Source organism: Curtobacterium sp. ABR8 (genome assembly GCF_057812125.1).
Genome location: NZ_CM173818.1, coordinates 617,623 through 841,413 on the forward strand (window position 1 = coordinate 617,623; position 223,791 = coordinate 841,413).

General features: G+C 70.8%; 222 protein-coding genes, 1 tRNA gene and 1 pseudogene (2 of these 224 cut by a window edge). 124 read left to right on the forward strand and 100 right to left on the reverse strand.

Translation table 11 applies throughout. The features are described 5' to 3' along the window. A protein-coding gene (locus tag ACXKZB_RS03010; protein WP_488824656.1) for a DedA family protein crosses the window boundary here: on the forward strand, positions 1-708 show its 3' portion. It extends 45 nt beyond the left edge of the window; 708 of the gene's 753 nt are visible here — the last part of the coding sequence; its start codon lies off the left edge, out of view; it ends in the stop codon at positions 706-708. A gap of 13 nt (positions 709-721) precedes the next feature. On the opposite strand, the gene ACXKZB_RS03015 is transcribed toward ACXKZB_RS03010, so the two are convergent. Further along, on the reverse strand, positions 722-925 hold the full coding sequence (locus ACXKZB_RS03015; protein WP_222659410.1) for a hypervirulence associated TUDOR domain-containing protein: 204 nt from the start codon (positions 923-925) through the stop codon (positions 722-724). Between the two features lie 201 nt (positions 926-1,126). On the opposite strand from ACXKZB_RS03015, the gene ACXKZB_RS03020 reads away from it, so the two are divergent. Both ACXKZB_RS03020 and ACXKZB_RS03025 read left to right on the forward strand, forming a co-directional pair. Next, positions 1,127-2,179 carry a serine/threonine-protein kinase gene (locus ACXKZB_RS03020; protein WP_488824657.1) on the forward strand — a complete coding sequence of 351 codons (1,053 nt, stop codon included), beginning with the start codon at positions 1,127-1,129 and terminating at the stop codon, positions 2,177-2,179. 49 nt (positions 2,180-2,228) lie between these two features. Continuing rightward, the gene (locus ACXKZB_RS03025; RefSeq protein ID WP_340195722.1) at positions 2,229-2,852 is read left to right on the forward strand and encodes a phosphoribosylanthranilate isomerase; all 624 of its coding nucleotides are present in this window, start codon (positions 2,229-2,231) and stop codon (positions 2,850-2,852) included. 12 nt (positions 2,853-2,864) lie between these two features. On the opposite strand, the gene ACXKZB_RS03030 is transcribed toward ACXKZB_RS03025, so the two are convergent. The 3 genes from ACXKZB_RS03030 to ACXKZB_RS03040 all read right to left on the reverse strand — a co-directional run bounded on the left by ACXKZB_RS03030 (position 2,865) and on the right by ACXKZB_RS03040 (position 4,791). Then, the gene (locus ACXKZB_RS03030; RefSeq protein ID WP_340195723.1) at positions 2,865-3,623 is read right to left on the reverse strand and encodes an HAD-IIB family hydrolase; all 759 of its coding nucleotides are present in this window, start codon (positions 3,621-3,623) and stop codon (positions 2,865-2,867) included. Between the two features lie 91 nt (positions 3,624-3,714). Next, on the reverse strand, positions 3,715-4,128 hold the full coding sequence (locus ACXKZB_RS03035) for an acyl-CoA thioesterase (protein ID WP_111086180.1): 414 nt from the start codon (positions 4,126-4,128) through the stop codon (positions 3,715-3,717). 66 nt (positions 4,129-4,194) lie between these two features. Continuing rightward, positions 4,195-4,791, reverse strand: a complete 597-nt coding sequence (locus ACXKZB_RS03040; protein WP_111086179.1) for a nitroreductase family protein — start codon at positions 4,789-4,791, stop codon at positions 4,195-4,197. A 73-nt stretch (positions 4,792-4,864) separates the two neighbouring features. On the opposite strand from ACXKZB_RS03040, the gene ACXKZB_RS03045 reads away from it, so the two are divergent. Then, positions 4,865-5,788, forward strand: a complete 924-nt coding sequence (locus ACXKZB_RS03045) for an AEC family transporter (protein WP_488824658.1) — start codon at positions 4,865-4,867, stop codon at positions 5,786-5,788. A 137-nt stretch (positions 5,789-5,925) separates the two neighbouring features. Further along, on the forward strand, positions 5,926-6,333 hold the full coding sequence (locus tag ACXKZB_RS03050) for an aldehyde dehydrogenase (protein ID WP_488824659.1): 408 nt from the start codon (positions 5,926-5,928) through the stop codon (positions 6,331-6,333). A 13-nt stretch (positions 6,334-6,346) separates the two neighbouring features. On the opposite strand, the gene ACXKZB_RS03055 is transcribed toward ACXKZB_RS03050, so the two are convergent. Together ACXKZB_RS03055 and ACXKZB_RS03060 are read right to left on the reverse strand one after the other, a co-directional pair. Continuing rightward, entirely contained in the window at positions 6,347-6,595 is a 249-nt protein-coding gene (locus tag ACXKZB_RS03055) for a nuclease (RefSeq protein ID WP_488824660.1), read from the reverse strand. 113 nt (positions 6,596-6,708) lie between these two features. Further along, entirely contained in the window at positions 6,709-7,545 is an 837-nt protein-coding gene (locus ACXKZB_RS03060) for an exodeoxyribonuclease III (RefSeq protein ID WP_488824661.1), read from the reverse strand. Between the two features lie 93 nt (positions 7,546-7,638). On the opposite strand from ACXKZB_RS03060, the gene ACXKZB_RS03065 reads away from it, so the two are divergent. From ACXKZB_RS03065 to ACXKZB_RS03090, 6 genes are read left to right on the forward strand one after another with little or no spacing between them, the layout of a single operon-like run. After that, the gene (locus tag ACXKZB_RS03065; protein WP_123310432.1) at positions 7,639-8,115 is read left to right on the forward strand and encodes an Asp23/Gls24 family envelope stress response protein; all 477 of its coding nucleotides are present in this window, start codon (positions 7,639-7,641) and stop codon (positions 8,113-8,115) included. After that, positions 8,112-8,303, forward strand: a complete 192-nt coding sequence (locus tag ACXKZB_RS03070) for a DUF2273 domain-containing protein (protein ID WP_488824662.1) — start codon at positions 8,112-8,114, stop codon at positions 8,301-8,303. The genes ACXKZB_RS03065 and ACXKZB_RS03070 overlap by 4 nt, the downstream gene beginning before the upstream one ends. Further along, positions 8,300-8,671: a hypothetical protein gene (locus ACXKZB_RS03075; RefSeq protein ID WP_488824663.1), complete on the forward strand. Its 372-nt coding sequence runs from the start codon at positions 8,300-8,302 to the stop codon at positions 8,669-8,671. The genes ACXKZB_RS03070 and ACXKZB_RS03075 overlap by 4 nt, the downstream gene beginning before the upstream one ends. Beyond that, positions 8,668-9,306 (forward strand): hypothetical protein, encoded by a 639-nt coding sequence (locus ACXKZB_RS03080; RefSeq protein WP_488824664.1) that lies wholly within the window; start codon positions 8,668-8,670, stop codon positions 9,304-9,306. Before ACXKZB_RS03075 ends, ACXKZB_RS03080 begins: the two co-directional genes overlap by 4 nt. Beyond that, positions 9,303-9,905, forward strand: coding sequence for a hypothetical protein (locus tag ACXKZB_RS03085; RefSeq protein ID WP_488824665.1), 603 nt, complete (start codon positions 9,303-9,305; stop codon positions 9,903-9,905). The genes ACXKZB_RS03080 and ACXKZB_RS03085 overlap by 4 nt, the downstream gene beginning before the upstream one ends. Positions 9,906-9,912: 7 nt before the next feature. Then, on the forward strand, positions 9,913-10,680 hold the full coding sequence (locus tag ACXKZB_RS03090) for a phosphotransferase (protein ID WP_488824666.1): 768 nt from the start codon (positions 9,913-9,915) through the stop codon (positions 10,678-10,680). Positions 10,681-10,709: 29 nt separating this feature from the next. On the opposite strand, the gene ACXKZB_RS03095 is transcribed toward ACXKZB_RS03090, so the two are convergent. The 4 genes from ACXKZB_RS03095 to ACXKZB_RS03110 all read right to left on the reverse strand — a co-directional run bounded on the left by ACXKZB_RS03095 (position 10,710) and on the right by ACXKZB_RS03110 (position 16,424). Then, positions 10,710-11,369, reverse strand: a complete 660-nt coding sequence (locus ACXKZB_RS03095) for a hypothetical protein (protein WP_488824667.1) — start codon at positions 11,367-11,369, stop codon at positions 10,710-10,712. Positions 11,370-11,386: 17 nt separating this feature from the next. Beyond that, positions 11,387-13,204 (reverse strand): alpha/beta hydrolase, encoded by a 1,818-nt coding sequence (locus tag ACXKZB_RS03100; RefSeq protein WP_488824668.1) that lies wholly within the window; start codon positions 13,202-13,204, stop codon positions 11,387-11,389. A gap of 141 nt (positions 13,205-13,345) precedes the next feature. Then, on the reverse strand, positions 13,346-14,692 hold the full coding sequence (locus tag ACXKZB_RS03105) for a peptidoglycan DD-metalloendopeptidase family protein (RefSeq protein WP_488824669.1): 1,347 nt from the start codon (positions 14,690-14,692) through the stop codon (positions 13,346-13,348). A gap of 64 nt (positions 14,693-14,756) precedes the next feature. Then, a complete protein-coding gene (locus tag ACXKZB_RS03110) occupies positions 14,757-16,424 on the reverse strand; it encodes a hypothetical protein (RefSeq protein WP_488824670.1) in 1,668 nt (555 codons plus the stop codon). Between the two features lie 85 nt (positions 16,425-16,509). On the opposite strand from ACXKZB_RS03110, the gene pyrE reads away from it, so the two are divergent. Both pyrE and ACXKZB_RS03120 read left to right on the forward strand, forming a co-directional pair. Continuing rightward, entirely contained in the window at positions 16,510-17,061 is a 552-nt protein-coding gene (gene pyrE / locus ACXKZB_RS03115; protein WP_071404348.1) for an orotate phosphoribosyltransferase, read from the forward strand. After that, complete coding sequence (locus tag ACXKZB_RS03120) at positions 17,058-19,319, forward strand: septum formation family protein (protein ID WP_488824671.1); 2,262 nt, start codon at positions 17,058-17,060, stop codon at positions 19,317-19,319. The genes pyrE and ACXKZB_RS03120 overlap by 4 nt, the downstream gene beginning before the upstream one ends. Positions 19,320-19,494: 175 nt before the next feature. On the opposite strand, the gene ACXKZB_RS03125 is transcribed toward ACXKZB_RS03120, so the two are convergent. Next, positions 19,495-20,448, reverse strand: coding sequence for an aldo/keto reductase (locus ACXKZB_RS03125; protein ID WP_488824672.1), 954 nt, complete (start codon positions 20,446-20,448; stop codon positions 19,495-19,497). A 110-nt stretch (positions 20,449-20,558) separates the two neighbouring features. Between ACXKZB_RS03125 and ACXKZB_RS03130 the strand changes: the two genes are divergently transcribed. After that, a complete protein-coding gene (locus ACXKZB_RS03130) occupies positions 20,559-21,203 on the forward strand; it encodes a HEAT repeat domain-containing protein (RefSeq protein ID WP_488824673.1) in 645 nt (214 codons plus the stop codon). Between the two features lie 270 nt (positions 21,204-21,473). On the opposite strand, the gene ACXKZB_RS03135 is transcribed toward ACXKZB_RS03130, so the two are convergent. After that, on the reverse strand, positions 21,474-22,163 hold the full coding sequence (locus ACXKZB_RS03135) for a metal-dependent transcriptional regulator (RefSeq protein ID WP_488824674.1): 690 nt from the start codon (positions 22,161-22,163) through the stop codon (positions 21,474-21,476). Positions 22,164-22,200: 37 nt separating this feature from the next. Between ACXKZB_RS03135 and ACXKZB_RS03140 the strand changes: the two genes are divergently transcribed. After that, the gene (locus ACXKZB_RS03140) at positions 22,201-23,079 is read left to right on the forward strand and encodes a CPBP family intramembrane glutamic endopeptidase (protein WP_488824675.1); all 879 of its coding nucleotides are present in this window, start codon (positions 22,201-22,203) and stop codon (positions 23,077-23,079) included. Positions 23,080-23,087: 8 nt separating this feature from the next. Here the strand turns inward: ACXKZB_RS03140 and ACXKZB_RS03145 are convergent, their stop codons facing one another. Further along, complete coding sequence (locus ACXKZB_RS03145) at positions 23,088-23,885, reverse strand: HAD-IIA family hydrolase (RefSeq protein ID WP_123310397.1); 798 nt, start codon at positions 23,883-23,885, stop codon at positions 23,088-23,090. A gap of 177 nt (positions 23,886-24,062) precedes the next feature. Between ACXKZB_RS03145 and ACXKZB_RS03150 the strand changes: the two genes are divergently transcribed. Next, a complete protein-coding gene (locus tag ACXKZB_RS03150) occupies positions 24,063-24,749 on the forward strand; it encodes a TetR/AcrR family transcriptional regulator (RefSeq protein WP_488824676.1) in 687 nt (228 codons plus the stop codon). Between the two features lie 49 nt (positions 24,750-24,798). Further along, complete coding sequence (locus tag ACXKZB_RS03155; RefSeq protein ID WP_488824677.1) at positions 24,799-25,443, forward strand: TrmH family RNA methyltransferase; 645 nt, start codon at positions 24,799-24,801, stop codon at positions 25,441-25,443. 109 nt (positions 25,444-25,552) lie between these two features. Here the strand turns inward: ACXKZB_RS03155 and ACXKZB_RS03160 are convergent, their stop codons facing one another. After that, positions 25,553-26,560, reverse strand: coding sequence for a LacI family DNA-binding transcriptional regulator (locus ACXKZB_RS03160; RefSeq protein WP_488824678.1), 1,008 nt, complete (start codon positions 26,558-26,560; stop codon positions 25,553-25,555). 238 nt (positions 26,561-26,798) lie between these two features. On the opposite strand from ACXKZB_RS03160, the gene ACXKZB_RS03165 reads away from it, so the two are divergent. Both ACXKZB_RS03165 and ACXKZB_RS03170 read left to right on the forward strand, forming a co-directional pair. Next, entirely contained in the window at positions 26,799-27,707 is a 909-nt protein-coding gene (locus tag ACXKZB_RS03165; RefSeq protein WP_488824679.1) for an endonuclease domain-containing protein, read from the forward strand. A gap of 10 nt (positions 27,708-27,717) precedes the next feature. After that, a complete protein-coding gene (locus ACXKZB_RS03170; protein WP_488824680.1) occupies positions 27,718-28,521 on the forward strand; it encodes an NAD-dependent epimerase/dehydratase family protein in 804 nt (267 codons plus the stop codon). Positions 28,522-28,604: 83 nt separating this feature from the next. Here the strand turns inward: ACXKZB_RS03170 and ACXKZB_RS03175 are convergent, their stop codons facing one another. Genes ACXKZB_RS03175 through ACXKZB_RS03185 form a run of 3 tightly spaced genes read right to left on the reverse strand, consistent with a single transcriptional unit; the run spans position 28,605 to position 32,211 of the window. Then, positions 28,605-30,839 (reverse strand): YhgE/Pip family protein, encoded by a 2,235-nt coding sequence (locus ACXKZB_RS03175; RefSeq protein WP_488824681.1) that lies wholly within the window; start codon positions 30,837-30,839, stop codon positions 28,605-28,607. Further along, entirely contained in the window at positions 30,836-31,570 is a 735-nt protein-coding gene (locus ACXKZB_RS03180; RefSeq protein ID WP_488824682.1) for a P-loop NTPase family protein, read from the reverse strand. The genes ACXKZB_RS03175 and ACXKZB_RS03180 overlap by 4 nt, the downstream gene beginning before the upstream one ends. After that, complete coding sequence (locus ACXKZB_RS03185; protein ID WP_488824683.1) at positions 31,567-32,211, reverse strand: TetR/AcrR family transcriptional regulator; 645 nt, start codon at positions 32,209-32,211, stop codon at positions 31,567-31,569. The genes ACXKZB_RS03180 and ACXKZB_RS03185 overlap by 4 nt, the downstream gene beginning before the upstream one ends. Positions 32,212-32,372: 161 nt before the next feature. Here ACXKZB_RS03185 and ACXKZB_RS03190 point away from each other — a divergent pair, with 161 nt between their 5' ends. The 8 genes from ACXKZB_RS03190 (at position 32,373) to ACXKZB_RS03225 (ending at position 42,171) form a co-directional block, all read left to right on the forward strand. Beyond that, complete coding sequence (locus ACXKZB_RS03190; RefSeq protein ID WP_488824684.1) at positions 32,373-36,047, forward strand: S8 family peptidase; 3,675 nt, start codon at positions 32,373-32,375, stop codon at positions 36,045-36,047. 143 nt (positions 36,048-36,190) lie between these two features. Then, positions 36,191-36,355 (forward strand): hypothetical protein, encoded by a 165-nt coding sequence (locus ACXKZB_RS03195; RefSeq protein WP_159573348.1) that lies wholly within the window; start codon positions 36,191-36,193, stop codon positions 36,353-36,355. Between the two features lie 243 nt (positions 36,356-36,598). Continuing rightward, positions 36,599-37,897, forward strand: a complete 1,299-nt coding sequence (locus ACXKZB_RS03200; RefSeq protein WP_123312146.1) for an adenylosuccinate synthase — start codon at positions 36,599-36,601, stop codon at positions 37,895-37,897. A 2-nt stretch (positions 37,898-37,899) separates the two neighbouring features. Further along, positions 37,900-38,460 (forward strand): arsenate reductase/protein-tyrosine-phosphatase family protein, encoded by a 561-nt coding sequence (locus ACXKZB_RS03205; protein WP_488824685.1) that lies wholly within the window; start codon positions 37,900-37,902, stop codon positions 38,458-38,460. Positions 38,461-38,632: 172 nt separating this feature from the next. Continuing rightward, positions 38,633-39,124, forward strand: a complete 492-nt coding sequence (locus ACXKZB_RS03210; protein WP_222659442.1) for an SRPBCC family protein — start codon at positions 38,633-38,635, stop codon at positions 39,122-39,124. A gap of 95 nt (positions 39,125-39,219) precedes the next feature. Further along, complete coding sequence (locus tag ACXKZB_RS03215; RefSeq protein WP_488824686.1) at positions 39,220-40,194, forward strand: CPBP family glutamic-type intramembrane protease; 975 nt, start codon at positions 39,220-39,222, stop codon at positions 40,192-40,194. Further along, positions 40,181-41,506, forward strand: coding sequence for a sensor histidine kinase (locus ACXKZB_RS03220; protein ID WP_488824687.1), 1,326 nt, complete (start codon positions 40,181-40,183; stop codon positions 41,504-41,506). The genes ACXKZB_RS03215 and ACXKZB_RS03220 overlap by 14 nt, the downstream gene beginning before the upstream one ends. Beyond that, complete coding sequence (locus tag ACXKZB_RS03225) at positions 41,503-42,171, forward strand: response regulator (protein ID WP_123937474.1); 669 nt, start codon at positions 41,503-41,505, stop codon at positions 42,169-42,171. The genes ACXKZB_RS03220 and ACXKZB_RS03225 overlap by 4 nt, the downstream gene beginning before the upstream one ends. A gap of 24 nt (positions 42,172-42,195) precedes the next feature. Here ACXKZB_RS03225 and ACXKZB_RS03230 read toward each other — a convergent pair whose 3' ends face one another. After that, positions 42,196-42,669: a hypothetical protein gene (locus ACXKZB_RS03230; RefSeq protein WP_488824688.1), complete on the reverse strand. Its 474-nt coding sequence runs from the start codon at positions 42,667-42,669 to the stop codon at positions 42,196-42,198. Positions 42,670-42,793: 124 nt separating this feature from the next. On the opposite strand from ACXKZB_RS03230, the gene ACXKZB_RS03235 reads away from it, so the two are divergent. Together ACXKZB_RS03235 and ACXKZB_RS03240 are read left to right on the forward strand one after the other, a co-directional pair. Continuing rightward, complete coding sequence (locus ACXKZB_RS03235; RefSeq protein ID WP_123310369.1) at positions 42,794-43,429, forward strand: TetR/AcrR family transcriptional regulator; 636 nt, start codon at positions 42,794-42,796, stop codon at positions 43,427-43,429. Between the two features lie 207 nt (positions 43,430-43,636). Further along, positions 43,637-44,098: a GNAT family N-acetyltransferase gene (locus ACXKZB_RS03240; protein WP_488824689.1), complete on the forward strand. Its 462-nt coding sequence runs from the start codon at positions 43,637-43,639 to the stop codon at positions 44,096-44,098. Here ACXKZB_RS03240 and ACXKZB_RS03245 read toward each other — a convergent pair. From ACXKZB_RS03245 to ACXKZB_RS03255, 3 genes are all read right to left on the reverse strand, one after another. Then, on the reverse strand, positions 44,053-45,150 hold the full coding sequence (locus ACXKZB_RS03245) for a BLUF domain-containing protein (protein ID WP_488824690.1): 1,098 nt from the start codon (positions 45,148-45,150) through the stop codon (positions 44,053-44,055). The two genes, ACXKZB_RS03240 and ACXKZB_RS03245, sit on opposite strands and share 46 nt — an antisense overlap. Before the next feature lie 367 nt (positions 45,151-45,517). Beyond that, the gene (locus ACXKZB_RS03250) at positions 45,518-47,230 is read right to left on the reverse strand and encodes a glycosyltransferase (RefSeq protein ID WP_488824691.1); all 1,713 of its coding nucleotides are present in this window, start codon (positions 47,228-47,230) and stop codon (positions 45,518-45,520) included. Beyond that, positions 47,227-48,396, reverse strand: a complete 1,170-nt coding sequence (locus tag ACXKZB_RS03255; RefSeq protein ID WP_488824692.1) for a hypothetical protein — start codon at positions 48,394-48,396, stop codon at positions 47,227-47,229. The genes ACXKZB_RS03250 and ACXKZB_RS03255 overlap by 4 nt, the downstream gene beginning before the upstream one ends. A gap of 650 nt (positions 48,397-49,046) precedes the next feature. Between ACXKZB_RS03255 and glgX the strand changes: the two genes are divergently transcribed. Both glgX and ACXKZB_RS03265 read left to right on the forward strand, forming a co-directional pair. Beyond that, positions 49,047-51,065, forward strand: coding sequence for a glycogen debranching protein GlgX (gene glgX / locus ACXKZB_RS03260; protein ID WP_488824693.1), 2,019 nt, complete (start codon positions 49,047-49,049; stop codon positions 51,063-51,065). 72 nt (positions 51,066-51,137) lie between these two features. Further along, on the forward strand, positions 51,138-51,581 hold the full coding sequence (locus ACXKZB_RS03265; protein WP_488824694.1) for a hypothetical protein: 444 nt from the start codon (positions 51,138-51,140) through the stop codon (positions 51,579-51,581). A 5-nt stretch (positions 51,582-51,586) separates the two neighbouring features. On the opposite strand, the gene ACXKZB_RS03270 is transcribed toward ACXKZB_RS03265, so the two are convergent. Then, positions 51,587-52,885 carry a PP2C family protein-serine/threonine phosphatase gene (locus tag ACXKZB_RS03270; RefSeq protein WP_488824695.1) on the reverse strand — a complete coding sequence of 433 codons (1,299 nt, stop codon included), beginning with the start codon at positions 52,883-52,885 and terminating at the stop codon, positions 51,587-51,589. A 46-nt stretch (positions 52,886-52,931) separates the two neighbouring features. Beyond that, a complete protein-coding gene (locus ACXKZB_RS03275; RefSeq protein ID WP_488824696.1) occupies positions 52,932-53,654 on the reverse strand; it encodes a CPBP family intramembrane glutamic endopeptidase in 723 nt (240 codons plus the stop codon). Between the two features lie 108 nt (positions 53,655-53,762). Here ACXKZB_RS03275 and ACXKZB_RS03280 point away from each other — a divergent pair, with 108 nt between their 5' ends. From ACXKZB_RS03280 to ACXKZB_RS03305, 6 genes are all read left to right on the forward strand, one after another. Continuing rightward, the gene (locus tag ACXKZB_RS03280; protein ID WP_488824697.1) at positions 53,763-54,293 is read left to right on the forward strand and encodes a serine acetyltransferase; all 531 of its coding nucleotides are present in this window, start codon (positions 53,763-53,765) and stop codon (positions 54,291-54,293) included. A gap of 223 nt (positions 54,294-54,516) precedes the next feature. After that, the gene (locus ACXKZB_RS03285) at positions 54,517-55,926 is read left to right on the forward strand and encodes a tyrosine-protein kinase domain-containing protein (protein ID WP_488824698.1); all 1,410 of its coding nucleotides are present in this window, start codon (positions 54,517-54,519) and stop codon (positions 55,924-55,926) included. A 13-nt stretch (positions 55,927-55,939) separates the two neighbouring features. Further along, positions 55,940-56,893, forward strand: a complete 954-nt coding sequence (locus ACXKZB_RS03290; RefSeq protein ID WP_488824699.1) for a beta propeller repeat protein — start codon at positions 55,940-55,942, stop codon at positions 56,891-56,893. 62 nt (positions 56,894-56,955) lie between these two features. After that, the gene (locus ACXKZB_RS03295) at positions 56,956-58,350 is read left to right on the forward strand and encodes a sugar transferase (protein ID WP_488824700.1); all 1,395 of its coding nucleotides are present in this window, start codon (positions 56,956-56,958) and stop codon (positions 58,348-58,350) included. Further along, complete coding sequence (locus ACXKZB_RS03300) at positions 58,347-59,669, forward strand: hypothetical protein (RefSeq protein WP_488824701.1); 1,323 nt, start codon at positions 58,347-58,349, stop codon at positions 59,667-59,669. The genes ACXKZB_RS03295 and ACXKZB_RS03300 overlap by 4 nt, the downstream gene beginning before the upstream one ends. Beyond that, positions 59,666-60,814 (forward strand): glycosyltransferase, encoded by a 1,149-nt coding sequence (locus tag ACXKZB_RS03305; protein WP_488824702.1) that lies wholly within the window; start codon positions 59,666-59,668, stop codon positions 60,812-60,814. The genes ACXKZB_RS03300 and ACXKZB_RS03305 overlap by 4 nt, the downstream gene beginning before the upstream one ends. Here the strand turns inward: ACXKZB_RS03305 and ACXKZB_RS03310 are convergent. The 3 genes from ACXKZB_RS03310 to ACXKZB_RS03320 all read right to left on the reverse strand — a co-directional run bounded on the left by ACXKZB_RS03310 (position 60,811) and on the right by ACXKZB_RS03320 (position 63,599). Next, entirely contained in the window at positions 60,811-61,353 is a 543-nt protein-coding gene (locus ACXKZB_RS03310) for an acyltransferase (protein WP_488825948.1), read from the reverse strand. The genes ACXKZB_RS03305 and ACXKZB_RS03310 overlap by 4 nt on opposite strands. 139 nt (positions 61,354-61,492) lie before the next feature. Continuing rightward, positions 61,493-62,698 (reverse strand): MATE family efflux transporter, encoded by a 1,206-nt coding sequence (locus ACXKZB_RS03315; RefSeq protein ID WP_488824703.1) that lies wholly within the window; start codon positions 62,696-62,698, stop codon positions 61,493-61,495. After that, positions 62,691-63,599 carry a glycosyltransferase gene (locus ACXKZB_RS03320; protein ID WP_488824704.1) on the reverse strand — a complete coding sequence of 303 codons (909 nt, stop codon included), beginning with the start codon at positions 63,597-63,599 and terminating at the stop codon, positions 62,691-62,693. The genes ACXKZB_RS03315 and ACXKZB_RS03320 overlap by 8 nt, the downstream gene beginning before the upstream one ends. 91 nt (positions 63,600-63,690) lie before the next feature. On the opposite strand from ACXKZB_RS03320, the gene ACXKZB_RS03325 reads away from it, so the two are divergent. Then, a complete protein-coding gene (locus ACXKZB_RS03325; protein WP_488824705.1) occupies positions 63,691-65,505 on the forward strand; it encodes a DUF4012 domain-containing protein in 1,815 nt (604 codons plus the stop codon). 107 nt (positions 65,506-65,612) lie between these two features. Then, the gene (locus ACXKZB_RS03330; RefSeq protein WP_488824706.1) at positions 65,613-66,173 is read left to right on the forward strand and encodes a sortase; all 561 of its coding nucleotides are present in this window, start codon (positions 65,613-65,615) and stop codon (positions 66,171-66,173) included. A gap of 64 nt (positions 66,174-66,237) precedes the next feature. Here ACXKZB_RS03330 and ACXKZB_RS03335 read toward each other — a convergent pair whose 3' ends face one another. Then, positions 66,238-66,708 (reverse strand): VanZ family protein, encoded by a 471-nt coding sequence (locus tag ACXKZB_RS03335; RefSeq protein ID WP_488824707.1) that lies wholly within the window; start codon positions 66,706-66,708, stop codon positions 66,238-66,240. A 260-nt stretch (positions 66,709-66,968) separates the two neighbouring features. Here ACXKZB_RS03335 and ACXKZB_RS03340 point away from each other — a divergent pair, with 260 nt between their 5' ends. From ACXKZB_RS03340 to ACXKZB_RS03350, 3 genes are all read left to right on the forward strand, one after another. Then, on the forward strand, positions 66,969-67,298 hold the full coding sequence (locus ACXKZB_RS03340; protein ID WP_123310335.1) for a hypothetical protein: 330 nt from the start codon (positions 66,969-66,971) through the stop codon (positions 67,296-67,298). 105 nt (positions 67,299-67,403) lie between these two features. Continuing rightward, complete coding sequence (locus ACXKZB_RS03345; protein WP_123310333.1) at positions 67,404-67,733, forward strand: hypothetical protein; 330 nt, start codon at positions 67,404-67,406, stop codon at positions 67,731-67,733. A 243-nt stretch (positions 67,734-67,976) separates the two neighbouring features. Further along, on the forward strand, positions 67,977-73,556 hold the full coding sequence (locus ACXKZB_RS03350; RefSeq protein WP_488824708.1) for an Ig-like domain-containing protein: 5,580 nt from the start codon (positions 67,977-67,979) through the stop codon (positions 73,554-73,556). A 114-nt stretch (positions 73,557-73,670) separates the two neighbouring features. Here ACXKZB_RS03350 and ACXKZB_RS03355 read toward each other — a convergent pair whose 3' ends face one another. Next, complete coding sequence (locus ACXKZB_RS03355) at positions 73,671-74,411, reverse strand: SOS response-associated peptidase (RefSeq protein WP_488824709.1); 741 nt, start codon at positions 74,409-74,411, stop codon at positions 73,671-73,673. Positions 74,412-74,453: 42 nt separating this feature from the next. Continuing rightward, positions 74,454-75,146, reverse strand: coding sequence for a hypothetical protein (locus ACXKZB_RS03360; RefSeq protein WP_488824710.1), 693 nt, complete (start codon positions 75,144-75,146; stop codon positions 74,454-74,456). 220 nt (positions 75,147-75,366) lie between these two features. Here ACXKZB_RS03360 and ACXKZB_RS03365 point away from each other — a divergent pair, with 220 nt between their 5' ends. Both ACXKZB_RS03365 and ACXKZB_RS03370 read left to right on the forward strand, forming a co-directional pair. Further along, a complete protein-coding gene (locus ACXKZB_RS03365; RefSeq protein WP_123310325.1) occupies positions 75,367-75,792 on the forward strand; it encodes an organic hydroperoxide resistance protein in 426 nt (141 codons plus the stop codon). Positions 75,793-75,801: 9 nt separating this feature from the next. Beyond that, entirely contained in the window at positions 75,802-76,188 is a 387-nt protein-coding gene (locus tag ACXKZB_RS03370; RefSeq protein WP_488824711.1) for a YchJ family protein, read from the forward strand. A gap of 9 nt (positions 76,189-76,197) precedes the next feature. Here the strand turns inward: ACXKZB_RS03370 and ACXKZB_RS03375 are convergent, their stop codons facing one another. Further along, on the reverse strand, positions 76,198-77,028 hold the full coding sequence (locus ACXKZB_RS03375; protein ID WP_488824712.1) for a shikimate dehydrogenase family protein: 831 nt from the start codon (positions 77,026-77,028) through the stop codon (positions 76,198-76,200). A 94-nt stretch (positions 77,029-77,122) separates the two neighbouring features. On the opposite strand from ACXKZB_RS03375, the gene ACXKZB_RS03380 reads away from it, so the two are divergent. After that, entirely contained in the window at positions 77,123-78,127 is a 1,005-nt protein-coding gene (locus tag ACXKZB_RS03380) for an iron-siderophore ABC transporter substrate-binding protein (RefSeq protein WP_123310319.1), read from the forward strand. A 106-nt stretch (positions 78,128-78,233) separates the two neighbouring features. On the opposite strand, the gene ACXKZB_RS03385 is transcribed toward ACXKZB_RS03380, so the two are convergent. Then, positions 78,234-78,638, reverse strand: coding sequence for a DUF1304 domain-containing protein (locus ACXKZB_RS03385; protein WP_123310317.1), 405 nt, complete (start codon positions 78,636-78,638; stop codon positions 78,234-78,236). Positions 78,639-78,698: 60 nt separating this feature from the next. Here ACXKZB_RS03385 and ACXKZB_RS03390 point away from each other — a divergent pair, with 60 nt between their 5' ends. From ACXKZB_RS03390 to ACXKZB_RS03400, 3 genes are read left to right on the forward strand one after another with little or no spacing between them, the layout of a single operon-like run. Next, positions 78,699-79,022 (forward strand): chorismate mutase, encoded by a 324-nt coding sequence (locus ACXKZB_RS03390; protein WP_488824713.1) that lies wholly within the window; start codon positions 78,699-78,701, stop codon positions 79,020-79,022. Further along, positions 79,019-80,116 (forward strand): lactonase family protein, encoded by a 1,098-nt coding sequence (locus ACXKZB_RS03395; RefSeq protein WP_488824714.1) that lies wholly within the window; start codon positions 79,019-79,021, stop codon positions 80,114-80,116. The genes ACXKZB_RS03390 and ACXKZB_RS03395 overlap by 4 nt, the downstream gene beginning before the upstream one ends. Before the next feature lie 2 nt (positions 80,117-80,118). After that, positions 80,119-80,538 (forward strand): GNAT family N-acetyltransferase, encoded by a 420-nt coding sequence (locus tag ACXKZB_RS03400; RefSeq protein WP_488824715.1) that lies wholly within the window; start codon positions 80,119-80,121, stop codon positions 80,536-80,538. 13 nt (positions 80,539-80,551) lie between these two features. Here ACXKZB_RS03400 and ACXKZB_RS03405 read toward each other — a convergent pair whose 3' ends face one another. The 4 genes from ACXKZB_RS03405 to purS are packed head-to-tail and all read right to left on the reverse strand — an operon-like array spanning position 80,552 to position 84,858. Then, positions 80,552-81,472 (reverse strand): 2-hydroxyacid dehydrogenase, encoded by a 921-nt coding sequence (locus ACXKZB_RS03405; protein WP_185021223.1) that lies wholly within the window; start codon positions 81,470-81,472, stop codon positions 80,552-80,554. A 16-nt stretch (positions 81,473-81,488) separates the two neighbouring features. Then, positions 81,489-83,870 (reverse strand): phosphoribosylformylglycinamidine synthase subunit PurL, encoded by a 2,382-nt coding sequence (purL, locus tag ACXKZB_RS03410; RefSeq protein ID WP_258373281.1) that lies wholly within the window; start codon positions 83,868-83,870, stop codon positions 81,489-81,491. A gap of 35 nt (positions 83,871-83,905) precedes the next feature. Continuing rightward, positions 83,906-84,601 carry a phosphoribosylformylglycinamidine synthase subunit PurQ gene (gene purQ / locus ACXKZB_RS03415; protein ID WP_111085606.1) on the reverse strand — a complete coding sequence of 232 codons (696 nt, stop codon included), beginning with the start codon at positions 84,599-84,601 and terminating at the stop codon, positions 83,906-83,908. A gap of 5 nt (positions 84,602-84,606) precedes the next feature. Continuing rightward, a complete protein-coding gene (gene purS / locus ACXKZB_RS03420) occupies positions 84,607-84,858 on the reverse strand; it encodes a phosphoribosylformylglycinamidine synthase subunit PurS (RefSeq protein WP_017886272.1) in 252 nt (83 codons plus the stop codon). A gap of 189 nt (positions 84,859-85,047) precedes the next feature. Between purS and ACXKZB_RS03425 the strand changes: the two genes are divergently transcribed. Together ACXKZB_RS03425 and ACXKZB_RS03430 are read left to right on the forward strand one after the other, a co-directional pair. After that, entirely contained in the window at positions 85,048-85,662 is a 615-nt protein-coding gene (locus ACXKZB_RS03425; RefSeq protein ID WP_488824716.1) for a PadR family transcriptional regulator, read from the forward strand. After that, entirely contained in the window at positions 85,659-87,308 is a 1,650-nt protein-coding gene (locus tag ACXKZB_RS03430) for a DHA2 family efflux MFS transporter permease subunit (protein WP_488824717.1), read from the forward strand. Before ACXKZB_RS03425 ends, ACXKZB_RS03430 begins: the two co-directional genes overlap by 4 nt. Positions 87,309-87,559: 251 nt before the next feature. Here ACXKZB_RS03430 and ACXKZB_RS03435 read toward each other — a convergent pair whose 3' ends face one another. Next, positions 87,560-88,378, reverse strand: coding sequence for a cytochrome c oxidase assembly protein (locus ACXKZB_RS03435; RefSeq protein ID WP_488824718.1), 819 nt, complete (start codon positions 88,376-88,378; stop codon positions 87,560-87,562). A gap of 148 nt (positions 88,379-88,526) precedes the next feature. Continuing rightward, positions 88,527-89,840, reverse strand: a complete 1,314-nt coding sequence (locus tag ACXKZB_RS03440; RefSeq protein ID WP_488824719.1) for an acyltransferase family protein — start codon at positions 89,838-89,840, stop codon at positions 88,527-88,529. 169 nt (positions 89,841-90,009) lie between these two features. Here ACXKZB_RS03440 and ACXKZB_RS03445 point away from each other — a divergent pair, with 169 nt between their 5' ends. Together ACXKZB_RS03445 and ACXKZB_RS03450 are read left to right on the forward strand one after the other, a co-directional pair. Continuing rightward, positions 90,010-90,534, forward strand: coding sequence for a Fur family transcriptional regulator (locus ACXKZB_RS03445; RefSeq protein WP_488824720.1), 525 nt, complete (start codon positions 90,010-90,012; stop codon positions 90,532-90,534). Between the two features lie 50 nt (positions 90,535-90,584). Continuing rightward, the gene (locus ACXKZB_RS03450) at positions 90,585-92,111 is read left to right on the forward strand and encodes a catalase (protein ID WP_123310303.1); all 1,527 of its coding nucleotides are present in this window, start codon (positions 90,585-90,587) and stop codon (positions 92,109-92,111) included. A 79-nt stretch (positions 92,112-92,190) separates the two neighbouring features. Here ACXKZB_RS03450 and ACXKZB_RS03455 read toward each other — a convergent pair whose 3' ends face one another. Continuing rightward, complete coding sequence (locus tag ACXKZB_RS03455; protein WP_488824721.1) at positions 92,191-92,757, reverse strand: GNAT family N-acetyltransferase; 567 nt, start codon at positions 92,755-92,757, stop codon at positions 92,191-92,193. A 197-nt stretch (positions 92,758-92,954) separates the two neighbouring features. Between ACXKZB_RS03455 and ACXKZB_RS03460 the strand changes: the two genes are divergently transcribed. After that, positions 92,955-93,839, forward strand: coding sequence for a VOC family protein (locus ACXKZB_RS03460; RefSeq protein ID WP_488824722.1), 885 nt, complete (start codon positions 92,955-92,957; stop codon positions 93,837-93,839). Positions 93,840-93,882: 43 nt separating this feature from the next. Here the strand turns inward: ACXKZB_RS03460 and ACXKZB_RS03465 are convergent, their stop codons facing one another. Next, the gene (locus tag ACXKZB_RS03465) at positions 93,883-94,668 is read right to left on the reverse strand and encodes an SDR family oxidoreductase (protein WP_488824723.1); all 786 of its coding nucleotides are present in this window, start codon (positions 94,666-94,668) and stop codon (positions 93,883-93,885) included. 127 nt (positions 94,669-94,795) lie between these two features. Here ACXKZB_RS03465 and ACXKZB_RS03470 point away from each other — a divergent pair, with 127 nt between their 5' ends. The 4 genes from ACXKZB_RS03470 (at position 94,796) to ACXKZB_RS03485 (ending at position 97,914) form a co-directional block, all read left to right on the forward strand. After that, positions 94,796-95,356 carry a hypothetical protein gene (locus tag ACXKZB_RS03470; RefSeq protein WP_488824724.1) on the forward strand — a complete coding sequence of 187 codons (561 nt, stop codon included), beginning with the start codon at positions 94,796-94,798 and terminating at the stop codon, positions 95,354-95,356. Continuing rightward, complete coding sequence (gene lepB, locus ACXKZB_RS03475) at positions 95,353-95,973, forward strand: signal peptidase I (RefSeq protein ID WP_488824725.1); 621 nt, start codon at positions 95,353-95,355, stop codon at positions 95,971-95,973. Before ACXKZB_RS03470 ends, lepB begins: the two co-directional genes overlap by 4 nt. Positions 95,974-96,145: 172 nt before the next feature. Then, positions 96,146-96,967, forward strand: coding sequence for a helix-turn-helix transcriptional regulator (locus tag ACXKZB_RS03480; RefSeq protein ID WP_488824726.1), 822 nt, complete (start codon positions 96,146-96,148; stop codon positions 96,965-96,967). A 47-nt stretch (positions 96,968-97,014) separates the two neighbouring features. After that, entirely contained in the window at positions 97,015-97,914 is a 900-nt protein-coding gene (locus ACXKZB_RS03485) for a helix-turn-helix domain-containing protein (protein WP_488824727.1), read from the forward strand. Here the strand turns inward: ACXKZB_RS03485 and ACXKZB_RS03490 are convergent. Further along, positions 97,904-98,428 (reverse strand): MmyB family transcriptional regulator, encoded by a 525-nt coding sequence (locus ACXKZB_RS03490; protein WP_488824728.1) that lies wholly within the window; start codon positions 98,426-98,428, stop codon positions 97,904-97,906. The genes ACXKZB_RS03485 and ACXKZB_RS03490 overlap by 11 nt on opposite strands. A 249-nt stretch (positions 98,429-98,677) precedes the next feature. On the opposite strand from ACXKZB_RS03490, the gene ACXKZB_RS03495 reads away from it, so the two are divergent. After that, positions 98,678-99,397 (forward strand): alpha/beta fold hydrolase, encoded by a 720-nt coding sequence (locus ACXKZB_RS03495; RefSeq protein ID WP_340197917.1) that lies wholly within the window; start codon positions 98,678-98,680, stop codon positions 99,395-99,397. Positions 99,398-99,518: 121 nt separating this feature from the next. Further along, positions 99,519-101,138 (forward strand): MFS transporter, encoded by a 1,620-nt coding sequence (locus tag ACXKZB_RS03500; protein ID WP_488824729.1) that lies wholly within the window; start codon positions 99,519-99,521, stop codon positions 101,136-101,138. Here the strand turns inward: ACXKZB_RS03500 and ACXKZB_RS03505 are convergent. Next, positions 101,113-101,433, reverse strand: a complete 321-nt coding sequence (locus ACXKZB_RS03505; protein WP_488824730.1) for a hypothetical protein — start codon at positions 101,431-101,433, stop codon at positions 101,113-101,115. The two genes, ACXKZB_RS03500 and ACXKZB_RS03505, sit on opposite strands and share 26 nt — an antisense overlap. Before the next feature lie 143 nt (positions 101,434-101,576). On the opposite strand from ACXKZB_RS03505, the gene ACXKZB_RS03510 reads away from it, so the two are divergent. Further along, positions 101,577-102,782: a PP2C family protein-serine/threonine phosphatase gene (locus ACXKZB_RS03510; RefSeq protein WP_488824731.1), complete on the forward strand. Its 1,206-nt coding sequence runs from the start codon at positions 101,577-101,579 to the stop codon at positions 102,780-102,782. A gap of 91 nt (positions 102,783-102,873) precedes the next feature. Here ACXKZB_RS03510 and ACXKZB_RS03515 read toward each other — a convergent pair whose 3' ends face one another. After that, positions 102,874-103,743 (reverse strand): phosphoribosylaminoimidazolesuccinocarboxamide synthase, encoded by an 870-nt coding sequence (locus ACXKZB_RS03515; protein WP_488824732.1) that lies wholly within the window; start codon positions 103,741-103,743, stop codon positions 102,874-102,876. After that, the gene (purD, locus tag ACXKZB_RS03520) at positions 103,740-105,008 is read right to left on the reverse strand and encodes a phosphoribosylamine--glycine ligase (protein WP_488824733.1); all 1,269 of its coding nucleotides are present in this window, start codon (positions 105,006-105,008) and stop codon (positions 103,740-103,742) included. The genes ACXKZB_RS03515 and purD overlap by 4 nt, the downstream gene beginning before the upstream one ends. 57 nt (positions 105,009-105,065) lie before the next feature. On the opposite strand from purD, the gene ACXKZB_RS03525 reads away from it, so the two are divergent. Further along, entirely contained in the window at positions 105,066-105,428 is a 363-nt protein-coding gene (locus ACXKZB_RS03525) for a sterol carrier family protein (protein WP_488824734.1), read from the forward strand. A 249-nt stretch (positions 105,429-105,677) separates the two neighbouring features. Here the strand turns inward: ACXKZB_RS03525 and ACXKZB_RS03530 are convergent, their stop codons facing one another. After that, on the reverse strand, positions 105,678-108,209 hold the full coding sequence (locus ACXKZB_RS03530) for a helix-turn-helix transcriptional regulator (protein ID WP_488824735.1): 2,532 nt from the start codon (positions 108,207-108,209) through the stop codon (positions 105,678-105,680). Between the two features lie 162 nt (positions 108,210-108,371). Between ACXKZB_RS03530 and ACXKZB_RS03535 the strand changes: the two genes are divergently transcribed. Continuing rightward, a complete protein-coding gene (locus tag ACXKZB_RS03535) occupies positions 108,372-108,767 on the forward strand; it encodes a hypothetical protein (RefSeq protein ID WP_111085569.1) in 396 nt (131 codons plus the stop codon). Positions 108,768-108,850: 83 nt separating this feature from the next. Here ACXKZB_RS03535 and purF read toward each other — a convergent pair whose 3' ends face one another. After that, positions 108,851-110,308 carry an amidophosphoribosyltransferase gene (gene purF, locus ACXKZB_RS03540; RefSeq protein WP_123310271.1) on the reverse strand — a complete coding sequence of 486 codons (1,458 nt, stop codon included), beginning with the start codon at positions 110,306-110,308 and terminating at the stop codon, positions 108,851-108,853. A gap of 73 nt (positions 110,309-110,381) precedes the next feature. Here purF and purM point away from each other — a divergent pair, with 73 nt between their 5' ends. Next, positions 110,382-111,479, forward strand: coding sequence for a phosphoribosylformylglycinamidine cyclo-ligase (gene purM / locus ACXKZB_RS03545; protein WP_488824736.1), 1,098 nt, complete (start codon positions 110,382-110,384; stop codon positions 111,477-111,479). A 169-nt stretch (positions 111,480-111,648) separates the two neighbouring features. Here the strand turns inward: purM and ACXKZB_RS03550 are convergent, their stop codons facing one another. Further along, the gene (locus tag ACXKZB_RS03550; RefSeq protein ID WP_123310266.1) at positions 111,649-111,867 is read right to left on the reverse strand and encodes a DUF3073 domain-containing protein; all 219 of its coding nucleotides are present in this window, start codon (positions 111,865-111,867) and stop codon (positions 111,649-111,651) included. 158 nt (positions 111,868-112,025) lie between these two features. Here ACXKZB_RS03550 and ACXKZB_RS03555 point away from each other — a divergent pair, with 158 nt between their 5' ends. After that, complete coding sequence (locus tag ACXKZB_RS03555) at positions 112,026-113,153, forward strand: NAD(P)-binding domain-containing protein (RefSeq protein ID WP_488824737.1); 1,128 nt, start codon at positions 112,026-112,028, stop codon at positions 113,151-113,153. A gap of 266 nt (positions 113,154-113,419) precedes the next feature. On the opposite strand, the gene ACXKZB_RS03560 is transcribed toward ACXKZB_RS03555, so the two are convergent. The 4 genes from ACXKZB_RS03560 to ACXKZB_RS03575 all read right to left on the reverse strand — a co-directional run bounded on the left by ACXKZB_RS03560 (position 113,420) and on the right by ACXKZB_RS03575 (position 117,273). Then, positions 113,420-113,860: a DoxX family protein gene (locus tag ACXKZB_RS03560; RefSeq protein WP_488824738.1), complete on the reverse strand. Its 441-nt coding sequence runs from the start codon at positions 113,858-113,860 to the stop codon at positions 113,420-113,422. A 109-nt stretch (positions 113,861-113,969) separates the two neighbouring features. Continuing rightward, positions 113,970-114,215 (reverse strand): DUF3072 domain-containing protein, encoded by a 246-nt coding sequence (locus ACXKZB_RS03565; protein WP_123310260.1) that lies wholly within the window; start codon positions 114,213-114,215, stop codon positions 113,970-113,972. Positions 114,216-114,268: 53 nt separating this feature from the next. Then, complete coding sequence (locus ACXKZB_RS03570; RefSeq protein ID WP_488824739.1) at positions 114,269-115,024, reverse strand: hypothetical protein; 756 nt, start codon at positions 115,022-115,024, stop codon at positions 114,269-114,271. 11 nt (positions 115,025-115,035) lie between these two features. Beyond that, positions 115,036-117,273 carry an APC family permease gene (locus ACXKZB_RS03575; protein WP_488824740.1) on the reverse strand — a complete coding sequence of 746 codons (2,238 nt, stop codon included), beginning with the start codon at positions 117,271-117,273 and terminating at the stop codon, positions 115,036-115,038. A 130-nt stretch (positions 117,274-117,403) separates the two neighbouring features. Here ACXKZB_RS03575 and ACXKZB_RS03580 point away from each other — a divergent pair, with 130 nt between their 5' ends. Beyond that, positions 117,404-117,823, forward strand: a complete 420-nt coding sequence (locus tag ACXKZB_RS03580; RefSeq protein ID WP_488824741.1) for a MerR family transcriptional regulator — start codon at positions 117,404-117,406, stop codon at positions 117,821-117,823. A gap of 128 nt (positions 117,824-117,951) precedes the next feature. On the opposite strand, the gene ACXKZB_RS03585 is transcribed toward ACXKZB_RS03580, so the two are convergent. Genes ACXKZB_RS03585 through yczE form a run of 3 tightly spaced genes read right to left on the reverse strand, consistent with a single transcriptional unit; the run spans position 117,952 to position 120,128 of the window. Continuing rightward, the gene (locus ACXKZB_RS03585) at positions 117,952-118,533 is read right to left on the reverse strand and encodes a PadR family transcriptional regulator (protein ID WP_111085559.1); all 582 of its coding nucleotides are present in this window, start codon (positions 118,531-118,533) and stop codon (positions 117,952-117,954) included. Further along, positions 118,530-119,432 (reverse strand): DUF4097 family beta strand repeat-containing protein, encoded by a 903-nt coding sequence (locus ACXKZB_RS03590; protein WP_488824742.1) that lies wholly within the window; start codon positions 119,430-119,432, stop codon positions 118,530-118,532. Before ACXKZB_RS03590 ends, ACXKZB_RS03585 begins: the two co-directional genes overlap by 4 nt. A gap of 45 nt (positions 119,433-119,477) precedes the next feature. Next, complete coding sequence (yczE, locus tag ACXKZB_RS03595; protein ID WP_488824743.1) at positions 119,478-120,128, reverse strand: membrane protein YczE; 651 nt, start codon at positions 120,126-120,128, stop codon at positions 119,478-119,480. A 61-nt stretch (positions 120,129-120,189) separates the two neighbouring features. On the opposite strand from yczE, the gene yczR reads away from it, so the two are divergent. The 3 genes from yczR to ACXKZB_RS03610 all read left to right on the forward strand — a co-directional run bounded on the left by yczR (position 120,190) and on the right by ACXKZB_RS03610 (position 125,802). Continuing rightward, entirely contained in the window at positions 120,190-121,641 is a 1,452-nt protein-coding gene (gene yczR / locus ACXKZB_RS03600; protein WP_488824744.1) for a MocR-like transcription factor YczR, read from the forward strand. Positions 121,642-121,733: 92 nt separating this feature from the next. Further along, on the forward strand, positions 121,734-122,417 hold the full coding sequence (locus ACXKZB_RS03605) for a DUF6518 family protein (protein ID WP_488824745.1): 684 nt from the start codon (positions 121,734-121,736) through the stop codon (positions 122,415-122,417). A 52-nt stretch (positions 122,418-122,469) separates the two neighbouring features. After that, on the forward strand, positions 122,470-125,802 hold the full coding sequence (locus ACXKZB_RS03610) for an efflux RND transporter permease subunit (protein ID WP_488824746.1): 3,333 nt from the start codon (positions 122,470-122,472) through the stop codon (positions 125,800-125,802). A 12-nt stretch (positions 125,803-125,814) separates the two neighbouring features. On the opposite strand, the gene ACXKZB_RS03615 is transcribed toward ACXKZB_RS03610, so the two are convergent. Both ACXKZB_RS03615 and ACXKZB_RS03620 read right to left on the reverse strand, forming a co-directional pair. Next, the gene (locus ACXKZB_RS03615; protein WP_222659524.1) at positions 125,815-126,153 is read right to left on the reverse strand and encodes a hypothetical protein; all 339 of its coding nucleotides are present in this window, start codon (positions 126,151-126,153) and stop codon (positions 125,815-125,817) included. A gap of 248 nt (positions 126,154-126,401) precedes the next feature. Next, entirely contained in the window at positions 126,402-127,412 is a 1,011-nt protein-coding gene (locus ACXKZB_RS03620; RefSeq protein WP_488824747.1) for an alpha/beta hydrolase, read from the reverse strand. A gap of 125 nt (positions 127,413-127,537) precedes the next feature. Between ACXKZB_RS03620 and ACXKZB_RS03625 the strand changes: the two genes are divergently transcribed. Next, on the forward strand, positions 127,538-128,392 hold the full coding sequence (locus ACXKZB_RS03625) for a polyphosphate kinase 2 family protein (protein WP_488824748.1): 855 nt from the start codon (positions 127,538-127,540) through the stop codon (positions 128,390-128,392). A gap of 32 nt (positions 128,393-128,424) precedes the next feature. On the opposite strand, the gene ACXKZB_RS03630 is transcribed toward ACXKZB_RS03625, so the two are convergent. Then, positions 128,425-129,579 (reverse strand): hypothetical protein, encoded by a 1,155-nt coding sequence (locus ACXKZB_RS03630; protein WP_488824749.1) that lies wholly within the window; start codon positions 129,577-129,579, stop codon positions 128,425-128,427. A 75-nt stretch (positions 129,580-129,654) separates the two neighbouring features. Between ACXKZB_RS03630 and ACXKZB_RS03635 the strand changes: the two genes are divergently transcribed. Then, complete coding sequence (locus tag ACXKZB_RS03635) at positions 129,655-130,398, forward strand: polyprenol monophosphomannose synthase (RefSeq protein ID WP_488824750.1); 744 nt, start codon at positions 129,655-129,657, stop codon at positions 130,396-130,398. A 294-nt stretch (positions 130,399-130,692) separates the two neighbouring features. After that, positions 130,693-132,705, forward strand: a complete 2,013-nt coding sequence (locus ACXKZB_RS03640) for a DEAD/DEAH box helicase (RefSeq protein ID WP_488824751.1) — start codon at positions 130,693-130,695, stop codon at positions 132,703-132,705. Positions 132,706-132,850: 145 nt separating this feature from the next. Here ACXKZB_RS03640 and ACXKZB_RS03645 read toward each other — a convergent pair whose 3' ends face one another. Beyond that, the gene (locus ACXKZB_RS03645; RefSeq protein WP_222659529.1) at positions 132,851-133,360 is read right to left on the reverse strand and encodes a mycothiol transferase; all 510 of its coding nucleotides are present in this window, start codon (positions 133,358-133,360) and stop codon (positions 132,851-132,853) included. A gap of 48 nt (positions 133,361-133,408) precedes the next feature. Beyond that, on the reverse strand, positions 133,409-133,951 hold the full coding sequence (locus ACXKZB_RS03650) for a MarR family winged helix-turn-helix transcriptional regulator (RefSeq protein ID WP_488824752.1): 543 nt from the start codon (positions 133,949-133,951) through the stop codon (positions 133,409-133,411). Between the two features lie 202 nt (positions 133,952-134,153). Here ACXKZB_RS03650 and ACXKZB_RS03655 point away from each other — a divergent pair, with 202 nt between their 5' ends. The 4 genes from ACXKZB_RS03655 to ACXKZB_RS03670 all read left to right on the forward strand — a co-directional run bounded on the left by ACXKZB_RS03655 (position 134,154) and on the right by ACXKZB_RS03670 (position 140,265). Further along, complete coding sequence (locus ACXKZB_RS03655; RefSeq protein ID WP_488824753.1) at positions 134,154-134,759, forward strand: hypothetical protein; 606 nt, start codon at positions 134,154-134,156, stop codon at positions 134,757-134,759. 92 nt (positions 134,760-134,851) lie between these two features. Beyond that, on the forward strand, positions 134,852-136,048 hold the full coding sequence (locus ACXKZB_RS03660) for a signal peptidase I (RefSeq protein WP_488824754.1): 1,197 nt from the start codon (positions 134,852-134,854) through the stop codon (positions 136,046-136,048). Between the two features lie 78 nt (positions 136,049-136,126). Beyond that, positions 136,127-137,290 (forward strand): metallophosphoesterase family protein, encoded by a 1,164-nt coding sequence (locus ACXKZB_RS03665; RefSeq protein WP_488824755.1) that lies wholly within the window; start codon positions 136,127-136,129, stop codon positions 137,288-137,290. After that, a complete protein-coding gene (locus ACXKZB_RS03670) occupies positions 137,290-140,265 on the forward strand; it encodes an AAA family ATPase (RefSeq protein ID WP_488824756.1) in 2,976 nt (991 codons plus the stop codon). Before ACXKZB_RS03665 ends, ACXKZB_RS03670 begins: the two co-directional genes overlap by 1 nt. A gap of 31 nt (positions 140,266-140,296) precedes the next feature. On the opposite strand, the gene ACXKZB_RS03675 is transcribed toward ACXKZB_RS03670, so the two are convergent. After that, complete coding sequence (locus ACXKZB_RS03675; protein WP_185021323.1) at positions 140,297-140,473, reverse strand: hypothetical protein; 177 nt, start codon at positions 140,471-140,473, stop codon at positions 140,297-140,299. Further along, a complete protein-coding gene (locus tag ACXKZB_RS03680; RefSeq protein WP_488824757.1) occupies positions 140,470-141,282 on the reverse strand; it encodes a class E sortase in 813 nt (270 codons plus the stop codon). Before ACXKZB_RS03680 ends, ACXKZB_RS03675 begins: the two co-directional genes overlap by 4 nt. A gap of 92 nt (positions 141,283-141,374) precedes the next feature. Between ACXKZB_RS03680 and ACXKZB_RS03685 the strand changes: the two genes are divergently transcribed. Next, positions 141,375-141,803, forward strand: coding sequence for a GNAT family acetyltransferase (locus ACXKZB_RS03685; protein WP_488824758.1), 429 nt, complete (start codon positions 141,375-141,377; stop codon positions 141,801-141,803). A gap of 9 nt (positions 141,804-141,812) precedes the next feature. Here the strand turns inward: ACXKZB_RS03685 and ACXKZB_RS03690 are convergent, their stop codons facing one another. Beyond that, a complete protein-coding gene (locus ACXKZB_RS03690; protein WP_488824759.1) occupies positions 141,813-142,742 on the reverse strand; it encodes an EamA family transporter in 930 nt (309 codons plus the stop codon). 36 nt (positions 142,743-142,778) lie between these two features. Between ACXKZB_RS03690 and ACXKZB_RS03695 the strand changes: the two genes are divergently transcribed. The 6 genes from ACXKZB_RS03695 (at position 142,779) to ACXKZB_RS03720 (ending at position 148,852) form a co-directional block, all read left to right on the forward strand. Beyond that, positions 142,779-143,897 carry a CPBP family intramembrane glutamic endopeptidase gene (locus ACXKZB_RS03695; protein ID WP_488824760.1) on the forward strand — a complete coding sequence of 373 codons (1,119 nt, stop codon included), beginning with the start codon at positions 142,779-142,781 and terminating at the stop codon, positions 143,895-143,897. Between the two features lie 9 nt (positions 143,898-143,906). Then, complete coding sequence (gene recQ / locus ACXKZB_RS03700; RefSeq protein WP_488824761.1) at positions 143,907-145,760, forward strand: DNA helicase RecQ; 1,854 nt, start codon at positions 143,907-143,909, stop codon at positions 145,758-145,760. 91 nt (positions 145,761-145,851) lie between these two features. Beyond that, complete coding sequence (locus ACXKZB_RS03705; RefSeq protein ID WP_123310215.1) at positions 145,852-146,598, forward strand: lysophospholipid acyltransferase family protein; 747 nt, start codon at positions 145,852-145,854, stop codon at positions 146,596-146,598. Between the two features lie 132 nt (positions 146,599-146,730). Further along, positions 146,731-147,087: a hypothetical protein gene (locus ACXKZB_RS03710; protein ID WP_488824762.1), complete on the forward strand. Its 357-nt coding sequence runs from the start codon at positions 146,731-146,733 to the stop codon at positions 147,085-147,087. A 19-nt stretch (positions 147,088-147,106) separates the two neighbouring features. Then, complete coding sequence (locus tag ACXKZB_RS03715) at positions 147,107-147,943, forward strand: M23 family metallopeptidase (protein WP_488824763.1); 837 nt, start codon at positions 147,107-147,109, stop codon at positions 147,941-147,943. A gap of 60 nt (positions 147,944-148,003) precedes the next feature. Continuing rightward, complete coding sequence (locus ACXKZB_RS03720) at positions 148,004-148,852, forward strand: NAD(P)-dependent oxidoreductase (protein WP_488824764.1); 849 nt, start codon at positions 148,004-148,006, stop codon at positions 148,850-148,852. Positions 148,853-148,859: 7 nt separating this feature from the next. On the opposite strand, the gene ACXKZB_RS03725 is transcribed toward ACXKZB_RS03720, so the two are convergent. Together ACXKZB_RS03725 and ACXKZB_RS03730 are read right to left on the reverse strand one after the other, a co-directional pair. After that, complete coding sequence (locus ACXKZB_RS03725; protein WP_123310207.1) at positions 148,860-149,063, reverse strand: hypothetical protein; 204 nt, start codon at positions 149,061-149,063, stop codon at positions 148,860-148,862. Between the two features lie 10 nt (positions 149,064-149,073). Beyond that, positions 149,074-149,598, reverse strand: coding sequence for a MarR family winged helix-turn-helix transcriptional regulator (locus ACXKZB_RS03730; protein ID WP_488824765.1), 525 nt, complete (start codon positions 149,596-149,598; stop codon positions 149,074-149,076). 163 nt (positions 149,599-149,761) lie between these two features. On the opposite strand from ACXKZB_RS03730, the gene ACXKZB_RS03735 reads away from it, so the two are divergent. Continuing rightward, positions 149,762-150,655: an alpha-E domain-containing protein gene (locus ACXKZB_RS03735; RefSeq protein ID WP_488824766.1), complete on the forward strand. Its 894-nt coding sequence runs from the start codon at positions 149,762-149,764 to the stop codon at positions 150,653-150,655. 177 nt (positions 150,656-150,832) lie between these two features. On the opposite strand, the gene ACXKZB_RS03740 is transcribed toward ACXKZB_RS03735, so the two are convergent. Beyond that, a complete protein-coding gene (locus ACXKZB_RS03740) occupies positions 150,833-152,179 on the reverse strand; it encodes an MFS transporter (RefSeq protein WP_488824767.1) in 1,347 nt (448 codons plus the stop codon). After that, a complete protein-coding gene (locus ACXKZB_RS03745) occupies positions 152,176-152,586 on the reverse strand; it encodes a MarR family winged helix-turn-helix transcriptional regulator (protein ID WP_222659556.1) in 411 nt (136 codons plus the stop codon). Before ACXKZB_RS03745 ends, ACXKZB_RS03740 begins: the two co-directional genes overlap by 4 nt. A 94-nt stretch (positions 152,587-152,680) precedes the next feature. On the opposite strand from ACXKZB_RS03745, the gene ACXKZB_RS03750 reads away from it, so the two are divergent. After that, positions 152,681-153,433 carry an SDR family NAD(P)-dependent oxidoreductase gene (locus ACXKZB_RS03750; RefSeq protein WP_488824768.1) on the forward strand — a complete coding sequence of 251 codons (753 nt, stop codon included), beginning with the start codon at positions 152,681-152,683 and terminating at the stop codon, positions 153,431-153,433. A 127-nt stretch (positions 153,434-153,560) separates the two neighbouring features. Here ACXKZB_RS03750 and ACXKZB_RS03755 read toward each other — a convergent pair whose 3' ends face one another. The 3 genes from ACXKZB_RS03755 to ACXKZB_RS03765 are packed head-to-tail and all read right to left on the reverse strand — an operon-like array spanning position 153,561 to position 156,002. After that, positions 153,561-154,505, reverse strand: coding sequence for an acetamidase/formamidase family protein (locus ACXKZB_RS03755; protein ID WP_488824769.1), 945 nt, complete (start codon positions 154,503-154,505; stop codon positions 153,561-153,563). A gap of 55 nt (positions 154,506-154,560) precedes the next feature. Next, positions 154,561-154,830, reverse strand: coding sequence for a hypothetical protein (locus ACXKZB_RS03760; RefSeq protein WP_488824770.1), 270 nt, complete (start codon positions 154,828-154,830; stop codon positions 154,561-154,563). 11 nt (positions 154,831-154,841) lie between these two features. Beyond that, positions 154,842-156,002, reverse strand: a complete 1,161-nt coding sequence (locus ACXKZB_RS03765) for an inorganic phosphate transporter (RefSeq protein ID WP_488824771.1) — start codon at positions 156,000-156,002, stop codon at positions 154,842-154,844. Between the two features lie 87 nt (positions 156,003-156,089). Here ACXKZB_RS03765 and ACXKZB_RS03770 point away from each other — a divergent pair, with 87 nt between their 5' ends. From ACXKZB_RS03770 to ACXKZB_RS03785, 4 genes are all read left to right on the forward strand, one after another. After that, positions 156,090-156,962, forward strand: coding sequence for an alpha/beta hydrolase (locus tag ACXKZB_RS03770; RefSeq protein WP_263091625.1), 873 nt, complete (start codon positions 156,090-156,092; stop codon positions 156,960-156,962). A 123-nt stretch (positions 156,963-157,085) separates the two neighbouring features. Continuing rightward, positions 157,086-157,553 carry a GNAT family N-acetyltransferase gene (locus tag ACXKZB_RS03775; RefSeq protein WP_396290187.1) on the forward strand — a complete coding sequence of 156 codons (468 nt, stop codon included), beginning with the start codon at positions 157,086-157,088 and terminating at the stop codon, positions 157,551-157,553. Positions 157,554-157,562: 9 nt separating this feature from the next. Further along, positions 157,563-158,612: a lipoate-protein ligase LplAB gene (lplAB, locus tag ACXKZB_RS03780; protein ID WP_488824772.1), complete on the forward strand. Its 1,050-nt coding sequence runs from the start codon at positions 157,563-157,565 to the stop codon at positions 158,610-158,612. Positions 158,613-158,777: 165 nt separating this feature from the next. Next, positions 158,778-159,107: a hypothetical protein gene (locus tag ACXKZB_RS03785; protein ID WP_123937560.1), complete on the forward strand. Its 330-nt coding sequence runs from the start codon at positions 158,778-158,780 to the stop codon at positions 159,105-159,107. A gap of 27 nt (positions 159,108-159,134) precedes the next feature. On the opposite strand, the gene ACXKZB_RS03790 is transcribed toward ACXKZB_RS03785, so the two are convergent. Continuing rightward, positions 159,135-159,422: a GNAT family N-acetyltransferase gene (locus ACXKZB_RS03790; protein ID WP_488824773.1), complete on the reverse strand. Its 288-nt coding sequence runs from the start codon at positions 159,420-159,422 to the stop codon at positions 159,135-159,137. 90 nt (positions 159,423-159,512) lie between these two features. Between ACXKZB_RS03790 and ACXKZB_RS03795 the strand changes: the two genes are divergently transcribed. The 3 genes from ACXKZB_RS03795 to ACXKZB_RS03805 all read left to right on the forward strand — a co-directional run bounded on the left by ACXKZB_RS03795 (position 159,513) and on the right by ACXKZB_RS03805 (position 161,444). Then, entirely contained in the window at positions 159,513-160,367 is an 855-nt protein-coding gene (locus ACXKZB_RS03795; protein ID WP_488824774.1) for a DNA-methyltransferase, read from the forward strand. A gap of 269 nt (positions 160,368-160,636) precedes the next feature. After that, the gene (locus ACXKZB_RS03800; protein WP_488824775.1) at positions 160,637-160,897 is read left to right on the forward strand and encodes a hypothetical protein; all 261 of its coding nucleotides are present in this window, start codon (positions 160,637-160,639) and stop codon (positions 160,895-160,897) included. Positions 160,898-160,937: 40 nt separating this feature from the next. Then, positions 160,938-161,444 carry a hypothetical protein gene (locus ACXKZB_RS03805; RefSeq protein ID WP_132099460.1) on the forward strand — a complete coding sequence of 169 codons (507 nt, stop codon included), beginning with the start codon at positions 160,938-160,940 and terminating at the stop codon, positions 161,442-161,444. 105 nt (positions 161,445-161,549) lie between these two features. On the opposite strand, the gene ACXKZB_RS03810 is transcribed toward ACXKZB_RS03805, so the two are convergent. The 3 genes from ACXKZB_RS03810 to ACXKZB_RS03820 all read right to left on the reverse strand — a co-directional run bounded on the left by ACXKZB_RS03810 (position 161,550) and on the right by ACXKZB_RS03820 (position 166,465). Beyond that, entirely contained in the window at positions 161,550-163,973 is a 2,424-nt protein-coding gene (locus ACXKZB_RS03810) for an MDR family MFS transporter (RefSeq protein WP_488824776.1), read from the reverse strand. Between the two features lie 184 nt (positions 163,974-164,157). After that, positions 164,158-165,402, reverse strand: a complete 1,245-nt coding sequence (locus ACXKZB_RS03815) for a glycoside hydrolase 5 family protein (RefSeq protein WP_396290193.1) — start codon at positions 165,400-165,402, stop codon at positions 164,158-164,160. Between the two features lie 13 nt (positions 165,403-165,415). Further along, the gene (locus ACXKZB_RS03820) at positions 165,416-166,465 is read right to left on the reverse strand and encodes a LacI family DNA-binding transcriptional regulator (RefSeq protein WP_488824777.1); all 1,050 of its coding nucleotides are present in this window, start codon (positions 166,463-166,465) and stop codon (positions 165,416-165,418) included. 122 nt (positions 166,466-166,587) lie between these two features. Between ACXKZB_RS03820 and ACXKZB_RS03825 the strand changes: the two genes are divergently transcribed. The 5 genes from ACXKZB_RS03825 to ACXKZB_RS03845 are packed head-to-tail and all read left to right on the forward strand — an operon-like array spanning position 166,588 to position 173,319. Further along, positions 166,588-167,877 (forward strand): ABC transporter substrate-binding protein, encoded by a 1,290-nt coding sequence (locus ACXKZB_RS03825; RefSeq protein WP_488824778.1) that lies wholly within the window; start codon positions 166,588-166,590, stop codon positions 167,875-167,877. Between the two features lie 30 nt (positions 167,878-167,907). Next, the gene (locus ACXKZB_RS03830) at positions 167,908-168,846 is read left to right on the forward strand and encodes a carbohydrate ABC transporter permease (protein ID WP_340197877.1); all 939 of its coding nucleotides are present in this window, start codon (positions 167,908-167,910) and stop codon (positions 168,844-168,846) included. Positions 168,847-168,884: 38 nt separating this feature from the next. After that, a complete protein-coding gene (locus ACXKZB_RS03835; protein WP_123293697.1) occupies positions 168,885-169,739 on the forward strand; it encodes a carbohydrate ABC transporter permease in 855 nt (284 codons plus the stop codon). Next, positions 169,736-172,048 carry a glycoside hydrolase family 3 protein gene (locus ACXKZB_RS03840; protein ID WP_488824779.1) on the forward strand — a complete coding sequence of 771 codons (2,313 nt, stop codon included), beginning with the start codon at positions 169,736-169,738 and terminating at the stop codon, positions 172,046-172,048. The genes ACXKZB_RS03835 and ACXKZB_RS03840 overlap by 4 nt, the downstream gene beginning before the upstream one ends. Continuing rightward, positions 172,036-173,319, forward strand: coding sequence for a glycoside hydrolase family 125 protein (locus ACXKZB_RS03845; RefSeq protein WP_488824780.1), 1,284 nt, complete (start codon positions 172,036-172,038; stop codon positions 173,317-173,319). The genes ACXKZB_RS03840 and ACXKZB_RS03845 overlap by 13 nt, the downstream gene beginning before the upstream one ends. 39 nt (positions 173,320-173,358) lie before the next feature. Here ACXKZB_RS03845 and pgm read toward each other — a convergent pair whose 3' ends face one another. The 7 genes from pgm to ACXKZB_RS03880 all read right to left on the reverse strand — a co-directional run bounded on the left by pgm (position 173,359) and on the right by ACXKZB_RS03880 (position 179,737). Beyond that, positions 173,359-174,978, reverse strand: coding sequence for a phosphoglucomutase (alpha-D-glucose-1,6-bisphosphate-dependent) (gene pgm / locus ACXKZB_RS03850; RefSeq protein ID WP_222659588.1), 1,620 nt, complete (start codon positions 174,976-174,978; stop codon positions 173,359-173,361). Between the two features lie 92 nt (positions 174,979-175,070). Continuing rightward, positions 175,071-175,316 (reverse strand): hypothetical protein, encoded by a 246-nt coding sequence (locus tag ACXKZB_RS03855; protein ID WP_222659590.1) that lies wholly within the window; start codon positions 175,314-175,316, stop codon positions 175,071-175,073. Between the two features lie 127 nt (positions 175,317-175,443). Next, on the reverse strand, positions 175,444-176,106 hold the full coding sequence (locus tag ACXKZB_RS03860; RefSeq protein WP_488824781.1) for a class I SAM-dependent methyltransferase: 663 nt from the start codon (positions 176,104-176,106) through the stop codon (positions 175,444-175,446). Beyond that, positions 176,107-176,736 (reverse strand): TIGR04282 family arsenosugar biosynthesis glycosyltransferase, encoded by a 630-nt coding sequence (locus ACXKZB_RS03865; protein WP_488824782.1) that lies wholly within the window; start codon positions 176,734-176,736, stop codon positions 176,107-176,109. It lies immediately after the preceding gene. Then, positions 176,733-177,518 (reverse strand): glycosyltransferase family 2 protein, encoded by a 786-nt coding sequence (locus ACXKZB_RS03870; protein ID WP_488824783.1) that lies wholly within the window; start codon positions 177,516-177,518, stop codon positions 176,733-176,735. The genes ACXKZB_RS03865 and ACXKZB_RS03870 overlap by 4 nt, the downstream gene beginning before the upstream one ends. Positions 177,519-177,737: 219 nt before the next feature. Beyond that, positions 177,738-178,808, reverse strand: coding sequence for an NAD-dependent epimerase/dehydratase family protein (locus ACXKZB_RS03875; protein ID WP_488824784.1), 1,071 nt, complete (start codon positions 178,806-178,808; stop codon positions 177,738-177,740). Further along, positions 178,805-179,737 (reverse strand): MTAP family purine nucleoside phosphorylase, encoded by a 933-nt coding sequence (locus ACXKZB_RS03880; protein WP_488824785.1) that lies wholly within the window; start codon positions 179,735-179,737, stop codon positions 178,805-178,807. Before ACXKZB_RS03880 ends, ACXKZB_RS03875 begins: the two co-directional genes overlap by 4 nt. A gap of 105 nt (positions 179,738-179,842) precedes the next feature. Between ACXKZB_RS03880 and ACXKZB_RS03885 the strand changes: the two genes are divergently transcribed. The 8 genes and pseudogenes from ACXKZB_RS03885 to ACXKZB_RS03920 all read left to right on the forward strand — a co-directional run bounded on the left by ACXKZB_RS03885 (position 179,843) and on the right by ACXKZB_RS03920 (position 185,841). After that, positions 179,843-181,069: a molybdopterin molybdotransferase MoeA gene (locus tag ACXKZB_RS03885; RefSeq protein WP_488824786.1), complete on the forward strand. Its 1,227-nt coding sequence runs from the start codon at positions 179,843-179,845 to the stop codon at positions 181,067-181,069. Between the two features lie 23 nt (positions 181,070-181,092). Then, the gene (gene moaC / locus ACXKZB_RS03890) at positions 181,093-181,608 is read left to right on the forward strand and encodes a cyclic pyranopterin monophosphate synthase MoaC (protein ID WP_488824787.1); all 516 of its coding nucleotides are present in this window, start codon (positions 181,093-181,095) and stop codon (positions 181,606-181,608) included. Continuing rightward, positions 181,605-182,117 (forward strand): MogA/MoaB family molybdenum cofactor biosynthesis protein, encoded by a 513-nt coding sequence (locus ACXKZB_RS03895; RefSeq protein ID WP_488824788.1) that lies wholly within the window; start codon positions 181,605-181,607, stop codon positions 182,115-182,117. The genes moaC and ACXKZB_RS03895 overlap by 4 nt, the downstream gene beginning before the upstream one ends. Continuing rightward, positions 182,114-182,569, forward strand: a complete 456-nt coding sequence (locus tag ACXKZB_RS03900; RefSeq protein WP_488824789.1) for a molybdenum cofactor biosynthesis protein MoaE — start codon at positions 182,114-182,116, stop codon at positions 182,567-182,569. Before ACXKZB_RS03895 ends, ACXKZB_RS03900 begins: the two co-directional genes overlap by 4 nt. A 34-nt stretch (positions 182,570-182,603) precedes the next feature. After that, positions 182,604-183,200 (forward strand): hypothetical protein, encoded by a 597-nt coding sequence (locus tag ACXKZB_RS03905; RefSeq protein ID WP_488824790.1) that lies wholly within the window; start codon positions 182,604-182,606, stop codon positions 183,198-183,200. Between the two features lie 97 nt (positions 183,201-183,297). After that, positions 183,298-183,696 (forward strand): PLDc N-terminal domain-containing protein, encoded by a 399-nt coding sequence (locus ACXKZB_RS03910; RefSeq protein ID WP_488824791.1) that lies wholly within the window; start codon positions 183,298-183,300, stop codon positions 183,694-183,696. Between the two features lie 375 nt (positions 183,697-184,071). Next, positions 184,072-184,438, forward strand: a pseudogene (locus ACXKZB_RS03915) (ATP-binding cassette domain-containing protein); the annotation flags it as partial. A gap of 56 nt (positions 184,439-184,494) precedes the next feature. Further along, positions 184,495-185,841 carry an ABC-F family ATP-binding cassette domain-containing protein gene (locus ACXKZB_RS03920; protein WP_488825949.1) on the forward strand — a complete coding sequence of 449 codons (1,347 nt, stop codon included), beginning with the start codon at positions 184,495-184,497 and terminating at the stop codon, positions 185,839-185,841. A gap of 6 nt (positions 185,842-185,847) precedes the next feature. Here ACXKZB_RS03920 and ACXKZB_RS03925 read toward each other — a convergent pair whose 3' ends face one another. Beyond that, positions 185,848-186,288, reverse strand: a complete 441-nt coding sequence (locus tag ACXKZB_RS03925; protein WP_488824792.1) for a VOC family protein — start codon at positions 186,286-186,288, stop codon at positions 185,848-185,850. 46 nt (positions 186,289-186,334) lie between these two features. Continuing rightward, a complete protein-coding gene (locus ACXKZB_RS03930; protein WP_488824793.1) occupies positions 186,335-186,829 on the reverse strand; it encodes a MarR family winged helix-turn-helix transcriptional regulator in 495 nt (164 codons plus the stop codon). A gap of 79 nt (positions 186,830-186,908) precedes the next feature. Here ACXKZB_RS03930 and ACXKZB_RS03935 point away from each other — a divergent pair. Continuing rightward, a tRNA-Gln gene (locus ACXKZB_RS03935) sits at positions 186,909-186,980 on the forward strand. A 240-nt stretch (positions 186,981-187,220) separates the two neighbouring features. Here ACXKZB_RS03935 and ACXKZB_RS03940 read toward each other — a convergent pair. Both ACXKZB_RS03940 and ACXKZB_RS03945 read right to left on the reverse strand, forming a co-directional pair. Next, positions 187,221-189,044, reverse strand: coding sequence for a hypothetical protein (locus ACXKZB_RS03940; RefSeq protein ID WP_096897530.1), 1,824 nt, complete (start codon positions 189,042-189,044; stop codon positions 187,221-187,223). Beyond that, a complete protein-coding gene (locus tag ACXKZB_RS03945) occupies positions 189,041-189,976 on the reverse strand; it encodes a hypothetical protein (RefSeq protein WP_488824794.1) in 936 nt (311 codons plus the stop codon). Before ACXKZB_RS03945 ends, ACXKZB_RS03940 begins: the two co-directional genes overlap by 4 nt. Positions 189,977-190,394: 418 nt before the next feature. On the opposite strand from ACXKZB_RS03945, the gene ACXKZB_RS03950 reads away from it, so the two are divergent. Continuing rightward, on the forward strand, positions 190,395-190,964 hold the full coding sequence (locus ACXKZB_RS03950) for a helicase associated domain-containing protein (protein WP_096897528.1): 570 nt from the start codon (positions 190,395-190,397) through the stop codon (positions 190,962-190,964). A gap of 5 nt (positions 190,965-190,969) precedes the next feature. Here ACXKZB_RS03950 and ACXKZB_RS03955 read toward each other — a convergent pair whose 3' ends face one another. Then, positions 190,970-191,872, reverse strand: coding sequence for a hypothetical protein (locus tag ACXKZB_RS03955; RefSeq protein ID WP_141399078.1), 903 nt, complete (start codon positions 191,870-191,872; stop codon positions 190,970-190,972). Between the two features lie 439 nt (positions 191,873-192,311). Here ACXKZB_RS03955 and ACXKZB_RS03960 point away from each other — a divergent pair, with 439 nt between their 5' ends. Both ACXKZB_RS03960 and ACXKZB_RS03965 read left to right on the forward strand, forming a co-directional pair. Beyond that, on the forward strand, positions 192,312-192,878 hold the full coding sequence (locus ACXKZB_RS03960; RefSeq protein WP_488824795.1) for a DUF723 domain-containing protein: 567 nt from the start codon (positions 192,312-192,314) through the stop codon (positions 192,876-192,878). A 544-nt stretch (positions 192,879-193,422) separates the two neighbouring features. Continuing rightward, positions 193,423-194,604: an IS30 family transposase gene (locus tag ACXKZB_RS03965; RefSeq protein ID WP_217508332.1), complete on the forward strand. Its 1,182-nt coding sequence runs from the start codon at positions 193,423-193,425 to the stop codon at positions 194,602-194,604. 129 nt (positions 194,605-194,733) lie between these two features. Here ACXKZB_RS03965 and ACXKZB_RS03970 read toward each other — a convergent pair whose 3' ends face one another. From ACXKZB_RS03970 to ACXKZB_RS03990, 5 genes are read right to left on the reverse strand one after another with little or no spacing between them, the layout of a single operon-like run. Then, positions 194,734-195,129, reverse strand: coding sequence for an arsenate-mycothiol transferase ArsC (locus ACXKZB_RS03970; protein WP_096897525.1), 396 nt, complete (start codon positions 195,127-195,129; stop codon positions 194,734-194,736). A gap of 14 nt (positions 195,130-195,143) precedes the next feature. Further along, positions 195,144-196,541, reverse strand: coding sequence for an FAD-dependent oxidoreductase (locus ACXKZB_RS03975; RefSeq protein ID WP_488824796.1), 1,398 nt, complete (start codon positions 196,539-196,541; stop codon positions 195,144-195,146). 20 nt (positions 196,542-196,561) lie between these two features. Then, a complete protein-coding gene (locus ACXKZB_RS03980) occupies positions 196,562-196,978 on the reverse strand; it encodes an arsenate reductase ArsC (protein WP_488824797.1) in 417 nt (138 codons plus the stop codon). A 20-nt stretch (positions 196,979-196,998) separates the two neighbouring features. Then, complete coding sequence (locus ACXKZB_RS03985) at positions 196,999-198,396, reverse strand: arsenic transporter (protein ID WP_488824798.1); 1,398 nt, start codon at positions 198,394-198,396, stop codon at positions 196,999-197,001. A 5-nt stretch (positions 198,397-198,401) separates the two neighbouring features. Next, positions 198,402-199,796 (reverse strand): FAD-dependent oxidoreductase, encoded by a 1,395-nt coding sequence (locus tag ACXKZB_RS03990; protein WP_488824799.1) that lies wholly within the window; start codon positions 199,794-199,796, stop codon positions 198,402-198,404. A 116-nt stretch (positions 199,797-199,912) separates the two neighbouring features. On the opposite strand from ACXKZB_RS03990, the gene ACXKZB_RS03995 reads away from it, so the two are divergent. Further along, positions 199,913-200,266, forward strand: coding sequence for an ArsR/SmtB family transcription factor (locus ACXKZB_RS03995; protein WP_111057091.1), 354 nt, complete (start codon positions 199,913-199,915; stop codon positions 200,264-200,266). Between the two features lie 192 nt (positions 200,267-200,458). On the opposite strand, the gene ACXKZB_RS04000 is transcribed toward ACXKZB_RS03995, so the two are convergent. From ACXKZB_RS04000 to ACXKZB_RS04050, 11 genes are all read right to left on the reverse strand, one after another. Further along, positions 200,459-200,863, reverse strand: coding sequence for a four-helix bundle copper-binding protein (locus tag ACXKZB_RS04000; protein WP_111058337.1), 405 nt, complete (start codon positions 200,861-200,863; stop codon positions 200,459-200,461). A gap of 83 nt (positions 200,864-200,946) precedes the next feature. Then, positions 200,947-202,299: a peptidoglycan DD-metalloendopeptidase family protein gene (locus ACXKZB_RS04005; RefSeq protein WP_175350994.1), complete on the reverse strand. Its 1,353-nt coding sequence runs from the start codon at positions 202,297-202,299 to the stop codon at positions 200,947-200,949. A gap of 2 nt (positions 202,300-202,301) precedes the next feature. Next, positions 202,302-203,297, reverse strand: coding sequence for a c-type cytochrome biogenesis protein CcsB (gene ccsB, locus ACXKZB_RS04010; protein WP_375537599.1), 996 nt, complete (start codon positions 203,295-203,297; stop codon positions 202,302-202,304). Positions 203,298-203,299: 2 nt separating this feature from the next. Beyond that, entirely contained in the window at positions 203,300-204,961 is a 1,662-nt protein-coding gene (gene resB / locus ACXKZB_RS04015; protein ID WP_375537600.1) for a cytochrome c biogenesis protein ResB, read from the reverse strand. Between the two features lie 43 nt (positions 204,962-205,004). After that, positions 205,005-205,745 carry a cytochrome c biogenesis CcdA family protein gene (locus ACXKZB_RS04020; protein ID WP_111058311.1) on the reverse strand — a complete coding sequence of 247 codons (741 nt, stop codon included), beginning with the start codon at positions 205,743-205,745 and terminating at the stop codon, positions 205,005-205,007. Between the two features lie 4 nt (positions 205,746-205,749). After that, entirely contained in the window at positions 205,750-206,346 is a 597-nt protein-coding gene (locus tag ACXKZB_RS04025) for a TlpA family protein disulfide reductase (protein WP_111058309.1), read from the reverse strand. 109 nt (positions 206,347-206,455) lie between these two features. Then, complete coding sequence (locus ACXKZB_RS04030; protein ID WP_175350995.1) at positions 206,456-207,031, reverse strand: peptidoglycan DD-metalloendopeptidase family protein; 576 nt, start codon at positions 207,029-207,031, stop codon at positions 206,456-206,458. Positions 207,032-207,505: 474 nt separating this feature from the next. Further along, a complete protein-coding gene (locus tag ACXKZB_RS04035) occupies positions 207,506-208,108 on the reverse strand; it encodes a DUF305 domain-containing protein (protein WP_111058305.1) in 603 nt (200 codons plus the stop codon). A 104-nt stretch (positions 208,109-208,212) separates the two neighbouring features. Further along, positions 208,213-208,674, reverse strand: coding sequence for a hypothetical protein (locus ACXKZB_RS04040; protein ID WP_111058304.1), 462 nt, complete (start codon positions 208,672-208,674; stop codon positions 208,213-208,215). Positions 208,675-208,768: 94 nt separating this feature from the next. Further along, positions 208,769-209,083, reverse strand: a complete 315-nt coding sequence (locus tag ACXKZB_RS04045; protein ID WP_056120637.1) for a metal-sensitive transcriptional regulator — start codon at positions 209,081-209,083, stop codon at positions 208,769-208,771. A 38-nt stretch (positions 209,084-209,121) separates the two neighbouring features. Continuing rightward, positions 209,122-209,799 carry a hypothetical protein gene (locus ACXKZB_RS04050; RefSeq protein WP_146248015.1) on the reverse strand — a complete coding sequence of 226 codons (678 nt, stop codon included), beginning with the start codon at positions 209,797-209,799 and terminating at the stop codon, positions 209,122-209,124. Positions 209,800-209,921: 122 nt separating this feature from the next. On the opposite strand from ACXKZB_RS04050, the gene ACXKZB_RS04055 reads away from it, so the two are divergent. The 15 genes from ACXKZB_RS04055 to ACXKZB_RS04125 form a co-directional block, all read left to right on the forward strand. Next, positions 209,922-210,149 (forward strand): heavy-metal-associated domain-containing protein, encoded by a 228-nt coding sequence (locus ACXKZB_RS04055; RefSeq protein ID WP_111058318.1) that lies wholly within the window; start codon positions 209,922-209,924, stop codon positions 210,147-210,149. Further along, a complete protein-coding gene (locus ACXKZB_RS04060; RefSeq protein ID WP_175350997.1) occupies positions 210,146-212,347 on the forward strand; it encodes a heavy metal translocating P-type ATPase in 2,202 nt (733 codons plus the stop codon). The genes ACXKZB_RS04055 and ACXKZB_RS04060 overlap by 4 nt, the downstream gene beginning before the upstream one ends. Before the next feature lie 81 nt (positions 212,348-212,428). Next, on the forward strand, positions 212,429-212,779 hold the full coding sequence (locus tag ACXKZB_RS04065) for an NADH-quinone oxidoreductase subunit A (protein WP_096897501.1): 351 nt from the start codon (positions 212,429-212,431) through the stop codon (positions 212,777-212,779). After that, the gene (locus ACXKZB_RS04070) at positions 212,770-213,888 is read left to right on the forward strand and encodes a hypothetical protein (RefSeq protein ID WP_146248019.1); all 1,119 of its coding nucleotides are present in this window, start codon (positions 212,770-212,772) and stop codon (positions 213,886-213,888) included. Before ACXKZB_RS04065 ends, ACXKZB_RS04070 begins: the two co-directional genes overlap by 10 nt. Beyond that, positions 213,881-214,813, forward strand: coding sequence for an NADH-quinone oxidoreductase subunit H (locus ACXKZB_RS04075; RefSeq protein WP_096897499.1), 933 nt, complete (start codon positions 213,881-213,883; stop codon positions 214,811-214,813). The genes ACXKZB_RS04070 and ACXKZB_RS04075 overlap by 8 nt, the downstream gene beginning before the upstream one ends. A 5-nt stretch (positions 214,814-214,818) precedes the next feature. Further along, positions 214,819-215,376 (forward strand): NADH-quinone oxidoreductase subunit J, encoded by a 558-nt coding sequence (locus ACXKZB_RS04080; RefSeq protein ID WP_255252558.1) that lies wholly within the window; start codon positions 214,819-214,821, stop codon positions 215,374-215,376. Continuing rightward, complete coding sequence (nuoK, locus tag ACXKZB_RS04085; RefSeq protein WP_092091742.1) at positions 215,373-215,675, forward strand: NADH-quinone oxidoreductase subunit NuoK; 303 nt, start codon at positions 215,373-215,375, stop codon at positions 215,673-215,675. The genes ACXKZB_RS04080 and nuoK overlap by 4 nt, the downstream gene beginning before the upstream one ends. Further along, positions 215,672-217,501: a proton-conducting transporter transmembrane domain-containing protein gene (locus tag ACXKZB_RS04090; RefSeq protein WP_175350999.1), complete on the forward strand. Its 1,830-nt coding sequence runs from the start codon at positions 215,672-215,674 to the stop codon at positions 217,499-217,501. The genes nuoK and ACXKZB_RS04090 overlap by 4 nt, the downstream gene beginning before the upstream one ends. Positions 217,502-217,518: 17 nt before the next feature. After that, positions 217,519-218,991: a complex I subunit 4 family protein gene (locus tag ACXKZB_RS04095; protein ID WP_338085233.1), complete on the forward strand. Its 1,473-nt coding sequence runs from the start codon at positions 217,519-217,521 to the stop codon at positions 218,989-218,991. A 2-nt stretch (positions 218,992-218,993) separates the two neighbouring features. Further along, the gene (locus tag ACXKZB_RS04100; RefSeq protein WP_175351006.1) at positions 218,994-220,367 is read left to right on the forward strand and encodes an NADH-quinone oxidoreductase subunit N; all 1,374 of its coding nucleotides are present in this window, start codon (positions 218,994-218,996) and stop codon (positions 220,365-220,367) included. Between the two features lie 381 nt (positions 220,368-220,748). Further along, the gene (locus ACXKZB_RS04105; protein WP_071403812.1) at positions 220,749-221,210 is read left to right on the forward strand and encodes a DUF4383 domain-containing protein; all 462 of its coding nucleotides are present in this window, start codon (positions 220,749-220,751) and stop codon (positions 221,208-221,210) included. A 167-nt stretch (positions 221,211-221,377) separates the two neighbouring features. After that, the gene (locus ACXKZB_RS04110; RefSeq protein WP_271207321.1) at positions 221,378-221,740 is read left to right on the forward strand and encodes an ArsR/SmtB family transcription factor; all 363 of its coding nucleotides are present in this window, start codon (positions 221,378-221,380) and stop codon (positions 221,738-221,740) included. A gap of 218 nt (positions 221,741-221,958) precedes the next feature. Then, on the forward strand, positions 221,959-222,819 hold the full coding sequence (locus tag ACXKZB_RS04115) for a cation diffusion facilitator family transporter (RefSeq protein ID WP_217508548.1): 861 nt from the start codon (positions 221,959-221,961) through the stop codon (positions 222,817-222,819). A 20-nt stretch (positions 222,820-222,839) separates the two neighbouring features. Then, on the forward strand, positions 222,840-223,127 hold the full coding sequence (locus ACXKZB_RS04120) for an antibiotic biosynthesis monooxygenase family protein (RefSeq protein WP_111057361.1): 288 nt from the start codon (positions 222,840-222,842) through the stop codon (positions 223,125-223,127). Between the two features lie 498 nt (positions 223,128-223,625). Continuing rightward, positions 223,626-223,791: the 5' portion of a hypothetical protein gene (locus tag ACXKZB_RS04125; protein WP_175351002.1), read on the forward strand. It continues 161 nt past the right edge of the window; the window shows 166 of its 327 coding nt (coding positions 1-166); the start codon lies at positions 223,626-223,628; its stop codon lies off the right edge, out of view.

The window sequence follows — 223,791 nt, forward strand, 5'->3', positions numbered from 1 at the left end:
GACTCCACCGCGCCCTCGGACCTGGGCGGGCTGTCCGGCCTCGTGCTCCAGGTCATCGACGCACTGGGGGAGTGGGGCGTCGCGCTCATGCTCTTCGTCGAGACGGTGTTCCCGCCGATCCCGTCCGAGGTCATCCTGCCGCTGGCCGGGTTCCTCGGCGGCGCCGGCCAGATGAACCTCGTGCTGGTCCTCGTGCTGGCGACGCTCGGTTCCTACCTCGGCGCACTGGTGCTCTACTGGCTCGGCGCCAAGATCGGGTTCGAGCGCACCACGCGATGGTTCGGCAAGCTCCCCCTGGTCGACGAGGACGACTTCCGCAAGGCCGCCGGGTGGTTCCACCGGCACGGCAAGAGCGCGGTGTTCTTCGGCCGCTTCGTCCCCATCGTGCGCAGCCTCATCTCGCTGCCCGCGGGCGCGGACCGCATGCACCTCGGCACGTTCTCGGTGTTCACGATCATCGCGAGTGGCATCTGGAACAGCGCACTCGTCCTGCTCGGGGCCGCGTTCGGCTCGCAGTACGACCGCGTCGAGCAGTACACGGAGTGGATCGACCGGGTGCTCTACGTCGCGATCGCGGTCGTCGTGGTGACCTTCGTGGTCCGCCGACTCCGACGGTGGCGGGCGGACCGCCGTGCGGACGGCGACGGCGACGGTGCCGCGAGCGGGGGCGCACGAGGTCGTCGTCGCGCCGAGCCCGCTCGCGACTGAGCCGCTGGCGTCGTCAGGCCTTGGTCAGCGCCGACTCCTTGTGCGCGGCCTGCTTGCCGCTCTTCTCCGACTCGACGATCCAGTACGGATCGTCGTCGGTCGGCTTGAACGTCTGACCGTCGAACTCGAAGTCGCTGGTGCGCTTCCGCACGAGTCTTCCGGTCGTCTGTCCCTGCGAGGTGTTCCAGTGCACCTCGTCACCCTTCGTCAGTGCCATCGCTGTCCTCCTTGCGTGATCGCTCACCCTGGTCGGAGGTCGAACGGTACCCTGATGCATCCGCATGAACACAGGGAAGTACGCCGATCACGATGTCATAACACCCGCCCGAAAGCGGGGTCGGACGCGTACCGTTTCTCGTGAGCCAACACGCCGGCAGCTGCCGCGGAACCTGCGGCTCCCGACGGAACGACGGACACCATGACCCTGCTCGACGGCTTGCGGACGGAGACGGTCCTGTCGGGCCGGTACCGCCTGGTGAAGCTCATCGGCACGGGTGGCATGGGGGCCGTCTACGAAGCCCGCGACGAGCACACCTACCGCGCGGTCGCCGTGAAGCTCTTCGCGACGCCGGACAAGATGACCACGGCCGACCGTGTCCGCCAGGAGCGCGAGATCCGGCTGCTCAGCATGCTGTCGCACCCCGGGCTCATCCCGCTCTACGACGCCGGCACGCACGACTTCCCGGACGGGCCGCACCGGTTCATCGTGATGGAGCTCATCGCCGACACGACGCTGCTGCGCCGACTGTCCGAGGGTGCCCTGCACAACTACGAGGTGGCCGACCTCGGCGCCCAGCTGGCCGACGCCCTGGCCTACGTGCACTCGCGCGGCATCGTGCACCGCGACGTCAAGCCCGCCAACATCCTGATCAGCGACGAGGGGTCCTCCGGGTTCGCGCGGACCGTGAAGCTCACCGACTTCGGTGTCGCGCACTTCGTCGACGGTTCACGCCTGACGAACGACGGCACGGTCATCGGCACGGCGGCGTACCTCAGCCCCGAGCAGGTCGCTGGTGAGCCGATCAGCTTCGCCACCGACGTCTACTCCCTCGGGCTGGTGCTGCTCGAGTCCCTCACCGGCAAGCAGGAGTACTCCGGCACCCTGATCGAGGCGGCACTCGCCCGCCTGCGGCACGACCCCGAGATCCCCGACGACATCGCCTCGGAGTGGCGGGACCTGCTCAGCCGGATGACCGCCCGTGACCCGGAGCGCCGTCCGACCGCGGTCGCGATCGCGAGCGCCCTGCGTGGGGGCTCCACCCAGATCACCGGGCCGGTGCCGCTCGGACCGGAGCGGGTCAAGCACCAGCGCGACCACCGCATGCACCGTGCGGCCCACCGGCACGCGAAGCGCGGCACCTTCTCGGCCGTCCGTCGCTGGCGTCGGCGGAACGTCCTCGTCGGCACGTTCGCGGCGTTCGGCGTGTTGGTCGCGTGCGGCTCCGCCTACGTCGCGGGCATGCTGCACTGAGGTCGCCCGCGCGTCCCGTTCGTCCGAGGTCCCTGGCAGGATGGACAGCATGACCGACCAGCGCTGGATCAAGATCTGCGGCCTGTCGACGCCCGACACCGTGGACGCCGCCGTCGACGCGGGCGCCGACGCGGTCGGGTTCGTCTTCGCCGCGAACAGCCCCCGCACCGTGACGGCCGACCTGGCGAAGGAACTCGTCGAGCGGCTGCCGGACGGCATCGACGCCGTCGGGGTGTTCCGCGACCAGAAGATCGACGAGGTCGTCGGCATCGCGTCCGAGGTCGGGCTCACCACCCTGCAGCTGCACGGCGGCGAGGCGGCGAGCGACTTCGCCCGTGCCCGCGACGCCGGCTTCTTCACCATCCGGGCCATCGCGGCCGAGGACTACCTGCGGGAGACCCCGGAGCAGCGCGCCGCGTACGACCACGACCTGCTGCTGCTCGACGCCACCGTTCCGGGGAGCGGTCGGCTGATCGACCCGGCGTCGATCGAGGGCGCGATCGACGAAGCCTGGATCCTGGCGGGCGGCCTGACCCCGGCCAACGTCGTCGCCGCGGTCGAAGCGCTCGACCCCGACGGCGTCGACGTGTCCAGCGGCGTCGAGTCCGAGCGCGGCGTGAAGGACCCGGCGAAGATCCGTGCGTTCATCGAGGCCGTCCGCAGCCTCGGCTGACGCGCCGCAGGATCAGCGCAGGGTCGGGATGAGCTCGGTCAGGAACGCGTCGGTGTCCTCCCAGCCCTCGACCGCGTGGCACGGCACACCGAGGGCCTTCACCGGGTAGTCGTTGCCCTCGGGGTCGAGCCGGTCGCCGACGAAGAGCATGTCGTCGAGCGCGACGCCGGTGATCTCGGCGAGACGCTGCATGCCGTACGCCTTGTCGATGCCCTTGCGGGTGATGTCGACGCTGGTCGAGCCGCCGGACCGGACCTCGAGGTCGGGGAGCTCCGCCTGGACGCGGCGACGCAGGTCGTCCTTCTTCGCGCCGGTCGGGTCCCACTGCTTCTTGACGTCCACCGGCGCGGCCTGGCCGAGCGCGGAGAACGTGATCTGCGACCCGCGGTCCTCGAGGATGTCGCCCCAGGTCTCGGACTCCCAGTAGCCGGCGTCCTTCGCCACGGACTCGACGGCGGCCAGGGCACGTGCCTTCTGCTCGTCGGTGAGGTCCTCGGCGTACTGCAGGGCCCAGTCGTCGTCGGACCAGCGGTAGTACCGCGTGCCGCACGTCGGCAGCAGGTGCAGGTCGTCGAGGGTCAGGCCGTCCCGGTGGCGCAGCGGGGTGACGAGCTGCTGCTCGAACTGCGTGAAGTTGCCGCCGGAGATGACCGCGACCGGCACGACCTCGAGCAGGGACGCGAAGGTCTCGAGCATGCGGGGGTCGAGGGCGGACTTCGACGGGGCGAGGGTGTCGTCCAGGTCGAAGGCGACGAGGCGGGGCGTGGTCATGCCCCGATCCTGCCAGAGGCCACCGATCACATGCCGCATGCTGGGCCCACCGCACGCGAGGGCTGCGTGATGTCTGCGGGGTCGCGCGCGGTCAGGCCCGGTGCGTCGCGGGGACCCGGTCGCGGTCGTACGTGATGTCGGTGTAGCCGTGCGGCGCCGGGTTGCCGTCGTCGTCGAGGTTCACGAACACGACCTCGTCGATGGTCAGGATGCTGCGGTGCGTGAAGAGGTTGCGCGCCTCGGCCCGCATCGTGAGCGAGCTGCGGCCGAAGCGGGTGGCGACGAGGCCGATCTCGACGATGTCGCCCTCCTTCGCGGAGGACACGAACTCGATCTCCGACATGTACTTCGTGACGACCTTGCCGTTGCCGAGCTGGATGATCGCGTAGACCGCGGCCTCTTCGTCGATCCAGCGGAGCAGGCTGCCGCCGAACAGGGTGCCGTTGGCGTTCAGGTCCTCGGGGCGGACCCACTTGCGGGTGTAGAAGTTCATCTCGGGCTGCATGTCACGACATTCTACGCGGCAGCGGCCGCGTCCCGGCGGGGACGCGGCCGCTGTTCGTACCCAGGGCTACTCCTTGACGAGGACGACCTCGTCGAGCGGCAGGCGGGTGCGCGGGGCGACCTCGCGCTCGGCCGCCTTCTCGTCGAGCTGCGACGGGTGCGCGACGGTGCCGATGGCCGTCACGGTGAAGGGCAGGAAGCGCTCCGGCAGGTCGAACGCGGCGCGGAGCCCGGCGGCGTCGATGCCCGCCATCTGGTGCACGTGCAGGCCCTCGGCGTGCGCCTGGACGGTGAGCGCGGCGAGCGACTGGCCGAGGTCGTACTGCGCGAAGGGACGCTCGTCGCCGTCCTCGGTCACGGTCTCGAGCACGCCGACGACCAGGGCGCTGGCACGGAAGGCCCAGGCGGCGTTGAAGCCGAGCAGGTTCTCGTTGATCTTGCGGAACGTCTCGGTGCCACGACGACCGGCGATGAACCGGCGCGGCTGGAAGTTCATGGCCGACGCGGCCCAGCGGGCGGCCTCGAGGACGGCGTCGAACTGCTCGTCCGAGATCGTCGCGGTCTCGTCGTAGGAACGGGGGCTCCAACGCTCTTCCAGCAGGGGCACGAGGGGCTGGCTGGAGTCGGTGGACCGGGTGAGGGTGTCGGCGTTCGTCGAGGTCATGGTGCCTGCAACGGTATTCGATGCGAACGCATTTCCGACCTGAGCGACGTCACATGGTGCAAGGATGGACGCGATGGGTGGCGTGTTGACCGGCTTCGCGATCATCGGCGCGATCATCGCCGGTGGGTACGTCGTCGGGCGTATCGGACTGCTCGGTCCGCACGCGCAGTTCGTGATGAGCCGCCTCGCGTTCTTCGTGCTCATGCCCTGCCTGCTGTTCCACACGATCGCATCCGCCGACATCGAGTCACTGCTGTCCCCGATGCTCTGGGTCTCGCTGCTGAGCGCCGCCGTCGTCGCGCTCGGCGCAGCAGCCGTCTTCCGCTTCGTGCTGCGGCGTCCGGTCACCACCACGACGGTCGGCGCGCTGGCCGCGAGCTACGTGAACGCCAACAACATCGGCCTGCCGGTCGCCGTGTACGTGCTCGGGCAGGCCACCGCGGTCGTGCCCGTGATCCTGTTGCAGCTCATCGTCATCGCGCCGGTCGCGCTGACGATCCTCGACGCCGCGACCTCGGGTGCGGGTGGCTGGGGACGCCGGATCTCCGGGCCGTTCCGGAACCCGATCATCATCGCTTCGCTGGTCGGCGTGGTGTTCTCGGCGACCGGCATCACGCTGCCCGATCCGGTGCTCGAACCGTTCTCGCTGGTGGGGGCCGCCGCCGTGCCCGTCGTGCTGCTGTCGTTCGGGATGAGCCTGCACGGTGCTGCGCCCTTGCGGGACCCCGCGATCCGCACCGACGTCATCGTGGCGTCGTCGATCAAGCTCGTGGTGATGCCGGCGGTCGCGTACGTGTTCGCGCGGTTCGCGTTCGGGCTCGGCGACCAGGACGTCTTCGTGCTCACGACCCTGGCGGCGTTGCCGGCGGCGCAGAACGTGTTCAACTACGCGCAGCGCTACGGTGCGGCGGTCCCCGTGGCCCGCGACGTGGTGCTCATCTCGACGATCGGCTCGGTCCCCGTCCTGGTGGCGATCGCCGCGCTGCTGCACCCGTAGCGCGCCCTGGTCGCACCGCGGGCGGACGGGAGGCCCGTGGCGGGCCCGCCACGGGCCTCCCGTCCGAGCGGGGGCGCGCGTACCCTGGCCGACACGGGGCGGACCCGCCTCGGCACCACGACGGACGGAGACCTCCGATGGACACGATGGCGATGATGAAGAACATGTCGATGACGGACATGCCCGTGGAGATGGACACGGACCTGATGCAGGACACGATGATGGCGATGAACGCCGCGTCGATGGCCGCGACGATGTGCTCCGCGAGCGACATGCGAATGGGCGGCGAGATGGCGACCTGCGCCGCGATGTGCTCCAACACGGCGATGATGGCCGACACCGGCATGCGGATGATGATGCGTCCGGCGGGCATGGACCTGCCGAGCATGCAGTCGATGCTCATGACCGTGATGACGATGGGCACGATGTGCGCCGCCGAGTGCCGGAAGCACATGGACATGGACGAGTCGTGCCGCTACTGCGCCATGGCCTGCGACGAGATGGTCGCCAAGTGCGAGGCGATGCTCGCCTCGATGTCGGCCTGAACCAGGCCGTCCGCTACGCGCTGCGTGCCGTGGTCTGACGACCGCCGGCACTGAGGATCTCCGCCACCGGGTGGTGGGCGACCGGATCGCCGACCGACAGGAAGGCGTCGGCGCTCGCCACCCGGAGCTGGGTCACGCCGCCGTCCAGGAACGCCACGACGGCGTCGGCGGTGCGGGTCTCGACGACGATGCCGTCGCGCCATGCGCCGGGCGCCGCGTTCGCCATGACGCGCTGGATGGGAAGGATCGTCGTGCGGGACATGGCTTCACCTGCTCTCGAAGGGGTTCGGTGCAGGCAACCTACGTCTATGCCGCCACGTGCTCAACGAGGGCGGACGCCGGGCGTAACAGAACGCGTCACGACCGCGTGACCGCTCAGAAGATCATCGGACGGTCGTCGTCGAGCGACGTGTCCAGGTCGAGGTCGACCACCACGGGGACGTGGTCGCTCGGGGCGTCGCCCTTGCGTTCGTTGCGGTGGATCGAGGCATCGGTGACGACGTCGGCGAAGGCCTGCGAGCCCATCACGAAGTCGATGCGCATGCCCTCGTTGCGCGGGAAGCGCAGCTGCTTGTAGTCCCAGTACGTGTAGCCGTCGGGGACGATCGGGCGGACGACGTCCTGCAGCCCCGCCGTCTCGAACGCCCGGAAGGCGGCGCGCTCCGGCTCGCTGACGTGGGTGTGCCCCTCGAAGACCCGCACGTCCCACACGTCGGTGTCGAGCGGCGCGACGTTCCAGTCGCCCATCAGTGCGAGCGGGGTCTCCGGCGACGCCGCGATCCACGCGGCGGTGCGGTCGGCCAGCTGCGCGAGCCAGTCGAGCTTGTACGTGTAGTGCGGGTCGCCGACCTCGCGCCCGTTCGGCACGTACAGGCTCCACAGCCGCACGCCGTCGACGGTGACGCCGATGGCCCGGGCCTCGACCGGCAGGTCCGGACCCTCGTGTCCCTTGAGGAACCCGGGCTGGCCGGGGAAGTCGCGTGTGACGTCCTCCATCGGCAGCCGGCTGGCGAACGCGACACCGTTCCACTGGTTCAGGCCGTGCGCCTCGACGTGGTAGCCGGCGTCCTCGAACGCCTGCACCGGGAACTGCTCCGGCTTGCACTTGATCTCCTGCATGCCGAGGACGTCGACGTCCTCGCGCACCAGCCAGTCGACGATCCGCCCCACTCGGGTGCGGACGGAGTTCACGTTCCAGGTCGCCACGCGCATGGGATCGAACCTACCGGCACGCCCATCCTCGGCCGGGGTACGGCACGATGGTGTTCGCTGGAGCACCAGGAATCGATCGCATCGGAGGCAGCAATGGCATCGACGACGAACCGCGTCGACGGGACCGTGACGACCGGCACCACGACCGGGACCACCACCACCCAGGTCACGGCCAAGGGCAAGACGATCATCGACGACACCGTCGTCGCCAAGGTCGCGGGCATCGCCGCACGTGACGTCCCCGGCGTCTTCGCCCTCGGCGGCAACGCTGCCAGGGCCTTCGGCGCCATCCGCGACGCCATCGGCTCGAGCGCGCTCGGCCAGGGGGTCCGCGTCGAGGTCGGCGAGACCCAGGTCGCCGTCGACCTGACGATCGTCGTGGACTACCCGACGCCGATGATGGACGTCGCCACCGCGGTGCGCGCGGCCGTCACGAACGCCGTCACCGAGCTCGTCGGGCTCGAGGTCACCGAGGTCAACATCGCGATCAACGACGTGAACATCCCTGCGTTGAACGGCCCGGTCGACGACCTGGACGGTCGCGACGTCCGCGAGGGCCGGGTCCGGTGAACGCCACCGTCGTCGGGATGGGCGTCGGTGCCCTCCTCGCGATCGTCGCGGTGACCCTCGGGTTCTGGGCGTTCGTCGTCGTCGCCGTGTGCATGGCGGTCGGCGGCCTGGTCGCCCGCATCGTCGCTGGTGAGGTCGACGTGCGTCGTCTCGTCGACGTGCTGCGCGGACGCCGGAGCTCGTCGTGACCGACGCCGCCGTCGCCACGGTCGGCGACAGCGGCGCGCGACTCCCCGGCTCCGACCGCATCGGCACGTCGGCCCTGGTCCACACCGCGCAGGCGGTCGCCTCCGAAGCGCTGCGCGTGGCCTTCCGGGAGGTCCGTGCCCGGGTCGCCGACGACGGTCGCGGCGCGCTGGCGGTCGAGATCACCGCCCCGCTCACCCTGCCCGTGCTGGGAAGCCACGCGGTCCCCGACGAACCCGTCGTCACGAGCGCGCACCGGGCCCGCGGCACGATCGCCGAACGGCTCCGGACCATCACCGGCCGACAGGTGTCCCGGGTGACCGTGACGTTCTCGTCGTCGGTCGTCGACGTCCCGCGGAGGGTCCGGTGACCGCCGTGGACGGCCGGACCGCATCGGTTCCCGAGGCCGGTCCTGCACCGTCCGCCGGTCACGCCGCCACGTACCGCCGACTGCTCCGCCGGGAGACCCACGTGTCCCGGTCCGGTGCCGTCGTGGTCGCGATGCTGGTGACCCTCGTGCTCGCTGCCGCTGCCGTCTTCGCCGGTGCCCTCGTGCTGCTCGACCAGAACGTCCTCGGGGTCGACCCGCGCGCCGTCGTGGTCGCCGCCCTCGCCGCGCCGGACGGCCTCGACACCACGCTCGTCGTCGGGATCGCCGCGATCGTCGCACTCGTCGGCCTGGTGCTCCTGCTGCAGGGGGTCCTGCCGCAGCGGCGCCCGCGCCACGCGATGTCCTCCGACCGGCTCGCCGTCGTGGTCGACGACGAGGTGCTCGCCTCGGCCGCTGCGCGTGCTGCCCGTTCCGCCACGCGGCTCGGTCAGGACGCCGCCGTCGGCACCGTGGGCCGCCGGACCGTCGAGGTCGTGCTGCGCCCCGCTGCCGGCGTCGACGTGCCCGCCGTGGCCGCGACCGAGGCCGTCGAGCGCGAGTTCGCTGCGATCGACGCGCTCCCCGCCCTCGCCGCGCGGGTCCGCGTGCAGCCGACCGGACGGGTGGACGGATGAACGCGACCAACCGTGGCCTCGGCCGGACGGCGCTCGTCGTCGTCGGGCTCGTCCTGTTCGTCGCCGGGGTCGGTGCGATCCTGGTGCAGACCGCCCAGGGCCTGCCGCTCGTGGCGTCCTGGTGGCGCACGGCCGGCGAGGCGCTCGTGGGCCTCGGCACGGACACGTCGCGCGATGACTCCCTGCTGTCGTGGACGTGGGTGCTCGGCGGCGGGGTCGTCGTCGGCATCCTGGCGATCGTGGTGCTGACGACGCTCGGCGGTGGCCGCGAGGGCACCGTCGTCGAGAGCGACGGATCGGCCGACGGTGTCGCCGGTTCGGTGCGGGTGGAGTCCACGGCCGTGCAGCACGCGCTGTCGTCGGCGATCGGTGGACTGCCGCAGGTGGCCTCGCTCGCGGTCGATGTGTACCGCGTCCGCGGTGGCCGGGCGATCCGGGTGCGGGTGCGTCCGCGCCGGGGCGCATCGCCGCGCGAGGTCACCGAACGGGTGGAAGCCGTCGTGGCGGACCTGGACGCCCTGCTCGGCGAACGCCTGCCGGTCCTGCTCGAGATCGCGCGCGGTGGGGCCGGGTCCTCGCGCCCGGACCGCGTGCACTAGGACCGTCGTGGTGCGGTCGATCGGCGGCTTGCCGGGGCCGGACTCCGTCGTCCCCGTGCCGCGGGTGGTCGCCGAGGCCGCCCGGGGCCGCGAGGTCGCCCTGGTCTGGCACAACGAGATCGGCGGCACGACCTTCCGGATCGGCCCCGACGAGCACGCCGACGAGTTCGTGAAGGTCCTGCCGCACGCCTACGGCCGGTGGATCGGCAACGAGGCCGCGCGACTCGAGTGGGCGTCGCGGTACGTGCGGGTGCCCGAGGTGCTCGACCACGGCGCGGACGACGACGGTGTCTGGCTGCACACCCGTGCCGTCCCCGGGTGGAGTGCCGTCGACCCGCGGTGGCACGACGAACCCCGGACCGCGGTGATCGCGGTCGGCGAGGGGCTCCGCGCGTTCCACGACACCCTGCCGGTGGACGACTGCCCCTTCGCGTGGTCGACCGTGGCGCGGCTCGACCGTGCTCGTGCGGCGGGTGCCGACACGGACCGCCTGGGCCCGGAGCCGCCCGGTGACCGCGTCGTGGTGTGCCACGGGGACCCGTGCACGCCCAACACGCTCATCGGTGCCGACGGCCGGTGGAGCGGGCACGTCGACCTGGACGCCACGGGTGTCGCGGACCGCTGGGCAGACCTGGCGGTGGCGACGATGGCGCTGGGGTGGAACTACGGCCCCGAGTGGGAGCCGCTGTTCCACGAGGCGTACGGGGTGCCCGAGAATCCGGAGCGGACGGCCTGGTACCGGGCGTTGTGGAACGTCGATGTCGACGACGTCTGAGTGCCCAGGGGCATGCCGTGTCGGCGGGGTCAGATCTTCGGTGGGCTGACGATGGGGTCGTCCCATGCGGGGAACGGCGGGAAGACGCCCGGGAGCGAATGATCGGGGTAGTCCGCATCGTTCCGTCCTCCGACTGCTTCGGAGAGGGCGTCGGCGTCGTTGGTCCAGAACGGCTCGCTGTAGACGGTGAGGGGGTTGTCGCCGTTCTCCTGGGCGGTGTACTGGATCTGCCAGCCGTCGCCGGTGGTGGCCCAGACTTCTTCGTCGCCGGTGATGGTTCGGCGTTCGATGGTCCAGCCCTCTTCGGTGAAGTAGTCGATCATCGGTTGCAGGTCGCGCCGCTGGTCGGTCGCGCCGGGCGGGGTCCAGAGTCTGGTGGTGCTCATGTCGTAGCTGTTCTCGGTGTCCGAGCCCGGTAGTGACGCGACGCCGTCACCACCGATCAGCGGCACGCGGTCGCCGCCGCCCCACTCCCACTCGCCGTCGTGCACCTGCAGCTGCGCGGCTCTCAGGAGTCGTTGCATGTGGTCGTAGTGGTCGCGGTAGGCATCGAACTCCTGGTGGAGCGACATCTCCGCGACGTCGTCCTGGGTCAGGCCGGCTGCGTCGGTGGGCATCTGGTTTCCTCCTGCCGCGCACCCGGTCAGCAGTCCCAGGGTCAGGACTGCCGTCGCGATGGTGCGGAGCATCGATTGCATGGTGTTCATCATGGCTTCCCGGTGGCGATGATCTTCGCGATCGTCTGCTGTGAGGTGGCGTCACGGGACAGGTAGCCGACGCCGCTGTCCGGGTACATGTCGTGGCCGGTGACCGGTTTGCCGCCCGCCGCGGCCTCGGCACTGAACGTGTCGACGTCGGGCAGGTCGCGGGGATCGGTGCGTCCGATCCTCCCGAATCTCGCGGTGTGGTCGTTGGTGCCTTCGGTGGCGTAGACCCGATCGACGTTGAGGTGCTCGGGTGTCGTGGTGTCGGTGAACCCGACCGAGCCGTACGTGACGAACGAGTCGACTCGGTGTCGGGTCTGCGCAAGTGCCTCCGCCGCGGTGGTGGAGCCGTAGGAGTGTCCGAGGACGGTCACGGACCGCGGGGCCGTGCTGCGGCTGTCGTGGATGCCGTCGAGGAACGAAGCGAGGTTCGCCCCGCCCGCGTGTGCGCGGTCCTGCCGTGGGACCTCGATGACACCCGGGGCGCGGTACCCGATCCACGACACGACCGCGAACGACTCTGACCGTCGATGCTTCCACGCGGTTTCCAGAAGGCCGTTGGCGGCACGGACCTTCTCACCCATGCTGTCGGGCGTCGTCATCGCACCCGGCACGTTGACGGTCACGTTCGACGCCGTGTCCAGGTCGCCGAGCGCGACGGCGGCGACGAGCGCGCCGTTCGAGACGCCGAACCCGACGAGCATGGCGACGGCTCTCGAGGGAGCCCGGACGTCAGCCGCCAATCGATCGGCGCGGTTGAGCCCGTCACGGAGCGCGATGACCTGCTCCGTGAACTCGTCGAGGCTGACCGCTCCGTAGGTGTAGGCCAACCCCATCAGCCGGTACAGCTGCTCCGGATCACGCACGGCCGCGGAGAGGACTGCGCGAGATGCGGTGTCGCGCTGCGCGGCCGGCACCCCGTCGAGCCCCGCGAACTGCAGCTGCGTGCTGAGCGGCAGCGCGCGGACGTCGGCGTCGGTGAAGCCGAGCGCTGCCCAGATCGCTGCGACCTCGGCCGGGGTCAGGGACGGGTCGAGCAGCCGCTGCAGTCCGGGTGGGAGCGTCGAGGCAGCGGCAGCGTCGAGCGCGGTGTCCGCCAGGGAACCTCCACCGGCGGCATGGAAGGCGTCCGCGATCCGCTCGATCCAGGAGGCGTCCTCGGCGTTCTCGGCGAGGTAGTCACCGAACCCGCCCGGCAGCGTCGCGCCGTCGATGGGGACCCAGCTGCACCGGCTCGTGAACGCGGTCCAGGCGTTGCGCACCCGGACCATGTCCTGTTCCGTCGAGGCGTCCTGCGCGCGGGCGGCCGCGCTGAACTGCCGCAGCCTGGTCGGGTCGGCACTGCTGCGTCCGCCGGATCGACCACCGCCGGTGCGCTGGCGCGTCCGGGCGCTGAAGGTCGCGGAGACCGGTGACGGGCGCTTCGGTGTGCTGGACGGCTTCGGGTCGAAGACCGCGCTGCTCCAGTCGAGCACGGGTTGCATCGGCACGCCACCGGCGGTGCGCACGAGCTCACGGTCGGCTTCGCGCCGCTGCCATGCGGCCAGGTCCGCCGAGCGCTGCCGTTCCTCGTCCGCCTGCCGTTGCACGATGCGGAGCTGATCGGCCAAGCTCTCGAGCTCCTTCGCCAGCCGGACGCGGTCGGCGGACTCCGTCACGCGACCCGCCTGGAACAGTCGCGCGTACGCACCGTCGAAGTCGAGCAGTGCGGCCTCGGCGGTGCTCCGACGCGGTCCGGCGCTCGCTCGCAGCGTCAGTGCCACCTCGGCCGCGCAGTCGACCAACCGCGACGCCGCTGCGTCGTCGAACTCGATCCCCATCGTTCCCCACCATCCAACTGGCTGTTGTGGGAAACGTAGCATTTCAGTAGTTCACTGTGAAATTGTGCATGGTGCGCTGTGGAGGAACAGCGGACCGCCGCCCGCGGGGAGCGGACGACGGTCGGTGTGTGATCGGGCAGGCTAGAAGGCGACGCCCCGCGCGGACATGAACGGCACCGGGTCGGTCGTGGCGCCGTTGATGTGGACCTCGATGTGGCTGTGGCACCCGGTGGACTGGCCGGTCGAGCCAACGAGCGCGATGAGCTGCCCTGCGGAGACCTGCTGTCCGGTGCTGACCCGGAACCCGCCGTTGACGATGTGACCGTAGGCCGTCTGGACGCCGTTGCCGTGGTTGATGCGGACGTAGTTGCCGTAGCCGCCGTACCAGCCGACGTAGTCGACGGTGCCGGCCGACGCGGCGACGATCGGCGTCGAGCAGCCGCTGGCCAGGTCGGTGCCGTCGTGCTTGATGACGGTGCCGTAGATCGGGTGCACGCGGTAGCCGTACGGGCTGATCACGTAGCCGCTGGCCGGACGGACCCAGCCCTGACCGCCACCCGAGCCGGCGGAGCCGCCACTGCCCGAGCCGCTGCTGCCGGAGCCACCACCGCCTCCGGACGATCCGCCGCCGGCGTTCGCTGCCGCTGCCGCCGCGGCCAGTTCTCGGGCGGCACGGGCTTCGGCCTCGCGCGCGGCCTTCGCCTCGGCTGCCTTGCGGACGCGCTCACCCTTGGCGAACTCAGCCTCGGTGCGGACGCGGCCGGAGACCAGGGTCGCGAGCTGGGCGTCGAGCCGGGCCTTGTTCGACTGCTGTTCGTCGTACGCGGTCTGCACGGCGTCGGAGGCGGCCTGCGCTTCCTGCATGCGGGCCTCGGCCTTCGCGGCGAGCCGCTCGAGCTCCCCGGCAGCGCGGTCGGCCTGGGCCTCGAGCGACCGGGTGACGCCGGCGTCGACGGCCGCGGCGGCCTGCACACGTTCGGCCTGTTCGGACAGCTTGCTCAGCGCGCCGAGGTCGTAGAGCAGGTCGCGCGCGTCGTCACCCTTCGTGAGCACCGAGGTCGTGACGTCGGCGCCGCCGGAGCGTGCCATCTGCGCGGCGAACTGGCCGGCCTGCGCGGCGCTCTGCTCGGCGACCTTCGCGTGTTCGTCCGCCTTCGCGCGGAGCTTCTGCTCTTCTTCCGCCTTCTTCTGCGAGACGTTCTGGGCCTCGTAGAAGACGTCGCCGAGCTCCTTCGCCTTCGCCTGGGCGGCCTCGACCTTGGCGTCGAGTTCACTGATGATGCCCTTGATCTCGGTGATCTGCCCCTGCTTGGCGGATTCCTTGCCGCGGGCGTTCTTGACCTCGTCCCACGTGGGGTAGGTGACCGCCTGGGCAGTGGGCGCATCGACGACGACCGTGCCGACGAGGCCCGCGAGTGCCAGTCCGGTGACGGCGAGGCGGAGGCGCACGGAGGCACGAGGGGTGCGGTGGCTGGTGGGGCGAGACATCGAGCACGAGCCTATACATCCGTACAGAGAAGATCGGACGGCGACGCGCCGCTGTGGACAACTCCTAGAACCCGCGTTCCTGCCGGATCTCGTCGGCGCTGCCGACCACGTCGCGTCGGAGCACCTCGGCGCCGGAGGTCCCCACGTAGTCGTAGACGTCGAACCCCGTGCAGTGCGTGATCGTCGCGGGGGCGCCGAGCGAGTCCTCGACCGCGGTGGTCCACAGGTCGTGCGACCCGACCACCACGAACGTCGGGTCGGCGTCGCGGTACGCCCCGAGGTCGACCAGCCACGGGTACGTGTCGAAGGTGTCGCGGACCTGCAGCAGCTGCACGTTCCGGGCGGAGTACGTCGCGAGGGGCCGCGCGGTCCAGAACTGTCCCACCCCGGTGACCGCCCGTCCGTCAGCCCAGCGGTCGAGGCATGACGACGGCGTGTACCGGGCGGTGGCGACGGCGTGCGCGGTGCTCGGTGCGGTGGCGACCCCTGCTGCGAGGACGGCGACGGCGGCGATCGCGACGGTGGCCCGGACGCCGCGGAACGGCCGGTGCACGCGGGTGCGGCGGACCGCGGTGCGGGTGAGCTCGGCCACCGCGACGAGGGCCAGCAGCGGTGCGGTGACGACGGGCTCGAGGTACCGCGGGGTCTCCGACCCGACGACGACGACGCCGATCGACGCCGCGACGACGGTCACCAGGGGCAGGGCGGTGGCGACGAGCACGGTCCGCGCGGTCCGGACCCGCCAGGCCCAGACCGTGCCGCCGACGGTGACGAGCACCCCGACGAACATCAGGAGCAGTCCGGCGTCGCCCGCGGCCGTGCCAGCGCGCTCGTCGGTCAGGGCCGCGAAGAACTGCAGCGTCTCCACCGCGCGTGACGGTCGGACGTACGTGGACGGGTCGAGCGACACGAAGGGCTGCAGCGGGATCCGCACCAGGTACCCGATCACCGAACCGACCGTCACGGTGCCGGACAGCAGCAGGGCGGGGCGCCACGGCACCCGGCGCACCGCCGCCAGCAGCACGAGCGTGACGACCACGGGCGCGGCGGACCACGGCACGTACAGCGGGTTCGACGCCGTCGTGCACACCGCGACCAGGCCGAGCACCACGAGCACGACGACCGACGCCCGCCCGACCCGCACGGCACGGAGCACGAGCACGGCGGTGCCGAGCATCGCCAGCACGACGCCGTAGTAGTACGTCGTCGTGAGCAGCAGGGACGCCAGTTCGAGCGACGTCGCGGTGGCCGACGACTCCGTCAGCACGAGCAGGGTCACGAACGCCACGGCGGCCGCCGACACCGTGATGCGGGCCGCTCGCCCGGCCGACGGCATGAGCTCGTTCGCGGCCGCCCGCACCAGCGCGTACACGGCCAGCAGGACGAGCACCCCGTTCAGCGCCAGCGCCTGCTGCGGGGTGCTCGTGACGAGGGCGCAGAGCAGGTAGACGGGGAGCTCGGGGAAGAAGAACAGCGCCGGGGACATCGCCCACTCGAACGGCTGCCCGAGCTGCATCGACCGGTGCACCAGGGGCAGCAGCACCGAGTCGCCGTCGTACCAGAGCAAGGCGACCCGCTCCGTCGCGACGACGTGGCGGAGGGCCACGACGGACAGGGCCAGCGCGACCAGCGCGCCCAGGGCCTCCCGTCCGATCGCCCCGGCCACGCCGCCGGACCGACGGCCGCCGGACGGAGCCGGCGCCACGGCGGCGCGACGCGGTGCTCGGGGCATGACCCGGAGCGTACCGAGGGCTGCTCGGGACGACCCCACAGACGGGGGAGCGCGCTGCGAGCCCGACCGGCTACCCTTGTGCGCTGTGACCGACGCGCGCGAACAGTTGATCCAGTACATCTCCTCCGAAGCGGTGTTCCACGGCGACTTCACCCTGACCAGCGGGAAGAAGGCGACGTACTACATCGACCTGCGGAAGGTCAGCCTGGACCACCGGGTCGCGCCGCTGATCGGACAGGTCATGACCGAGCTCGTGCAGCAGGTGCCCGACGTCTCGGCCGTCGGCGGCCTCACCATGGGCGCCGACCCCATCGCCAGCGCCGTGCTGCACCAGGCCGCCGCACAGGGTCTCACCTACGACGCCTTCGTCGTCCGCAAGGAGCCGAAGGACCACGGCCGCGGCAAGCAGGTCGAGGGCCCTGACCTCAAGGGCAAGCGCGTCGTCGTGCTCGAGGACACCTCCACCACCGGCGGATCGCCGCTCAAGGCGGCCGAGGCGCTCGAGCGCGAAGGCGCGATCATCGCGGCCGTCGCGGTCGTCGTCGACCGCGACACCGGCGCCAAGGAGACCATCGAGGCAGCCGGGTACCCCTACTTCGCGGCCATCGGGTTGGCTGATCTGGGGCTGACCGCGTGAGCGGGGAGCGTCCGGACGACGCGCGCGACCCCGAGGACACGGCCGGCCCCGCAGCAGCGGCCGACGGTGCCGACGGGGTCGACGGCCAGGAGGCCCGGCGCGCGTCCGACCCGGACGCTCCGTTCCACGGTCTCCGCAGTGCCGCGGACATCTTCGGCGCCCCGCGGGGCGAGGAGGACTGGCCCTCGCGCCGGGAACGCCGCGAGGCCGAGCGGACCGCACGGGAGACCGGCGCACCGTTGCCCGAGCCGTTCGAGGCGGCGGCCCCGGAGTCCGAGGCACCCGAGCTGGTCGAGCCGCCCGCACCTGCAGCTCCGGCGGCTCCGGCCGCTCCGGTGCTGGACGACGGCGCGACGCAGGCCATCTCGATGCCCGAGCAGCTGTCGGCGCCGTCCGAGAACCCCGACGCCGCCGCCGAGCACGAGCGCTCCACCCTGCACGACCGCATCCCGCCGGCCGCCGTCGTGCCGCCGAACCCGACCGCGCCGCACCCGTCGTCGATCGTGCTGCCCACCGCGCAGACCCACCGTGACGAGCGTGCTGCGGCGTCGAAGGCCATCGAGGACGAGCGTCGCCGCGTCGACCCGTTCGGCGAGGGCCGTGCCGACGTCGACTGGCTCGGCCGTGCGACCGGCTCCGGCGCACCCGTCCTGCCCTCCGGGCCCGTCGCGCACCAGCCGCTCGGCGTCGAGAACGTGCTGCCCCCGACCGAGGAGCCGCCGAGCTTCACCGACCTGCTGCGGCTCTCGGGCGACGGCCCCACCCCCACGCAGGGCGCCGGGACGGACCGACCGTTCGACTGGGCCATCCGCGACGACGAGACCGGTGAGGTCCCGACGACCCTGACCGGCGACTCGTTCGACACGACGGCACTCGGCGGTGGCGGCTCATGGTCGCTGGCGGACGAGACCGACGCCGAGGACGAGGTCGTCTCCGGCGAGGTCGACACCCCAGCCGACGGCGTTCCCCAGGCGCCGCGGACGTTCCCGGTGCCGCCGGCCGTCCCGACTGCTGCTGCGGTGCCGCCGGCTGCTGCCGTGCCGGCTCCCGCTGTGCCGACCGCGGACGCCGCTGCCGGGCGGCCGGTGACCCCCGCGGAGCCGACCGAGGCCCTGGACACGACCCGCTCGGCCGCCGAGGGTGACGGGGCGGACGCTGCCACGGGCCTCCCGGACGCCGCGACCACCGCGCTGCCGGTCGCCGGCACGCCCTGGTGGTCCGAACCGGACGCGACCGTGCCGCCGACCGCTGCGCCGCCCCTGGTCGAGCCCGCTGCGTCGCCCGCGTACCCGGCACACCTGCCACCGGCCGTCGGGCAGGACCTGGACGCCGTGCTCGGTCTGCGCCGGGACGACACCGGTGCGCAGCCCGAGGCGTTGCCGGCCGCTGCGCCGGACGACCTGGACCAGTCCGAGTGGGACGGCCGCGAGACCAGCGACACGAGTGCGATCAAGGACCTGTTCGGCACCGAGGCCGTCGGGCAGCTCGGTGGCACGGGCTACGACCCGGAGGACACCGGGACGCGCATGATGCCGGCGGCCGCGGTGCCGTCCGCTGCTGTTCCGTCTTCCACGACCGCCGCCGCGCCGACCGGGGAGCGCGACAACTTCATCAACCAGGGCGCTGCACGGCTCCGGAGCGAGGGCAAGCGCGGCAAGCAGCTGCTCGTCTACGGCTCGATCGCCCTCATCGTCGTGCTCATCGTCCTGGTGTTCCTGCTGTCGAAGTGGATCCTCGGCAACAACATCGCGGACCAGGCGATCGCGCCGACGAAGTCCCCGGCAGCAGCGTCATCGGCGCCCGCGACTCCCTCGGCCGCGGCGTCCGCCGCCCCCTCGGACGACGCCGCTGCTCCGGCCGCCACGCTCCAGTTCGCCACCACGCCCGCACTGCCGGGTGAACACGCCTGGACCGACCTGGCCGGCGGGGAGTGCCTGTCGCCGTTCACGAACGCCTGGGCGCAGACCTTCACGGTCGTCGACTGCACGACGCCGCACATCGGACAGCTCACCGCTCGGCTGACGGTGGACGGGGACGCGTACCCGGGGGCAGAGGCCCTCGCGACGCAGGCCGCCGACCAGTGCCAGTCGGACGCGGCGCTGAACGCCTCGGCGGCTGCGGCCGTCGGGGACGTGCAGGTGCAGGGGTCCTACGCGCCGGACCAGGCGACGTGGGACCAGGGCGACCGGTTCATCTCGTGCTTCGTGACGCGGTCATCGGGGCAGGAGCTCACGGCGTCGTTGGCGCCAGGGGCGTAGGGGCGTAGGGGCATAGGGGCTGCTGCGGGTGGTCGACGTGGAACGACACCGTCGACGTCGTACGACATCGATCTCGTCGCTGGTTGCGCGCCGGTGATGCCCGCGTGTGCAACGAACGACATCCCCGACGTCGTGCGACGTCGGGGATGTCGTTCGGGGTCGGGCGGTCGCCGGGTCAGGCGGACGCGGGGACCTTCGCCGACACGTCGGACAGGGTCTGCAGCTCGTCGGCGCTGAGCTCGAGCTCCGCCGAGGCGAGCAGCGCCGGCAGCTGCTCGGTGTTCCGGGCGCTCGCGATCGGCGCGACGACGTCCGGCTGTGCCTGCAGCCACGCCAGGGCGACGGTCGCGAGCTCGGTGTCGCGGGCCTCGGCGATGGTGTACAGGGCGTCGACCACGGCGAGTCCCTCGTCGTTGAAGTAGCCCGAGACCTGGCCCTCACGGTCCTTGCCGGCGAAGTCCTCTTGCGAGCGGTACTTGCCGGTCAGGAACCCGGCGGCGAGTGCGAAGTACGGCACGACGCCGAGGCGGTGTGCGTGGGCGAGCGGCGCGATCTCGGACTCGTAGGGCTCGCGGGTGACGAGGTTGTAGTGCGGCTGGATCGCCACCGGCTGCGCGAGGCCGTTCTCGGTCGCGATGCGGATCCACTCCTCGGCGCGGTCCTTCGAGTAGTTCGAGATCGCCGTGTAGCGGACGATGCCGTCCTTGACGAGCTGGTCGAAGGCGCGGACGGTCTCCTCGAGCGGGGTCGACTGGTCGTCGAAGTGCGCGTAGTACAGGTCGATGCGGTCGGTACCCAGGCGCTGCAAGCTCGCTCGGGCGGCAGCGGCGACGGTGTGCGCGCCGAGGCCCTGGAACTGCGGGTGCTGCGAACCCTTCGTGGCGATGACGACGTCGTCCCGCTTGCCCGAGGCCGCGAGCCACGAACCGATGACCCGCTCGGACTCGCCGCCCTCGTTGCCGGGAGCCCACGCGGAGTACACGTCAGCGGTGTCGATGAAGTCGCCGCCCGCCGCGGTGTAGGCGTCGAGGACCTGGTGGGAGGTCGACTCGTCCGCCGTCCACCCGAAGACGTTGCCGCCGAGGGCGAGGGGGAACACGTGGAGGTCACTGGTACCGATGCGGGGCATACGGGGTCCTTTCGTGGTCGGGCGAGCGGTCCTCCGTGTGAACCGCTCCGCTGCCGACGCTATGCCCCGACGCTTGACACGGCCCCGGTGGCTGCGGGTTGCATGGAGCCATGACCGTGCTCACCGATGCCCTCGCCGACCCCCGATCCTCGGTTCGCCTGCAGGCCGTGATGGCAGCCGGGACGACCCCGGACGCGGGCGACCTCGACGTGCTCGTCGAACAGTGCGCCGTCGAACCGGACTTCTTCGTCCGCGACATGCTCACGTGGGCGCTCACCCGGCACCCGTCCGACGACGTCGTTGCGCGCGTGCTCCCCGAGCTCGCCCGTCCCGAACCGCAGGCCCGCAGCCAGGCGCTGCACACGCTGTCGAAGGTCGGCGACCCAGCGGCCTGGCCGTCGGTGCGCCCGTTGCTCGCGGACCACGACGACGAGGTGCTCCGGGCCGCCTGGCGGACCGCCGTCGCACTCGTGCCCGACGACGAGCGGGCCGAGCTCGCCCGGACGCTCGCGGTGCAGCTCGGGGTCGGTCCACGTGAACGACGGCTCAGCCTGTCGCGGGCAATGGTCGGGCTGGGCGAGGAGTCGGTGGCGCCGGTGCTCGCGGCGGCTGCGGATCGCGGCTCCGGTGCTGTGCGGGACCACGTCGCCGACACCGAGCGGCTGTTGCACGACCCGGACGCTGCGTCAGCGCTCGCCCTCGAGCGGGCTCGGCGCGAGGTGGCGCTCGGCCGCACCCGATCCGCCAAGGGATGAGTGCGGCCGTGGACGGCACCGGCTGACGGACGGGAGGCCCGTTGCGGACACGGCCACGGGCCTCCCGGTCGTCGCGGGGCGGGCCGGTCGCTGCGGGGCGGGCCGGTCTCGGCCACGGGGCTCGCTCGAGGTTCCACAACACGCCGCGTGCTCGTCGCCGAGGTTCCACGGACGGCCCCTGGGCGCGTCGAGGTTCCGAGATTTCGGAACCTCACCGGACGGGGGGGGCGCCGGCCGCGGGCGCCGGACGCGCCGGCACGCCCGCGCCCGTCAGTCGGCGTCGGGGGCCAGCCAGATCGCGGTCGCGGCGGCGGCCGGCAGGTCGACGAGCGCCTCGGCGCCGTCCTCCCCGCGCCGCGAGACCGCGATGACCCCGGCGTAGTCCCGCACCCGCTCGACGCGCAGGTGGGTGCCGAGGCCGACCCCGAGCTCGTCGAAGTACCGCAGCAACGACGGGTCGTCGTCGGACACCCGGTCGACCGTCCCGCACGCGCCGGGCTCGATCGCACCGAGCAGTGTGCCGAGCGTGGCGGGCACGGTGCCGTCCGCTGCGGGGATCGGGTCGCCGTGCGGGTCGTGCGTCGGGTGCCCCAGGTCGGCGTCGACCCGGTCGAGGAACCGCTCCGACACCGCGTGCTCGAGCGCCTCGGCCTCGGTGTGGACCTCGTCCCACGTGTAGCCGAGACGTGACACCAGGAACGACTCGATCAGCCGGTGCCGCCGGACCATCGCCACCGCGACCTGCTGCCCGAGCGGGGTGAGCACGACGCCGTAGTACGGGGTGTGCTCGATGAGGCCGTCGCGGTCGAGCTTCTTCAGGTTGCCCGACACCGTCGAGGCCGAGACCTTCAGCGTCGCCGCGATGTCCCGGGTGGCCAGTCCGGCGCCGCCGCGCTCCCCGGCCTTCCAGATGAGCTTGACGTAGTCCTCGGCCATGGTCGACAACGAGGGCAGGCGCATACCGCCAATCGTACGGCTGCACTGGTACAACCGGGACGTGCACCAACCCCGTCGTCGCCGCTGGCCGGTCCCGCCCTCGCTGCTCATCGGCCTCGCGCCGCTCGTGGTCTTCGCTGCGATCAGCGCGTGGCGGTCACGGCCGAGCGACGACTACCCGTCCCTCGGTCAGACGGTCGACAGCGTCGTCCGTGCGCTGGTGATCCCCGAGGGCATCGCCGCCGTCGCGCTCGCCGTGGTCGTCACCGGCCTCGGCTGGTGGCGGATCGCGACCGTCGACCGCACCCGGACGCCACTGCGGTGGTCCGCGCTGGCCCCGGCCCTGGTGCTCGTGGTGTGCCTGGTACGGCTGCCCCTGATCGACTGGACGGCGCTGCCCGCGCACTACTTCCTGCTGCTCACCGTCGGGGTGCTGTTCGTCGGGGTGTTCGAGGAGCTGATGGCCCGGGGCATGCTCCTGGTCGGGCTGCGCCGCCGGGTGCCCGAGTTCGGGGTGTGGGCGCTGTCGTGCGTGCTGTTCGGGCTGCTGCACCTGCTCAACGCGCTCGCCGGAGCCGGGATCGGGCCGACGCTGATCCAGGTGGTGTTCGCGGCGTCGTTCGGCTCCACGCTGTACGTCGCCCGACGGGTCACCGGTTCGTTGCTCGTCCCGGTGCTGCTGCACGCGTTCTGGGACTTCGGGTCGATCGGGTACTCCGCGACCGCCGATCCGTCGGACACCGGTCGCGTCGCCGTGCTCGGTCTGATCGGACTGTTCTCGTTCGCCGTGCTGGGCTTCGGGATCGTCGCGGGCGGCATGGTCGCGTGGCGCGACGATCGTCCGCGTCGCCTGGCGAAGCGGTGGCGTTCGGTGCCTCCGATGGCGGCCTTCGCCCTGGAGGCCCGTGGCGACCTGGCAGCGCCGGCCGCGGCCCGGTAGCCGGTCCGCTACAGCTCGACCTCGAAGGGGGCGGTACGGACGAGCTCGTGCACGCCGGAGATGACCTCGCTCGGACGGAACGGGTAGCGGTCGATCTCGGCCTGGTCGCTGATGCCCGTCATCACCAGGACGGTGTGCAGCCCGGCTTCGATGCCGGCCTGCACGTCGGTGTCCATCCGGTCGCCGATCATGCCGGTGTTCTCGGAGTGCGCGCCGATGCGGTTCATCGCCGAGCGGAACATCATCGGGTTCGGCTTGCCGACCACGTAGGGCTGCTTGCCGGTGGCCTTCTCGATCATCGCGGCGATCGCACCCGTCGCGGGCAGGACGCCCTCGGCCGACGGGCCGGTGGCGTCGGGGTTGGTGACGATGAAGCGGGCGCCGTCGCGGATCAGGCGGACGGCCTTGGTGATCGCCTCGAACGAGTAGTTGCGGGTCTCGCCGACGACGACGTAGTCGGGGGCGGTCTCGGTCATGATGAACCCGGCCTCGTGCAGGGCGGTGGTCATGCCGGCCTCGCCGATGACGAACGCCGAGCCACCGGGCATCTGCGACTTGCAGAAGTCGGCCGTGGCGAGGGCGCTCGTCCAGATGCGCTCCTCCGGGACGTGGATGCCGGACCAGCGGAGTCGCGCGCTGAGGTCGCGCGGCGTGAAGATCGAGTTGTTGGTCAGGACGAGGAACTCGGTGCCCTCGTCGAGCCACTGCTGGATGAGCTCGGGGGCACCGGGGAGGGCCTGGTTCTCGTGGACGAGCACGCCGTCCATGTCGGTCAGCCAGCACTCGACGTCGTCGCGGGTCGCCATGGCCTCACCCTACTGCGCACCCGTGACGGCCCGGCTCGGTGTCGGCTCGGAGAAGGCCGGGAGGCACGGATCGGCTCTTGCGCGTCGGCTCCGGACCCGAGATGGTCGAGTCACCGAACGCCACTCGGCTTTGCCCTAGGCTTTTCGGGACACGTACCGAATCAAGGAGAACCCGCCGTGCTCGTCGAACCCGGATCCCCGACCGCCACGCCCCGCCCCACCGCGGTGCCGGACCTGGTCGAGGAGGCGCCGCGACGACGCCGGGGCCGGCCCAACGTCCTGAGCCGCGAGCAGGTGATCGACGCCGCGACGGCGATCGCGAACGAGGACGGTCTGGACCGGTTGTCCTTCCGGGCGCTCGGGGTGCGGCTCGGCGTCGCGCCGATGACCGTGCACCGGACCATCGGCGGCCTCGACGACCTGCACGCCGAACTCGTGCGCCGCACCGTCGACGAGTTCACCGCCACCTTCGTCTGGCCCGACGAGTGGCACGCGGTCGTCCGGGTGTTCGCCAGGACCTTCCGCGACCTGATGCGCACCCACCCCCTGGTGCTCGAGTCGCACAGTCGTCGCGGAGCCCTGGTGTCCACCGAGTCCGACGCCGTCGTGGCGAAGGTCGTCGGGGCGCTGTGCGACGCCGGGCTGCCCGAGGTCGAGGCGATGTACACGTTCTTCGTCGTGTACGACTTCGTGGTCGGGCACACCTCGGTGCAGATCGGGCGCGGCGACGACGACACCGGGCGGCCGGAGCGGCACACGCTCGTCGGGCAGATCCTGGGGGAGCACTCGTACGACGCGCGCTTCGACCTGGGGCTCGACGTGCTCATCGCGGGCATCGAGTCCCGCGTCGCCCGGACCCCCTGAGCCCGGCGGCGGGACCCTGGTTCACCGCGCCCGGCCGTACGCTGGTGCGGTGACCACTGCGCCCGAACCGTCGCACGAACTGACGACGAACGGCGTCGGCCCGCACCCGGAACCCTGGCCGGACGATCCGCGCCTCGACCCGGAGCTGCTGGCGGCGGGGGACTCCCGGAACGTGCTCGACCACTTCCGGTACTGGTCGATGGACGCCATCGTCGCCGAGCTCGACACCCGCCGGCACGCCTTCGACGTCGCGATCGAGAACTGGCAGCACGACCTGAACATCGGTTCGATCGTGCGGAGCGCCAACGCCTTCCTGGCCGGCACGGTCCACATCATCGGGCGGCGGCGCTGGAACAAGCGCGGGGCGATGGTGACCGACCGGTACCAGCACGTCCGCTACCACCCGGACGTGCAGGCGTTCCTCGCCGCGATGGCCGACGAGCAACGCCCGGTGATCGCGATCGACAACACCCCCGGCGCCGAGCGCATCGAGACCGCGGCGATCCCGGAGCGGTGCGTGTTCCTGTTCGGTCAGGAGGGCCCAGGGCTCACCGACGAAGCGGTGGCCGGTGCCTCCGGACACCTGGAGATCACGCAGTTCGGGTCGACGCGGAGCATCAACGCCTCGGCGGCGGCCGCGATCGTCATGCACTCGTGGATCGTGCAGCACGCCGCGTTGCCGGACGCTTCCTGAGCAGGACTGGTCGGGTACGGGCCCTGGACCCGACCATTCCTGCTCACGAAGCGGGCGTGGCGGGCGTGGGGCGGGCCTCCCGGTCGGGGTGTCGGCGGGATCCGCCGCGTCAGCGCGGGGCGGTCGTGCGGCGCGCGACGAGGCGGGGTTCGACGAGCGACTCGGTGGCCGCGAGGCCCGGGTCCGCGATGCGCGCGAGCAGGCGTTCGCCGGCGCCGCGGCCGATCTCGACGCTGCGGTCGTCGATGCTCGTCAGGCCGACGTAGCGCGTCGCGGCGACGGGGGTGTCGTCGTAGCCGATGACGGAGACGTCCTCGGGCACGCGGAGTCCGCGCTCGGCGAGTTCGGACAGCGCTCCGAGGGCCATCACGTCGTTGGCGGCGAACACCGCGGTGACGTCCGGGTGCTCGTCGAGCAGGGCGCCGAGGGCGCGGGACCCGGCCTCTTCCGTGGGTTCGCCGGGCACGACCGCGACGGCGACGGTCACCGGTCCGGCTGCTGCGGGCGCTGCGGCTGCTGCGACCTCGAAGCCCGCGCGGCGCTCCTGCGACGCCGCCGAACCCGCACCGAGGAACCCCAGCCGCGTGTGCCCCAGGTCGAGCAGGTGGGCGGCAGCCATCCCGCCACCGGCACGGTCGTCGTTCGCGACGGTGTCCGCGCGGGGGATCGACACGCGCCCGCCCGCGATCACGACCGGCATCGACGCGGGAATCGCGAGGTCCGTGGTCGGCTCGCCGGCGATGACGATGCCCTCGACACGCATGGACAGGAAGCCCTCGACCGGCGAGGCGTCGAGCCCCGTGTTCAGGAACCGGTCCGCGACGACGAGCCGGTGGCCCTGGTCCTGCAGCGCCTCGCGCAGACCCGTGAGCAGGTCGACGAACCACTGGTTCCGGAAGTCGTCGAGGACCACGCCGATGGTGCGGCTGCGGGTGCCGGCGAGCGACACCGCCGCGGTGGAAGGACGGTAGTCGAGCTCCTGGATGGCCGTCAGCACGGCGGCCCGGCGCTGGTCGCTCACCCGAGGGGAACGCTGCAGGACCAAGGAGACGAGGGACTTGGAGACCCCGGCGCGTGCGGCGACGTCGTAGATGGTCGCGGGCTTGCCGTCTCCCATGATGCGCTTCGACCTCCGTTGGCTCGTGCGTCGATCGTAGCGGGCGGCGTGGGGCGGGTGCGGTGGGCGGCCGTTTCGCTTCGTGAGCAGAAATGGTCGGGTCCGTGGTGCGGACCCGACCGTTTCTGCTCACGATGTGCGTCTGGTCACTCCTCCACACGGGAGGCCCGGGGTGCGTTGTGCACGGACGGTGCGTTCGCGCGTGTGGACGCTGCGCGGGGGCGCGAATGTGGACGGCATGCGAGCACGCCCACTTCCACCCCGCCTCCGGTACCGACCGTTCGACGTCAGGGCCGCCGACCGTGCGGGTGTCAGCCGACAACGACTCCGACAACGACTCCGACGGCGAGACCTGGTCCGGCCGACCCGATCGATCCGCTGGGCGCGCGGACGTCCTCCCGACGGCGTCGAACGGATCCGGGCGTTCCGGCCGATCCTGCTGCCCGGACAGTTCGTCAGCCACCTCTCGGCAGCCGTGCTGTGGGAGCTGCCCGTGCCCGTCGGTGCCGCAGGACCGGTGCACATCACGAGTCTGATCCCCGCGGCTCAACCGCGCCGGACCGGGGTCGTCGGACACCGGATCACCGCCGACCGGGCTGCCGTCGCCGAGCGCTGGGGGATGCCGGCGAGCACTCCGGCGGCGCTGTGGGTCGACTGCGGCGCACTGCTGAGCATCGACCAGCTCGTCGCACTTGGTGACGCCATCGTCACGATCCAGCGGTGCGTCACGACGGTCGACGACCTGCGTGGAGCGCTCGAGCGAGCCGGGGCGCGCGCAGGCGTCCGGAAGCTGCGGGCAGCGATCGAGCTCGTGCGGGTCGGGGCGGGCTCACCGCAGGAGACCCGGGCGCGACTGACCATCGTGCGCGCCGCACTGCCGGAGCCGGAGCTGCAAGTGGACGTCCTCGACGAGGCCGGTCGCTTCGTGGGGCGGGTGGACATGGCCTACCCGCAGCAGCGCATCGTGATCGAGTACGAGGGGGACCAGCACCGGACCGATGCCGAGCAGTGGGGTCGTGACCTGCGGCGCTACCGCGAGATGGAGCGGCTCGGTTGGGTGGTCGTGCGGTGGACGAAGTCGGACCTGGGCGTGCACGTGTCCGGCGCCGTCGACCACCTGAGGGAACTGCTCGCACGCCGCGGGTAGCGTCCGCGGCATGGCGACGCTGCTCATCACCGGGGCCGCAGGACGCATCGGGGCTGCCCTCCGCCCCAGGCTCCTGGCGGCCGGACACGACCTCGTGCTGCTCGACGAACGGACGCCCGACGACCCGGTGTCCGCCGGTGAACGGTTCGTCGCCGGGTCGGTGAACGATCCGGCTGCGCTGGACGACGCGCTCGCCGGGGTCGACACCGTGGTGCACCTGGCCGGCATCCCGACCGAGGCCGCGTGGGACGACCTGCTCGCGGCGAACCTGACCGGTACCAAGAACGTGCTCGAGCGGGCGGCGGCAGCCGGGGTGCTCCGGGTGGTGCAGGCGAGCTCGATCCACGCGGTCGGGCGGGTCCCCGAACCGCTCGACGAACCAGGGAGCGTCCCGGGCGACCGGTTGCCGCGACCGGACACCTACTACGGCGTGACGAAGGCGGGGATGGAACTGCTCGGCAGCCTGTTCGCCGACCGGTACGACATGTCGATCGTCTCGGCGCGCATCGGGGCGTTCGGTGAGCAGCCGTCGTCGTCGCGGGCACTCCTGATGTGGAGCTCGCCCGACGACCTGGCACGGCTGGTGCTCGCCACCGTCGACCTGCGCGAACCGGGGCACCACGTGGTGTGGGCACTGTCGCGGAACACCGGGTCGCCCGCCGACCTGACCGCCGGGGAGAGGATCGGCTTCGTCCCCCACGACGACGCGTCCCACGCGCTCGACCCCGATGCCCGTGCGGAGCTGCCGCCAGAGGACCTGCGGTTCCTCGGTGGCGAGATGGTGTCGCTGCCCCTCGGGCGCAGCACTTCGTGAGCAGAAATGGTCGGGTGGCCTGATGCCACCCGACCATTTCTGCTCACGATGCGAACGAGCGCGCGCGCCCCCGCGCCCCCGCGCTACCCGATCAGGCTCGGACGCAGGTCGCGCAGCGTGCGGGAGCGGGTCTGCCGCGCCGTGACCACGAAGGACACCAGCAGCGCCCCGAGCAGCCAGCAGAGCAGCACGCCCGCGTCGGACCACGCGGCGCCGAGGTCCCCGCCGTACATCGTCTGCCGGATCGCGTCGACCGAGTACGTCATCGGCAGCGCGAAGTGCAGCGCCGCCAACGGCCCGGGCAGCGTCTGCCAGGGGAACGTGCCGCCGGCGGTGACGAGCTGGACGAGCATGAGCACCAGTCCGAGGAACTGCCCCACCGACCCGAGCAGCACGTTGAGCGCCATGATGATCGCCGCGAAGGTCGCCGACGCCAGCACCATGATGCCGATCGTGCCGCCGACGTGCACCACGTTCAGGTCGAGGGCGAACCGCACGATGAAGAACAGCGCCACCATCTGCACCAGGCCGAGCAGGGCCGGGGTCAGCCAGCCGCCGAACACCACGGCCAGGGGCTTCCGCACCGCGGTGATCGCCCGCTTCGAGATCGGCTTGAGGATGAGGAACAGCGCGTACATGCCGATCCAGGCCGCGAGCGAGATGAAGAACGGCGCGAGGCCGGCGCCGTAGTTCGACGCCGCGGCGACGTTGTCGTCCCCGACCTTGACCGGGTCGGAGATCACCGAGGCCTGCGACTCGCGCTCGGAGGCGTTCGACGCCGGGATCTTCGTGCGGCCCTCGTCGAGCGACGACGCGAGCTTCGACGAGCCGGTCTTGAGCTCGTCGAGGCCCGATGCGAGCGACGATGCGCCCTTGTCGGCGGACGCTGCGCCGGTGGCGAGCGACGATGCGCCCGACGACAGGGTCGGAGCGGCCGAAGCCAGCGTCGACGTGCCGTCTGCGACCTTCGCGGCACCCGCGGAGAGCGTGGACGCGCCGGTCGCCGCCGACGCGATGCCCGAGGTCAACGTCGGTGCCGCGGCAGCCAGCTTCGACGTCCCGGCGGCGAGCGTGTCGGAGCCGTCCGAGAGCTGCTGGATGCCACTCGTCAGCGCCGGCGCCTGCTGGGCGAGCTGCGACGCACCCGCGGACACCTGGGCGCTGCCCGTCTTGAGCTTCTGCAGGTTGCCGGACAGGTCACCGGCACCGGCACCGAGCTCGGTGCTGGCGGCCTGCAGGTCGTCGAGCCCGGCGAGCAGCTGGGTCTTCTGTTCCGCGGTGAGCACCGTGGAGGCCTGCACGACGGGCTTCAGCGACGCGACGAGCTCCGGCGACTGCGCCGAGAGCTGCTGGACGCCCTCGATGAACGGCGTGGCCTCGTCGGCCAGCGTGGCGTTCCCGGCGGCGACCTGCGACGCTCCACTGGCGAGCTTCTGCGAGTCCGCCGGCAGCGAGGACGTCTGGTCGCGGAGCTGGTGCAGCCCGGTCTGGAGCTGCTGCGCCCCCGTGTCCAACTGCTGCGTCTGCGAGGGCAGCGCCGCCGTCTGCTGCTGCGCGCTGGCCAGCCCGGACGCCAGGGTCGACGCCCCCGACGCCACCTGCTGCGCTCCGCTGTCCAGCTGCTTCGTCTGCGACGGCAGGTCCGCCGTGCCGGACGCGAGCTCCGCCGCACCGGACGACAGCTTGCCGGTGCCGTCGGCCAGCGTGTGGGCGCCCGTGTCCGCCTTCGCGGTGCCGGACGCCAGCTGGTCGGCCCCGTCGACGGCGTCGCCGAGGCTGTCGCGGACGTCGGCGAGCCCGACGAGCAGGGTCTTCGCCGCCTGCTTGCCGACGCGTTCGGCGACGGCCGTGCGCATGGTCTTGCCGGCCTGCTCCGCGATGGTCGACGCCAGGTACGAGTTCGTGTCGGCCGTGGTCATGACGAGCTTCGCCTGCGTCGGGTCGTCGGACTGCGCGGACACCAGGTGCTCGGAGAAGTCGTGCGGGATGGTGACGACGAAGTCGTAGGTGCCGTTCCGCACGCCGGAGCGCGCGTCCGCAGCCCCGGTCTTCGTCCACTTGAAGTCGGCGCCGTCGATCGCTTCCTTCGTGACGTCGGTGCCGTAGTCGACGTGCTCGCCGTCGAGGGTGGCGCCGGCGTCGAGGTTCACGATCGCCGCGGGGATCTGGTCGAGCTTGGCGTACGGGTCGCGGTTCGCCCACAGGTAGGCGCCGCCGTACAGCAGCGGCACGATCATCAGGGCGATGAACGCCAGTCGCGCGAGCGGGGTCGCGGTGAGTCGCGCCAGTTCGGCGCGGACGAGCGAGGTGGTGGTCACGGGGTTGCCTCCGTCGGGACGGTTGCGGATTCTGCGGTGACGGACGGGGCGGACGGGAGGCCCGGCTCGGTTCCGTCGGACAGGGCCGCGTCGTCGGGACCCTCGGGCTGGGACGCGTCGGTCGCGTCGATCGTGTCGAGCAGCGTCTCGACGGTCGTGGCTGCGGCCTTCGAGGTGACGAGCACGACGGTCGTACCGCGTCGGGCGACGTCGCGGAGGACCGCGAACCACTCCTCGACGGCACCGCCGTGTCGCTCGGGCGATGTGACGACGACCCCGGTCACCCCGTCGCGGAGCAGGGCGAGCTCGACGAGCAGTCGGACGCGCACGGCCGTCGGCACCCGCTGGACCGGGGTGTCGGCGTAGTGCCGCAGGTCGAGCTCCTCGAGCACGGTGTCGACGTGGCCGCGCGAAGGACGCTGGGCGGCGAACGCCAGTTCCTCGCGCACGATCTGCTGCACGGTCATGACGGGGAAGGGCTCGGCGACGCCCGGGGTGTCGACGAGGGCGAAGGCGCGGCGCACGGCCGCGGCGTCCTCGTGCCCGTCGAGCAGGAGCCGCCCGGTGTCGGGCTGCATCCGGCCGCCGGCGACGAGCGAGGCGAGCACGGGGGCCTGCTCCGTCTCGACGGCGACGACCCCGGGGCGTCCGGGGGCGGCGACGGCGGAGACGACGGGCAGTGCCGCGCCGGGCTCCTCGCCGATGCCGACGTGGGCGAGTTCGAGCGTCATGCGGGGTCCTTCACAGCGGGAGCAGCGGGTTCGGAGAGCAGTGCGGTGCGCCAGTCGATGCCGGCCATGCCGAGGGCCGACACCACCACCATGCGCCGTCCGGCGTCGTCCGGGGTGCCGGACCGGGTCGCCTCGTCGAGGACGGCGATGCAGGCCCCCTCGACCAGGCGCCCCAGGGTGGCGGGGTCGACGTCGTCGCGCATGGTGCCCTCGGCGATCCCGAGCGCACACGCCTGGCGGACCTGGGCCCGGAGCGGTGCGAACACCTCGGCGACGGGTTCGGCGAACGGGCTGCGCACGGCGACCCGGGCCATCGAGCGGACGTGCGAGACCTCGGTCCAGAGCGTGACCGCGATCGCGGCGAGCCGAGCGGCCGGCGGCAGCTCCTGCAGGTCCGAGGTGGTCGGCATGGACGCGGCGATCCGAGCCGCACCGGAGGTCACGACCTCGCGCACGAGGTCGTCGCGCGACGGGAAGTGTCCGTACACCGCACGGCGCGAGAGTCCGGCGGCCGCGGCGATCGTCTCGATGGAGGCGTCCGGATCGCGCTGCAGGCAGGTCCGTGCCGCGTCGAGGAGGGCTGCCCGGTTCTCGGTCGCGTCGCGGCGGGGTGCGCGTGCGGGATGGGGAGCAGTGGTCACGGACCCCATCGTAATAACGTGCACAGAGGTGTGCAACTTAACAGGGAGACCGGCCCTCGAACAGGGGTGTCCCCCAAAGAGCGGACTGCCCTTTCTGAATGTAAGCGCATAACTTCACAGCAATCTCATGCGAACCACGGACTGAGCCTGGAGTGACCTCTTTGAACCGTGCAACACCGAACCACGACCCGAACCCGACCCGGAACTCCCATCGCATCGCACGCGTCCTGACCGCCGGCATCGCCGCCGTGGCCCTGACGTGCGGCGGCCTCGCAGTCGGGGGCGCGGCCTCCGCAGCTCCGGCCGGGGTGTCGGTGGCCGACTTGAAGCTCTCCGCGCCGCTGCGCGACGCCAAGCCCACCAAGACCGTCGCCGCCTTCGTGCGCACGACCGGTCAGGGCGCCCTCGAGGTGGACGCCGACGCGAAGGGCGGCGACCTGACCAGGTCGAAGACGCCGTCCTCGGCGGCGAAGAGCCGCGTCAAGGCGATCGAGTCGACGACCGCGGCCGTCCGCGCCGCCGTCAAGCGCGCCGACGCCGACTCCACCGAGCTCTACTCGACCGAGTACACCGTCCCCGGTGTCGCGGTCGTCGCCGACGTCTCCGCGCTGCAGGACATCGCAAAGCGCTCCGACGTCGAGAGCATCATCCCGCTCACGCCGAAGAAGATCGTCCAGCCGACGGTCCTGCCGGACGCGAGCGTCGCCCCCTCCGGCGTGGACCCGAGCCTCGTGCGTCCCGGCGCCGACGGGGTCGCCCCGAAGAACGCCGCGAGCGACGTCTACACGCGCTCGCTCAACGCCTGGCAGCAGACCGGGCACACCGGCAAGGGCGTCAACGTCGCCGTCCTCGACACCGGCCTGGACTACACGCAGGCGGACTTCGGTGGACCCGGCACCACCGCGGCCTACCAGCAGGCCCTGGCGAACGCGAGCTTCGGCGCTCCGGACCCCAGCCTGTACGACGCGTCGAAGTTCCTCGGCGGGTACGACTTCGCCGGTGCGACCTACAACGCCGACCCGACCGACCCGGCCTACGACCCGGTGCCGGCTCCGGACGACAACCCGATCGACGGCAAGGGCGGCGACCACGGCACGCACGTGTCCGGCTCGATCGCGGGCTACGGCCTGACCGCCGACAAGCAGCAGTTCGACGGCGACTACACCAAGCTCACCACGCAGCAGGTGCAGGACATGTGGATCGGCCCGGGCACCGCGCCCGAGGCCGGCCTCTACGCCCTCAAGGTGTTCGGTGACGGCGGCGGTTCGACCGACGTCACGGGTGCCGCGCTCGACTGGGTGGGCCAGGCGCTCACCGAGGGCAAGGACATCAACGTCCTGAACCTGTCGCTCGGCTCCGACTACGGCGCACCGGACGACCCCGACAACGCCAAGATCGACGCACTGACCGCACGCGGGGTCCTGCCCGTGATCGCCTCGGGCAACGCCGACGACTTCACCGACATCGGTGGATCGCCGGGCAACGCCGAGGGTGCACTCACCGTCGCCGCGAGCGCCACCGGCCAGTCGCTGTACGACGGCGTGCAGGCCACCGCCCCCGCGAACGTCGCGAAGACCTACCGGTCGCAGTACTCGCAGAACTTCACGGGCACGCTGCCGGTCGAGGGTGACGTCGTCGTCCCGACCAGCAACATCGACGGCTGCGCCGCGTTCAGTGCCGCCGACGCCGCGAAGATCGCGGGCAAGGTCGTCTGGCTGAAGTGGACGGACGGCGCGCTCGAGTGCGGCTCCGGCGTGCGCTTCAACAACGTGCAGGCCGCCGGCGGCATCGGCGTCCTGCTCGCGGGCACGATCAACACCTTCGACTCGGGCATCGCGGGCAACGCGACCATCCCGGGTGCCGAGCTGACGCTGGACGCCGCCACGAGCCTCCAGGCCGCAGCCAAGGCGGGGACCCTGCACGTGCGCTTCGCGGACGAGCTCAAGGGCTTCGAACTCGCCACCGACCCGGAGGCCGTGAACACGCTCGCCGCGTTCACCAGCCGGGGCGTGCACGGGTCGTTCAACGACATCGTCAAGCCGGACATCGCCGGCCCCGGGGTCAACGTGATCTCGGCGGCCAACGGCACCGGCGACGGCCGGATGTCGATGAGCGGGACCTCGATGGCCACACCGGACGTCGCGGGCATCGCGGCGCTGACCTTCCAGTCGCACCCGGAGTGGAGCGCCCCGCAGGTCAAGGCGGCGCTCATGAACACGGCGACGCACGACGTCAAGGACGGCTCCCGCTCGGCGACCCTGCTCCGGCAGGGCACCGGCCGCGTCGACGCCCTGCAGGCCGTGACCGCCGGCACCACCGTGCGGAGCGTCGAGAACGACCTGCTCGTCACCGCCTCGTTCGGTGTCGTCGAGGTCTCGAGCGCGACCAGTGAGAGCCGCACGCTGCAGATCGCGAACACCGACGGCGTCGCGCACACCTACGACGTGGCCTACCAGCCGCAGGTGTCGCAGCCCGGTGTGACCTTCGCGCTCGACACGAAGCGGGTCACCGTCCCGGCGAACCGCACCGCGACGGTGAAGCTCACGTTCACCATCGCCGACCCGACGAAGCTCCGCCGCGTCATCGACCCCACCCAGGAGTCGGTGCAGCAGGGCTACCAGCGCGAGTTCGTCACCGCCGCCTCGGGCATCGTGGCGTTCACGCCGACCGACACGACCGCGGTGCCGTTGCGCGTCGGTGCGTACCTCGCGCCGAAGCCCGTCAGCTCCGTGCAGGGTCGCTCCACCGTCGCCTTCACCGGCCCGGGCAAGTCGGCCGACCTGACGCTCAAGGGCCGCACCGTCGACCAGGGCGGGCTGACGACCGGCTACCACGCCGCCGTCGCTCCGTTCGTGCTCGGCGGGACCGACCCGGTCGAGGCGTTCCCCGACGGTTCGGCGAAGCGCTCGCTGCAGGCGGCGGACATCCGCTCCTACGGCGCCAGCTACGACAAGGCGTCGGACACGATCGCGTTCGGCATCCAGACGGCCGGTCCCGACGCCAACCCCGGCGCCGTGACCAACGTCGAGGTGCTCATCGACACGAACCGTGACGGCGAGCCCGACTACCTGGTCTACAACGCGAAGTCCGCCGCGGTGGACGCGACGTTCGCGACGACGATCGACCTGGCCAAGGCCGCGTCGGACGACCCGGACGTCGACCCGGTCGTCGACGTCCAGCCACTCAACGGCGGGGCACCCGGCCAGGACGTGAACACCTTCGACAGCTCGGTGAAGGTGCTCACGACCACGGGTGCGCTGATCGGTGCGAAGGGCAAGTTCACCTACTCGGTGCTCACCGAGTCGGCGTACGCCCCGGGAGCCGCGACCACCGGTTCGTCCGTGGTGGACGAGACGAAGAACGCGTCGTTCGACCCGTCGAAGCCGGCACTGTCCTTCGCGCAGGGCCGCAGCACCGGCGTCCTGTTCGCCGACTCCGGCGTCCTCCGGGTCACCCGCGCCTCGGGCGTCACGAAGGCCACCGTGCTGCTCCTGCACCTCGGCAACGCGTCGGGCAAGCAGGCCGGCACGTCGACGATCTCGGTGGTCCCGCCGAAGCTCGCGCTCGCCGCGGGCAGCAAGGTGACGATCAGCGGGACGGCGAAGGTCGGCTCGAAGCTGTCGGCGAACCACGGCAAGTGGAGCACGACGAAGGCGACGTACAAGTACCAGTGGCTCCGCGACGGCAAGGTCGTGAAGAAGGCCACCGGTGCGACGTACAAGCTCGGCACGTCCGCCGCGGGACACAAGTTCTCCGTGAAGGTCACCGCGCACGCCTCGGGCTACAAGGACGGCACCGCGACGTCCAAGTCGACCGCGAAGGTCTCGCGCAAGTAGTGCGGCGTCCGCGCCGCTGAACCAACAGGAGACGCCGGGTCCGCAGCGCGGATCCGGCGTCGTCTGTGCTCCCAGCAGTCGGGGGAACGCGGAATCAGGACAGGTAGTTAGACAAACTAGTTACACGGTGCCAGGGTTGCAGCATGCAGAACACGCTGAGCCAGCTCCGGGCCAACCCGACCGAGTGGCGCCGCCGGGGGCTCACCCCGCCCGACGTCGTCCAGGCGATGATCGAGCAGCGTCTCGCCGAGCCCGGCTACTCGCAGCCCGTCGGCGACCCGTCGTACCAGGACTTCTTCCGCGCCTGATCGCGGAACGCACCGACACGAAGGCCGGGATGCCCGGTGCCAGCTGGCACCCCTCCCTCGCAGGCTCGGTCGGCGCGCCCCGCGCAACGCTTCGCGTTGCCGCTGAGCGGGGCGCGCCCGTCCGTCCGTCGTCACCACCTCGGGCACGGGCAAGGTGGCGCGCAGGTGACCGTCCGATAGACTCGGGTGGACCACCGGCCCGCCTGGTCGCGTGAGGTCCTCCGCCAACGTGAGGAGAACCAGATGCCCGCAGCAGTCATCATCGGAGCCCAGTGGGGCGACGAGGGCAAGGGGAAGGCCACCGACCTCCTCGGCTCCCGCATCGACTACGTCGTGAAGTTCAACGGCGGCAACAACGCCGGCCACACGGTCGTCGTCGGCGGCGAGAAGTACGCCCTGCACCTGCTGCCCTCCGGCATCCTCACGCCCGGTGTCACGCCGATCATCGGCAACGGCGTCGTCGTCGACCTCGAGGTCCTGTTCCAGGAACTCGACGCGCTGAAGGCACGCGGCGTCGACACCTCGAAGCTGCTCGTGTCGGCGAACGCCCACGTCATCACGCACTACCACCGCACCATCGACAAGGTGACCGAGCGGTTCCTCGGCAAGCGGCAGATCGGCACCACCGGTCGCGGCATCGGCCCGACCTACGCCGACAAGATCAACCGCGTCGGCATCCGCATCCAGGACATCTTCGACGAGAACATCCTGCGCCAGAAGGTCGAAGCGGCCCTCGACCAGAAGAACCACCTGCTGGTCAAGGTCTTCAACCGTCGCGCGATCGACGCCGAAGAAGTGGTCGAGTCGCTGCTGTCCTTCGCCGAGCGCCTGCGCCCGATGGTCGCCGACACGGCCCTCGAGATCCACCGTGCACTGGAGCGCGGCGACACCGTCCTGTTCGAGGCCGGTCAGGCGACCATGCTCGACGTCGACCACGGCACCTACCCGTTCGTCACGTCGTCCTCGGCGACCGCCGGTGGCGCCGCGACCGGTTCCGGCATCGGCCCGGGCAAGCTCGAGCGCATCATCGGCATCGTCAAGGCGTACACGACACGCGTCGGCGCCGGTCCGTTCCCGACCGAACTGTTCGACGAGTCCGGCGAGTTCCTGCGCGCCAACGGCTTCGAGTTCGGCACCACCACGGGCCGTCCGCGTCGCTGCGGCTGGTACGACGCCCCGATCGCCCGCTACACCGCGCGCATCAACGGCGTGACCGACTTCGTGCTGACCAAGCTCGACGTGCTGACCGGGCTCGAGACGATCCCCGTGTGCGTCGCGTACGAGGTCGACGGCGTGCGCGTGGACGAGGTCCCCGTGAACCAGTCGGACTTCCACCACGCGAAGCCCGTGTACGAGGAGTTCCCCGGCTGGACCGAGGACATCACCGGCGCCCGCTCGTTCGAGGACCTGCCGAAGAACGCGCAGGACTACGTGCTCGCGGTCGAGGCGATGTCGGGTGCGCGGATCTCCGCGATCGGTGTCGGTCCGGGGCGCGACGCCATCGTCGTCCGGCACGACCTGCTCGGCGCCGGCGCAGCCTGACGATGCGGATCCTGTTCGTCTGCAGTGGCAACATCTGCCGGTCGCCGCTCGGCGCGCAGGTCCTGACGGCGCGACTCGGCCCGGACGCTGCGGCGTTCGTGGTCGAGTCCGCCGGCACCATCGCCGACGACGGTTCCCCGATGGACGGCGCCGCCGCGGCGCAGTCGGTCCGGCTCGGCGGTGACCCGGTGCGGCACGGCTCGCGGTACCTGACGTCGGCGATCGTCGAGGACGCCGACCTGGTGCTGACGGCCGAACGGTCGCACCGGGCGGCCGTGGTGTCGCTCGCGCCCCGAGCCACCAAGCGGGCGTTCACGATCAAGCAGTTCGCGCGGGTGCTCGACGGACTCGAGCCCGGTGACCTGAAGGACGTGCACGCGCCCGAGGCCCTGGTCGAGCGGGTCGCACGCCTGCGCGGCACCGTCCCGCCGCCGGCCGACCCCGCCGACGACGACGTCGACGACCCGTACCGCCGGTCCGAGGCGACCCACGCGCGGGTCGCCGACGAGATCGACGCCGCGCTCGCGCCCATCGCCGACGCGCTCCGGGCTTCGCTGCGCTGACACCGCGCTGCCGGTGGGCTGACGCCGCGCGGACCGAACTCGCACGGTGCGCGGTTGTTCGCCCGGTGCGAGGTCGGCGGCCTGGTGCGGGGCTGTAGCGGCGCACGGAGCGAGCAACCTCGCACGGGCCGGCGGACGCCGCGCCGTGCACGGTGCCGTGCGAGGATGACTCATGCCCGTCGTCGAGTCCCGCTGCATCGTGCCGGTCGAGCCGCAGGTGGCGTTCGCCGTCTCGCAGACGCAGGGGGCGATCCGGAAGCGCTGGGACCCCTTCATCCGACACCAGCACCTGGTCGGTGGTGCGACGGTCCCCGGCAAGGGCGTCCGGACCTACACGGTGCAGCGGTTCGGCTTCGCGATGGAGAGCGAGTACGTCTCGTACCATCCGCCGTCGAACGTCGGGATGAAGATGACGAAGGGGTCGTGGTTCTTCGAGCGGATGGGCGGGGGCTGGCGCTTCACCGCGGCGGAGGGGCAGCCCGGGCACACCCTGGCCGTCTGGCGCTACAACTTCACCTGCCGGCCGAAGTGGTTGGCGCCGCTCGCCGAACGGATCGGCGTGCTCGTGCTGCAGCGGGACATCGACCGGCGCATCCGCGGCTTCGCCCGGGGTTGCGAGGACCCGGTCGTCCTGGCCCACGTTGCCGCCCAGCGCACCGCCTGAACGCCCCGGGAGCACTTGCATCCTTCGATGGAACTCCCGCAGGTGCGTCCCGAAGCCGGTCGTCGCCGAGCGCGCTGGTTCCTAGCGTCGTGTGCATGACGAACACCACCGAAGTCCGGCCCGTCGCCGGCACATCCCCGCAGGACCGCGGGGGTGTCCGCGGCCTCATCGCCCGGCACCCGCTCGTGTCCTTCTTCACCCTGGCACTCGGCCTGAGCTGGCTCGCGTGGGTGCCCTACATCCTGTCCCCGCACGGCATGGGCGTGTGGGACATCCACTTCCCCGAGGTCCTGGGCAGCGGACAGTTCACGGGTGTCCTGCCCGGTGCGCTCCTCGGCCCGTTGGGCGGTGCGTTCATCGTCACCGCGGTCGCCGACGGCCGTCCGGGCCTGCGCCGCTGGGTCGGGCGCCTGTTCCGCTGGCGGGTCGCCTGGTACTGGTACGCCCTGGCGCTCGTCGTCGTGCCGGCCATGATCGTCGCGTCCGCGCTGCCCTTCGCCGGCGGTGACGTCCGTGCCCCCTCGGCCCTGGCCGTCGCCATGCTCGTGCCCGGCCTGGTCATCCAGCTGTTCTCCACCGGTCTCAGCGAGGAGCCCGGCTGGCGCGACTTCGCCCTGCCCCGCCTGCAGCACCGCTTCGGTGGGCTCGGTGCGGCTGCGATCCTCGGCCCGATCTGGGCGCTCTGGCACATGCCGCTCTACCTGAGCGACTGGGGCGGCTGGCCGAACGCGCACTGGAGCGAGCCCGTCGTGTTCGCCCTGTTCACGATCACCTTCAACGTCGTGATGATCCAGGTGTTCAACAAGACCGGCGAGAGCCTGCCCCTGGCCCTGCTGCTGCACGTCGGCGTGAACAACACGATCTCGACGCTGTTCCCGGAGATGTACCCGAGCATGACCGCCGGCACGCTGATGATCGGCCTGACCATCACCTCGACCGTCGCCGCCGCCGTGCTGCTCGTCGTGACCCGTGGCCGCCTGGGCTACGACCCGGCGCGCCGTGCGCTGCCGATCGACGCCCCGGTCCCCGCTCGCACCCGCCTCGTAGGATCCAACGATGGCCTCCGCTGACCCGCGCACCCGTGACCGCCGCGTCGACGTGTTCGTCGCGCTCGGCACGGCCGTCGTGGCCATCGGCCTGCTGCTCGGTCTGCCGCCGCTCGACGGCCTCGAGCCGGACGGCGCCGCCCTGGCCATGCGGGTCCCGGCACCGTTCACCGCTGCGTGGACCGTCCTGGCGCTCGGCCTGCTGGCCCAGTCCGCCGCCCTGCCCGCCGCCCGTCGTGCACCGCGCACCGTGTTGGTCGCGGTGTCCGCGCTGCCGGTGCTGGTCGCCGCGCTCGCCCCGCAGTCGCTCGACCTGTTCGGCCTCACTGCGCTGCCGGTGGTGGTCGCCGTGGTCCTCGCGGCGCTGCGGGTCCCGCTCGCTCGCCTGTGGCCGACGCTGTTGGTCGCCGCCGCGCTCGTGGCAGCCGGCAGCACGGTCCTGTCCGCGGTCGCCGGCGGAGCGCTCCGGGGCGACGTCACGCAGGGACTGACCGGCGCACTCGGCCAGGGGGTGCTGCAGGCAGTCGGTGCCGTCGGGCTCCCGCTCCTGGTCACCCTGCTGGTGCGGTCCCGCCGCGAGGTGCGCGCCGCCCGCACCGCCGAGGCGAGCGCGGTCTTCCGTGAGCAGGACGCCCTGGTCGACGCCGCGGTCTCCCGCGAACGCGCCGCCATGGCCCGCGAGCTCCACGACATCGCAGCGCACCACCTGTCCGGCATCGCCCTGATGGCCGCCGTGATCGACCGGCAGATCGACAGCGACCCGGAGCGCGCTCACGAGGGCGCCCGCCAGGTGCGGGAGCAGAGCACCGCCGTCCTCGACGACCTGCGCCGCCTGGTCGGGCTCCTGCGCGAGGACGTCCCCGCAGAACGCGCGGTCGAGACGGTCGCCGGCATCGTCGACCTGGTCGAACGCGCCCGGTTCCGCAGCGACGTGCGCCTCGACGTGCTGCCCGGCGACCGTCCGACCGACGACCGCCCCGTGGCCGACGGCGTCGGCCCGCTCGCGCAGCTCGCCGCGTACCGCACCGTCCAGGAGGCGCTGGCGAACGCCGCCCTGCACGCCCCGTCCGCCCCGTGCACCGTCACCATCGACGACCGCGACCCGACCCGGGTGGTGATCCGGGTGGAGAACGCACCGGCCGCCGCTCCGGCAGCGCCGACCTCACCGTCGGGCGGCAACGGCCTGCGGGGGATGCGCGAGCGGGCGGACCTGGTCGGGGCGCGCCTCCAGACCGGCCCCACCGCGACCGGCGGATGGCTGGTGGAGCTGGCGCTCGGCCGGGAGGCACCTGCCGCACCCGCGCAGGCCGCCGACGGCGGCGAGGTGGTCGCGTGATCCGCGTGCTGGTGGCGGACGACCAACCGCTGGTCCGTGCCGGGGTGTCCGCGCTCCTCGGCGCGGAGGCCGACATCGAGGTGGTCGGCGTGGCCGCCGACGGCGGCGAGGCGCTCGCGCTGGCGCGCTCGTTGCGGCCCGACGTCGCCTGCCTGGACATCCGGATGCCGGTGGTGAACGGCATCGAGCTCGCCCGGCTGTTCTGCGCCCCGGACGCCGACCCGGCCATCCCGGTGCTGATGCTGACGACGTTCGACCTGGACGACTACGTGTTCGGGGCCCTCGAGGCCGGTGCCTCCGGGTTCCTGCTGAAGGACGCCGAGCCGGACACCATCGTCGATGCCGTGCGCCAGGTCGCCGCGGGGAACGGGACGCTCGACCAGGCGCTGACCCGGCGGGTGCTGCGCGAGTTCGTGTCGCGACGGAGCCTGCAGCCGGTGTCGGGGGACCGGGCAGACGGGGTGCTCACCGCCCGCGAACGCGAGGTCCTGCTGCTGCTCGCGCAGGGGATGTCGAACGAGGAGATCGCGGTCGCGCTCGTGCTCGAGGTCTCGACCGTGAAGTCGCACCTGGCGCGGATGCTGCCGAAGCTCGGGGTCCGATCACGGCTGCAGGCCGTGGTGTGGGCGTACCAGAACCGGATCGTGGCGGTCCCCGAGCCGTAGGGCACGTGTGGTGCGTGCCGGGCGTCAGCCGGTGGTGAGCGGCTCGGCGGCGCCGGGGACGACGAGCCGCCAGACGCTGTCGTCGTCCTCGGGGTCGGCCTTCGTCAGGTAGAGGCGGAACGTTCCCCCTGGTTCGAGCACGTCGCCGTCGAGGTACTCGACGGGCTCGCCGCTCGTCGTGCACTGGTCCGACGTGCTGACGACCTCGATGGTGGTGCCGGGGGCGTCCCCCTTCGAGGTCGTCGTGACCTCGGCGTCGTAGACGTCGTAGACGCCGCCGATCTCGACGGTGCGATCGGTCTTGGTGACCTGGCCATCGACCACGAGATCGGCGGAATCACGGCGCTCGGCCGCGGTCATGGGCACGTAGTCGATGCAGGAGCTCACGGAGGTCCCCGGCCCGATGCTCTGGATCCGGCCCTCCGCATCGCACCCCGCGAGCCCGCCGGTGACCACCACGGCCAGCACCACGACCGGTACGATCCGTCCCCACTGCATGGGATGAGTATCGCTCGCAGGTCGATCGGTGGGAAGTGTCGTGGCCGGATCGTGCTGGTCCGTTTTGCGCGCGATCCCCGTTCGGGGGCTTTGGTGGGGCCCGTGTGCCTGGTGGGGTGTATGCATGCACATCGAATCATCGCGCCGGACCTCGGACGATGCTGCCCTCCGATCGGCCGTCGTCGACGGCATGATCACGGCACTGCGGACGCGTCCGCTCCACGAGGTGACCCCGGCCGTCGTCGCGGACCACGCCGGTCAGGACGTCGACGTGGTCGGCCGGACGTTCCCCAGCTGGGACGGTCTGCTCCTGGCCACCATCGACCACTGGAACGAGCAGCGCACCGCGCCGCTCATGCCACTCGCCGAACGGTTCGGGACGGTGCCGTTCCTGCGTGCGATCGTGACCGCGAACATCGCCGACCCGTCCCTGATGCGCTTCCTCACCGCCACCCTGAACATCGCGGCGTCACCGGAGCACCCGCTCGCGCCGATGCTGCACGCGCGGTGGCGCCGGTTCCACGCCTTCGTGCAGGACTCCCTGCAGCGCGACAGCCTGCTCGGTCGTGAACCGAGCACCATGGAGCCGTCGCGCGGCGCCGAGCAGCTGCTCGCGACCTACGAGGGACTGCAGCTGCAGTCCATGGTGCGCCCCGAGATGGACCTGCTCGAAGCGTTCGACCGGGCAGTCACCCGGTTGCGCGAGGGATGGTCTCGCGAGTACGTCGCCCCCGTGTGGGACCTCGACCTGGTGAGCTGACCCGGACCCACCACACGGCACAGACCACGGACGCTAGGGCGTCCGAGGGCAGACGCCAGCCGTCTGCACGCGCCACCGCTCGATTCGGGTTCGAGCGGAAGCGCGCACACCGTGCCGCCGCTCGATTCGGGTTCGAGCGGCGGCACGCACACTGAACACCCACGGGGCACCCGCGAGGACGCGGCGCCGGGCGAGGAACACACCACGATGCAGCACCTGACGTTCTCGGTCGCGGCCGAGCCCTTCGACCACGAGGACGCCGTCCGGCTGCGCGCCGCGGCCAGGATCGAGGTCGACCGGATCTACGGCCGTCCGGCCGACCGTGGCCGTCCGCTGACCGAGGCGACCGCCGCCGTGCACGTCATCGCCCGAGACCGCTCCGGCCTGGCGCTCGGCACCGCGTCGCTGAGCGCGGCCGGCGACGGCGTGTTCGAGGTTCGACGGCTGTTCGTCCGACCGGACTCCCGCGGGCAGGGCGTCGGCGACCTGCTGGTGCTCGAACTGCTCGCGCAGGCCGAGGAGCTGCAGGCACCGGCGGTCGTCGCCGAGTTCGGCGTGCTGCAGCCGCACGCCGCCGCGCTGTTCACCCGGAACGGGTTCGTGCGGATCCAGCCGTTCGGGCCCTACCGCGACGACCCCGAGTCGGTCTGCTTCTCGCGGGCGGTGTGATCGCCCGTGCCCTCGACCGGGATCTCGAAGAGGTCCGTGTGCCGGTAGTCCTCGGCCCACCCCCGCCGCAGCCGTGACACGGCGCGGTCGAAGGACGCGATGATGTCGAACCCCTCGATGAGGAGCGACTGGATCCGCAGACCGTCGTAGAGCGCGAGGAGCTGCTCGGTGGCACGCGCGGGATCCATGGTGGCCGGTTCGCGACCGACCCGGATGTCCCGCTCGAGTGCTTCCCGGACGGTCCGACGGAACCGGAGGTACAGGGTGCGGTAGTACTCCGCGCCCTCGTGCCCGGGGTCGGTGCTCGAGGCGAGCGTCGAGGCGAGCAGCCGCATCAACGCCGGTTCCTCCGAGTACGCCACGACCAGCGCGTGCAGGTACGCGACCGCGCCGTGCGTGTCCGCGATCGGCCGCAGGGGCCGTGACACGGAGCTCGACCACCGGTCGACCGTCGCCGTCAGCAGGCTCTCGCGGGTGGGGAAGTGGGTGCGCAGCTCGTCGATCGTCATGTCGGCCCGGGCGGCGACGGTGTCGACGTCGACCTGCTCGACCCCGGTGTCGTGCAGCGCCGTGATCGTCGCGTTGACGATCCGGGTGCGCAGCTCGAGGCCGTCGTCGCCGTCCTGGTTCGTCAGCGGCGCCAGGGGGTGCTTCCGGAACCACTCCAGCAGGGCCGTGGCGCGGGACGTGCCGGTGGCCGGATCGGGCGCGTGCCCGTCGGCGAAGAGGTCGAGGAACCCCGGGATCTCCTTGATCAACGGGTCCGCCGGTTGGAACGCCATCGACCACTCCGGGAAGGACCGGGTCGCGACGGTGTCCGCGGCGACCTGGCGCACGTTGGTGTGGCGGGGGTCCTGGCGGATGCCCTCGAACCGTTCCCGCACGACGTCGTCGTCGCCCTCGATGATGCCGATGCAGTTGCTCCCCTGGTGGGCGAGGATCCCCGTGATGCCGAGCTGCAGGTTCTTCTCGCGACCGACCACCAGGATCTCGGCGAGTTCTTCGTCCGTGACCGGTCGGGTCATCGTGCTCACGTACACCAACGACAGCATGTGGTCCCTGTTCCTCCGAGCGAGCGTGTACTCCACACAGTGGCGCACACCGGCGCCGATGGCAAGGCGTGCCGACCGCGTCGCGGTCCGCCTGCGGCACGCGGCCCGCGGCGTGCGCGCAAGGTGGATGGCGCGGTGTCCTGCCGGTGGGCCGCTGCCGTCGCTGGGGGACCGGGCGCGGACCTGGAGCCCGGTCGACGGAGGTGCTCGGAAGAGCTGGGGCGGTGTCACGGACGAAGTCCTTCCGCCGCGCCGCGCTCAGGTTCCCGGCGCGGAGTGCGCGGGTCGTCGAGTTCGTGTTCCGTCGCTTCGACGCGACCGGGGAGTGTTCGTTGACGAGCGTCCGGGAGCTCCCGTCAACCAGCTCTCACCCCGACGACGTCTTCGTGAGGCCGTGCTCCGTCTTCTCCCAGTAGTGGGGGCGGGTGATCAGTTGCCACAGCCCCTTGTAGGCGGCGATCGAGTGCAGCACCCAGTAGACGGGGTTCAGCAACGCCCAGAGCATCAGGTCGAAGCGCGCGCGTTTGTACGGTCCCATCATGGTCAGGTAGATCATCGTCGCGTTGCCGAGCAGGAAGTCGAGCACGCACAGCCAGAGCACCGGGGCGGGGAACACCGGAGCCGTCCACGCCGTGGGCAGCACGAGCGTGGCGATCGTCACTGCGATGCCGGGCAGCATGCCGAGGAACGTCAACGGTGTCCCGGCGATGAGCAGCGCGAACGCGGCTGTTCGGCGCACCCCGATCTCCCGCACGAGCGCACGGGGCCGCCGGGCGTGGACGAGGGCGGTCTGCATGTACCCCTTGATCCACCGCGACCGTTGCCGGACGAAGTTCGGGATCGAGGTGTTCGCCTCCTCCATCGTGGTCGAGTTGACGACGGAGACGCGGTACCCGACCGCGGATGCGCGGATGCCCAGGTCGGCGTCCTCGGTGACGTTGTAGGGGTCCCAGCCACCGAGCTCGCGCAGGAGCTCGGTGCGGAAGTGGTTCGAGGTCCCGCCGAGCGGGATCGGCAGGTTCCGGGCGTCGAGGCCGGCGAGCATGTAGTCGAACCAGTACGAGTACTCCAGCGTGAACATCCGCGTCAAGGCGTTCTCGTCGGCGTTGAAGTAGCTCAGGGCGGCCTGGACGCACACCGTGTCGGTGCCGGCCCGCTCGAACGTCGTGAACACCTTCTTGAGCTGGTCGGGGTCGGGGCGGTCCTCGGCGTCGTAGATGACCACGTACTCGCCGCGGGCGATCGCGAGGCCGACGTTGCAGGCGCGCGGCTTGGTCTGCGGCGCACCGGGAGGGACGATGACGATCCGCATCCAGGCCGGTGGTTCAGCGTCGAGGACGGCCTGGCGTGTCTCGTGGTCCTCCGCCTCGACGAGGACCAGGACCTCGAGGCGGTCCTTCGGCCAGTCGAGGACCTCGAGGTTGCGGACGAGGTCGCCGACGATGTTCGCCTCGCGGAACACCGGGACCAGGACGGTGTACGTCGGCAGCGTGGTGTCGTCGAGCGCGGCGACGTCGGCCGCTGAGACCTGCTCGACGAGGTCGAAGCGGGCCCCGACCATGGAGACCCAGAACTTGAAGACGATGCCGGCCAGGAACCCGAGCGAGAGCACCGCGGTGACGATGGCGGCCGTCGTGCCGGGAGCGACCACCAGGCAGCCGGCGAACGCGAGCAGGGCGATGCCGCCGCCGACCTGTTGACCGCGGGACAGCACCGTGCGGGCGGACATGGCCGGGATCGTCCGGGCGAGGTCGTGTGCTGCGAGGTCGGCGACCTCGTCGTCCAGCTCCCACATGATGCGCTGGCGGACCTCTGCCTCGTCGACCGCCCGGAGCACGACCGGCTCGCCGAACTCCTCGGTCAAGGCAGCCCGGAGCACATCCGGGTCCGACCGGCCGCTGGTCAGGACGAGGACCCCCTCGCGGATCCGTGCGGAGGCGACCCAGCCCTCGTCGACGTGCCGGCGGACCGAGCACCGGTGCGGCGGGCGCCAGTCGGACTCGGCGCCGCGGTGCCGGGCGATCGAGGGGGCGTCGGTCTCGCGGGTGACCGCGGACGGACCGGGCACGACGGCGGTCACGCGCCCACCGCCGAGACCAGGGCGTGCATCCACTCGGCGACGACCTCGCGTTCGAACGCCGCGGTCCACGCGAGCGGGATCTGGAGCGCGGCGAGCACCATGACGAGAGCACTCGTGACTCGACTGCTGGCCCGCGGGAGGATCGCGATCGCGATGGCGAGCATCGTGACGAAGGTGTTGCCGGCGGTGGCGACCGGGATCAGCCCGATCGCGTAACCGGCGAGGATCCCGGCGAACAGCGCGACCACGATGACGATCGCACCGGGGCGCTGCACGAGCAAGGCCAGGAGGCACCCAGCGACGACCATCGCGAGGAGCAACAGCCCGTCGAACGAACCCGCCAGGTGCTGGAGGCCGTTCAGCCGGGTGCTGTCGGTGTGCACGGTGCTCCGCAGCGCCGCGAACGGGTCGCGGAGGACGAGCAGGTCGAGCACCGACATCGAGCCGATGACGGCGACGCTCGGGAACACCAGGACGAGCGTGTTCGCCCGTCGGATGCCCGGCTGTCCGTGCCGGGCGAGCTCCAGCAGTGGGGCCGTCAGCGCGGCGATGACGACGTAGACGAGGCCCATCGGGTCGACGAGCGTCGACACCATCAACGACAGGCCCGCACGGAACCCCGCTTGCGTGTCGCCGTACGAGAAGAACCGCACCATGTCGGCGATCGCGAGCGCGAACAGCGCGATGCCGAGGAAGGCCTGCAGGTCGTTGAGGGCGACGAAGGCGTAGAGCGGGTTCGCGCCGAGTGCGATCGTGAAGACGACCACCTTCCGCATCCGCAGGCCGCGCCGGAGCATGGCCTGCGCCAGGAGTTGCAGCAGCACGCCGGCTGCGAGGCCGCCGAGGACCGCTGCGCCGTGTGCGCCGAACGGCAGGAATCGGAGCAGCACGCCGGAGAGCAGCGGGTAGAGCTGGCCGACGGCCTGCACGACGCCGCCGTCGAGAGCCGCCGTCGCCCGGTCGAGAGTCGCCTGGTTGCCGGTGAGTTCCAGGAGCGGTGTGGTCGGGATCCCGATCGAGAGCACGGCGACCACGACGTAGGGCACGGCGAACACGAGCCGGAGGAGCCACCGCGTCCACGCGTGGGGGAGCGGCCGGAGCGCCGATCGGTGCGGCGTTTCGGCCGACGTCAGGACGGCGCTCAGACGGGGGACGGTGTCGGTCACGCGCGCTCCTTCGGGTGGATGCGGACAGTGGGGTCCAGGCACCCATCACAGTCGGAGGACAGACGATTCGGTACACCCAGAAAGGGGTACAGGTGAGTCCCCCAGAATGCGGACCGCTGCGCATCTCGTGAATGGGGGTGCCGCCGTGTCGAACCCGAATCGACACGCCGGCACCCACCGCGACCACCCCACCCGAGGGGGCCGCCTTCGCTTGGTGCCGAAGCTCCGCGCGGATCTCGTCCGCAACGGAGTTGCTGACTCGACGACCCAACCAGGCCACGCCCCTCGTCGGTATCCCCCGAACGGGGAACGCGCGTTCTCCGGCTGACGGCAGGGTGCTCCCGGTCGATTTCCGCGTACCTGTGCACCCGGAGAGCGGCACATCCGTACCGTCTCGTGAGCTACCCCGCGGCGCCCAGCTGCGGGGGCCCGATCCCTGTTCCGGGCTGGCATCGTCGCGGCCCGCCGCGCCGAACCCGACGTCGTCGTAGCGCGAGGGCGCCTGCTCCCCGACCCGAACGAGGAGCAGACGCCCTCGGTCACCGTCCGGTGTCGGCCCACGTGGTCGCAGCTGTCCGGTCTGCGCACCCGCCCTCGCCGGGGTACGTGCGCGAGCCGGGACCACAGCGGCCGCCCGGTACAACGACACCATGACCACTTCTGCCCGCACCCCGCTCGGCGTCACGCTCGTCGACGGCGGCGCCAACGTCGCTCTCTTCTCCAGCACCGCGGAGCGCGTCGAGTTCTGCACGTTCGACGACGACGGCACGGAACACCGCACCGAGCTGCAGCACCGCACCGGCTACACCTTCCACGACATCGTCCCCGGCGTCGCCGTCGGCACCCGCTACGGCTTCCGCGTGCACGGCGCGTGGGACCCGGCCGAGGGCCTGCGCCACAACGGCGCCAAGCTCCTGCTCGACCCGTACGCCACGGCGGTCGACGGCTCGTACGAGTGGGGCCAGGCCCTGTTCGGGCACGACATGGACGACCCGGAGACCCGCGACGACACCGACTCGGCCGCCGCCATGCCGAAGTCGGTCGTCGCCGACCGCTCGTTCGACTGGGGCGACGACGTCCGTCCCGCGACCCCGCTCGGCGACACCGTCTTCTACGAGGTCCACGTGAAGGGCTTCACGAAGCAGCACCCCGACGTCCCCGAGGCGATCCGCGGCACCTACGCCGGCATGGCGCACCCGGCCGCGATCCAGCACCTCGTCGACCTCGGCGTCACGGCCGTCGAGCTGCTGCCCACGCACCAGTTCGTCCAGGACTCCACACTCGCCGACAAGGGGCTGCGCAACTACTGGGGCTACAACTCCATCGGCTTCTTCGCGCCGCACGACGAGTACTCGTCCAGCGGCACGGCCGGCCAGCAGGTCGCCGAGTTCAAGGAGATGGTCAAGGCCCTGCACGCAGCCGGGCTCGAGGTCATCATGGACGTCGTCTACAACCACACCGCCGAGGGCAACCACATGGGCCCGACGCTGTCCTTCAAGGGCATCGACAACGAGTCGTACTACCGGCTCGTCGAGGGTGACGAAGGGAACTACTTCGACACGACCGGTACCGGCAACAGCCTCAACGTCTCGCACCCGGCCGCACTCGGTCTGATCATGGACTCGCTGCGCTACTGGGTCGAGGAGATGCACGTCGACGGCTTTCGCTTCGACCTGGCGACCACGCTGACCCGTCAGGGCGGCGAAGCCGAGAAGCACTCCGCGTTCCTCGACATCATCCACCAGGACCCGGTGCTCCGTGAGGTCAAGATGATCGCCGAGCCGTGGGACACCGCGGGGTACCAGGTCGGCGGGTTCCCGGCCGACTGGTCCGAGTGGAACGGCAAGTACCGCGACGACCTCCGTGCCTTCTGGCGCGGCGACGAGGGGGCGCTCGGCGACGCCGTCCAGCGTGTCCTCGGCAGCCCGGACGTCTACGAGGGGTCCCGTCGCTCGCCGCTGTGCTCGGTCGACTTCGTCACGGCCCACGACGGCTTCACCCTGGCGGACCTGACCTCGTACGCCGAGAAGCACAACGAGGCGAACGGCGAGGACAACAACGACGGTGAGAGCGACAACACCTCGTTCAACGGCGGGGTGGAGGGCCCGACGGACGACGGCGGGGTCAACGCGTACCGCGACCGCCAGCGCCGGAACTTCCTCGGCACCCTGCTGCTGTCGGCCGGCGTGCCGATGATCCTCGGCGGCGACGAGATCGCCCGCTCACAGGGCGGCAACAACAACGCCTACTGCCAGGACGACGAGATCTCGTGGTTCGACTGGGAAGCGGCCGACCGGGACCTGCTCGCGTTCACGACCGCGGCCATCGCGTTCCGGGCGCAACACCGTTCCCTGCGTCCGGAGTGGTACCGCACGGCACCCGGTGACTCCGACTCGACCGTCTCGGTGCTCCGCGCCGACAACGCCGGCTTCGAGGACGGGGACTGGGCAGACGGCGGCAACCGGGCGGTGATGCTCGTCCTCGAACAGGGCGACGACACCGTCGCCGTCCTGCTCAACGCCTCGGACACGACCGTCGAGTTCACGCTGCCCGAGAAGCCGGGTGGCGGCACGTGGCGCCTCGGGCTGTCCAGTGACCCGGAGCAGCAGGTCGCGGGTGACGCGGCGACCGTGCTCGTGCGCGACGCGTCCTTCTCCGCGCTGTACTGACCCCGCTCCGGCCGCCGGTGATCGCCCGTCCGGGCCGGTCACCGGCGGTCGCGCCGGGACTACGGTCGACCCATGGTGCGTGACGACGAACTCAGCCGGCAGCGGCGCGACCGGAAGCGGTGGCTGCTGTGGTGTGCCGGCGGTCTGGTTGCGCACGTGGCGACGCTGTTCGTGCTCCGCCTGTGTTTCCCGGTCAGTACCGGTGTGGTGGATCTCTGGGTGATCCTGGCGGTCTCGCCCTGGTTCCTGCCCTTCGACGCACCCCGCGCGGGCAAGCGACCCGCGATGATCGGCGCCGTCGTCGTGACGGCGGCCGGCCTGAGCTTGCTGCTCGGCGCGGCCCCGCCGAACACGGAGCGCGCCGATGCGGCCGCCGTCGGAGCGATACTGGGGGTGCTGCTCGCCGTGATCGGAGCGGCGTGCGTCGGGTTCACCGCGACGCGGTTCTCGCGGCGGCAGGTCGATGCGGAGATCGAGCGGTTCCGGCGAGAGCAGGAGGCAGCGGTCGAGGACTGACCTCGTCAGGCTCGGTCCTGGCGCACCGGACGGACCGGCACCGAGGAGGCGTCAGCCGGGACCGGCGCTCGCCGGATCGCGATCACCGTCACGTCGTCGTCGTGCGCGACCTCGTCCGCCCGTGCGGACAGTGCCGCCACGAGCGCAGTGGGCTCGGACCCGCAGGCCCGCGCGAGGTCGGCCACCGCGTCGACGGTGTCCTCGCGCCCGCCGAACAGGTCGAGCACGCCGTCACTGAACGAGATGAGGAGGTCGCCGGTGTCGAGGAACCCCTCGGTGGTGGCCCACTCGTCGCGGAGCCCCATCCCGAGCGGGAGGTCGCTCGACCGGAGCCGGTCCACGGTGCCGTCCGTCCGGAGCACCAGGCTCAACCCGTGGCCCGCGTCCGCCCACCGGAAGGTGCCGTCGGTCGAGATGCGCGCGTGGAACAGCGTGGTGAACGTCACGTCGGTCACGCTGGCCTCTGCGGCGAGCCCGTCGGCCGCGCGGAGGAGGGCCTCGGACGGGTCGTCGACGGTGCGGGCACTGCGGACGGTGGCGCGCACGGCCGCCGCGATGAGTCCGGCCCCGACACCCTTGCCCATCACGTCCCCGAGGGTGACGGCGATCCCGGTGTTCGTCTCGTACCAGTCGAAGAAGTCACCACCGACCGACTTCGCCGGCAGACAGGCGCCCGCCACCGCGACGTCGGCGCCCAGGTGGCCGGTCGACGTCGGGAGCAGAGACCGCTGGACGGTGGCAGCCCGCTCGATCTCCGCGCGGACGCGCTCCTCGCCCAGCCGGGCAGCGCGGACGTTGCGCCGCGCTCGCCGCGAGAGCTCCTGAACGACCGCCGCGACCGTTCCGAACACGATGACGGTGACACCGAGGCGGACGAGCTCGCTCGCACCGGGGACGTTCGTCGGCGTCAGGAAGTAGGGCGCCATGATCACGAGCGTCACTCCCAGCGCCGCGTAGACGACGGTCAGGCGCCCACGGAGGGACCCGCACCAGACGACCGGCAGGACGGCGAGCGAGGTGAAGACCGAGGCACCTGCGCCCGTGCTCGTCCGGAACAGCGCGATCGCCACGAAGTCGAGCACCAGCAACGCCGGCACGAGCCCGACGGCGTGGGGGAGCGCCAGCGCCAGCGCAGCCACGACCGTCGCGACCCCGGTGACCGCCAGGCTCCCGACGAACAGACCGCCGTCCGTCACCTCGAGCGACGGCACCGTGATCGAGAGGACCGCACTGAGCGCCAGCAGCCCGCTGAGCGGAGCCTGCCGTGCGAGGGGGCTCTCGAAGACGCTGGTTGTGCGAGACATTCGAAGAGGACGTTACCGGTCGATGCGTCCGCTGGTGCGATCAATGTCAGCGCGGCCAGGTGAGCACGACGGCCACGGTGTTGAACAAGACGTGGGCCAGGACCGCCCCGCCGATGCGTCCGGTCATCGCGACGAGCGTCCCCGTCAGCAGGCCGAGCACGAACGTCGTCACGAAGACCTCGAAGCCCGCGACCGACGACGCGGGCGTGCTGATCGCCAGGTGCATCAGCGCGAACGCGAACGCGGTCACCAGCACCGCCAGGAACCGCGTGCGCGGCGTCAGCTCGGCCGACAGCCGGCGCTGCATGACACCACGGAACACGATCTCCTCGAGCACCGGACTGACCAGGCACACCCCGATCGCCGAGACCACGAGCAGCAGCACGTCCGGCGTGCCGAGGGTCGGCTGCGGCGTCAGCCCGGTCGTACCGAAGAACGCGACGGACAGCACGGCATCGAGCCCGCGGCACACGATGACGATGCCGATGGCCGCGACGGCATCGGCCCACCCGAGCCCGAGCCGCCGCACGAGGACGCCCGGGGCGGACTTCCGGAGCACCCACCCGACACTGAGCGCGAGCGGCACCCACACGGCCAGGTCGGCGACCAGCACCTGCGTGATCGGGGAGGGCAGACCCCCAGTCCGGGCGACGCCCCCGACGATCCGGGACAGCAGCACGGCGACCAGGAGCGCGATCACGATGACCTGCAGGTCCCGCACCGCCGAGGAAGGGCGGGCGGCGGTCGGCGCGTCCGGTTCGGGCTGCATGTCGCCACCGTACGGGACGTGGCGCTCTCTGGCTGTCTGTGCAGCTCGGTTCGCTCGCGCTACATTTGCATCCGAGCCAACATGCTCACAGTTGTTGGAGGATGGCTTATGGCACGCGGGGCACAAATCGATCTTCCGCTGCGAAAGTGGCTGTTCCAGGATTGGGGAGTGAACGCCTGGAACGCTCGTTTCGTGCTCGTTCACTTTCGCGGTGCTCAATATTTGTACGCGCGGGCGGGCTTCTTCGGCAGGCTCTGGGCGGTCGGTTACCGCCTCGTTACTTCGCTCATACTCTCCGTCGAACTCCCACCTGAACTCGCCGTCGGGCCGCGGTTACGCATCTTTCACCCTCATGGCATCGTCGTACACGGAGCTGCAGTGCTCGGCGCCGATTGCGTCCTTCGGCAAAACGTCACGATCGGCGTGATCACACGACGCAATGGGCAGCACACTGGTGCACCAGTGATAGGTAGCAGTGTCGAATTCGGCGCTAATTCCGTGGTGATCGGCGAGACCAGAATCGGCGACCGTGCCCGGATCGCGGCTTTGGCTCTCGTGAACGTGGACGTGCCGCCTGACGCGACCGCCGTGGGCAATCCTGCTTCGGTGCGATCTGTCTCGGACCCGCTCAGGGGTTGAGGCCCCCGGAGTACCTACCCGCGCCACGGCTCCCGCCACCGCTCCCGCCACCGCTCCCGCTCCCGCGACTGGGGCGGGTCGACGTCTGCAAGCATGTTCGATGTGGCATCATTTGGCTGCCGAACGCTGGGAGAATCCCGGTCGACCTGCGACAGGGACTCTGCAGGGCGCGGCAACTTCCGGGGAAGGGTGCCGCGTGGAGCTACGCGACTACATAGCGGTCTTGCGCAAGGGATGGGTCTTCATCCTGGTGCTGGCACTGGTCGGGGTCGCGGCCGCGGCCGGCTTCTCGCTGCTGAAGCAGCCGGTCTACTCGGCGTCGGCGCAGGTCTTCGTGTCGACGCAGACCAGTGGCAGCGCCAGTGATCTGGCGCAGGGCAACACCTTCACGCAGCAGCGCGTTCTCACCTACTCGAACCTCGTCGAGACGCCCATCGTGCTGCTCCCCGTGATCTCGAGCCTGAAGCTCGACATGACGTCTGACCAGCTCGCCGAGCTCGTCACCTCGGACGCGCCGCTCAACACGACGCTCATCTCGATCACCGTGAACGACACGAGCGCCAAGCAGGCCGCCGACATCGCGAACGCGACCTCCGAGAGCCTGACGAACGTCGTGCAGAACATCGAGGCCACCGACGCCGACGGCACGAGCACGGTCAAGCTCACCCGCGTCAAGGAAGCCCAGGTGCCGAACGCGCCGGTCAGCCCGAACGTGCCGGTCAACGTCGTGCTCGGCCTGCTCGTCGGCCTCGCGCTCGGGGTCGGCGTCGCGGTCCTGCGCTCGACGCTCGACAACCGCGTCCGCACCGAGTCCGACGTCGAGAAGATCAGCGACAAGCCGGTCGTCGGTGGCATCGCCTACGACAGCAAGGCCTCGGAGCGCCCGCTCATCGTGCAGGTCGACCCCCGCAGCCCGCGGGCCGAGTCGTTCCGCACGCTCCGCACCAACCTGCAGTTCCTCGACCTCGGCACCGGTTCCCGCACCTTCGTGATGACGTCGTCGGTCGAGTCCGAGGGCAAGAGCACCACCGTCGCGAACCTCGCCATCGCGCTCGACAGCGCCGGCTTCCGCGTGATCCTGATCGACGCCGACCTGCGCCGCCCGAAGATCGCGACCTACATGGACCTCGAGGGCGGCGCCGGCCTGACCGACGTGCTCATCGGGCGCGCATCCATCGAGGACGTCTCCGTGCCGTGGGGCCGCGGCAACCTCATCGTGCTCCCCGCTGGCCCGATCCCGCCGAACCCGTCCGAGTTGCTCGGTTCCCGCGCGATGCAGGACCTGATCGCCGGACTGGAGCAGCAGTTCGACTACGTACTCTTCGACGCTCCGCCCCTGCTGCCCGTCACCGACGCCGCCATCCTGTCGAAGAAGGCGTCCGGCGCGATCGTCGCCGTCGCCTCGGGTCGCACCCACAAGGGGCAGCTCGCCGGAGCGGTGAGCGCGCTCGAAAACGTCGGCGCACCGATCGCCGGCTTCGTCATGACGATGATGCCGACCAAGGGACCTGGCGCCTACGGCTACGGCCGTTACGGCTACGCGTACGGCTACGGGCTGCAGGACGAGGACACGCCCATGCCGAAGGCCCCGAAGCGCGGCCGCGTCGCTGCGACTCGCGGAGCCGAACGATGACGGCGGTCCGCACGTGAGTCCGCGCCGGGGGTCCCGCACCCTCGGCAGCGTCTTCTCGCGCCGCACGCTGGTCTGGGTCGCCGTCATCGTCGTCGTTCTGGTGGTCGTCGACGTGCTACTCGTCGCGCTCGCGCTGGCCCGCACAGCGCCCTCGTCGAACGGGACTCCTGGGCCGGTGCCGACCTTCTCGAGCTCTCCCCGGTCGCCGGGCTCCGCGACGGCCAAGCCGTCGGTGACCGCCACGGCGGATCCCGCAGGGATGATTGCGCCCGGCCGTCGTCTGCTGTCCGCAGTGGACGGTCAGGAGGCATGGCGTGCCTCCAGCGGGGTGTGTGACGGAACCGACGGGGTGCTGGAACACACCGTGGACGGCGGAACGACGTGGACTCCGGTCGGTCTCGGGGCCGAATCGGGTGCCGTGCTGGCGCTGCGCGCCGGCACGGACAGCGTCTCGGTCGTCATCGGCAAGGGCGACGACTGCGAACCGACCGTCCGGACGTCCGTCGACGACGGGCGGTCGTGGAAGGACGGAGCAGCCGGCGCAGCCGGAGCCGGCGTCGGACCCGACGGGCTGATCCTGTCGATGGGAACCGTCGACGCCCCGTGTGCCGACCCCGTCGAGGCGTACGAGGGTGAGTTCACCACCGCGGTCGTGTGCACCGACGAGGTGCAGTGGCGCTCCGGCGACAACGACTGGGTCGGCGTGCCGCTCGTCGGTGTTCGGTCCCTGGCGGACGACGGTGACTCGTACCTCGTCGCACGCGTGGGCGCTGCCGCGTGCGACGGCGCGGAGATCCGGTCGCTGCCCGCGGTCGGTGTGACGCCGGCAACGAAGTCCACCGTCGTCGGGTGCGCGGCGGACGCGGATCCGGACGGGGCGCTCGCTGTCGCGAAGGCGGGCACAGCCGTGTGGCTGTGGTCTGAGGACCACGTGGTGGTCTCGGACGACGGTGGTGTCACGTGGTGACGCAAACGAGCCGCCAGGCCACGGCCGCGGTCCCGTGGGCGAAGAACTACGCTCGGCGGCTCGTGATCACCGACGTCCTCGTGCTCGTCTGGGTCGTCTTCGGCGTGCAGATCGCTTGGTTCGGGTTCGACAGCGCGGCGGTCAGCGGCAGCGTCGCCGACCTGGCCATCGGGTACACGGCTGTCTCGCTTGCAATCATCGTCGCCTGGCTCGTCGTCCTCGCCGTCTTCGACACTCGTGACCACCGGTACGTGGGAACCGGATCAGGGGAGTACCGGCGGATCGTTGACGCCTCGATCCGTCTCTTCGCGTTCGTCGCCATCGTCGCGTACGTGTTCAAGATCGACCTCGCCCGCGGGTATGTCTTTATCGCCTTTCCGCTCGGCACGATTGTCCTCGTGTTCAGCCGGTGGATCTGGAGGCAATGGCTGAACGCCCAGCGTTGGAACGGTAATTACTCGGCAAAGGTGCTGCTGGTCGGTTCGCGATCGAGTGTTGAGCACCTTGCCGAAGAACTCGCCCGGCATCCGGAAGAGGGTTACCGCGTCGTCGCCGCCTGCGTCCCGGACGTGCCGGTCGGGGAGACGATCGGCAAGTCGCGGGTCCCAGTCGTCGGCAGCATCACCGATGCGCTCGCATCTCTGAGTTCAACCGGCGCCGACACGGTCGCTGTGACGAGCTCCGAGGAACTCGGCGCACAGGCCGTCCGTGAGCTGAGCTGGGGGCTGGAGGGCGGCCGACAGCACTTGATCGTCGCGCCGAGCCTCACGCAGGTCAACGGGCCGCGCATCCACACCCGTCCGGTCGCGGGGTTGCCGCTCATCCACGTGGAGATGCCGCGTTACGAAGGAGCAACTCATTTCCTCAAGCGCGCCTTCGACCTCGTAGGAGCGACGCTGCTGACGGCCGCACTCTCGCCGGTGCTTGTCGCGATCGCGCTCGCGGTGAAGACCACCAGCAGCGGGCCGGTCCTGTACCGGCAGGAACGCATCGGCCAGAACGGCGAACCGTTCCACATGCTCAAGTTTCGATCCATGCGGGTGAACGCAGACGATGAACTCGCGGCACTGCTCGAACGGCAGGGTACATCCGACACGCCACTGTTCAAGGTTGAGAACGATCCCCGTGTGACGTCGATTGGCCACTTCCTTCGGAAGCACTCCCTCGACGAGTTCCCGCAACTCTTCAACGTCCTGTTCGGGACGATGAGCCTCGTCGGTCCCCGCCCACAGCGGGAGGGCGAAGTAGCTCTCTACGACGACGCCGCTCGGCGACGCCTCCTGCTCAAGCCGGGAATGAGTGGTTTGTGGCAGGTCGGCGGACGTTCGTCCCTCGGTTGGGAAGACGCCATCCGTCTCGACCTGTACTACGTCGAGAATTGGTCGATGACCGGCGATCTGGTCATCTTGTGGAAGACGGTCCGCGCGGTGTTGACACCGGGGGGTGATGCGCATTGAAAGTCAAGGGGACGCAGATCGAGGCACGGTCATGGTTGTCGGCCGCGTCGGTCCTGACGCTGATCGGTCTGCTCTGGCTGATGGCAGGCCCTCGTGTCGATGTCGTCGCCTTCGCCGGGTCCTCGGTCAGGGTTGAGGACGCTCTCTTGGCTGCGGCACTCGTCGTCGTCATCGCACGATGGCGAGTTGTTCGCCCGCTGATTACGGGCCGCGGCGGCATCGGCGTTGTGACGTGTGTCTCGTTGGTCGCTGCAGGCGTGGGAGTGGCCTCGGGGACGGTGCGTCTTGCTCCGTCCATCCTCTACGCGATCCGGCCTTTCGAGTACTGGGCCGTCTTCCCGCTGGTGCTGCTGCTTCTGGCGCGAGGCGGCCGTGCCGCTGAGACAGCACTGCTGCGTGTTCTTGCCGTCGCGACCGTCGCGCACACGCTCGTTGCCATGGCGCAGTTCCTCTTCGGATTCAATATCGGATTCTCGGCGTTCTCCCTTGAACGGGGGGCCGGTCTGACGAATGGTCCGTACGAACTCGGAGCCATCATGGCGATGCTGGTGTGTTTCTGGCTGAGCGAGCGACGTCTGGTGTTGACGATGTTCGCCGGGGCGGGCCTGCTTATGTCGCTGTCGCGAGTCTCGATCATCGGGGTGATTGTGGGTCTGGCCGTCATGGGGCTGGCGTACGCGCTGCGCCGTGGTAGTTCACCCGTCGTCCGGCGGCCTTCACCGCGGCCGGAGTCTGTCGTCGCGCTGACCGTCGCGGCGGTCGCGGTGGTGCTCGCACTCCCAATGATCGCGTCGCAACTGATCGTGCCGGCGGTGGACCGGACACAGTCGACCTCGATCTCGGATTCTTGGAGCGCGGGACGTCAGCTCGCCGCGATCACTCCCCGCTCCGACAACAGTGACCAGTACGCAGCGACTGCCTATGACGCCATCGGCGACACCGTGCTCGACAACGTCACGAGCGGAGACGCCAGTAACGAAGTGCGGTTCTACCGCTGGAACCTGCTGCTCAACGAGCTCACTCGGTCCCCGGAGCGTCTCGCCCTCGGCCTCGGGCCCTCGTTCGCCGGGCCTTCCGTGGACGGAGCGTACCTCCGTATCGCTGTCGAATCGGGGCTGGTCGGGATCGGAGTATGGCTGTTCATGTTCCGGGGCTGGGTTCGTCGATCTCCTCCGTGGTTCGTTGGAGCAGCAGCGAGCCTCTTCGTCGGTGCCGTCTTCATTGACCTCTTCTACGCAGAGCGGCCCATGCTCTTCCTTTGGATGCTGCTCGCGCTCGCAGTGCACCGGAGCGCCAACCGGAAGGACCCGACGACATGAAAAGTCGAAAAGTCGATTTCGTCGTTAGGGACGACAGCGAGGTCAAGGGTGGCGGAGACCTGACGCAGGTCGAGATGTACGGGGCCTTCCTGTCGAAATTCGGCTGGGATGTCCGGATCGTCCCGTTCGCTCCGTCGATGACCCTCCGGCCGGACGCGGTCGTTCACCTCGTCAACGTCGACCGGCCCTTCGATGCGATCGTCACGATCCGGAAGGCTCGCGATCGACCGGTGTTCGTCTCGGCGATCCACCACTCGTTGTCAGCGATCCGGAGGATGCGAGCGGCGGAGCGCGGTCTCGGAGCAAGGTCGCTCGTCGGCAGGGTCCTTCCGGAAAGTGCACGTGAGTATTTGGCGTTCGTTGTGCGGAGTCTGCGTCGGTCGGACGGCCTTGTCGGCGCGCTGGTGGTGCTGTGGTCCGCTCTCTTGCTCGTCCCGTCGATCGTCGGTTGTTGGCGTCACCTCGGGCGGGCACTCGACGGTGTCGAGGCGGTGTTCCTCCTCGCGGAGGGGGAGGGCGAGCACCTCCGACAGGACATGCTCTGGTCCGGTCGGAACGGAGTGCTGACGCCGAACGGACTGCCCCCGACAGAGGAAGCAGCAGTCGCGTGGGAAGACCGCGAAGACGTGATCGTCGTGGTGGGCCGTATCGAGCCTCGGAAACGGCAACTCGACATCGCGCGTGCTGCTTCACGTGTCGCGTGCCGGATCCGAATGGTCGGTCCGCTCCAAACGGCCGAAACGCCCTTCGGGAAGGAGTTCCGGTCGCTCGTAGCGACGTTGCCCAACGTCGAGTGGACAGGCGGGCAGAGCCACGAGGCGGTCCTCCGCGAGGTCGCCTCATCGAAGGTGCTGCTCAATGCTTCTTGGGTGGAGGTGCAGAGTCTCGTCGAACTCGAGGCTGCTGCGCGAGGAACCTGGGTCGTTGCGAGCGAGCGAGCCGGGAATTCAGCCGAGTACCTCGGCGAGGGTTTCGTCGGGGTCCGAAACGACGACGTGGGTCGCATGCTCGAGGATGCGGAAGCGCTACTCGGTTCCGCCGAAGTCCCGCCGATCCTCGACTACCCCTGGAGTTGGGAAGGGGCAGCGTCAAGGATTGAGGCCGAGTACAACCGCTCGCTCGTCGGAAGAACCGCGAGGAGCTAGGAGTCCAGCAGTCTGGCGGGCACCCCAGCGATTCGTGCGCCGGCCGCGAACGACCTCGTCACGACCGCTCCTGCGCCGACGGTGCATCCTTCGCCGAGTTCGACGCCGTCGAGGACTGTGACTCCATGCCCGATCCAGCAGTCATTAGCGATCCTGACTCCGACCCGAGTTACTTCGGTCTTGCTCGGTCGTCCGGACGGAGAATCCGCGTGGTTCTCGGACACGACCGTGAAGTTCGCTCCGATCTGGCACCCGGCGCCAATGTGGACTGGACCTCCGACGCCGATCGTTGCTCCGGGCCCGATGTAGGTGCCGGCGCCGATGGACAGACCCACGCCCGGCATCGAAGGGTGCGACGAACACTGGATCCACGCGCGTTCCCTGATCGTCACTCGGCTCGCTATCCGGACACCTTGCGAGGAGAACGCCTGGACGGTGCTGTTCGCGCCGAGTGAGACTCCGCGACCGAGGAACAGCTTGCGTCGGTAGGAGATCGACGTTGAACGTCCGATGAAGATGGGGAGCCGCACCGATCCCATGAACGGAGACTGGATGAGGCCTCGCAGCGTTGGACCAGCAGCCTTCCGGAAGTACCAACCGAGAAGGACATGGTTGGGTACGCGTCGTGCCAGCTCACTGTTCGACGGTCGGAGTGTGTCGATGAGACGTCGAAGCACGTCAGACTCCTTCGAGGGATTGTTGTGTCGGGCGGCGGAGAAGTCCCGTCACCAGTATGGCGAGACCCACTGCGTAGCCGGCGCCGATCGGCAACGCGAGCCACCGAAGGTCCTGAGTGACGGATGCCACGGTGACTGCTGCCGAGGCCGTCACGACGAAGACCGAGGTCGAACTCGACAGAGCGAGTGCGCCGAGCTGCAGACTCGCCGCGCGCGCGGTGAAGAGCACATGTGCTCCGCCGACGAATCCTGCTCCGGCCATGACGCCGAAGATGTCGGCGGCGGGTCCGTACTCGTTCCCGAACAGGACCGGAACGAGAACGGTCCCGGCGATGCCTCCCACCGCGGCTGTGATCGCCAGGAGCGACAACGTGAGGCCCGCCGACCTCGCAAACCGCCGGTCCGAGGTGAGGAAGCGGCCCTCGACGACGACGGTCGCGAACACGAGGAGCGTGACGGCGAGTTTCGCTACGGCGTAGTAGCCGAGCTGTGTCTGCGGGAGCAAGGCGCCATAGACGATGACGTCAACGTTCCCCACGAGCATGGGCATGACCCCGACCGGTGCGTAGCGCCACAGCTGGCGGTTGTACCGACGACGAAGCGCTCTCAGGTCACCCGCGTACCTCACGCGCCGCCGGACGGACACGAGCCCTCGGAGGACCTCGGCTGCCGCGGTGGCGATCGACACGGTGAGGACCGTCATCGCATGGGTGAGGAACAGGATGATGTTGGCGAAGAACTCCCAGAGAGCGGGCACACCCGTGGTGAGTGAGACACGCACGACCTTGCCGTCATGCTGCGCTCGTGCGAGCTGGAGTTGGACGAAGAGATGCAGTGGGCCTGCGGCGAAGGTGAGGACGATGAGTGCGGTCGTCGCCGCAGAGTGCTGGAACCAGCTGATGGCGACGAGTGGGATACCGACGGCGACCGAGGCCACCCATGATGATCCAGCGGCCTGCTTGCCGAGCACGGGCGCGTCCAACTGACCGGCTCCTCGCATCGCGTAGTAGGCATGGCGTGCGCCGAGGGCCCCGGCCGCGCTGATGATGGTGAATGCCGATTGGAAGAACGCAAACTCCCCTCGTCCGTCCGGACTCAGCTCGCGCGCTCGGAGGGGCGCGAGCAGAATCGGGAGGAGACCCACGAGGATCGTGGCGATCGGGAGATACCGTTGCCAGCGCGGCGCGTCCTCGCCTGACTCACCCACGCGTTCGCCGCCCGGCCGCCCAGGAGCGGAGACGCGACTGGTGGAAGCGCAGTTCGATGGCAAGTCGGACGACGGCTTCCTCCGATCGATTGCGGCGCAGGTTCTTCCGGTAATAGGTGAAGAGGGCGTCGTGGAACGCCCGGTCCGACTGACGCGACCGGGGGAGCCCACTCGACACGCCCTTGATGTGCGTCGAAGCGACCGTCTCGATCATGAGGACCGACAACCGTTGCCGCTGTGCGTCCAAGCAGAGCTGGAGATCCTCGCCGTACATCCAGTAGTCCAGATCGAAGATCGTGGAAGCGGCGGTCCGGAACTCCGGAGAGAGCATCATGAGCGCACCAGTGGTTGCCTCCACGAGCGTCGTCCGCGTCCCGTCGGCAAGGATCAGACCGGATGACAGGTCGTCTCGACGCACGGAGTTGTACCGTAGGGAGGCCGGTAGGAGCTTGCCGATGACGGCGTACGCCGACGCGCCAGCGAGGGTCGGAAGCCGACGCCGCGACGCACTGTCCTCGACCCCTTCGAGGTTTCGCAAGGGCGCGGTTGCGATCCCAACTCCCGGACGCGACGCTGCCTCCAGGAGGCGTTGCAACACTCCCGCGCCCAGCTCGACGTCCGGGTTCACGCACAAGAGTGTGCCGTCTTCGGCCACTGCTCGTCGTGCGGTCTCATAGCCTCCTGCGAACCCCGTGTTGATGGAGCGCACCACGACTGACGAGAACCCGGCAGTCGCGAGTTCCTGCTCGGCGACTTCGACGCTTCGATCCGTGGAACCGTTGTCGACGAGGACAACCTGCGCGATCGCATTTCGATCGGGACGCAACGACCGGATCATCGTCGCGATGGTGGCCTCGTTGTTGTACATCACCGAGAGCACAACGCATCGGCGTTCGGTCATAGGGCACAGTCCTCGCGTCATTCGAACGGACAGGTGCGCCCCGTTCGGTGCAGGCCCTGGTTCAGGCTGCGTCTCATCGTAAGCTGAGCCCATGTCGGACGAACCCGAGTCTCGACGTCCTGCTCGGTCCCGAGGGCCTCGACGGCGCTGGGTCCTGTGGGGCGTCCTCTTCGTCGTCCTGCTCGTGATCGCCGCGGTCGCCTGGGTGGCGATCCGCGGAGCGCTGGCGAAGCAGGACCTCGAGTCGTCCGTCGCGCACGTCGAGACCTTGCGGTCGCAGTTGGCGAAGGGCAACACGGCAGCGGCGCAGCGAACGGCGGCGAAGCTCGAGGCGAGTGCCGCCGATGCTCGGGCGAAGACGAGCGACCCGGTGTGGGCCGCCTTCGAGCACACGCCGTTCATCGGCGGCAACCTGCGCGCCGTTCGCCAGGTGTCGGCGATCGTCGACGACGTGGCGACCGACGCCGTCCGTCCGGTCGCCGGGGTCCTCGGCGACGTGGACGTCGACGCGTTCAAACCCGAGGACGGCAAGATCGACCTGCAGCCGCTCGTGGCGGCACAGCCGGCGGTCGCGAAGGCGACCACCGCGCTCGGCAAGGCGACCCGCGCGGCCGACCGGATCGACACCGGTGACACCGTGTCGGCCGTGACGGACGCCGTGAACCAGCTCCGGGCCTCCTTGGCGTCAGTGTCGGAACAGGCGGCCGTCGCGGACAAGGTGGTGCAGCTGGCGCCGGCGATGCTCGGCGACGGTGGCGCGAAGCAGTACCTCGTGCTCTTCCAGAACAACGCGGAGCTGCGTGCCGGCGGGGGGATCCCCGGAGCCGTGGCGCTGTTGGACGTCGAGGACGGCGCGATCTCGCTCGGGCAGCAGGCATCGACGTCGGACTTCCCCCAGACAGACGACCCGGTGCTGCCGCTGACCACGGACACGCAGGGCCTCTACGGCTCGATCACGGGGGAGTTCATCCAGGACGTCACGCTGACGCCCCGGTTCGACACCTCGGCGAAGCTCGCGCGCGAGATGTGGAAGCGGCAGTTCGGGCAGCGGGTCGACGGCGTGCTGTCGATCGACCCGGTGACGCTCGGCTACATCCTCAAGGCGACAGGCCCAGTCGACCTGCCGACGGGGGATCGGCTGACGTCGGACAACGCGGTGCAGCTGCTGCTCAGCGACGCGTACGCGAAGTACCCGGACCCGGCGGTGCAGGACCTGTTCTTCGCGTCGGCAGCCAGCGCGGTGTTCACGAAGGTGTCCGAGGGCGGCTTCGACCCGAAGGAGTTCATCGCGGCGCTGACGACGGGCGTCGACGAAGGACGGGTCAAGCTCTGGAGCGCCGACAAGGGCGAGCAGGCGGAGCTCACCGGGACGGCCATCGCTGGGGGTCTGCCGACGAGCGACTCGAGCTCGCAGCAGTTCGGCGTCTACCTGAACGACGCCACCGGCGCGAAGATGGACTACTACCTCGAGAAGACCGTCTCGGTCGGCAGCGAGGTGTGCCGGAAGGACGGTCGGCCGACGTGGACGGTCGAGGTCAAGCTCACGAGCACCGCTCCGGCCGATGCGGCGACCAGCCTGCCGGAGTACGTCACCGGAGCCGGTGCGTTCGGCGTCGCGCCTGGCGTAGTCCGGACAAACGTCGTCGTCTACGCCCCCTCTTCAGGGGTGTACGTCACATCCACTCAGGATGGCAAGACCGCGTCTCCACAGACGGCGATGGACGGCGACCATCCTGTCGCGCAGTTCCAGACCACCCTCTCACCAGGGAAAAGCACGACGATCCGGGTGCAGTACCTCGGCGGGGCCGACCAGGGCCGCACGCCGGTGGACGCAGTGTCGACCCCCGGAGTTCACCAGGCCGTTACACAACCCCTGGTCACCAGCTGTGAATCCCCGGTAGATTGAGCCCACTTCGCAATCGCGCCTGCAAGTACGGGGGGCTGATCGCACTTTCATCCGCCGGAGACATCAGGGTCCACGTGCGGAGCCATCAGGGTCTAGGGGACACATCCATGAAGAAGATCATCGCTGCGGTCGTCCTGGCCGCTGCTGCGTTCGTTGCCGTTCCGTCCGCTGCAAACGCCGCCGGCTACGTGCCCGCGTCGAACGTCAGCGTCTCGGGTCCGGCTGTCGCCGGTGGCACCGCGACTGTCGGCTTCGCCGCCGGTTCGTTCGTCGCCAACGAGACGGTCTCCGTCTCCGTGACCGGTGCTGGCGCCGTCACGCTGGGCGCGCTGCCCATCACCACCGTCTCGAAGACCTACACGGCCTCCTCGACCGGTGCCGCTTCGGTCTCCGTCACGCTGCCGCAGGGCGCATCGGGCACCTACTCGCTCACCGCGACCGGAGCCACCTCGGGTAACGTGGCCACCTCTGCCCTGACCGTCGTCCCGGCTGACGGCACCGCCGTCGTCCCGGCCGCTGCTGCCGGCACCAACGGCAACGGCGAGCTCGCCTTCACCGGTTCCACGATCTCGATGCTCGCGATCTGGATCGCCGGCGGTGCCGTCGTCCTCGGTGGCGGCCTGCTGCTGGTCCGCACCTCGGTCCGTCGCCAGCGCGAGTCCGTCTGAGTCTCGAGCTACTGAACGAAGCCCCCGGAGCGCATCGCTCCGGGGGCTTCGTCGTGTCCGCGCGTCAGTGACGCCGGCGGTGTGCCGCCCACGCGAGCGCCAGGACGCCCAGGACGGCTCCGAGGACCGTGCCCAGGCCGTTCGCCAGCACGTCGGCCACTGAAGCGGTGCGAGCGGGCAGGAAGAGCGCCTGGCCGGTCTCGATGCCGACGCTGATGACCAGGCCCGCAGCCGCACTGGCCCACCACCACCGAGCGCCCGCGACCAGGACCACGAGCAGGCCCAACGGGACGAAGAAGACCACGTTCGACAGCGACTCGATCGTGCCGTAGCCGAACCAGTCGGGGGCCCCGTGGTGATGGGCGATCGCGATCACCCGGTCGAGCGTCGGACCGGCTGCCGCGTCGACGGGTGAACCCCAGAACCCGACGAGCACCACCGCGACGCCGTAGGCGGCGGCGAGCCACGTTGCCACCCGGCGGCTGCGTCCGGTGGCCGGGGCGCGCCCTGGATCGCGGGGACTGTCGGAGGTCACCCGACCGACGGTAATGAGTCGGGCCTCCCGGATGGGCGTCTCCGTCACTCCGTGACGCATCTCGGAGGTCCGGAAAACGAGTACCCCGATCTGAAACGTGTACCCCGGAAAGACGTCACACCACCCCGGAAATCCGGGGGAGCTCGATCAGTCGCATTGACGGAACCCGTGAATCGACGGGCCTCGCTGGCGGTTCGGGTCGTGGTTCTCGTAGCGTTCTGGTGTCAGCAGATGTACCCCGGATCGTGAAGGAGAGCGACATGACCACCATCGTCAACAACCAGACGCAGGCCGAGGTCACCCTCGACACCGACACGGTCGACACCATCGCGATCCTCGAAGCCGCCGCAGCGACCTCGACCCGTCCGACCCGCGCCAAGGTCACCTGGGTGCAGGAAGACCAGGGCGAGTGGATCGCCGGCTACGGCGGGTACTTCGGCGGCAGCGTCGACAAGCGTGACGGCCGGTTCGTCGCCTCGGACACCTTCGGCCTCGTCGTCGGTGAGTTCGCCACGCTCGAAGAAGCGCAGACCAAGCTCGAGGACCAGCTCCACGTGATGCTCCCGTCGGTCATCCGACCGGTCGAGTAGGCGCCACCGCACCACCGGCGCCGTCAGCGCCCGCACCACTCAGCACCATCGGCGTCCGCGACGCCCGCAGCACCAGTACGCAGCACAGCCCGAAGGAGCACGACCATGAGCATGACCACCGATCACCCCCAGCAGGCCGAAGTGACGCTGGACACCCGGACGATCGAGGTCATCGCCGAGATCGAGGCGCAGGTCGTCGCCGACACGGCGCCCGAGCGCGTCCGCATCAGCTGGGCGCAGCCCGACACCGGGCTCTGGGTCGCCAACTACGGCGGCTACTACGGCGGCACCGTCGACCGCCAGGGCACGCACTTCTTCGTCGCCGACACGTTCGGCGAGTACGTGGGGGACTTCCGGTCCCTCGACGAGGCGAAGACGCGTCTCGCCGAGCGGCTGCACGTGCTGCTGCCGGACGTGATCCGGCAGGCTGTCTGACGCGCTGAACCCGGCGAACCCCGAAACCCCACCGGATCCGGTGGGGTTTTCGTGTGCCCCGAGCGGGTGACGCGGGCCTGAGGGGCGGCTACCCCCACAACGAGTGGTCCCCCCTATTGGGGACCCGCCCTGTCCCCATTTCGGTATCGAGACCTGCCAGTATCGACCCGGCGCCACCGACCGTCCTCCCTGAACCGACGGCCGTGGATCAGGCGCTCGCATCGTCTCGACCCGAAAGTGATCATGCTGCCTGCTTCCCAGGGCACCGCTGTGCCTCGACGCCGCTTCGGCGTCCGAACCGTCGCCATGTTCGGCGCCGCGCTGCTCGTCGGCGCCGGGCTCTCGACGACCACTGCGGTCATCGCCGCCGAGCCTGCGTCGGCCGTCACCGCCATCTCGAACGGTGCACTGGTGTGTGACCAGAACACGCTCTACGCCATCGACAGCACGGGCAAGGTCGTCGCAGTGGACATCACCACGGGTGACTCCAAGGGCACGACCGCCGACGTCACGAACCTCGGTACCGGCGCGAACAACGGTCTCGGTATCTCGCGTGAGGGCCTGTCGATGTTCGCCGCGTCGAACAACGTCAGCGCCACGCTCCGGCAGTTCAACCCGAAGGACGGGACCGCGTCGGATCCGATCGCCACGGACCAGAAACGCGTCGTGATCCGCGGTGCGGTGAACCCGAAGAACGGCATCTACTACTACGGCGACAACGCCGGGTGGCTCGGTGCCTACGACCCGGCCACGAGCACGTACCTCGGCCAGGTCGGCCAGATCAACGGCCTGAAGTCCGGCAACGGTGACTTCGCGTTCAGCTCGCGCGGCCTGTTCTTCGTCGTCGCGGCCGACACGGTCTACCGCGTCAACACCGACGAGGTCCCGAGCGCCCCGGGCAACACCGCCATGTCGACCTCCGCGATCGCGACCCTGCCGGCAGGCACCAGCAGCCCGGGCATCGCGTTCTCGTCCGACGGCTACCTGTACGTGTCGAACACCGTGACGGCGAACAACGTGTCCACGACCACGATCTACCAGCTCGACCCCACCTCGGGTGCGCAGGTCCGCAGCTTCCCGATCGTCGGCAACTACGCCGCCACCGACCTGGCCAGCTGCAACTACGCCGACACCGTCACCGGTGAGGCGAGCGTCGACAAGCGCTGGAACGCGGGCGACCAGTTCGGCCTCGCCATCTCCGGCGGCGGCATCGACCCCACGAAGCCCGGCACCTCGGCGACGACGACCGGCAAGGACACCGGCGTTCAGTCGCAGCGAGCCGGCGCCGTCCTGAGCACGCCGAACAAGGACTACACGGTCACGCAGACCGCCTCGGGCACCACCGACCTGGCGAACTACAGCACGTCGTGGGTGGCACGGAACCAGACGACCGGCGCGCTGGTCGCCGACGGCAAGGGGAACACCGGCACCTTCACGTTCCCCGCCGCCACGACCGCCGACGGCACCGACGTCATGGTCACCTTCACCAACACGCTCAAGGCCGTCCACGTGACCACGACCTCGGACACCGGCAACACGCCGAACGGCACGAAGCTCACCGTGCCCGCGAAGGGCGTCCTGGCGAACGACAGCGGCACCGGCCTGTCCGTCGTGTCGAACACCACACCGGCCCACGGCACGGCGACGGTGAACCCCGACGGCTCGTACACGTACACCCCGGCCGACGGCTTCTCCGGCACGGACACCTTCCAGTACACGGCGAAGGACTCGTCCGGCCAGACGTCGACCAGCACGGTGACGATCACCGTCGCCCCGGCGGGCACCGACGACGCGTTCAGCGTGCACGCCGGGCAGACCGCGACTGCGGACGCCAAGACGGGTCTGCTCGCGAACGACCACGGCACCGGCCTGACGGTCACGGGCAACACGAAGCCCGCCCACGGTGACCTGACCGTCGAGCAGGACGGTTCGTACTCGTACACCCCGGCTGCCGGTTACTCCGGCCCGGACTCGTTCACGTACACGGCGAAGGACGCTGACGGCGCGACGATCACCGGCACGGTCACCATCACGGTGCTGCCGACCGCGGTCGCCGACACCGTCACGGCGACGGCCGGCTCGCCGATCAGCGGAAGCGGAAGCGGCACCGGCACCGGCACCCCCGGCACCGGCACCCCCGGCACCGGCACCCCCGGCACCGGCGCCCCCGGCACCGCCCCCGGCCTGCTCGCCAACGACCTCGGCTCGGACCTGACCGTGACGGGCAGCACCAAGCCCGCCCACGGTGACGTCGTCGTCGCGAAGGACGGCAGCTACACCTACACCCCGACCACCGGCTACTCCGGCCCGGACTCCTTCACGTACACCGTCACCGACGGCAACGGGAAGACCGACACCGTCACCGTGACCGTGCAGGTCGCTCCGCTGGCGAAGGACGACACCGTCCGCGTCGCCGCCGGCACCACGTACACCGCCGGCACCCGTGCCACCGGCGTCCTCGGCAACGACCTCGGCACCGGCCTGACCGTCTCGTCGAACACGAAGCCCGCACACGGGGAGCTCACCCTCGACACGGCGACCGGGGCCATCACCTACACGCCGGCCGACGGTTTCTCGGGCACGGACTCATTCCGGTACACCGCGACGGACACCGCCGGTGCGCCGACGTCCGCGACGGTGTCCATCACGGTCAACCCGACGATCGCGAACGACGCCACGACGACCGACGCCGGCACCCCGGTGAACGTCGACGTGCAGCACAACGACCGCGGCTCGGACCTGCTCACCACGATCGTCACCGGCCCCTCGAACGGCACCGCCGTGGTGGCCGAGGACGGCACCGTCGACTACACGCCGACGGCTGGCTTCTCGGGCACCGACTCGTTCACCTACACGGTGACCGACGGCTCGGAGGTCACCACCGGCCCGGCGACGGTCACCGTCACGGTCAAGCCGGTCGCGAACGGTGACACCGTGTCGACGAAGTCCGGCGAGGCGACGACCATCGCACCCGCGACGCTGACGAAGAACGACGCGGGCACCGGCCTGACCGTCACCGACGCGGCCGCCGTGCCGGACGCCGACGGCACCACGCACGGCGACGCCACGATCGACCCGGCGACGGGCACGATCACGTACACGCCGAAGCCCGGGTTCTCCGGCACCGACACCGTCTCGTACACGGTGCGGGACGGCTCCGGCCAGACCACGACCGGCACGATCACCGTCGTCGTCGGCCCGATGGCCACCCCGGACACCGCGACCGCCACCGCCGGCACCACGCTGACCGTGGGCGGGGACGGCGACGACCGCAAGGGCGTGCTCGCCAACGACGCGGGCACGAAGCTCACCGCCACGGTCGACCTCGAGCCCGGGCACGGTGACCTCGAGCTGGCGGCGGACGGGTCGTACACGTACACCCCGAGGGACGGCTTCTCGGGCACGGACACCTTCACCTACACGGCGAAGGACCCCTCCGGCGGGACGGCCACGGGTGTGGTGACCATCACGGTCACGCCCGGCACCGAACCCGACGAGATCACGGTCAAGGCAGGCCGCAGCACGACGGTCACCTCGGCCGATCTGACCGGCAACGACCACGGCACCGGGCTGTCCGTGCTCGACATCCCCGTCGGCAAGAGCGGCACGAACGGCACCGCGGTCCGGAACGACGACGGCACCGTCACGTACACGCCGAAGCCGGGCTTCTCCGGGACCGACGAGTTCACGTACACGGTCACGGACCGCAACGGCCTCACGAACACCGGCACCGTCTCCGTCCGGGTCACCCCCGTCACGGCGGGCGGCTCGACCACCGCCGACGCCGACGGTTCCATCACCGTGCCAGCCGACAAGGGCGTGCTCGACGGCGCGACCGGCACCGACCTGCAGGTCACGGACAACACCGAGCCGTCGCACGGAGACGTCGTCGTCGACAAGGACGGCGGCTACACCTACACCCCCAAGCCCGGGTACTCCGGTCCGGACTCGTTCGACTACACCGTCACCGACGGCGCCGGCGGCACCACCACCGGCACCGTGACGATCGTCGTCGCCCCGAAGGCCGTCGCCGACACCGCGACCACCACCGCCTCGACCCCGGTCGACGTCGCGGTCACGGGCAACGACTCCGGCACGAAGCTCGCCGTCACCGCGGTGACCGAGCCCGGACACGGCGCCGCGGCGATCACCGGGACCGGCACCGTCACCTACACGCCGGCCGACGGCTTCTCCGGCACGGACACCTTCACCTACACGGTGACCGACCCGACCGGCGGCACCGCGAAGGCGACCGTCACCGTGACGGTCACACCCGTCGCGGTCGCAGACGCCCTGCACACCACCGCCGGCACGGCACTGCCGATCACCGGGACTACCCTGACGGGCAACGACCACGGCACCACGCTCACGGTCACCGGCCACGGTCCCGCCGCGCACGGCGCCGTGACCGCAGGCACCGAGCCCGGATCGCTCGTCTACACGCCGGAGAAGGGCTTCTCCGGCACGGACACCTTCACCTACACCGTCACCGACGGCTCCGGGCAGACCACGACGGCGACCGTGACGGTCCTCGTCGGCATCGCCGCCGTCGACCAGTGGCACACCATGCCGACCAACCAGGTGATGCGCGCGTCCACCGCTAACGGCGTCCTCGTCGGCGACTCCGGTTCCGGCCTGTGGGCATCGATGGAGACGAAGCCGCAGCACGGGCGACTCGCGCTGGCGAAGAACGGGTCGTACGTCTACACGCCGCCGTCGGACTGGTCCGGCCGCGACTGGTTCACCTACGCCGCGAACGACGCCGAGGGACACTCCGCGCTCGCGTTCGTCGTGATCGACGTCACCCCCACGGCGACGGACGACAAGGCCGCCACGACAGCGGGCAAGCCGGTCACCGTCGCGGGCCCCGGCGTGCTCGGCAACGACCACGGCACCGACCTGACGGTCGTGACCTCCGGCACGGCGAAGCACGGCACGGTCTCGATCGCCGCCGACGGCACGTTCGTCTACACCCCGGCGAAGGGCTTCTCCGGCACCGACACCGTGACCTACCGGGCGCAGGACGCCTCCGGTCAGCGGGTCGACGCGACCGTCACCGTCACCGTCGGCATCGACGCGACGAAGGACGCCGGCCACACCATCGCCGGCACCCCGATCGCTCGTGACGCCGCCCACGGCCTGCTCGCCAACGACCAGGGCACCGGCCTCACCGCCGCCCTGGACCGCAAGCCGGCCCACGGCACGGTGACGGTCCAGCGCACCGGTGCGTACGTCTACACCCCGGCCGCCGGCTTCACCGGCACGGACACCTTCGCCTACACGGTGACGGACGCCTCGGGGCAGACCGCCACCGCCACCGCCACGATGACGGTCGTCGCCGCCGCGGTCGCGACGGACGACTCCGCCACCGGGATCGTCGGTCACGATGTCACGATCGACCCGCTCGACAACGACTCCGGCACCGGCGGCGCCGCGTTCGACACGGCGACGCTGCACCTGATCGACCCGAAGACGGGCAAGCCCGTCGACTCCGTGGTCGTCGACAGTGAGGGCACCTGGACCGTCGACCACGGACAGGTCGTCTTCACCCCGGCAGCGGGTCACACCGGCACCCTGTTCGTCGGCTACACCGTCACCGACACCGAGGGCCAGACCGTCACGGCGACCATCACGGTCACCTACCCGACGGGCGTCGCCGCCGCGGTCCACGTCGCGGAGCTCGCGTTCACCGGCACCACCGGCCTGGTCGGCCTGGGCCTCGGAGCGCTCGCCCTGATCCTGGCGGGTGTCCTGCTCTCGATGCGTCGGCGCACCGCCGACGAAGCAGCGGCGCCGGGCATCCGACGCAGCGCGCGTCCGTAGCACCGGGATCGACCGGGAGGCCCGGATCACGTCAGCCGACAGGCGCACGTGATCCGGGCCTCCCGTCTTCCTGCCCCGGTCGCGTGCGCGCCCGGCCGCGCGTCGACCCGCTGGCTACGCCACGGGTTCGATGAGCTGCGGGCCGTCGTTCTTCACGCTGTTCACGGTGCGCGCGACCTCGTACTGTTCCAGGCCTGCCGCGACCGCCAGCGACTCGTGGTCGAGGAGCGCGAGGAGGTCGTCGGTGCCGAGCCCGCCGGCGTCGCCGCGCAGCCAGTCGTCGTAGCCGTCGGGCGTCAGGAACGCCGGCATGCGGTCGTGCACCTCGCCCGGGGCCACGTGCGCGTCCCGCGTGATGATCGCCAGCGACAACCGCCACTTGTCCGGGTCGCCCTCGGGCTTCGTCGGGTCAGGCCAGGCGCTCACGATCCCGGCCATCGCCAGGGCGCCACCGGGCTCGTGGACGAAATGGGGTTCCTTACCGTCCTCGCGCACCACCCACTCGTAGTAGCCCTGCGCCGGAACGATGCACCGGTTCGTCGCGAACGCCCGCTTGAACATGCCGCTCGTCGCGACCGTCTCGATGCGGGCGTTGATCGGCTTCGGGCGCTGCTTCTGGAAGTCCTTCGCCCAGCTCGGCACGAAGCCCCAGCTGATCTGCGGCAGCTCCCGTTCACCGTGCCGCTGGCGGACGGCGTACACGGGGTCGGTCGGGGCGACGTTCCAGCTCGGGGCGAGGCCGGCGTGCACCTCACCCGTGGCCTCGTCGACGTGCTCCGTCCGGGCCGCGAGCTCACCCATGAGCTCGGGCAACAGATCAGCCGTGGTGTCGGAGACGACGAACCTTCCACACATGCGCCCAGTGTGCTCCGTGCCCCCGACAGTCGCGCGGGGACCTCAGTCGCCCGGCAGTGAGAGCTTGCTGCCCTTCGGGGTGCCGGGCCGGCCGCGGGTGGGCGGAGCCGGCGGGACGGGCGGGAGCGCCTCGGCCTCGACACGCAGCTGCTCCTGGCGGCCGAGGGTGCGGATGCCCATGATGGCGGTGCCGCTCGAGATGACGAGCCACATGGACCACACACCGAGGAACACGATCATCCGGTCGCCGTCGACGGAGAACGTGAGGACGAAGACGACGGTGCCGAGGACGAGACCCACCCAGCTGGAGAACTGCAGGAACGAACGGGTGGCGGAGCGGACGATCTGGTCGCGGCTCTCCAGCAGACCGTGCAGCACGGCATCGCGGTGCTCGGGCTCCAACGCCGGAGGATTCCTGCCGTAGTAGCGGTCGATGGCCTCCTGCGTGCGCCAACCGATGCCCGGGATCGGCGGGGCGGCCCATCCCTTCGGACCGGCCGTCGCCAGCGATGCGCCGAAGCACCCGAAGCCGGCGGCGACCACGACCGCGACGACGACACCAGCGGGACCGGGAACGGGGTCGTCGAGGCGGTCCAGGAGCACCCCGACGAGGAGCAGCACGACGAACGTGGTCGCCGCGACGATCGCGCCGACGACCACCATGCGCCGACGGATGCGCTCGCCGATGACCTCGGGCAGTAGCTCCCGGTACACCTGCCACCCGATCCTGAACACGTGTCATGTCTACCCGGGCGCGACGCGGAGTGGCTCGGCCGGTCGGTACTTCGGGAGCAGAAATGGTCAAGTGCGCCTATGCGACCCGACCATTTCTGCTCACGAAGTGCACGGCACCCGCCCCGGACACGCCCGGCGGCACCGGCGTGCGCCGACGCCCGGTCCCGGTACCCCGGGCACGTGCAGCGATCGTCCAGGTGAGCGCGATGACCTCGGCTCCATGAGTCTCGACATCGTCTACACCGCAGCCGCCCACGCCACCGGAGGCGGCCGCGACGGGCACGTCCGCAGCGAGGACGACCGGCTCGACCTGGACACCCGCCCGCCCAAGGAGATGGGTGGCAGCGGCGAGGGCACCAACCCCGAGCAGCTGTTCGCCGCCGGGTACGCCGCGTGCTTCCTCGGCGCCCTGCACGCTGCGGGCAAGGAACTCGACCTCGACACCACCGGTGCCGAGGTCTCCGCCGAGGTCGGCATCGGCGGCACCGGCAACGGCGCCTTCGGCCTGGCGGTGGAGCTCGACGTCTACGCCCCGGCCGCGCCGCAGGAGCAGCGCCAGCGCCTGGCCGAGCGCGCGCACGAGATCTGCCCGTACTCGAACGCCACCCGCGGCAACATCACCGTCACGCTGTCGATCGTCGACTAGCGTTCCGGCGTGGTCACCGACGAGACGCGCTGCCCCTGCCTGAGCGGCAACCCCTACGGCGAGTGCTGCGGCCCCCTGCACGGCGGCGCAGCCGCGCCGACCGCGGAGCGCCTGATGCGCTCCCGCTTCAGCGCGTTCGCGCTGGGCCTGCCCGAGTACCTGCTGCTCACCTGGCACCCGCGCACCCGACCGGCGGCCCTCGAGTTGGACGCGTCCCAGCGTTGGACCCGGTTGGACGTCCTGACGACGACCTCGGGAGGCCCGTTCGACTCCCGGGGCACGGTCGCGTTCCGCGCGTGGTGGCGTTCCGACGACGACCGCGGCACGCTCGAGGAGACGAGCGAGTTCGTCCGCGAGCAGGGACGGTGGTTCTACGTGGACGGGGTCGTCGCCTGACGGCGGTCGCTAGCTGCTGATGACGGCGGGCAGGCCGACGGCGGTGCGCATCGCACGGCGAACGGCGGCCTCGTCGGGGAGGAGTTCGTCCTCGTCACCGGTCAGGAAGAAACGGATCTGCCCGATGGCCTGCTCGGTGAGCATGTCGAGGCCGTTCAGCACCCGGCCGCCGGCATCGGCCCAGCGCGACGCGGCGGCGGTCGGCCACGGCTCGTAGGCGACGTCGAACAGCACGGCGTCCGACCCCGAGAGCACCAGGTCGAGCGGGTCGGCCGCGCCGCCGGGCAGCGTTGACAGGACGAACCCGTGTCGGGTGCCGGGCAGGTCGGTGAGCGGCAGGACCTCGAGCGAGACGCCGAGCCGCACGGCCAGCTCCACGAGCGCGCCGGCCTTCGCGGTGTCGCGCAGGAAGACCCGCACGAGCGACGCCCCGAGCCGCACCGCCGCCGTGAGGGCGCTCGCCGCGGTCGCCCCGCCACCGAGGATCGTCGCCTCGCCGGGCAGGTGTCCGAGGGCCTCGACCGGGCGGACGAGTCCCTGGACGTCGGTGTTGGCGCCCGCGCGGACGACGGCGGACCCTTCGCGTCGGAACGCGACCGTGTTCGCGACCCCGAGCTCGTCGACGAGCGGGGTCGTACGGTTCAGGAGCGGCAGCACCTCGCGCTTGAGCGGCATCGTGAGACTCAGCCCGCGCCACTCGGGACCCAGCCCCGCGACGAACGCGTCGAGCCCGCCGGACGCGACCTCGTGCCTCCCGTACGACCACCCCAGCCCGAGTGCGGCGTAGGCCGCTTCGTGGAGCGTGGGGGAGAGCGAATGCGCGATGGGGGAGCCGAGCACCGCGAGGCGCGTACGGTCTGGATCTGGGGCGGCCACGATCACCCAGCCTATCCAGCCGGTTTCCTCCGCGCTCCGTTAGGTTAGGCTACCCTTCGTGATCCGCTCATCCCTCCGTCTCCGACGTGTCCTCGCCGCTGCGGGTGCCGTCGTCGCAGCCTCCCTCGTCCTCGCCGGCTGTGCCTCCGGCTCCGGTTCGTCCGAGTCGTCCTCGGCATCGTCGTCCGACGGTGCCTTCCCGGTGTCCATCACCACGGCACTCGGCACCACGACGATCGACTCGCAGCCCAAGCGCGTCGTCGCACTCGGCTGGGGCGACGCCGAGACGGCCCTCGAACTCGGCGTGCAGCCGGTCGGTGCGAGCGACTGGCTCGCCTTCGGTGGCGACGGCGTCGGCCCGTGGCTCAAGGACGCGTACACGAAGTCGCCGAAGATCATCCAGACGCTCGAGCCCAGCTACGAGGACATCCTCAAGCTGAACCCGGACCTGATCCTCGACGTGAAGTCGTCGGGCGACAAGGACCGCTACGACAAGCTGTCCGCGATCGCGCCGACCGTCGCGATCCCGAAGGGCGGCGAGAACTACCTCGCCTCGACCGAGCAGCAGACCACGATGATCGCGAAGGCGCTCGGCAAGGAGTCCGAGGGCAAGAAGCTGCTCTCCGACCTCGACGACGCCTACGCTGCGGCCCGCAAGGCCCACCCGGACTTCGAGGGCAAGTCCGCCGTCGTCGGCGCGTACAGCTCCGAGGGCTTCGGCGCGTACGCCTCCACCGACAGCCGCTCGTCGTTCATGAAGAACCTCGGGTTCACGATCCCGTCGGCCATCGACAAGGAGGCCGGCAAGGCGTTCTCCGTCACGCTGTCCGACGAGAACCTCGACCTGCTCGACGCCGACCTGACCCTGGTGCTGCCGATCTACGTCGACGCGTCGAAGGCCGAGTCGGACCCGCTGTTCCAGAAGGTGCCGTCGGTCGAGGCCGGCCACTACATCGTGTTCGACGACAAGGACGTGTCGTCGGCGTTCTCGATGGGCACGACCGCTGCGATCGAGTGGGCGCTCGACAAGCTGCCCGCGCAGTTCGAGGACAAGCTCGGCTAGCCCTGAACTGACCTGTTCTCCACCGCGAAAGCGACAGGGTGCCGCCGGTGTTCGGCGGCACCCTGTCGCGTTCGCGTGGTGGGGCTGACGGTGTGGCCGAGACGGCTCAGACGGGAAAGCTCGAACCGAGCAGCGCGAAGAGCAGGGCGATCAGCGGGAGCGTGCCCTGCTTGAACGCCGAGTTGAGGTACTTGCGGCCGGAGCCGACCAGGATCACCGCGGCGCCGAGCATGCTCGCGGTCGAGAACACCACGAGGGTCCAACCGGTCACGGTGTTGCCCGCGAGCACCAGCACGACACCGAGGATCGCCCCGATCGCCAGGAACAGGTTGTAGAACCCCTGGTTGAACGCGAGGGAGCGGGTCGCGTCGGCCTCGGTCTCGGACGCGATGCCGAACACCTTGCGGGCGCGTGGACTCGTCCAGATGATGGATTCGAGGAACCAGATGTACACGTGGACGAGGCCAGCGAGGACCGCACACACGCCCGAGATCACGAGCAAGACCGACATGTGCTCATTCTCGCAGGCGTCGGCAGGGTTCGGCTGCGCGTCCGCCAGTAGGCTCGGGGCATGAGCGACGACGTCACCCTGCCCGAGCCCGAAGCGACGGCCGTCGCCGAACTCCGGAGCATCCGGCAGAGCATCGACAACATCGACGCCGCCGTCATCCACATGCTCGCCGAGCGCTTCAAGTACACGCAGCGGGTGGGGCACCTGAAGGCCGAATCGGGCATGCCCGCCGCGGACCCGGACCGCGAACAGGTCCAGGTCGCACGGCTCCGAAGCCTCGCCGCCGAGGCACACCTCGACCCCGCCTTCGCCGAGAAGTTCCTCAACTTCATCGTCGCCGAGGTCATCCACCACCACGAGCGCATCGCCGGACGCGACGAATGAGCGTCGACCTGCCGACCCTGCTCGTCGGTTCCTACACGGCCACCGGCGGCGGGAACGCGACCGGTATCTCCCTGGTCGACGGCGGCGCTGCCCGCGCCGGCGCTCGTACCGTCGCGGTGCTCGACGACCCCTCGTTCCTCGCCGTTTCGGGCGACCGTGTCTACGCCGTGTCCGAGACGAACGATGGCGGCGTCTCGGCCTTCCGGCTGCAGAACGGAGCGCTCGAACACCTGTGGGACGCCTCCGCCGGCGGTGACGCCCCGTGCCACGTGCGGGTCGACCCGTCCGGGGCGCTCGTCGTCACCAACTACGTCTCCGGCACGGTGACCGCCATCTCGCTCGCGGCGGCCGAGTCGTTCTCCGCCTCGGTGCTCGCGAGCGACGGCGTCGTCCTGCCCGCCGACGGCGTGCACGGACGGACCGACCGGCTCGCCGTCCCCGCCTCCGCGATCGCGGTCGCGACGCTCCCCGCCGGCACCGGCCCGGTGCAGGACCGGCAGGACGCGCCGCACGCCCACCAGTCCGTGGCGACGCCGGACGGCACCGTGCTCGTCGCGGACCTCGGCGGCGACGCGCTGCACGAGTTCCGCGTGACCGTGTCGGCCGACGGCGTCCCCACGATCGAGCCGTTGCGCGTGCACCACGTGGCGGCCGGTGTCGGTCCGCGGCACCTGGCCTGGTACGCAGGGGACCTGTTCGTCGCCGGTGAGCTCGACGGCGCGGTCCACCGACTCCGCCGCGACGAGTCCGGATCGCTCGTCACGATCGCCTCGACCCCGACGTTCGAGGGAGCGGTGGGGGAGTCGCTCCTCAGCCACATCGAGGTCGACGACGCCGGACTCGTGACCGTCGCCGTCCGTGGCCGCGACCGGATCGTGGTGCTCGACGCTGCCGACGGTGGGCTCGCGCTCATCGGGTCCGCGTCGTGCGGCGGCGCCTGGCCTCGGCACTTCGCCCGGGTGCCCGGGTACGTGCTCGTCGCCAACGAACGGTCGGACGCCATCGCCGTGCTGCCGGTCGGTGCGGACGGTGTGCCGGGCGAGGCCGTGGAACAGATCGCCGTCGGGACCCCGACGTGCATCGTCCCGCTCTGACCATGACCGAGGTCGACCCGTACACCCTGGTCGTCGGGGCGCCGCCGCTGGCGGACTACCTGCGGCTGCGTCAGGACTCCGGACTCTCGCCGAAGGACGCCGAGCAGGGCGCCGGGGCGATCGCCGGCAGCTGGTCGGCGTGCCACGTCGTGGACGCCGGCGGCACACCGGTGGCGATGGGTCGGACGATCGGCGACGGCGGGTGGTACTTCCACGTCGCCGACATCGCCACCGATCCCGACCACCAGCGCCGTGGGCTCGGACGCCGTGTGGTCGAGTGGCTGCTCGAGGACGTCCGCGACCGAGCACCCGCCGGGGCCTACGTCACGCTCGTGGGGGATCCGCCCGGTCAGCGGCTGTACCGGTCGCTGGGGTTCGACGACGTCGCGCCGAGTCTCGGCATGGCACTCCGACTGGACTGACGGGGACCGGTCGCTAACGCTCGATCAGGTTCTCGAACGGGCGACCGTCGGCCAGCGCGGCGACCTGCCGGCGCATCAGCTCGATCGACCGCGGGACGCTCAGATCGGTGTTGCCCCCGACGTGCGGCGTCAGCACCGTGTTCGGGGTCGTCCACAGCGGGTGGCCGTCCGTCAGCGGCTCCGGGTCGGTGACGTCGAGTGCCGCGAACAGTCGCTCGGACTGCAGCTCCGCCACGAGTGCATCGGTGTCGACGACCTTGCCGCGGGCGACGTTCACCACCAGGGCGCCGTCGGGGAGGGCAGCGAGGAGCTCGGCGTCGACCAGGCGTTCGGTCTCGTCCGTCAGCGGCGCGATGAGCACCAGGACGTCCGTCGTCGGTGCCAGCTCCAGCAGCTCCCCGAACGCGTGCACGTGTCGGCCGTCCTGCTCGCGAGCGGTGCGGGCCACCACGGTGACCTCGGTGCGGAACGCCTCGAAGCGGGTGGCGATCGCAGACCCGATCGCGCCGTACCCGACGACCGTGACCCGGCGGTCGGCCAGCGAGCGGGTCTCCCGGGCGTCCCAGACGCCGTTCGCGCGGTCGGCCTGGAACGCCGAGATCTCCCGCAGCGAGGTCAGCGCCAACCCGACGGCGAGCTCGGCGGTCTCGTCGTCGTGGATGCCCCGACCGTTCGCCAGCTGGGCGTGACCGGGCACGTGCGGCACCGCGTGCTCGTAGCCGGCGCTCGGCAGCTGCAGGAGCTCGAGCGCCGGCAGGTCGTGCACGAACTGCCAGCGGTGCCGTCCACCGAAGTAGAACGGCAGGAACGTGATGGCGACGTCGTCCGGGCGACCGTACGGCGCCTCGACGTCCCACACGTCCAGCTCGATGCCGTCCGGCACGGGGCCGAACCGGTCGACGAGTTCCGCGAAGGGCAGGGTGACGATGGGCACGCGGTGTCCGCCGGGCCTAGGAGTCCGTGCGCGGCGAGAAGGCACCGTCGGAGTCGAGCGGCCCGCGGCCGACGTACCCCTCGGTGACGTCCTCGACGATCACGTCGCCGAAGCGGGCCGGCAGCGTCGCGTTGTGCGTGCCGCGGAGCTCGTCCAGCGTCGCCGTGAACGCACCCTGGACCTCGAGCGCGTTCGACGTGGCGTCGGTCACACCGATGCGCAGGACCGGGAAGCCCCGGCCGTCGCACAGGCCCTGGAAGCGGACATCGTCCTCGCGCCGGACGGTCACGATGACGCGACCGGTCGACTCGGAGAACAGCGCGGTCGCCGTGTCGACGCCGTCGCGCGACTCGAGCTCGTCGAGCACCACGCGGGCACCGAGACCGAAGCGGAGCACCGACTCGGCGAGCGACTGGCCGAGGCCACCGTCCGCCAGGTCGTGCGCGCTCGTCAGCAGCTGCTCGCCGCTCGCGGCGAAGAGCAGCTCGGCGAGCTCCTTCTCGCGTCCGAGGTCCACTGCCGGCGGGCGACCGCCGAGGTGTCCGTGCACCGTGCCGGCCCAGGCCGACCCGTCGAGCTCGAGGCTCGTCGTGCCGAGCAGGTAGATGTTGTGGCCGTCGTCCTGCCAGCCGGACGGGACGCGCTTGGCGACGTCGTCGATGACACCGAGCACGCCGACGACCGGGGTCGGGTGGATCGGGGTGGTGCCGGTCTGGTTGTAGAACGACACGTTGCCGCCGGTGACCGGGATGCCGAGCTCCATGCAGCCGTCGGCCAGGCCCTCGACCGCCTCGGAGAACTGCCACATGACCTCGGGGTTCTCGGGGGAGCCGAAGTTCAGGCAGTCGGTGACCGCGGCGGGGACGGCACCGGTGACGGCGACGTTGCGGTACGCCTCGGCCAGGGCCAGGCGCGCGCCCTGCTTCGGGTCGAGCTGGCAGTAGCGGCCGTTGGCGTCGGTCGCGATCGCGACACCGAGCCCGGTCTCCTCGTCGACGCGGATCATGCCGCCGTCGTCGGGGAAGGAGAGCGCGGTGTTGCCGAGCACGTAGGTGTCGTACTGGTTCGTGACCCAGTTCTTCGACGACAGGTTCGGCGAACCGAGCAGGCTGAGGAACTGCGCCTTGAGCGCGGGGCCGTCGGCCGGCCGGTCGAGCGAGGCAGCGGTGTCGGCCTGCAGCGCGTCGATCCAGGTCGGGTAGGCGACCGGGCGGTCGTAGACCGGGCCGTCGACGGCGACGGTGCGCGGGTCGACGTTCACGATCTCCTGGCCCTGCCAGTCGATGACGAGACGGCCGGTGCCGGTGACCTCGCCCAGGACGCTGGTCTCGACCTCCCACTTGCCGACGACGCTCAGGAACTCGTCGAGCTTGTCGGGGCGGACGACCGCCATCATGCGCTCCTGGCTCTCCGACATCAGGATCTCTTCGGCCGTGAGCGTGGGGTCGCGCAGCAGGACGTCGTCGAGCGAGATGTGCATGCCGCCGTCGCCGTTGCTCGCGAGCTCGGATGTGGCGCAGGAGATGCCCGCGGCGCCGAGGTCCTGGATGCCCTCGACCAATTCCTTCTGGAACAGCTCGAGGCAGCACTCGATCAGGACCTTCTCGGCGAAGGGGTCACCGACCTGGACGGCGGGACGCTTGGTCGGGCCACCCTCGGTGAAGGTGTCGGACGCCAGGATCGATGCGCCGCCGATGCCGTCGCCACCGGTGCGGGCACCGAACAGCACGACCTTGTTGCCGGCGCCGGATGCGTTCGCCAGGTGCAGGTCCTCGTGCCGCAGGACACCGACCGCCAGGGCGTTGACCAGCGGGTTGCCCTGGTACACCGGGTCGAAGTACGTCTCGCCGCCGATGTTCGGCAGGCCGAGGCAGTTGCCGTAGAACGAGATGCCGCCGACCACGCCGTGCACGACGCGGGCGGTGTCCTCGTGGTCGATCGCGCCGAAGCGGAGCTGGTCCATGACGGCGACCGGGCGTGCACCCATCGAGATGATGTCGCGGACGATGCCGCCGACACCGGTCGCGGCGCCCTGGTACGGCTCGACGTAGGACGGGTGGTTGTGCGACTCGACCTTGAAGGTCACCGCCCAGCCGTTCCCGACGTCGACGACACCGGCGTTCTCGCCCATGCCGACCATCAGGTTCTTCGTCATCTCCGGCGTGACCTTCTTGCCGAACTGACGGAGGTAGTTCTTCGAGGACTTGTAGGAGCAGTGCTCGGACCACATGACGGAGTACATCGCCAGCTCGCCCGAGGTGGGGCGGCGGCCGAGGATCTCCTTGATGCGGGCGTACTCGTCCGGCTTCAGGCCGAGCGCGTCGTACGGCTGGTCCTTGTCGGGAGTCGCCGCGGCATCCTGCACGGTGTCGGGCTTCGGGCGCACGTAAGTCGTCACGGTGTTGTCGTTCCCTGTCACTGGAGTCGCGGTCGTCACTTGACGAGCGTCGACTCGATCACGGAGGTGAAGAAGGTGAGGCCGTCCGTGCCGGAGGCCATGGCAGCGGCGGTGTCCGGGCCGAAGCCGGGCTCGGTCGCGTGCTCGGGGTGCGGCATCAGGCCCACGACGTTGCCGCGCTCGTTCGAGACGCCGGCGATGTCGTCGATCGAGCCGTTCGGGTTCACGCCCACGTAGCGGAAGACGACCTGGCCGTTGTCCTCGATGCGCTTGATCTCGTCGGCGTCGGCGACGAACCGGCCGTCGGCGTTCTTGAGCGGGATCGTGATCTCCTGCTGCGCGGTGAACCCCGAGGTCCAGGCCGTCGAGGTGGTCTCGACGCGGAGCTTCTGGTCGCGGCGGATGAACTGCTGGTGCGCGTTGCGGGTGTGCGCCCCGGGGACCAGACGGGCCTCGGCCAGCATCTGGAAGCCGTTGCAGATGCCGAGCACGGGCATGCCCTTGCCGGCGGCGTCGATGACCTCGGCCATGATCGGCGCCTTCGCGGCGATCGCTCCGGCGCGCAGGTAGTCGCCGTACGAGAACCCGCCGGGCAGCACGATCGCGTCGACGCCCTGCAGGTCGTGGTCGCCGTGCCAGAGCGCGACGGGGTCGGCGCCGGCGAGACGGACCGCGCGCTGGGCGTCGCGGTCGTCGAGCGAGCCGGGGAAGGTGATGACGCCGATGCGCATCCGGGTCACTGGCCTTCGACGGTCACGGAGACGACGTCCTCGATGACCGCGTTCGAGAAGACGTCGGCGGCGATGTCGCGGACCTCGGCCAGCTTGGCGTCGTCGACGGGGCCGTCGACGGTCACCTCGAAACGCTTGCCGATGCGGACGTTGGTCAGGTCGGCCTTGCCCAGGCGTGCGAGGGCGTTGCCCACCGCCTTGCCCTGGGGGTCGAGGATCTCAGCCTTGGGCATGACCTCGACGACGATCGTTGGCACGTGTTCTCTCCAGCACTTCAGGGGTGGGGGGACGCGACCAGTCTACGGGGCGCGCGCGACACGCCGGGACGGATCCGGGCCTCCTGTGGAGGGCGAGCTGTGCGTTTGCTCACGTGTGTTCCACTCCGTATATTCGACGTCGAATAGTCCAGTCCGAAGACTGCCGCATCGATCCGTCAGGAGGCCCGCATGGCGTCGCTCACACCGCTCGCGTTCGCCGCGCTCGACCTGCTGAACGAGGCGCCGATGCACCCGTACGAGATGTTCCAGACGATGCTCCACCGGCAGGAGGAGCGGAACGTCAAGGTCCGCCCGGGCACCCTGTACCACCAGGTCGGCCGCCTCGCCGAACTCGGGTTCGCCCAGGTCGTGGGCACCGACCGCGACGGCAACCGCCCGGAGCGCACCACCTACACGATCACCGACGCCGGCCGCGCAGCGCTCGCCGACGGCCTCCGCCGCATGGTGGCCGAGCCCGCCGACGAGTACCCGGAGTTCCACCTGGCGCTCTCCGTCCTCGAGAACCTGCCGCAGGCCGAGGCGGTCGATGCCGTCCGGGCACGGATCGTCGCGCTCGAACGGGAGCGCGACGACTACGACGAGGCGCTCCAGCGCGTGCACGCCAAGCAGCTCACCGAGCGCTACTGGCTCGACGTGTCGTACGTCCGTGCGATGCTCGCCGCGCAGATCGAGTGGCTCAGCACCACCGTCGACCGCATCGCCAGCGGCGACCTCCCCTGGGACGGCCCGGCCGTCCCCACAGACACTGACTTCCCCACGAACAGCAAGGACACCACTCGATGACCACCGTCACGCCTCCGCGGACGACCGAGAAGAAGCCGTGGCCCGCCCTCTGGGCGCTCGTCGTCGGCTTCTTCATGATCCTCGTCGACTCGACCATCGTGTCGGTCGCCACCCCCACCATCGCGCAGAAGCTCGACGCGGACATCAACGCCGTGATCTGGGTGACGAGCGCGTACCTGCTCGCCTACGCCGTGCCGCTGCTCATCACGGGCCGGCTCGGTGACCGCTTCGGCCCGAAGGTCATGTACCAGATCGGCCTCGTGGTCTTCACGCTCGCCAGTCTGTGGTGCGGCCTGGCCGGCTCGATCGAGGTGCTCATCGTCGCCCGCGTCGTGCAGGGCCTCGGCGCCGCGATGATGAGCCCGCAGACGATGTCCGTCATCACGCGCATCTTCCCGCCGCAGAAGCGCGGCGCGGCGATGGGTCTGTGGGGCGCCGTCGCCGGTGTCGCCTCGCTCGTCGGCCCGATCGTCGGCGGCCTGCTCGTCGACGGCTTCGGGTGGGAGTGGATCTTCTTCGTGAACGTCCCCGTGGGCGTCGTCGCGTTCGTCCTGGCGCAGCGCTTCGTGCCGTCGTTCGACCGCCACGGCCACCGCTTCGACTACCTCGGGATCTTCCTGTCCGCGGTCGGTCTGTTCCTGCTCGTCTTCGGCATCCAAGAGGGCGAGACCTACGACTGGGGCACCATCGCCGGCCCGATCTCGGTGTGGGCCCTGATCATCGCCGGCCTGGTCGTCCTCGCCGGGTTCGTGGTCTGGCAGGGCACGCAGAAGGGCGAGCCGCTGCTGCCCCTCGGCCTGTTCAAGGACCGCAACTTCACGCTCGCCAACGTCGCCATCACGGCCGTCGGTGTCGCGATCGCCTCGTTCGCCCTGCCGATCATGCTCTGGGCGCAGGACGTCCTGCGCTTCTCGCCGACCCAGGCTGCGCTGCTCCTCGTGCCGCAGGCCGTGCTGTCCGCCGGCCTCGCCCCGCTCGTCGGCAAGAACCTCAACCGCTGGAACCCGCGCTGGGTCGCCGCGTTCGGCCTCGCCTGCTTCTCGGCCGGGCTGTTCTGGTTCGGCGCCCTGCTGTCGTCGAGCGCCGACTGGGGATGGGTGCTCCTGCCGAGCGCGCTCCTCGGCATCGCGAACGCCTGCATGTGGGGCCCGCTGTCCGTCTCGGCGACGCGCAACCTGCCGCCGAAGCTGGCCGGTGCCGGCTCGGGCGTCTACAACACCACGCGGCAGATCGGTGCGGTCCTCGGGTCGGCCGGCATCGCCGCGCTGATGGAGGCCCGGATCACCGCGAACTTCCCGTCCTCGACCGGCGGGGTGTCCGCGGGCGGAGCCGAGCAGCAGGTCGGCGCACTGCCGGGCGCACTGCTCGAGCCCTTCTCGCGTGCCATGGGCGAGTCGCTGTTCCTGCCGGCGATCGTGCTCGTCGCGGCGATCGTGGCGGCGCTGTTCCTGGCGAAGCCGAAGCAGACCGTCGCCTGGCAGCAGACCGGTGGCGTGACCACCCAGCCCGGCGCCGAGGGCACTGCACCGACCGAGGGCGACGCGAAGCCGACCGAGCACGGCGCGCACGCTGCGGCCGCTGCTCCGGCGACGCCCGAGGCCGAGCTCGCCGCGATCGACCACCACGGCAAGCACGCCGACGCCTGACCCGCGCCGACCACACGGGCCCCGGGCTGCTCGCACGAGCGGCCCGGGGCCCGCGTGCGACCGGGGCCCAGGGTCCGGGGCCCGGGCAGAGTCGTTGCGGCTGCGGGGGTGCGACACCGTCGACGTCGTATGACAACGGTTCTGTCGCAGTCCCGCGGCTGCAACAGTTGCGGCCGCGGGCTTGCGACACCCTCGACGTCGTGCGACATCGAGGTTGTCGTTCCGGGTCGCCGCCGCCCCCGCCCCCGCGCTCACCCGCGGCGCTGCAAGTGCGCCCGCGTCAGCTCGTCGATCTGCTCGTCGGTCAGGGCGTCGACGGCGTGGGCCTCGCGGCGATCGGTCCGCTGCCACCGGATGAACAGCGAGATGAGCACGGGGATGTCCGCCACCTCGGCGATGAACCACAGCAGGTCACCCGCCAGGTGCTGATCGCGCAGCGGGGACGGGAACCACGGCTGCCCGACCGCCTGCACCACCGAGCCGTCGAGCACGTGGTTCGTGATCCGCAGCACGATGCCCGGCACCGCGTCGATCATCAGCTCGACGAACGCGAGCAGGAACTCCGCGGTGACGAACGTCGACGACCGCAGCACCCCGGGCTCGGACAGCGGGGCGAGCAGTCCGAAGCCGAGCGCCGGCACCGTCACCGTGATGACGACGGCCCAGACGGACGATCCCCGCAGGGTTGCCGCGAACGGTGTCAGCAACAGGCCGAACAGGACGAGGGCGACCAGCGGCGCGACGATCGCGTTGCCGAGCAGACGCACTGGACGCGACCGCAGGGCGGCGTCTGCGGCGCGCGCGAGGCGATCCGGGCCTCCTGTCCGGAGCAACGACACGGGCGCACCGAGCGCGGCGAAGGTGGGGACCGCGAAGAAGAGCAGGGCGGACCGCAGGACGAACGCCCACCGCAGCTGCTGGTCGTGCACGCCGACGATGCCGAACTGCAGGATCCCGAACAACACCAGTGCCGCGACGAAGGCGAGGGTGCGCCACCAGGGCCAGCGCGCGCCGCGGCGGGCAGCACCGACGACCCACCAGCCGTACGCGACCGCGGCGACGACGATCATCGCCGCTGACAGGGGGTCGAACCGCCAGGTGCTCCAGAACTCGGGTGTCGACGGCGTCGGGTGCCTCCTGCGGATCGGCCTCGTGCCATCCTCTGCCCGGCGTGTGTGCCGGCGCAGACCCCAGCGGCTCCGATCGGTGAGAACCGGTTCAGATCCGGGTGACGCCCCGGGCCGGCGTGGTCCGCGAGAGCAACCACACCCCGATCGGCACCGCGACGGCGCCGATGACCGCGACCCCGAACGACAGGTGCAGCTGCATCACGAGGAACGCCGGACCGATCGTACAGACCGCCGCGACGGCGACGACGGGCCACGACGGACGGTCGGCCGAGGGCAGTAGGCGGGGGAGCGGGCGGTCGAACCAGCGCAGCGCCCGAGCGACCCCGAGCGCGACGGCGAGCACCACGACCAGTGCGACGACACGGGACGCCCACCACGGACCGGAGCCCGGCGTCGGGAACGGCACCCCGACCAGCAGGGCGACCCCGTTCAGCGCGATGAAGAGCGGCAGGTGCCAGAGGTAGATGGTCATGCCGTCCCGACCGAGCACGAACACGGCGCCGAGCGCGGCCCTGGTGCGCATCAGGCGGGTGAGCGGGGCGTGCACGAGCTGGACCAGGCAGGCCTGTGCGATCGCGAGGAACGCCAGCGGGAGCATCGGCGGGTTGAGGTCCTGCAGCATGTCCGGTGCCCACAGCCCGATCGAGGTCATCGGGACGAGCAGGGCGTAGGCGACGACCGCCACCGCGAGCAGGAGCGCCTTCGAGCGCCGCGCGAACCAGCCGTCGGCCCAGAGGAACCCGAGCTGCTGGGCGAAGAGCCACACCGGTCCGAGGTTGAGCAGTCCGACCTCGGCGACCCCGGTGGCCAGGCGGATCGCGTCGACCGCTCCGGCGAGCAGCAGCAGGACGCCGAGGGTGGCCCACGGTGCCCACTCGTGCAGGCGCATCATCAGTGGCACGCAGCACTGCGTGATGCCGTACGCGGCGAGGAACCAGAGCGGCGAACCGATGCCGAACGCGACCTCGGCGAGGAGGTCCGGCGGGGTGCCGGCGGCCGTCGCCACCCCGAGCCCGAGTGCGAGGAACACGAACAGCGGGACCGCCGGCCGGAACAGGCGCACCAGCCGGGTGGCCAGGTAGTCGCGCGCGGGGCTCGGTGCGCCGCGGGCGACGGTGCTGCGCCAGCCGGTCGCGCTCGCGAAGCCGCCGACCACGAAGAAGAGGGGCATCACCTGCCCGACCCAGGTGGCGGCGACGTACCACGGGAGCTCCTGCAGGGGGCTCGTCACCCGGACCCCCTGGTCGTCGGCGGCGACGCCGACCATCGTGACGTGCACGATGACGACGAGGACGACGCAGGCCGTCCGGATGAGGTCGACGACCAGGTCCCGCTTCGCGATGATCCCCCGGACGTCCGGTGCGCTGTTCGCCTGTTCAGGCAGACCTTGGCTCGTGGACATGTCCGGACGCTAGCGTGCGGAACGGTCGGTCCAGGATCGTCCCAGCTGATCGCGACCGGATCGTGACACTTCGTATTCCGGTAGCGGCATGCGTCATCACGCTGACCGTCGGCAGAAGCTCGTGTACAGTGGTCACGTTGTCTTGATTCCTGCAAAAGAAAGGCTCAGCATGGACGCCGACGCCGATCTGCTCCGCACCTCGGGCCTCCGGGTGACCACACCGCGACTCGCGGTGCTGCGCGCGACCGAGTCGATGCCGCACGCCACCGCCGACGACATCGTCACGGCACTCACCGCGGAACTCCCGACGACCAGCCACCAGGCCGTCTACGGGGTCCTCGCCGCACTCACCGGTGTCGGGCTCGTCCGACGCATCGAGCCGGCAGGTAGCCCCGCGCGCTACGAGCGACGGACCGGGGACAACCACCACCACATCGTCTGCACGCTGTGCGGCGCGATCGAGGACGTCGACTGCGCCGTCGGACACTCGCCCTGCCTGACCCCGTCGGACGCGCACGGCTTCGCCGTCACCACCGCCGAGGTCACCTACTGGGGCATCTGCGAGCGCTGCGCCGCGGCCGAGCGCGACGACGCGGGCGCAGAGGCGCCCGACGCAGGCGCAAGCGTCCCCGGCGCAAGCGCAGGCGCCCCCGGCGCAAGCGCAGACGCCCCCGACGCCCCGCGCGTCCCCTGAACCACCCGAGCACCCCTGACCGAACCAACCGTTCCACCCAAGGAGGAACCGTGTCCGACCAGAACACGACCGGCACCCCGTCCGGCACCCCCACCACCACGACCAACTCCGGCGCTCCCGTCTCGAGCGACGAGCACTCGATGGGCGTCGGGGCCGACGGCCCCCTCGCCTTGCACGACCACTACCTGGTCGAGAAGCTCGCGCAGTTCAACCGCGAGCGCGTGCCGGAGCGCGTCGTCCACGCGAAGGGCGGCGGAGCGTTCGGTACCTTCACCGTCACGCAGGACATCAGCAAGTACACCCGCGCCGCGTTCCTGCAGCCGGGCCAGCAGACCGAGATGCTCACGCGCTTCTCGTCCGTCGCCGGCGAGCAGGGTTCGCCCGACACGTGGCGCGACCCCCGCGGCTTCGCGCTGAAGTTCTACACGTCCGAGGGCAACTACGACCTCGTCGGCAACAACACCCCGGTCTTCTTCATCCGCGACGGCATCAAGTTCCCCGACTTCATCCGCTCGCAGAAGCGTCTGCCCGGCTCGCACCTGCGCGACCACGACATGCAGTGGGACTTCTGGACCCTGTCGCCCGAGTCGGCGCACCAGGTCACCTGGCTCATGGGCGACCGTGGCCTGCCGGCGAGCTGGCGTGAGATGGACGGCTTCGGTTCGCACACGTACCAGTGGATCAACGCCGAGGGCGAGCGCTTCTGGGTGAAGTACCACTTCCTGACCGAGCAGGGCCACAAGACCCTGACGCAGGAGGACGCCGACCGCATCGCCGGTGAGGACGCGGACTTCCACATCCGTGACCTGCACGCCGCGATCGAGCGTGGCGACTTCCCGCGCTGGACGCTCAAGGTGCAGATCATGCCCTACGCGGACGCCGAGTCGTACCGGTTCAACCCGTTCGACCTGACGAAGGTGTGGCCGCACGCGGACTACCCGCTCATCGAGGTCGGCACGATGGAGCTCAACCGCAACCCGGAGAACTACTTCGCGCAGATCGAGCAGGCGACGTTCGCGCCGTCGAACTTCGTGCCCGGCATCGCGGCGAGCCCCGACAAGATGCTCCTGGCGCGCATCTTCAGCTACGCGGACGCCCACCGCTACCGCGTCGGCACGAACCACGCGCAGCTGCCGGTGAACGCCCCGAAGAACGAGGTGCACTCGTACTCGAAGGACGGCGCCATGCGCTTCGACTTCCAGAAGTCCGAGGTGCCGGTGTACGCCCCGAACTCGCTCGGCGGCGCGCACGCCGACCCGACCGCGACCGACGACGTGCCCGGTTGGGAGTCGGACGGCGCGCTGCAGCGCTCCGCCGCGACCCTGCACCCGGAGGACGACGACTTCGGCCAGGCCGGCACGATGGTCCGCGAGGTCCTCGACGACGCCGCCCGTGAGCGCCTGGTCGGCAACATCGCCGGTCACGTCTCGAAGGTGACGCGTGACGACCTGCGCGAGCGTGTCTTCGCGTACTGGACGAACGTCGACGCCGACCTCGGTGCGCGCGTGCGCGCCGCGGTCGTGCCGAGCGCGCCGGGTTCGAACGAGGACCCGGAGACGGTGGCCGTCGAGGCGTAAGCCCCGCTCCACCACCTGACGGACGGGAGGCACGGTGCCAGCTGGCACCGTGCCTCCCGTCCGTTGGTCTGAAGCGGTTCTAGACCTGCTGGCCGTTCAGCCAGATCGGTCCTGCTGGCCAGTCCTCGAGCTGTGCTGCCACCGGCAGCACCATCCAGCCGCCCTGGTCGGTCATCGGCAGGCCGGCGCCCTCGGCCGTGAACGCCGTGTAGTCGGCGACCACGTCGTCGAAGTGGTGCCAGCCGAGGTTCGCGTAGAAGGGGATGCGGTTCTCGCCCGCGCCGAGGAATCCGTACGGCACCGCCAGGCCCTCGAGCACCGTGTGTGCCCGCTCCATGAGTTCGCGGCCCCTGCCCGTTCCCTGCAGTCGGGGCGACACGGCGACGAGGCCGGTGTCGCCGACGAGCAGGTCCTGGCCGCCGACCGTGATGAACATGCGGCGGATCCCGACGTGCGCCAGGACGACGCCGTCCTGGTCGCGGGCGAGGACCCGGCGCTCGGGCTGCATGCCGGACCAGCTGCGGCCGCCCACGTACCAGTGGGACCAGTCCGGGAACGCCTGCCCCAGCAGTGCTGCGATCGCTTCGTGGTCGGGGAGCGAGAGGGAGCTCTCCTCGAGCACCTCCCACCGGATGTCATCAGTCACGCGTCCATCCTGCCCGGATGTGGTGGAGATCGTTGCGTTCGCTTGGTCCGGCAAAGCGACAGATCGCCGCGAACCGTTCGCGGCGATCTGTCGCTTCGGCGGGTGTCTCCCGCCGGGATTGCGTGGATCTGTCGCTCTGGTGCAGCCGACGAACCCATTTGGTTGACGCGTCAACCAAACGGGCGCACACTGGTGCCATGCACACGCAGGACCTCCTCGCCGCCGACACCGGGATGGGTGCCGTCACCCTCCGCGTCGCGAACCTCGACCGGATGATCGGCTACTACCGCGACGGCGTCCAGCTCGCGCTGCTCTCGAACGAAGGCGGCGTCGCCGTGCTGGGGCGACCGGGCGCCGGTGGTCTGGCGATCCCGATCGTGATCCTCGAGCACGCGCCGTCGATGCAGCACGCGGCCCCCCACGACGCCGGCCTGTTCCACACCGCGATCCTGTTCGACACCCGGGCAGACCTGGCCGCGGCGCTGTACTCGGTCGCGACGAAGTTCCCGCAGACCTTCACCGGCAGCGCCGACCACCTGGTGAGCAACGCGTTCTACTTCACCGATCCCGAGGGCAACGGCGTCGAGCTGTACTGGGACCGCGACCGCACCGAGTGGTCGTGGACGCACGGCATGGTCGACATGGACACGAAGTACGTCGACCCGAACGCGTTCCTGCAGGAGCACCTGACGCAGGACGCCCTGGACACCGCCGCGGAGCGCCCGGGCAAGGTCGGCCACGTGCACCTGTCGGTCGGCGACGTCGCCAGCGCGAAGGCGTTCTACGTCGACAAGCTCGGCTTCGCGACGACGGCCGGGTGGGGTGAGGCCCTGTTCGTCAGCGCCGGCGGGTACCACCACCACATGGCGATGAACACCTGGAACTCCCGCGGGGCCGGGCGCCGCCAGCTCGCCCTCGGGCTCGGACTCGTGCGGATCGAGGTGCCGGGGGCCGACGACCTCGGCGCCCTCGTGTCGCGCATGCACGACACCGGGGTGCAGACCGCCGACGACGGCCGGACGGTCGCGTTCGAGGACCCGTGGGCGAACCGCATCGAGGTGACCGCGCCCGGTCGCGGCTGACGAGCGGGTCGCGAGGGGCCGAGTCTCGGCTGGCTGCCGCCGGTCAGGCGCGGTTCGAGATCCCGCCGTCGGACGTCAGCAGCTGGCCGTTCACCCAGGCGCCCTGCTCCGAGCAGAGGAACCCGACGAGCGCCGCGGTGTCCGACGGTCGACCGAGCCGGCCGAGCGGCGTCCCCTCGACCGCCCAGCGCTTGACGTCGTCGGACATCCACCCGGTGTCGTTCGGGCCGGGGTTCACGACGTTCGCGCTGACGCCCAGGCTGCCGAGCTCCTTCGCGGCGCCGAACACGATGCGGTCGAGCGCACCCTTCGAGGCCCCGTACGGCAGGTTGTACGCGATGTGGTCGCTCGTCAGTGCGACGATCCGCCGACGGTCGCGTGGTGCGGCGTCGCCGGCGCGCTCGAGTGCAGCCGCGTACGCCTGCACGAGCAGGAACGGCGCGCGGGCGTTGACGGCGAAGTGCCGGTCCCACGACTCGACGGTCGTGGTCCGGAAGTCCGAGTCCACCGATTCGCAGTGCGACATCACCAGCGCGGTGACGGGCGCGCCCGCCTCCGCCTCGGCACGGCCGACCAGCGCGGCAGCCTGTTCCGGGTCCTCCAGGTCGACCGGGAGGCGCGTCACGCGCGCACCCACCGACTCGCACTCCTGCACGACGGACTCGACCCCGTCGGGATCTGCCCCACCGCTCACGCGGTCGTCGTACGGGCCCCACCACGAGATGGCCAGGTCCCAGCCGTCGGTCGCCAGCCGGGTGGCGAGCGCCGCGCCGATGCCGGCTCTGCGGCCCACGCCGGTCACCAGGGCGAGTGGTCGTGCGGACGTCATGCGGGCCTCCTCTTCGGTGCTCCGTCGCACCGATCGCCACCCAGTCTGCCGGAACCGGGCACGCGCGTGGCCACCGCACTCGGCGTCCTGTCGGCGAGGAGCGGCACGCGAGGGCCAAGATGGACGGATGCCACGCACACGACCACCGCTCGGACGAGGACCCCGCGGCGGTCGTCCGGACCCGCGCGACCTGCCGATCGAGCACGTCCGTGACCGGATGTCGTCCTACATCTACGGCAACATCACGGTGCTCGCCGCCGCGATCGCCGTCGACCCGGCCGCGATCCACCACGGTTCGGCGATCTGGGCCGTCCTGGCGACCGCGGTGCTGACCTACCTGGCGCACGTCCTCGCGCACCTGGTGGCGCACGGGCTCGGCGGCGACGAGTCCGAGACCGACGACGCCCGGCGCGAATCGGTCGCGACGATCATGCGGAACGCGAACCCCATCGCGACGTCCGGGCTCATCCCCGCGGTGCTGTACGCGGTGGCGTGGGCCGGGTGGATCCCGGCGGGGTGGGCGCAGACGGCGGCCCTGGTCATCCTGGTGGTGCGCATCGGGATGGTCGGTGTCTTCATGCAGCGGTTCAGTGGCAAGCGCCCCACGTTCCTCGGGCTCTGGGGCGGCATCGTGCTGGCCGCCGTGGCGTTCGTGATCGGTCTCGTGAAGGTGGTGTTGACGCATTGAGTGCCGCCGAGTCCGAGCCGAAGCCGAAGCGGGCCGGCTGGAGGTTCCTCCGCGACCTCGTGGTCATCGTCGTCGTGGCGCTGCTGGCGTCGTTCCTGGTGAAGACCTACCTGGTCCGGGCCTTCTCCATCCCGTCCGGGTCGATGGAGAACACGCTGCTCATCGGCGACCGCGTGCTCGTCAACGAACTCGTCCCCGGCGCCGTCCCGCTGCAGCGCGGTGACGTCGTCGTGTTCCAGGACCCGGGCGGCTGGCTCGGCACCGGGCAGGGCGACGACCTTATCAAGCGCGTCATCGGTCTGCCGGGCGACACCGTGTCGTGCTGCGGCACCGGTGGTCACCTGTCGGTGAACGGCCACCCGGTCGACGAACCGTACGTGGTGCCCGAGATCGGGTCGGACCGGGTCTCCGGCACCGACTTCGACATCACCGTGCCGGAGGGGCGCATCTGGGTGATGGGCGACAACCGGTACAACTCGGCGGACTCGCGGGTGCACGGCACGGTGCCGGTCGACGACGTGGTCGGTCGTGCGTTCATCACCACGTGGCCGGTGTCGCGGTGGACGGTGCTCTCGCGGTACGCCGACGAGTGGGACCAGGTGCCGGACCCGTCCTGAGCGGTCCTGAGCGGTCCGGGGCGGTCGTTGCCCGCCCCCGCCGTCCGGTGCGGTAGCGTTCCGGTTCCCGGGCCGGACCGTCCGGCGCAGAGCGGGGGGAGGCACTGTTCCGATGGACGCTGTGCCCGACGACGCTGTGCCGATGGACGCAGCGCCCGACGACGCTGCGCCGATGGACGCTGTGCCCATGGACGCTGCGCCGATGGACTACGTGACCGGGGGTGACGCGGACCTGTCGATCCGGCGCATCGGGACGCCCGGACACCGGTCCGGCACGATCGGGCCCCGTCCGGACCACGTGGTCTTCTGGCTCGCCGACGGCCGTGCCCGTCTGACCGCGGACGACGGCTCGACCTGGGACGTCGGCGCCGAACGCCCGATGATGCTCTCCGCGTCCGTGGCGTACGGCTTCGACACCGACGCCACAGCCATGACCCTGCTGCACCTGGCGCCGGCCCTGCTCGGCGACCGTGACGGCGTGGCCGACTTCCGCCAGCCGGACGCCGCCGACCCCCGGATCGAGCCGCTCCGGGCACTGCTGCGCGACGTCACCGATCGGGTGCTCGACCCGGCGCTGCCGGCCGACGAGCGGGCCGCGGTGAACCGGCGCATCGCCACCGTCGTGCTGTCCACGTTCGCGCCGTCGCGATCGGACGTCGAGCACCGGATGCGTCGCGCGATCCGCTTCGTGCACGACCAGGCCGGCCGGCCGCTCTCGGTGGGCGACATCGCGGCCTCGTGCGGCCTGACCGAGCGGGGCGTGCAGGCCCTCTTCCGCCGGCGTCTCGGAGTGACGCCGATGCAGTACCTGCGCGAGGTCCGACTCGACCGGGTCCACCTCGAGCTCGGGCGCTCACGCTCCGGAGTGCTGCTGGTGAGCGACGTCGCCCGACGGTGGCAGTTCACGCACCTCGGACGCTTCGCTGCGCACTACCGCGCGCGCTTCGGCGAGCAACCGCACGAGACCATCGCCCGAGGACCCGGCGCCGTCTGAGAACCGCGGTTCTCACGTACATTGCGGATTCCGGCTATCCTGCATCCGTGGATGCGCGACGGTCCGGTCTGGGTCAGTACCTCCGCGCCCGTCGGGCACTCGTCCAGCCCGAGGACGTCGGACTCGCCCGCGAGCCCGGACGCCGCGTCGAGGGGCTGCGGCGCGAAGAGGTCGCCCGGCTCGCCGGCATCAGCGCCGAGTACTACCTCCGGCTCGAGCGCGGCCGTGACCACCAGCCGTCCGACCAGGTCCTGGTGGCCCTGGCCCGGGCGCTGCGGCTCGACGGTGAGGCGCTCGACTACGTGCGACGGATCGCCCACGCCGAGCGCCGACGGCCCCTCGGCATCGACCCGCCGGGCATCGACGACTCGGTCCGGGCGCTGCTGGCGCAGTGGGCGCACACCCCGGCGTTCGTGATGGACCGGAACCAGGACATCATCCTGTCCAACGCGCTCGCGAGCGCACTCGGACCCGGGTACATGGAACCGGGCGCCAACCTCGTCCTGCAGATCTTCACCGAGGCCTCGCGGCAGCACGCCGTGGACTGGGAGCAGACCGCACACCGCGTCGTCGCCGCCCTGCGCCTGCACGCCGAACCCGAGGACCCCCGCCTGCAGGAGATCGTCGGGACGCTCACCCTGCAGGACCCGGACTTCGCCCGCATCTGGGCACGGCACGACGTCGCCGTCCAGCGCACCGGGACCTCACGGCACTGGATCGACCCGATCGGGTGGATCGAGTTCCGCTGGCAGAACTTCGCGATCCCCGGCAGCTCGCACGTGCTCGTCACCTTCTGGGCCGACCCGGGCACCCCGGCAGCGGCGGCCGTCGCCTACCTCGCGGCGCAAGTCCGACCCGACGTGCGGCGGACGGGTGCCGACGCGCTGCGGACGAGTGCCGACGTGCTGCGCACGGCACCGGTCGACGGCGAACCGATCAGCGGCTGAGCACCGCGCGCAGGGCGTCGAGGTGCGCGGCAGCGTCGTCGTCCGCAGCGGTCCAGACCACCAGCACGTGCTCGGGGTCCTCCTGCCGCCGGAACTGCTCCCACCGCAGCAGGAGCCGTCCGACGAGCGGGTTGTCGAACGTCGTCACACCACGGTGCGCAGCCCGGTCGGCGCCGGCCGCCCACTCGCTCGCGAAGGCCGGGCTCCTGGCCATCAACTCACCGAGGAGCTGTCGGAACCGCGTGTCCGCCTCGTGCTGCTCGAGTGAGTCCCGGAAGGTCGCCGCGGTGCGGTGGGCCTCGACCTCCCACCCGGCGACCGAGTCCTCGACGTGCGGGTTCAGGAACGTGAACCGCGCCAGGTTCGTGCCGACCGTCAACGACGCCGAGACCGCCCCGGCGAGACGGTTCGCCGCCACGACGTCGAGGTACCGGTCGAAGACGACGGCCGGTTCGGCGAGTGCGTCCACGAAGTCCTGGGCCGACGTCGTCGTCGTGCCGTCCCCGTTGTCCATCTTGCTCACGCTAGACGTTCCCCTCGGGGCGAAAGGGGTCCCGCGAGGACCCGGCTCGGCCGACGGCGTGCCCGCCCGCGCGGACCGCGCGGCGTTCCCGACGGTGCCGGGGCCACCGTCCGGGTGCGGCGGGGCCGATCGCTGCGCTGCCTGGGCACGACAGGGACAGGACGGCCGAGGCCGGCCGGACCTAGCGTGGCGACGCCGGCACCACCGCCCGGCACCGCGCCAGCCCGCAGGAGGCCGCCCATGACCGCACCGACCATCGTCCTCGTCCACGGCGCCTTCGCGGACGCCGCCAGCTGGGCCCCCGTCACCCGGGAGCTCCTCGACCGCGGCCACACCGTGCTCGTGCCGCCCGTGTACAACCGCAGCCTCGCCGAGGACGCCGCCTCGATCCGGGCCGTGGCCGAGCACGTCGACGGCCCCGTCGTCCTCGCCGGGCACTCCTACGGCGGCGCCGTGATCACCGTGGCGGGCGAGGCCGCGAACGTCGTCGGGCTCGTCTACGTCGCCGGGTACGTCCTGGACGTCGGCGAGAGCCTCGGCCAGCTGCAGGGCGGGTTCCCGGACTCCGACCTCGCGGCCAACCTCGTGTACACCCCGTACCCGGTCGCCGGAGCCGAGGACGGCACCGACGTCTCGGTCGCGATCGACGCGTTCCCGGCCGTCTTCGCCGGTGGCCTCGACCCGCGGATCGCCGAGGTCCTCGCCGTCTCGCAGCGCCCGTTGTCCGGTGCCGCGTTCGGCGAGCCCGCCTCGGCCGCCGCCTGGAAGACGACCCCGGCGTGGGCCATCGTGTCGTCCGAGGACCACACCATCAACCCCGACGTCGAGCGCTTCGGGTACACCCGCGCCGGCATCACCGACGTGACGGAGCTCCCCGCACCGCACCTCGTCATGCAGACCCACCCGCGGGACGTCGCCGACGTCATCGAGCGCGCGGCCACGGCCACTGCCACGTCCTGACGCGGCCCACCGCCGACGACGCGACCAGCGATCTGCAGGCGACCAGGCCGGGAGGCACGGCGCGCGTCGGACGCGCACCGTGCCTCCCGGACGGTCCCCGGCCCCACCCCGAGGAGGCGACGTGACCGTCGAACCCACCACGACGCCCCGCGGCGGTGCGCTCGCGCCGCTCGCGATCCCGGTCTTCCGCGCCCTGTGGATCGCGGTGCTCGTCAGCAACGTCGGCAGCTGGATGCAGACGGTCGGTGCACAGTGGCTGCTCGTCGACGAGCACGCGGCGCCCGTCGTCGTCGCCCTCGTGCAGACCGCGTCGAGCCTGCCGGTCCTGCTCATCGGGATCCCGGCGGGCGTGATCGGCGAGTTCGTCGACCGTCGAAAGCTCCTCATCGGGGTGCAGGCGTTCCAGGTGGTCGTCGGGGTCGCGATGACCGTGCTCACCGCGACGGGACAGATGACACCGGCGCTCCTGCTCACCGTCACGTTCCTGCTCGGCACCGCGTCGGCCCTGCAGCTGCCCGCGTACCAGGCCCTCGTGCCCGAGATCGTGCCGCGGGCGATGATCACCGACGCGGCGGCGCTCAGCTCGGTCGGCGTCAACGTGGCCCGGTCGATCGGTCCGGCGCTCGCCGGGATGGTGATCGCGCAGCTCGGGGTGCCGTTCGTGTTCGCGGCGAACGCGCTGTCGTTCGCACTGTTCCTCGTGGTCCTCGTCACGTGGCGTGGGTACCGACGGCCGGAGACCCGGGCGGAACCGTTCATCGACGCCACCCGGGCCGGACTCCGGTACGTCCTGCACGCCGGGGTCGTCCGTCGGCTCCTCCTGCAGCTGGCGGCGTTCATGGTGCCGGCGAACGCCCTGTGGGCGCTCCTGCCGCTGGTCGCGGACGGGCCGCTCGGACTCACCTCCGGCGGCTACGGGCTGCTGCTGGCCGCGGTCGGCATCGGCTCGGTCGGTGGCGCGTTCGCGATGCCGGCGATCCGCGCGCGGCTCGGCACCGGCGGCACGGTCGGGGTCGCCTCGGTGGTGTTCGGCGCCACGATGGTCGTCGTCGCGCTCGTCCCGGTGCTGTCCGTGGTCCTCGTCGCGCTGGTCGTCGGCGGCGTCGCGTGGATCGGGGTCGTCACCACCCTGAACGGCACGGTGCAGGCGTTCCTGCCCGCCTGGGTCCGAGCGCGGGGACTGGCCGCCTACCAGCTCGTCCTGTTCGGCAGCACCGCGGTCGGTGCGGCGCTCGCCGGGGTCGTGGCCACGCCGTTCGGCGTCGTCGGGGTACTCGCCGGGGCCGGGGTGGTCACCGCTCTGAGCGCCGTGCTGATCGTCGTGTCGGGGTTCCCGGCGCTCACCGACCGGCAGCGCGCCGTCGCACCGATGCCGTTCGGCGACGTCACGATCGTGCCGGACGACCACGCCGCCGCCACGGGCGAGACCCTGGTGCTCGTGCACTGGACCGTGCCGGACGGCGCCGTCGACACCTTCCGCGCCGCCGCCGCGCTCCTCGGGCACAGTCGGCGGCGGACGGGCGCGCGCGACTGGAACCTGTACCGGGACACCGCGACCGGGCCCGGAGCGTGGGTCGAGGCGTTCCGGGTCGGGTCCTGGCAGGAGCACGTCGACCAGCACGAGGTCCGGCAGACCGGCGACGACGCACGGACCCTCGAGGCCGTCCGCCGGGTCGCGGGGGAGCCCCGCGTCGAACACCTGGTGGCGCCGGGGGTCAGCAGCCCGTCGTCGTCAGCGTGACCGTCGCGACGGCGTCGTTCGTCACCGTCGTCGTCTGCGGGCACAGCTCGCCAGCACGCACCGTGACCGTGCCGAGCGGGACGCCTGCGAAGTCCGCGGTGCCGCCGGGGAACACCCGCTGGTGCTCCGACAGCTTGCCCGTCGACGCGAAGACCTTGACCTCGTACGGGTGGTCGGCGGCGTTGTCCGACACCGTGACCGAGACCTGGCCGGTGGAGTCGTGGGCGCCGCACCCCGCGAGCGTCAGCAGGGCCGCCGCAGCGAGGGCGACGGTGGGCAGGACGGGGCGGGACACGCGTCCAGGGTAGTCCGGCGCCGGGTCGGTCCGGACCGGGGACGACCGTCGCGTCCGCGCGGCGTGCCTGCCCCGTGGACTGGGGTGGTGCGTCCTCCGTAGTGGGGACAGGCCCTGTCCGGTTGGCGCGTTAGCGTGGGTGCATGCACCCGGAGACCGCGACGACCGGCCCAGTCACCAGCGCGCCCGACGCCGTGCGCCGAGCAGCACTGCTCGCCGCGCTCGACGTGGTCGAGGGTGGCGCCGAGGAACGGTTCGACCGGATCACCCGCATCGCGCGTGAGGCCCTCGGCGTGTCCGGCTCGTTCCTGAACCTGGCGGGCGACACCTCGCTGACGATCAAGTCCCAGCAGAGCGACGCCCACTTCGGACCGGTCATCCCGCTGCAGGACACCTTCTGCGGGCGCACGATGGGGTCGCACGGCCCCGTGCTGGTACCCGACGCGCGCATCGACGCCCGCTACTCCGACATGCCGATGGTCGTCGGTGACCCGAACGTCCGCTTCTACGCCGGCGTGCCACTGCGGCTCGGCGACGACGACGTCAAGGTCGGCACCCTCTGCCTCATCGACCCCGAACCGCGGACCCTCGACGCCGACGAGCTCGCCCTGCTCCAGGAGCTCGGCGTCTGGGCCGAGCGGGAACTGGCCGCCGGTGCCGACGAGGACCGCCTGCGCTCGGTGCTCGCGGGGCTCGAACCCGGCACGGTCGACGTGCCCGGCTACCGCATCGCGGGCCTGTCCGTCCCGCACGGCGTCGTCTCCGGCGACTTCCACGACTGGCACCGTTCCGGCGACGACGCGGTGCACCTGACGGTGGCCGACGTCATGGGCAAGGGCATGTCGGCAGGGCTGCTCGCCGCGAACATCCGCGGCGCCCTGCTCGCCCGCGGCGACGTGGCACCCGACGTCGCCGTCGCCGAGCTCGAGGCGCAGGTCGCACCCGACCTCAGCCGCGCCGAGTCCTTCGCGACGCTGTTCCACGGCCGGCTCACCCCCTCGACCGGTCGGATCGACTTCACCGACGCCGGACACGGGCTCGTCCTGCAGCTCCGCGACGACGGCGCCGAGCGGATCCTGCGGTCGTCGGACCTGCCGATCGGGCTGCACCCGGCGGGCATCGAACGTGCCTCGGGATCGCTCGTCATGCGGCCGGGTGACGTGGTCATCGTGGTCAGCGACGGCGCGCTCGAGCTGTGGGACTCCACGCTCGCGTCGCTGTCGCAGCTCGGGGCGCTCTACCGCGAGTCGCCGGACGTCGCGACGTTCCTGCAGCGGGTGCGGTCGCGTGCGGTCGACCACGACCCGGGCGACGACCTGACCGTCGTCGTCGTCGCGCGCGACCTCTGACGACGGGCCGTCGGCGGTCGCCGGCGGTCGTCCGGCTCGCTCGGCGCCGGCGGTCGTCCAGCTCGCTCGGCGCCGGCGGTCGCCCGGCTCGCTAGGCGCCGAGGCGCTCGATGAGCTCGGCGTAGCGCGCGGCGGTGCGGGACACGATCGCCTCGGGCAGCACCGGCGGCGTGCCCTGGCGGTCCCAGTGGGCGCTGAGCCAGTCGCGCACGATCTGCTTGTCGAAGGAGTCCGTGCGACCGTCGGCGCGGGCGTCCCAGTACCGGCTCGAGTCGCTCGTCAGGACCTCGTCCGCGATCCGGATCCGGCCGTCGGCGTCCTGCCCGAACTCGAACTTGGTGTCCGCGATCACGACGTCGCGCTCGAGGGCGATCGCCGCCGCCTCGGTGTACACGTGCAGCGACAGGTCACGCAGCGTCGCCGCGACGTCCGCACCGACCAGGTCCACGGTCTGCTCGTACGAGATGTTCTCGTCGTGCTCGCCCTGGGGTGCCTTGTAGGCGGGCGTGTAGATCGGCTCGGGCAGCCGGTCGCCGTTCGACAGCCCCTGGGGCAGGGCGACGCCGCAGACGCTGCCGGTCTGCTGGTACTCGGCCCAGCCGCTGCCGACCAGGTACCCGCGCACGACGCACTCGACGGGGAACATCTCGAGCGGCATGACGTGCATCGACCGCGACTCGACCTCGGCCGGCACGGGGGTGCCGCCGGACGACGGGCCGATGATGTGGTTCGGCACGTCGCTCAGCTGCGTGAACCAGAACCGCGACAGGCGGGTGAGCAGCTCGCCCTTGCCCGGGATCGGCGGCTCGAGCGCGAAGTCGTACGCGCTGACCCGGTCGGACGCCACGAGCAGCAGCTCGGACGCGCTCCGGATGTCGGGGGTGCCGGTCGGCACGTACAGCTCGCGGACCTTGCCCGACGAGACGTGGTCCCAGCCGGCGATCACGGGCGCGCCGCTCATCGGGTGACCTTCGCGGCGATGTCGGTGCGGTACTGCGCGCCCTGCAGGGTGATGTCGCCGAGTCCCGCGTACGCGCGCTCCCGCGCCTGTGCGAAGTCGGAACCGACCGCGACGACGCTGAGCACGCGGCCGCCGGTGGCGACGAGGGTGTCGTCGAGCACCCCGGTGGCGGCGTGGGCGACGGAGACGCCGTCGCGGGCGTTCGCGGCGTCGATGCCGGTGATGGGTCGGCCGGTCTGCGGGTTCTCCGGGTAGCCCTCGCTCGCCAGCACCACGGTCACGGCGGCTTCGTCGCGGAACTCCGGCGCTGGCGTGCCCCCGAGCTGCCCGGTCGCGGCGGCGAGCAGCAGTCCGCTCAGCGGCGTCGCCAGGCGGGGGAGGACCACCTGGGTCTCCGGGTCGCCGAAGCGTGCGTTGAACTCGATGACCCGGACACCCTGCTCCGTGACGATGAGGCCGCAGTAGAGCAGGCCGACGAACGGCGTGCCCTCGTGCTCGAGGCGACGGACGGTGGGCAGCGCGACCAGCTCGGTGACCTCGTCGACGAAGGCCTGCTCGGACGCCCAACGATCGGCCAGCCACGGCAGCGGCGAGTAGGCGCCCATGCCGCCGGTGTTCGGTCCGAGGTCGCCGTCGGCCAGGCGCTTGTAGTCCTGCGCGGGGCTGAGCGGGCGGACGTCGTGCCCGTCGCTCAGGAAGAACAGAGAGACCTCTTCGCCGTCGAGGAACTCCTCGACCACGACGTGCCCGTGCTGCAGCCAGTAGGTGGCGTGGTCGATCGCGGCCTGGCGGTCCTCGGTGACGAGGACGCCCTTGCCGGCGGCGAGACCGTCGGCCTTCACGACGTACGGTGCGCCGAGTTCGTCGATCGCCGCGACGGCCTCGTCAGCCGTGCCGGCGTACACCGGGCGACCCGTCGGCACGTTCGCTTCGGACATGATCCGCTTGGCGAAGGCCTTCGACCCCTCGAGCTGGGCTGCGGCCTTGCCGGGCCCGAAGACCGGGATGCCCCGGGTGCGCACGGGATCGGCCACGCCCGCGATGAGCGGTGCCTCCGGCCCGACGACGACCAGTTCGACACCGTTCTCGATCGCGTACTCGGCGACGAGCGCACCGTTCGTGGGGTCGAGGGAGACGGTCTCGACGTCGGCGGCGATGCCGGCGTTGCCGGGAGCGGCCGTGATGACGTGGCCCGCCCGTTCAGCGAGGAGGGCCGTGATGATCGCGTGCTCGCGGGCACCGGAACCGAGGACGAGGATTCGCACCCGATCACCCTACCGAGGAGGACTCGCCCCCCGCGAGGCGACGGCTAGCCTGTGGAGATGCCACCCAGGAGGATCGAGGACGCCGCCGGCCGCGCCGCACTGACCGCCGTGCAGCAGGGCGACACGGCCAGGGCGACCGTCGCGACCGCCGTCCGGTGGACCCTGCAGCGCCTCGCCGACGACGTGCCCGGCAACAGCGTCGAGGTCCGGGTACCGCCGTTCGCCGCGGTCCAGGCCGTCCCCGGCCCGCGTCACACCCGTGGTACGCCGCCGAACGTGGTGGAGACCGACGCCACGACGTGGCTCGCGCTCGCCACCGAGGAGCTGACCTGGGACGAGGCGGTCGCGCAGTCGCGCGTCAGCGCATCCGGGTCGCGCGCGGACCTGACGGCGTTCCTGCCGGTGCGCGTCGCGCTCTAGTCGCGTCGACCACCGGCCCGCTGGAAGCGACGGAGCCGAGTACCTAGGCGGACGAACCGAATTAGGTAGTCCCTACCGATGCGGCCGCATGAACCGCACGCCTACGCTTGAAGTCGCCGGGATTCGGACCCGACCCGAACGGGTCCGAACCCGGCGACAGGGACCAAGGTACGCGAAGTTCCACACAACGTGTCAACCGGACCGGCGCGTCGTGCTGCAATGCGCAACGTTCTTGCGTGACAGGGCGGCTCAGAAGAGGCCGGCGAGCTCCGACCGCGCGTGCACGTCCCACTTGGCGAACACCCGCGACAGGTGGGCGTCGATCGTCCGGGTGGAGAGCCCGAGCTCCTCGCCGATGAGGCGGTTGCTCAACCCCCGCGCCGCGAGCTCGGCGACCTGGTACTCGCGGTTCGTGAGCGGTGGTTTCGGCCGACCCGCCGTGACCGCCATGCCGTGCGACGCGAGCACCCGTTCCGCCGCGATCACCCGCGTGCGGTCACGTGCGGTCAGGGCGTCGGCGTACTCGACGATCGCCGCGGCGAGCGGTCCGTCGACCCGGGCTGCCGCCCCGCGCATCCGACCGAGCGACGCGCCGGTGTCGCGCCCGTGCAGCATGTCCATCGCGTAGTGCAGCGTCTGCGCGTACATGACGTGCGTCCACGCGCCGCTCGCCGTGGCGCGGTCGATGATGTCGTCGGCGTGGCGGAGTCCCGCGGGGTTGCCGAGCACCGCCTCGGTCCAGGCGATCGTCACCGCGACCTGCTCCCCGGTGATCCGCATCGCCCGCTGCGGGGTGGCCCGCGCACGGTCGAGGGCACGCGTCGCGTCCTCGGTCCGGCCGGCGTAGGCGTACGCCATCGCGAGCCGCGCCCACGGGTACGCCGCGAAGCCGCCGTGGTCCGCGACGTCGTAGCGCTCGCAGGCGGCCGAGAACGCCGCGATCGCGTCGTCCCAGCGCCGTTGCCCGATGGCGAGGTTGCCGTCCCCGATGAGCTCGAGCGTGAAGTCGTACTTCAGGTACGGGTTGGAGCGCCGGACCGGCACCTCGGTGAGCAGATCGGCGAGGTCGCCCCGCCAGACCTGCACCTGGTGCAGCACGGACACGATCTCGCCGACGCTCCAGGGAGCGTCCTCGAGGTGTTCGACCGCGGTGGCCAGGGCGCGGCGGCCGAGGGCCGAGGCGTCGTCGAGCCGGCCGGCCGTCGCGAGCGCCATGATCGCGCAGGGGGCGACGCAGAGGAAGACGAACGGGATGGTCGGGGCGTGCACGATGCCGCTGCGTTCGAGCTCGGCCCGGACCTCGTCGAAACGCCCGCCCCAGCCGAGGTGCGCGAGCCGCAACAGGCGGAGCCGTTCGACCGCTTCGCCGGACACCAGGCGGCTGGCGGCGTCGGTGAGCGCCACGGCGGCCAGCACGTCGTCGTCGTGGAACTGCCGGATGTTGGCGAGGATCTCGCAGGCCTCGACCACGAACGCGTCGTCCACCGTGGCGTGGTCCGCACGGACGACCGCCCAGGCCGCCTCGGCGTCGGCGCGACCGGCCTCGCGCCCGGCGCTGTACGAGTACGCGAGTGACCGCAGGCAGCGCGCGGCGACCTGCTCGTTCGGGTGCAGCGTCCGACGGAGTGCGGCGGAGGTCAGGGCGATCGCGCTCTCGTGCTCCTGCAGCCGCACCGCGACCTGCGCCGCGTCGAGCAGCTGCTCGACCGGCGGCACGACACCGCATTCGAGGGCCCAGAGCGCCGACCGCAACCGTGCGGCGGGCGGAGCGCCCTCGGGACTGTCGGCGCGGAAGGCGTTCGCCCGGGCGAACAGCGCCGTGCGCCGGGCCACCGGGACCAGGGCGCGGATGACCTCGCCGACGAGCGGGTGCTGCGGACGGGCCACCGCGGCGCCGTCGTCGAGCGAGTCGATCCGGACCAGACCGAGTGCGACCACGCGGTCGACGTCGCCGCCGCTGACCAGACCGAGCAGCCGCGCGAGCGGGATCGGGTCGGCGAGTGCCACGATGTCGACGACGTCGCGCAGGTCCTCCGGCAGCGCGCCGAGCTCGGTCCGGTACATGTCGGCGAGGCTGTTCGACGCGGTCACCCGCCCCCGCCAGTACCACCCGGACGCCGTGTGCTCGAGGGCGCCGGAGGTACGGGCGGCCCGGACGACCTCGCGCAGGTAGAGCGGGTTGCCGGCGGTCGCGCGGTGCACCCGCTCGGCCGACGCGTTCTCGAGCTGCGAGCCGAGCGCCTCGGCCACCAGGGTCGACGTCTCGCGCAGGTTGAGCGGCTCGAGGTCGATGCGCTCGAGCAGGTCGTCCTGCCACAGGGCGCGGAGCGGTTCCGACAGCGCGGTGAAGTCGCGGCAGGTCAGGACGAGCCGAACGCCCTGGTGCCGGACGAGCCACGCCACGTACCGGGCGGAGATCGCGTCGAGGTGGTCGGCGTCGTCGACGCGCAGCAGGACGTCACGGTCCGCGAGGTCGGCGATCGCCCGGAGACGCTGCTCGGCCCCGGAGTCGTCGGACAGCTCGGACAGGGTCGCCGGCAGCTCGCCGAAGCGGTCCGAGATCGCCCCGAAGGGCATCGACCGCCCGGTGGCGACGGCGGTGATGGGCACCACGACCGTGCGGCCGGAGCCGTCCCGTCCGGCGACGCGGTCGGTGACGCGGGCCGCGACGGTGCTCTTGCCGAGACCGGGAGCGCCGACGAGCGCGACGCTCCACCGGTGCTCCGCGACGACGGACACGGCACGGTCCTCCTCGCGACGCTGCATCACGGGCCAGGTCACGCGCGCCGGGATGCCGGGGGTGCGGCCTCGCCCCCGTACGGTCCGTTCTCGCATCCGTGTCACCTCCTGCCCATGGGATACCAAGCGGTACGGATCATCCTCTCCCGGATCGGAGTGCGCGCACAGGCCGGGGGACGTCCCACAGTGGGGGACAATGGGTGGGTGAGCAACACCGATCGACCCGACGACCAGCCGGTCCCGGCCCCCGCGCCGAATGCCGTCTCCACCTCCGACGAGGTCACGATCCGTCGTGCGCCGAAGTTCGGGGTGTTCATCGTCGGCGGCGCGGTGCTCGGGTTCATCGCGACCCTGATCGTCGTCTCGCTCACCATGAACCTCGGTGGCCAGCAGGAAGAGTCGAGCTTCGGCAGCCTCGTGGGCTACTTCAGCCTGTGGGGCGTCACGATCGGCGCCTTCGTCGGCGCGGTCGTCGCCGTCGTGTTCGACCGGGTCTTCGCCCGGCGCGCGGCCCGCCTGACGGCGGAGCGCGTCGAGGTCGAGCTGCCGCCCGAGACGGTCGACGGCGAGATCGACGAGCACGGCGACCAGCGGCCGTAGCCGCGGGCGATGACGGACGGGAGGCCCGTGGCGACACCGCCACGGGCCTCCCGTCCGTCAGGTGGGTGCGTCTCGGACGCGACCTAGCTGAGCTGGTTCGCCTCGACCCAGGACAGGTACTCCGGGCTCACGGTGCCCGTGACGTACTCGCCCGTGAAGCAGCTCATCTCGAGGTCGGTCACGTCGGAGCCCTCGATGATGGCATCCCGCATGTCGCCGATCTCCTGGTAGATCAGGTGGTCGCTGCCGAGCACCTTGTTGATCTCCGGGATCTTCCGGTCGTGGGCGATGAGCTCGTCGCGCGTCGGCATGTTGATGCCGTAGACGTGCGGGAACCGGACCGGGGGCGCGGCGCTCGTGAAGGTGACCTCGTTCGCACCGGCGGCGCGGGCCATCTCCACGATCTCCTTGCTCGTCGTGCCGCGCACGATCGAGTCGTCGACGATCAGGATGTTCTTGCCCTTGAACTCCGACGACATCGCGTTGAGCTTCTGCCGGACGGACCGCTTGCGCTCCGCCTGGCCCGGCATGATGAACGTCCGGCCGACGTAGCGGTTCTTGTAGAAGCCCTCGCGGTACTCGATGCCGAGCTTCCGCGCGACCTGCATGGCCGCGGGCCGCGACGAGTCCGGGATCGGCATCACGACGTCGATGTCGCCCGTCGGCGCGTACTGCTCGATGGTGTCCGCCAGCCGGTTGCCGAGGCGCAGGCGGGCGTCGTACACCGAGATGCCGTTCATGACGGAGTCGGGCCGCGCCAGGTACACGTACTCGAACGAGCACGGCACGAGCCGCGGGTTCTTCGCGCACTGCCGGGCGTGCATCTGCCCGTTCATCTCGATGAAGATCGCCTCACCCGGGGCGACGTCGCGGACGATCTCGTAGCCGCCGGACTCGAGCACCAGCGACTCGCTCGCCACGACCCACTCGGGCTGGCCGGCCTCGTCGAACTTGTGCCCGAGGATGAGCGGCCGGATGCCGAACGGGTCGCGGAAGGCCAGGAGCCCGTGGCCGGCGATCGTCGCGATCGTGGCGTACGAGCCCTCGACGCGCTCGTGCACGCGCTCGACGGCGTCGAAGACCTGCCCGGCGTCGAGGTCCGTGCCGCGGACCTGCCCCTGCAGCTCGTGCGCCAGCACGTTCACCAGGAGCTCGGTGTCGCTCGTCGTGTTGAGGTGCCGACGGTCGATGTCGAACAGCTCGCGCGTGAGTTCTCGCGTGTTGGTGAGGTTGCCGTTGTGCACGAGGACGATGCCGTACGGCGCGTTCACGTAGAACGGCTGCGCTTCTTCCTCGTTGCTCGCCGCGCCCTTGGTGGCGTAGCGCACGTGGCCGAGGCCCATGGTGCCGAGGAGCGCGCGCATGTCACGGGTGCGGAACGCTTCCCGCACGTGACCGCGGGTCTTGTGCATGTGGTGCACGTGACCCTCGACCGTGGCGATGCCCGTCGAGTCCTGCCCGCGGTGCTGCAGGAGGAGCAGTGCGTCGTAGATGGATTGGTTGGCGGGGCCCTGTGCAACGAGGCCGACGATGCCGCACATTCGCGGGTGTGCTCCAGACCGTAGAATCGGGGGGTACCGAACAAGTCTGCCATGTCACCGCGAAGGACTCCGCATGCCCAACCCGTACGCCGAAGCCGGAGTGGACACCGCCGCCGGTGACCTCGCCGTCGAACTCATGAAGTCCGCCGTCGCGGCGACCCACAACAGCCACGTGCTGGGCGGCGTCGGCGGCTTCGCCGGACTCTACGACGTGTCCTTCCTGAAGGACTTCGCGCACCCGTTGCTCGCGACCTCGACCGACGGCGTCGGCACCAAGGTCGCCATCGCGCAGGCGATCGACAAGCACGACACCATCGGGCAGGACCTGGTCGGCATGGTCGTCGACGACATCGTCGTGGTCGGCGCGAAGCCGCTGTTCATGACCGACTACATCGCCTGCGGGCGTGTCGTCCCGAACCGCATCGCGGACATCGTCGCCGGCATCGCCCGCGGCTGCTCGGCGACGGGCACCGCACTGGTCGGTGGCGAGACCGCCGAGCACCCGGGGCTGCTCGGTCCGGACGACTACGACGTGGCCGGTGCCGCGACGGGTGTCGTCGAGGCCGGTTCGCAGCTCGGCGCCCACCTGGTGCAGGACGGCGACGTCGTGCTCGCGATCGAGTCGTCCGGGCTGCACTCGAACGGGTACTCGCTCGTCCGGCACATCCTCGCGTCGCGCGGGGTCGGGTACACGGACCAGCTGCCCGAGTTCGGCGGCGTGTCCGTCGGTGAAGCACTGCTCGAGCCCACCCGCCTGTACACGACGCCGCTGCTGGAGCTGCTCGAGCAGCACCCGGGCGCCGTGCACTCCCTGTCGCACGTGACCGGTGGTGGCATCGCCGCGAACCTGGCGCGCGTCCTGCCCGTCGGCTCCTGGATCGAGGTCGACCGCTCGACCTGGCAGCCGCTCCCCGTCTTCCGGGTGCTCGCCGACATGGCAGGGACGCCGATCGAGGACACCGAGGGCACCTGGAACCTGGGCATCGGCATGTTCGCAGTGGTGTCCGCCAGCGCCGCGGTGGACGTCATCGAGTCGCTCGGCGTGGCAGGCATGCCCGCCTGGCCCGTCGGCACGATCGCCACGTCGGCCCGCGAGCTGTCCGGCTTCGAGCAGGGCGCCAAGGGTGTCGACGGTGGCGCGGTGCGGCTCGTCGGGAGCTACGCCGCCTGACCCGGGCTGGTCGCGGTCGCACGGACTGCCGCTCGGACGTGGTCCGGGCAGCAGTCCGTGCGACCGCGACGTCCGGCCGGCGGCGCATCGCACGACCTCGGCAGCTGGCTGCCCGGGCACGCAGAAACGCCGCGCTGCCCGAGGGCGCGCGGCGTGACGGCGATGCAGGTCAGGCGGACTTGTTCTGGTCCGCTTCGGTCTCGAACTCGTCCGCGTCGTCTGCCGCCTCGGGACCGTACTGGTCCGCCCAGCGGTCGACGAGATCGTCATCGGAGTGTTGTCCGGCGGAGAGCTCCTGCTCGAGTGCACCGTAGTTCGTCTGCGGGCTGAAGTACTTCAGCTCACGGGCAACCTTGGTGTGCTTCGCCTTTTGACGGCCGCGCCCCATGCGTGACCCCCTCGTTCGGCTCTGGTCCGGTCCTGGCGAATGACGGAAGATCACTCGGGGAACCAGACGGTTCGTGGTTTGAAATCTGCCGATCACTCTACCATGTACCTCGATCTGGACGTCGCCGCGACGGCTCCGCGCACAGGAGAATCGAAGTGATGACCGAACCCATCGAGAACCCAGTCGACCAGCACGCCCGTGTGGTCGTGATCGGTGCGGGGCAGGCCGGACTCTCCGTGGGATACCACCTGCGCCGTCAGGGGCTCGTCCCGGGCACCGACCTGGTGCTGCTCGACCGCGCCCCGAGCACGGGTGGTGCCTGGCAGTTCCGGTGGGAGGCCCTGCGGCTCGGCGCGGCGCACCGCGTGCACGACCTGCCCGGGATGCGGGCCATGGGTCTGCAGTTCGACGACGCCGATCGTTCACGACCCGCCCGGGACGTCGTGGGGGAGTACTACCGGCGGTTCGAGCAGCACTACGACCTGCGGGTCCGACGTCCGGTCTCGGTCTCGTCGGTCTCCCGGCTCGACGGCGACACGGCAGCTGGCGCACTCTGCGTCACGACGCGGTCCGCCGACGGCACGGAGACCCGGATCCGCGCCGACGTCGTGGTGAACGCGTCGGGGACCTGGGGCACCCCGTTCGTGCCGTGGTACCCGGGCCGTGGCGTGTTCCGCGGACGACAACTCGACACCACCGACTACCGGAGCGCCGTGGAGTTCGCGCGGCAGGACGTCGTCGTGGTCGGCGGCGGGACGAGTGCCATCGGCTTCCTGCTCGAGCTCGACGGTGTCGCCCGGTCCACCCACTGGTTCACGCGGCGGCCGATGGTGTGGGCGGACACCGCGTCGCTCGACCTCGAGTCCGCGGTCGCGGCCGTCGACGAGCAGGACCGGGCCGCCCGTGCCGGCGAGGTGCTGCCGAGCATCGTCAGCGGCACCGGTGTCCCGGTCTCGCGGCGGATCCGGGCGGGCATCGACCGCGGGGTCCTGCGCGACCAGCCGATGTTCACCCGGATGGACGAGACCGGCGTGGTCACGGCCGACGGCACGCACGTGCACGCCGACGCGGTGCTCTGGGCGACCGGATTCCGCGCCGATCTGCGGCACCTTGCGCCGTTGCACCTGCGGACCGCGGCCGGCGGGGTCGTCGTGGTGGACGGTCGATCGGTCGACGAGCCGCGGCTGTTCCTGGCCGGGTACGGGCCGCAGGCGTCGACGATCGGCGCGAACCGGGCCGGACGGCTCATCGCCCGCCAGGTGATGGACGTGCTCGCCGCCGCGTGAGCCGCTCCGGACCTGCGCACGGTGCGAGGTGTGTCGGGCGGTGCGGGGTCGGCGGACTGCGCACGGTGCGAGGTTCGTCGGGCGGTGCGGGGTCGGCGGACTGCGCACGGTGCGAGGTTCGTCGGGCGGTGCGGGGTTGCCAGCTCGGTGCGAGGCTCTGTCGGCGCACCGAGCGGTCAACCTCGCACGGGCCCACGAAGCGCGCACCGTGCGCAGCGCGACGGGGCGGCCGCAGGCGGCCGCAGGCAGCTCCGGCGCAGCGCGGGTCAGGCGGGCAGGGGCTCCTGCACGCCACGACGCCGGCGGGACGCCGCCAGGAACACGGCGTCGAGCGAGAACCGCCCCGGACCGGTCAGGGCCACGGCGAGCGACGCGACCGCCAGGACGAGCACGTACTCGAAGCCGCCGTCCTGCGAGTAGAAGCCGGACGACGCGTGCGCGAGCAACCCCGCGACGACCATGTCGACGGCGAGCAGGACACCCACGACGCGGGTCGCGACGCCGAGCACGAGCAGGACGCCGCCGACGAGTTCGAGACCAGCCACCAGGGGCGCGGCGACGTCGGCGAGCGGGACGCCCATGCCGGAGAAGCCCTGGGCGACGTTCGGGATGCCCTGGGCGAACTTCTGCGCGCCGTGGGCGATGAACACCACCCCGAGGACGATGCGGAGCGCGGTCAGGCCGATGGAGGTCGATGTCGTTCGCATGGCCACGACGGTAACCGGTGACGCGTCATCGATGTCCCTCGTCCGGGGGCCTGTCCGGACATCACCAGAACACGCCCAGGTTGGGGTCCGCCGAAGGGCGGACCCCCACTCAGGAACCCGACGAGTCCGTGCCGCGTCCGGTCTGCTGCTGCAGGCGGTCGATGTGCTCCGAGGCCTCGGCCTTCGTGAGGTCGGCGGAGAGCTCCTCGCCGGCTTCGCGGGCCAGGGTGTCGAGGTAGCTGCGCTGCGGTCCGGTCATCGGCTCGTCACCGGTGACCCACTGCTCGGGGTCCTTGCTCGCGTCGGTCGACGGGTCCGGACGGGCTCCGCCGAGGGTCTCTTCTGCATCACTCATGCCGGGGACGCTACGCCGCACCCCCGACGTACCGCGCAGCCGCCTGTCCCCCGTCAGGCCGGGGTGGCCGTGTAGCGCACCAGGTCCGGGCCGACCGCACTCGTGGCGATCGGCACCGCCCGGCCGTCGCGCCGGACCCAGATGGTCGCGGCCTGCTCGTCGATCCGCTCGACCTCGTGCAGCGAGCCGTCGAGCAGCACCGTCGCGGACACCACGATCCGGCCGCTGGACGGCCGCGGGGGCAGCCCGGGGACGTCGTCGTCGTACGCCGCGTACTCGCCGGGCTGCAGGAACGGGGACACCGGAGCGGTCACGACCTCGAAGCCCTCGTCGACCTCGGACACCGCAACGAGCCGCACCGCCTGGTCCGTCGGCAGCGGGACGTCGACGACCCAGGGCGCGTCGGAACCGGCCAGTGCGCGGAAGGCGGGCCGACCGTCGGGGGCGAGCCGTGCCTCCAGGCCGTCGATCCGGACCCGTCCACGACCGCGCGAATCGGCGTACAGACCGGGCTCGATGCCGGACTGCCGCGCCTCGAGACGGGTGATGACCACGCGGTCCGGGCGGTACCAGTCGCGCAGTGTCGACGGGTCCACCCAGCCGACGCTGGGGACGCCGCGCGCCAGCGCTGCCGACTCGTCGGCGGCGTGCTCGTCGAGCGCACCCAGGGGGTGTTCGCCGCGCACCGCGACGAGTCCTTCGTGGGGGCTACCCGCGGCGGGCTCGTGGTCCAGCACCTCGACGCGCTTCGACACCTTGCCGCCGTGGCCGTCGAACGTGGCGAACGTCCGCAGGTCCGTGATCGTCATGACGTCAGATGCTACGACTCGTCGCCCCGGCGCGGCGAGGTCGGCACGAGCGCGTGCAGCTCACCCGTGCAGAGCGCGGGGTCGACGCCCTCGGCGGGACCCGCCGGACGAGTGGCCCGTCGCGGCTGCGGACCGTTCCGCGGCTGCAGGCTGTTCCGCTGCGCGGACCGGGCCAGGCGGTCGTCGGCCGAGCCGTCGACCGGTGCCGCGGCCGAACCCGCTGCGGACCGGCGGAGCGGTGGGCGCACCGGTTCGCCGCGACGCTCCTGGCCGGGCAGCGGACGCGACCGGCGGCCGTAGAGCAGTTCGGACGAGTCGAGCAGCCACGGCACGAGCGCGACGGTGACGCCGTGCACGAGCAGGAGCTTCTTGCGGATGCGACGGCCGCGGTGGTTGTGGAGCAGGCCCTCCCACCAGTGCCCGACGATGAAGATCGGGGTGTAGACGGTCACGACCTCGGAGCCGTGCTCGAGCCGGTGCGCCTTGATGTACTTGATGAGCGGCATCGAGATGTCGCGGTAGGGACTCGGCACGATGGTCAGCGGCATCCGGATGCCGTACTCGGCCCACTGGTCGCGCAGGTGCTGGGCGTCGGCGTCGTCGATCGCGACGTGGACCGCCTCGCAGCTGGCGTGCTCGGCCGCGATCGCGTAGTCGATGGCCTTCAGCACGGGCTTCTGCAGCTTGTTCACCAGCACGACTGCGTGGTCGCCGGTCGCGCCGAACTCGGTCTCGACGTCGGCCTCGATCTCGTGCGAGACGTCGCGGTAGTAGCGGTTCACCCCGAGCATGAGCACGTACAGGATCGGCATGATCAGGAAGACGAGCCAGGCGCCGTGCGTGAACTTGGTGATCGTGACGATGACCAGGACGACCAGGGTGAAGGTGGCGCCGATCGCGTTGATGGTGCGCGAGCGCAGCACCTGTGCACGGTTGACGGACGGGTCGCCGGCGCCGGTCCGGTCTGCCCGCAGCAGGCGGGTCCAGTGCACGACCATGCCCGTCTGCCCGAGCGTGAACGACACGAAGACGCCGATGATGTACAGCTGGATGAGGCTCGTGACGTTCGCCCGGTAGACCACGAGCAGCGCTGCGGCGACGAGCGCAAGCACGATGACGCCGTTCGAGTAGATGAGCCGGTCGCCGCGGGTGGACAGGGCCTTCGGGGCGTACGAGTCGCGGGCCAGGATCGAGCCGAGCAGCGGGAAGCCGTTGAAGGCCGTGTTCGCGGCCAGGAGCAGGACCGCGGCGGTCGTCGCCTGGATGACGAAGAACAGCACCGAGTTGTCGCCGAACGTCGCCGCCGCGATCTGGGCGATGAGGGACCGCTGCGGCGTCGAGGCGCAGTCGGCGAACCCCTGCAGGTCGCAGGCGCGTTCGGCGTAGTGCACGCGGGACACGAGCGCGAGGGTGATGAGCCCGATGAACAGGACGATCGCGATGCCGCCCATCGCCACCAGGGTCGCCTGCGCGTTCTTGATCTTCGGGCGCCGGAAGGCCTGCACGCCGTTCGCGATGGCCTCGACGCCGGTGAGCGCCGAGCAGCCGGACGCGAACGCGCGCAGGAGCAGCAGGACGAACGCCGCCTGGGTGGTGTGCTCCACGTTGTCGACGGTGTAGCCGGCGGACTCGGCGACGGGGGCGTGCCCGGTGGCGACCCGGACCAGGCCGGTGACGACCATCACGAAGACGGACGCCACGAACAGGTAGGTGGGGACGGCGAACGCCTTGCTCGACTCCCGCACCCCGCGCAGGTTCGTGGCGGCGAGGAGCACGACGAACACGAGCGCGAGTTCGACGCGGACGTCGTTCAGCATCGGCAGTGCCGAGATGATGTTGTCCACGCCGGACGCCACCGACACCGCGACCGTCATCACGTAGTCGACGAGCAGTGCGCTCGCGACGACCAGGCCGGCCTTCTCGCCGAGGTTCCGGTGCGCCACCTCGTAGTCGCCACCACCCGACGGGTACGCCTTGATGAGCTGCCGGTACGACGCGACGACCACGACGAGCAGCAGCACGACGAGTGCGGCCACCCACGGTGCGAACGTCAGGAACGACATGCCCCCGAGCAGCAGGATCATCAGGAGTTCCTGCGGTGCGTACGCGACGGAGGACAGCGGGTCACTCGCGAAGATCGGCAGTGCCAGGTGCTTCGGGAGGAGCTGTCCTTCGAGCTTCTCGGAGGGGAGGGGATCCCCGATCAGTCGCGCTTTCAGCGACCGGACCTCGTTCGTCACGAGCGGCAAACCTACTCAGTTCCGGGCGGGAGTCAACACGGGTGTCCGAGCAGTCATTCCCGGTCGGGCGCGCGTCGCCCGCTCCGACTCCGGGCGGCCCCTTGCGGTTGACGCAGCGTCAACCTCTACGGTGAGGTGCATGAGGGATCCGTCAGACAACGCCGCCGCAGCTGCGAAAGCGCCCCACGGCATCGCCGACGTTGCGCGATCCGCCGGGGTGTCGAGCCGCACGCTCCGCCACTACGACGCCATCGGACTGCTGCCGGCCACCGCCGTCGGCGACGGCGGACTCCGCCGCTACGACGACCGGGCACTCGTCCGGCTGCAGCGCATCCTGCTGCTGCGCGGCACGGGCCTCGGTCTGTCCGAGATCGGCCGGCGGCTCGACGCCGATCCGGACGACGCGTCGGCGCTCGCCGCGCACGTCGTCGGCCTCGAGCGCGAGCGGGACCGGCTCGCCCGGCAGCTGGCAGCCGTCCGCACCACCATCGCCCGCATCGAGCACGGTGAGCGTCTGGCGGTGGTGGACGTGTTGGACGGGTTCGCCCCCGTGCCGTGACGGAACCAGGTTCCGGCCACGACACCACGGATCGGCGTGGTGCTGTGTCCGGAACCTGGTTCCGAGGGCGGGCGGTGCGGCGGGCGGCCGGGAGGCGCGGGGCGCGACCGGCAGGTGGGCTCGGGCCGTCAGAGCGACTTGCGCAGGGCCTCCAGGCCGTCCCGCAGACGCGTCACGGTGTCCGCGCGGAGCGTGCCGCGGGTCGCGCGCCGACGCAGGTCCGCGCGGACCTGCTGCCGGAACGACGACAGCGCCATCTCGAGCTCGCGCAGGGCGCGGGCGCTCTCGGAGGGGACCGAGACGGGGTCCTCGTGGGAGCCGGTGCCGGGGCTCTCCGCCGAGGCGGCGAGGTCGGCACGGAGCGAGCGCATCGCCTCGCCGACCGAGGCGCGGACGCCGTCGGCCAGGGACTTCACCGAGTCGGCGACCCCGGACTCGACCGCGGCGATCTCGTCGGCACGCGCCGCGAGTTCGGTGCGACCGGCCTCGGTGATCGCGTAGACGGTCTTGCGGCCGTCGGCGGTCTTCGAGACGAGGCCCTCTTCCTCGAGCTTCGCGAGGCGCGGGTACACGGTGCCGGCGCTCGGCACGTAGGTGCCGCCGAACCGGTCGCCGAGGGCCTGGATGAGCTCGTAGCCGTGCATCGGGTGGTCCGCCAGCAGCACGAGCAGGTACAGGCGGAGGTGGCCGTGGGCGAAGACGGGACTCATGCGGGCACCTCGCCGTCGTTGGTCGGTGTGGTGTCGGCGGCGGGAGCAGTCGGCGGAGCCGGGGTGGTCGGCGCGGCCGGGGTCGTCCGGGCCTCGGCGGCTGCCGGCGGGGCGTGCAGGACCGCGATGTCGCCGGACACCGAGTTCACCCGCAGGTCGAGCCACTGGCCGGCCAGCTCGCCGCCCTGCTTGACGTACGAGCCGCGCACACCGCGGATCTCGGAGTCGTCGAACTGCAGCTTGCCCGACGCCGTGCTGACGGTGCACTGGTAGGCGACGCCGTCCTCGAGCCGGACGCTCACGCCGCCGGAGACCGTGTTGACGCGTGCCGACTCCGGCACGCCGTGCAGGTCGAGCACGACGTCGGCCGAGACGCCGTCCGCCTGGAACCGGGGGATCTCACCCGTGGCCACGACGTCACCCGAGACCGTGTGGACCGTCAGCGCGCCGTCGAGCTCGCGGATGGTCGTCGCGCCCGAGACGGCGTTGACCGTCACGTCGCCGGCGACACCGTCGACGACGAGGTCGCCGGACACCGTGTTGAGCATCGCGCCGCGGTTCGTGCCGGACAGCAGGGCGCCCGCCGAGACGACGCCCAGGGTGACCGAGGCGTCGCGAGGGACCAGGATGCTGACGTCCGCGAGCGCCTTGCCGCGGAACGACTTGAGGAACCCGATGGGGTCGTCCCACCGGATCTGCGGGTGGTCGACGGTGAGCGTGTCGCCGTCGACCTCGATCTTCAGCTGCTTGCCGGACACGCTGTGGACCTCGACCCGTGCGGTGGGTTCGTCGTGTGCGACGACGTCCACCTGACCACCGACGAGTCCGACACGGAGTGTGCGGACGATGCCGGTGTCGATGACCTTGGGCTCGTCGACGAGCCACTTCTCCTGCGCCATGGTGCTTCCTCCAACTCGCGATGTATCGCGTCTGTGGAGGTCACGTTATATCGCGACTCGCGACTCCGCAAGGGGTTCGCGGACGACCCGGCGCTCAGGGCTCCACGGGAACCGCCGGAAGAACGGCATGAGCGGCTGCACCATCGGGCCGATCGCGAAGGCCGCGATGACGGTGCCGGCCCCGACGTTCCCGCCGAGGATCCACCCGACGATGACGACCGACACCTCCACCAGGGTGCGCGCGAGCCAGAGCGGCCAGCCGAGGCGCTCGTGCAGCCCGACCATCAGGCCGTCGCGGGCCCCGGTGCCGAACCCCGCGCCGATGTAGAACGCCGTCGCGATCGCGAGCAGCACCAGGCCTCCGGCGAACAGGGCGATCCGGGCGACCAGGCCGGACGGCTCCGGCACGAGCCAGAGCACCAGGTCGGCGCTCGGCCCGATCGCCAGCGCGTTCAACAGGGTGCCGATGCCCGGCTTCTGGCGCAGCGGGATCCAGAACAGCAGGATCACGCCGCTCGACACGACGGTGATGACGCCGAACGACCAGGGCACCACGTTCTCGAGGCCCTGCGTCAGCACGGTCCACGACGACACGCCGACGACCGCTCGGACCTGCAGCGCGGTGGAGGCGCCGTAGAGGAACAGGCCGACGACGAGCTGGACGAAGCGGAACGTGAGGGCGGTGCTGCGGGGCATGGGTTCATCGTCCGCTCCGATTGGACTGCTGGTCGAGAGCCAATCGCGCTACCGTGGACCCATGACCCCCGTGCTGTTGAGTGCCCGCTCTGCTGCCCTGCTGCTCACTGACTGGCGTGACGGCACCGATGCGCCGGCCTACGAGGCACTGTCCGACGCGATCCGGGTGCTCGTCATCGACGGCCGGGTCGCGCAGGGGGTGCGGCTCCCGGCGGAGCGCGGGCTCGCCGCCGCACTCGGTGTCTCCCGCACCACCGTGGCAAACGCGTACGCACGACTGCGGTCCGACGGGTTCGTCGTGTCGGTCCGCGGCTCCGGCAGCGTGGTCCACCTGCCCGCGTCGCTCATCGGTCGCCCTGACCCGGAACGGCTCGGCGGCGTGGTCGACGACGATCTGCTGGACCTGCGCAAGGCCGCGATGTACTCGGCTCCCGGGGTCGCCGAAGCGGTCGAGCGGGCGGTGCGGCACGTGCCGGCGGCGCTCGCCGGCATCGGGTACGACACCGTGGGCGACCCCGGGCTCAGAGCCGCGATCGCCGACCGGTACACCGCGCGCGGGCTGCCGACCGACCCGTCCCAGGTGATCGTGACGATCGGCGCGCAGCACGCCATCGCCCTGCTCGCCCGGGTGCTCGTCCGCCGCGGTGACGCCGTGCTCGTCGAGTCGCCGACCTACCCGCACGCGCACGAGGCGTTCCGCGAGGCCGGCGGACGACTCGTCGGCGTCCCGGTCGACGCGCGGACCGGGTGGGATGCCGCCGCGCTCGAGACGACGCTGCGGCGGACCGCACCGGCCGTCGCCTACGTCATGCCCGAGCTGCACAACCCGACCGGTGCGACCATGTCCGCGTCGACCCGTGCGCTGCTGCTGTCGGTCGCGGCGTCGGTCGGCACGACGGTGATCGCCGACGAGACGATGGGCGAGCTCCGCATCGAGGGATCACCGTCGCTGCCGCTGGCAGCAGCCGACCCGTCCGGAGCGTCGGTCGTGATGATCGGGTCGGCCGACAAGGTCTTCTGGGGCGGCCTGCGGATCGGCTGGATCCGCGCCGCACCGGCGCTCCTGCAGCGGCTGCTCGCTGCCCGCCCGACGGGCGACCTCGGCACGCCCGTGCTCGACCAGCTGGTCGCGCGCGAGCTGGTCCCACGCACGGCGGTCGTCCTGGAGGCGCGGCGCGAGTCCCTCAGACAGGGTCGCGACGAGGTCGTGGGCGCGCTCAGGGCGCGGCTGCCGGAGTGGGACGTCCCGTCGCCGGCGGGCGGGTTGACGACGTGGGTCGGCCTCGGGCGGCCGGTGTCGAGTGCGCTCGTGCTGGCCGCGCGGTCCGAGGGCGTGGTGCTGGCCTCGGGCGGGGTGTTCGGGCCGGACGGCGGGTTCGAGCGGTTCCTGCGGGTGCCGTTCACGATGGCGCCGGCGGACCGGGGTCGTCTGGTGGACGTGCTCGAACGGGCGTGGGCACGGATCGGTGGGGAGTCCGCCGAGGTGCGGGGCTCGCTCGCCGCGGTGGTGTGACGCCGGCACGTCATCCTCTGGGGTGAAGACGCACCCGCCATGTCGCTCCCCGGGGTGATGCGGCCCGGGGCGGCTGCCACGATGCTGATGCCATGAACGCGACCCTGTCCGCCGGTCCTCCGGCCGCTGCTGCGTCCCCGACGTCGTCCTCGTCGGCACCCTGCCCCGCGGTGCCCGCCGCGGTGCGCGTCACGATGGCGCTGAGCGGTGCGCTGCTCGCCGGCGTGCTCACCTCGTTCGGGCAGGCCGTGCCGGCGCTGTCGTCCGTCGCGAACTCTGCCGGCCCCTGGTTCCTGGTCGCCGTGGCGCTCTGCATCGGCGCCGGGGTCCGAGCCGGCCGGTTCGCCCTGCCGCTCGCGATGGCCCTCGGTGTCGTGCTCCTCGAACTCATGCACGTCGGGTACTGGGCCACGACGAACCTGCGCGGGTACCCCGACTTCCTGTCGCTGACGAACCCGTGGGTCCTGCTCGGCATCCCGGCCGGGCTGCTCGCCGGTGCGGTCGCGGTGTTCGTCCGGTCCCGTGACGCCCGCTGGCGTGCCGGCGCGTTCGGGGTCACCGCCGCGATCCTGATCGGCGAGGGGGTCCGCGCACTGCTGCAGGTGGTGGCCACCACCGGCCCGGTCACCTGGGTGGTCGAGATCGTCGTCGGTGTCCTGCTCCTGGCCGTCGGCGTGGGCACCGCACGCTCGTCCGTCGGCCGTGCGGTGGCACTCGGGACGGCGGTCGTCGGCACCGTCGGCGTGCTCGGGGCGTACCTGCTGCTGGGCGGCTGACCCGACGGCCGGATGCGGGCGCGCACGGGCTGCGGCTGCGAGGATCGATGACGTGCACCTCCTCTCGGTCTTCAGCCTCCGCAACCGGGCCCTCATCGCGCTCGTCACCGTCGTCGTCGCGATCTTCGGCGGCATCGCGCTGTCCAACCTCAAGCAAGAGCTGATCCCGAGCGTCGAGTTCCCGCAGGTCGCGATCGTCAGCGCCTACCCCGGTGCCACGCCCGAGGTGGTGTCGAACGACGTCTCGACGAAGATCGAGCAGGCGATCCAGGTCGTGCCGGACCTCGAGTCCACCAGCGCGACCTCGTCCACCGGACAGAGCGTGGTGTCGGCGTCGTTCCAGTACGGATCGAACCTCGCCAGCGCCGAGGACAAGATCCAGACCGCGGTGAACGCGCTGTCGCTGCCCGACTCGGTGCAGACGCAGATCGTCACCGGGTCCTTCGACGACCTGCCGGTGCTGCAGGTCGCGGTGTCGGCGTCCGGCAACCAGGAGCAGCTCGTCGACCGGCTGCAGGCCTCGGCGATCCCCGACCTCGAGAAGCTCGACGGCGTGCGGCAGGCGGACGTCTTCGGCAACCCGGGCCGTCGCGTCGTCATCACGCCCGACCAGGACGAGCTCGCCGCACGGGGCCTCACCCAGACGGCCATCTCGGACGCGCTCGACGACAACGGCACCCTGATCCCCGGCGGCACGATCACCGAGGACGGCTCGACGCTGTCGGTGCAGACGGGCGAGCGGATCGCCTCGCTCGAGGACATCCGAGCCCTGCCGCTGACGAGCTCGTCGAGTTCGTCGAGTTCGGACGGGACCGGGTCGGGCGCCGCAGGTGCCGACGGGACCGCATCGTCCGGTGACGGCACGGCTGCGGGTGCCACCGGCACTGGTGCGACCGGCGCTGCTCCCACCGGCGACGCTGCGACGGACACGTCCACGACCGCGGCCACGCCGACCGACACCACGCTGGGCGACGTCGCGAAGGTCGCCATCACCGAGTCACCGCGCACCTCCATCAGCCGCGTGGACGGGCAGCAGGCGCTGACGATCTCGATCACGAAGACGCAGGAAGCGAACACCGTCGACGTCTCGAACACCGTGCGCGACGCCCTGCCCGGCATCGAGGACAAGATCGAGGGCGACCCCAGCTTCACCGTCGTCTTCGACCAGGCGCCCTACATCCAGCAGTCCATCGACTCCCTGGCCGAAGAGGGCCTGCTCGGGCTCGCCTTCGCGGTGATCGTCATCCTGGTGTTCCTGCTGTCGTGGCGCTCCACGCTCGTCACCGCGATCTCCATCCCGACGTCGGTGCTGCTCGCCGCGATCGGCATGCGCGCCGCCGGGTACACGCTCAACATCATCACGCTGGCGGCCCTCACGATCGCGATCGGCCGCGTGGTCGACGACTCCATCGTCGTCATCGAGAACATCAAGCGGCACATGCAGCCGGGCGTCGACCGCGGCCAGGCCGTGCGGGACGCCGTGCGCGAGGTCGCCGGTGCGGTCACCGCCTCGACCCTGACCACCGTCGCCGTGTTCCTGCCGGTGGCCTTCGTCGCCGAACTCGTGGGGGAGTTGTTCCGGCCGTTCGCCGTGACGGTCACCCTGGCGCTCGTCGCGTCGCTGTTCGTCTCGCTCACCATCGTCCCGGTGCTGGCGTACTGGTGGCTGCGCCCGCCGAAGGCGAAGCCGGGCGACGCGACGACGGCAGCGGAAGCGCACACGGACGCGGAAACGGCACCGTCGGCGATCGATGCCGAGCGCGAGCACGAGGGCGTCCGCTCGGAGGGTGCGCTCGCCTCCGCGGCGGATCTGCACGACGCCGGCCGGGTGGACCGTCTGCGCCGCGTCTACCTGCCGGTGCTCCGGTGGGTCGTCCGGAAGCCGGTCGTCGTCATCCTGCTCGCCGTGATCGTGCTCGGCGGAACGGTCGCAACGCTGCCGTTCGTCACCACGAACTACCTCGGCGACTCGGGGCAGAACACGTTCACGGTCACGCAGGACCTGAAGGCCGGTTCGAGTCTCGCCGACCAGTCCGAGTCCGCACGCAAGGTCGAGCGGGCACTGCAGGACGTCGACGGCGTCGAGACCGTGCAGACCACCATCGGCACGAGCGGCCAGTCGATCCAGGCGGCGTTCGGCGGGGGTGGCAGCGCCTCGGTGCAGTACGCCGTGACGACCGACGCCGAGGCCGACCAGCCGACGATCCAGGCCGACGCCCGGAAGTCGATCGGGGCGATCGAGGACGTCGGCGAGGTCACCATCGCGTCCTCCGGCGGCGGGTTCGGTGGCAGCAGCGACATCGAGGTCGACGTCACCGCGCCGACCCAGTCGCAGCTCGAGACGGCGTCGCGCCAGGTGCTGAAGACCATGCAGTCGGTCCCGGACACCACGGGAGCCACGAGCAACCTGTCCGCCGCGGAACCGTTCCTCGCCGTCCGGGTCGACCGGCAGAAGGCCGCGTCACTGGGCCTCACCGAGACCCAGGTGGGTGGCCTCGTCGCCGCCGCCGTCTCACCGAGGGACACCGGCAGCATCGAGATCGACGACGCGACGCTCGACGTCTACATCGCCGACCCCGAGCCGCCGACGACCATCGCCGCACTCCGTGCCCTCGACGTCCCGACGAGCACCGGCACCGTCCCGCTGTCCGACGTCGCCGCGGTCGAGGAGTCCGAGGGTCCGACCACCGTCACCACGACGAACGCGGCCCGCACCGCCACGATCACCGTGACGCCCGACGCCACCAACCTCGGTGCCGCCGTGCAGTCCGTCACGACCGCCGTCGACGAGCTCGACCTGCCGAAGGGTGCGACCGCCTCCATCGGTGGCGTCGCCGCCAGCCAGTCGTCGGCGTTCTCGCAGCTCGGGCTCGCGGTGCTGGTCGCCGTGCTGATCGTCTACGTGATCATGGTCGCGACGTTCCGGAGCCTGCTCCAGCCGCTGCTGCTGCTCGTGTCGGTGCCGTTCGCGGCGACGGGCGCGATCCTGCTGCAGATCGCGTCCGGCGTCCCGATCGGCGTCGCGTCGCTGATCGGTCTGCTCATGCTCGTCGGCATCGTCGTGACGAACGCGATCGTGCTCATCGACCTCGTCAACCAGTACCGACGGCGCGGGTTGCGGGTGCGCGAGGCGTTGATCGAGGGCGCCACGCGACGCCTCCGTCCGATCCTGATGACGGCGATGGCGACGATCTTCGCGCTGCTGCCGATGGCGATCGGCCTGACCGGCAAGTCCGGGTTCATCTCGCAGCCGCTGGCACTGGTCGTGATCGGCGGCCTGGTGTCCTCGACACTGCTGACGCTCGTGGTGCTGCCGGCGCTGTACTTCGTGGTCGAGCGAGCCCGTGAGCGGCGGGCCGACCGGCGTGCGGCTGCGGCGGGCTAGCGACGGTCCGGGCTAGCGGCGGTACTCGGCGTCGACGGCCGCGATGGCGGCGGTCGTGAGCGGCACCGGGACCGTGGCCGGCACGACGGGCGCAGCGGCCCGGTGGTCAGCTCGCTCCTCGCGCTCGACGGCCCGGAACCACGACACGAGCACGCAGGTGAGCGTGACCAGGAAGACGACCCCGGCACCCTGCGCGAACACGGCCATCTGCCCGGTCGCGGCCGCGTACCCGCCGAAGGCCATGGTGGCGGCGAACGACAGCCCGAGCAGCAACTCCGCAGCGGTCTGCAGCGCGGAACGGTCCCAACGGGTCGCAGCGGCGCGGGCAGGGCGGGTCGAGGTGTCGGTCACCCCCGAAGTCTGCGGCGTGGCGCCGATCGGCAGTAGTCCCGACTCCGGGTGCCACCCACCCGGGGCACGCGCCGTCGTGCGTTCCAGCGAGCGCACCCGCGCCTCCCTCCCCCCCGTGTCCCCGCGCCCGTTCTCGCGAAAGCGACACTTCTCCGCCGAACATCGGTGGCACAGAGTCGCTTTCGCGGCACGGACGGCCGCTCGTCGGCGAGAAGTGTCGCTTCCGCGGCGCACTCCGCCCGCGCGCCTCAGCCGAGCTGGGTCCGCAGGAACGTCGCGACGCGTCGGCTCATCGCCTCGTCGAGCTGGGCGATCGAGTGGGCCGTGCCCTCGACCTGCACGAACGTCACCGGCACGTCGTGCGACCGGAGCGTGGCCGCGAACTCCTGCGACTCCCACAGCGGGATGAACTCGTCCGTCGAGTGCCCGATGAAGAACGGTGCCGTGTCGGAGGTCACGTGGTACTCCGGCGACGCACGGGTGGCCGCCGGACACTTCGCGTAGGTCCGGCAGCCGAGGTAGAGCAGCTGCTTCCGCTGGAAGGATGCCGACACCCCGTCGGCCCGGGTCGAGCGTGACGTCAGGTTCGTGGGGCCGCTCAGGTCGACGACCGCACGGATCCGGTCGCCCTCGGCGTACGCGGCGGACTCGTGGTCGGTCACCGCGAGCATCGCCGCGAGGTTGCCGCCCGCGCTTCCGCCGAACACCCCGACCCGCTGAGAGTCGACGTCGTAGGTCTCGAGCGTCGCGGGACGGAACACGTAGTCGAGCGCGCGGCGGACGTCGTCGAGGCCGGCCGGGAACGGATCGGTGGGGGCGAGCCGGTAGTCCACGTTGAACGTCACGAAGCCCTCGGACGCCAGGTACTTGCACACCGACCGGTAGGCGGCCGTGGCCTTGTCGCCGTGCGACCAGCTGCCGCCGTGGATCATCAGCACCGCGGGCCGACCTGTGCTGGCTGCGGCCTCGGCAGGGTCGGCCGTCGGGGTGGCGGACGGCGTCGCCGTCGGGGTCGCGGTCGTCTCCGGGGCGCTGTCGGCCGGCAGGCAGACGTCGAGTCGCTGCAACGGGGCCGTGCCGTACGGCACGTCGGCGACCACGTCGATGCCGTGGTACTCCAGCGACAGCGGGTAGATGACGCTGTCCGCGGTGACCGTCGCGTTCTCGTCGCCGACGGGGTCCGTGCTGCAGGACGCGACCGCGCCGAGCGCCACGACCGCGGCGACGAGCGCGAGCACTGTGCGGCGGCCGGACTTCATCGGTTCCACGGTAGCCGCACCCGGAGCCGCCCACGTCACCCCAGCGGAGGAACCCAGCGGAGGAACCACGACAGTGCCAGGATGAGAGCAGGGGGGCATCCGCCGCCCGGACCGCAGGAGGACCCGTGAGCCGTCGCAAGGCCTGGAACGCCGATCCCGAACCGCTGCTCCGCGTCGAACCGGGCTTCCGCCTGGACCAGGTCGACCCGGACGCGACGCCGGGCTTCCCCGGCCGCAAAATCGACGGGCTCGAAGCGCTCGCCGCGGGGGCCTCCCGTCTCGCCGCCCTGCAGGAGCGGCTGTACGCGGCGTCGACCGCCGGCGACCAGCGCCGGGTGCTGCTGGTCCTGCAGGCGATGGACACCGCCGGCAAGGGCGGCATCGTCTCGCACGTCGTCGGTGCGGTCGACCCGAACGGCGTGCGCTACGCGGGCTTCAAGGCCCCGACGGCCGAGGAGCGCGAGCACGACTTCCTCTGGCGCATCGAGCGGCAGCTCCCGAGCGCCGGGCAGCTCGGCGTGTTCGACCGCTCGCACTACGAGGACGTCCTCATCCAGCGGATCCGGGCGTTCGCGGCGCCGGACGAGATCGAGCGACGCTACGGCGCGATCACCGAGTTCGAGGACCGCCTCACCGCCGAGGGCACCACGATCGTCAAGGTGATGCTGCACATCTCGAAGGACGAACAGCGCGAACGCCTCGGCGAGCGACTCGACCGCCCCGACAAGCACTGGAAGTTCAACCCGGCCGACATCGACGAGCGCCTGCTCTGGGACCGGTACCAGGACGCCTACCAGGTCGTGTTCGACCGGACCTCGACCCCGCAGGCGCCCTGGTACGTCGTGCCGGCGAACCGCAAGTGGTACGCCCGCCTGGCGGTGCAGCAGCTCTTGCTCCGTGCGCTCGAGGACATGCAGCTCTCGTGGCCGAAGGCGGACTTCGACGTGGCCGAGCAACGACAGCGGCTCGCCGAGTCCTGACGCCGGCGACGCGACCCCCGGACGTCGCCCGATCAGGGGTTGTGCGTCAGGAACAGCACCCAGATCGCCACGGGCTGCGCGATCACGCAGCACGCGAGGACGATCCACCGGCGACCAGGGGTGCGGTGGAGCGTGGGGATCCCGAGCAGGGGTGATGCCGGCAGGAGCAACCGGAACGTGCTCTGTTGCGGCAGGAACGTCGCGAACAGGTACAGCAGGTAGGACACCGATCCGAGCAGCGGGATCGACCCGATCCGTCGGGTCGACCGCGACGACGACCACCATCCGACGACGACGACGGCGACGAACACTCCGACGACACCGATGGGGCCAGCGAACCGCGCGGCCTGCAGGAACCACGGGGTCATCGGCGCGAAGTGGTCCACGCTGAGGTGGAGCCGCCACCATGCGAGCTCGGTCTGCAGGTACGCGTCCGGGACACCGGTGGCGACGGCTGCGACGACAGGCCAGGCCAGTCCAGCGGTCGCCGTGACGAGTCCGGTGATGATGATCGCGACGCGCTCCCGCACGGGCACCGGGTCGCGTTCCACGAGGCGGATGACACCGTGCACCGCGAGGGCGAGCGGGATCGCGAGCGCACCCGGTCGGGTGAAGGCGAGGACCGTGACGATCGGCAGGATCGTCCAGTACCGCCGTCGTTGCATCGCGATCAGCGCGGCGAACCCGAGCAGCAGGCCGAGTGATTCGGCGTAGGCGATCTGCAGGACGAACGCCACCGGCCCGAACGCGAAGAACACGGCAGACCACAGCGCTGTGCTCCTGCCGACGTGGGGGCGGAGCAGGACCATGAGGGCGACCGTGGCAGCCCCGCCGAACGTGGTCGCGAGCAGCACCGCGACGACCGCCGGGTCTGCGCCGGTCAGGCTCACCGCGGCGACGATCGCGGGGAACACGGGCAGGAACGCCCACGCGTTCTGCTGCACCGTGCCTGCGCTGTCGGTCGGCAAGGTGCTCGGGTACCCCTGGCGGGCGATCTCCAGGAAGTACTGGCCGTCCCACGCGGCGGAGCGTTCGAAGAAGCCCTTCCAGCCGGAGGGGTCGCCGAACCCGACAGGATCGGTGGACGCGAAACCGACCGTGAACGTGGCGGTGGTCACGGCTCGGGCGATCCCGTACAGGCCGAGGAGGACGAGCCAGTCGGGAAGCGGTCGAGTTGTCGTTCGCATGCGAGCCTCCGAAGTGTCATGCAGTATCCATCATGTTACTGTTCATGCTCGACCATCACCTGGACAGGGAAATCCATGACGCATCGCAGTGACCGTGAGGGAACCCTCGTGGTCATCCCCACCTACAACGAGCGCGACAACCTCGAGTCGGTCGTCGCCCGCGTCCACGCGGCCCGTCCTGACGTGCAGGTGCTGGTCGTCGACGACGGCAGTCCGGACGGCACCGGCGCCATCGCGGATCGGCTCGCCCGAGGAGACGATCGCGTGCACGTGCTGCACCGCACCGAGAAGGCGGGACTCGGTGCCGCGTACCTCGCCGGGTTCGCCTGGGGGCTCTGCCGCGGTCACGCCGTGCTGGTCGAGATGGACGCCGACGGCTCGCACCGCCCCGAGGAACTCGGCAGACTCCTCGATCGCTGCGCTTCGGGCGCCGACCTCGTGATCGGCTCTCGCTGGGTGCCCGGCGGCTCCGTCGTGAACTGGCCGTGGTACCGCATCGCGCTCTCCCGAGGCGGTTCGCTCTACAGTCGCATCATGCTCGGTGTCCGGGTCCGCGACCTCACCGGTGGGTACCGTGCCGTCCGCGCCGACCTGATCCGCACGCTCGTCGCCGAGGACATCGCGTCGACCGGGTACTGCTTCCAGGTCGACGTGGCCCGACGCGCTCTTCGTGCCGGCGCGGTCGTCGCGGAGGTCCCCGTCACCTTCGTCGAACGCGAGCGGGGAGCGTCGAAGATGAGCAGCGCGATCGTCGTCGAGGCGCTGGTCCGTGTGACCGGGTGGGGACTGCAACGGGCGTTCCGGCGCGCTTCGAGGTGAGGCGCTCGGCGCACAGCGGGCTCGCGCACCGCAGACCGGTCAGGGGGCACGGATCGCCTGCTCCGGCCTGCGTCCGTCCGCATCGGGGCTGGTATCAGAGCGCGGGGTCGCGTAGACTCGCTCGGTCGGCCTTCGACGCCGTGACATCGTGATCACGGGCTTCTTGTTGGGTGTGTGTTGCTCGAGGGCTGGAATCACGTCGAATCGCGACGGGATGAACCCCCTCTCCGCAAGCAGCCCCCGCCGATGTCGCTGTCGGGCGCTGCGGTTCGTTGCGCACCCGAGAAAGCAGACATGGCCCCGTACAACAAGGGCGCGGACAACCGCGCCTCCGACCGTCCCCGCCACCCGAACGGCACCCCCGCCGCACGCAGCAGCAAGCACCGCGGGTTCCGCGCTGCCGAGCCGACCGCGCCGCGCCAGAAGCAGCGCTGGGACGCCGAGGAGCGTCGCGGCCGCTCGGCGCAGGGTGAGCGCCCCGCCCGCCCGAACTGGGAACCCCGCGACAGCGGTGGCCAGCGCCGCCCCGAGCGCGACGACCGTGGTGGTCGTGGCTTCAACCGTGACGACCGCGCTCCCCGTCGCTTCGACCGCGACGACCGCGCCCCGCGCAGCTTCAACCGCGACGACCGCGCTCCCCGTCGTGACAACGACGACCGCCCCCGTCGCTCGTTCGACCGTGACGACCGCGCCCCGCGCAGCTTCAACCGTGACGATCGTGCTCCCCGTCGTGACAACGACGATCGCCCGCGTCGTAGCTTCGACCGCGATGACCGTGCGCCCCGGCGCTTCGACCGCGACGACCGTGCGCCCCGTCGTGACAACGACGACCGTCCCCGTCGCTTCGACCGTGACGACCGTGCACCGCGCAGCTTCAACCGCGACGACCGAGCGCCCCGTCGTGACAACGACGACCGCCCGCGTCGTAGCTTCGACCGCGACGACCGCGCTCCGCGCAAGTTCGACCGCGACGACCGCGCTCCGCGCAAGTTCGACCGTGACGACCGCACGGACCGTGCCCCGCGCCGCTCGTTCGACGAGCCCGAGCGCGGCAAGTTCGTCCCCGCCGACGACGTCAAGCTCGCGAAGCTCCAGGCCGAGTCCACCGTCGCGTCCGACGTCGAGGGCGTGACCTTCGGCGACCTCGGCATCGGCGGCAACATCTCCCGTGCGCTGGCCGAGCTCGGCGCCAGCAGCCCGTTCCCGATCCAGGCGGCGACGATCCCCGACGTGATCGCCGGCAAGGACGTCCTCGGCCGTGGCCGCACGGGCTCCGGCAAGACCATCGCGTTCGGCGCCCCGCTCGTCGAGAAGCTCATGGAGCACGGCGGCGGCACGAAGCGCAAGATGGGCCGCGCCCCGCGTGCGCTCATCCTCGCGCCGACCCGCGAGCTCGCCCTGCAGATCGACCGCACGGTGCAGCCGATCGCCCGCTCGGTGGGGCTGTTCACCACGCAGATCTACGGCGGTGTCCCGTACGGCCGTCAGGAGGGCGCGCTCGAGCGCGGCGTCGACATCATCGTCGGCACCCCCGGTCGTGTGCAGGACCTCATGAACAAGGGGAAGCTCGACCTCAGCGAGGTCGTCATCTCCGTGCTCGACGAGGCCGACCACATGTGCGACCTCGGGTTCCTCGAGCCGGTGCAGGAGATCCTCTCCGCCACCGCCGAGGTCACCCCGCAGGGCAACCGTGCGCAGAAGCTGCTGTTCAGCGCGACGCTCGACACCCAGGTCGCGGCGCTCGTCGAGCAGTTCCTGCACGAGCCGAGCGTGCACGAGGTCGCGGGTGAGGACCAGGCGTCCTCGACCATCGACCACCGCGTCCTCGTGGTCGAGCAGCGCGAGAAGGACCGTGTCCTCGAGGAGCTCGTCGCCGGCGACGGCAAGACGATCGTCTTCGCCCGGACCCGCGCCTACGCCGAGCGTCTCGCCGACCAGTTCGAGGACGCCGGCATCCGTGCGACCTCGCTCCACGGTGACCTGAACCAGTCGCGCCGGACCCGCAACCTGCAGCTCCTGACGAGTGGCCGGGTGAACGTGCTCGTCGCCACCGACGTCGCCGCCCGTGGCATCCACGTCGACGACGTGTCGCTCGTCGTGCAGGCGGACGCCCCGGACGACTACAAGGCGTACATGCACCGCTCCGGCCGCACGGGTCGTGCGGGCAAGGAGGGCACCGTCGTGACGATCGTCCCGCGTGGCCGCATCCGCAAGATCGAGGGCATCCTCGAGCGCGCCGAGATCGAGGCGGACCTGGTGCAGGCCGCGCCCGGTGACGGCATCGTCAGCGAGCTCGCCGCGCGGTAGACGCGACCCCAGGACGGACGGGAGGCCCGTGGCATGCGTGCCACGGGCCTCCCGTCCGTCACATGGTGAGCAGCAATGGTCGGGTCCCGGAGTCGGTCCCGACCATTGCTGCTCACGAAGCGACCGCGCGACCGCGCGACCGCGCTCAGCGGTTGAAGAACAGCAGTCCGCGCACGAAGCCGGCCTGACCGGCGTGCTGCGTGCAGTCGTCGAGGATGCTGACGAGTCGGGCGCCGGCGGTGACGGGCGGGTCCCACGCGTCGTCGACCACGGGGTCGAGGTCGTCCGGTCCGAGCGTGCCGAGGTACGCGACGGTGCGGTCGTGGACCGCGCGCAGGTACCCGGTGAGCAGCGCAGCAGAGGCGCGCACGCGACCGACGTCGTCGCGGGACATGCCGTAGCCCAGGGCCTCGGCCGGGAACGGCAGGCCGAACCGTTCGTACCAGCCGTCCGCCGTCCACACCTGCGCGGTGCCCGCCAGGTCGGCGATCTGGACGTCCTGGCCGCGGGCGGTGTGCCACGCGAGCCACGCCAGGGTGTTCGCCCCGGCGGCGGGACGCGCTGCGAGCTGGTCCTCGGACAGGCCGTCGACGGCGCGTTCGACGGTCTCGGGCACGCGGGAGAACGCTTCGATCAGGACTTCGGACGGTGTCATGGGCACCACGCTACGCGCGCGCCGCGACACAGGGGGTCTCGCCGATCGTCAGGCGGAACGGGCCGCGGTCTCCGCACGGGAGTGGCGGTCCAGGGCGTCGCCGAGCCCGGTGAACGCTGCGGCGAGCCGGACCCGGTCGGCGGGGCCGACGACCTCCCGGAAGGCGTCCGAGTAGACGGCGCCGATCTGCCGGGCGACCTCGGCGCCCGAGGCGGTGAGGTGCAGCAGCACACTGCGACGGTCCTGCGGGTTCGGGCGGCGTTCGAGGTGCCCGCGCTGCTCGAGGCGGTCGACGAGCGAGGTCATGGCGCCGGTGGTGAGCTCGAGGTACTCGCCGGCCTGCTTCGGGGTGACCCCGTCGCCGTCGGCCGCGGCGAGGAAGAACACGAACCGGGTGTCCGTGGCGTTCAGCCCGCGCACGACGCTCTCGTGGTGCAGGACACGGGCGTGCTGCGTCTGGAGCACGCGGAAGGCCGTGAGGAGCTGCGCCAGGTCGGTGTCCGCGTCCACGGTGTCGGGCAGCGAGACGGTCGGGGACACGGGCGCGGGCGGCAGCGTGTCGGGCAGGACGGGCTGGGTGGTGTCCGTCATGGGCAGCTCTTCTCGGCAGGGGGTGGATGACTCAGTCAACAAGTATCTCACTCGTCAAGACACCCCCAGCACGGGGGTAGTGCCTTCCCTTGTGAGTTGCTCGGCGGAAAAGTAACTTGATCGTCGTAACAACCACCCCGGCCCCGACGCGACCAACCACCGCGACCACGGCGCCACCGTTTCCGGATCAGGAGCTCTCGCAATGTCTCGTGTCACCCCTCGCGCCGCCCGTCTCGCCGCCTGGATCGCCATCCCCGCCGCCCTCGTCGCCTCGGGTGTCGTCGTCTCGACCGCGTCCTACTCGGCGTTCTCGGCGACCACCGTCAACCCGACGAGCAACTGGACCGCCGGCAGCGTCGCCCTCTCCGACGACGACAACAACACCGCACTCTTCACCGCGACCGCCCTGAAGCCCGGCTCGACCGGCGCGAACTGCATCACGGTCACCTCGACGGGCTCGCTGCCCTCGACCGTCAAGCTGTACGGCACCGCCGCGGCCACGACGAAGGACCTCGCGGCGAACATCAGCCTGACCGTCGAGCAGGGCACCGGCGGCGGCTTCGGCTCCTGCACGGGCTTCACGCCGCTCGCCACCGGCGGCACGATCACGGCTGCGAACACTACGCTGGCGTCCTTCGGGTCAGCGGCGACGAACTTCGCCACCGGCGTCGGCTCGTGGGCCCCGACCGGCACCGCGTCCGAGTCGCGCGTCTACCGCTTCTCCTACAAGGTCTCGGACACCGCCCCGAACACGGCCCAGGGCGGCACCGCCGCGCTCGGCTTCACCTGGGAAGCCCAGAACAGCTGACCCGGGGAGCACTCCCCACCCGGTGACCGGGGCTGAGCCCGAGCCAGCCCCGGCCGCCACCCCCGAGAACGCGCCCCCGGTCGAAGGCAGTCATGAGCAGCATCGCAGTGCACGGTGGTCCCGCACCGCACGCCGTGCTCCGTGACGTCGTCGACTGGGGGCGCGTCGTCGTCGGCACCGTCGCACGCGGTGTGGTCGCCACCCTCCTCGGCCTCGCCCTCTGGGCGGCCGCGCCCGCGGTGATCGGTTGGCAGCCCACCACGGTGATGACCGGGTCCATGGAGCCGCGGCTCACGTCCGGTGACGTGGTCGTCTCGCGACCGGTCGCGTCCGGCGAGGTCCGGACGGGCAAGATCCTGCTCGCCGACGACCCCGACCAGTCCGGCCACCTGCGCATGCACCGGTACGTCGAGGACGGTCCCGGCGGCACCCTCGTCACGAAGGGCGACGCGAACCCGCAGCAGGACTCGACGCCGCTCGAGCGCTCCGCCGTGCGCGGGGTCGCGTTCCTGCGCATCCCCTTCGTCGGGGCGCCGGTCCTGTGGCTCCGACAGGGGGAGTGGGCGAAGGTCGTCGTGCTCGCGCTCGGCCTGACGGCGCTGCTCGCGCTCTGCACGGTCGACGGGTCGCTCCGCCGCCTCGCGGCGGTCGACGACGAGCGCGACGACGACGGCGACGGCTCGGACGGGGGCGACGACGCCCACGGGTCGGGCGGCGGCCCGTCGGACGGTGCCGGTGCCGGCCGGGAGGCGCGGGACGACACCGCCACGGGCCTGGCGTCCGGCGCGACGACCGTCGTCACCCGTCGCTCACTGCGGGTGCACGAGCGTCGCGTCCAGCGGCTGCGCCGCTTCGGCGGCGCCGCGGCGGTCCTCGCCATCGCGGGCAGCGTCGGGGTGCTCGTGCCGGCGCAGGCGGTGGCCGCGCCGTGGTCGCGGACGACGGTGAACCCGGGTTCGACCTTCACGGCGGGCACGGCGACCGGTGTGCCCACGCTGACCTGCACCGCAGCGTCGTCGAACACCGTGACGATCGCCTGGACGTACACGGACCCGACGGTGCCGAACTCCTTCGACCTGGTGAACGGGACGACCCAGCTCGCCACCGCCACGACCGCCGGACAACGTTCGCTCGTCTACGGCGGTGCCGGCCTGCTCGACCTCGGCACGACGTACACGTTGAACCTCCGCACGAACCTCGGCAACGGGTGGACCGCCACCAGCACGCCGACCGTCAAGGTCAAGGTCGTGTCGGTCCTCGGTCTGGCCTCGGCGAGCTGCGTGCCCTGAGTCCTCCCCAGGCGGCGGTTCTCCCCAGGCGGCGCGCGGCCGTCCGGCGATGTCCCCGGCCGGCGTTACCGTGTCCGCATGCGCATCCTGCACACCGGCGACTGGCACCTCGGCCGCACGCTGCTCGGTGCCGACCTCCTCGAGCACCAGGCGGCGTTCCTCGACTGGCTCGTGGACCTCGTGCAGGACCGCTCCGTCGACCTCGTCGTGATCGCCGGAGACGTGTACGACCGGGCGATCCCGCCGATCGACGCCGTCCGCATGCTGTCCCGGGTGCTCGAACGCCTGGCACAGACGGCGACCGTGGTGCTCACGCCGGGCAACCACGACTCCGCCGCACGCCTGGGGTTCGGTGCCGGTGTGATGGACCGCCGGGTGCGCATCCTCGCCGAACCCGCCCGGATCGCCGACCCGGTGCTCGTCGACGACGCCGACGGCCCGGTGGCGGTCTACGGCATCCCCTACCTGCACCCGGACCTGACCCGGTACGCACTGGCCGATGTGCCGGACGAACCCCTCGCACGGTCGCACCACGCGGTCGTGCACGCCGCCACCGAGCGGATCCGTTCCGACCTCTCGCTGCGGGGGAGCACCCGCAGTGTCGTCGTCGCGCACGCCTTCGTCGGCGGGGCCGATCCGAGCGACAGCGAGCAGGACATCCGCGTCGGCGGTGTCGACCGGGTGGCCGAGTCGGTTTTCGACGGCTTCGACTACGTCGCCCTCGGGCACCTGCACGGTCCCCAGCGGGTCGGCGACGGCGGCCGGATCCGGTACGCCGGCTCACCGCTGGCGTTCTCGTTCGGTGAGCGGCACCAGCAGAAGTCGGTGACCCTCGTCGAACTCGACGCCCGCGGCGCCGTCAGCACCGAGCTCGTGCCGGCCCCGGTGCCGCGACGCCTGGTCGACGTCCGCGGCAGCATCGACGACGTCGAGTCCGGCGTCTTCCGCGCCGACGCCGATGCGTGGGTCCGGGTGGCCGTGACCGACACGGTGCACCCCGAGCGCATGTACGCCCGGGTGAAGGACCACTTCCCGCACGCGTTGGCGATCACGCACGAGCCGGCCGACCGTGGCCCGGCGACAGCCGCCCGCGCGGTCACGGCGACGTCCGACCCGGTCGAGGTCGCAGCCGACTTCGTGACCTTCGCCACCGGTGCCTCGCCCGACGACGACGAGCACGCCGTCCTGACCGAGGCGTACGAGGCCGCGGTGCTGGCGCTGCAGCGCGAGGGGGACCGCTGATGTACCTGCACCGACTCGAGCTCCGTGCCATCGGGCCCTACCCCGACCTGGTGTCCATCGACTTCGCAGCGCTCGCGGCCTCCGGTGTGTTCCTGCTCGAAGGGCCGACGGGTTCCGGCAAGTCGACCATCATCGACGCCGTCGTGTTCGCCCTGTACGGCGGGCTCGCCGGGTCCGACGCCAGCTCCGACCGCCTGCACAGCCAGCACGCCGACCCCGCCGTGGAGCCCTTCGTCGAGCTCGTCTTCGAGACCGGTGCCGGGACCTACCGGGTCCGCCGCACCCCGCAGTACGACCGACCGAAGCAGCGGGGGACCGGCACCGTCAAGCAGCAGGCGTCCGTGCAGCTGTTCCGCCTGGCGAACCCGTCCGACGTCGCCGGTGAACCGATGTCGTCGCGCATCCCCGAGGTCGGCGTCGAGATCGGCCGCATCATCGGGCTGGACCGCGCGCAGTTCCTGCAGACCGTGGTGCTGCCGCAGGGCGAGTTCGCACGGTTCCTGCGGTCCCCGGGTGAAGACCGCCGCAAGCTCCTGCAGTCCCTGTTCGGCACGCAGGTCTACGACCGGACCGCCGACGAACTCGCCGCGCGGCGCCGCGCCGTGCAGGCGGAGGTCGACGGCGCCGACGACCGTGTCCGCGACGCCCTGAACCGCTTCGCCCAGGCCGCGGGCCTCGACGACGCCGACGAGTCCGGCGTGCCGTCGACCGTCACGTCCATCCGCGCGGCGGCCGACGCCGCTGCGGCCGTCCGTGCTGCGGCGGCCTCGGCAGCGACGGCGGCGGCCGAGCACGAACAGGTGGTCACGGCGCGTGCGACCGCCCTCGGACGACGTGCGGGGCTGCTCGCGCGGCAGACCGCGCTCGACGACGACGCCCCGGCCGTCGACGACGCCCGGGCGATCGTGGCCCTCGGCGAACGCGCCGCACGGGTTGCCGCCGTGGCCGACGGACTCGACGCCGCGGTCCTGCGGGCGGACGAGACCACCGCGACGGCCCGAGCGGTGCGCGATCGCCACGGGGTCGCCGAGGCCCCCGACGTCGTCGTGGGCCGGCGCGATGCCCTGGCCGACGACCTGTCCGCGGTGCGCCACCTCGTCGCGGTCGAGGACGGCGCCGCTGCTCGACGGTCCGCCATCGCCGACGCCGTCGCGACCGCCGAGCAGCTCGCCGGGCAGCTGGTCGCGCTCGACGCCGCGCTCGACGCCCGACCGGCCGAACGGGCCCGCATCGTCGAAGCCGCACGCACCGCGGCCCGGACCGCGGCCGACGCGGACGCCGCAGCGCACGAGGTCACCCGCGTCCGATCCCTCCGGTCCGAGCTGGTGGCGCGCGACCACGCGGCGCAGCGCGTCACCGCGGCCGAGCAGACCGTCACCGCGGCACGACGATCGGCGAACGAGGCCCTCGCCGCCGAGCGTGCGCTCCGTGAACGCCGGATCGCCGGACTCGCCGGAGAACTCGGCGCAGCGCTCACCACCGGGGACCCCTGTCCGGTCTGCGGGGCGACGGAACACCCGTCGGTGGCCACCCCGCAGGACGACCACCCGACCACCGAAGCCGTCGATGCCGCGGGTGACGCCACCCGGCGTGCGGACCAGCGCCTCGCCGACGCCGCGTCGGACCTGGCGGTCGAACGCGCCGAGCACCAGCGGCTGGTCGACGTCGTCGGCGGGGTCGACGCCGCAGCGCTCGACGCCCTGACCGAGGCCGCCGACGCCCGGGTCCGGGCCGCGCACGACGCCGCGGCCCTCGTCCTGCAGCACGAGCGGCACCGGGCGGAGCACGACACCGAGACGGGTCGGCTCCAGCGGGAGCGGAACGACCTCGACGCTCGTCGCACCGTCCTGACCTCGACCGCGCAGGCCGACGCCGAGCGACTCGACACCGACCTCGGCACCGTGGCCGCGGCACTCGAGCGGCTCGGCGCGCTCCTCGACGACCGCCCCACGACGCTCCGGACGGCCGTCGAGCTGCTCGACGAGCGACTCGAGGCGTACCGCGCGGTTGTGCAGGCCGACGAACTGGTGGCCACCGCGACCCGTTCCCGGGACGACCGTCGTGCCGAGGTCGCCCGGGTCCTCGACGACCAGGGCTTCGCCGACGTCGCCGCAGCGCGGGCTGCACGGCTCGACCCCGACGACACCGAACGGCTGCGGGCGCGGATCAGCGCGGCCGAGGCCGAGCGTGCCGTCGTGGTGGCCGGTCTCGCCGAGCCGTCCGTGGTGGCCGCGGCGGACGACTCCGCGGAACGTCTCGACCTCGACGGCGCCCGCGTCGCTCGTGAACGCACCGCCGCCGAACTCGAGCAGGCCACCGGGGCGGCTGCCTCCGCCGCCGACCGGGCCGACGCGGTCGACCGGTGCGCGACCGAGGTGACCCGTGCGACCCGCGCCCGTGACGAGACGTCGGCGCGCAGCCGCGCCGTGGTCCGGCTCGCCGACATCGCGAACGGCGTCACCGCGGCGAACCCGACCGGTATCACCTTGGGCACCTACGTGCTCATGCGTCGGTTCGAGGACGTCGTCGCCGCGGCCAACGACCGACTCCGGGGGATGCTCGCGGGCCGGTTCACGCTCGAGACCTCGGACGAACGCGAGTCGGGGTCGCGGGCACGCCGGACCGGACTGGCACTCGCCGTGCACGACCACACCACCGACACCGTGCGGGACCCCCGCAGCCTGTCCGGCGGCGAGACGTTCACGGTGTCGCTGTGCCTGGCGCTCGGCCTGGCCGACGTCGTGCAGGCGGAGGCCGGCGGGGTCTCGCTCGGCACGCTCTTCGTCGACGAGGGGTTCGGCACGCTCGACCCGGAGACCCTCGACGACGTCATCGGGCAGTTGTCCAGGCTGACCGCGGGCGGACGGCAGGTCGGCATCGTCAGCCACGTCGAGGAACTCAAGCAGCGGATCCCGGAGCGGATCGCCGTGCGGCGCACCGCTGCCGGCGGCTCGCACGTGACGACGACCGTCTGACGCCGTCGGTCGTCACCGCCATGGCGGACCGTTACGGGGTCGGCGTGGACTCCACGGTGCCGTCGGGTGGCGGCAGGATGTCCGCGGCGATCCACGGGAACACCCACTGGAACAGCACGAACACGATCGCCGCGAGCAGCACGAGCAGCTCGAGCACCTTCAGGACGGTGGGTCCGGGCAGCAGCCGCCAGACCAGGGGGAAGATCACTTGGCGGTCTCCGAGAGTTCCTTCGGGGTGCCCTCGGACGCGGGCATCCAGTAGTCGAGCTTCGCGTGCGTGACGAACCGTTCGGCCGCCGACCACATCGGGTGGCACGCGGTGAGGGTCAGCCAGCGGTCCGACGGCGAGGGGTCGACTCCGGGCTTGTTCGGCACCGGCGCGATCGTCTCGACGTGGTCGGGCGTGACGATCTGGCTGTCGGTGACCTTGTAGACGTACCAGACGTCGAACTTCGTCTTCGCGTCGGTGACCCGCACGACGACGGAGTCGTCCTTCTTGAGTTCGGCGATCTGGTTGAGCGGCTTGCCGTAGGTCACACGGTGCCCGGCGACGGCGAAGTTGCCGGGGGCTCCGGGCATCGCGGTGTCCTGGTAGTGCCCGAGGCCGATGGTGTTCAGGACCTTCTCGCGGTCCGTGCCCTCGCCGATCGGCCGGTTGTAGTCCTTGCCGAAGCGGGGGATCTGCATCGTGCCGAAGACGTCGGAGAGATCCGGCGGCTCCGCCAGCACGGGTGCGGTGCCACGGTGCTCGGTGCCGGCCTTGTCCGGGGTCTTCAGCTGGTCGAGTCCCTCGACGAGTTTCGACTGCTCGTTGACCGCCACGACGTCCGTCCACCAGGCGGTCCAGACCACGTACAACCCGGTGCCGGCACCCGCGATGATGAGCAGTTCGGCGATGAGCGAGACGATGGCCCCGCCGACCGTCTGGCGCCTCCGGGGGGAGCGCCGCCCGGATCGTCTGCCGCTGTCCTCGTCCCGCGCGCTGCGGCGCGACGGGATGGTGTCGTGTGCGGTCACGGGGCTCCTGATCGACTGGTCGGTCGGACAGGTCTATCAGATCACGACGACGGCCCGGTGAGGACGTTCTCCACACCCCGTAACGTGGGGGGATGGAGTACCGGATCCGCCCGTTCCGCGCCGAGGACACCGATGCGGTCGTCGCCCTCTGGGAATCGTGCGGTCTCGTCCGCCCGTGGAACGACCCGCGCCGGGACATCGCGCGCAAGGCCACGGTCCAGCCCGAGCTCTTCCTGGTCGCCGAGGGCGAGACCGGCGGGGTCGTCGCCGCGGGGATGGCCGGTTTCGACGGGCACCGCGGCTGGGTGAACTACCTCGCCGTGCAGCCGGACCTGCAGGGTTCCGGCCTCGGCCGGACGCTGATGGCGGAGTTCGAGCGGCTCCTCACCGACCTCGGTTGCCCGAAGGTGAACCTGCAGATCCGTGCCGGCAACGAGCGGGTCCTCGGCTTCTACGAGTCCCTCGGCTACTCCGACGACCGCTCCGTGTCGCTCGGCAAGCGGCTCATCCCCGACGTCTGAGCCGTCCCGTCACGCCAGGGTCAGACCCACCGACGCGACGAACGCCAGCGCGATGCCGACCCACTGCGGCGCGGTCAGCCGCTCGCGCAGCACCACCCCGGCCAGCACGACCGTGCCGATCGGGTAGAGCGCGTTGAGCACGCTCACGACGGGCAGCGTCCCCGGGTCGTCGCTCGCGTGCAGCCCCACCTGGATGCACACGTTCGCCAGGGCGTCGAAGACGCCGCAGGCCGCGACCGTCAGCAGCAGTCGCGGCGGCCACCAGCGCCCTGGAGGCACGGCAGACCCCGCGACGCCGACCGACGCTGCCGGGTCTGCCGCGCCTCCAGACCGCGCCGTGCGCCCGGCACGCACCGTCACCACGAGCGCCGCTGCGCCCAGCAGCACCGTCTGCAGCACCCGCGCGACCACGAGTGGGTGGATGCCCGCGCCGGGCGGTGTCATGTCGTAGGCGAGCACGATGCCGCCGAACCCGCACCCGGCCACCGCGGCGGCGACGACCCCGCGCACGGTGGGGCGTGCACCCGAGGTGTCCCGCACCGCCGCCACCAGCACCACCGCGACGACGGCCACGACCACCGCGGCGATCGCCAGCGGAGACAGGACGGTCCCGCGGGCGACGGCCACCACGACCGGGACGACGGCGGCGAACACGGCGGTCAGGGGTGACAGCACGCTCATCGGGCCGATCGCCAGCGCGGCGTAGAGCAGCAGGACCCCGACGCCGCCGGACAGCCCGGCGACCGCGCCCCAGAGGGTGCTCGTCCACGACGGTGTCCCCCCGAGCACGGCCAGTCCCATCAGCAGCGGCGCGATCCCGATCGCCGCGGCCACGGCGGCGACCGTCACCGGACGGATGCGCCGTGATGCGAGCCCGCCGAGGAAGTCGGCGAAGCCGTAGACGACGGCTCCGGACAGGCCGAACAGCACGGTGAGCACGGGTCCCATCCTGCCCGGCCCGGTAGCCTGCGTGGCGTGAGCGTTCCCTACCACCGCCTGCCCCGTGTCGACGCACGATGGAGGTGGTGGCGCCCGCTGGTCGCCCTCGCGTTCCTGGCGGGCTGGTACGTCGCCTCGCAGGTGCTCATCGCGGTTGCGTACTTCGTCCCGCTCGGCGTGACCCAGGGTCCGCAGGCGCTGATCGACCTGCAGAACGACTTGGCAAGCGGTGCGCTGGACCCGACCGATCCGCTCGTCTTGTCGCTGTCGCTCGTGTCACTCGTCATCCTGCTGCCCGGCATCCTGCTGGCGGTCAAGGTGGCACGCCTCGGTCCGGGCAGCATCCTCACCTCGACGCGGTTCCGGGTCCGGTGGGCCTGGACGGCGTGGTGTCTGCTGCCGACGCTGGTCATCGCGGCGGTCATGTTCGTGGTGCAGACCGGCCTGTTCTGGGACGGCGGGATGATCACGACCGACGGCGGCTTCGCGTGGAACCACGGCGCGATCGGTCAGTCGACGGTGTCGCTCGGCACCCTCACGCTCACGATCGTCCTCGTCGTGCTGCTCGTGCCGTTCCAGGGTGCGGCTGAGGAGTTCATCTTCCGTGGCTTCCTGATGCAGACGATCGCGTCGTGGATCCCGCGACGCACCGGCACGGTCATCGCCGTCGCGGTGTCGACCGTCGTCTTCGCCGTGCTGCACATCCCGAACGGCTACAACGTCTGGGGCATCCTGGACGTCGGTTCGTTCGGCCTGATCGCGGCGATCATCGTGCTCCGGACCGGGGGGCTCGAGGCCACCGTCCTGCAGCACGCGTTCAACAACATCATGATCTTCGTGCTGCAGGCGCCCGGGTGGTCGAGGGTGGACCTGCAGTCACAGGACGCGAACGGCACGTGGCAGGGCTGGCTCGTCACCCTCGGCACCTCGCTCGCGTTCTGGGGCATGGTCGAACTCCTGGCGTGGTGGCGGAAGCTCGACCGCACGTTCGCCGGACACCCGGCGCCGCGGTTCCGCGGCACGCCGCCGGTCTGGGCGGGTGGCAAGCGCTGGCTCGGTCCGGCGAGCACGGGCTGGGCCGTCGCGCCGACCCGCGCCGGCGCTGTGGACACAGCCGCTGTGGACAGTGCCGTGGGTGTCGCCGGTCGCCCGTAGGCTCGTGGCATGAGCACCACGCCCGCGCCCGCTGCCGTGTCTGCTTCGCGAGCCGCAGCGCTCGACGTCCTGCACCGCGTGTGGGGCTACGACGACTTCCGCGGCGAGCAGGCGGCGATCATCGACCAGGTGGTCGCCGGCGGCGACGCCCTCGTGCTCATGCCCACCGGTGGTGGCAAGTCGCTCTGCTACCAGGTGCCCGCGCTCGTGCGCGACGGCGTCGGGGTCGTGGTGTCGCCGCTCATCGCCCTCATGCAGGACCAGGTCGACGCCCTCGCGGCGAACGGGGTGCGCGCCGCCTTCCTCAACTCCACGCAGGGGCCCGACGAACGGGCCCGGGTCGAGCGCGCGGTCGTCCAGGGCGAGGTCGACATGCTCTACCTCGCACCCGAGCGGCTCCGGCTCGAGTCCACGCGTGCGCTCCTCGACCGGGCGAGGGTCTCGCTGTTCGCCATCGACGAGGCGCACTGCGTCGCCCAGTGGGGGCACGACTTCCGGCCGGACTACCTCGAGCTGAGCATCCTGCACGAGCGCTGGCCGACCGTGCCCCGGATCGCCCTGACCGCCACGGCGACCCCACAGACCCACCGCGAGATCTCGGCGCGGCTCGGCCTCGACGACGCCGCGCACTTCGTCGCCGACTTCGACCGCCCGAACATCCAGTACCGCATCGAACCGAAGACCGGTGCGCTGCAGCAGCTCCTCACCTTCATCCGCACCGAGCACAGCGGCGACTCGGGCATCGTCTACTGTCTGTCGCGCAAATCGGTCGAGCGGACCGCCACCGCCCTGGCCGAACAGGGCATCCAGGCGCTGCCGTACCACGCGGGCCTCGACGCCCGGGTGCGTGCGCGCAACCAGTCGACCTTCCTGCGCGAGGACGGCATCGTCATGGTCGCGACGATCGCCTTCGGCATGGGCATCGACAAGCCCGACGTCCGCTTCGTGGCGCACCTCGACCTGCCGAAGTCGGTCGAGGGGTACTACCAGGAGACCGGTCGCGCCGGGCGCGACGGACTGCCCTCGACCGCGTGGCTGGCGTACGGCCTGAACGACGTCGTGCAGCAACGACGGATGATCGACCAGTCCGAGGGCGACGCCGCGCACCGTCGGCAGCTCAGCGCCCACCTCGACGCCATGCTGAGCCTGTGCGAGACGATCGAGTGCCGCCGGGTGCGACTGCTCGCGTACTTCGGGCAGGAGTCCACTGCCTGCGGCAACTGCGACACGTGCATCGCCCCACCCGAGTCGTGGGACGGCACCGTACCCGCGCAGAAGCTGCTGTCCACGGTCGTCCGCCTCGAGCGTGAGCGCGGCCAGCGGTACGGCGTCGCCCACCTCGTCGACATCCTGGTCGGCAAGCAGTCGCCCCGCGTCCAGGAGCTGCAGCACGAGTCCCTGGCGACCTTCGGCATCGGCTCCGACCTGTCCGACGGCGAGTGGCGGGCGGTGGCCCGACAGCTGCTCGCGCAGGGCTACGCCGCGGTGTCCGGCGACGGCTTCGGGACGGTCGTCCTCAGCCCGACGAGCGCCGAGGTCCTGACCGGCAAGGTCCAGGTCCGGATGCGTCGCGACCCGGTGAAGGCACCTCGGGCGAGCCGGTCGTCCCGCCGGACCGTGGTCACCGACATGCCCCAGCAGGCGGTCGGACTGTTCGAGGCCCTCCGGGTCTGGCGTGCCGCGCAGGCGCGCGAGCAGGGCGTTCCGGCGTACGTCGTGTTCAACGACGCGACGCTCCGGGGCATCGCGGCGGTGCGTCCAGCCGACGTCGACCAGCTCGCCGAGATCTCCGGGGTCGGTGCCGCGAAGCTCGAGCGGTACGGCCGTGCGGTGCTCGATGTCGTGGCGACCGAGGCCGACTGACGCCACCGCCGAGCATGCATGCCGCAGCGGGCATGGAGCGCCGGCCGGCGTGATTACACTCGGGAGTCCGCCGTCACGACGAGGAGGCCCGGTGCCCGGTTCGACCAAGTTCGCCACCGTGTTGAGCCGCGCAGTGGTGACCCCGCTCGCGCGGATGCTCTGGCGACCGAAGATCATCGGACGCCGCAACGTGCCGAAGCGCGGACCGGTCATCCTCGCGAGCAACCACCGCTCCTTCATCGACTCCCCGGCGATCACGCTGATGGCCCCGCGCAAGGTCGCCTTCCTCGCGAAGCAGGAGTACTTCACCGGGACGGGGTTCCGCGGGGCGGTGTCCCGGGCGTTCTTCGGCGGCATCGGTGCGATCGGGGTCGAGCGCGGAGCCGGAGCGGCGGCGCAGCAAGCACTCGACCTCGGGCTCGCGCGCCTGGACGAGGGCGAGGCCTTCGCGATCTACCCGGAGGGCACCCGGTCCCTGGACGGACGGATCTACAAGGGCCGCACGGGCGTGGCCTGGCTGGCCCTGACGAGCGGCGCCCCCGTGGTGCCCGTGGCGCTCACGGGCACGCAGGACGTGCAGCCCGTCGGCTCGAAGCTGCCGAAGCTCGCGAAGGTGACGATCGAGTTCGGCAAGCCGATCGACCTGTCGTCCTTCGGTGAGGCGTCGTCCGGACGCGCACGCCGGCACGCGACCGATGCGGTGATGGCGGCGATCCAGGAGCTCAGCGGGCAGGAGCCGGCGAACACCTACAACAACCCGCCCGCAACGATCGTCGAACGGGTCCGGCGTGTGCTCCAGCCGGACGACCCGACCGCGGCGGCCGTCGACCCCGACTGAGGAACCGTCCGGTCACTATTGCACATCTGAAATATCGATGGTTGAATGAGGGACGTGCCGCACGGCACGGTTCCCCGACGGGTCGCCCGACAACGGCCCGCAACCCACGACTCAGATCGGACGGTCAGCAGCATGTCCTCCACCCCGCTCTTCGACTCCATCGCCCAGCGGCACGACCAGCCCGAGTCGCCCGCCCCTGCCCAGACCCCGACCCCAACCGCGGCACGAGCAGCTGCGGCCCCTGCGCCGACCTCGCCGCTGACCGCGCCCGTCCGCGCCGGTGACTCGACCCTCGTGCCAGCGGCCCTCGTCGCCGCGATCGACGACATCACCGTCCGTGTCACCCCGTCCGTGGTCACCGAGCTCCGCGTGCACCCCGAGCAGCTCGTCCTGGTCGAGACGGTCGCCGATGCCATCACCCGAGCGGTCGTCGACGCCGTCGCGACCGAACTCGACCGGATCGCCCGCGACGGCGTCGTCCGCGTCTGAGCCGGGCGGTCCCCGAGCGATGGCGACGTCCCCCGACGGCCTCCCGCTGCGCCCGCGCGGTGCCGACCGGCGGGCCGCGAACCGCTCCACCACCCGCCGATCCGAACCGGCCGTGCGCCGCCGTGCTCGACACGACACGCGCCCGGACGCCCCCAGAGCCGCCGGGGTGACGGTGTCCCCTCCCGTCACCCCGGCTTCCACCTCCTTCTTCCGCAGTTCCGTCCGGCACACCCTGCCGGCGACCGCCACCGCCGCGGTGACGTGTCTCTTCGTCGCCGTCGGCTCCCCGCAGACCGCGATCGCGTCGGAGCCGGCGGCGCGGGCCCCGGCGACCGCGGTGCAGCAGTTCGTCGCGGACGGGTCCGCCCAGCTCTCCGTCGACCGCGACGGCTTCTCGGTCGGCCGTGTCGCCGCTGCGCAGGTCCGAGCCTCGTCCGTCGGGGCAGCCGCCGGGGTCGCCCGCCCCACCGTCGGTGCGGTCCCGGCTGCCGGCGGCTTCGGCTCACGGTGGGTGGCCGGGTGTGCGGCCTGCTCGACGAACCACCAGGGGGTCGACTTCTCGGCGCCCATCGGGACCACCGTCGTCGCCACGATGCCCGGAACCGTCATCTCGGCCGGCGTGCTCGGGGGGTACGGCAACCAGGTCCTGCTCCAGCACGCTGACGGCGTCCAGACCCGCTACGGGCACCTGTCAGCGATCGGCGTGCAGCCCGGTCAGGCGATCGCGGTCGGCCAGCCGATCGGCGCAGTCGGCAACACGGGCGTCTCGACGGGTGCGCACCTGCACTTCGAGGTCGTCGTGGGCGGTGTCCCGATCGACCCTGCCGTGTGGCTGCAGGCGCGCGGGGTGCTCTGAGCACGGACGCGTACCGTCGGCGGCGCCGGGGCAGTGCGCCGCGGCAGGACGGAGACGCACGTGCGAGTGACGGTGTTGGGGACCGGGGCGATGGGTGCCGGCGTGGCGGGGTCGCTGCTGCGCGAGGGCCACCAGGTCACGGTCTGGAACCGGAGTGCCGACAAGGCCGCTCCGCTCGGTGAGCGTGGTGCGACGGTCGCCACGGATCCGAGCGCCGCCGTCGAGCATGCCGAGGTCGTCCTCCTGACGCTCTTCGACACCGACGCCGTGGTCGACGTGCTCGAACAGGCCGCCGGTGACGCGCCGACCGACGCCGTGTGGGTGCAGGCGTCCACGATCGGTGTCGACGGCACCGAGACCGTCGTGCAGCTCGCAGCGGAGTACGGCATCACCCTGGTCGAGGCGATGATGCTCGGCACCAAGGCGCCCGCGGAGCAGGGGAAGCTCACCATGCTGGCGGCGGGCCCCGCTGCCGACGTCGACCGCGTCGTCCCCGTGCTCGACGCGATGGGTGCGAAGACCGTCCGCGCCGGCGAGCGGGTCGGCGACGGGACCGCGCTCAAGCTCGCGGCCAACGCCTGGATCGCGTCCATCACCGCGGCCACGGGGCAGTCGCTCGCCCTCGCAGCGGCGCTCGGGCTCGACCCGCAGCTGTTCCTCGACGCGATCGACGGCAGCGCGAGCGACTCGGCCTACGCGCACACCAAGGGTGCGTCGATCATCGCGGGGGAGTTCCCGGCGCAGTTCGCACTCGACGGTCTGCGGAAGGACATCGGGCTCATCGCCGATGCCGCGCTGGCGAACGGGGTGTCCACGACGCTCCTCGACGCCCTGGGGCGCGTCTACGCCGACGCCAGTGCGGCCGGCCACGGCGGCGACGACATCGCGGCGGTCGGCACCGCCTTCTGACGCGGCGTCAGTCGCGGCGGAAGAGCCGGCGGAGCCGCTTCGTGAGCCGGCCGACGGCCTCGTCGTTCATGGTGTTCGCCAGGTCGAAGGCCTCACGCGTCGGATCGGCCCCGCTCTGGATGCGCCGGAGTGCGGCATCGGCGCGGGCCCGGGAGTCGAGTTCGGCGAACGGCATGTCGTCCTCGGGGTCGTGCGTGCCGCGAGGGTCCATGGGCAGCAGGCTACGCGCGACGAGCTGTGCGGCCCCCGGCGTCGGTGTCGACGTCGTCGACCACGCGGACCATCTCGTCGAGGAAGTCCACCACCACCGCCATCTCGTCGGTCGGCAGGTGCTCGGTCACCTCGAGCGCACGGGCGTCGAGCTCCTCGATGACCCGCAGGGCGTGGCGCATCGAGGTCCCCGTCGCGGTGAGGATCACGCCGCGGCGGTCGATCGGGTCCTGGTGCCGCTCGACGTGGCCGCTCCGGACGAGTCGCTCGACGAGTGCCGAGGTCGATGCCGCCGTGATCTCGAGCCGTTCGGCCAGGTCCTTGGCGTTGACGGTCCGGCCGTCCTGCTCGGCATCGATGAGGATCCGCAGCGCGAGCAGTGCGTTCTCGCCGATGCCCAGGGCCTCGCGGGCACGACGCTGCGCGGCGCTCTCCGCGGTGCGGTACCGGCGCAGGGCGTTCAGGACGTCGACGGCGGTGACCGGGGAGTCCTCGTACCAGAACCCCGCAGTGCTGGTCAGGACCTCGGACGTCATCCTGCAATGCTAGACGCTCTAGTTAGATTGTCTAGCGAGCGGCCGTGATCGCAGCCGAGACCCCGGTGTGGGCGCGGACATCGGACACCGCAACACCCGTGACGCGGTTCCGAAACACTCCCGCAACGCCCGCTCGTTAGGTTCTGGGGATGCAGGAGCAGCCGTGCTGAGCCGACTCGCGGGGAACGTCTTCCACGTGGGGAGCGCGGTCGAGCGCACCGACGTGGTCGCCCGCCTGCTCGACGTCTACGTCGCCCGCCGCGAACCCGGCACCGTCGAGGACGACCGGGCCGTCGCCGCCGAGCTCCGTGCGGTCGTGGGCACCGCCGGACCGGCGAACGACACCGACCGGTCCGCGACGATCGACGCACTCGCGCTGGACCGGCACGAGCCGGCGTCCATCGCCGCCGCGGTCGCCGTCGCGCGTGACCACGCCCGTCGGGCTCGCGAGGTCGTCTCGAGCGAGCTCTGGGACTGCCTCGACGTGACCCGTTCGCGCATGCCGCGCAAGATCGCTCCGGGTCGGGCGCACGAGTTCCTCGGTTGGGCACGGGAACGGAGCGCCCTCGCCATCGGCGTGGTCGAGGGGGACGCCAGTCGCGACGAGGTCTGGGAGTTCTTCACCCTCGGCCGCTCCCTGACCCGTGTCGCCTCGACCGCCAGGCTGCTCGCGTCGGGGCTGCTCGAACCGGACTCGGTCACCTCGTGGACGGCGGCGCTCCGGGCGTGCGGCGCGGGCGAGGCCTTCCTGCGTGGCCGGGACCACCACCCGGTACCGGACGACGCCGCGGCGTTCCTGCTGCTGGACGAGCACAGTCCGCGGTCGCTCCGCTTCACGGTCCGACGGGCCGCCGAGTGCCTGGCCGACGTGGCACCGTCCTGCGTGGCCGACGAGGTCTCGGCGTTCACCGCCGCGCGCGACCGGCTCGAGGCCGTCCCGGCGGACTCGGTCCTCGGCGTCGTGGGCGACGCCGGCCACCGACTCGCGGCTGCCGCGGACCGCGTCGCCGCGGTGCTCGACGAGCGCGTCTTCGCGGTGACCGAACCCGCGCACTGATCGCGGCCGTGGGCGGCACCGGCGACGGACGGGAGGCCCGTGGCGGCGTCGACCCGTGCCTCCCGTCCGCCCCGCGAGAGCGACAGAAACCCGCGAACAGTTCGCGGAGATCTGACGCTTTCGTGGACTGGATGCCGTCGCGTCGCGGAGATCTGTCGCTTTCGCGAAGTGGACGGGTCAGACGGCGCTGGAGCGGTCCGCGACCGCCTCGTCGCGTTCGAGCTCCTGGCGGAGCGCCGCGCGCGAGGCGCGCGTGCCCACCACCGGGATCGCGTGCGTGACCGCGAGGTGCAGGCGGGTGTCCGCGTCGTACCGGAGTCGCAGGCGCTGGAACCGGACGAGCCAGACGATCGCGATGGCGAGTGCGACGAAGCCGGACGCTGCGCCGACCGCGATGGCCCAGCGAGGACCCCACGCATCGGCGATGGCGCCGACTATCGGGGCGCCGATGGGGGTGCCGCCGGCGAAGATCGCCATGTAGAGCGCCATCACGCGGCCGCGCATCGCGGGCTTCGTGGTGGTCTGGACCAGGGCGTTCGCGGTGGTCATGAAGGTCAGTGCCGCGAGTCCGACGAAGACCAGGACGAACGCGAAGGTCCAGTACGTGGGTGCGAGGGCGGCGGCGGTGCAGGCGAGGCCGAAGCCGCCGGCGGCGAGGACCAGGGTGCGCATCCGCGGCTGGTCACGGCGGGCGGACATCAGGGCGCCGAACACCGACCCGATCGCCATCACCGAGTTGAGCAGGCCGAACTCGCCGGCGCCCTGGTGGAACTCGACGCGGGCCATCGTCGAGGTGAAGATCGGGAAGTTCACGCCGAACGTGCCGACCACGAAGATCATGCAGAGCACGACGATGATGTCCGGCCGGGTCCGCACGTACCGGAAGCCGGCGACGATCTGCCCCTTGCCGCGGCCGGCGTGCACGCGCTCGGCGAGCTGTGCGGGGTCGACGAACCGCAGGGCGATGAGGACCGCCAGGAACGATCCGGCGTTGATGACGAACACCCACCCCGACCCGATGGCGGCGATGAGCACGCCGGCGACCGCGGGACCGATCAGGCGCGCGGCGTTGAACGAGGCGGAGTTGAGCGCCACCGCGTTGGCGACGTTCTCGCCCTGCACCACGTCGGAGACGAACGCCTGGCGGATCGGGGTGTCGAACGCGGCGACGATGCCGAGCGCGAGCGCGAAGCCGTACAGCGCGAGCAGCGTCGCGGTGTGCGTGAGGACCATGACGCCGAGTCCGAGCCCCAACAGGCCCATCAGCGCCTGCGTGAGCATGAGCATCTTGCGGCGGTCGAAGCGGTCGGCGGCGAGGCCGGTCAGGGGGAGGAGCAGCAGCTGCGGGCCGAACTGCAACGCCATCGTGATGCCCACCGCGACGGCGTCGTTGTCGGAGAGCTGGGTCAGGACGATCCAGTCCTGGGCGGTGCGCTGCATCCAGGTGCCGACGTTCGACACCAGGGCACCGGCGAACCAGATGCGGTAGTTGCGTCCGGCGAGGGAGCGGAACATGGCGGTCACTGCTGGGCCAGCCTCCTCATGATCTCGGTGGCGTCGGCGAGGGTGGCGCGCTCGACAGGGGTGAGTGCGGCCAGTCGTGGGGTGAGCCAGTCGTCCCGGCGCCGACGGGTCTCCTCGACGAACGCGGCTCCGGCGGGGGTGGCGCAGAGGACGACCTTGCGGCGGTCGTCGTCGTGGCCGCCCTTCGAGACGAGGCCGCGCTCGACCAGGACCGCGATGGTCTTCGTCATCGAGGGCGGGGTGACGCCGTCCTGGCGGCTCAGGTCGGCCAGGGTCATCGCGCCGTCCCGGTGCAGCCGGGCAAGCGCCGCGAACTGGGCATCGGTGACGGTCGTGTCGGCCTTCTGCGCGCGCAGCGTCCGGGACAGCCGGTTCACGGCGATGCGGAGGTCGGTGGCGTCGGTCACGGGTCGTTAGCCTAGCTCATTAGTTCAGTGAACGAACTGGTTTTCGGGTGTACCGTGATTCTGGACAACAGGTGTTGTTCAGAGAGAAGGAATCATGTCCGAGTTCGAGGGCAAGGTCGCCATCGTCACCGGTGGTGGCAGCGGCATCGGCGAGTCCGTCGCGAAGGAGCTCGCTGCCGCGGGCGCCACGGTCGTCGTCACCGACATCAAGAAGAACGCTGCTGACCGCGTCGCCGCCGAGATCACGGAGGCCGGCGGGACAGCCAGCGCGTTCGAGGCCAACTCCGCCGTCGCCGCCGACAACGAGCGCATGGTCCAGTACGCCGTCGACACCCACGGCGCGCTGCACCTCGCCGTGAACAACGCCGGCATCGGCGCCGCCCCGCAGAAGATCGGCGAGTACGACATCGCCGCCTGGGACCGCGTCCGTGCGGTCGACCTCGACGGCGTCTTCTACGGCCTCCGCTACGAACTGCCCGCGATGGTCGCCGCCGGCGGTGGTGCGATCGTGAACATGGCGTCGGTGCTCGGCACGGTCGGCATCGCGCAGAATGCCGCGTACGTCGCGTCGAAGCACGCGCTCGCCGGCCTCACCAAGGTCGCCGCGCTCGAGTACTCGGCGCAGGGCGTCCGCACCAACGCCGTCGGCCCGGGCTTCATCGACACCCCGCTGCTCCGCAACGCCATGACGCCCGAGGCCATCTCGGCGCTGGAGGAGGAGCACGCCACGAAGCGCCTCGGCACCGACAAGGAGGTCGCCGCGCTCGTGCTGTTCCTGCTGAGCGACAAGGCCTCGTTCATCACGGGCAGCTACCACCTGGTCGACGGCGGCTACTCCGCGCACTGACGGGTCCGGTGCACCTGGTCGTTCCGGGCGTACCTGGTCGAAACGGGCGTACCTGGTCGGAAGTTTCGACCAGGTACGCCCGTTTCCGCTTCCCACCGCGGGTGTGATGGGAAGGAACGTCGGTCCTTCAGTGCCGCGCGTCAGTCAGGATCGCGTCGTGCGGGAGCAAGGCGTGCACGCCCCACGTGCGGTTCGCGACCTGCGTGATGCGCATGCTCACCGCGACGCTCGCCATGGCGAGTGCTTCGGCCCGCCCGATGCCGTGCAGTTCGACGATCCAGTCGACCATGCGGTCGAGCGCCGTCGTGGTCGCGACGTTGAGGTCGGCATCGAAGCCGAAGGTGATGCGCCCGGCCGGGGTGTCGGCGTGGACACCCTCGACCGGTGCCTCGTCGAGCAGCGTGAGGGTCATCGTCGTCGTCATGCCGCACTCGACCGCAGTGCCGGAGAACTCGCCGTCGCCCTGTGCCGCGTGCCCGTCCCCGACGTGGAGCAGCGCGTCCGGCACCGTGACGGGCAGGTACAGGGTCGAGCCGGCGACGAGCTCGCGGCAGTCGACGTTCCCGCCGCCGACCGTGCGCGGCGGGATCGTCGAGTGCTCGCCGGTGGCCTCTGGTGGGACCCCGACGACGCCGAGGAACGGTGCCGTCCGAACGCCGAGCCCGAGCTGGTTCACGGCGACTCCGGCTGACACGTCGATGTCCCAGAGGAGGGGGCCTCGCGACGCCGCGTCGGTCAGGCCGAGCGCCCGGTTCACGGGGGTGTCGACGCCGCCCGAGCCCGTGTACCCCCAGTCGTCGGGCACCAGGTCGTCGAAGCGCACGGCCAGGACCATCTCCGGACGTGCCCCCGCGACCGCGATCGGCCCGACCAGGCAGTGGCCGCGGCGCGGGTCGATGAGGGTCGGTGCCTCGAGGCCCGGACCCGGTTGGCGTTCCGTGTAGCCCGCTGCGCTCAAGGTGCGGACGGTGACCGTGTCACCCGGTTCCACGGTCAGGACCGGTCGAGGTTCGGCGGAGAAGACGTCGACGGCGGAGCCGACCGTGGCGTCGAGGTGGTGGTGGGTCGTCACCGTTCGATCATCCCAGGCGCGGCGCGGCGGTGGTCGTTCCGGGCGTACCTGGTCGTCAGTGGAACTGGGGGATCGTGAGCCAGATGCCGGCCAGGACCGCGGCGACGCACACGGCGAAGCACAGGACGGCACCCGCCAGTGCTGTCGGCGGCGTGTGCCCGGAGCGCGGGGTCTCCTCGGCGTACTGCGTGCGCTCGCCGCCGGTGTCCAGAGGCTGCCCCGCGCCGAGCAGCCTCAGGCCGAGCGTGTAGACCAGCACGATGCCCACCGCGGCGACGAACCCGACGCCCGCGACCGTGCCGATGCTGGCGAAGTCGATCTCCATGGTCGTTCCCCTCAGTTCTGCGCGCCGGCCGGCTGCGGCTCGGCCTGGTCGGTGGGTTCGGTCGATCCGGCCGTGATGTCCTCGTGCGAGATCGGCTTGCGCTTGGCGAGGGCGTAGAAGGTCAGCCCGCCGGCCAGGGCGAGCACCGCCACCAGCACGAGGCCGATCACCGAGGTCGAGGCGAGCCAGGTCGCCAACCCGCCGACCACCGCGGCAGCCGGCAGCGTGATCACCCACGCGACGACGATGCGGCCGACGACCGACCAGTGCACGTCGGCGAGCTTCTTGCCGAGCCCGGACCCGATCACCGACCCGCTGGTGACGTGCGTCGTCGACAGGGCGAAGCCGAGGTGCGACGAGATGAGGATCGTCGCCGCCGAGCTCGTCTCGGCGGCGAAGCCCTGCGGCGACTGCACGTCGGAGATCTTCTTGCCGACCGTCTGCATGATGCGCCAGCCACCCATGTAGGTGCCGAGGCCGATCGCGAGTCCGCAGGCGAGGATCACCCAGAGTGCCGGGCCGGTGCCACCGTCCTGGTAGTTCGCGGCGATGAGCGTCAGCGTGATCACACCCATCGTCTTCTGCGCATCGTTCGTGCCGTGCGCCAGCGACACCAGCGACGCCGAGACGGTCTGCCCGTGCCGGAACCCCGTCGCCGCACCGTGCGTCGTCGCGTTCTTGGTGAGCGTGTACGCCAGGTACGTCGCCACCAGCGCGATCACCCCGGCGATCACGGGGGAGACCAGTGCCGGCAGGACGACCTTCGACACCACCGTCGCCCAGTCGACCGAGTTCAACCCGGCGCCGATGATCGATGCGCCGATCAGCCCGCCGAACAGCGCGTGCGTCGACGACGACGGCAGCCCGAGGTACCAGGTGGCGAGGTTCCAGAGGACCGCGCCCACCAGCCCGGCGAAGATCATCGTGGGGGAGATGTGGACGCCGTCCTGGCCCTCGCGGATGATGCCCTGCGAGACGGTCTTGGCGACCTCGGTGGAGAGGAACGCGCCGACCACGTTGAGGACGGCGGAGATGAGCACGGCGGTCCGGGGCTTGAGCGCCCCCGTGGCGACCGACGTGGCCATGGCGTTGGCGGTGTCGTGGAACCCGTTCGTGAAGTCGAACACGAGGGCCACCACGATCACGAGCACGACGATGACGAGGACGTCCATGCGAGGGACGCTAGGCCCGCTCGGAGCCCGCTGCGTGAACGCCGGATGAACAGGTGCCGGGCCGCCCGGTTCTGCGAAGATGCTCACGTGCCCACCTTCTCCGCAGCGCGAGGCGACGCCTCGTTCACCGACGCCCACGGCGTCGAGATCGTCTACTCGACCTGGCGAGCGGCACGCCCCAAGGGCATCGTGCAGATCGCGCACGGCGTCGGCGAGCACGGGCTGCGGTACGAGCCGTTGGCACAGGACCTCGTCCGCGCCGGGTACACCGTGCACGCGAACGACCACCGCGGGCACGGGCGCACCGGCCTCGGCCAGTGGGACGGCGACCACGCCAAGCTCGGACGGCTCGGACCCGGCGGACTGCGCGCCGCGATCGCTGCCGTCGAGCAGATGGGGGAGGTCGCCCGTGCCGACACCCCCGGCGTCCCGCTGGTGCTGCTCGGGCACTCGTGGGGTTCCCTGATGGCACAGCGGATCGTGAACACCGCGTCGGAGTCGTACGACGGCGTCGTGCTCTCCGCCACCGCCTACCGGCTGCCCGGGTGGATGAACAGCGGCGACCTCAACGCCCGGCACGCGGGCTCCGGGCCGACCAAGTACGAGTGGCTCACCCGCGACCGGAAGATCATCGACGCGATGTCGGTGGACCCGCTCGCCGTCGAGGCCGACGTCATCGGGCTGTTCGGCCTGCCCGACACCCTCCGGCTGCTCGGGGTGCCGCGTCGGGGGATCCCGCACGACCTGCCGATGCTGCTGCAGGTCGGGTCCGATGACGCCCTCGGTGGGCCGCGATCGGTCGAGCGGTTGGCGCAGGCCTACCGGCGGCGCGGGCGGCTGTCCGACGTCACGGTGCAGGTGTACGAGGGCGCGCGGCACGAGGTCTACAACGAGACGAACCGCGACGAGGTCGTGGCCGACCTGGTCGCCTGGCTGGACCGGGTGACGGCGCGTCGTTGAGGCGACGACGAGAGCACTGACGGGGCGCGGTGTGGGCGGGCGACGGTGCGGACGGGAGGCCCGTGGCGGGCCCGGCACGGGCCTCCCGTCCGGCACACGGATGCGGATGACGGCGGGAGTGACGTGGACGAGGTGACCGTCGCGGTCCTCGACCTGGCATCGGTCGAGGCAGTCGAGCGGCGCGAGCCCGCGGGCAGGCAGTACGTACGCCCCGCGTTCGCGGCCCAGACGCGCGGCGAGCAGACCGTCCTGGTCGCGTGGATCGACGGGGTGCCAGTCGGCTCGGGCGAGGTGACCGCTGATGCCCGGCCCGAGCTCCGGAACCTCCGCGTCGACGCAGACCGGAGAGGTCAGGGCGTCGGGACCCGCCTCATCGCGGCGGCCGAAGCGCTGGCCACCGACCGGGGCGTGCTGCGGATCGGAGTCGCGCTCGACAACCCCGATGCACGGCGGCTCTACCAACGGCAGGGGTACGCCCCCACGGGCGAGATCGAGGAGTACGAGTACACGTACGTCGACGACGACGACCAACGGGTGACGGTCCGTGAGGCGTCCGAGTACCTCGAGAAGGACCTGCCCGCGCGGGCGTAGGCTCGACGCGTGCACGGTGAGTACAAGGTCCCAGGCGGAAAACTGGTCGTCGTCGACCTCGAAGTGGTCGACGGGGACATCCGGGAGTTCCGGCTCGCCGGCGACTTCTTCCTCGAACCCGACGACGCGCTGCCGCTCATCGACACGGCCGTCAACGGGCTGCCCGCGACGACCGACGCCGCCGGCATCGCCGCGGCCGTCCGCGCCGCGCTCCCCGCCGACGCCGTGCTGCTCGGCTTCACCCCCGAGTCCGTCGGGGTCGCCGTCCGCCGCGCGCTGTCCCGTGCCTCGACCTGGCGCGACTACGACTGGCAGATCATCCACGAGGGCCCGATCAGCCCGAACGAGCACCTCGCGCTCGACCAGGTGCTGACCGAAGAGGTCGGCGCCGGTCGCCGCGGCCCGACCCTGCGCATCTGGGAGTGGGACCAGCCCGCGGTCGTCATCGGGTCGTTCCAGTCGCTGAAGAACGAGGTCGACCCGGCCGGTGCCGAGAAGTACGGCGTCGAGGTCGTCCGGCGGATCTCCGGCGGTGGCGCGATGTTCATGGACGCCGGCGCGATCATCTCGTACTCGCTCTACGTCCCCGCCGACCTGGTGCAGGGCATGACGTTCGCGGACTCCTACGCTTACCTGGACGAGTGGGTGATCGAGGCGCTGAAGTCCCTCGGTATCGACGCGTACTACCAGCCGCTCAACGACATCACCTCGGCCAAGGGCAAGATCGGAGGCGCCGCGCAGAAGCGCCTCGGAACCGGTTCCCTGCTCCACCACGCCACCATGAGCTACGACATGGACGGCGAGAAGATGGTCCAGGTCCTGCGGATCGGGCGCGAGAAGATGAGCGACAAGGGGACGACGTCGGCCGCGAAGCGGGTGGACCCGCTGCGCTCGCAGACCGGGCTGTCCCGCGCCGAGATCATCGACCGGCTGGTCGGCACGTTCACGAAGCTGTACGGGGCGACTCCCGGCGCGGTGACCGACGCCGAGCGCGAGAAGGCGCAGGAGCTGGTGCGGACGAAGTTCGCGACGAAGGAGTGGCTCGAGCGGGTGCCGTGAGCCCGTTCCGATCGACGGTGGCGCGGCGGCCGGAGCTGAGGGGGGACGTCCCGGCCGCCGCTGCTGTCGAGTGTGCGCCTCGACCTCATGAACCACACGTGCGGATCATGAGAATCCCCCGCGCGGCTGATGTCGTGGCCGGATCGTCCACGTAGCGTCGCTCGCGTGAACTGGTTGATCTTCCTGGGGGCGGTGGCCGCCGTGGCCGTCGTGGTGTGGATCGCCGATCGCGTGGGGTGGATCGACCTGTCGAACAAGTCCACACGCAGCGGCGGATCCGGAGGCATCGGCGGGATGCTGGACGAGGTGTTCGCACCGACCCGCCACGAGACGCAAGCCGAGTACGAACGGCAGTCGCGCCTCCCGAAGGAGGCACCGTCACCGGCGGACGACGACCACGACCTGCTCAGCGGCAGCGTGCTCATCAAGGTGCCGACGGTGCGGAGCGCCGGCCGGCACGAAGCGCGCATCGGGACGCACGACCGGTCGTACTGACCGGTCGACGGTCGCTCGCCGTGCGCGTCAGCGGGTGGTGAGCTCCTGGTAGTCCGGGTGCCGCTCGATCCACGCGCGGACGTAGCTGCACTGCGCGACGACCCGTCGTGACGAGCTCGCGCGCACGTCGTCGAGCGCGTGCTGCACGAGGATCGACGCGTGCCCGCCACCACGGTGCTCGGGATCGACCTCGGTGTGCACGAAGCGGATCTCGTCGCCGTCGGTCTCGTACGCGGCGAGGCCGATGACCTCGCCGTCCTCGACCAGGGAGTACTGCTGCTTGTCGGTGTCGTTGCGGACCTCGGGTGCTGCCATGCGCCGAGGCTACGCCGCGAGGCCGAGTCGCCGCTGGCTGCGGCGCCGGCTGCGAGCCCGAGTCGCCGCGGGCTGCGCCACAATGGTCCCGTGCACACGGGAGACGACCGAGGCCCGGACCGCGTCGTCCTCGGCGACGCCCTCGACGTGACCCCGGCGCTCGCCGACGGGTCGTTCACCGTCGTGTACCTCGACCCGCCGTTCAACACGGGGCGGTACCAGCGGCGGCACGCTTCGTCCGCGGTGCCGAGCGCCGACGGGCCGGTGATGGGGTTCCACGGGCGGACCTACGAGCGGGTCCGCGGCGACCTGATGCGGTTCGACGACCGGTTCGAGGACTACTGGACGTTCCTCGAGCCACGATTGCTCGAGGCCTGGCGACTCCTCACCACCGACGGCACCCTGTACCTGCACCTCGACTACCGCGAGTCGCACTACGCGAAGGTCCTGCTCGACGCGCTGTTCGGCCGCGACTCGTTCCTCAACGAGATCGTCTGGGCCTACGACTACGGCGCCAAGTCCAAGTCGCGGTGGCCGACCAAGCACGACACGATCCTGGTCTACGTGAAGGACCCGTCGAAGTACTGGTTCGACTCGTCGGCGGTCGACCGCGAGCCCTACATGGCACCCGGGCTCGTCACGCCCGAGAAGCGGGAGCGCGGCAAGCTCCCCACCGACGTCTGGTGGCACACGATCGTGTCGCCGACCGGCAAGGAGAAGACGGGCTACCCGACGCAGAAGCCCGAGGGCGTGCTGCGGCGGATCGTGCAGGCGTCGTCGCGCGAGGGGGACTGGGTGCTCGACTTCTTCGCCGGCAGCGGGACGACCGGCGCGGTGGCGTCGGCGCTCGGGCGGCGGTACGTGCTGGTGGACGACAACCCGGCGGCGATCGACGTGATGCGGAAGCGCTTGCCGGGGGCGTCGTTCGAGGTCGCGGCGGTCTGACGACGGCGGGTTCCGGGACCGGGACGTCCGCCCCTCGTCGTCGATGGCGATGGCGATGGCTATGGCTATGGCTATGGCTATGGCTGTGGCGGGGAGCCTCGGCCGTCGACGGACGGACGCGAGCACCACGGGGGCGATGTTGGGGACCACACCGTGGCGTCCACGTCGACTCGTTCACGTCGATCGCTTCCGCCGGCATCCCGCAGACCATCCCGACGGCGGAGGACATCCATGCCGACCACGTCTACGCGGGACAGGCGCAGGACACGATGGTCGGCATCCCCGGGCTGGGCGACCAGTACGCGTACATCGGCAGGGGCTTCAGCGTGCCCTACCGACTCGACCCGACGAATTCCAGCTTCGGCGCGGAGACCTTCGGCGCGGACGGCACCGACGGCTTCGAACCGGTGAAGGACCACGGCGTGCACACGGAGAGCGGCAACGGCTACCTCGACCCGGGAACCGAGTCGCTGCGGAACGTGGCGAAGACGACGACCGGGCACGGCGACCGAGTGACACCGGCAGAGTGACATGCTGGACACCCGACGACCGGACGGAGAACCGACACCGATGACCGCTCTGAAGCAGTGGATCGCAGTCACCGTGACCACGATCGCGATCGTCGGCGCAACCGCCGGCTGTTCTGGAGGACAGATGCAGAACCAACCGACCCAGGAGCCGGCGGATGCGAAGCGCAGCATCCAGCAGCTCGTCGACGACACGACCGACGCGCTCGGCGGGACGTGGCAGGTCGAGGAAGGGCCGCGGCTCGGCACGTGCGAGGACGAGCGCGGCGTCGGCGAGGGCGTGAACTACACGTACATCAAGTCCCGTGCCGATCGCGGCGACGTCGAGCAGGGGATCCGAACGGTCGAGAAGCTGTGGGGCGAGCGCGGACTCGACACGAAGCGGTTCTCGGATGCCGACGGGTCCTACAGCGGTGTCGACGGCAAGGGGGACGGTGTGGCGAACATCGGTTTCCAGTCCTCCGACCTCGGCGGGGGCGACACGGTCAGCGGTACCTCGGCGTGCGCTGCCGGTGACTACGTCGAGATGCGCGAGCGAGAGCGCTCCTAGCGTCCGCTCCGTCCACGACGTTCCACGAGTCGTTCGACGCGTGGAACGTCGGAACAGGCGCGCATCACGAGCGCCGGCGTGCGGACAAACCAGCACGCCCGCGCACTACTCCGCCGAGTGCCGCCCGTGCGGGTGCTCCGCGTCAGCGTCCGGGTCCACTGCCGCATGGGCGGCCCTGGTCCGGATCGCACCGGTCGTCGTCGGGGGCTCGTCGACCGGCGCAGCCGCCGAGTGCGCGCCGTGCGTCGTGGCGTCGGGCAGCGGAGCACGGGTGTCATCCGTGACGACGTCGTTCGGCAGCACGTCATCGGGCAGCACGTCGTTCGGCAGCACCGACACGTCGGACGAACCGGCAGCGCGAGCCGACCGGGGCTGGGCGGGCACGTCGGGCGAGGTCGGCACCGAGTCCGACGAGGCGACCGCGGCCGAACCCGATCCGTCGCCGGCACCGTCTCCGGCACCGTCGCCGGCACCGGCTGCCGCAGCGTCGGCGTCAGCGGTCCGTGCGGCGTCCGCCTGCTCCTGCAGCGCCGACGTCTTGCGCAGCGGCGGCACCCGGAAGAACCAGGTCAGCACGAACGCGAGCAGGATCACCGCGAGCCCGACGTAGTACACGCGGACGGCCGAGTCGCTGAACCCGACCAGGAACGGACGGGTGAGCCGCTTGTCCGCGCCGTTCAGGAAGGAGGTGTCGCTCGTCGCTGCGGAACCGGACGAGCTCGCACTCGAGTCACCGCTCTTCAGCTGCTTGATGAGCGTCGGCGCGACCTCGTCGACGACGTTCTCGCGCTGGGCCTCGTCGGAGTAGTCCACCTGCAGCGTGCCGTCGACGACGGTCGCGTTCGCCTTGGCCGCAGCCGTCTCGAGGGCCTGCTGCTCGGCGGCCGGCTTGGCGTCGTCGACCTGCTGGGCGATGACGGTGTCGGCTGCGGCGGCGGGGAGCTTGCCCGCGGTGACCTGCTGCTGCACGGCGGCCGTGACCTGCTTCGTGACGGCGGCGTCGGCGGCTTCCTTCGCCTGCACGGCGCCCTTGTTCAGGCCGTCCTGCACGTTCTTCTGCACGGGATCGACGATCTTCGTCCAGATCTGGTCCATCACGCCCTTGTTCTCGGACGCGTTCGCCACCGACGGCGTGAGCGCGGCGTTCAACGCGCTCTTCAGGTCGGTCTCGTTCTGCATCGCCGCGGTGATGTTCGTCGGCATCAGGGTGAACAGGACCGACAGCAGCACGGCGGTGCCCATGGTGCCGCCGATCTGCCGGAAGAACGTCGCGGCGCTGGTCGCGACGCCGATGTCCCGCGGGGACACCGAGTTCTGCGCCGCGAGGGTCAGCGTCTGCATGAGCTGTCCGAGCCCGAGGCCGATGCCGAACATGCCGAGCATCAGGAACCAGAGGGGACGGTCGGCGGTCAGGAAGGTCAGCACCGTGAAGCCGAGCGCGGTGAAGGCCGTGCCGGTGATCGGGAAGACCTGGTAGTTGCCGGTCCGCGAGATGATCTGACCCGAGGCGATCGACGAGATCATCAGGCCGAGCACCATCGGGAGCATCGCGAACCCGGACTCGGTCGGGGTGACGCCCTTCACGATCTGCAGGTACAGCGGGATCGTCAGCATCGCGCCGAACATCCCGAAGCCGACGAGCACGGACAGGATCGCGGACATCGAGAACACCCGCGAACCGAACAGCTTCATCGGGAGGATCGCGTCGCTGCCCATCGCCCGTTCGACGATGATGAACGCGATCAGCCCGGCAGCACCGATGCCGTAGCAGGCGAAGGCGCCGGGGGAGCTCCAGCCCCACTCGCGGCCCTGCTCGGCGATGAGCAGCAGCGGTACGAGGGTGACGATGACGAGCGTGGCGCCCCACCAGTCGATGCGGGGCTTGCCGCGGTCGCCGAACTTCGGCAGGTGCAGGAACGTCAGCACCATGAACAGCGCGATGACGCCGATCGGCACGTTGATCAGGAACACCCAGCGCCAACCGGAGATGAACAGCAGCTCGCTCGCGCCGGCGAAGACACCGCCGACGAGCGGGCCGATCACCGACGAGATGCCGAAGACGGCCAGGAAGTAGCCCTGGTACTTCGCCCGCTCGCGAGGCGCGAGCATGTCGCCCATGATCGCCAGCGGCAGGGACATCAGACCACCGGCGCCGAGGCCCTGCAGCGCGCGGAACCCGGCGAGCATGAGCATCGAGGTCGAGAACGACGCCGCGAACGAGCCGAGGATGAAGATGCCGATCGCCGTGATGAACAGCGGCCGCCGACCGAAGATGTCGGAGAGCTTGCCGTAGATCGGCGTCGTCACGGTCGAGGCGATCAGGTACCCGGTGGTGACCCAGGCCTGCTGGTCGAGGCCGTGCAGGTCGTCACCGATGGTGCGGATCGCGGTGCCGACGATCGTCTGGTCGAGGGCTCCGAGGAACATGCCGGCCATCAGGCCGTAGATCACCAACAGGATCTGTCGGTGGTTCATCACGACGTTGGACGCCGTGGTGGGGGCCGCGGGGGCGGTCGCCGTCTGGGTCATGAGCAGGGTCTCCCGGTACCGATGCGCTGGCGAAACGATTTTTGCGCTGCCTGCAAAGTTACATCTGCCGCAAGTGGTCGGTCGCTCAGGAGCGGCTTCCTGTGTGGATCGGCAGTCACGGTACGCCCGGATCGCGGGCTCGGTGACGAACGCGGTCAGGGCCGGGAGGCCCGGCTCGGCCCCGTCAGACCGCTGCGGTCTCCACGACCCGGGTCACACCCCGTGCCGCCAGCGCGGCCGGCTCGGCTGCGGTCCGGCTCGTCACGACGGTCACGGCCTCGCCGGCGGCGCGCAGTCGGTGCCAGTGCTCGAACACCGGGCCGCCCGGCGCCAGGTCCGTCCGACGGAGCGGCAGGTCGGCCTCGTCGACGTCGACCACGACGGCACTCGTCCGCGGGGTCGGGGCCGGAGCGGAGCGCCGGGCATCGGCGACGACCTCGGCGTAGCGACGACCGAGCGGCTTCACGCGGTTGTCGACGTCGAGCAGGCCGAGCGAGTACTCCAGGTCCTTGAAGTCGCCGAGGTCGCGGGAGACGTCGTGCGAGCACCACCACGTGACCGCGTGCAGGCGCTCGGTGGTCAGGGCCGCGGCGACGGTGCGCTCGAGGAACTCCGGCATCTCGGACTCGGCGAGGTGCCGGTCGGGGGCCCCGACCTCCTGCAGCCAGACCGGTCGGTCGAGGTCGGTGGCGAAGGCGCGGGCCAGCTCGATCATCCACTCGGCGTGCCGCACGGACTCGTCGGAGAGTGCGCCGTACCGACCGGCCACGCCGTTGAAGATCCAGGAGTGCACCGTCGTGACGTCACCGAGTCGGCTGGCGTGCGCCGGCACGAACGGGTGGCCGTCGCGGTACCAGAGGTGGTCGTTCTCGGAGTGCGTGACGACGTGCCGCGGGTCCTTGTCGCGAGGCGCTCCGAGCAGGGACTCGAGCCAGTGCGTCACCTGCGCGGTGTCGGCCGGCATCGCGGCGGGGTTCGGCGGCTGGAACTGGTTGAGCTCGTTGCCCAGGGTCAAGCCGGTGAAGTTCGGGCGGTCGCGCACGGCGTCGTACACGGCGGCGACCAGGGCGGCCTGCGCGTCGATCGCCGGCTGGTCGGTGAACATGTTGCCGTCGTGCCAGTTCACGAGCCACGCCGGGATGAAGTCGAACCCGGACATGTGCCCCTGGACGACGTCGACGCTGGCGTCCAGCCCGAACTCGGCGGCGATGTCGACCACCAGCGCCACGTCGTCGAGGGCCCGTCGTCGGATGAGCGTGCGGTTCGGCTGCAGCGTCGGCCACAGCGGGAACAGCCGGACGTGGTCGAGGCCGAGGGCGGCGATCGCCTCGAGGTCACGGCGGATCGCTGATTCCTCGACCGACTGCCACTGGAACATCCAGTCGGTCGAGGGCACGTAGTTCACGCCGAAGCGCGTGGCGGTGGTCATCGGTCTCCTTCGGTCAGGGAGCGGTGGCGGCGGTGGTGGGCGCGGGGCCGGTCGAGCCGCGGACGTGCAGGGCGCGCCCGCCGACCTCGGCATCGTCGACCTCGTCGCCACGGACGAGGCGTTCGACCAGGGCCACCGCGGTGCGGGCGGACTCCTCGACGGGGGCGTCGAGGGCGGTCAGCGACGGACGCACGATCGACGAGACCCACGAGTCCTCCCACGCGACGACGGACAGGTCCTCGGGCACGCGGACGCCGAGCTCGGGGGCGTGCGCGATCACCTCTGCCGCGATCGCCTCGCCGTCCAGGACGATCGCGGTGGCGCGGTCGAGGCGGGCGAGCAGGTCGGCCACCGGGTCCTCGGCGTCGGCGCGCCACCCGAGCACGAGCGCGTCCACCCCCCGACGTGCGGCCGCGGCGGTGAAGCGGGCGTCGCGGGCGCCGGTGTGGGCGAGCGCCGGGCCGTCCCCGACGCGGGCGATCCGGCGGTGCCCGAGCGAACCGAGGTGGTCGAGCAGGGACTCGGTCGCGTCGGCGTCGCCCACCGTGACCGCCGGGACGGTGCTGCCGGGGATCGGCGCGCCGAGCATGACGGCCGGCGCCGCCAGGTGCTGCAGCATCGGGATGCGGGGGTCGTCGGTGCGGACGTCGACGAGCAGGAAGCCGTCGACCCGCTGCTCGGTCCACCACTGGCGGTAGACGGCGGCTTCGTCGTCGGCCTGCACGAGCGTGACGGACAGTGACCACCCGATCGCGGCGAGGGGCTCGGTCAGGCCGGCGATCAGCCGCATCGTGAACGGGTCGCGCTGGAAGGTGTCGCGCGAGCGGGCGAGGACCAGCCCGAGGCTGTGCCCCGCGTTGCCGGAGAGCTTGCGGCTCGCCAGGTTCGGCCGCCAGTTCAGGTCGTCGGCGGCCCTGCGGATGCGGGCCGCGGTGGCGGCGGAGACGTTCGGCCGGCCGTTGAACACGTGCGAGACCGCCGAGGTCGAGACGCCGGCGCGCTTGGCGACCTGCGCGATGGTCACGCGGCGGCGGTCGACGGCTCCGGCGGTGGTGTCGCTCATGCCGTCGAGCGTAGAGGCTTGACCACCTCGTGTAAAGCGGTATACGTTGCTCGTCACCTGAAGTACACCGCTGTACCAAAACGCATCGCGACCGCTCCACCATCCACTGCCAGGGAGGCACCGTGACGGACGGCATCAGTAGGCGCACCCTCATCGGAGCCGGGCTCGGCGCCGGCATCCTCGCGCCGATCCTGGCCGGGTGCAGCGCGCTCACCCCGGCCTCGAGCGGCCCGGGCACGCTGAGCGTGCACACCCAGCTCAGCGGCGCGGTCGCCGGCGCGCAGACGTTCACGGACGTCGTCGCCGCCTACCGTCGTCGCACGGACCGCAAGGTGGCCCTGCTCTCGAACGGGTCGGACCTGCCGATCGTCTTCGAGACGAGTTCGCTCGCCGGCAAGGAAGCCGACGTCGCGATCGTGAACATGGTCGGGCGCACGCTGTCCTGGACGGGCGAGGACGCCACGATCGACGTCTCCCGGTACCTCGACGAGTGGGACCTGCGCGACAAGATCATCCCCGAGGCGCTCGAGGAGTGGACCGACGACCAGGGTCGACTCCGGGCCTTCCCGTTCACGCGGACGAACTGGCCGGTGTCGTACAACACGGCGCTGCTCGAGGAAGCCGGCGTGAGCGAGATCCCGACGACCTCGGACGCACTCATCGCCGCCGCCGACCGCCTGCGCTCCGCCGGCATCGGGCCGGTCACCGTCGGCGGGTCGGACTGGAGCGGACAGAAGCTCCTCATGCAGGTCATCCAGGGGTTCGTGTCGCAGGACGAAGCGGCGGAGGTCTTCTCCACGGGCAGGATCTCGGAGAGCGCCGGTGCCGTCCGCGGCGTCGAGCACTTCGTCGAGCTCCGCGATGCCGGGGTCTTCGTCGACTCGGTGCAGGGCTTCACCTCGGACTCCGAACTGACGCAGTTCACCACCCGCAAGGCCGCCATCGTCCCCGCGATGTCCTCCGCCCTCGCGCTGGTGTCGAAGGAGCGCGCGAAGGAGGTCACCGTCGGTGGGTGGCCGGTGCCGTCGAAGGACGCCGCCATCGCGCGCCCGAGCGTCATCAAGAGCTACAACGGCCACGGCATCTGGATCAGCGAGAACGGCCGGGCGAAGCTCGACCTCGTCAAGCCGTTCGTGCAGTACCTGTACTCGTCGGCGGTGACGAGCGAGTTCATCCTCGACTCCGGCCGGGACATGAGCCGGATCACCGACACCGTCAGCCGCGACTTCCCGCTCGTCGCCCAGGCGTCGAAGCTCACCGACGACCAGGTCACACCGGTGATGCTGCCCGACCTGCTCGTGCCCGACTCGGCGTACGAGCCGATGATCCGCGCGACCAGCCTGGCCTACGGCTCGGGCACCTCGGCCGAGCGCATCATCGACCTCTTCGAGCGCGCCTACACGGCCGCCTGACCCACCCGACCCTGCGAGAAGGAGCTCCCCATGGCAGTGCTCGTCGAGGAACCACCCGTCCGGTCGGCGTCCAACCCGCCCGGGCCCGTCCGCCGCGGATCCCGCGCGGTCGGCACCGGTCGCGGCAGCTTCCCGACCTTCGCGATCCCGGCGCTCGTCTGGTACGGCCTGTTCATGATCGGCCCGGTCGTGGCCATGATCGTGATCGCCTTCCTGAGCTGGCCCGGCATGCTCGTCTCGCCGACCTTCGCGGGGCTCGACAACTTCCGGGTGCTGTTCTCCGACGAGACCTTCTGGGCCGCGGTCCGGAACAGCACGGTCCAGATCGTCGTCGGCCTGCCGATCATGATCGTGCTGGCGTTCCTGCTCGCCTTCCACGTCGTGCAGAAGCCCCGCGGGCACAAGGTGCTGCGCTACCTGCTCTTCATCCCGGCGCTCATCTCCGCACCGGCCACGGCGATGATGTTCTACGCGATGCTGAACCCCGACGGCCTGGTCAACGGGGTGCTCGCGACCCTCGGCATCGGCGGCAAGGCCTGGCTGGCCGACCCCGCGACGGCGCTCGGAGCGCTCATCGTCGTCGACCTGTGGGCCGGCATCGGGTACTCGGCGGTGCTCATCGCGAGCCGGCTCGACGGCGTCGACACCGAGGTCGTGCAGGCCGCCCGCATGGACGGCGCGGGGTCGTGGCGGTTGGCGTGGGGCGTGTACTGGCCGATCGCGCGGGACTTCATCGGGGTCGTCGCGATGCTGCAGTTCCTGTCGATGCTCTTCAGCTCGGCGCAGAACGTGCTCCTGCTGACCCAGGGTGGCCCGGGCACCGCGACCACGACGCTGTCGTACCTCGTGTACCAGAAGGCCTTCGTCGACACCGACCTCGGCTACAGCCAGGCGGTCGGCGTCGTCCTGTTCGTGCTCGGACTCGCCGGGATGTTCGTCATCCGCCGCGTCCTGCGCAAGACCCACTGACCTTGACGCCCCTGACCGACAGACCTCGGGAGACCACCATGGCGAAGCCCACCGCCGGCATCCGGCTGCGAGACCGGATCGGCTCCATCACGAGCGGCACCGTGGCGTGGATCTACGCCGCCCTGCTGATCCTGCCCTTCTACTACTTCGTGGTGTCGTCGTTCAAGGACAACGACGGCATCTTCGAGTCCCCACTGGCGCTGCCGGCGTCGTGGGACCTGTCGAACTTCACCGAGGCGATCCGCCAGGCCTCGCTCGGACCGGCGATCGCGAACTCGGCGATCACGACGGTGGCGGCCCTGGTGCTGACGCTCGTGCTCGCACTGCCGGCGTCGTTCGCCCTCGCCCGGGCCACCGGTCGCGCGGGACGGATCGTCGAGGGGCTGTTCTCGCTCGGGTTCCTCATCCCGTCGTTCGCGGCGCTGTTCCCGACGTTCCTCCTCGCCGCGGGCATGGGGCTCTTCCACACCCGGACGTTCCTCGTGCTCCTGTTGCCCGCGACCGCGATGCCCCTGGCCGTCGTGATCCTGACCCAGTTCATGCGGACGATCCCGCGCGAGCTGGAGGAGGCCGCGTCGATGGACGGTGCCTCGGCGTGGCAGGTGATGCGCCAGGTGTACCTGCCGATCTGCATCCCGGGCATCGCCACCGTGCTGCTGCTGAACTTCCTGTCGTTCTGGAACGAGTACCTGTACGCCTTGGTGCTCATCGGGCCGGACACCGCGCAGCGGACGATCCAGGTGGCGCTCCCGACGCTGAAGGTCGACGCCGGCACCGACTACGGGATGCTCATGGCCGGCACCCTGTTCACGCTGCTGCCGGTGTACCTCGTCTACTCGATCCTGCAGCGCCAGATGCAGCGCGCCCTGGTGTCCGGAGCGATCAAGGGATGACCGCGCACCCGACGAGCCAGCCGACCGCGAGCAACCTCGACGTCCGCGCCCGCATCGGCCAGCTCAACCAGCGTCTGAAGGGCTGGGAGGCCGTCCGCTGGGTCGACGGCCGGCCGCGGATCACCGACGTCCTGCGCGCCGAGGTCGACCGGTGGGGTGGCATCGGCGCGGTCTACGGCGTGCTCCGTGCCGACCCCTGGTCCGGCGTGCACTGGGGCAACGGCATCCCGCCCGAGCGTTCCGCCGAGGCCTACGCCGCCGTGCAGGACCACGTCGTCGCGCACAGCGACGGTGGTGTCCCCACGCTCTTCGTCGAGGAGGTCCCGCACGGGCTGCAGGCCCTCGGCGGCACGACGGTGCCGGTGAACCTCGCGCTCGGCGCCGCCATGGACGAGCAGCTCGTCGAGGAGCTGGCCGCCGCGGTCGCCGCCGAGGTCCGGGCCCGCGGCACCCACGTCGCCCTCGTCTCCGGGCTCGACGTCCTGCGCGACCCCCGGTGGGGCCGGAGCGAGGAGTGCTGGTCGGAGGACGCCGCGCTCGCCGCGATCATGGTCGCCGCCACCGTGCGCGGCATGCAGGGTGGCGGCCCCGGCCCCATCGACGGCCGGCACGTCGCCGTCGTCGCGAAGCACCTGGCGGGGCAGGGCGCCGGCATCGGCGGTCGCAACGGCTCCGGCGCTCCGATCGGTCGTCGCGAACTCGCCGAGGTGCACCTGCCGCCGGCGCTCGCCGCCGCACGCGAACACGTCGCCGGGTTCATGGCGGCCTACAACGACGTCGACGGGGTGCCGTGCTGCGGCAACCGCGACCTGCTCACGACCACGATCCGCGACGCCTGGGGCTGGGACGGGCTCGTCATGGCCGACGGGACCGCCGTCGACCGGCTGCGCGACGTCACCCCCGACCCGGCCTCGGCGGCTGCGCTCGCCCTGCGTGCCGGGGTCGACCTGAGCCTGTGGGACGAGGCGTACACGCACCTCGACGAGGCGCTGGACCGCGGCTTGGTCAGCACCGAAGACCTCGACCGTGCGGTCGACCGCGTGCTCGCCCTCAAGCGCCGCGTCGGCCTGCTCGGCACACCGGAACCGGCACCGGCACTGGTCCCGACACCGGGACCCGTGCCGCCCGCCGAGGCACTCGAGCGCACGACCGTCGCGCTCGCCGAGCGTGCCGCCGGCCGCGCCGTGGTCGCCCTGGGCGGAGCGCTGCCCGTGATCGCACACGACGCCGTCGTCGCCGTGGTCGGCCCGAACGCCGACGACGTCGACGCGCTCCTCGGCGACTACGCACCCCCGAGGCCGCCCGTCGACCCCGGTGCGTCCACCGTCCGCTCCGCCCTGGAGGCCCGGCTCGGCCCCGCCCGCATCCGCACCGCCCGGGGCAGCGGGCTCCGACAGCCCCTGCCGGGCCCCGACGGGCTCCTCGCGGTCCGCACCGCGCTCCTCGGCGCCGACCTGGCCGTGGTGGTGCTCGGTGGCTCGAGCCGTCGCGCGTACGACGACGGCTTCGAGGACAACGGCGCCGTCAGTGGTCCTGCACCGGACACCACGAACGGCGAGGGGGTCGACCTGGCCTCGATCGCCGTGCCCGAGGCGCAGCTCGACGTGCTCCGCGCCGCCCGCGAGAGCGGTCTGCCGGTCGTCGCGGTCGTCGTCGACGGTCGCCCGCGGGTCCTGACCGAGGTGCTCGCGCTGGCCGACGGTGTGCTGGTCGTGCCGTTCCCGGGGCCTTCCGGCGGTCGTGCCGTCGCGGACGTGCTGTTCGGCGCCCCGGCCGAGGGGCGGCTCCCCGCGACCTGGCCCGGCGCCGACGGTGTCCTTCCGGTGGCGCACGACGAGCGGCTCGAGACGGCACGCGGCTACGTCGACGTGGCCAGCCGCTCGACCGCGACCGGTGCACCCGGGCCGGGCGACGGGGTGGACGTCCGCTTGGCGGAGGGGAGCGACGCGGTGACTGCCGTGCGCCTCCTGGCCGGGGGGACGGTGACCGTCCCGGTGACGGTGCGCAACAGGTCGGACGCGCCCCGTCGGGTGTCGGTGCCCCTGTGGGGGCGGCGGCGGGAGACCGGTGTCCGACCGCGGCGACGGCGACTGCTCGCCCTGGTGACGGTCGACGTGCCCGCTGGCGGGACCGTCGACACCGCGTACACGCTCGGACTCGATGCGCTCGGCACGTGGGACGCTGGTCTCCGGCTCGGTGCACGGCCGCTCGAACTCGACTGCTGGACGGACGACGTGCTCGATCCACCCGGGTCGACGCGGACCGTCCGCGTCACCGACGGACAGGAGTCAGTGCGATGGGTGTCGTGACGCGGACGCAGCTCGAGGAGATCACGCCGACGCTGGTGGCGGCCGCCGACCGGGTCCGCGCCGCGGTCGGCACCGAGGTCGGGGAGCGGGTGGAGCGCGCGCTCGTCCGGACGCTGCGGGACACGATCTCGCTCGACGACGACGGCGCCTTCGTCATCACGGGGGACATCCCGGCGATGTGGCTCCGCGACTCGACGACGCAGATGACGCCGTACCTGCGGTTCGCGCCGGACGACCCGGCGCTCGCGGACCTGCTCTGGGCGGTAGTGCGGCGGCAGCTCCGGCTGATCGAGCACGACCCGTACGCGAACTCGTTCAACCGCGAGCCGAACGGCGCGCACTACGACCCGGACGACCTGAACGCCGACCCGCTGGTGTGGGAGCAGAAGTACGAGGTGGACAGCCTGGCCTACCCGGTGACGTTCGCGCACGCGCTGTGGCGGGCGACCGGCTCCACGGCGGTGCTCGACGAACGGGCGCACCGGGTGTTCCGCACCATCGTGGCGCAGTGGCGGGCCGAGCAGGACCACGACGCCTCGGCGTACCGGTTCGTGCGCGACGGGGCGATCCCGACCGAGACCCTGGCGCGTGACGGCCGCGGCACCCCGGTCGCCGTGACGGGCATGACGTGGTGCGGGTTCCGCCCGTCGGACGACGCCTGCACGTACGGCTTCAACGTGCCCGCGAACCTGTTCGCCGCCGAGGCGTTGCTCGCCGTCGCCGCGATCGCCCGCGAGGTCTGGTCCGACACGGGGCTGGCGGACGACGCCGACGTGCTGCGCGCGAGCATCCTGGACGGCGTCCGGAAGCACGGCATCGTCGCCGGGCCGGCGGGTGCGGACGTCTACGCCTACGAGGTCGACGGCCTGGGCGGCGTGCTGCTCATGGACGACGCGAACACGCCGTCGCTGCTGTCGCTGCCCCTGTCCGCGCCGTCGGTGCTCGACGACGCGGTGTGGGCGGCGACGCGGGACTTCGTGCTGTCGCCGGCGAACCCGTACTGGTTCAGCGGCACCGCGGCCGCCGGTGTCGGCAGCCCGCACACGTTGCCGCAGCGGGTGTGGCCGATCGCCCTCGCGGTCGAGGGCCTCGTGTCCGGGTCGCCGTCGCGCCGTCGGGAGCTGCTCGACGTGCTCGTGGCGACCGACGGCGGGACCGGCGACATGCACGAGTCGTTCGACGTCGAGGACCCGACGCGGTTCTCGCGCCCGTGGTTCTCGTGGGCGGACGCGATGTTCTGCGAACTGGCACTGGCGGCGGCCGAGGACTGATCCTCGGCCGCCGCCAGTGCGGGTCCTGCGGGTGACCGACTAGGCGCCGAGCGCGGCGTCCACGATCTCCTTGGCCTCGCGCTGCACCTGCTCCAGGTGCTCCTGCCCGACGAAGCTCTCGGCGTAGATCTTGTAGACGTCCTCGGTGCCGGACGGCCGTGCGGCGAACCACGCCTTGTCCGTCACGACCTTGACGCCGCCGACGGCAGCGTCGTTGCCGGGGGCCTTCGACAGCTTGGCCGTGATCGGGTCGCCGGCCAGGGTCTCCGCCGTGATGGCCTCGCCGTCGAGCTTCGACAGGCGGGCCTTCTGCTCCTTCGTGGCGGCGGCGTCGACGCGCTGGTAGACCGGGTCGCCGAAGCGCTCGGTCAGTTCGGCGTACAGCTGCGAGGGGGTCTTGCCGGTGACGGCGACGATCTCGGACGCCAGGAGCGCCAGGATGATGCCGTCCTTGTCGGTCGTCCACGCGGTGCCGTCGGTGCGCAGGAACGACGCCCCCGCGGACTCCTCGCCACCGAAGGCGACGGAACCGTCGATCAGGCCGGGCACGAACCACTTGAAGCCGACCGGGACCTCCCACAGGCGGCGGCCGAGCGACTCCGCGACGCGGTCGATGATGCTCGACGACACCAGGGTCTTGCCGATGGCGGCGTCGTCGCGCCAGGCCGGACGGTGTGCGTAGAGGTACTCGATAGCGACGGCGAGGTAGTGGTTCGGGTTCATCAGGCCGCCGTCGGGCGTGACGATGCCGTGCCGGTCGGAATCGGCGTCGTTGCCGGTCAGGACGTCGAACTCGTCCTTGTGCGCCAGGACCGAGGCCATCGCCGACGGGCTCGACGGGTCCATCCGGATCTTGCCGTCCCAGTCGAGCGTCATGAACGACCAGGTCGGGTCGACGTCCGGGTTCACGACGGTCAGGTCGAGGCCGTAGTGGTCGCGGATGAGGTTCCAGTAGGGGAGCGAGGCGCCGCCGAGCGGGTCGGCACCGATCTTCACCCCGGCGCGCTTGATCGCGGCGATGTCGATGATGTTCTCGAGGTCGGCGACGTAGGTGTGCAGGAAGTCGTAGCGGTCGGGGGTGGCGTGCTCGGTGCGCTGCACCTCGGCGTTGCCGCCCTCGATGATCGCGTTCGCTCGGTTCGCGATCCAGCTCGTGGCGTCGCTGTCGGCCGGTCCGCCGTGCGGCGGGTTGTACTTGAAGCCGCCGTCGCGGGGCGGGTTGTGGCTCGGCGTGATGACGATGCCGTCCGCGGTGTCGGGGTTGCCGGCGCGGTTGTAGCGGATGATCGCGTGGCTCAACGCGGGGGTCGGCACGTAGCCGTTGTCGCTGTCGGCCAGCACGTGCACGCCGTTGGCGGCGAGGACCTCGAGCGCGGTGCGCTCGGCGGGGCCGGACAGCGCGTGGGTGTCGCGCCCGATGAAGAGCGGGCCGTCGGTGCCCTGCGACTGCCGGTACTCGACGATCGCCTGCGTGATCGCGGCGATGTGGGTGTCGTTGAAGGCGGAGTCGAGTGAGGAGCCGCGGTGTCCGGAGGTCCCGAACACGACCTGCTGCTCGGCGACGGAGACATCGGGCACACGGTCGTAGTAGGCGGCGACGAGCGCGTCGATGTCGACGAGGTCGTCTGCGGTCGCGGGGGTGCCGGCGCGGTCGTTCATGCGTCCATCCTGGCATCGCGCACCCGGAGACGTCCGGCCGGCGCACAGCCCGGGCCGCAGAGCGCGGACCGGGCCGTGTCCGCCGGTGGGGGTCAGGCGGTGCGGAACGAGCCCGTCGCCGTCCGGAACGAGCCCGTGGCGGTGCGGGTCGACGCGGTCCAGGTGCCGGGACGCGATCGCTGCGTGTCGGTGAAGCGCCCGAGGCGCCCGGTGATCGGCGCGCCCGTGTAGGTGCCGACCGAGTCGGTGGCGCGGCTGCCGGTGAAGGTCCCGCGCTCGTCACGTCCGCCGAGCCCGGACACGAAGGTGCCGCCGAACGGGAAGGTGCTGTTCGTCATGGTGGTCTCCTCGATGTGGTGGCGGCATCGAGGATCGCCGGTCCGACGACCCTGACGCCGTCGGCTGGAGACACCACCGTACGTGACTGTCTTGCATCATGCAAAACAAGTGCACGAACGTGCGCGATCAGGCCAAGAGCTCGCAGAAGCTCCGGCCCGCGACCGTCCAGCTCTGCCTCGCCATGAGGCCCGCGTCCGCCGCGTACCGGTGCAGCGCGTCGAGCCCGACCTCGGCCCAGGGGAACCCGGCGCTCTCGTGGCCGTCGGTGTCCACCACGCGGGCGGTGTACACGCGGTCGGCGAGGGGGTCGGGGTTCGTCTCGACGATGACCCGGCCGCCGGTGCGGACGATCTCGCGACAGCGTTCCAGCAGTGCGGCGGGGTCGCCGCCGATGCCGATGTTGCCGTCGATGACCAGGGCGGTGTCCCAGTGGCCCTCGTCGGGGACCGCGTCGAACACCGATCCCTGGACGGCCGTGCCGCCGGACCGTTGCGCGATGGCGACGGCCTCGGCCGAGACGTCGACGCCGAGCGCCGGGATGCCGAGGGCGCGGGCGGCCACGAGCATCCGACCGGGGCCGCAGCCGATGTCGATCACGGGGCCGTCGGCGTCGTCGAGCAGCGAGCGGTCGACGCGGTCGGCCGCGGCGCTCCAGCGACTGACGTCCATCGTCGTCACGACGTCCGGTCGGTCCGGGTCGGTCAGGCGGAGGCTGCCGTCCGAGCGCAAGGCCCTGGCGTACGGCTCGCCACCGCCGGCGCCGAAGGAGACGGGTGCGTGCATGGTCATCTACAGACTCCCCACGGTCTCGGCACGGAGTGCCTGGGTGAAGCCGGACTCCGGCGCGATCTCGGCGACGCGCTCCGCGTCGGGCACGGTGTCCACGTCGAGGAGTTCGCCGAGGATCCCGACGTCGAGGCCGGCGTCGGTGAGGCGTGCGAGCTGGACCGCGCCGGTGTCGTCCTGGGACATCGGGACGCCGCGCAGCAGGTCACCGGTCGGGTCGTGCAGGTAGAGCGACCAGAAGCCGCCGTCCTCGGCGGGGCCGAACCAGGCGCCGCGTTCCGGCTGGTCGAACACCGGGGCCAGGTCGTCGGCCGACACCTGCGGGGTGTCCATGCCGACGAGCAGCAACGGGCCGTCGATCGCGTCGAACAGGAAGCCGAGGCGCTCGTCGAGACCGCCGCCGGGCTGGTGGAGGACGTCGAAGCCGTCGGCCGACTCAGGCACGACGTCGCCGTCGAAGAACAGGACGCAGCGCTCGGCGGGCAGGGCGCGGACGGTCGACAGGGTGTCGGCGAGGCTCGCGGACGCGACACGTGCGGCACCCTCGGGGGAGAGTGCCGGGGTCAGCCGGGTCTTCACCTTGCCGGGCAGGCACTCCTTCGCGACCACGGCCACGGTGATGCCGGCGGTCATGCGCGCGTCCCCTCGGCCGAGGCGGTGACGGGTGCGGAGTCGGGCCGTGCCGCGGAACCGGTCGCGGCGGTGGAGCCGGCCACGTGACGGACGGACGCCGGTGCGACGACCCGGACACGGGCCTCCCGGCGGTACGCACGCAACAGGCGGGTCATGTCGCGGACCGCGTTGACCGTGCCGCGGAGCGTGCCGGTCACCTTGCTGTCGCCGATGCGCTGCGCGTAGCCGATGTCGGACTCGTCGACGCGCCAGCCGGCCGCGTGCGCGGCCAGGACCATCTCGAGCGGGTAGCCGCTGCGGCGGTCCTGCAGGTCGAGGGAGACGAGGTCCTCACGACGCATCACGCGCATCGGACCGAGGTCGCGCAGCCGGTAGCCGGTCGCACGGTGCATGAGGACGGCGAGGACGCGGTTCGCGAACCGGGCGTGCGGCGCCCAAGCGCCCTTGCCGGTCGGGACGCGGCGGCCGAGCGCCAGGTCGACGCGGCCGCTGGCGACGCGGTCGACGAGCGGCGGCAGTTCGGCGGGGTCCATCGACGCGTCGGCGTCGCAGAAGGCGACGAAGTCCGCCGTGGCGGCACGGACGCCGGCGGCGCAGGCGGAGCCGAAGCCCTTCACCGGTTCCGTGACGACGAGGGCGCCGTGCGCGCGCGCGACGTCGGCGGAGCCGTCGGTCGAGCCGTTGTCCACCACGATCGCGCGGTAGCCCTCCGGCAGGCGTGCGATCACCTTCGGCAGGGCATCGGCCTCGTCGAGGCACGGGAGGATGACGTCGACACTCATGTCCGTCATTCGGTGCCGTTCGTCAGAACGACGGGTCTGTCCTGTCATGCACTCGACGTAACACGACGACGCGCGGCGGGGTACAGGAAACCTGTACCCGCTGGTCAGTCAGCGCACTGTTCCGAGGCTGGGTCCCCAGAACGGGGGACAGGTGTGCTTCGTGAGCAGAAGTGGTCGGGTCGCGTCCGACGACCCGACCATTCCTGCTCACGAAGCGCGCTACTTGACGGCGCTCCGGAGGGGAGCGGTGGCGAAGTCGCGCATGCCGGCCGCGAAGTCGACCTCGGCGCGCCAGCCGAGTTCGGCGGCGATGCGGTCCGAGCTCGCCGTGACGTGGCGGACGTCACCCAGGCGGTACTCGCCCGTGACGACCGGCTGCGGGCCGTCGGGGCCGGCGATCGCCGCGGCCATGTCGCCGATCGTGTGCACGACGCCGGACCCGACGTTGTACGCGCGGAACGAGTCGGCGGGCAGGTCGGCGGTCGCAGCGATCGAGGCGGCGTTCGCCCCGGCGACGTCGTCGACGTGCACGAAGTCACGGCGCTGGGCACCGTCCTCGAACACGCGGGGCGCCTCGCCGCGGGCCAGTGCCGAGCGGAACAGTGAGGCGACACCGGCGTAGGGGGTGTTCGCGGGCATGCCGGGTCCGTACACGTTGTGGTAGCGGAGCGCCATCGCCCGGCCGCCCGTCGCGCGCGCCCAGCTCGAGGCCAGGTGCTCCTGCGCGACCTTCGTCTGCGCGTACACGTTGCGGGGGTCGAGCGCGGCGGACTCGTCGATCAGTCCGGGCAGCAGGGGGTGGCCGTCCGGGCCGATCGGGTCGAAGCGGCCGGCATCGAGGTCCTCGCGGCGACGGGCCGGCGGCCGGACGGGCTCGCCGTCGGACGTCGTGTACGAACCCTCGCCGTAGACGACCATCGAACTCGCGACGACGAGCCGGCCGATGTCGTGCCGGTCCATGCCGGCGAGGACGTGAGCGGTGCCGGCGTCGTTGGACGAGACGTAGTCAGGGGCGTCCTGGAAGTCGACGCCGAGGCCGACCTTGGCGGCCTGGTGGCAGACGACGTCGACGTCGTCGAGCGCGGCGTCGAGCGAGACCCGGTCGCGGACGTCGCCGTGCACGAACTCGATGCCCTGCTGCTGGTGGGCTCGGACGACTTCGCCGGGATCACCGTGGACGTCGTCGCGGAGGGAGTCGAGGACGCGGACCTCGTGGCCGTCGACCAGGGCGCGGCGGACGATCGCGGAGCCGATGAAGCCGGCGCCGCCGGTGACGAGGAGGCGGCTCATGCGGTGGGGCCCGTGGCGTGCTGGGCCTGCGTGACGCTGGCGCCTGCGGGCTGGGCCTGCATGATGCTGGCGCTCGCGCTGGTCGGGACGAGTTCGCGCGGTGTGAAGTCGGCGGGGATCGCCCCGACGATCTCGCCGATGGCGCGGACGATCACCTCGTTGGCGCGGGCGAGACGTTCCATCACGAGGGCGTGGGTGACGGGTGCCCCGGCGTCGTCGGCTGCGTCCGCCGTGGCCGCGTGGGCGGCCGCTGCGGCGGCGGCTTCGTCCTCGGTCGGGGCAAGGCCGGCGTCGGCGTCGGTGACGAACGACAGGTTGACGGTCGCGATGCCGAGCTCGGCGGCGAGCGGGACCTCGGGGGTCATCGTCATGTTGATCGTGTGCCCGCCGGCCTCGCGCAACCAGACGGACTCGGCGCGGGTCGAGAACCGCGGGCCCTGGATGACGACGCACGTGCCGGTCGGACGGAACGGCACGTCGAGTGCAGCGATCGCCTCGACGGCCGCGCGCCGCAGCGTGGGGTCGAAGGGGTCGGCGAACGACAGGTGCTGGACGTCGTCCTCGAAGAACGTGTCCGCACGGCCGAAGGTGCGGTCGATGAGCTGGTCGGTCACGACGAAGGTGCCGGGGGCGTAGTCGGGGTGCAGGCCGCCGACGGCGCTCGAGGACACGATCGCCCTGACCCCCAGGGAACGGAGCGCCCAGACGTTGGCGCGGTGGTTGATGCGGTGCGGGGCGACGGAGTGCTCACGACCGTGCCGGGTGAGGAAGGCGACCCGACGGCCGGACATCGTGCCGATGCTGATCGGGCTCGACGTCGAGCCGAACGGCGTCGGTACGTCCAGTTCCTCGGCGGTGCCCTCCTCGAACAGCTGGTAGAGGCCGGAGCCCCCGATGACACCGATCGTCACGGCTTCGTCGTTCTCCACAGGTCCTCCGAAAGGTCGTCGGCGCGGTCTGCGCGCTGGATACGCTACTGACGCCGGCCCCGGACGAACCGGGAGCGGCGACACCATCCCTGTTCGGAGGCACCTGTGCGAACGATCGGTCAGCACCGCGACGACCTGGCGGCTCTGCTCGCGCCGGTGGTGGCGGGCCTCGGGGCTGCGTCGTGGCGGATCGACGACCTGGCAGTCGACGGCCGTGCCGGTCACGGGTACCGCGTGCTCGCTGCACCCGTCGCCTCCCCGGTCCCGTTGCCGCCCTTCGACAACAGCCAGATGGACGGCTTCGCGGTCCGGGTGGCCGATGCCGGGCAGGACGTCCAGGTCGTCGCACCGATCCCGGCCGGGGTCGTGCCCACGCCGCTCTCCGTCGGCACAGCGGCACCGATCATGACCGGCGCGCGGATCCCTGACGGCGCCGATGCGGTCTTCCCGGTGGAGGCCACGTCGCCGGGGTCCTTCCCGGCCGCGCTCGACCTGGGGCACGTCACGGTGCCCGCTGACATCGTGCCGGGCACCTTCGTGCGAGCGACCGGCAGCGACCTGGCCCTCGGGGCGTCCATCGCTCCGACCGGTGCGCCGATCACCCCAGCCATGCTCGGCGCGCTCGCGTCCGCCGGCGTGTCCACCGTGCAGATCCGCCGCCCGCTGCGGGTCCTCGTCGTGTCGACCGGGTCCGAACTGCAGGGCGCCGACGCCGACGCGGCGACGATCGGCGACGCGAACGGCATCGCACTGCGGGCGGCGCTCGCCGAGGTCGGGGCTTCGTCCCGCACGGTCCGCGTCCCCGACGACGTCGACGCGTTCGTCACCGAGCTCGACGACGCCGTGGGGGAGTGGGCCGACCTCGTGTTGACCACCGGTGGGATCAGTGCGGGCGCGTACGAGGTCGTGCGACAGGCACTCGAACCCCGCGGGCTCGCCGTCACCCCGGTCGCGATGCAGCCCGGTGGGCCGCAGGCGTTCGGCAGCGTGGTGCTCGCCGGTCGCCCGGTGCCCGTGGTCTCGTTCCCGGGCAACCCCGTCTCGGCACTCGTCTCGTTCGAGGTCTTCCTCCGTCCGCTGCTCGCGCCCCTCGTCGGACTGGCGGCCGACCGCTCCGTGCTGCACCTGCCCGCGGCATCGGCTGCGCAGTCACCGGGCGGCAAGCACCAGGTGCGGCGTGGACGGGTGTCCGACGGTGTGGTCCACTTCGTGGGCGGACCGAGTTCTCACCTGCTCGCGCACTACGCGGCCGCCACGCACCTCGTCCACGTCCCGGTGGGGGTCGACACCGTCGAACCCGGTGACGTCCTGACCGTCTGGAGTCTCCGATGACCGAATCCGCCGAGAGGACCGACATGTCTGATCCGTCCGACGCGGCCGATCCGTCCGACGCGGCCGAGCAGGCCGACCTGTCGCACGTGCGCGCTGACGGGTCCGCGCACATGGTCGACGTGTCCGCGAAGGACATCACCGACCGCTCGGCGACCGCCACCGCCACGCTCGTCACCCGTCCCGACGTCGTGGCCCGCATCCTCGACGGCTCCCTGCCGAAGGGCGAGGTCATCGGAACCGCCCGCATCGCCGCGATCATGGCGGTGAAGAAGACGTCCGACCTCATCCCGCTCTGCCACCCGCTGCCCATCGCCGGCGTGCAGGTCGACATCACCGGTGCCGACGACCGCGTGCTGATCGAGGTCTCGGTGCGCACGACGTCGCGGACCGGCGTCGAGATGGAAGCGCTGACCGGCGCGAGCGTCGCCGCACTGACCGTGTACGACATGGTGAAGGCCGTCGACCGAGCGGCCTCGATCACGGACGTCCGGGTGCTCGAGAAGCACGGCGGGCGCTCCGGGGACTGGAGCAACCGATGACCTCGCAGCCGACCAGGGGCCGTGCCGCCGTCGTGGTGGTGTCCACACAGGCCGCCGCCGACGCCGCACTCGACCGCACCGGTCCCGTCATCACGGGGTGGCTCCGCGAGCGGGACTTCACCGTCGCCGAGCCCGTGATCGTCCCCGACGGCGGGGCCATCACCGAGACCGTGACCGCCGAACTGCTCGCCGGCGCCCGGATCGTCATCACCACCGGCGGCACCGGCGTCACCCCGACCGACCGGACGCCCGAGGCCGTCGCGCCCCTCATCGACCTCGAGCTGCCGGGCATCCTCGAAGAGGTCCGTCGTCGGGGCCTCGCCGGAGCCGGTCCGACCGCACTGCTCAGCCGCGGTATCGCCGGCATCAGCACCGGTGGGTCCCTGATCGTCACCCTTCCCGGGTCCCGCGGCGGCGTCGCGGACGGACTGGCCGTCCTCGACGGGCTGGTCGAGCACGTGCTCGCGCAGGTGCACGGCGAGGGCCACGCGCCCAGGAGTGCGTCGTGACCACGTCGCCGGCCCCGTCCCCCGCACCGGATGCGCGCGTCGTCCTCGCCGACGTCGTCGATCGGTCGATCACCGTCGACGAGGTCTCGGCCGTCGTCGCTACCGACCAGGACGGCGCCGTCGTCACCTTCGCCGGCGTCGTCCGCGACCACGACGGCGGCAAGGGCGTCACCGCGCTCGACTACGAACGACACCCCAGCGCCGGCGATGTCATCGCCGAGGTCGCCCGCGCCGTCGCCGATGCGCACCCCGAGGTCCGGATCGCCGTGCTGCACCGCGTCGGGGCGCTCGGCATCGGGGACGTCGCGCTCGCCGCAGCGGTGGCGTCGTCGCACCGGGCGCAGGCGTTCGCGGCGTGCGGCGAGCTCGTCGACCTGGTGAAGGAGCGGGTGCCGATCTGGAAGCACCAGCGGTTCATCGACGGCACGGACGAGTGGGTCGCTGCCCTGTGATGGATGCTCAGGTAAGGGTGGTTGGGTCGCACCGGTGACCGAGACGCAGACTGCTGCCGACCAGCGGTGGGCCGACGCGGAGACCCGGGCGCGGGCGTTCCTCGCGCAGCCGCGCGACCGTCGTTTCCTGCCCATCCGCGGGTTCGTGCTGGCTGTCGCCCTGACGTTGGCGCTCCTGGTCGTCATCAGCGGCACACTGCCCCCGGGCTCCGAGGCGCGGCTGGCACTCTCCGCCATCGGAGCCGGCATCGCGGTCCTCGTCCTCGTCGCAGTGGTCATCCGGGCCGTCCGGTTCCGACGCCGTGCGGGCCTCGCTGTCGTGCGTGTCCAGGTGCTCGCGTCGTTGCTGCAGCGCGAGCAGCGTGCGGTGTCCCGGGCAGCGACGGGCAGGACGGATGCGCCGGCGGATCGACGGATCGTGGTCGACGCCGTCGCGACCGACCTGGCGAGCGGCGACGGTCTCCCGATGCTCGCCGGACAGCTGGTGGTCTGGACGGCGCTCGCCGTCTCAGGGGTGACCTTCTGGCCGCTCTACCTCGTCGGGGTCCTGGTCGCGGCTGTCCAGTTCGTGTGGACCACCCGCTCGGCGATGCTCGCCCAGCGGTACCTCGCTGCGTCACCGACATCGTGAGCACCGAGCGCGCCGACGCCGACCCTGTGCACCTTCGCAACCGCGACGCTCGTTCGGGGCATGGTGAGACTCCAAGCGGATCCATAGAATCGCGAACATGAGCGTTTTGCTGCCCGGGATCACCGTCATCCTGCTGGTCTTCGCCCTGATCGACATCCTGACGAAGAACGACGACCAGATCCGCGGCCTGCCGAAGATCGCGTGGGTGATCCTCGTGATCCTGGTCCCCGTCGTCGGCAGCATCGTCTGGTTCGCCATCGGCCACGACTGGGCACCGGGCGAACGGAACCACGGCCGCTACATCGAGCCCACCCGCCATGAGGACCGGTACGCCACCCTCGGCGACGCCCGCAGTGCCCACGGCGCGAAGCGCGTGACCAGCACGGAGCAGGAGCTCGCCGAGCTCGAGCGCGAGATCGAGTACTGGGAGGCGCAGGCCCGCTTGAAGCGCGCGAAGGAAGCCGCGGGCGAGGGCGACGCCGCACCCGCGAACTGACGCACCGCCCACCCGAGCCGAGCCGATCCCCGCGAGCTGACCCGGGCCTCCCGGCCGACCTGCCGGCGCGCCGACGTGCCGACGCACCGTGCGCGGTCTGTCGGCTGGTGCGAGGTTGCGCGCTCCGTGCGCCGCTACAGGCTCGCACCGAGCGGGCAACCTCGCACCACTCGAACAAGCGCGCACCGTGCGACGAGCCCGCCACGCGCCAGCCAACCACCCCGACCACCGGCCCCGCACCGACCACCCCGCCACGCCGCCTACCCTTGACGCGTGGCACATCTCCTCGGCGCCGAGAACCTGCATCTCGAGTTCCCCACCAAGGTCGTCTTCGACAACGTCACCCTCGGCATCGACGAGGGGGACCGGATCGGCGTGGTCGGCCGCAACGGTGACGGCAAGTCGACCCTGCTCGCGCTGCTGTCCCAGCGCCTCGAACCCGACGACGGCCGCGTCACGCACCGCCGGGGTCTGACCGTCGGCTACCTGGACCAGCGCGACATCCTGCCCGAGGGCGCGACCGTCGGCAGCACCGTCGTCGGTGACCTGGAAGAGCACGAGTGGGCCGGCGACCCGAAGATCCGCGACGTCATCGGCGGTCTGGTGTCGGACATCCCGTGGGACGTCAGCGTCGACGAGCTGTCCGGTGGCCAGCGCCGCCGTGTGGCACTCGCGCGGCTGCTGGTCGGTGACTGGGACGTCCTGTTCCTCGACGAGCCCACGAACCACCTGGACGTCGAGGGCATCCAGTGGCTCGCCGAGCACATCAACCGTCGCTGGTCGTCGAACCAGGGCGGCATGGTGGTCGTGACGCACGACCGGTGGTTCCTCGACGCGGTGTCGACCGACACGTGGGAGGTCCACGACGGCGTCGTCGACCCGTTCGAGGGCGGCTACGCGGCGTACATCCTGCAGCGCGTCGAGCGCGACCGGCAGGCCGCCGCCAGCGAGCAGCGCCGTCAGAACCTGGCCCGCAAGGAGCTCGCGTGGCTGCGCCGTGGCGCACCGGCCCGGACGAGCAAGCCGAAGTTCCGCATCGACGCGGCGAACGCCCTGATCGACGACGTCCCGCCGATCCGCGACACGGTCGCGTTGGCGAAGACGGCGACCGCTCGCCTCGGCAAGGACGTCGTCGACCTGCTCGACGTCAGCGTCTCGTTCGACGGCACCCAGATCCTGGACCGCATCGAGTGGCGCATCGCACCGGGGGAACGGACCGGCATCCTCGGCCCGAACGGTGCCGGCAAGTCGACGCTGCTCAACCTCGTCTCGGGCACGCTCGCGCCGACGAGCGGCCGGGTGAAGACCGGCAAGACGGTGCAGGTCGCGATCCTCGACCAGCAGCTCGCCGACCTGGCGCAGTTCGCGGACGACCGGGTGCGCGAGGTCGTCGCCCGCAAGAAGACGAGCTACGTCGCGGACGGCAAGGAGATGACGCCGGCGCAGCTGCTCGAGCGCCTCGGCTTCACCTCGGAGCAGCTCTCCACGCCGGTCAAGGACCTGTCCGGTGGGCAGAAGCGCCGCCTGCAGCTCATGCTCATCCTGCTCGACGAGCCGAACGTGCTGATCCTCGACGAGCCCACCAACGACCTCGACACCGACATGCTCGCGGCCATGGAGGACCTGCTCGACACCTGGCCGGGCACCCTGCTGGTCGTCTCCCACGACCGGTACCTGCTCGAGCGCGTCACCGACCAGCAGTACGCCGTGCTCGGCGGCCACCTGCGACACCTGCCCGGCGGCGTCGACGAGTACATGCGGCTCCGTGCGGCCGGCACCGGTGGCGGGACTGCTTCTGCGGCTGCCGCCGCGTCTGCCGGGAGGCCCGACACGGCTGGCGGGACCGGTTCGGCCGGTGCCGTGGCCGGTTCCAGTGCCTCGGCCGGTTCCGGCGCGTCCGCTGCGGCCGCCACGGGCTTGTCGGGCGCGGAGCGTCGGACGGCCGAGAAGGAGATGTCGGCGCTCGACCGGAAGATCGCGAAGGTCGGTGCGGACCGGAAGAAGCTGCTCGACCAGTTCGCGACCCACGACCAGTCGGACTACGGCGGGCTCGGGGAGCTGCAGGCGAAGCTCGCGGCGCACGAGGCCGAGATCGAGCAGCTCGAGGAACGCTGGCTCGAGGTCGCGGAGCTGCTCGGGGTCTGAGCGGGTCTACTCCGCTGGTTTCGCGTCCTCGGGGGCGCCGCCGCCGGGGTTCGCGACGACCTCCCACAGGTGACCGTCGGGGTCCTGGAAGAAGCCGGACCACATGCCCCACGGCCGCGTGTACGGCGCCGCGAGCATCGTGGCGCCGGCGATCCGGGCCCGGTCGAGGAACGCTTCGGCGTCGGCCTGACTGTCGGCGAAGTGCCCGATCGCGGCCACAGGGCCGTCAGCGAGGGCGACACCCGAGTCCTTCGCCATGTCATCCCGCCCGTACACGCTGACGATCAGGCCGTCGTCGAGGGTGAACATCGCCGTCGTCCCGCCCGCCTGGGTCTCCGTCGCCGGGTACTCGGTGCCGATGACGCCGCTGCCCTCGATGCCGAGCAGGGCGCGGTAGAACTCCGCCGATCGTGCGACGTCGGCGACGGCCAGGGTGATCGCGTGCATGGCCCGGAGGCTACGCCGGCACACCGCATCCTGTCAGTCGGCCGGCTCAGTCGCCGAGGCCGAGGATCAGGCGCCGCAGCAGCCCGGCCAACTGGTCCTGCTCGGCGTCGGACACACCGGACAGGATGTCCCGCTCGGCCGCCAGCAGGTCGGCGATGGCGGCGTCGACCGCCACTCGGCCCTTCGTGGTGAGCGAGACGAGGATGCCCCGGCCGTCCTTCGGGTCCGTCCGCCGACCGACCAGGCCCCGCGCCGCCAACCGGTCGACCCGGTTCGTCATGGTGCCGCTCGACACCAGGGTCTGCTGCAGCAGGGTCTTCGGGCTCAGCTCGTACGGCTCGCCCGCTCGCCGCAGGGCCGAGAGCACGTCGAACTCCCACGGCTCCATGTCACCCGCGTCGAACGCCGCACGCCGGGCACGGTCCAGGTGTCGGGCCAGCCGGTCGACGCGGGACAGCACCTCGAGCGGGCCGAAGTCGAGGTCGGCACGCTCGCGCCCCCACGCCGCGACGATCCGGTCGACCTCGTCCTGGTGCGGCATCCCCCCATCTTGGCCGAACCAGGGGCGGACGGCCAGCCGCGTCGGTCATGGGAAGATGGACGAGCACCTGCGGGTGCGTTCCGCCTTGGTGTAATGGCAGCACGACGGCCTTTGGTGCCGTTAGGTCCGGGTTCGAATCCTGGAGGCGGAGCCCTGGGGTGTTCGGAGTTTTCGGCGATCTCAGTCGGAATATTCGGGCGTGACAGCAGGCCGAGGTGGAAAACCGCGTTCAGCTCCGCTCCCAGGGTCGCTCGTCCTGTCCCGACGACCGCTGGGGAGCGTACCGCGACGCGTGCCTTGGTCTGCGTTCGCTTCGAGGAACGACGAATACCCCCTGCCGGACGTGGCGAGGGGGAGTTCAGGGTCTATGAAGTTTGGAGGCGCGGGCTCGTCAGTCCAGTAGTTGGAACTCTGGTAGCTGCGCGATTGCGTTGAAGCCGTTTCGAGAGTCGTGCTCGTCGAGGGTCAGGGTGCTCAGGCCGGCCTCGAACAGGGCGGGGCTGGTGTTGTTCATGCGGTTGATGGGCGCGAGGCTCAGTCGCTCCTTCAGCCACTCGATGATGCGAGCGAGGTTTGCGCTTGCAGCTGCAAAAGCGGCAGCGAGCTCGACAAACCAGGGTCCGCGGACGCGACGCTTCATAGCCACTCCGAGGGCTTCGCGATCGGCGTCTTTGAGGCGCGAGTTGCCGTTCTCGACATTGTTGCGCTGGCCGAACCAGGCACGCTGCTCGTCGGAACCGTACTCGAACTCCTGGTGGTACTTCAGGTGGCGCTGATTCAACACACCCGGGCGATTGCTGAGGTTGCCCGGGACCTTGACGGTCTTCCCAGGCACTTTGAGTTCCACGACTTCGCCGGATTCGGGATCGAACTCGACCTCATCGCTCTTGAACGTGGGATAGGTGTACTGCCGGGCGCCCGTCTGGTCGAAGTTGCTGCGCGGCTTCAGATGGTACTTGCTGCGCGAGTTTCGACGCTTCGTCGCGAGTGCCTCGGCCTCAGCGCGAGCGGCGCTTTGCGCTTCTTCCGGTAACTCTTCAATGGCGGCAAGTCGTGCCTGGTGAGTTTGTTCGAGGAAGACGAGGGTTGAGGGCATGCATGCCATGTACCAGTTGCCGCCCACCATGATGAGCTTGTGACGGCCGTCTTTGCTGTTGTAGGACGCCTGGATGCCGAGTTCGGTCGTCTTGTAGTCCATAACGACCTTGACGCCAGCTTTCGCGAGCGGCCCTTGGAGGTCCTGAACTCGGGCGCCGGGGAAGTACGCGCGGTCGCCGATGAGTGTCTTGACGTCGATTCCGCGCGAGCGCATCGAGTTGTAGAGGTGCAGCCCGTGTCCGCGAGTCTTGCCCGGCTTGTGCCCGCTGGTCGCGAGGAACAGGAGCGGGTATGTGAAGTCGCTTTCAGCAGGGTCGCGAGTCATGACCGCGAACTCGACCTCCCAGCCGAACTTGCGCTTGCTCTTCTTGACTCCGGACCCGTCGTGATCGCCATCGCGCGTGTACCACCCGCAGTCGAAGTTCACCGAAACCGTATCGTTCGGGCCGATTGTCTTGTCACCCTTCTGGCTGCCGGAGACCTCCGCAAAGGTGGCGTCGATGGCGACAGCGCCCTTGAACCGTCGGCGGACGTCCCTCGGCAGGAAGTTGACCGAGCCGTCAATGAGGAGGTTCGTGAGCTCGAGCATTCGCGCGTGCCGTTTGGCCATCTGCTTACGCTCTCGACTCGCGACGAGGAGGTCGTAGTCCTTCTTCAGCATTCGCTCGCCCCGCTTGCCGGGGTGTCGGTCAGTGAGGGTTCGCAGGCGCTGGATCGCCTCCCAGAGGCGGCGGTACTGCGTAGCCTGGTGCGGAGAGAAATGAAGGATGCCAACGGCTTCGCGTTGCCGAACGGTCAAGGACATCGCGACTTCGGTCATCTTCTTGATGCTGACGCTTCGTCGAGCTCGCATCGTCACGAACATCAACTTCAGAAGGCTTGCTTCTGAGAAGAGTGCGCGACGTCCTCGATTCGAGCGACGTTCCTCACGCCGCCACTCCATCACTCGTTCTTCAATCGCTGCGCGGCTGAACAGGAGAACCGCCTCGTGGACAGCGAGTTCGAGTGGAACCACTTCGCCGACGCGCATGTACTTCCCCATAGGCACACCGAAGGCTTCGAGCATGAATCGCTCAGCATCTTCGTAGTCGTGGTGCTTGGGAAGCGGCGCGGTCATCGTGCCACCTCCGCGCGGAGCTGGCTTCGGTAGGAGTCGGTGTCCAGTGCCGGGACATGGGCGACGAGTTGGTCGAGGTGTTCGAACTTCGTGACGCCGGCGGCGGTCATGAGAGCGCGCATGTCGGTGCGGGCAATGAGGTGGGTGATGAGCCAGGTGTTCCGCATGCGGGTGGTGACGGGACCTGGTTCGTTGCCGCGGTCTGTGTCGTAGAGGAACGTGGTGAGCGTACTGATGCCGTGCTTGACCCGCTTCGGCGACCCGAATACCCAGTGCTCCGGCTCGACCTCGGCAATGGAGTTGAGCAGGAGCGTCTCAAATCGGGCCAGGAGCGGAACGGTCCGGGCTCCCGCCGTGACGGTGACGAGGACACCCTCGGCGTCAGCGACGATGTCGCGGCGGCGGACCTGGAGGAGCTCGTTCGCTTTGAGCCCCGCTCCAGCGCAGAGCGCGAGGACGACGCCGGCGCTGCGCCGTCGTGCCGCGGTCGACTGGCCCGTCGCCCAGCTCTCGAGGAGGTGCAGGTCGAGGTCGTCGTAGGGTGCTGCGGTGTTCTGCGGAGCCGTCGGCGCGAACTCCAGCGGCACCTCGCCGACGAGGACCTCGGACATGCGCATCAGAGCGGACCGGTACGTGCGACGCGTGGTGTCCGACCAGGTGACGTCGGTCCGGGTGATGTAGCGCCGGATGATGACGGGGTGGAAGACGACGGCGGTCTTCGCCGGGTATCCGCTGACGTTGATGACCCAGTCGACGAACGGTGCCGCGACAACGATGAGCCGGTCGGCGGGCTGAGCAATGGACACTGCCGCGTCAGCCACTGCGCTGACAACGAAGGCCCGGACAACGCTCCACCTGTCCTCCGCGAACGTCGGGACGTACTTCACCGGTGTTCCTCCGCGCCTGAGGAACGACAGGACGGCACGGAGCATCGCGGCAATGTACTGACGCAACGAGCGGAGGATCTGGCGATACATGCCCGCCCTATGCAGACGCAGTGAGATGAGCTGTGGGAAAGCGCTCCAGATTCTGATCTCGCTGCCTGCCGATCCCCATGACTGCGCGGATCAGTGGGTACCGCCGCCGATGCGAACGGACGCGCCCTGCCGGGCGTGTCGCCGCTTGCCCGCGCATACGACGGTGACGTCGGCGTCGTACGCGTGACGCTCGCGATGTGCATGCGATCCGGGCGGCTCTCTGCTTCGGGGACTCAGAAAACGTAGTGATCTTCGCGGCCGGATTGGTCCTGTTTGCGGACCCCGCTCGTCCGCGACCCGCGCGTCCTCCAAGATCACGCCCGTTCCGCGCATACCCCCTCCGAGGCCGACCGCCGGCCTCGGAGAGGACCACATGCCCGCCCCGACCACGGCGCTCGCAGCGCTCCACGCCGAGTACTCCGACCACGCAACGCAGTCAGCCCTGACGCTCACCCTCGACCAACGACGCGGCGTCGCGTTCTACCTCGCCGACACCGATGACGCCGTCGAGGTTGAATCCTTCGTACGACGCTGGACCGACCGAGTGCACGACCTCGACGACTTCGTCGACAAGCACGGACGGATGCCCCGCGCCGACTCGACCCGTCCTCGCCCTGCGACCGCCGAACAGACCCTCGTTGACACCCTTACGTACTTCCGGCAGGTCGGCGCTGCGGGCGGCTACTGCTCGTACCAGGTTCGACGACTTGAAGCGGTGCCGGGCTTCGCCTGGAACCCCCGTGACGCGCAGTGGTCGTCGATGCTCGCCGCGCACCAGCAGTTCTGGGTTGATCATCAGCGACCGCCGCGTCGTCGCGCGACCGACCCTGCCGAGGTGACGATCGGACGGTGGGTTGCCCAGCAACGAGCCCAGCACGCCCGCGGCCGCCTGCTGCCCGAACGCGAACAGCAGCTCCGGGCAGCACGGTTCCGGGTCCTCTGACGGCGTTACCGAACTTCGCGAGCCTCAGCGAGGATCCGTCGACGGTGCTCGGAAGCGTCCATCGTCGGAATGTGCCGCAGGGACGTGACCAAGTGCTCCGGCTTGCGCAGTCCGCCGGCAGCCATGAGCTCCCCGACGTGCGTGCCGCCAGCGAGGTGCGTAGTGATCCACGTAGCGCGCATTCGCGTGGGGACTGGCTTCGGCTCGTTGCCGAAGTCGGTGTGATTGATGAACGGCGTGACGAAGTTGTAGGTCGCCTTTCTGTCCTCCCCGCCAAGCACCCATGCGTCGTCCGGCACGTCCGCGAGGGAGTCGATGAGGAGCTGTTCCCATCGTTCGAGCACAGGTACCGACCTCGGCCTTCCGCCCTGGACGTCGACGAGCGCTCCGTCACGGTCAACGAGCACGTCGCTCCGCCGCAGCTGCTGCATCTCCCACGGGTCAAGCCCAGCACCTGCTCCCAGGGCGAGGACTGCGCCAGCACCTCGACGTCGCAGTGCCGTCGACTGCCCAAGCGCCCAGGTCTCGAGCAGGTTCATTTCGAGGTCGGTGTACGGGGCGGTAACGGACTGCCCGTTCAACGGCGCAAACTCGATCGGTCCCTCGTCGGGGAGGACGACCTCCGAGATCCGGAGCAGAAAGGACCGGTAGTCGCGGAGCGTCTTATCCTTGAGGTGGAGGTCGTCGCGGGAGATGTACCGGCGGATCAGCACCGGGTGGAACACGTTCGCGACCTTCTGCATCCCGTTGATGTGGACGACCCAGTCAACGTACGGCGTCACCGCGACCATCAGCCGCTCAGCGAGGTAGGCACACGCGGGCGCGACGAGCGCGACAGCGTCCAGCACGAACGGCTCGATGTTGGCCCACCGGTCGGTGGGAACCGACTGGCTCCGGTACTTCCGCATCGCGTGGAGGGGCTCTGGGCGAAGCTGCGCGATAAGAGTCCCGTTGTCTGGGTTTGAGCTTCGGGCACCGAGCGTTGAGTCCCCGAGGATGAGCGGCTCGGGTTCCCAACATTGGACGTGCGAGCAGTGCTCGACGGGACCTTGACGTGGGAACGGACGGCCGAACGCGGCGCCCATCGGCCGCCCCAGGGCGGTCGCGGACGTGATGGTCTCCTGGTTCGGCACGACGAGGTGCTCGGTTGAACTCGGTGAGCGGAGCGCCGCTCGAACGGCGGAAGGGAGCGAAGGCATGCCACGGCTATGCCTGACGGCCGCGCCTTGACGTGAAGAACGTCAAAAAGTCGAGCAACCCGACCCCGAAGGACGAGTCCGAGCCGACTTCCCCGGCTGGTTCGGACGTGCCGGCATAGCTCCAGGACAACGACTCCTGGAGGACCCCTTGGACTACCGCACCGCTACCCGGGAAGAACGAGCCGCCGAGTTCATCGACTTCGCGACGAAGCTGCACGACAGCCGATACGACTACGAGCACGTTCCACTCGGCTACGTCAACGGCGACACCAAGGTCACCATCATCTGCCCCGACCACGGGCCCTTCGAGCAAACCCCGCGCGAGCACCGCCGAGTCCGCGAAACGCCCTGGGGCCCACAGCGTGGCCAGGGTTGCCGAGACTGCAGAGGGTTCAACGCTCAGGCGAAGATTCGTCGCGAGCGATTCGTTGCGAAGGCTCTGGCCACGCACGGCGACCGGTACGACTACACCGATGTCGTGTACTTGGACGCGCGAACCGACGTGACCGTGAACTGTAGCGAACACGGAGCATTCTCAGTCCGGCCAGACAACCACACCTGCAAATACGCGACCGGCTGCCCCAACTGCGCCCTCACATCTCACCGCTCGGCACCGCGGTCAAAGAAGAAGTCAGAGGAAGGCCAGTGGCGGAACCGCCCGGCAGGGACGACCACCGGACGGAAGCGGACCCCGCGCAGCGCGGAGACCCGCTAGCTGCGCCGTCGACCGCAGCCCCACTACTCGTTCGCCTCAACGTGTCAGCACCGGGCACGTCGTGAGCGACGGCGAGGCTTGCAACCAGCCGGCAGCGGGGGAGCGGCTACCCGAATCGGCTGCGGGCAGAGCGATCCGTCGGCCCAACCCACACCATCGCGATGGCGTTCCACGGGATGTTCTCGCGGTTCGTCGGCTTGCGGCAGCAGGCAGGGTTGTTGTTGTGAAGAGGGGAGCGAAAGTGTCTCGAAGTGCCTCAAACTGTCTGTTCCGCTCCTTGTTTGTCTGCCGCCAAGGCTTCCGCGACTTGGCGAGTGCTGTCGGCCGGCGGCGGAAATGGCAGCCGCTGATCTGCCTAGAAGCCCACGGGAGTGTGGCCGCCCCACCCCGATCTGGATCGGTAGTGCGCTGATCGTGATCGGCCTGGTGTGCTGGATCGTCGAGGGCGTTCTAAGCAGTCGCACGACAGGCGGCGGACCGTCTCACTAGCCGATCGTGGGTTCAGCCGGTCGTTGCAACACCACCGTGAATTGGAGTGTTGCAGATGGGATCGAGGCTGGACCACCGTGCCCGAGAGGCGCGGTTCTGGGAGCTATTGAGACAGGGTCTCGGACGCACGGCGGCCTGTGATGCTGTCGGCGTGGACCGACGTCAGGGATACCGATGGGTCAAAGCAGCCGGCGGACGGAACCCGTTCGCCAACACGCCCCGCTCCGACAGGTACCTCAGCCAAGAAGAGCGGCTCCAGATCGCAGACCTACGCCAGGACGGTGAGGGCGTGCGCGCGATCGCCAAAGCACTCGGTCGGTCGCCGTCGACGATCAGCCGCGAGCTCACCAGGAACGCAGCGGCTGGCGGAACCTACCGGCCGTACTCGGCTGAGAAGCAATGCCGTGCTCGTGCGCGACGCCCGAAACCGCGGAAACTCGACCGGCTGGAGCTCGCTCTGCAGGTCGAGCTGCGGTTGGTGCGGAACTGGTCCCCGGAGCAGATCCGTGATGACCTGGCTAGGACATTCCCCGACCGGCCGGAGATGCACGTGTCCCACGAGACGATCTACCAGTCCCTCTTCGTCCAAGGCCGCGGCCACCTGCGCGCTGACCTGCACAAACACCTCCGCACCGGCCGAGCCCTCCGCCGGCACCGCGGTGAACGTCGGCAAGCGTCGTGGTCGAAGATCCGCGACATGATCCTGATCAGCGAACGCCCCGCTGAGGCCGACGACCGGGCTGTTCCCGGCCACTGGGAAGGCGACCTGATCGTCGGGATCAACGCCCGCAGCGCGATCGGCACCCTCGTCGAACGAACGACTCGGTACGTGATGCTGCTGCATTTGCCCAACGGGCACAGCGCCGACGCGGTCCGTGACGCGATGATCCCCACCATCCAGACCCTGCCCGAGCATCTGCGCCGGTCGTTGACGTGGGATCAAGGCACCGAGCTTGCCCGACACAAAGACATCACCCTCGCCACGGACCTCGCGATCTACTTCTGCGACCCGCACAAGCCCTGGCAGCGCGGCTCGAACGAGAACACCAACGGGCTGCTCCGGCAGTACTTTCCGAAGTCCACCGACCTCAGCGTCCACAGCCCGGAACGGCTCCTCGAAGTCGCGGCTGAACTCAACGGCCGCCCCCGCAAGACCCTCGACTACCGCAGCCCTGCAGAAGCATTCGAACAGCTACTCTCGGACCCGAAACAACCACCCGTTGCAACGACCCCTTGAAACCGCCGGTCCTTCAACGGACGAGTGGTCAGAGCCTGTCCTTGACGCAGTTCTGTCTGTCTCAGATGTGTGAGCAGCTTCGTTCTGTGTCGTGCTTCTGGCTTCGCTTGGTGTCGGGTAGGCCGGTCGCTACGGCTGCAGGAGCTCTCGTTCGATGCGTTCCGCGACGGCGTTCCGCATTGGTCGCACGTCTGCCGGTGACCAGGAGGTGGGGTCGGGGAACGACCACTCGAGGACTGTCCCGCGTGGTTCGGCGGGGAGTTCGAGACCGGGCTTCATGAGGACGACGATGTCCGCCTGTTCGAGCAGGTCGGGCGTCACTCGCCGGGGGACGCGTCCGGTGATGTCGAGGCCGAGCTCGCCCACGGTCGCGGCGATCGAGGGGTTCACCTCGTCGGCCGGGGTGATGCCGGCGGAGGTGGCCGTGTACCGGCCGGGGGCCGCGATTTCGAGGAGGGCGGCGCCGAGTTGGGAGCGTCCGGCGTTGTGCTTACAGATGAACAGGACGGTCGGCTTCGTGGTCATGGGCGCGAGTCCGGTCAGTTGGTGCAGCACGAGGTGCTGTCAGTGGCCGGCTCCGGCAGAGTGCAGCACGCAGCCTCGTCAGCGGCAGGAGTGCCGGTGACGGCTGGGGTGGTGCAGCAGGAGCTGCCACCGATGTCGGAGGAGCAGACGCCCGTTTCGGGGAGGACGAGTTCGAGCTGTCGGGCTCCGGTGTGGTCGCCAGCGAGTTCAGCGGCGATGGAGCGGACTTGCTCGTAGCCGGTGAGGAGCAGGAAGGTGGGGGCGCGGCCGTAGGACTTTATGCCGGCGATGAAGAAGTTCGGCTCTGGGTGCGCCAACTCGGCGACACCGTGCGGAGGGACGGAGCCGCAGGAGTGCAGGTTCGGGTCGATGAGCGGCGCGAGGGCTCGGGGTGCTTCGACGATGTCGTCGAGGCCGAGGCGGATCTCGCGGAGCATGTCGAGGTCGGGCCGGAACCCGGTCGCGTTCACGATGACGTCGACGGTCACCGCGAAGGGCTCTCCGGCGCGACGGCCGGTGACGGTGACCTGGTCGCCGTCGGCGCGGACGTCGTCGATCTCGTACGAGGCGATCTGCTGCACCTGACCGGACTCGACGAGCCCGTGGACGGTGGACCCGAGCTGCCCGCGGGCGGCGAGCCCGTCTGCGGCGTCGGCGCCGAGCCGGGCTGTGCCGGCGTTCCGGACAGCCCACAGCACGTCGGTACTCGGCGCGATCTTGGCGAGGCTGGCGAGCTTGATGAGGGTGTTCGCGGCGGAGTGGCCGGCACCGACGACGAGGACCCGCTTCTCGGCGAACCGGGCACGATCCGCTCCGAGGACGTCCGGCAGGGCGGACGTGATCCGGGTTCCCAGCATGCCGGTGGGTTCGAGCCCTGCCGCGGTGAGGGGGTTCGGGGTCGTGTACGTGCCGGAGGCGTCGATGACGGCGCGCGCGGTGACGGTGTTGGTGGTGTCACCGCTGCGCAGGCGAAGCAGGAACGGGGTGTCGGCGCGGCCGGTGGAGCGGGTGCGGTCCATGCCCTGCCGGGAGACCGCGTCGATCCAGGTGCCGTACCGGATCACCGACGCGAGTGGGGGTGTGGCGGCGAGGGGTTCGAGGTACTGCGCGACGAGGTCATGCCCGGTCGGCAGCGATGACGGCCGCGGCTCGGTCCATCCGGCGGGTCCGAGCAGGCGGCGGGCGGCGGGGTCGATGACGTATTGCCACGGGGAGAACAGGCGGGTGTGTCCCCAGGCGCGGACAGCCGTGCCCACGCTGGGGCCGGCTTCGTAGACCACGACATCGAGGCCCTGATCGAGGAGGTGCGCGGCGGCAGCGAGCCCGACGGGGCCGGCGCCGATGACGGCAACGGGGAGTCCGGTGAGGCGGTCCGCGTCAGTCCGTGGTGGGACAGTGAGGGTGAGCGTCATGATCTGCGGCTTCCTGGTCGTTACGCGGTTGCTTCGGTGGGCAGCAGCTCGGCGAGGAGCGTCTGGACGCGGTGCTTGATGTCGTCCCGGATGGGGCGGACGTCCTCGATGCCGCGACCGGCAGGATCGGTGAGTTCCCAGTCCTCGTATCGCTTCCCGGGGAAGATCGGGCACGCGTCGCCGCAGCCCATGGTGATGACGGCGTCGGATTCCCGGACCGCGTCGGTGGTGAGGATCTTCGGCTGGTTGCCGGCGATGTCGATGCCGTCTTCGGCCATCGCCTGGATCGCGATCGGGTTGATCTGGTCCTTCGGCTCGGAGCCGGCGGAGAGAACCTCGACGCGGTCGCCGCCGAGGGCCTGGGCATAGCCGGCGGCCATCTGGGAGCGTCCGGCGTTGTGGACGCAGACGAACAGGATCGTGGGCTTGTCACTCATGGGTGTGGGTCTTTCCGGGTTCAGCGGATGAGGGTGAGCCAGCCGGCAAGGGCGGCGAGGGTGACGGCGAGAACGGGGATGGTGAGGACGATGCCGGTGCGGAAGTACTGCCCCCACCCGATGTGGATGCCCTTCTTCTCCAGCACGTGCAACCACAGCAGCGTCGCGAGGGACCCGATGGGGGTGATCTTCGGGCCGAGGTCGGAGCCGATCACGTTGGCGTAGACCATCACCTCGTGGGTGAGCCCGGTCGCGCCGGCGCCGCCGATGGCGAGGGCGGCGATGAGGACGGTGGGCATGTTGTTCATCAGGGACGCGAGGATCGCGATGGTGAACCCGACGCCGAGCGCGGTGACGAGGACCCCGTGGTCACCGAACACGTCGAACAGCGTCGCGAGGTGGTCGGTGAGGCCCTGGTTCTGGATGCCGTAGACGACGAGGTACATGCCGATGGAGAACAGCACGATCTGCCACGGCGCCTCCCGGATCGTCTTCCACACCGGAATCACCCGACCCGACGGCGCACCCGACCCAGCGCCGCCGGCGGTGACGGTGGCGGTGCCGCCCGTGGTGACGAGGACCGGGGCAGCCTCCGCACGGGCGAAGAGGAACGCGGGCTGCCGGGCCGCCACGGCGACGATCACGACCGCCCCGACACCGGCGACGGCCGCGAGCGGGACGCCGAGCGGGTCGGCGGCGAAGTACCCGACCAGCAGCAGCGCCAGGACGACCCAGCCGGCACGGAACGTCGCCCGGTCCTTCACCGCCGCGGCAGGGCTGGTGAGGGCGAGGACGTCGTACCGCTTCGGGATGCTCTTGCCGAAGTAGAGCAGCAGCATGCCGAGGGACGCGAGGACGGAGACGATGCCGACGGGGATCATGACGGCCGCGTACTCGGCGAAGCCGAGGTGGAAGTAGTCGGCGGAGACGATGTTGACCAGGTTCGACACCACCAGCGGCAAGCTGCCGGTGTCGGCGATGAACCCGGTGGCGAGGATGAACCCGAGCGCCGCCTTCCGCGGCATGTTCAGGGCCCGGAGCATCCCGACGACGATCGGGGTGAGGATCAGCGCAGCCCCGTCGTTGGCGAACACCGCCGCGATGACGGCGCCGAGGCCGACGATCAGCACGAACAGCAGCCGTCCGTTGCCGCGACCCCAACGGGCGACGTGGAGGGCAGCCCACTCGAAGAACCCGGCCTCGTCGAGGATCAACGAGATCAGCACCACCGCGACGAACGTCAGTGTCGCGTTCCACACGATCCCGACCACGGTCGGGACGTCGGAGAGGCCGACGACGGTGGTGGCGAGGGCGATGACGGCGCCGATGAGCGCCGTGTACCCGATCGGGAAGCCCTTGGGCTGCCAGATCACCACCACGAGCGTCGCGACGAAGATCGCCGCCGCGACCACAGCCATCACCATCAGTCCGTCACCGCAGCCTGATTCGCCGCCGCGGCGGCGCGCTCCCAGCCCTGCGCGGCGACCTGCACGGCGTCCCACGGGGACCCGAGCGGCGGCGTGTAGCTGAGGTCGAGATCGATCACGTCGTCGACGGTGAGTTCCGCGTGGAGGGCGGTGGCGAACGTGTCGATGCGCTTGCTGATCTCCGCGGTGCGCTGCCCGACGATCTGCGCGCCGAGGAGCCGACCGGTGGTCTGGTCGCCGGTGACGCTGATCGTCAGCGGGACGGCGCCCGGGTAGTACCGCTTGTGGTCATCCGCCACCGTCACCCGAGTCAGCGGCGGCACCTCGAGCGGGCTGGTTTCGTGCTGGCGGAGGCCGGTACGGGCAGCGACCAGGTCGAACACCTTCACCACCTGCGTCCCCACCGAACCGGCGAACGTCTTCGAGCCGCCGAGCATGTTCTCCCCGGCGACGCGACCCTGCTTGTGCGCCGTCGTCCCGAGCGGCAGCCACGTCGTGCCGAGAAGCCGGTGGTGCGTCACGACGCAGTCACCGGCAGCCCACACGTGCGGCACCCCGGTCCGCATGGACGCGTCGACCACGATCGCGCCAGCCTGGCCCAGCTGCGCTCCAGCGGCTACGGCGAGTCCCGTGACGGGACGGACGCCGACGCAGACCACGACGAGGGCGAACGTGCCCTCCGCGTCGCCAGAGGTCGAGCTGGTGGCGACGCGCCACTGTCCACCGTCTGCCGGTGTGATCCCGGTGACAGTGGACCCCGTCAGCACGGTCGCGCCGTGGCGGCGGACCTCGGCGGTGACGAGGGAACCGAGTTCGGGGTCGAGGGTGGAGAGCACTTCGGGACCGCGCTGGATCAGCGTCGTGTCGAACCCACGGGCGACGAGGCCCTCGGTCATCTCCAGGCCGATGTACCCGGCACCGACCACTGCCACCCGGCTCCCCGCCGGCAGCAGCTCGAGGGCAGCGACGACCTGCTCGGCATCCGTCATCGAGTGCAGCAGGTGGATGCCCGGCTCCGCGAACGGCACCCCGGCCGGACGCACCGGCTCGGCGCCGGTGCCGATCAGCAGCTCGTCGTAGGAGATCTCCTCGACGCCGGCAGGGCCGGTGACGGTGAGGCGGCGGCGGCGGCGGTCGACGTCGATGGCGGAAGCCCAGGTGGAGGAGCGGACGGTGATGCCGGCGGCTTCGAGGTCCGCGCGGGTGCGGTGCGCGAGGGACGCTTCCGTGGCGACGTCGCCGGAAACCCAGTACGGGATGCCGCAGATGGAAAAGTTCGGGAACTCGTCCGCGAGCACCACCGTCACATCCGTCGACGGGTCGAGTTCACGGGCGCGGAGCGCTGCGGCGATGCCGGCGTCACTGCCGCCAACGGCGAGGAGGTGAGTCATCAGGCTGGTCCTTCACGGATCGAGCGGGAGCCGGAACCCGGCGGGTACATCGAAGCACGTCGATATCGATGAGCGCAAATATAGACGTGTGTCGAAGTCCGTGGGAGGATGAGGTCATGACGATCGAGCTGCTCCCCATTCAGGACGTCACCGCGTGCTGCTCACCCGTCACGACCGAGGCGATGGACCAGGCATCCGCGGAGGTGCTGGCGAAGTCACTCAAAGCGATAGCCGACCCGGCACGGCTCCGGCTCATCTCGATGGTCGCCGCGCACGACGGCGCCGAGGCATGCGTGTGTGACCTGCAGGAACCGCTCGGCCTGTCCCAGCCGACCGTCTCGCACCACCTCAAGGTCCTCGTCGACGCCGGGATCCTGCACCGCGAGAAGCGCGGCACCTGGGCGTACTTCTCCCTCGTTCCCGGCGCGCTCGACACCCTCGCCAGCCTCATCACCACGCCAGCCCGATAGTCACGATTTCCACGGCCCCCGAAATACTTCGCTTGGTCCAAGCGGCGCGACTGTGAGCAGCTTTGCTCGATGTCGCCCTTTTCGCCGCGCTTCGTGTCGATGGTGTGAGCACTCGCCGGGGATGCTGGTTGGCAACCGAGCACCCACGAAGGCCACCCTGACGTGAGGGTGGCCTTCTGCTGGTCTGGACGGTTAGAGGCTGGCGAGGAGCGCGGCGCAGGCTTCTTCGCAGCGGCGGCATGCGTCGGCGCAGATCTTGCAGTGCTCGTGCATGTCGGCGTGCTGTGCGCATTCGTCCCCGCACGCCTTGCAGGCGGCCAGGCACGCCTCGAGGATCGTGCGGGTGAGGTTGGCGTCGTAGCCGGTGTGGCGGGAGAGGACGTTGCCGGTTGTTGCGCAGATGTCGGCGCAGTCGAGGTTGGTGCGGATGCACTTGGTGAGCTCGGCGACCATGTCTTCGGCGAGGCACGCGTCGGCGCACGCGGTACAGGTTTGCGCGCATTCGAAACACGCGTCGACGCAGGCGGCGAGGGCTGCCTGGTCGATGCTGCCGAGGTCCTTCGGGTAGGTGCGGAGCATGTCGGTGGTGGTGCTCATGGGTCATCCTTTCCGTCGGTACTGCTGTTTCGCCGGCGTCGGTTGACGTCGAACGTGTGGGGGCCATGGTGGCCGGTTCGGGCTTAGCTGACTCCTCGTGTGGCGAGGAAGGCCATCGGGTCGGTGGCGACGCCGTTGTTGCGGATCTCGAAGTGCAGGTGGCATCCGGTGGAGACGCCGGCGTTGCCGACGCCGGCGATGTTGGTGCCGGCGGCGACGGTTTGCCCCGTGCGGACGTAGATGCCGGTGGCGTAGACGTGGGCGTAGGCGCTGGTGATGCCGCCGCCGTGGTCGATGATGATGATGTTGCCGTAGCCGCCGTAGGGTCCGGCGTAGGTGACGGTGCCGGCGGCGGTGGCGTAGAGCGGGGTGCCGCAGGGGGCGCTGAAGTCGGCTCCGGCGTGGAGGCGGTAGTCGCCGTAGACGGGGTGGATGCGGTACCCGTACGCCTGGTAGAAGGTGTACGAGGTGATTGGTCGGGTCCACCCGGGCGCTGTCCCGCTGCCGCTGGGACGCGTGCTGCCGGCAGCGGGGGCGGACGGTGCGGGCGCTGACGCGGCAGGGCGCGACGCGGCTGCGGCTGCGGCTGCGGCGGCTGCCTGTTGGCGGGCGCGGGCTTCCGCGTCGGCTTTCGCTGCGGCAGCGGCGGCCGCAGCGCGGGCGCGGACGCCTGCTTCATAGCCCTGCTCGATGCTGAGCCGGTCATCGCGCAGCGTCGCCAGCTGGGCACGCATCGTGCTGACGTTCTCCCGCTCGCTCGCCTCCGCGGCTGCCGCGGCTTCGCTGGCGGCGACGGCGGCATCGAGGGCGTCTTGCGCGGCGTCCGCGAGCTTCGTGCGGGCGTTCTTTGCGACGCGGGCTTGGGCGGCGAGGGCGCCGGCGGTTTTCGCCGCGGTGCTCGCGCGGGCGTAGAGGCCATCGACCTGCTCGCCGATTTTGCTCGACATGCTCAACCCCTGCAGGAACGCATCTGGGTCGTCCTGTCCGAGGATCGCGCCGGCACCGAGGCCGCTGCCGCCTGGTCGGGTGAGGGCCGCGGCGACTTGCCCGACGGTGCTGCCGAGCTCTTCGGATTCCGTTGTCGCGGCAGTCGTGCTCGCGGCGAGTTTCGCGTGCGCTGCGGTGGCTTGATCGAGGTCATCCTGCGCCGACTGGTAGGTCCGACCGGCGGCGTCAGCCCGGTCGTCGGTCGCTTGCGTTTTCTCCTGCAGCTGGTCGATCAGCCCGTTCAGCGTGCTGATCTGCGCCTGCTTGCTCTGCTCGCTGCCGCGGGCGGCTTCCACCTGATCCCAGGTCGGAAAGTCTGCCGCGCGAGCCGGCGTTGGCGCCGTGAGCGGGAGCAACAGCGTGAGGGCGGCTCCCGTGAGGATGACGTTCCGGCGAAGGCGCGGGATCCTTTGCACAAGAAATGACAGAGTCAGTTTGATCCGGCGCATATTCAGATTCCCGAGTAGCTGTGCAGGCCTTTGAAGAAGACGTTCACGACGGAGAAGTTGAACATGACCGCGGCGAAGCCGATGAGCGCCAGCCACGAGGACCGTGCCCCGCGCCAGCCGCGCGTCGCACGCGCGTGGATGTACCCGGCGTAGACGACCCAGATGATGAAGGTCCAGACCTCTTTCGTGTCCCAGCCCCAGTAGCGGCCCCAGGCCCGCTCGGCCCAGATCGCACCGGCGATGAGCGTGAAGGTCCAGAGGACGAAGCCGACGAGGAGTACACGGTAGGTGAGCACCTCGAGCCGGTCGGCGTCGGGCAGCGTCTCCATGAACCGGATCTTGTTCGAGGTGGTCCGGCCCTGGTGGTAGGTCTGCACCAGCTGCGCCACCGCGAGCCCAGCGCCGAGGGCGAAGAACCCGGTGCCGGCGATGGCCACGAACACGTGGATGACGAGCCAGTACGACTCGAGCGCGGGCACGAGCGGACGGACCGGCACGTAGTAGTTCACGGTGGCGATGCCGAGCAGGATGATCGTCAGGCCGGTGATGAAGACGCCGAGGAACTTGAGGTTCTGCCAGAGCTGCACGAGCAGGAAGATCAGGATGATCAGCGCCGTGCCGGTCAGGGAGAACTCGAACATGTTCCCCCACGGCACACGGTCGGCCGCGATCCCGCGGAGGACCACCGAGCCGACGTGCAGCACGAGCGCCAGGACGGTCATCGCCATGCCGACCCGCTCGAAGCGGGTGCCACGGCGGGACGAGCCGTCGCCGTCGGAGGACTGCGCGACGCGCTCCAGGACGACGGTGCCGCCCTGGACGGTCGCGACGGTCTTCTGCTCGGCGGCGGCCTTCGGTGCCCCGGCGCCCGAGGAGGCCGCGGCGACCTCGCCGGAGCGCTTCGCCATGTCGAGGGCGAACGCGATGAACGCGACGACGTAGACCGCCATCGCGGAGTACGTCAGCACGACCGAGTAGGTCGCGAGGTTTGTGGTCATGTTCATTCTGAGCTCCTGTTGGAGATGAGCGCGAAATGTTGCCGAGCAATGTCGTCGACAGCGCGCAGGAGGTTCGGATCCTCGCCGCGGGCAAGGCCCGCATACTCGAGGTTGTATTCACCGTTCTCGGAGTCGGCTTGCCGAAGCGCCTTGATCCAGATACGCCGACGCGGGACGAACAGCGAGGTCAGCAGTCCCAGCATCGCCAGGATCGCGAACGCGCCGACGAGAACCTGTGACGGGTCACGATTGATATCCAGCGACACGTACCGCTTCACACCGTCGAAGGTGATCGACCCGGCACCGTTCGGCAGGGTCTTCGTCTGCCCGGGCTTCAGCTCGATGCTCGCCGCGTCGGACTGGCGACCGGCGATCTGCTTGAGGCCCGACGTGTCGAGCGTGTACACGCTCCGCGGCACACCGTCGTCGAGACCGAGGTCGCCGGTGTAGACCTGCAGCGTCAGGAGCGGGTTCTGCGAGTCCGGGTAGGCGCTGGTGTACGCGCCGGTCGACAGCTTCGAGGCCGTCGGGTAGAAGAACCCGACCATGCCGAGCTGGTCCGGAACGGCGTCCGGCACCTTGATGACGCCGGTCGAGGTGTAGTTCGAGTCCTCCGGCAGGAACGGCACGACGTCCTTGAACGCCACGTCGCCCTTGCCGTCGCGCACCGTCACGCCCATGGCGTAGCCGTTGCCGAGCAGGTACACGTTCGTGCCGCCGACGCTGAGCGGGTCGTTGACGCCGAGGCGGCTGGTCTTCGCCTCGCCGCCCTTCTCCCTGCTGGTCACCGTGGCGGAGTAGTCGAGGGCCTGGCCGAGGGCGTCGAGGTTCCGCTCCTCGTACTTCGTGACGAACTTGTCGAGCGTCAGGTTGTAGCCCTTGAGGTCGGTCTGCTGGAACCAGCGGCCCGGGTTGAACGAGTCGTACGAACCGAGCACGTTCGAGAAGGTCTGGCCCTCCACCAGGAGCCGCTGTCCGGTGTAGCCGAACCCGCCGCCGACGCCGACGGCGAGCAGCACGCCGACGAGGGCTGCGTGGAACACCAGGTTGCCGGTCTCGCGCAGGTAGCCGCGCTCCGCGCTCACCGAGTCGCCGAACCGCTCGACGCGGTAGCCGGAGCGCTTCAGGATCGCCATCGCGCGCGTCACGGCGTGCTCGACGGACGGGAGGCCCGTGGCTGCGTCCGTCCCACCCGCTGCGGTGGTGACCGTGTCCGGGTTCACGGCGACACTGCGGTAGCCCGCCAGACGCGTCAGGCGCGCGGGCGTCTTCGGCGGACGGGTGCGGAGGGCCTGCCAGTGGTGCTTCGTGCGGGGCACGATGCAGCCGATCAGGGACACGAAGAGGAGCAGGTAGATCGCGGAGAACCACACCGAGGTGTAGGTGTCGAAGACCTGCAGCTTGTCGAGGACCGGGAAGAGCTGCGGGTGGTCCGCCTTGTACTGCACCACGCCGTTCGGGTCCGCCGTGCGCTGCGGCACGAGGGAGCCGGGGATCGCCGCGAGGGCGAGCAGCATGAGGAGGAAGAGCGCCGTCCGCATGCTCGTGAGCTGTCGCCAGAAGAACCGGACGTACCCGATCAGGCCGAGCTTCGGCTGGTTGACCTCGCCGCCGCCGCCGCCGTCGGCCGGTCCAGCACCGTCGACGTGGTCGGAGGGCCGCATCGGGTCGGACGCGGTGCCGTTCTCGATCCGGCTGTCGTCGGTCTCAGACTGCCGGGACATAGCTCTGGATCACCGCCCCGACGCTCGACATGACGGCCGACCAGATTCCGGTGACCATGAGCAGACCGATGACGATCAGGATCGCTCCTCCGATGATGTTGACGGTGCGCATGTGGCGCTTCACGGCACGGATCGCTCCCGTGGCCCAGCCGGCGCCGAGCGCGACCAGCACGAACGGGATGCCGAGGCCGAGGCAGTACGCGACCCCGAGCCACATGCCCTGCCAGGCGCTGCCCGACTGCACGCTGAGCAGGTTGATCGCGGCGAGGGTCGGGCCGAGGCACGGGGTCCAGCCGAGGCCGAACACGATGCCGAGCAGGGGGGCGCCGAGGAGCCCGGTGGCCGGGGTCCAGCTGGGCTTGATGGTGCGCTGCAGGAACGTGAACCGGCCGACGAACACGAGGCCCATCGCGATGACCACCACGCCGAGGATCTGGGTGATGAGGTCGCGCCAGCGGACGAGCCAGAAGCCGAGCGCGCCGAAGACCGTCGTGTAGGCCACGAACACGGCCGTGAACCCGAGGATGAACAGCAGCACCCCGAGCACCACGCGGCCGCGGCGCTGCCCGCCCTCCGCGACGCCGCCGACGTAGCCGAGGTAGCCCGGCACGAGGGGCAGCACACACGGGGACAGGAACGACACGAGCCCCGCGAGCAGCGCCACCGGGAGGGCGACGAGCATCTGCCCGCTGAGGATCGCGTCGGAGAAGGGGTTGCCGCTCATGGGGTCAGGACGCCTTGAGCTCGTCGCTGACCAGGGTGTCGAGGATGCTCGTGCCGTCGACGGCGCCGAGGACGCGGGCGGCGACCCGGCCCTTGCTGTCGAGGACGATCGTCGCGGGGACGGCGTTCGGCGCGATCTGCCCGGACAGTGCGAGCTGCATGGTGCCCTTGTCCGCGTCGAGCACCGTCGGGTAGTCGACCTTGAAGGTGCGCTCGAACGCGGCGGCGGTGGCCTTCTGGTCCCGGACGTTGACGCCGATGAACTGGACGTTCTTGTCGGTGTACGCCGCATGCACCTTGTTGAGGTACTTCGCCTCGGCACGGCAGGGCGGGCAGCTGGCGTACCAGAAGTTCAGGACGACGACCTTGCCGCGCAGGGCCTTGGCCGAGATCGTCTCGCCGTCGGAGGTCGTCGCGGAGAAGTCGACCGCGTCGGTGCGCTTGTCGGCGGCGACCTCGGTCACCGCACCGTCACCGGAGATGTAGTTCTGCGTGGTCCCGTTGCCGTACTGCTTCGACAGGGAGTCGTTGCCTGAGGAGCATCCGGCGAGGACGACGGAGAGCGCGATCGCAAGTGCGACGGTTGCCCCACAACGTCTCATCAATCTGCACTCCGCTCTGAAATCGGCCGACGCGAACACGCGGGGACACCCTGTCCGAAGCTGTTCAGAATGAGGCACATGTTGGTGAAGGCGACGGGTGCTGTGATGGTCACAGCGTCCGGCCCGCGTTGGCCCTGAGCCATGCAATGGGGTCGACAGGGGTGCTGCCACCGAGCATGACTTGCAGGTGCAGGTGCGCTCCGGTGCTGGCGCCGGTGTTGCCGACGAGGCCGACGAGTTGCCCGACGGCGACGCTCTGCCCGACGCGGAGTGGGGACGAGCCGTAGATCATATGGGCGTAAAGGGTGGAGATGGTCTGTCCGTCGATCTGGTGGTCGATGATGACGTACTGGCCGTACTCCGGGTGCGTCGCGGAGACCCGTACCGTCCCCGCGGCGACTGCGCCGATGGGGGTGCCGGCGCCGGGGGTGATGTCAGCGCCTTGGTGCATCGACGAGCATGCTGCGCACGGCGCGGTTCGGGCACCGAACGGTGAGCTGATGCGGATCTGCCCCGGGAACGGCCAGCGGATATCGCCGGCGCCGGTATTCACGATGGCACCCGACTGTGCGGGGCTCGGGGCCGTCGTCGAGGCGGTGTTGGAGCTGCTCGTGGTGGTCTTGGTGGTGATAACCGGCTTCGGAGTGGGCTTGGTGACGGTGTAACCGTCACGGTCGATGGACACGGTGACGCCCGTGGCGGTAAAACTCTGCCCCGTCGCGACCGGGTTGACTCCGGGGAGCACGGTCGCTGGTCCGGTGGAGGCCTGGGCTGGAATCGCGGCGGTAGTGAACAGAGCCAGGGCTGCCGCCGCCCCGGTGAGCGGAAGCGCAGCAAGGGCACGCGAACGCATGGTCCGCAGCGGCTCCGCCACTCTCCGAGGGGGTGCAGGGAGCGGCCGCGGGATGGCCGCGGTGCTGGAAAGGGCGGTCGCGGCCGCGCGTTCAGCGGCGAGGGCTTCCCGCCGGGTCAGGGGCGTAGGCATGGGCGTGGGGACGTTTGCACGGTGCTGCTGGGGCACTGAAAGGCTCCAAGAAACGATGGGCCGGTTGCGGCCGAAGGGTGGGACGTCGAGCGGAACTCGAAGCAGGGAAAGAGTGGGCGGCCGATCGTGGGCCGCGGCGGGGAGGGGGGACACCGCCGCGACCCACGGCCGGGGTCACATCGACGCGAGCATGTCCTTCATCTGGTTGATCTGCTCGGTCTGGCTCGACACGATCGACTTCGCCATCGCGACCGCGTCGGTGTTCTTGCCCTTGTCGACTTCGGTCCCCGCCATGTCGACGGCGCTGGTGTGGTGTTCGACCATCTGCTGCAGGAACAGCTTCCCGGCGTCCGCCGGGGAGGCGCTGTCGAGGGCGTCCATGTCGGAGTCGGACATCATTCCCGACATCGAGGAGTGGTCCATCCCGGACATGCTGGAGGCTTCGGTGGGCTCACCCCACTGCTTCAGCCAGCTGGTCAGGGACGTGATCTCCGGCCCCTGTTCCGCCTTGATCTGCTTGGCGAGGGTGACGACGTCAGCGTCCACGTCGGAGCCCTTGGCGAGGAGCATGTCGCTCATCTCAACGGCCTGCTTGTGGTGCGGCAGCATCTGTTGCGCGAACATGACGTCCTGGTCGTTGTGCGCCGACGCCGCCGACGAGGACGACGAGGAGGAGCTGTCCGATGAGCCGGCGTTGTTGGTGGAGCAGCCGGCGAGGGTGAGGCCGATGGTGAGTGCGGCGGCGGCCGCGAGGGTGCGCGTGATGGTGGTGTTCATGGATCCGTTCCCGTGAATGCGTCAGGGGTTCCGGGCAGGCGAATACCCGCCCGTGTTCTGGGCATGCAGGAGCGTCCGAAGGGAGCGCTCCCGCCGGGGATGGATCAGATACGGATGATCTGCAGCGCCGTCAGTGATGGCGGCTTGGGTGCCGCGACGCGGCGTGCGACACGGTCCCCGAGGGCGAGGAGGCGTGCGAGGACGTAGAGGACCCCGCCGTTCCGGGTGCGCAGCAGCGCCCACGCGAATAGGGCGATCGTCAGCGCGCACGCCATCCCCATCAGGGAGCACATCAGCGCGCACAGGCCGCCGTCGCAGCCGGCATCACTGAGCACGCTCATCACCGCGCCAGCCGGCGCGGCAGCGTGGGCATCGTGTCCGGCGGCGTCGCTGTGGGTGTGCTCGGCCGTCATGCTCGACGTGGCGGTCATGGGGTGATCGCCGGTGGTGGCGTGGCCGAGCATGCTGTGCATCAGGACCGTGAATCCGACCAGCAGCAGCAACGCCAGAACCGCCGTGGCCTGCAGCAGCAGGCGGCGGCGCGTGGTGTTCGCGGTGGTGAGCATGCGGATCCGTACTGATGGCTGGTCGGGGTGCGGGTTCTATGGTGCAGGACGAGCGCTGAGAGAACAACCGCCCCGTCTGGTGGGCAGGGGGTGGTTAGGCGCGCACGAGGCGGGCGATCGCGTCGGAAGCTTCCTTGAGCTTCACCGCGGCAGCGTCGCCGCCTTCGGCGACGGCGTCGGTGACGCAGTGCGCGAGGTGGTCATCCAGCAGGCCGAGCGCGACGGATTGCAGCGCCTTCGTCATCGCGGACACCTGGGTGAGGATGTCGATGCAGTACTGCTCCTCATCGACCATCCGCTGCAGGCCGCGGGCCTGCCCCTCGATGCGGCGCAACCGTTTGAGGTAGTCGTCCTTCGCGGTGATGTACCCGTGGTGGTGCTCTGCTGCGGGTGCGGTGGTGTCGGTCATGGACGCTCCTCGGGGTTCACCGTTTACGGTAGCGGCGCTCATGACGCCGTCGACCAATCGAACGGGGCCGGCGCGATCGGCGTACCGGACCCACGGGTGATGACGATCGCGATGTCCTGCTGGTCCTGCAGTTCCAAATCCGGCAGCGGCGTGGTGGTGCGGGTGCCGTTGACGAACACGGCGACGTGCCGGTCGTTCCTCCCGTCGACGTACCCGCCGACCTGCCCGTCTCGCAGGGTCACGTTCCACTCGGTGAAGAGCTGTCCGAGGGTGAACGGCTGCACCTTCGCGGACTCGACATGCACGATGCCGGAGGTGTCGTGGGTGTGGAGTGCAGACATGCCGCCCCGCTGCACGTCGACGCCGATATTCGCCGGCACCGCCACCGGCTTCGCGTCCACCGATACGGACAGATGCTGATGGGTGTGCAGCGCCGCGCCTTCCATCCCCGCCACCTCGAGCCCGGCAGCCTTTGCCCGCGCCGCCGCATCCGCGGGGGCCGGCCACGGCGGTGCCGCCGTCACCCCGGACGCTGTCGGCGCCGTGTCGTTACCGCGGGTCAGGGCGGTGACCGTGATCGTGGTGACTGCGGCGAGGACGATGACCACGGCGGCGCCCAGTAGCCACCACCGGCGGGTGCGGCTGCGCTGCTGCTCCGCTCTGCGATCAGCGGCTTTTCGCCGCGCCTCTTCTCGCCGATCAGTCTTGGTCGCCATCACGTCCTCTTTCCGGTTGCCGGTTCGGCGGATCGGGAACACATCCGCTCGACCGGCGTTACACTCGCTACGGTACCCCCCTAGGGTACCTGACGAATTTGGACGACGAAGGGATCACCACGATGAGCGAGCAGCTGACGAACACGTACGGCATTACGGGCATGACGTGCGGGCACTGCGTGATGAGTGTCAACGAGGAACTCGTCGCCGTGCCGGGCGTCACGGACGTGACGATCGACCTCAACGTTGGCGGTGTCTCCACCGCTCGGGTGACCAGCACTCGCGACCTGCCGCAGGAGGAAGTCTCCGCCGCTGTGGAGGAGGCCGGCTACACGTTGGTCGCATCATGACCACGACCAGCACCCCGGCGGTTGAGCTGACGATCGAGGGGATGACGTGCGCGTCGTGCGCGAACCGGATCGAGCGGAAGCTGAACAAGCTGCCCGGCGTGACCGCGAGCGTGAACTACGCCACCGAAAGCGCCTCCGTCACGTTGCCTGCGGACCTCGCTGTCGACGACGCGATCCGCACCGTTGAAGCGGCCGGGTACGGTGCGCACCTGCCCGAACCGCCCGGTGCGGACACCGACGAGCTCGCGCCGCTGCGGCGGCGCCTGATCGTGTCCACGGTGCTCGCCGTGCCGGTGGTGGCGCTGTCGATGGTCCCGGTACTGCAGTTCCCGGGATGGCAGTGGGCCGTTCTGGTGCTGGCGCTGCCGGTCGCTGTGTGGGGTGCGTGGCCGTTCCATCGTGCTGCCGCGATCAACGCCCGGCATGGGGCCGCGACGATGGACACCCTCGTCAGCGTCGGCGTCGCCGCCGCGACCGTGTGGTCCGTCTGGGCGCTCGTGTTCGGCGGCGCCGGGCACATCGGGATGCAGATGGCGTTCTCCTGGTTCCCACACCCGGGCGCGGCTCCGGAGCCGTACTTCGAAGTCGCCGCCGCGGTGACGGTGTTCCTCCTCGCCGGCCGATACTTCGAGGCCCGCGCGAAGGACCGCTCCGGCGCCGCCCTGCAGGCGCTCCTCGCCTTGGGTGCACCGACTGCCCGGGTGCTCCGAGACGGTGTCGAAACTGAGGTGCCGACCGCAGCACTGCAGGTCGGGGACCGGTTCGTGGTCCGTCCCGGTGAACGCATCGCCACCGACGGAACCATCACCGATGGCACGAGCGCGATCGACACCAGCGTGATGACCGGTGAAGCGGTCCCCGTCGAGGTTGGCACCGGCGACACCGTCACCGGCGCGACCGTGAACGTCGGCGGCCGACTCATCGTCGAAGCCACCCGCGTCGGCCAGGACACGGAGCTTGCCCGCATCGGCCGGCTCGTCGTGTCCGCGCAGACCGGCAAGGCCGAGGTGCAGCGCCTCGCCGACCGGGTTTCCGCCGTGTTCGTCCCGATCGTCATGGGCCTGGCGGTGCTGACCCTCATCGGGTGGCTGCTGCTCACCGGCGACGTGCAAGCCGCGTTCACCGCCGCCGTTGCGACCCTGGTGATCGCCTGCCCGTGCGCCCTGGGGCTGGCAACTCCGACCGCGCTGCTCGTCGGCACCGGACGTGGCTCCCAGCTCGGGATCCTCATCCGCGGACCCCAGGTCCTCGAGGCCACCCGCCGGATCGACACCGTCGTGCTCGACAAGACCGGCACCGTCACCACCGGCAAGATGAGCGTCCACCAGGTCACCGCCGTCGGCGGGGAAACCGACACCCGAGTCCTCGCCCTCGCCGCCGCCGCGGAAGCAGGATCCGAACACCCCATCGCCCGCGCCATCACCGCAGCCGCCACCGACCACCCCACCGCGGACACGTTCCAGTCCACCGCCGGGCTCGGCGTCCAAGCCGTCGTCGACGACACCCTCGTGCTCGTCGGCCGACCCGCCTGGTTGACCGACCAGTGGGCCATCACCATCCCCGAAGCGGTCACGGACGCGGTCCGGACCGCGGAACAGGGCGGCGCGACCGCGGTCGTTGTCGCATGGGACGGCGCAGCCCGCGGCGTCATCAGCGTCGCGGACACCATCGCGCCGACCAGCCCGGACGCGATCCGTCGCCTGCACGACATGGGGCTGCGCACGATCATGCTCACCGGCGACGCTGAAGACGTCGCCCGGACCGTCGCAGCGGAGGTTGGCATCGACGACGTCGAAGCCGAGGTGCGACCCGAAGACAAGTACCGGACCGTCACCCGGCTGCAGCAGCAGGGCCGGTCCGTGGCGATGATCGGCGACGGCGTCAACGACGCCGCCGCTCTCGCCGCCGCTGATCTCGGGATCGCGATGGGTAGCGGCACCGACGCGGCCATGGAAGCCGCCGACATCACCCTCATCCGAGCGGACCTGAGCGCCGCGGCGGACGCGATCGCGCTCGCCCGCCGCACCCTCGGCACGATCAAGGTGAACCTGTTCTGGGCCTTCGCCTACAACGTCGCCGCGATCCCGCTCGCGATGGCCGGCCTGCTGAACCCAATGATCGCCGGCGCCGCGATGGCCCTTTCCTCGGTGTTCGTTGTCAGCAACAGCCTGCGCCTGCGCACGTTCCAGCCTCGCTGACCGGCGGACACCGAGCCCGCCGCCCGCCTACACTCACCCGCATTACCCCTCCGGGGTATAGCAGCTCGGGAAGGAGATCGAATGTCCGGGTACATCACCATCGGCATCGTGCTCGGCGTCGCACTGCTCGGCATCGCCGCCCTGATGCTGCTGTCTCGAGCGACAGCGGTCGCTCCGATTCGCAAAGACGTGCTGCCGTTCGGGTCCGGGTGGGATCTCCAGGAACACGCGCTCTCGCGCTTCCACACCCGCTGGTACCCAATGACGCTGGTGTTCCTCGCGTTCGACGTGGAAATGCTCTTCATGTACCCGTGGGCTGTCGTTGTCGCGCAGATGGGTGCAGAGGCGGTCATCGAGATGTTCGTCTTCCTCGGGGTTCTCCTGGCGGGTGTCGTCTGGGCCTGGCGGGAAGGAGCGTTCCGATGGGTGTGACCACGGATCGCCGCCGACCGCTGCATGTGCTCCTCGTCGAGGTGCCCGGCAACGGTGCAGCCCGGATTGCACTGGAAGCAGCGGCTGCGTCCGCCGGTCATGTCCTGGCCACCCACCCGGCCGAAAGCGACGTCCTGCTCGTGTGCGGAACCCCCGGACCAGAGATGCGGACGGTCATCGACCGCGTGTGGGATCAGATGCCCTACCCGAAGCACCGGGCGGCACTGACCAGCCCCGACGAAATCGGCACCGTCTTCACGACCGCGCAGGACTCACTCACGGACCGACGTGCACAGCGCTCCGCCGCTCGCGAGGATGGGATCGATGGCCGGCACCTCGCCGAGGACGGCCCCGACCACGAACATCCCAACGACGAGCACCCGGACGACACCGACGAATCGATGCATGAACACGACATGCCCATGGGCGGTCACGACCACATGTCGATGGATCACATGTCGATGAGCGGTCCGGGCGGCTACCCACTCGCCGACGGGGCGGATGATCGGGACGGGCTGGAGATGGACGTGCTGCACCGGCGACTCGGTCCGATCCTGCCGGTCTGGCCAGCTGGCGTGATCCTGGACGTGACGCTCACCGGCGACACCATCACCGACGCCTCCGCCTCGGTGATCGATGTCGACGACCACAAGCGGGGGGAGCCACAGAGCGGCGCGGCCTCCGCGCTCGACCAGGCCGCCCAGATACTCGCCGTCGCCGGATGGGATGCCGTGGCAGCCCGGACGCTCCGCGTACGGGATCTTGCCGTGACCGGCCGCCGGGACCAGGCGCGGGAACGCATTCGGCCGCTGCGCCGCCGGATCGAGCGCTCCGTGATGCTCCGCTGGTCCCTGCGCGGCCTCCAGGTTCGACCCGACATCGACGTCCGCACGGTCCTCCTCACTCGACTCGAGCGCGCAGACGCCGCACTCAACGGACGTCAGTTCGAGCCGGAACCGGCGACGCCGGTAGATGAGATCCCATCCCTGGTTAAAGGACGCGACATCGGCAGCGCCCGCCTCATCATTGCTGCGCTCACCGTGTTTCCCATGCCTCGCGCGGACTCGGCCGATGAGGTCGGCACGACGAGACGGCATCAGCATGGTTGATGTCGGAAACGCCCTCTGGGCACTCGTCCTGCCCGGCGTCGTCCTCGTCCTCGCCATCCTGGCCGCCAGCGGCAACGCCGCCCTGGCAGCACGAGACCGCGGGATACCGGTGCATGTTGGGGTCCTCTCGCCGTTCCGGGAAACCGGCCGGCTCCTCCGCCAACAACGTCGATCCGTGCTCGGCGCGGACTCCCTTCTGTGGCGGATCGGCGGGTCCGGGCTAGCCGTCGCCGCGTTCCTCGCCGCTCTCGCCGTTCCCGTCGGCGCTCTGGTACCACTGGACATTCCGGTCGGCGTGGTGTGGTTCAACGCCGTCGACGTCTCCCTCTGGGCCTTGTGGTGGCTGCTCGGGTGGGGCGGCAACAGCGTGCACCCGCTGATCGGCGGGTACCGGTTCCTGGCGCAGGCCCTGGCGTACGAGATCCCGCTGATGTTCGCCCTGACCGCCCCCGCCATCGGTGCGCAGAGCCTTCGGCTGACCGACGTGGTCGCCGCGCAGCAACCGATCTGGTTCGCCCTGACAATGCCGGTCGCGTTCATCGTCTACTGCGCCTCCGTCACCGCGTTCTCCGCCTGGGGTCCGTTCGCGTTTCCCGCCGGCACAGACATCGCCGGCGGTGTCCTCGGGGAACTCTCCGGCGTCGACCGACTGCTCGTTCTCGCCGGCAGATGGTGTCTGCTCGTGGTCGGCGCCGCATTCGCGGTGCCGATGTTCCTCGGCGGCGGAGCTGGTCCGTTGCTTCCGTCGGCGCTATGGGTGCTGTTGAAGACGTGTTTGCTGCTCGCCGTGTTCTTGCTGCTCGGACACGCGATGCCCGCGATCCGGCCGCAGCGGCTCGCGGAGCTGGGCTGGGTTGTCGTGTTGCCGCTGGTGCTGCTGCAACTGCTGGTCACGTCGGTGCTCGCCGTGATGGGGAAAGGATGACCGGGATGGCAACGATCGTGTTCTGGGTCGCGGCGGTCGTCGCGGTGCTCGCTGCCGCCGCAGTGTTCCGGGTGGACTCGATGGCGCGCGCGACGTACGCGCTGGCGGTGTCGTTCATCGCCGTCGGCGTCACCGTGCTGGTGCTGCACCTGGACTTCATCGGGGTCATCACGATCCTGATGATGGTGATGGAGATGGCCGTGATGGCGGTGTTCATGGTCTCCTATATGGGCATGAACCCGGCGCTGATGCCAATGGATATGACCCACAGCAAACGCCCCGCGGCAGTGATCGCGGCCGCCGTGTTCGTCGGCCTCGCCGCAGCCGCGCTCTTCATCCCGTGGCCAGCCCGTGCCGGGACCGCGGCGGCGGACACCACCCGTGCCCTTGGCGAGGCGATCATGAGCTCGAAAATGCTGGTGATGCTGACGATCAGCCCGATCCTGTTCGCCACGATCATCGCCGCCCTCGTCCTGGCGAACCCTCGTGGCCGGTACGACCGGCTCGGGGACGACCTCCAGAATGCCCCCGCTGACCCGGAGCCGGGAGGTGTCGGACGATGACGCTGCAACTCGTTCTGCTCGTCGTGGCTGCGCTGTTCGCCATCGGACTGTACGGCGCGATCTCGCAGCAGGTGGTGGTGATGGTGATGATGGGCATCGAGGTGATGATCAACGCCGTCATCCTCGCCGCCGCCGCGTTCTGGTGGTACCTCGCACCGACGGTCGATGGGCAGGTGCTGCTGCTGGTGATCATCGCGGCGATGACGATCGAGATGGCGATGGGCTTCGCGGTTGCGACGATCCTGCACCGTTCCCGGAACTCCGACATGACCGATTCTGCGACGGACCTCAGCCAGTGAGCGCCGCGCTGATCACCGCCATCATCCTGCCCGCCCTCGTCGGAGCCGCACTGGCGACAGCTGGACGCTTCGCCGAACGGATCGCCGTTCCCGTCAGCCTCTTCACGGCAGCGGTCATGGCGATCGCAGCGACCATTGCAGCCATCACGGGTGCCGAGGTGACCGGCGGGGTGCCTGCGATGCTTGGCGCCCCTGGCCCGGATCTCCGCGTCGACGCGCTGGCCGCTGTCGTCCTGCCGACCGTGGTATGGATCGGATTCCTCGTCCTCGTGTTCGCGACTGCGGACCGGACCCGACCGGCGGCGCGGTTCCACGGGCTGATGCTGCTCTTCCTCGCTGCCGTCGTCGTCACCGTGACCGCAACCGGCCTGCCATTGCTCCTCGCCGCATGGGAGGTGATGGGCGCCACCTCCTACGCGCTCATCGGATTCCGCTGGCAAGACCGGAACCGCGTCGCCGGTGGATTCACCGCGTTCACTGTCACCCGCGCCGGGGACCTCGGCCTGTACCTCGCCGCTGGCGCCGTCGTCGCCGGCGGCGGCTCCTGGTCGCTGACCGCACTGCAGTCGCTGCCAGGCCCCTGGGTGCACGTCGCTGCCGCAGGATTGCTCGCTGCCGGCTTCGGGAAGGCAGCGCAGCTGCCGTTCTCGTTCTGGATCTCCCGCGCCATGGAGGGCCCCAGCGCGGTGAGTGCGCTGCTGCACTCCGCAGCGATGGTCGCCATGGGCGGGTACCTGCTCCTCCGCGTCGAACCGCTCCTGAACGTGACCGGCTGGGCAGGTCCGACGGCGGCGTGGCTGGGCGTCACGACCGCGATCGTCCTCGGTGTCATCGCACTGTCGCAGCGGGACGTGAAGCAGGTCCTCGCCGCGTCGACGGCATCCCAGCTGGGGTTCGTCGTCCTCGCCGCTGGCGTCGGCTCGGTCAGCGGCGGCACCGCGCAGCTCGTCGCACACGCCGCCACGAAAGCGCTGCTGTTCCTCACCGCGGGCGCATGGCTGACGGCCACCGGGACGAAACAATTCACCGGTCTCCGCGGCGTCGCCGCCCGCTGGCCCGCGGTCGGCGTCCTCGCGACCGTCGGTGCGTTGTCGCTGGCCGGCCTGCCACCGTTGTCGCTCTGGTACGCCAAGGACGTCGTCCTCGCCGCAGCATTGGAGGAAGAACCCTGGTTGTATGCGGCGGGCCTGGCCGGAGCGGCACTTGCAGCGGCTTACTCCGCCCGGATCATCGCGCTGCTGTGGCGGCGTGCCGGCACACCGGAAGCGTCCTGGGACGACGAAGAGCGCGGCACCCGGCGGGTGCCACGCCTCGCGGTCGTCCCGATGGTGGTGCTTGCCGTTGCCGCAGCCGGACTTGCGCTTCTCGGCACACCGCTGTTGCATCCGATGCTCGCTCCGCTTTCCGGGACGTCGGTGTCGTGGCCGGAGCTCGCGGCGTCCGGGGCAATCGCGGTGGTCGTGGTCCTGTTGACTCTGTGGCGCACACCCACAGTCCGCAGTGGGATGCACTGGTTCGGGCTGGAGCGGGCAGCCGTTGCCGTCATCGCCACGCCGACACTGCGACTCGCCGCCGCGCTCGCGCGTCTGGACGACCGCTACGGCACGGCAGTCGATCGGTCGGGCCGTGCGCTCGAGCAGACCGCCCGAGCCGCGCGCGCTCTTGATCAGCGTGGCCCCGCCGCCGTGACGGGGTGGATCGGTTCCGCCGTCGCGGTCCTCGGTCGACTGGCTCGGCGACCGCAGACCGGCCAGGTGCACCACTACTACATCGGCGCGACCGTGACCGTCGCTGCCGCAGCTGTCCTGCTCTTGGTCGTGAGGTGATCGTGCTCAGTCTGATCGTGTTCCTTCCCGTTGTCGTCGCGGCGGTCCTCGCCCTGACGCGATCGATGTCCGGACGGGCAGCCGCGTGGGTGTGGCTGATGACGAGCATCGTGGAGCTCGTCCTCGGGGTCCTCGCGTCCATCCCCGGATCCACCGTGTCGGGACTGCGCTGGGAGGAGCGAATTGAGTGGATGCCGAGCGTCGGCACCAGCTACCACCTCGGTGTTGACGGTTTCTCGGCACCATTGCTGCTCCTGACCGACGTCGTGTTCCTCGCCTGCGCGCTCTGGGCGATGCGGGACACTGACCGGCCCCGCCCGCAGGCTGCACTCTTCCTGTCCCTCCAGACCACGTGTCTTGGGGTGTTCGCCGCGCAGGACCTGCTGGTCTTCTTCGTGTTCTTCGACCTGTCCATCGTCGGCATGTACTTCGTGATCGCCGGGTGGGGACACGGCGACCATCAGCGGTCCGCGTTGCGGTTCTTCCTCTACACGTTCCTCGGATCTCTGGCGCTGCTGCTCGGCTTCATTGGCCTTTACCTCGGCTCCGCACCGCACACGTTCGACATGGTCGAGCTCACCCGGAACGGCGTCACCGGCACACCCCTGGCCGCCGGCGCCGTTCTCGCCGCGCTCGTCGTGGGTTTCGCGGTCAAAACCCCCACGGTGCCGTTCCACTCCTGGCTGCCGCCGGCACATACCGACGCACCCGCCATTGGCTCTGTCGTCCTCGCGAGTGTCCTGTTGAAGATGGGCACGTACGGGTTCCTCCGCATCGCGATGCCGATGCTCCCGGACGCGTGGAGGTCCTGGTCCTGGGTGATTGTCATTGTCGGCATCGTGTCCGTGCTGTACGGAGCGCTCGTCGCGCTCGCGCAGACGAACGTGAAGCGGTTGATCGCGTACACATCGGTGAACCACATGGGCTACGTCGTGCTCGCCGTCGGCGCCGCGGGCATGACCGGGGCAACCTCTGCGCAGGCGCACCAGCTGGCGATCACCGGCGCGACCGTGCAGATGGTGTCGCACGGACTCATCACCGGGGCGCTGTTCCTCCTCGCGGGCGTCCTCCACGACCGGCGGGGCAGCTACGAGATCAGCGACTACAGCGGCCTCGCGAAGCCCGCCCCACGGTTCTCCGGACTCTTCGCCATTGCCGCGTTCGCGTCACTCGGGATCCCCGGCTTCAGTGGCTTCATCGCCGAGTTCCAGATCTTCGCCGGCAGCATCGGTGCAACAGCAATCGCCGCGATCGCGCTGCCAGGGATCCTCATCACCGCAGCCCTGTTCCTCCGCACCGTGCAGAAGCTGCTCACCGGACCCACGGAACACCTCGCCGACGGATTCACCGACGTCACCGCTCGGGAGACCGTGACGGTCGGGGCGCTCCTGCTGCTCTCCCTGGCGATTGGTGTGGTACCCGGACCGTTGCTGCAGCTCATCGCTCCCGCCGCCCGACAGCTCGCCGCACTGGTCGGAGGTCCCGCGTGAACATGAACTACGGCGCGCTCCTGCCGGAGATCATCATGATGGGCGGCGCGATCGTCGCGCTCCTCGGCGGCAGCTTCCTGCCCCGACGCAGGCAGGCGCTCGTGACCTGGTTCGCGATCGCCGTGGCGTGCGGCAGCGCCGCTACGGCCGCCGTGAGCACCCGACCACCGACCGTCTTCAGTGACAGCTACGCGCTCGACAACGCGACAACGACGATCAGGATCCTCGTACCGTTGGCGACCGCGGTCGTGATGCTCATCGGGCGACAGGAGTTCCGTGGCTCGGCTCGGGAGAGTGAGACCGCGTCGCTGCTGCTCCTCGCGGCACTCGGCACGGTCGTCCTCGCCGGCGCCAACGACCTGCTCATCGTCGCCACCGGGTTCCTCCTAGCGACCGTGCCGCTCTACGCGTTGATCGGACTGTCCCGATCCCCGGCCGCAGCCGAAGCGACCATAAAGACGTACCTGCTGGGCGCGATCTTCGGCGTCGTGATGGTCTTCGGCATCACCGTCCTCGTCGGTGTCGCCGGCGGCAGCACCTACCCTGAGCTCCAACAGGCGCTGCCACACGTGCCGGCGGCAGCGATCGCGCTCGGATTCATCGGGGTCCTCGCCGGCCTGCTATTCAAAGCCGGAGCGGTCCCGGGACATTTCTGGGTTCCGGATGCTGCCGAGGGCGCCGGTATCGGCATTGCCGCGTTCATCACCACCGTCCCGAAGCTCGGGGCGCTGATCGCACTGGCACGCGTCGTCGACGTCATACCCGGCACCGTGAACGCGCCGCTGCTGGTCGGTGTGCTCGCCGCCGCGAGCATGATCCTCGGCACCCTCGCGGCATTCTGGCAACGCAGCGCCCCGCGACTCCTCGGCTGGTCCACGGTTGGCCAGGTCGGGTTCCTGCTGATGCCCGTCGCCGTCATTGGCGCCGAACCGTCGGCGCGCGCCGCCCTGCTGATGTACCTGGTGTTCTACGCCGTGACCAACCTCGCCCTGTTCGCCGCGATAGCCGCGCTTCCGGGCCGCACGACAATCCCCTCCTGGCGCGGAGCGGCGCGGGAACATCCCGTCATCACCAGTGTCGTCCTCGTTGGCCTGCTGAGCCTTGTCGGGACACCGCCAACCGCCGTCTTCGTCGGCAAGCTCGCCGTGTTTACTGCTACTTGGCAGGGCGGGATGCCGTGGCTGGTGGTCATCGCCGCAGCCGTCTCGGTCGCGTCGCTGTTCTACGCACTCCGTTGGGTGTCAGTGGCCTTCCAAGCACCGACGGAACCTCGGCCTCACCCCGCCGCAGTTCAGCTGCAGGCGGTCACCGCCGTGACGCTCGGTGCGCTGGTCATCGTCGCCGTCGCCAGCAGTCCGCCCCTCTTGCAGTTGTGACACTCTTGGCCGCCAAGCTCCTCGTTGCTGCTTGCGGGATGTCGACCGTTGGCAGACTGAACCCTGCCTTCTTCGCGCGCGCCAACAGCGGGGCTTTGGATCGGTTTTGTGCCCAATGTCTTGCCGCGTTCAGCGTGCTCTTAGGCCACGCACTAATGGCTGCTATGGAGCTCCCTCGCGTTTCCCCTTCGATCGTTCAACGGGACGACCCGGGTGAACCGGTGGATGATCAGCCGCGGTATCGGCCACGCCGTCGTCCAAGGTCCCAATGACCGGGTCCTTCTGCAGGGGTTCGGATCGCGCCGCAAACCAGATGCACGTTCACTCCGAACTACCTGGGAAGCACACGCCATCACGGCACCCGTCGGAGGAGACCCCATCATGACCAGCACCGCAGCAACTGCCCGCACCGGGTACGGCCGCACCCTGACTCAGAAGGGCGCCCTCGTCTTCGGAGTCGTGTTCCTCATCGTCGGCATCGCCGGCTTCATCCCCGGACTCACGATGGACATGGGCTCGATGTCCGTCGCCGGCCACGGCTCGATGGCGATGCTCCTCGGCCTGTTCCAGGTGTCCGTCCTGCACAACATCGTGCACCTGCTCTTCGGCATCGTCGGCCTCATCGCCGCCCGCACCGCCGTCGCAGCTCGGCTGTATCTCCTGGTCGGCGGCATCGTCTACGCCGTCCTGTTCATCTACGGCCTGTTCACCGCCGGCATGATGGGCGGCGCGAACTTCGTCCCCCTCAACAGCGCCGACAACTGGCTGCACCTGATCCTCGCCGTCGCGATGATCGTCCTTGGCATCGTGCTGCCTCGAGCCGGTGCCACCCGACGCGCCTGATCGACGCATCAGCCGGTAATGGCCGCGTCCCCGCACTGGGGACGCGGCCATTGCCCGTTCCGGAGCCTCCATCAGTCCTCGGCCTGTGAGCCCGACGGGCTCGACGCTCGTCTGCTCTCCGGCGCATCCGGTGGTGCGCAGTCCGCTCCTTCGCCTACTATCTTCGTGTGCACGTAGATAAGCAGCCCTGCGGGCTTAGCCCGGAGTCGGAGTACGTCGAGCTGGCGGTCGAGGTGTTCGCGATGCTCGCGGACGCGACGCGGGTGAAGATCATCCTCGCGCTTCGCAGCGCGGAGGAGATGTCCGTGAACCACCTCGCGGACGTCGTGGACAAGAGCCCGGCCGGGGTGTCGCAGCACCTGGCGAAGCTCCGCTTGGCGCGCATCGTGTCGACGCGTCGTGAGGGCACGACGGTGTTCTACCGGCTGACCGATGAGCACGCGTCGGAGCTCGTCATCGACGCCGTGAAGCAAGCCGAGCACGCGATCGGTGCGGCCCCGCACCACCGTGTTGAGGCGGCAAGCGCGTGAGCAACCACACCCATCAGCACCATAGCTACGAGCACGAGCACGAGCACGAGCACGAGCACGAGCACGAGCACGAGCACGAGCACGAGCACGAGCACGAGCACGACCACGACCACGACCACGACCACGACCATAGTCATCCTCATGGTGGTGTGAAGGGGTTCCTCTACGACCTGTTCGTGCCGCACACACACGACGCTGCGGACTCGATCGATGACGCGATGGAGGCCAGTACCGCTGGTGTCCGCGCGCTGAAGATCAGTCTGTTCATCCTGCTCGGCACCACCGTGCTGCAGGCCGTGATCGTCGCGTTCACGGGATCGATCGCGTTGCTGGCCGACACGATCCATAACTTCGCGGACGCGCTGACCGCGGTGCCGCTGTGGATCGCGTTCGTCCTCGGGCGCCGCGTCGCCAACAAGCGCTACACCTACGGGTACGGGCGGGCGGAAGACTTGGCGGGCATGTTCATCGTGTTCGTCGTCGCGCTCTCCGCCGTCGTCGCAGGCTGGCAGGCCATCGACCGGTTCATCCACCCACGCCCAGTCGAGAACCCATGGCTGCTCGTCGCGGCCGGGGTGATCGGATTCGCCGGCAACGAGATCGTCGCGATCTACCGCATCCGAGTCGGTCAGAAGATCGGTTCCGCGGCGCTGGTCGCCGACGGCGTCCACGCTCGTCTCGACGGGTTCACCTCGCTCTCCGTCGTTCTCGGCGCGGTCGGTGTCCTCCTCGGCTTCCCGTTGGCGGATCCCATCATCGGCCTGCTGATCGCGATCTCGATCCTGATGCTGCTGTGGGGAACAGTGAAGTCCATCGGTGCTCGACTCATGGACGCCATCGACCCGGACCTCTACTCCCGCGCCGAGCACGCACTCGAGCACGCCGACGGAGTGCAGGCGGTGCGGGACCTCCGACTCCGCTGGATCGGACACCGCCTGACCGGCTCCGCGACCATCGAGGTCGACACCACCGACCTCAACGCGGCGTCGCACGTCGCGGAGCACGCGTCCGAGCACCTGCACGAAGCGATCGGGAACGTCGACGCGTTCACGATCACTCCGACGAGCCATCACCACTGAGCATCACGAAAGGAAGCAGCATGTCCGTCGTCAAGATCAACGCGATCACCGTCCCCGAGGGCAAGGGGGCGGACCTCGAAGCCCGCTTCGTCGGTCGGAACCACGACGTGGAACAGCAGCCCGGGTTCGAGAGTTTCCAACTGCTCCGCCCCGTGCACGGCGAGAGCCGCTACTTCGTTGTCTCCACCTGGGCAGACGAGGACGCCTACCAGGCGTGGCGGGCCGGGCAGGCCGGCGCGCACCACGGCGGCAGTAACCCGGTCGCCACCGGTGCCGAGCTGCTTGAGTTCGAGACCGTCGTCCTCTGACACGAGGTGCGCTCGGAGCACCCGGGAGAAGCGCGGCACTTCGCCTACTTCTCCCGGGGCCCGGCCGCCATCGACGCGAGCACGAGCTCCGGCGAAGTAGTAGATCGGCACTCGTCAGTGCAAAGGGCTAGCTGAATGTCCGCCGGTCGTGCCAAGATGGTCCTGCGTTCATAGTGCGCGCCCACAGCCGGTCCTCTGGATCGGCTTTTTTCATGCCTGACCGCTCCGCTACTCTGAGACCCGCTCGGCACGCGTCTGCCCGGAATCTCCCCGGTGTCGTATCCGCTCTGTACGCTGACGCTCAAGACAGCACGAGGCTGTCTCCGGCCGGCACTTTCGGGACCGGCTTTTTTCATGCCCTGATCTGACTCGGGCATCCGGGGGAAGCGCTCAACGCTCCTGCCCGCCGTCGCACCTTGTTGCGCGTCGGCACTCTCATGCCCCCACCCGAAGCCGGGTGGGTTCTGGCCGCATCTGGCCAACCCCGAAGGAGGCATCATGCCCATCGCCGACACGGTGGACATGCTGATGGCATCCGGTGGTACCGCTGCCCTGACTGGCGTCATCGCCGTCGTCGGTGGCGTGCTCAGTGTCGTCCTGTCTAAGCAGGTCGTCGCACTGATCCAGCACGTCATCGATGTCATCGACGACCGCACGCTGGCCA

Bases quoted from the DNA above. Each gene is read 5' to 3' on its own strand.
- ACXKZB_RS04045 (WP_056120637.1), bottom strand. From the start codon at position 209,083: ATGACCGACACCACCGCACCCGCAGCAGAGCACCACCACGGGTACATC.
- ACXKZB_RS03565 (WP_123310260.1), bottom strand. From the start codon at position 114,215: ATGAGTGATGCAGAAGAGACCCTCGGCGGAGCCCGTCCGGACCCGTCG.
- ACXKZB_RS03800 (WP_488824775.1), top strand. From the start codon at position 160,637: ATGGTCGGCATCCCCGGGCTGGGCGACCAGTACGCGTACATCGGCAGG.
- ACXKZB_RS03390 (WP_488824713.1), top strand. From the start codon at position 78,699: ATGAGCGACGACGTCACCCTGCCCGAGCCCGAAGCGACGGCCGTCGCC.
- ACXKZB_RS03965 (WP_217508332.1), top strand. From the start codon at position 193,423: ATGGGATCGAGGCTGGACCACCGTGCCCGAGAGGCGCGGTTCTGGGAG.
- ACXKZB_RS03970 (WP_096897525.1), bottom strand. From the start codon at position 195,129: ATGACCACGAAGCCGACCGTCCTGTTCATCTGTAAGCACAACGCCGGA.
- ACXKZB_RS04025 (WP_111058309.1), bottom strand. From the start codon at position 206,346: ATGAGACGTTGTGGGGCAACCGTCGCACTTGCGATCGCGCTCTCCGTC.
- ACXKZB_RS03305 (WP_488824702.1), top strand. From the start codon at position 59,666: ATGAAAAGTCGAAAAGTCGATTTCGTCGTTAGGGACGACAGCGAGGTC.
- ACXKZB_RS03160 (WP_488824678.1), bottom strand. From the start codon at position 26,560: ATGGGAGACGGCAAGCCCGCGACCATCTACGACGTCGCCGCACGCGCC.
- ACXKZB_RS03210 (WP_222659442.1), top strand. From the start codon at position 38,633: ATGCCCGTCGTCGAGTCCCGCTGCATCGTGCCGGTCGAGCCGCAGGTG.
- ACXKZB_RS03045 (WP_488824658.1), top strand. From the start codon at position 4,865: ATGGGTGGCGTGTTGACCGGCTTCGCGATCATCGGCGCGATCATCGCC.
- ACXKZB_RS04035 (WP_111058305.1), bottom strand. From the start codon at position 208,108: ATGAACACCACCATCACGCGCACCCTCGCGGCCGCCGCCGCACTCACC.
- ACXKZB_RS03430 (WP_488824717.1), top strand. From the start codon at position 85,659: ATGACCACCGTCACGCCTCCGCGGACGACCGAGAAGAAGCCGTGGCCC.
- ACXKZB_RS03640 (WP_488824751.1), top strand. From the start codon at position 130,693: ATGGCCCCGTACAACAAGGGCGCGGACAACCGCGCCTCCGACCGTCCC.
- ccsB (WP_375537599.1), bottom strand. From the start codon at position 203,297: ATGACCACAAACCTCGCGACCTACTCGGTCGTGCTGACGTACTCCGCG.
- ACXKZB_RS03055 (WP_488824660.1), bottom strand. From the start codon at position 6,595: ATGTCCCGCACGACGATCCTTCCCATCCAGCGCGTCATGGCGAACGCG.
- ACXKZB_RS03170 (WP_488824680.1), top strand. From the start codon at position 27,718: ATGGCGACGCTGCTCATCACCGGGGCCGCAGGACGCATCGGGGCTGCC.
- ACXKZB_RS03955 (WP_141399078.1), bottom strand. From the start codon at position 191,872: ATGCGGAAGTACCGGAGCCAGTCGGTTCCCACCGACCGGTGGGCCAAC.
- ACXKZB_RS03400 (WP_488824715.1), top strand. From the start codon at position 80,119: ATGACCGAGGTCGACCCGTACACCCTGGTCGTCGGGGCGCCGCCGCTG.
- ACXKZB_RS03810 (WP_488824776.1), bottom strand. From the start codon at position 163,973: ATGACCCAGACGGCGACCGCCCCCGCGGCCCCCACCACGGCGTCCAAC.
- ACXKZB_RS03125 (WP_488824672.1), bottom strand. From the start codon at position 20,448: ATGCCCCGCATCGGTACCAGTGACCTCCACGTGTTCCCCCTCGCCCTC.
- ACXKZB_RS03470 (WP_488824724.1), top strand. From the start codon at position 94,796: ATGCCACGCACACGACCACCGCTCGGACGAGGACCCCGCGGCGGTCGT.
- ACXKZB_RS03460 (WP_488824722.1), top strand. From the start codon at position 92,955: ATGCACACGCAGGACCTCCTCGCCGCCGACACCGGGATGGGTGCCGTC.
- yczE (WP_488824743.1), bottom strand. From the start codon at position 120,128: ATGCCCCGCAGCACCGCCCTCACGTTCCGCTTCGTCCAGCTCGTCGTC.
- ACXKZB_RS03590 (WP_488824742.1), bottom strand. From the start codon at position 119,432: ATGGCGCAGGAGAAGTGGCTCGTCGACGAGCCCAAGGTCATCGACACC.
- ACXKZB_RS03340 (WP_123310335.1), top strand. From the start codon at position 66,969: ATGACCACCATCGTCAACAACCAGACGCAGGCCGAGGTCACCCTCGAC.
- ACXKZB_RS03995 (WP_111057091.1), top strand. From the start codon at position 199,913: ATGACGATCGAGCTGCTCCCCATTCAGGACGTCACCGCGTGCTGCTCA.
- ACXKZB_RS03925 (WP_488824792.1), bottom strand. From the start codon at position 186,288: ATGCACGCGATCACCCTGGCCGTCGCCGACGTCGCACGATCGGCGGAG.
- ACXKZB_RS03585 (WP_111085559.1), bottom strand. From the start codon at position 118,533: ATGAGTCCCGTCTTCGCCCACGGCCACCTCCGCCTGTACCTGCTCGTG.
- ACXKZB_RS03940 (WP_096897530.1), bottom strand. From the start codon at position 189,044: ATGACCGCGCCGCTTCCCAAGCACCACGACTACGAAGATGCTGAGCGA.
- ACXKZB_RS03425 (WP_488824716.1), top strand. From the start codon at position 85,048: ATGGCGTCGCTCACACCGCTCGCGTTCGCCGCGCTCGACCTGCTGAAC.
- ACXKZB_RS03465 (WP_488824723.1), bottom strand. From the start codon at position 94,668: ATGACGTCCGCACGACCACTCGCCCTGGTGACCGGCGTGGGCCGCAGA.
- ACXKZB_RS03265 (WP_488824694.1), top strand. From the start codon at position 51,138: ATGGTGCGTGACGACGAACTCAGCCGGCAGCGGCGCGACCGGAAGCGG.
- ACXKZB_RS03165 (WP_488824679.1), top strand. From the start codon at position 26,799: ATGCGAGCACGCCCACTTCCACCCCGCCTCCGGTACCGACCGTTCGAC.
- ACXKZB_RS03200 (WP_123312146.1), top strand. From the start codon at position 36,599: ATGCCCGCAGCAGTCATCATCGGAGCCCAGTGGGGCGACGAGGGCAAG.
- ACXKZB_RS03025 (WP_340195722.1), top strand. From the start codon at position 2,229: ATGACCGACCAGCGCTGGATCAAGATCTGCGGCCTGTCGACGCCCGAC.
- ACXKZB_RS03560 (WP_488824738.1), bottom strand. From the start codon at position 113,860: ATGCGAACGACATCGACCTCCATCGGCCTGACCGCGCTCCGCATCGTC.
- ACXKZB_RS03510 (WP_488824731.1), top strand. From the start codon at position 101,577: ATGCACCCGGAGACCGCGACGACCGGCCCAGTCACCAGCGCGCCCGAC.
- ACXKZB_RS04040 (WP_111058304.1), bottom strand. From the start codon at position 208,674: ATGCTCACCACCGCGAACACCACGCGCCGCCGCCTGCTGCTGCAGGCC.
- ACXKZB_RS03180 (WP_488824682.1), bottom strand. From the start codon at position 31,570: ATGACGCTCGAACTCGCCCACGTCGGCATCGGCGAGGAGCCCGGCGCG.
- ACXKZB_RS03310 (WP_488825948.1), bottom strand. From the start codon at position 61,353: ATGGGATCGGTGCGGCTCCCCATCTTCATCGGACGTTCAACGTCGATC.
- ACXKZB_RS03815 (WP_396290193.1), bottom strand. From the start codon at position 165,402: ATGACCACCGCCACGCGCTTCGGCGTGAACTACGTGCCCTCGACCGAC.
- ACXKZB_RS03020 (WP_488824657.1), top strand. From the start codon at position 1,127: ATGACCCTGCTCGACGGCTTGCGGACGGAGACGGTCCTGTCGGGCCGG.
- ACXKZB_RS03395 (WP_488824714.1), top strand. From the start codon at position 79,019: ATGAGCGTCGACCTGCCGACCCTGCTCGTCGGTTCCTACACGGCCACC.
- ACXKZB_RS03750 (WP_488824768.1), top strand. From the start codon at position 152,681: ATGTCCGAGTTCGAGGGCAAGGTCGCCATCGTCACCGGTGGTGGCAGC.
- ACXKZB_RS03870 (WP_488824783.1), bottom strand. From the start codon at position 177,518: ATGAGTGTCGACGTCATCCTCCCGTGCCTCGACGAGGCCGATGCCCTG.
- ACXKZB_RS03835 (WP_123293697.1), top strand. From the start codon at position 168,885: ATGGCGAAGCCCACCGCCGGCATCCGGCTGCGAGACCGGATCGGCTCC.
- ACXKZB_RS03820 (WP_488824777.1), bottom strand. From the start codon at position 166,465: ATGAGCGACACCACCGCCGGAGCCGTCGACCGCCGCCGCGTGACCATC.
- glgX (WP_488824693.1), top strand. From the start codon at position 49,047: ATGACCACTTCTGCCCGCACCCCGCTCGGCGTCACGCTCGTCGACGGC.
- ACXKZB_RS03655 (WP_488824753.1), top strand. From the start codon at position 134,154: ATGTCTCGTGTCACCCCTCGCGCCGCCCGTCTCGCCGCCTGGATCGCC.
- ACXKZB_RS03440 (WP_488824719.1), bottom strand. From the start codon at position 89,840: ATGTCCACGAGCCAAGGTCTGCCTGAACAGGCGAACAGCGCACCGGAC.
- ACXKZB_RS03135 (WP_488824674.1), bottom strand. From the start codon at position 22,163: ATGCGCCTGCCCTCGTTGTCGACCATGGCCGAGGACTACGTCAAGCTC.
- ACXKZB_RS03930 (WP_488824793.1), bottom strand. From the start codon at position 186,829: ATGCCGCACCAGGACGAGGTCGACCGGATCGTCGCGGCGTGGGGGCGC.
- ACXKZB_RS04020 (WP_111058311.1), bottom strand. From the start codon at position 205,745: ATGAGCGGCAACCCCTTCTCCGACGCGATCCTCAGCGGGCAGATGCTC.
- ACXKZB_RS03830 (WP_340197877.1), top strand. From the start codon at position 167,908: ATGGCAGTGCTCGTCGAGGAACCACCCGTCCGGTCGGCGTCCAACCCG.
- ACXKZB_RS04005 (WP_175350994.1), bottom strand. From the start codon at position 202,299: ATGCGCCGGATCAAACTGACTCTGTCATTTCTTGTGCAAAGGATCCCG.
- ACXKZB_RS03580 (WP_488824741.1), top strand. From the start codon at position 117,404: ATGAGGGATCCGTCAGACAACGCCGCCGCAGCTGCGAAAGCGCCCCAC.
- ACXKZB_RS04000 (WP_111058337.1), bottom strand. From the start codon at position 200,863: ATGAGCACCACCACCGACATGCTCCGCACCTACCCGAAGGACCTCGGC.
- nuoK (WP_092091742.1), top strand. From the start codon at position 215,373: ATGACGCTGCAACTCGTTCTGCTCGTCGTGGCTGCGCTGTTCGCCATC.
- ACXKZB_RS03725 (WP_123310207.1), bottom strand. From the start codon at position 149,063: ATGGACCCTCGCGGCACGCACGACCCCGAGGACGACATGCCGTTCGCC.
- recQ (WP_488824761.1), top strand. From the start codon at position 143,907: ATGAGCACCACGCCCGCGCCCGCTGCCGTGTCTGCTTCGCGAGCCGCA.
- ACXKZB_RS03065 (WP_123310432.1), top strand. From the start codon at position 7,639: ATGGCATCGACGACGAACCGCGTCGACGGGACCGTGACGACCGGCACC.
- ACXKZB_RS03445 (WP_488824720.1), top strand. From the start codon at position 90,010: ATGGACGCCGACGCCGATCTGCTCCGCACCTCGGGCCTCCGGGTGACC.
- ACXKZB_RS04050 (WP_146248015.1), bottom strand. From the start codon at position 209,799: ATGGCGACCAAGACTGATCGGCGAGAAGAGGCGCGGCGAAAAGCCGCT.
- resB (WP_375537600.1), bottom strand. From the start codon at position 204,961: ATGCGGCCCTCCGACCACGTCGACGGTGCTGGACCGGCCGACGGCGGC.
- ACXKZB_RS03670 (WP_488824756.1), top strand. From the start codon at position 137,290: ATGTACCTGCACCGACTCGAGCTCCGTGCCATCGGGCCCTACCCCGAC.
- ACXKZB_RS03280 (WP_488824697.1), top strand. From the start codon at position 53,763: ATGGCACGCGGGGCACAAATCGATCTTCCGCTGCGAAAGTGGCTGTTC.
- ACXKZB_RS03330 (WP_488824706.1), top strand. From the start codon at position 65,613: ATGAAGAAGATCATCGCTGCGGTCGTCCTGGCCGCTGCTGCGTTCGTT.
- moaC (WP_488824787.1), top strand. From the start codon at position 181,093: ATGTCTGATCCGTCCGACGCGGCCGATCCGTCCGACGCGGCCGAGCAG.
- ACXKZB_RS03980 (WP_488824797.1), bottom strand. From the start codon at position 196,978: ATGAGTGACAAGCCCACGATCCTGTTCGTCTGCGTCCACAACGCCGGA.
- ACXKZB_RS03085 (WP_488824665.1), top strand. From the start codon at position 9,303: ATGAACGCGACCAACCGTGGCCTCGGCCGGACGGCGCTCGTCGTCGTC.
- ACXKZB_RS03985 (WP_488824798.1), bottom strand. From the start codon at position 198,396: ATGGCTGTGGTCGCGGCGGCGATCTTCGTCGCGACGCTCGTGGTGGTG.
- ACXKZB_RS04120 (WP_111057361.1), top strand. From the start codon at position 222,840: ATGTCCGTCGTCAAGATCAACGCGATCACCGTCCCCGAGGGCAAGGGG.
- purM (WP_488824736.1), top strand. From the start codon at position 110,382: ATGCCCAACCCGTACGCCGAAGCCGGAGTGGACACCGCCGCCGGTGAC.
- ACXKZB_RS03605 (WP_488824745.1), top strand. From the start codon at position 121,734: ATGAACGCGACCCTGTCCGCCGGTCCTCCGGCCGCTGCTGCGTCCCCG.
- ACXKZB_RS03435 (WP_488824718.1), bottom strand. From the start codon at position 88,378: ATGATCGTCGTCGCCGCGGTCGCGTACGGCTGGTGGGTCGTCGGTGCT.
- ACXKZB_RS03325 (WP_488824705.1), top strand. From the start codon at position 63,691: ATGTCGGACGAACCCGAGTCTCGACGTCCTGCTCGGTCCCGAGGGCCT.
- ACXKZB_RS03910 (WP_488824791.1), top strand. From the start codon at position 183,298: ATGAGCGTTTTGCTGCCCGGGATCACCGTCATCCTGCTGGTCTTCGCC.
- ACXKZB_RS03035 (WP_111086180.1), bottom strand. From the start codon at position 4,128: ATGCAGCCCGAGATGAACTTCTACACCCGCAAGTGGGTCCGCCCCGAG.
- pgm (WP_222659588.1), bottom strand. From the start codon at position 174,978: ATGAACGACCGCGCCGGCACCCCCGCGACCGCAGACGACCTCGTCGAC.
- ACXKZB_RS03620 (WP_488824747.1), bottom strand. From the start codon at position 127,412: ATGAAGTCCGGCCGCCGCACAGTGCTCGCGCTCGTCGCCGCGGTCGTG.
- ACXKZB_RS03865 (WP_488824782.1), bottom strand. From the start codon at position 176,736: ATGACCGCCGGCATCACCGTGGCCGTGGTCGCGAAGGAGTGCCTGCCC.
- ACXKZB_RS03275 (WP_488824696.1), bottom strand. From the start codon at position 53,654: ATGCAGCCCGAACCGGACGCGCCGACCGCCGCCCGCCCTTCCTCGGCG.
- ACXKZB_RS03650 (WP_488824752.1), bottom strand. From the start codon at position 133,951: ATGACGGACACCACCCAGCCCGTCCTGCCCGACACGCTGCCGCCCGCG.
- ACXKZB_RS03685 (WP_488824758.1), top strand. From the start codon at position 141,375: ATGGAGTACCGGATCCGCCCGTTCCGCGCCGAGGACACCGATGCGGTC.
- ACXKZB_RS03215 (WP_488824686.1), top strand. From the start codon at position 39,220: ATGACGAACACCACCGAAGTCCGGCCCGTCGCCGGCACATCCCCGCAG.
- ACXKZB_RS03195 (WP_159573348.1), top strand. From the start codon at position 36,191: ATGCAGAACACGCTGAGCCAGCTCCGGGCCAACCCGACCGAGTGGCGC.
- ACXKZB_RS03270 (WP_488824695.1), bottom strand. From the start codon at position 52,885: ATGTCTCGCACAACCAGCGTCTTCGAGAGCCCCCTCGCACGGCAGGCT.
- ACXKZB_RS03050 (WP_488824659.1), top strand. From the start codon at position 5,926: ATGGACACGATGGCGATGATGAAGAACATGTCGATGACGGACATGCCC.
- ACXKZB_RS03555 (WP_488824737.1), top strand. From the start codon at position 112,026: ATGACCGAACCCATCGAGAACCCAGTCGACCAGCACGCCCGTGTGGTC.
- ACXKZB_RS03805 (WP_132099460.1), top strand. From the start codon at position 160,938: ATGACCGCTCTGAAGCAGTGGATCGCAGTCACCGTGACCACGATCGCG.
- ACXKZB_RS03205 (WP_488824685.1), top strand. From the start codon at position 37,900: ATGCGGATCCTGTTCGTCTGCAGTGGCAACATCTGCCGGTCGCCGCTC.
- ACXKZB_RS03480 (WP_488824726.1), top strand. From the start codon at position 96,146: ATGGACGCTGTGCCCATGGACGCTGCGCCGATGGACTACGTGACCGGG.
- ACXKZB_RS03730 (WP_488824765.1), bottom strand. From the start codon at position 149,598: ATGACGTCCGAGGTCCTGACCAGCACTGCGGGGTTCTGGTACGAGGAC.
- ACXKZB_RS03095 (WP_488824667.1), bottom strand. From the start codon at position 11,369: ATGCTCCGCACCATCGCGACGGCAGTCCTGACCCTGGGACTGCTGACC.
- ACXKZB_RS03345 (WP_123310333.1), top strand. From the start codon at position 67,404: ATGAGCATGACCACCGATCACCCCCAGCAGGCCGAAGTGACGCTGGAC.
- ACXKZB_RS04075 (WP_096897499.1), top strand. From the start codon at position 213,881: ATGGTTGATGTCGGAAACGCCCTCTGGGCACTCGTCCTGCCCGGCGTC.
- ACXKZB_RS03665 (WP_488824755.1), top strand. From the start codon at position 136,127: ATGCGCATCCTGCACACCGGCGACTGGCACCTCGGCCGCACGCTGCTC.
- ACXKZB_RS03635 (WP_488824750.1), top strand. From the start codon at position 129,655: ATGACGCATCGCAGTGACCGTGAGGGAACCCTCGTGGTCATCCCCACC.
- ACXKZB_RS03860 (WP_488824781.1), bottom strand. From the start codon at position 176,106: ATGACCATGCACGCACCCGTCTCCTTCGGCGCCGGCGGTGGCGAGCCG.
- ACXKZB_RS03550 (WP_123310266.1), bottom strand. From the start codon at position 111,867: ATGGGGCGCGGCCGTCAAAAGGCGAAGCACACCAAGGTTGCCCGTGAG.
- ACXKZB_RS03015 (WP_222659410.1), bottom strand. From the start codon at position 925: ATGGCACTGACGAAGGGTGACGAGGTGCACTGGAACACCTCGCAGGGA.
- ACXKZB_RS03030 (WP_340195723.1), bottom strand. From the start codon at position 3,623: ATGACCACGCCCCGCCTCGTCGCCTTCGACCTGGACGACACCCTCGCC.
- ACXKZB_RS03630 (WP_488824749.1), bottom strand. From the start codon at position 129,579: ATGCGAACGACAACTCGACCGCTTCCCGACTGGCTCGTCCTCCTCGGC.
- ACXKZB_RS04105 (WP_071403812.1), top strand. From the start codon at position 220,749: ATGACCAGCACCGCAGCAACTGCCCGCACCGGGTACGGCCGCACCCTG.
- ACXKZB_RS03230 (WP_488824688.1), bottom strand. From the start codon at position 42,669: ATGCAGTGGGGACGGATCGTACCGGTCGTGGTGCTGGCCGTGGTGGTC.
- ACXKZB_RS04070 (WP_146248019.1), top strand. From the start codon at position 212,770: ATGGGTGTGACCACGGATCGCCGCCGACCGCTGCATGTGCTCCTCGTC.
- ACXKZB_RS03760 (WP_488824770.1), bottom strand. From the start codon at position 154,830: ATGGAGATCGACTTCGCCAGCATCGGCACGGTCGCGGGCGTCGGGTTC.
- ACXKZB_RS03845 (WP_488824780.1), top strand. From the start codon at position 172,036: ATGGGTGTCGTGACGCGGACGCAGCTCGAGGAGATCACGCCGACGCTG.
- purF (WP_123310271.1), bottom strand. From the start codon at position 110,308: ATGTGCGGCATCGTCGGCCTCGTTGCACAGGGCCCCGCCAACCAATCC.
- ACXKZB_RS03355 (WP_488824709.1), bottom strand. From the start codon at position 74,411: ATGTGTGGAAGGTTCGTCGTCTCCGACACCACGGCTGATCTGTTGCCC.
- ACXKZB_RS04065 (WP_096897501.1), top strand. From the start codon at position 212,429: ATGTCCGGGTACATCACCATCGGCATCGTGCTCGGCGTCGCACTGCTC.
- ACXKZB_RS04100 (WP_175351006.1), top strand. From the start codon at position 218,994: ATGAACTACGGCGCGCTCCTGCCGGAGATCATCATGATGGGCGGCGCG.
- purQ (WP_111085606.1), bottom strand. From the start codon at position 84,601: ATGCGCATCGGCGTCATCACCTTCCCCGGCTCGCTCGACGACCGCGAC.
- ACXKZB_RS03525 (WP_488824734.1), top strand. From the start codon at position 105,066: ATGCCACCCAGGAGGATCGAGGACGCCGCCGGCCGCGCCGCACTGACC.
- ACXKZB_RS03840 (WP_488824779.1), top strand. From the start codon at position 169,736: ATGACCGCGCACCCGACGAGCCAGCCGACCGCGAGCAACCTCGACGTC.
- ACXKZB_RS03130 (WP_488824673.1), top strand. From the start codon at position 20,559: ATGACCGTGCTCACCGATGCCCTCGCCGACCCCCGATCCTCGGTTCGC.
- ACXKZB_RS03645 (WP_222659529.1), bottom strand. From the start codon at position 133,360: ATGACACCGTCCGAAGTCCTGATCGAAGCGTTCTCCCGCGTGCCCGAG.
- ACXKZB_RS03660 (WP_488824754.1), top strand. From the start codon at position 134,852: ATGAGCAGCATCGCAGTGCACGGTGGTCCCGCACCGCACGCCGTGCTC.
- ACXKZB_RS03490 (WP_488824728.1), bottom strand. From the start codon at position 98,428: ATGGACAACGGGGACGGCACGACGACGACGTCGGCCCAGGACTTCGTG.
- ACXKZB_RS03895 (WP_488824788.1), top strand. From the start codon at position 181,605: ATGACCTCGCAGCCGACCAGGGGCCGTGCCGCCGTCGTGGTGGTGTCC.
- ACXKZB_RS03975 (WP_488824796.1), bottom strand. From the start codon at position 196,541: ATGACGCTCACCCTCACTGTCCCACCACGGACTGACGCGGACCGCCTC.
- ACXKZB_RS03240 (WP_488824689.1), top strand. From the start codon at position 43,637: ATGCAGCACCTGACGTTCTCGGTCGCGGCCGAGCCCTTCGACCACGAG.
- ACXKZB_RS03320 (WP_488824704.1), bottom strand. From the start codon at position 63,599: ATGACCGAACGCCGATGCGTTGTGCTCTCGGTGATGTACAACAACGAG.
- ACXKZB_RS03385 (WP_123310317.1), bottom strand. From the start codon at position 78,638: ATGTCGGTCTTGCTCGTGATCTCGGGCGTGTGTGCGGTCCTCGCTGGC.
- ACXKZB_RS04060 (WP_175350997.1), top strand. From the start codon at position 210,146: ATGACCACGACCAGCACCCCGGCGGTTGAGCTGACGATCGAGGGGATG.
- ACXKZB_RS03220 (WP_488824687.1), top strand. From the start codon at position 40,181: ATGGCCTCCGCTGACCCGCGCACCCGTGACCGCCGCGTCGACGTGTTC.
- ACXKZB_RS03365 (WP_123310325.1), top strand. From the start codon at position 75,367: ATGAGTCTCGACATCGTCTACACCGCAGCCGCCCACGCCACCGGAGGC.
- ACXKZB_RS04055 (WP_111058318.1), top strand. From the start codon at position 209,922: ATGAGCGAGCAGCTGACGAACACGTACGGCATTACGGGCATGACGTGC.
- ACXKZB_RS03110 (WP_488824670.1), bottom strand. From the start codon at position 16,424: ATGCCCCGAGCACCGCGTCGCGCCGCCGTGGCGCCGGCTCCGTCCGGC.
- ACXKZB_RS03710 (WP_488824762.1), top strand. From the start codon at position 146,731: ATGTCCTCCACCCCGCTCTTCGACTCCATCGCCCAGCGGCACGACCAG.
- ACXKZB_RS03245 (WP_488824690.1), bottom strand. From the start codon at position 45,150: ATGCTGTCGTTGGTGTACGTGAGCACGATGACCCGACCGGTCACGGAC.
- ACXKZB_RS03765 (WP_488824771.1), bottom strand. From the start codon at position 156,002: ATGGACGTCCTCGTCATCGTCGTGCTCGTGATCGTGGTGGCCCTCGTG.
- ACXKZB_RS03350 (WP_488824708.1), top strand. From the start codon at position 67,977: ATGCTGCCTGCTTCCCAGGGCACCGCTGTGCCTCGACGCCGCTTCGGC.
- ACXKZB_RS03715 (WP_488824763.1), top strand. From the start codon at position 147,107: ATGGCGACGTCCCCCGACGGCCTCCCGCTGCGCCCGCGCGGTGCCGAC.
- ACXKZB_RS03235 (WP_123310369.1), top strand. From the start codon at position 42,794: ATGCACATCGAATCATCGCGCCGGACCTCGGACGATGCTGCCCTCCGA.
- ACXKZB_RS03570 (WP_488824739.1), bottom strand. From the start codon at position 115,024: ATGACGATCACGGACCTGCGGACGTTCGCCACGTTCGACGGCCACGGC.
- ACXKZB_RS04115 (WP_217508548.1), top strand. From the start codon at position 221,959: ATGGAGGCCAGTACCGCTGGTGTCCGCGCGCTGAAGATCAGTCTGTTC.
- ACXKZB_RS03060 (WP_488824661.1), bottom strand. From the start codon at position 7,545: ATGCGCGTGGCGACCTGGAACGTGAACTCCGTCCGCACCCGAGTGGGG.
- ACXKZB_RS03855 (WP_222659590.1), bottom strand. From the start codon at position 175,316: ATGACGAACAGCACCTTCCCGTTCGGCGGCACCTTCGTGTCCGGGCTC.
- ACXKZB_RS03920 (WP_488825949.1), top strand. From the start codon at position 184,495: ATGGTGGTCGTGACGCACGACCGGTGGTTCCTCGACGCGGTGTCGACC.
- ACXKZB_RS03875 (WP_488824784.1), bottom strand. From the start codon at position 178,808: ATGAGCCGCCTCCTCGTCACCGGCGGCGCCGGCTTCATCGGCTCCGCG.
- ACXKZB_RS03040 (WP_111086179.1), bottom strand. From the start codon at position 4,791: ATGACCTCGACGAACGCCGACACCCTCACCCGGTCCACCGACTCCAGC.
- ACXKZB_RS03950 (WP_096897528.1), top strand. From the start codon at position 190,395: ATGCCCGCCCCGACCACGGCGCTCGCAGCGCTCCACGCCGAGTACTCC.
- ACXKZB_RS03105 (WP_488824669.1), bottom strand. From the start codon at position 14,692: ATGTCTCGCCCCACCAGCCACCGCACCCCTCGTGCCTCCGTGCGCCTC.
- ACXKZB_RS03495 (WP_340197917.1), top strand. From the start codon at position 98,678: ATGACCGCACCGACCATCGTCCTCGTCCACGGCGCCTTCGCGGACGCC.
- ACXKZB_RS03100 (WP_488824668.1), bottom strand. From the start codon at position 13,204: ATGGGGATCGAGTTCGACGACGCAGCGGCGTCGCGGTTGGTCGACTGC.
- ACXKZB_RS03515 (WP_488824732.1), bottom strand. From the start codon at position 103,743: ATGAGCGGCGCGCCCGTGATCGCCGGCTGGGACCACGTCTCGTCGGGC.
- ACXKZB_RS03790 (WP_488824773.1), bottom strand. From the start codon at position 159,422: ATGGCAGCACCCGAGGTCCGCAACGACACCGACAAGCAGCAGTACTCC.
- ACXKZB_RS04080 (WP_255252558.1), top strand. From the start codon at position 214,819: ATGGCAACGATCGTGTTCTGGGTCGCGGCGGTCGTCGCGGTGCTCGCT.
- ACXKZB_RS03145 (WP_123310397.1), bottom strand. From the start codon at position 23,885: ATGGCGACCCGCGACGACGTCGAGTGCTGGCTGACCGACATGGACGGC.
- ACXKZB_RS03990 (WP_488824799.1), bottom strand. From the start codon at position 199,796: ATGACTCACCTCCTCGCCGTTGGCGGCAGTGACGCCGGCATCGCCGCA.
- yczR (WP_488824744.1), top strand. From the start codon at position 120,190: ATGACCCCCGTGCTGTTGAGTGCCCGCTCTGCTGCCCTGCTGCTCACT.
- ACXKZB_RS03945 (WP_488824794.1), bottom strand. From the start codon at position 189,976: ATGCTCCGTGCCGTCCTGTCGTTCCTCAGGCGCGGAGGAACACCGGTG.